Origin of the sequence: Mucilaginibacter sp. PAMB04168 (genome assembly GCF_039634365.2) — a bacterium.
Classification (GTDB): Bacteria; Bacteroidota; Bacteroidia; order Sphingobacteriales; family Sphingobacteriaceae; genus Mucilaginibacter.
The window spans coordinates 4,959,748-5,190,433 of sequence record NZ_CP155079.2 but is presented as its reverse complement, the minus strand read 5'-3'; the positions used below and the strand labels follow the sequence as shown (position 1 = coordinate 5,190,433).

The 230,686-nt window shown below is 43.8% G+C and carries 188 protein-coding genes, 1 tRNA gene, 1 pseudogene and 1 riboswitch (2 of these 191 running past the window's edge); of the genes and pseudogenes, 113 read left to right on the top strand and 77 right to left on the bottom strand.

Going from position 1 to position 230,686, the window contains the following annotated elements; all coding sequences use genetic code 11:
• Window positions 1-29: transfer RNA gene (locus ABDD94_RS21790), tRNA-Ile, on the top strand (it extends 45 nt beyond the left edge of the window).
• A 316-nt stretch (window positions 30-345) separates the two neighbouring features.
• On the opposite strand, the gene ABDD94_RS21785 is transcribed toward ABDD94_RS21790, so the two are convergent.
• The 3 genes from ABDD94_RS21785 to ABDD94_RS21775 form a co-directional block, all read right to left on the bottom strand.
• A complete protein-coding gene (locus tag ABDD94_RS21785) occupies window positions 346-1,587 on the bottom strand; it encodes an SMI1/KNR4 family protein (protein WP_345954005.1) in 1,242 nt (413 codons plus the stop codon).
• 119 nt (window positions 1,588-1,706) lie between these two features.
• On the bottom strand, window positions 1,707-2,468 hold the full coding sequence (locus tag ABDD94_RS21780; RefSeq protein ID WP_345954004.1) for a Cthe_2314 family HEPN domain-containing protein: 762 nt from the start codon (window positions 2,466-2,468) through the stop codon (window positions 1,707-1,709).
• Window positions 2,469-2,525: 57 nt separating this feature from the next.
• On the bottom strand, window positions 2,526-3,980 hold the full coding sequence (locus tag ABDD94_RS21775; RefSeq protein WP_345954003.1) for an RtcB family protein: 1,455 nt from the start codon (window positions 3,978-3,980) through the stop codon (window positions 2,526-2,528).
• A 182-nt stretch (window positions 3,981-4,162) separates the two neighbouring features.
• Between ABDD94_RS21775 and ABDD94_RS21770 the strand changes: the two genes are divergently transcribed.
• Both ABDD94_RS21770 and ABDD94_RS21765 read left to right on the top strand, forming a co-directional pair.
• Window positions 4,163-5,218, top strand: a complete 1,056-nt coding sequence (locus ABDD94_RS21770) for a WYL domain-containing protein (protein ID WP_345954002.1) — start codon at window positions 4,163-4,165, stop codon at window positions 5,216-5,218.
• A gap of 12 nt (window positions 5,219-5,230) precedes the next feature.
• Window positions 5,231-5,785 (top strand): RNA 2'-phosphotransferase, encoded by a 555-nt coding sequence (locus ABDD94_RS21765; protein ID WP_345954001.1) that lies wholly within the window; start codon window positions 5,231-5,233, stop codon window positions 5,783-5,785.
• Here ABDD94_RS21765 and ABDD94_RS21760 read toward each other — a convergent pair.
• On the bottom strand, window positions 5,782-6,369 hold the full coding sequence (locus ABDD94_RS21760) for an NUDIX domain-containing protein (RefSeq protein WP_345956001.1): 588 nt from the start codon (window positions 6,367-6,369) through the stop codon (window positions 5,782-5,784). The two genes, ABDD94_RS21765 and ABDD94_RS21760, sit on opposite strands and share 4 nt — an antisense overlap.
• A gap of 491 nt (window positions 6,370-6,860) precedes the next feature.
• On the opposite strand from ABDD94_RS21760, the gene ABDD94_RS21755 reads away from it, so the two are divergent.
• The 5 genes from ABDD94_RS21755 (at window position 6,861) to ABDD94_RS21735 (ending at window position 19,428) form a co-directional block, all read left to right on the top strand.
• On the top strand, window positions 6,861-7,592 hold the full coding sequence (locus ABDD94_RS21755) for a hypothetical protein (protein ID WP_345954000.1): 732 nt from the start codon (window positions 6,861-6,863) through the stop codon (window positions 7,590-7,592).
• A 5-nt stretch (window positions 7,593-7,597) separates the two neighbouring features.
• Window positions 7,598-8,473 carry an RtcB family protein gene (locus ABDD94_RS21750; protein ID WP_345953999.1) on the top strand — a complete coding sequence of 292 codons (876 nt, stop codon included), beginning with the start codon at window positions 7,598-7,600 and terminating at the stop codon, window positions 8,471-8,473.
• Window positions 8,474-8,497: 24 nt separating this feature from the next.
• Window positions 8,498-8,830, top strand: coding sequence for a hypothetical protein (locus ABDD94_RS21745; protein WP_345953998.1), 333 nt, complete (start codon window positions 8,498-8,500; stop codon window positions 8,828-8,830).
• 218 nt (window positions 8,831-9,048) lie between these two features.
• A complete protein-coding gene (locus ABDD94_RS21740) occupies window positions 9,049-18,465 on the top strand; it encodes an MBG domain-containing protein (protein ID WP_345953997.1) in 9,417 nt (3,138 codons plus the stop codon).
• A gap of 39 nt (window positions 18,466-18,504) precedes the next feature.
• Entirely contained in the window at window positions 18,505-19,428 is a 924-nt protein-coding gene (locus tag ABDD94_RS21735; RefSeq protein WP_345953996.1) for a PorP/SprF family type IX secretion system membrane protein, read from the top strand.
• 585 nt (window positions 19,429-20,013) lie between these two features.
• Here ABDD94_RS21735 and ABDD94_RS21730 read toward each other — a convergent pair.
• Complete coding sequence (locus tag ABDD94_RS21730) at window positions 20,014-21,381, bottom strand: hypothetical protein (RefSeq protein ID WP_345953994.1); 1,368 nt, start codon at window positions 21,379-21,381, stop codon at window positions 20,014-20,016.
• Between the two features lie 296 nt (window positions 21,382-21,677).
• Between ABDD94_RS21730 and ABDD94_RS21725 the strand changes: the two genes are divergently transcribed.
• A complete protein-coding gene (locus ABDD94_RS21725; RefSeq protein WP_345949995.1) occupies window positions 21,678-22,019 on the top strand; it encodes a zinc ribbon domain-containing protein YjdM in 342 nt (113 codons plus the stop codon).
• Window positions 22,020-22,370: 351 nt separating this feature from the next.
• Here the strand turns inward: ABDD94_RS21725 and ABDD94_RS21720 are convergent, their stop codons facing one another.
• Window positions 22,371-22,865 (bottom strand): DUF6252 family protein, encoded by a 495-nt coding sequence (locus ABDD94_RS21720; RefSeq protein ID WP_345953993.1) that lies wholly within the window; start codon window positions 22,863-22,865, stop codon window positions 22,371-22,373.
• Window positions 22,866-23,201: 336 nt separating this feature from the next.
• A complete protein-coding gene (locus ABDD94_RS21715; protein WP_345953992.1) occupies window positions 23,202-27,314 on the bottom strand; it encodes a two-component regulator propeller domain-containing protein in 4,113 nt (1,370 codons plus the stop codon).
• 570 nt (window positions 27,315-27,884) lie between these two features.
• Between ABDD94_RS21715 and ABDD94_RS21710 the strand changes: the two genes are divergently transcribed.
• The 10 genes from ABDD94_RS21710 (at window position 27,885) to ABDD94_RS21665 (ending at window position 43,405) form a co-directional block, all read left to right on the top strand.
• Window positions 27,885-31,076: a TonB-dependent receptor gene (locus ABDD94_RS21710; protein ID WP_345953991.1), complete on the top strand. Its 3,192-nt coding sequence runs from the start codon at window positions 27,885-27,887 to the stop codon at window positions 31,074-31,076.
• 10 nt (window positions 31,077-31,086) lie between these two features.
• Window positions 31,087-32,718 (top strand): RagB/SusD family nutrient uptake outer membrane protein, encoded by a 1,632-nt coding sequence (locus ABDD94_RS21705; protein ID WP_345953990.1) that lies wholly within the window; start codon window positions 31,087-31,089, stop codon window positions 32,716-32,718.
• An 18-nt stretch (window positions 32,719-32,736) separates the two neighbouring features.
• Window positions 32,737-33,696, top strand: a complete 960-nt coding sequence (locus ABDD94_RS21700) for a DUF5017 domain-containing protein (protein ID WP_345953989.1) — start codon at window positions 32,737-32,739, stop codon at window positions 33,694-33,696.
• Window positions 33,697-33,736: 40 nt separating this feature from the next.
• Window positions 33,737-34,972, top strand: coding sequence for a glycoside hydrolase family 88 protein (locus tag ABDD94_RS21695; protein ID WP_345953988.1), 1,236 nt, complete (start codon window positions 33,737-33,739; stop codon window positions 34,970-34,972).
• A 12-nt stretch (window positions 34,973-34,984) separates the two neighbouring features.
• Entirely contained in the window at window positions 34,985-36,898 is a 1,914-nt protein-coding gene (locus ABDD94_RS21690) for a heparinase II/III family protein (RefSeq protein WP_345953987.1), read from the top strand.
• A 22-nt stretch (window positions 36,899-36,920) separates the two neighbouring features.
• Window positions 36,921-38,855: a sialate O-acetylesterase gene (locus ABDD94_RS21685; RefSeq protein ID WP_345953986.1), complete on the top strand. Its 1,935-nt coding sequence runs from the start codon at window positions 36,921-36,923 to the stop codon at window positions 38,853-38,855.
• 107 nt (window positions 38,856-38,962) lie between these two features.
• Window positions 38,963-40,492, top strand: coding sequence for a glycosyl hydrolase 53 family protein (locus ABDD94_RS21680; protein ID WP_345953985.1), 1,530 nt, complete (start codon window positions 38,963-38,965; stop codon window positions 40,490-40,492).
• Between the two features lie 33 nt (window positions 40,493-40,525).
• Window positions 40,526-40,801 (top strand): hypothetical protein, encoded by a 276-nt coding sequence (locus ABDD94_RS21675; RefSeq protein ID WP_345953984.1) that lies wholly within the window; start codon window positions 40,526-40,528, stop codon window positions 40,799-40,801.
• A gap of 248 nt (window positions 40,802-41,049) precedes the next feature.
• Window positions 41,050-43,239 (top strand): glycoside hydrolase family 3 N-terminal domain-containing protein, encoded by a 2,190-nt coding sequence (locus ABDD94_RS21670; protein ID WP_345953983.1) that lies wholly within the window; start codon window positions 41,050-41,052, stop codon window positions 43,237-43,239.
• Between the two features lie 25 nt (window positions 43,240-43,264).
• Window positions 43,265-43,405, top strand: a complete 141-nt coding sequence (locus ABDD94_RS21665) for a hypothetical protein (RefSeq protein WP_345953982.1) — start codon at window positions 43,265-43,267, stop codon at window positions 43,403-43,405.
• Between the two features lie 223 nt (window positions 43,406-43,628).
• Here the strand turns inward: ABDD94_RS21665 and ABDD94_RS21660 are convergent, their stop codons facing one another.
• The 6 genes from ABDD94_RS21660 to ABDD94_RS21635 all read right to left on the bottom strand — a co-directional run bounded on the left by ABDD94_RS21660 (window position 43,629) and on the right by ABDD94_RS21635 (window position 49,777).
• On the bottom strand, window positions 43,629-44,606 hold the full coding sequence (locus tag ABDD94_RS21660) for an ankyrin repeat domain-containing protein (protein ID WP_345953981.1): 978 nt from the start codon (window positions 44,604-44,606) through the stop codon (window positions 43,629-43,631).
• Between the two features lie 18 nt (window positions 44,607-44,624).
• Entirely contained in the window at window positions 44,625-46,064 is a 1,440-nt protein-coding gene (locus ABDD94_RS21655) for an ankyrin repeat domain-containing protein (RefSeq protein ID WP_345953980.1), read from the bottom strand.
• Window positions 46,048-46,548, bottom strand: a complete 501-nt coding sequence (locus ABDD94_RS21650; protein WP_345953979.1) for a hypothetical protein — start codon at window positions 46,546-46,548, stop codon at window positions 46,048-46,050. The genes ABDD94_RS21655 and ABDD94_RS21650 overlap by 17 nt, the downstream gene beginning before the upstream one ends.
• Before the next feature lie 293 nt (window positions 46,549-46,841).
• Window positions 46,842-47,147 (bottom strand): hypothetical protein, encoded by a 306-nt coding sequence (locus ABDD94_RS21645; RefSeq protein WP_345953978.1) that lies wholly within the window; start codon window positions 47,145-47,147, stop codon window positions 46,842-46,844.
• A 174-nt stretch (window positions 47,148-47,321) separates the two neighbouring features.
• Window positions 47,322-47,966 (bottom strand): hypothetical protein, encoded by a 645-nt coding sequence (locus tag ABDD94_RS21640; protein ID WP_345953977.1) that lies wholly within the window; start codon window positions 47,964-47,966, stop codon window positions 47,322-47,324.
• Window positions 47,967-48,205: 239 nt separating this feature from the next.
• Window positions 48,206-49,777, bottom strand: a complete 1,572-nt coding sequence (locus ABDD94_RS21635; protein ID WP_345953976.1) for a TPM domain-containing protein — start codon at window positions 49,775-49,777, stop codon at window positions 48,206-48,208.
• Between the two features lie 167 nt (window positions 49,778-49,944).
• Here ABDD94_RS21635 and tssD point away from each other — a divergent pair, with 167 nt between their 5' ends.
• From tssD to ABDD94_RS21590, 9 genes are all read left to right on the top strand, one after another.
• Window positions 49,945-50,448: a type VI secretion system tube protein TssD gene (gene tssD / locus ABDD94_RS21630; RefSeq protein ID WP_345953975.1), complete on the top strand. Its 504-nt coding sequence runs from the start codon at window positions 49,945-49,947 to the stop codon at window positions 50,446-50,448.
• A 71-nt stretch (window positions 50,449-50,519) separates the two neighbouring features.
• A complete protein-coding gene (locus ABDD94_RS21625; RefSeq protein ID WP_345953974.1) occupies window positions 50,520-50,843 on the top strand; it encodes a hypothetical protein in 324 nt (107 codons plus the stop codon).
• Between the two features lie 31 nt (window positions 50,844-50,874).
• On the top strand, window positions 50,875-51,699 hold the full coding sequence (locus tag ABDD94_RS21620) for a hypothetical protein (RefSeq protein WP_345953973.1): 825 nt from the start codon (window positions 50,875-50,877) through the stop codon (window positions 51,697-51,699).
• 37 nt (window positions 51,700-51,736) lie between these two features.
• A complete protein-coding gene (locus ABDD94_RS21615; protein ID WP_345953972.1) occupies window positions 51,737-52,765 on the top strand; it encodes a hypothetical protein in 1,029 nt (342 codons plus the stop codon).
• A complete protein-coding gene (locus tag ABDD94_RS21610; RefSeq protein ID WP_345953971.1) occupies window positions 52,728-55,391 on the top strand; it encodes a hypothetical protein in 2,664 nt (887 codons plus the stop codon). The genes ABDD94_RS21615 and ABDD94_RS21610 overlap by 38 nt, the downstream gene beginning before the upstream one ends.
• 49 nt (window positions 55,392-55,440) lie before the next feature.
• Window positions 55,441-56,067 (top strand): hypothetical protein, encoded by a 627-nt coding sequence (locus ABDD94_RS21605; RefSeq protein ID WP_345953970.1) that lies wholly within the window; start codon window positions 55,441-55,443, stop codon window positions 56,065-56,067.
• Between the two features lie 121 nt (window positions 56,068-56,188).
• Entirely contained in the window at window positions 56,189-56,443 is a 255-nt protein-coding gene (locus tag ABDD94_RS21600; protein ID WP_345953969.1) for a hypothetical protein, read from the top strand.
• Entirely contained in the window at window positions 56,431-57,339 is a 909-nt protein-coding gene (locus ABDD94_RS21595; protein ID WP_345953968.1) for a hypothetical protein, read from the top strand. Before ABDD94_RS21600 ends, ABDD94_RS21595 begins: the two co-directional genes overlap by 13 nt.
• Window positions 57,320-58,270, top strand: a complete 951-nt coding sequence (locus ABDD94_RS21590; protein ID WP_345953967.1) for a hypothetical protein — start codon at window positions 57,320-57,322, stop codon at window positions 58,268-58,270. The genes ABDD94_RS21595 and ABDD94_RS21590 overlap by 20 nt, the downstream gene beginning before the upstream one ends.
• 125 nt (window positions 58,271-58,395) lie before the next feature.
• On the opposite strand, the gene ABDD94_RS21585 is transcribed toward ABDD94_RS21590, so the two are convergent.
• Window positions 58,396-59,382: an SPFH domain-containing protein gene (locus tag ABDD94_RS21585; protein ID WP_345953966.1), complete on the bottom strand. Its 987-nt coding sequence runs from the start codon at window positions 59,380-59,382 to the stop codon at window positions 58,396-58,398.
• 34 nt (window positions 59,383-59,416) lie between these two features.
• Complete coding sequence (locus ABDD94_RS21580) at window positions 59,417-60,634, bottom strand: hypothetical protein (RefSeq protein ID WP_345953965.1); 1,218 nt, start codon at window positions 60,632-60,634, stop codon at window positions 59,417-59,419.
• A gap of 42 nt (window positions 60,635-60,676) precedes the next feature.
• On the opposite strand from ABDD94_RS21580, the gene ABDD94_RS21575 reads away from it, so the two are divergent.
• The 4 genes from ABDD94_RS21575 (at window position 60,677) to ABDD94_RS21560 (ending at window position 63,315) form a co-directional block, all read left to right on the top strand.
• The gene (locus ABDD94_RS21575; protein ID WP_345953964.1) at window positions 60,677-61,468 is read left to right on the top strand and encodes a hypothetical protein; all 792 of its coding nucleotides are present in this window, start codon (window positions 60,677-60,679) and stop codon (window positions 61,466-61,468) included.
• 65 nt (window positions 61,469-61,533) lie between these two features.
• Complete coding sequence (locus ABDD94_RS21570; protein WP_345953963.1) at window positions 61,534-61,902, top strand: lysozyme inhibitor LprI family protein; 369 nt, start codon at window positions 61,534-61,536, stop codon at window positions 61,900-61,902.
• A gap of 4 nt (window positions 61,903-61,906) precedes the next feature.
• Window positions 61,907-62,716 carry a hypothetical protein gene (locus ABDD94_RS21565; RefSeq protein WP_345953962.1) on the top strand — a complete coding sequence of 270 codons (810 nt, stop codon included), beginning with the start codon at window positions 61,907-61,909 and terminating at the stop codon, window positions 62,714-62,716.
• Window positions 62,717-62,763: 47 nt separating this feature from the next.
• Entirely contained in the window at window positions 62,764-63,315 is a 552-nt protein-coding gene (locus tag ABDD94_RS21560; RefSeq protein WP_345953961.1) for a hypothetical protein, read from the top strand.
• A 49-nt stretch (window positions 63,316-63,364) separates the two neighbouring features.
• Here ABDD94_RS21560 and ABDD94_RS21555 read toward each other — a convergent pair whose 3' ends face one another.
• Complete coding sequence (locus tag ABDD94_RS21555; protein WP_345953960.1) at window positions 63,365-63,922, bottom strand: hypothetical protein; 558 nt, start codon at window positions 63,920-63,922, stop codon at window positions 63,365-63,367.
• 134 nt (window positions 63,923-64,056) lie between these two features.
• On the opposite strand from ABDD94_RS21555, the gene ABDD94_RS21550 reads away from it, so the two are divergent.
• Window positions 64,057-65,151 carry a WG repeat-containing protein gene (locus tag ABDD94_RS21550; RefSeq protein WP_345953959.1) on the top strand — a complete coding sequence of 365 codons (1,095 nt, stop codon included), beginning with the start codon at window positions 64,057-64,059 and terminating at the stop codon, window positions 65,149-65,151.
• Window positions 65,152-65,169: 18 nt separating this feature from the next.
• On the opposite strand, the gene ABDD94_RS21545 is transcribed toward ABDD94_RS21550, so the two are convergent.
• Complete coding sequence (locus tag ABDD94_RS21545; RefSeq protein WP_345953958.1) at window positions 65,170-65,973, bottom strand: hypothetical protein; 804 nt, start codon at window positions 65,971-65,973, stop codon at window positions 65,170-65,172.
• Entirely contained in the window at window positions 65,970-66,434 is a 465-nt protein-coding gene (locus ABDD94_RS21540; RefSeq protein ID WP_345953957.1) for a hypothetical protein, read from the bottom strand. The genes ABDD94_RS21545 and ABDD94_RS21540 overlap by 4 nt, the downstream gene beginning before the upstream one ends.
• A 246-nt stretch (window positions 66,435-66,680) precedes the next feature.
• Between ABDD94_RS21540 and ABDD94_RS21535 the strand changes: the two genes are divergently transcribed.
• On the top strand, window positions 66,681-67,673 hold the full coding sequence (locus tag ABDD94_RS21535; protein WP_345953956.1) for a hypothetical protein: 993 nt from the start codon (window positions 66,681-66,683) through the stop codon (window positions 67,671-67,673).
• 10 nt (window positions 67,674-67,683) lie between these two features.
• Here ABDD94_RS21535 and ABDD94_RS21530 read toward each other — a convergent pair whose 3' ends face one another.
• The 4 genes from ABDD94_RS21530 to ABDD94_RS21515 all read right to left on the bottom strand — a co-directional run bounded on the left by ABDD94_RS21530 (window position 67,684) and on the right by ABDD94_RS21515 (window position 71,234).
• The gene (locus ABDD94_RS21530) at window positions 67,684-69,597 is read right to left on the bottom strand and encodes a DUF4153 domain-containing protein (protein WP_345953955.1); all 1,914 of its coding nucleotides are present in this window, start codon (window positions 69,595-69,597) and stop codon (window positions 67,684-67,686) included.
• A 30-nt stretch (window positions 69,598-69,627) separates the two neighbouring features.
• Window positions 69,628-70,284, bottom strand: coding sequence for a hypothetical protein (locus tag ABDD94_RS21525; protein ID WP_345953954.1), 657 nt, complete (start codon window positions 70,282-70,284; stop codon window positions 69,628-69,630).
• A gap of 64 nt (window positions 70,285-70,348) precedes the next feature.
• On the bottom strand, window positions 70,349-70,771 hold the full coding sequence (locus tag ABDD94_RS21520; RefSeq protein ID WP_345953953.1) for a hypothetical protein: 423 nt from the start codon (window positions 70,769-70,771) through the stop codon (window positions 70,349-70,351).
• A gap of 88 nt (window positions 70,772-70,859) precedes the next feature.
• Window positions 70,860-71,234 carry a hypothetical protein gene (locus tag ABDD94_RS21515; protein ID WP_345953952.1) on the bottom strand — a complete coding sequence of 125 codons (375 nt, stop codon included), beginning with the start codon at window positions 71,232-71,234 and terminating at the stop codon, window positions 70,860-70,862.
• 157 nt (window positions 71,235-71,391) lie between these two features.
• Between ABDD94_RS21515 and ABDD94_RS21510 the strand changes: the two genes are divergently transcribed.
• Together ABDD94_RS21510 and ABDD94_RS21505 are read left to right on the top strand one after the other, a co-directional pair.
• Window positions 71,392-72,180, top strand: a complete 789-nt coding sequence (locus tag ABDD94_RS21510; RefSeq protein ID WP_345953951.1) for a M48 family metalloprotease — start codon at window positions 71,392-71,394, stop codon at window positions 72,178-72,180.
• 29 nt (window positions 72,181-72,209) lie between these two features.
• Entirely contained in the window at window positions 72,210-72,590 is a 381-nt protein-coding gene (locus ABDD94_RS21505; RefSeq protein WP_345953950.1) for a hypothetical protein, read from the top strand.
• 39 nt (window positions 72,591-72,629) lie between these two features.
• On the opposite strand, the gene ABDD94_RS21500 is transcribed toward ABDD94_RS21505, so the two are convergent.
• The gene (locus ABDD94_RS21500; protein ID WP_345953949.1) at window positions 72,630-73,157 is read right to left on the bottom strand and encodes a hypothetical protein; all 528 of its coding nucleotides are present in this window, start codon (window positions 73,155-73,157) and stop codon (window positions 72,630-72,632) included.
• Window positions 73,158-73,413: 256 nt separating this feature from the next.
• Here ABDD94_RS21500 and ABDD94_RS21495 point away from each other — a divergent pair, with 256 nt between their 5' ends.
• Genes ABDD94_RS21495 through ABDD94_RS21480 form a run of 4 tightly spaced genes read left to right on the top strand, consistent with a single transcriptional unit; the run spans window position 73,414 to window position 80,189 of the window.
• Entirely contained in the window at window positions 73,414-76,125 is a 2,712-nt protein-coding gene (locus ABDD94_RS21495; protein ID WP_345953948.1) for a TonB-dependent receptor, read from the top strand.
• A 12-nt stretch (window positions 76,126-76,137) separates the two neighbouring features.
• A complete protein-coding gene (locus ABDD94_RS21490; RefSeq protein WP_345950044.1) occupies window positions 76,138-77,499 on the top strand; it encodes a DUF4876 domain-containing protein in 1,362 nt (453 codons plus the stop codon).
• Between the two features lie 2 nt (window positions 77,500-77,501).
• Window positions 77,502-79,043, top strand: a complete 1,542-nt coding sequence (locus ABDD94_RS21485) for a DUF6850 family outer membrane beta-barrel protein (RefSeq protein WP_345953947.1) — start codon at window positions 77,502-77,504, stop codon at window positions 79,041-79,043.
• Window positions 79,044-79,046: 3 nt separating this feature from the next.
• Window positions 79,047-80,189, top strand: coding sequence for a cytochrome c peroxidase (locus ABDD94_RS21480; protein ID WP_345953946.1), 1,143 nt, complete (start codon window positions 79,047-79,049; stop codon window positions 80,187-80,189).
• A 177-nt stretch (window positions 80,190-80,366) separates the two neighbouring features.
• Here ABDD94_RS21480 and ABDD94_RS21475 read toward each other — a convergent pair whose 3' ends face one another.
• From ABDD94_RS21475 to ABDD94_RS21465, 3 genes are all read right to left on the bottom strand, one after another.
• The gene (locus tag ABDD94_RS21475) at window positions 80,367-81,170 is read right to left on the bottom strand and encodes a hypothetical protein (RefSeq protein ID WP_345953945.1); all 804 of its coding nucleotides are present in this window, start codon (window positions 81,168-81,170) and stop codon (window positions 80,367-80,369) included.
• A gap of 153 nt (window positions 81,171-81,323) precedes the next feature.
• Window positions 81,324-81,872 (bottom strand): dual specificity protein phosphatase, encoded by a 549-nt coding sequence (locus ABDD94_RS21470; protein ID WP_345953944.1) that lies wholly within the window; start codon window positions 81,870-81,872, stop codon window positions 81,324-81,326.
• A gap of 6 nt (window positions 81,873-81,878) precedes the next feature.
• On the bottom strand, window positions 81,879-82,763 hold the full coding sequence (locus tag ABDD94_RS21465; RefSeq protein ID WP_345953943.1) for a YegS/Rv2252/BmrU family lipid kinase: 885 nt from the start codon (window positions 82,761-82,763) through the stop codon (window positions 81,879-81,881).
• A 547-nt stretch (window positions 82,764-83,310) separates the two neighbouring features.
• Between ABDD94_RS21465 and prs the strand changes: the two genes are divergently transcribed.
• From prs to ABDD94_RS21445, 4 genes are all read left to right on the top strand, one after another.
• Entirely contained in the window at window positions 83,311-84,219 is a 909-nt protein-coding gene (gene prs / locus ABDD94_RS21460; RefSeq protein ID WP_345953942.1) for a ribose-phosphate diphosphokinase, read from the top strand.
• 238 nt (window positions 84,220-84,457) lie between these two features.
• Window positions 84,458-85,276, top strand: coding sequence for a helix-turn-helix domain-containing protein (locus ABDD94_RS21455; RefSeq protein ID WP_345953941.1), 819 nt, complete (start codon window positions 84,458-84,460; stop codon window positions 85,274-85,276).
• A 46-nt stretch (window positions 85,277-85,322) separates the two neighbouring features.
• Window positions 85,323-86,453 (top strand): NAD(P)/FAD-dependent oxidoreductase, encoded by a 1,131-nt coding sequence (locus tag ABDD94_RS21450; RefSeq protein ID WP_345953940.1) that lies wholly within the window; start codon window positions 85,323-85,325, stop codon window positions 86,451-86,453.
• Between the two features lie 104 nt (window positions 86,454-86,557).
• On the top strand, window positions 86,558-87,676 hold the full coding sequence (locus ABDD94_RS21445) for an FAD-dependent monooxygenase (RefSeq protein WP_345953939.1): 1,119 nt from the start codon (window positions 86,558-86,560) through the stop codon (window positions 87,674-87,676).
• Window positions 87,677-87,752: 76 nt separating this feature from the next.
• Here ABDD94_RS21445 and ABDD94_RS21440 read toward each other — a convergent pair whose 3' ends face one another.
• From ABDD94_RS21440 to ABDD94_RS21430, 3 genes are all read right to left on the bottom strand, one after another.
• On the bottom strand, window positions 87,753-88,862 hold the full coding sequence (locus tag ABDD94_RS21440) for an acyl-CoA dehydrogenase (protein WP_345953938.1): 1,110 nt from the start codon (window positions 88,860-88,862) through the stop codon (window positions 87,753-87,755).
• Window position 88,863: 1 nt separating this feature from the next.
• Window positions 88,864-89,481 (bottom strand): nicotinamide riboside transporter PnuC, encoded by a 618-nt coding sequence (pnuC, locus tag ABDD94_RS21435; RefSeq protein WP_345953937.1) that lies wholly within the window; start codon window positions 89,479-89,481, stop codon window positions 88,864-88,866.
• A 79-nt stretch (window positions 89,482-89,560) separates the two neighbouring features.
• Window positions 89,561-92,086, bottom strand: coding sequence for a TonB-dependent receptor (locus ABDD94_RS21430; protein ID WP_345953936.1), 2,526 nt, complete (start codon window positions 92,084-92,086; stop codon window positions 89,561-89,563).
• A gap of 64 nt (window positions 92,087-92,150) precedes the next feature.
• Window positions 92,151-92,348, bottom strand: a riboswitch (TPP riboswitch).
• 158 nt (window positions 92,349-92,506) lie between these two features.
• Here ABDD94_RS21430 and ABDD94_RS21425 point away from each other — a divergent pair.
• Window positions 92,507-93,673: an acyltransferase gene (locus ABDD94_RS21425; protein ID WP_345953935.1), complete on the top strand. Its 1,167-nt coding sequence runs from the start codon at window positions 92,507-92,509 to the stop codon at window positions 93,671-93,673.
• 48 nt (window positions 93,674-93,721) lie between these two features.
• On the opposite strand, the gene ABDD94_RS21420 is transcribed toward ABDD94_RS21425, so the two are convergent.
• Window positions 93,722-94,705 (bottom strand): pyruvate dehydrogenase complex E1 component subunit beta, encoded by a 984-nt coding sequence (locus ABDD94_RS21420; RefSeq protein WP_345950058.1) that lies wholly within the window; start codon window positions 94,703-94,705, stop codon window positions 93,722-93,724.
• A gap of 234 nt (window positions 94,706-94,939) precedes the next feature.
• Window positions 94,940-96,589 (bottom strand): S8 family serine peptidase, encoded by a 1,650-nt coding sequence (locus tag ABDD94_RS21415; protein ID WP_345953934.1) that lies wholly within the window; start codon window positions 96,587-96,589, stop codon window positions 94,940-94,942.
• Between the two features lie 399 nt (window positions 96,590-96,988).
• Here ABDD94_RS21415 and ABDD94_RS21410 point away from each other — a divergent pair, with 399 nt between their 5' ends.
• Together ABDD94_RS21410 and ABDD94_RS21405 are read left to right on the top strand one after the other, a co-directional pair.
• Window positions 96,989-98,392, top strand: a complete 1,404-nt coding sequence (locus tag ABDD94_RS21410; protein WP_345950060.1) for a tetratricopeptide repeat protein — start codon at window positions 96,989-96,991, stop codon at window positions 98,390-98,392.
• Between the two features lie 156 nt (window positions 98,393-98,548).
• Window positions 98,549-99,145, top strand: a complete 597-nt coding sequence (locus ABDD94_RS21405) for an FMN-dependent NADH-azoreductase (RefSeq protein WP_345953933.1) — start codon at window positions 98,549-98,551, stop codon at window positions 99,143-99,145.
• A 74-nt stretch (window positions 99,146-99,219) separates the two neighbouring features.
• Here ABDD94_RS21405 and ABDD94_RS21400 read toward each other — a convergent pair whose 3' ends face one another.
• Window positions 99,220-100,281, bottom strand: coding sequence for an AI-2E family transporter (locus ABDD94_RS21400; protein ID WP_345953932.1), 1,062 nt, complete (start codon window positions 100,279-100,281; stop codon window positions 99,220-99,222).
• Window positions 100,282-100,467: 186 nt separating this feature from the next.
• On the opposite strand from ABDD94_RS21400, the gene ABDD94_RS21395 reads away from it, so the two are divergent.
• From ABDD94_RS21395 to ABDD94_RS21340, 12 genes are all read left to right on the top strand, one after another.
• Window positions 100,468-101,229 (top strand): phosphosulfolactate synthase, encoded by a 762-nt coding sequence (locus ABDD94_RS21395; RefSeq protein WP_345953931.1) that lies wholly within the window; start codon window positions 100,468-100,470, stop codon window positions 101,227-101,229.
• Window positions 101,230-101,289: 60 nt separating this feature from the next.
• Entirely contained in the window at window positions 101,290-102,078 is a 789-nt protein-coding gene (gene aroE / locus ABDD94_RS21390; protein ID WP_345950064.1) for a shikimate dehydrogenase, read from the top strand.
• On the top strand, window positions 102,063-102,665 hold the full coding sequence (gene gldD, locus ABDD94_RS21385) for a gliding motility lipoprotein GldD (protein WP_345953930.1): 603 nt from the start codon (window positions 102,063-102,065) through the stop codon (window positions 102,663-102,665). Before aroE ends, gldD begins: the two co-directional genes overlap by 16 nt.
• 88 nt (window positions 102,666-102,753) lie before the next feature.
• On the top strand, window positions 102,754-103,392 hold the full coding sequence (locus ABDD94_RS21380; protein ID WP_345953929.1) for an MBL fold metallo-hydrolase: 639 nt from the start codon (window positions 102,754-102,756) through the stop codon (window positions 103,390-103,392).
• A 459-nt stretch (window positions 103,393-103,851) separates the two neighbouring features.
• Window positions 103,852-105,078, top strand: a complete 1,227-nt coding sequence (locus ABDD94_RS21375; protein WP_345953928.1) for an ABC transporter permease — start codon at window positions 103,852-103,854, stop codon at window positions 105,076-105,078.
• A 9-nt stretch (window positions 105,079-105,087) separates the two neighbouring features.
• The gene (locus ABDD94_RS21370; RefSeq protein WP_345950068.1) at window positions 105,088-105,459 is read left to right on the top strand and encodes a hypothetical protein; all 372 of its coding nucleotides are present in this window, start codon (window positions 105,088-105,090) and stop codon (window positions 105,457-105,459) included.
• A 120-nt stretch (window positions 105,460-105,579) separates the two neighbouring features.
• A complete protein-coding gene (gene rbfA / locus ABDD94_RS21365; RefSeq protein WP_345950069.1) occupies window positions 105,580-105,960 on the top strand; it encodes a 30S ribosome-binding factor RbfA in 381 nt (126 codons plus the stop codon).
• Entirely contained in the window at window positions 105,961-106,668 is a 708-nt protein-coding gene (locus ABDD94_RS21360; RefSeq protein ID WP_345953927.1) for a peptidoglycan DD-metalloendopeptidase family protein, read from the top strand.
• Window positions 106,669-106,706: 38 nt separating this feature from the next.
• A complete protein-coding gene (locus tag ABDD94_RS21355) occupies window positions 106,707-107,381 on the top strand; it encodes an energy transducer TonB (RefSeq protein ID WP_345953926.1) in 675 nt (224 codons plus the stop codon).
• 143 nt (window positions 107,382-107,524) lie between these two features.
• On the top strand, window positions 107,525-108,499 hold the full coding sequence (locus ABDD94_RS21350) for a hypothetical protein (RefSeq protein ID WP_345953925.1): 975 nt from the start codon (window positions 107,525-107,527) through the stop codon (window positions 108,497-108,499).
• Window positions 108,500-108,597: 98 nt separating this feature from the next.
• Window positions 108,598-109,626, top strand: coding sequence for an LLM class flavin-dependent oxidoreductase (locus ABDD94_RS21345; RefSeq protein ID WP_345950073.1), 1,029 nt, complete (start codon window positions 108,598-108,600; stop codon window positions 109,624-109,626).
• A gap of 98 nt (window positions 109,627-109,724) precedes the next feature.
• Complete coding sequence (locus tag ABDD94_RS21340; protein ID WP_345953924.1) at window positions 109,725-110,180, top strand: DoxX family protein; 456 nt, start codon at window positions 109,725-109,727, stop codon at window positions 110,178-110,180.
• A gap of 105 nt (window positions 110,181-110,285) precedes the next feature.
• Here ABDD94_RS21340 and infB read toward each other — a convergent pair whose 3' ends face one another.
• From infB to ABDD94_RS21305, 7 genes are all read right to left on the bottom strand, one after another.
• Window positions 110,286-113,375: a translation initiation factor IF-2 gene (infB, locus tag ABDD94_RS21335; protein WP_345953923.1), complete on the bottom strand. Its 3,090-nt coding sequence runs from the start codon at window positions 113,373-113,375 to the stop codon at window positions 110,286-110,288.
• A gap of 63 nt (window positions 113,376-113,438) precedes the next feature.
• Window positions 113,439-114,674, bottom strand: a complete 1,236-nt coding sequence (nusA, locus tag ABDD94_RS21330; protein ID WP_345950076.1) for a transcription termination factor NusA — start codon at window positions 114,672-114,674, stop codon at window positions 113,439-113,441.
• Between the two features lies 1 nt (window position 114,675).
• A complete protein-coding gene (gene rimP / locus ABDD94_RS21325; protein WP_345952083.1) occupies window positions 114,676-115,140 on the bottom strand; it encodes a ribosome assembly cofactor RimP in 465 nt (154 codons plus the stop codon).
• Between the two features lie 135 nt (window positions 115,141-115,275).
• Entirely contained in the window at window positions 115,276-115,647 is a 372-nt protein-coding gene (locus ABDD94_RS21320) for a response regulator (protein WP_345950077.1), read from the bottom strand.
• A 142-nt stretch (window positions 115,648-115,789) separates the two neighbouring features.
• Window positions 115,790-116,290: a DUF4142 domain-containing protein gene (locus ABDD94_RS21315; RefSeq protein ID WP_345953922.1), complete on the bottom strand. Its 501-nt coding sequence runs from the start codon at window positions 116,288-116,290 to the stop codon at window positions 115,790-115,792.
• A 117-nt stretch (window positions 116,291-116,407) separates the two neighbouring features.
• The gene (locus ABDD94_RS21310) at window positions 116,408-117,037 is read right to left on the bottom strand and encodes an NAD(P)H-dependent oxidoreductase (protein WP_345950079.1); all 630 of its coding nucleotides are present in this window, start codon (window positions 117,035-117,037) and stop codon (window positions 116,408-116,410) included.
• Window positions 117,038-117,147: 110 nt separating this feature from the next.
• Window positions 117,148-119,334 carry a transglycosylase domain-containing protein gene (locus ABDD94_RS21305; protein WP_345953921.1) on the bottom strand — a complete coding sequence of 729 codons (2,187 nt, stop codon included), beginning with the start codon at window positions 119,332-119,334 and terminating at the stop codon, window positions 117,148-117,150.
• 117 nt (window positions 119,335-119,451) lie between these two features.
• Here ABDD94_RS21305 and ABDD94_RS21300 point away from each other — a divergent pair, with 117 nt between their 5' ends.
• The 5 genes from ABDD94_RS21300 to ABDD94_RS21280 all read left to right on the top strand — a co-directional run bounded on the left by ABDD94_RS21300 (window position 119,452) and on the right by ABDD94_RS21280 (window position 123,436).
• Window positions 119,452-120,540, top strand: coding sequence for an Mrp/NBP35 family ATP-binding protein (locus ABDD94_RS21300; protein ID WP_345950081.1), 1,089 nt, complete (start codon window positions 119,452-119,454; stop codon window positions 120,538-120,540).
• Window positions 120,541-120,576: 36 nt separating this feature from the next.
• Window positions 120,577-120,855, top strand: a complete 279-nt coding sequence (locus ABDD94_RS21295; RefSeq protein ID WP_345950082.1) for a NifU family protein — start codon at window positions 120,577-120,579, stop codon at window positions 120,853-120,855.
• A gap of 110 nt (window positions 120,856-120,965) precedes the next feature.
• Window positions 120,966-121,604, top strand: a complete 639-nt coding sequence (locus ABDD94_RS21290) for a hypothetical protein (RefSeq protein ID WP_345950083.1) — start codon at window positions 120,966-120,968, stop codon at window positions 121,602-121,604.
• A gap of 132 nt (window positions 121,605-121,736) precedes the next feature.
• On the top strand, window positions 121,737-122,837 hold the full coding sequence (gene dinB, locus ABDD94_RS21285) for a DNA polymerase IV (protein WP_345953920.1): 1,101 nt from the start codon (window positions 121,737-121,739) through the stop codon (window positions 122,835-122,837).
• Between the two features lie 65 nt (window positions 122,838-122,902).
• Complete coding sequence (locus ABDD94_RS21280; RefSeq protein WP_345953919.1) at window positions 122,903-123,436, top strand: hypothetical protein; 534 nt, start codon at window positions 122,903-122,905, stop codon at window positions 123,434-123,436.
• A 121-nt stretch (window positions 123,437-123,557) separates the two neighbouring features.
• Here the strand turns inward: ABDD94_RS21280 and rsmI are convergent, their stop codons facing one another.
• Window positions 123,558-124,232 (bottom strand): 16S rRNA (cytidine(1402)-2'-O)-methyltransferase, encoded by a 675-nt coding sequence (gene rsmI / locus ABDD94_RS21275; protein ID WP_345953918.1) that lies wholly within the window; start codon window positions 124,230-124,232, stop codon window positions 123,558-123,560.
• A 117-nt stretch (window positions 124,233-124,349) separates the two neighbouring features.
• Here rsmI and serS point away from each other — a divergent pair, with 117 nt between their 5' ends.
• Window positions 124,350-125,621: a serine--tRNA ligase gene (gene serS, locus ABDD94_RS21270; protein ID WP_345953917.1), complete on the top strand. Its 1,272-nt coding sequence runs from the start codon at window positions 124,350-124,352 to the stop codon at window positions 125,619-125,621.
• An 81-nt stretch (window positions 125,622-125,702) separates the two neighbouring features.
• On the opposite strand, the gene ABDD94_RS21265 is transcribed toward serS, so the two are convergent.
• Window positions 125,703-125,942: a hypothetical protein gene (locus tag ABDD94_RS21265; protein ID WP_345950088.1), complete on the bottom strand. Its 240-nt coding sequence runs from the start codon at window positions 125,940-125,942 to the stop codon at window positions 125,703-125,705.
• Window positions 125,943-126,090: 148 nt separating this feature from the next.
• On the opposite strand from ABDD94_RS21265, the gene ABDD94_RS21260 reads away from it, so the two are divergent.
• Window positions 126,091-127,773: a glycosyltransferase family 39 protein gene (locus ABDD94_RS21260; protein ID WP_345953916.1), complete on the top strand. Its 1,683-nt coding sequence runs from the start codon at window positions 126,091-126,093 to the stop codon at window positions 127,771-127,773.
• Between the two features lie 2 nt (window positions 127,774-127,775).
• Here the strand turns inward: ABDD94_RS21260 and ABDD94_RS21255 are convergent, their stop codons facing one another.
• Window positions 127,776-128,237, bottom strand: a complete 462-nt coding sequence (locus ABDD94_RS21255; RefSeq protein WP_345953915.1) for a phosphatidylglycerophosphatase A — start codon at window positions 128,235-128,237, stop codon at window positions 127,776-127,778.
• Window positions 128,238-128,344: 107 nt separating this feature from the next.
• On the opposite strand from ABDD94_RS21255, the gene ABDD94_RS21250 reads away from it, so the two are divergent.
• Window positions 128,345-129,010, top strand: coding sequence for an HAD family phosphatase (locus tag ABDD94_RS21250; protein WP_345953914.1), 666 nt, complete (start codon window positions 128,345-128,347; stop codon window positions 129,008-129,010).
• A gap of 87 nt (window positions 129,011-129,097) precedes the next feature.
• Complete coding sequence (locus tag ABDD94_RS21245; RefSeq protein ID WP_345953913.1) at window positions 129,098-129,814, top strand: 3-ketoacyl-ACP reductase; 717 nt, start codon at window positions 129,098-129,100, stop codon at window positions 129,812-129,814.
• 48 nt (window positions 129,815-129,862) lie between these two features.
• Here the strand turns inward: ABDD94_RS21245 and ABDD94_RS21240 are convergent, their stop codons facing one another.
• Window positions 129,863-130,261, bottom strand: a complete 399-nt coding sequence (locus ABDD94_RS21240) for a heme-binding protein (RefSeq protein WP_345953912.1) — start codon at window positions 130,259-130,261, stop codon at window positions 129,863-129,865.
• A 218-nt stretch (window positions 130,262-130,479) separates the two neighbouring features.
• Between ABDD94_RS21240 and ABDD94_RS21235 the strand changes: the two genes are divergently transcribed.
• Window positions 130,480-130,977 carry a MarR family transcriptional regulator gene (locus tag ABDD94_RS21235; protein ID WP_345950094.1) on the top strand — a complete coding sequence of 166 codons (498 nt, stop codon included), beginning with the start codon at window positions 130,480-130,482 and terminating at the stop codon, window positions 130,975-130,977.
• Window positions 130,955-131,356 carry a group III truncated hemoglobin gene (locus tag ABDD94_RS21230; protein ID WP_345953911.1) on the top strand — a complete coding sequence of 134 codons (402 nt, stop codon included), beginning with the start codon at window positions 130,955-130,957 and terminating at the stop codon, window positions 131,354-131,356. The genes ABDD94_RS21235 and ABDD94_RS21230 overlap by 23 nt, the downstream gene beginning before the upstream one ends.
• Window positions 131,357-131,552: 196 nt before the next feature.
• On the opposite strand, the gene ABDD94_RS21225 is transcribed toward ABDD94_RS21230, so the two are convergent.
• Entirely contained in the window at window positions 131,553-133,892 is a 2,340-nt protein-coding gene (locus tag ABDD94_RS21225; RefSeq protein WP_345953910.1) for a tetratricopeptide repeat protein, read from the bottom strand.
• Between the two features lie 560 nt (window positions 133,893-134,452).
• Window positions 134,453-135,697: a peptidase T gene (pepT, locus tag ABDD94_RS21220; protein WP_345953909.1), complete on the bottom strand. Its 1,245-nt coding sequence runs from the start codon at window positions 135,695-135,697 to the stop codon at window positions 134,453-134,455.
• A 158-nt stretch (window positions 135,698-135,855) separates the two neighbouring features.
• Between pepT and ABDD94_RS21215 the strand changes: the two genes are divergently transcribed.
• The gene (locus ABDD94_RS21215) at window positions 135,856-136,209 is read left to right on the top strand and encodes an MmcQ/YjbR family DNA-binding protein (RefSeq protein WP_345953908.1); all 354 of its coding nucleotides are present in this window, start codon (window positions 135,856-135,858) and stop codon (window positions 136,207-136,209) included.
• A gap of 249 nt (window positions 136,210-136,458) precedes the next feature.
• Here ABDD94_RS21215 and ABDD94_RS21210 read toward each other — a convergent pair whose 3' ends face one another.
• Window positions 136,459-139,149 carry a ligase-associated DNA damage response DEXH box helicase gene (locus ABDD94_RS21210; RefSeq protein WP_345953907.1) on the bottom strand — a complete coding sequence of 897 codons (2,691 nt, stop codon included), beginning with the start codon at window positions 139,147-139,149 and terminating at the stop codon, window positions 136,459-136,461.
• Between the two features lie 74 nt (window positions 139,150-139,223).
• Here ABDD94_RS21210 and ABDD94_RS21205 point away from each other — a divergent pair, with 74 nt between their 5' ends.
• On the top strand, window positions 139,224-139,844 hold the full coding sequence (locus tag ABDD94_RS21205; RefSeq protein ID WP_345953906.1) for a hypothetical protein: 621 nt from the start codon (window positions 139,224-139,226) through the stop codon (window positions 139,842-139,844).
• 9 nt (window positions 139,845-139,853) lie between these two features.
• Here the strand turns inward: ABDD94_RS21205 and ABDD94_RS21200 are convergent, their stop codons facing one another.
• Window positions 139,854-140,327, bottom strand: coding sequence for a DUF2059 domain-containing protein (locus ABDD94_RS21200; protein ID WP_345950101.1), 474 nt, complete (start codon window positions 140,325-140,327; stop codon window positions 139,854-139,856).
• A gap of 4 nt (window positions 140,328-140,331) precedes the next feature.
• Complete coding sequence (locus ABDD94_RS21195) at window positions 140,332-141,465, bottom strand: DUF5009 domain-containing protein (RefSeq protein ID WP_345953905.1); 1,134 nt, start codon at window positions 141,463-141,465, stop codon at window positions 140,332-140,334.
• Window positions 141,466-141,613: 148 nt separating this feature from the next.
• Here ABDD94_RS21195 and ABDD94_RS21190 point away from each other — a divergent pair.
• Window positions 141,614-142,726: pseudogene (locus tag ABDD94_RS21190) on the top strand (anhydro-N-acetylmuramic acid kinase).
• Window positions 142,727-142,887: 161 nt separating this feature from the next.
• Here the strand turns inward: ABDD94_RS21190 and ABDD94_RS21185 are convergent.
• Window positions 142,888-144,210, bottom strand: a complete 1,323-nt coding sequence (locus tag ABDD94_RS21185) for an amidohydrolase family protein (RefSeq protein WP_345953904.1) — start codon at window positions 144,208-144,210, stop codon at window positions 142,888-142,890.
• Window positions 144,211-144,228: 18 nt separating this feature from the next.
• Window positions 144,229-147,327 carry an amidohydrolase family protein gene (locus ABDD94_RS21180; RefSeq protein WP_345953903.1) on the bottom strand — a complete coding sequence of 1,033 codons (3,099 nt, stop codon included), beginning with the start codon at window positions 147,325-147,327 and terminating at the stop codon, window positions 144,229-144,231.
• 150 nt (window positions 147,328-147,477) lie between these two features.
• Here ABDD94_RS21180 and ABDD94_RS21175 point away from each other — a divergent pair, with 150 nt between their 5' ends.
• The 6 genes from ABDD94_RS21175 (at window position 147,478) to ABDD94_RS21150 (ending at window position 153,135) form a co-directional block, all read left to right on the top strand.
• Window positions 147,478-147,924, top strand: coding sequence for a cytochrome B (locus tag ABDD94_RS21175; protein WP_345950106.1), 447 nt, complete (start codon window positions 147,478-147,480; stop codon window positions 147,922-147,924).
• Between the two features lie 273 nt (window positions 147,925-148,197).
• A complete protein-coding gene (locus tag ABDD94_RS21170; RefSeq protein ID WP_345953902.1) occupies window positions 148,198-149,607 on the top strand; it encodes an anthranilate synthase component I family protein in 1,410 nt (469 codons plus the stop codon).
• A 72-nt stretch (window positions 149,608-149,679) separates the two neighbouring features.
• The gene (locus ABDD94_RS21165) at window positions 149,680-150,294 is read left to right on the top strand and encodes an aminodeoxychorismate/anthranilate synthase component II (protein ID WP_345950108.1); all 615 of its coding nucleotides are present in this window, start codon (window positions 149,680-149,682) and stop codon (window positions 150,292-150,294) included.
• A gap of 60 nt (window positions 150,295-150,354) precedes the next feature.
• Complete coding sequence (trpC, locus tag ABDD94_RS21160) at window positions 150,355-151,140, top strand: indole-3-glycerol phosphate synthase TrpC (protein WP_345953901.1); 786 nt, start codon at window positions 150,355-150,357, stop codon at window positions 151,138-151,140.
• Between the two features lie 265 nt (window positions 151,141-151,405).
• Window positions 151,406-152,590, top strand: a complete 1,185-nt coding sequence (hflX, locus tag ABDD94_RS21155; RefSeq protein ID WP_345950110.1) for a GTPase HflX — start codon at window positions 151,406-151,408, stop codon at window positions 152,588-152,590.
• 284 nt (window positions 152,591-152,874) lie between these two features.
• Entirely contained in the window at window positions 152,875-153,135 is a 261-nt protein-coding gene (locus ABDD94_RS21150) for a helix-turn-helix transcriptional regulator (RefSeq protein ID WP_345950111.1), read from the top strand.
• Between the two features lie 30 nt (window positions 153,136-153,165).
• On the opposite strand, the gene ABDD94_RS21145 is transcribed toward ABDD94_RS21150, so the two are convergent.
• Complete coding sequence (locus ABDD94_RS21145; RefSeq protein ID WP_345953900.1) at window positions 153,166-153,546, bottom strand: DUF2809 domain-containing protein; 381 nt, start codon at window positions 153,544-153,546, stop codon at window positions 153,166-153,168.
• 134 nt (window positions 153,547-153,680) lie between these two features.
• Here ABDD94_RS21145 and aspS point away from each other — a divergent pair, with 134 nt between their 5' ends.
• From aspS to ABDD94_RS21110, 7 genes are all read left to right on the top strand, one after another.
• Window positions 153,681-155,426, top strand: coding sequence for an aspartate--tRNA ligase (gene aspS, locus ABDD94_RS21140; protein ID WP_345953899.1), 1,746 nt, complete (start codon window positions 153,681-153,683; stop codon window positions 155,424-155,426).
• A 36-nt stretch (window positions 155,427-155,462) separates the two neighbouring features.
• On the top strand, window positions 155,463-155,897 hold the full coding sequence (locus ABDD94_RS21135; protein ID WP_345953898.1) for an FKBP-type peptidyl-prolyl cis-trans isomerase: 435 nt from the start codon (window positions 155,463-155,465) through the stop codon (window positions 155,895-155,897).
• A gap of 106 nt (window positions 155,898-156,003) precedes the next feature.
• Window positions 156,004-156,477 (top strand): hypothetical protein, encoded by a 474-nt coding sequence (locus ABDD94_RS21130; protein ID WP_345953897.1) that lies wholly within the window; start codon window positions 156,004-156,006, stop codon window positions 156,475-156,477.
• A gap of 71 nt (window positions 156,478-156,548) precedes the next feature.
• Window positions 156,549-157,856, top strand: a complete 1,308-nt coding sequence (locus ABDD94_RS21125; protein WP_345953896.1) for an amidohydrolase — start codon at window positions 156,549-156,551, stop codon at window positions 157,854-157,856.
• Window positions 157,857-157,876: 20 nt separating this feature from the next.
• Window positions 157,877-158,728 (top strand): hypothetical protein, encoded by an 852-nt coding sequence (locus ABDD94_RS21120; RefSeq protein WP_345953895.1) that lies wholly within the window; start codon window positions 157,877-157,879, stop codon window positions 158,726-158,728.
• A 28-nt stretch (window positions 158,729-158,756) separates the two neighbouring features.
• Window positions 158,757-160,088, top strand: coding sequence for a M20/M25/M40 family metallo-hydrolase (locus ABDD94_RS21115; protein WP_345953894.1), 1,332 nt, complete (start codon window positions 158,757-158,759; stop codon window positions 160,086-160,088).
• A gap of 162 nt (window positions 160,089-160,250) precedes the next feature.
• Window positions 160,251-160,481 (top strand): hypothetical protein, encoded by a 231-nt coding sequence (locus ABDD94_RS21110; protein ID WP_345950119.1) that lies wholly within the window; start codon window positions 160,251-160,253, stop codon window positions 160,479-160,481.
• A gap of 11 nt (window positions 160,482-160,492) precedes the next feature.
• Here the strand turns inward: ABDD94_RS21110 and ABDD94_RS21105 are convergent, their stop codons facing one another.
• The 4 genes from ABDD94_RS21105 to ABDD94_RS21090 form a co-directional block, all read right to left on the bottom strand.
• Complete coding sequence (locus ABDD94_RS21105; RefSeq protein ID WP_345953893.1) at window positions 160,493-161,428, bottom strand: LysR substrate-binding domain-containing protein; 936 nt, start codon at window positions 161,426-161,428, stop codon at window positions 160,493-160,495.
• A 95-nt stretch (window positions 161,429-161,523) separates the two neighbouring features.
• Window positions 161,524-163,359, bottom strand: coding sequence for a glutamine--fructose-6-phosphate transaminase (isomerizing) (gene glmS, locus ABDD94_RS21100; RefSeq protein ID WP_345953892.1), 1,836 nt, complete (start codon window positions 163,357-163,359; stop codon window positions 161,524-161,526).
• Between the two features lie 142 nt (window positions 163,360-163,501).
• Window positions 163,502-164,953: a hypothetical protein gene (locus ABDD94_RS21095; RefSeq protein ID WP_345953891.1), complete on the bottom strand. Its 1,452-nt coding sequence runs from the start codon at window positions 164,951-164,953 to the stop codon at window positions 163,502-163,504.
• A gap of 15 nt (window positions 164,954-164,968) precedes the next feature.
• The gene (locus ABDD94_RS21090; RefSeq protein ID WP_345950123.1) at window positions 164,969-165,793 is read right to left on the bottom strand and encodes a glycogen/starch synthase; all 825 of its coding nucleotides are present in this window, start codon (window positions 165,791-165,793) and stop codon (window positions 164,969-164,971) included.
• A gap of 159 nt (window positions 165,794-165,952) precedes the next feature.
• On the opposite strand from ABDD94_RS21090, the gene panC reads away from it, so the two are divergent.
• From panC to carB, 5 genes are all read left to right on the top strand, one after another.
• Window positions 165,953-166,792, top strand: a complete 840-nt coding sequence (panC, locus tag ABDD94_RS21085; RefSeq protein ID WP_345953890.1) for a pantoate--beta-alanine ligase — start codon at window positions 165,953-165,955, stop codon at window positions 166,790-166,792.
• 36 nt (window positions 166,793-166,828) lie between these two features.
• Window positions 166,829-167,179 (top strand): aspartate 1-decarboxylase, encoded by a 351-nt coding sequence (panD, locus tag ABDD94_RS21080; protein ID WP_345950125.1) that lies wholly within the window; start codon window positions 166,829-166,831, stop codon window positions 167,177-167,179.
• Window positions 167,180-167,212: 33 nt separating this feature from the next.
• Window positions 167,213-168,184: a hypothetical protein gene (locus ABDD94_RS21075; RefSeq protein WP_345953889.1), complete on the top strand. Its 972-nt coding sequence runs from the start codon at window positions 167,213-167,215 to the stop codon at window positions 168,182-168,184.
• Between the two features lie 26 nt (window positions 168,185-168,210).
• Window positions 168,211-169,173 carry a TonB family protein gene (locus ABDD94_RS21070; protein WP_345953888.1) on the top strand — a complete coding sequence of 321 codons (963 nt, stop codon included), beginning with the start codon at window positions 168,211-168,213 and terminating at the stop codon, window positions 169,171-169,173.
• Between the two features lie 228 nt (window positions 169,174-169,401).
• The gene (gene carB / locus ABDD94_RS21065) at window positions 169,402-172,221 is read left to right on the top strand and encodes a carbamoyl-phosphate synthase large subunit (protein ID WP_345953887.1); all 2,820 of its coding nucleotides are present in this window, start codon (window positions 169,402-169,404) and stop codon (window positions 172,219-172,221) included.
• Between the two features lie 266 nt (window positions 172,222-172,487).
• Here the strand turns inward: carB and ABDD94_RS21060 are convergent, their stop codons facing one another.
• A complete protein-coding gene (locus ABDD94_RS21060) occupies window positions 172,488-172,958 on the bottom strand; it encodes a DUF4920 domain-containing protein (RefSeq protein WP_345953886.1) in 471 nt (156 codons plus the stop codon).
• 326 nt (window positions 172,959-173,284) lie between these two features.
• Between ABDD94_RS21060 and ABDD94_RS21055 the strand changes: the two genes are divergently transcribed.
• A complete protein-coding gene (locus ABDD94_RS21055; RefSeq protein ID WP_345953885.1) occupies window positions 173,285-174,634 on the top strand; it encodes an NHL repeat-containing protein in 1,350 nt (449 codons plus the stop codon).
• A gap of 535 nt (window positions 174,635-175,169) precedes the next feature.
• On the opposite strand, the gene radA is transcribed toward ABDD94_RS21055, so the two are convergent.
• The 5 genes from radA to ABDD94_RS21030 all read right to left on the bottom strand — a co-directional run bounded on the left by radA (window position 175,170) and on the right by ABDD94_RS21030 (window position 179,755).
• The gene (radA, locus tag ABDD94_RS21050; RefSeq protein ID WP_345953884.1) at window positions 175,170-176,612 is read right to left on the bottom strand and encodes a DNA repair protein RadA; all 1,443 of its coding nucleotides are present in this window, start codon (window positions 176,610-176,612) and stop codon (window positions 175,170-175,172) included.
• Window positions 176,613-176,778: 166 nt separating this feature from the next.
• Window positions 176,779-178,329 carry an Rne/Rng family ribonuclease gene (locus ABDD94_RS21045; RefSeq protein WP_345953883.1) on the bottom strand — a complete coding sequence of 517 codons (1,551 nt, stop codon included), beginning with the start codon at window positions 178,327-178,329 and terminating at the stop codon, window positions 176,779-176,781.
• A 124-nt stretch (window positions 178,330-178,453) separates the two neighbouring features.
• On the bottom strand, window positions 178,454-178,543 hold the full coding sequence (locus tag ABDD94_RS21040) for a hypothetical protein (protein ID WP_008506795.1): 90 nt from the start codon (window positions 178,541-178,543) through the stop codon (window positions 178,454-178,456).
• Between the two features lie 24 nt (window positions 178,544-178,567).
• Window positions 178,568-179,449, bottom strand: coding sequence for a hypothetical protein (locus tag ABDD94_RS21035; RefSeq protein WP_345953882.1), 882 nt, complete (start codon window positions 179,447-179,449; stop codon window positions 178,568-178,570).
• Between the two features lie 3 nt (window positions 179,450-179,452).
• Window positions 179,453-179,755 (bottom strand): HU family DNA-binding protein, encoded by a 303-nt coding sequence (locus ABDD94_RS21030; RefSeq protein WP_345950134.1) that lies wholly within the window; start codon window positions 179,753-179,755, stop codon window positions 179,453-179,455.
• Between the two features lie 177 nt (window positions 179,756-179,932).
• Between ABDD94_RS21030 and mutY the strand changes: the two genes are divergently transcribed.
• The gene (gene mutY, locus ABDD94_RS21025; protein ID WP_345953881.1) at window positions 179,933-181,000 is read left to right on the top strand and encodes an A/G-specific adenine glycosylase; all 1,068 of its coding nucleotides are present in this window, start codon (window positions 179,933-179,935) and stop codon (window positions 180,998-181,000) included.
• 7 nt (window positions 181,001-181,007) lie between these two features.
• Window positions 181,008-181,430: a single-stranded DNA-binding protein gene (gene ssb, locus ABDD94_RS21020; protein WP_345950136.1), complete on the top strand. Its 423-nt coding sequence runs from the start codon at window positions 181,008-181,010 to the stop codon at window positions 181,428-181,430.
• A gap of 267 nt (window positions 181,431-181,697) precedes the next feature.
• Here the strand turns inward: ssb and ABDD94_RS21015 are convergent, their stop codons facing one another.
• Together ABDD94_RS21015 and ABDD94_RS21010 are read right to left on the bottom strand one after the other, a co-directional pair.
• The gene (locus tag ABDD94_RS21015; protein ID WP_345953880.1) at window positions 181,698-182,993 is read right to left on the bottom strand and encodes a kelch repeat-containing protein; all 1,296 of its coding nucleotides are present in this window, start codon (window positions 182,991-182,993) and stop codon (window positions 181,698-181,700) included.
• Window positions 182,994-183,049: 56 nt separating this feature from the next.
• Window positions 183,050-185,230, bottom strand: a complete 2,181-nt coding sequence (locus ABDD94_RS21010; RefSeq protein ID WP_345953879.1) for a DPP IV N-terminal domain-containing protein — start codon at window positions 185,228-185,230, stop codon at window positions 183,050-183,052.
• Between the two features lie 101 nt (window positions 185,231-185,331).
• Between ABDD94_RS21010 and ABDD94_RS21005 the strand changes: the two genes are divergently transcribed.
• The 5 genes from ABDD94_RS21005 to ABDD94_RS20985 all read left to right on the top strand — a co-directional run bounded on the left by ABDD94_RS21005 (window position 185,332) and on the right by ABDD94_RS20985 (window position 190,690).
• Entirely contained in the window at window positions 185,332-186,852 is a 1,521-nt protein-coding gene (locus ABDD94_RS21005) for a serine hydrolase (RefSeq protein ID WP_345953878.1), read from the top strand.
• A gap of 506 nt (window positions 186,853-187,358) precedes the next feature.
• On the top strand, window positions 187,359-187,916 hold the full coding sequence (locus ABDD94_RS21000; protein WP_345953877.1) for a sigma-70 family RNA polymerase sigma factor: 558 nt from the start codon (window positions 187,359-187,361) through the stop codon (window positions 187,914-187,916).
• Window positions 187,916-188,482 (top strand): hypothetical protein, encoded by a 567-nt coding sequence (locus tag ABDD94_RS20995; protein ID WP_345950141.1) that lies wholly within the window; start codon window positions 187,916-187,918, stop codon window positions 188,480-188,482. Before ABDD94_RS21000 ends, ABDD94_RS20995 begins: the two co-directional genes overlap by 1 nt.
• Window positions 188,463-189,824 carry a hypothetical protein gene (locus ABDD94_RS20990; protein WP_345953876.1) on the top strand — a complete coding sequence of 454 codons (1,362 nt, stop codon included), beginning with the start codon at window positions 188,463-188,465 and terminating at the stop codon, window positions 189,822-189,824. Before ABDD94_RS20995 ends, ABDD94_RS20990 begins: the two co-directional genes overlap by 20 nt.
• A gap of 92 nt (window positions 189,825-189,916) precedes the next feature.
• On the top strand, window positions 189,917-190,690 hold the full coding sequence (locus ABDD94_RS20985; protein ID WP_345950143.1) for a TerC family protein: 774 nt from the start codon (window positions 189,917-189,919) through the stop codon (window positions 190,688-190,690).
• Between the two features lie 138 nt (window positions 190,691-190,828).
• Here the strand turns inward: ABDD94_RS20985 and ABDD94_RS20980 are convergent, their stop codons facing one another.
• The 5 genes from ABDD94_RS20980 to ABDD94_RS20960 all read right to left on the bottom strand — a co-directional run bounded on the left by ABDD94_RS20980 (window position 190,829) and on the right by ABDD94_RS20960 (window position 194,161).
• Window positions 190,829-192,016, bottom strand: coding sequence for a class I SAM-dependent rRNA methyltransferase (locus tag ABDD94_RS20980; RefSeq protein ID WP_345953875.1), 1,188 nt, complete (start codon window positions 192,014-192,016; stop codon window positions 190,829-190,831).
• A gap of 242 nt (window positions 192,017-192,258) precedes the next feature.
• Complete coding sequence (locus ABDD94_RS20975; RefSeq protein ID WP_345953874.1) at window positions 192,259-192,624, bottom strand: hypothetical protein; 366 nt, start codon at window positions 192,622-192,624, stop codon at window positions 192,259-192,261.
• Window positions 192,625-192,636: 12 nt separating this feature from the next.
• The gene (locus ABDD94_RS20970; RefSeq protein WP_345953873.1) at window positions 192,637-193,074 is read right to left on the bottom strand and encodes a DoxX family protein; all 438 of its coding nucleotides are present in this window, start codon (window positions 193,072-193,074) and stop codon (window positions 192,637-192,639) included.
• A 64-nt stretch (window positions 193,075-193,138) separates the two neighbouring features.
• Window positions 193,139-193,552 carry a VOC family protein gene (locus ABDD94_RS20965; RefSeq protein ID WP_345953872.1) on the bottom strand — a complete coding sequence of 138 codons (414 nt, stop codon included), beginning with the start codon at window positions 193,550-193,552 and terminating at the stop codon, window positions 193,139-193,141.
• 39 nt (window positions 193,553-193,591) lie between these two features.
• Window positions 193,592-194,161: a dihydrofolate reductase family protein gene (locus ABDD94_RS20960; RefSeq protein ID WP_345953871.1), complete on the bottom strand. Its 570-nt coding sequence runs from the start codon at window positions 194,159-194,161 to the stop codon at window positions 193,592-193,594.
• Window positions 194,162-194,293: 132 nt separating this feature from the next.
• Between ABDD94_RS20960 and ABDD94_RS20955 the strand changes: the two genes are divergently transcribed.
• Window positions 194,294-195,271 carry a helix-turn-helix domain-containing protein gene (locus ABDD94_RS20955; RefSeq protein WP_345953870.1) on the top strand — a complete coding sequence of 326 codons (978 nt, stop codon included), beginning with the start codon at window positions 194,294-194,296 and terminating at the stop codon, window positions 195,269-195,271.
• A gap of 116 nt (window positions 195,272-195,387) precedes the next feature.
• On the opposite strand, the gene ABDD94_RS20950 is transcribed toward ABDD94_RS20955, so the two are convergent.
• The 6 genes from ABDD94_RS20950 to ABDD94_RS20925 form a co-directional block, all read right to left on the bottom strand.
• A complete protein-coding gene (locus tag ABDD94_RS20950) occupies window positions 195,388-196,272 on the bottom strand; it encodes an SDR family oxidoreductase (RefSeq protein ID WP_345950150.1) in 885 nt (294 codons plus the stop codon).
• 154 nt (window positions 196,273-196,426) lie between these two features.
• The gene (locus ABDD94_RS20945; protein ID WP_345953869.1) at window positions 196,427-196,981 is read right to left on the bottom strand and encodes a hypothetical protein; all 555 of its coding nucleotides are present in this window, start codon (window positions 196,979-196,981) and stop codon (window positions 196,427-196,429) included.
• Between the two features lie 252 nt (window positions 196,982-197,233).
• A complete protein-coding gene (locus tag ABDD94_RS20940) occupies window positions 197,234-199,591 on the bottom strand; it encodes a GAF domain-containing protein (protein ID WP_345953868.1) in 2,358 nt (785 codons plus the stop codon).
• 116 nt (window positions 199,592-199,707) lie between these two features.
• Window positions 199,708-202,287, bottom strand: a complete 2,580-nt coding sequence (locus ABDD94_RS20935) for a BamA/TamA family outer membrane protein (RefSeq protein WP_345953867.1) — start codon at window positions 202,285-202,287, stop codon at window positions 199,708-199,710.
• Window positions 202,288-202,327: 40 nt separating this feature from the next.
• The gene (locus ABDD94_RS20930) at window positions 202,328-203,206 is read right to left on the bottom strand and encodes a pirin family protein (protein WP_345953866.1); all 879 of its coding nucleotides are present in this window, start codon (window positions 203,204-203,206) and stop codon (window positions 202,328-202,330) included.
• Window positions 203,207-203,382: 176 nt separating this feature from the next.
• The gene (locus ABDD94_RS20925; protein ID WP_345953865.1) at window positions 203,383-203,979 is read right to left on the bottom strand and encodes a Crp/Fnr family transcriptional regulator; all 597 of its coding nucleotides are present in this window, start codon (window positions 203,977-203,979) and stop codon (window positions 203,383-203,385) included.
• Window positions 203,980-204,310: 331 nt separating this feature from the next.
• Here ABDD94_RS20925 and ABDD94_RS20920 point away from each other — a divergent pair, with 331 nt between their 5' ends.
• The 11 genes from ABDD94_RS20920 to pafA all read left to right on the top strand — a co-directional run bounded on the left by ABDD94_RS20920 (window position 204,311) and on the right by pafA (window position 223,949).
• Window positions 204,311-206,866, top strand: a complete 2,556-nt coding sequence (locus ABDD94_RS20920) for a DUF5686 family protein (protein WP_345950156.1) — start codon at window positions 204,311-204,313, stop codon at window positions 206,864-206,866.
• 238 nt (window positions 206,867-207,104) lie between these two features.
• Window positions 207,105-208,190 carry a PAS domain-containing sensor histidine kinase gene (locus ABDD94_RS20915; RefSeq protein ID WP_345953864.1) on the top strand — a complete coding sequence of 362 codons (1,086 nt, stop codon included), beginning with the start codon at window positions 207,105-207,107 and terminating at the stop codon, window positions 208,188-208,190.
• Window positions 208,191-208,429: 239 nt separating this feature from the next.
• Window positions 208,430-209,026, top strand: coding sequence for a TetR/AcrR family transcriptional regulator (locus ABDD94_RS20910; protein WP_352432880.1), 597 nt, complete (start codon window positions 208,430-208,432; stop codon window positions 209,024-209,026).
• Window positions 209,027-209,279: 253 nt separating this feature from the next.
• Window positions 209,280-210,419 carry an efflux RND transporter periplasmic adaptor subunit gene (locus tag ABDD94_RS20905; protein ID WP_345953862.1) on the top strand — a complete coding sequence of 380 codons (1,140 nt, stop codon included), beginning with the start codon at window positions 209,280-209,282 and terminating at the stop codon, window positions 210,417-210,419.
• 25 nt (window positions 210,420-210,444) lie between these two features.
• A complete protein-coding gene (locus ABDD94_RS20900) occupies window positions 210,445-213,645 on the top strand; it encodes an efflux RND transporter permease subunit (protein WP_345950160.1) in 3,201 nt (1,066 codons plus the stop codon).
• Between the two features lie 79 nt (window positions 213,646-213,724).
• On the top strand, window positions 213,725-215,137 hold the full coding sequence (locus tag ABDD94_RS20895) for a TolC family protein (protein WP_345953861.1): 1,413 nt from the start codon (window positions 213,725-213,727) through the stop codon (window positions 215,135-215,137).
• Window positions 215,138-215,288: 151 nt separating this feature from the next.
• Window positions 215,289-215,678 carry a helix-turn-helix domain-containing protein gene (locus ABDD94_RS20890; RefSeq protein ID WP_345950162.1) on the top strand — a complete coding sequence of 130 codons (390 nt, stop codon included), beginning with the start codon at window positions 215,289-215,291 and terminating at the stop codon, window positions 215,676-215,678.
• A 483-nt stretch (window positions 215,679-216,161) separates the two neighbouring features.
• Window positions 216,162-218,525 carry a TonB-dependent receptor gene (locus ABDD94_RS20885; protein WP_345953860.1) on the top strand — a complete coding sequence of 788 codons (2,364 nt, stop codon included), beginning with the start codon at window positions 216,162-216,164 and terminating at the stop codon, window positions 218,523-218,525.
• A gap of 39 nt (window positions 218,526-218,564) precedes the next feature.
• Window positions 218,565-220,988, top strand: coding sequence for a TonB-dependent receptor (locus ABDD94_RS20880; RefSeq protein WP_345953859.1), 2,424 nt, complete (start codon window positions 218,565-218,567; stop codon window positions 220,986-220,988).
• A 22-nt stretch (window positions 220,989-221,010) separates the two neighbouring features.
• Window positions 221,011-222,201, top strand: a complete 1,191-nt coding sequence (locus ABDD94_RS20875) for a PepSY-associated TM helix domain-containing protein (protein ID WP_345953858.1) — start codon at window positions 221,011-221,013, stop codon at window positions 222,199-222,201.
• A gap of 92 nt (window positions 222,202-222,293) precedes the next feature.
• Window positions 222,294-223,949, top strand: a complete 1,656-nt coding sequence (gene pafA / locus ABDD94_RS20870) for an alkaline phosphatase PafA (protein WP_345953857.1) — start codon at window positions 222,294-222,296, stop codon at window positions 223,947-223,949.
• An 80-nt stretch (window positions 223,950-224,029) separates the two neighbouring features.
• Here pafA and ABDD94_RS20865 read toward each other — a convergent pair whose 3' ends face one another.
• Window positions 224,030-224,878, bottom strand: coding sequence for a hypothetical protein (locus ABDD94_RS20865; RefSeq protein ID WP_345953856.1), 849 nt, complete (start codon window positions 224,876-224,878; stop codon window positions 224,030-224,032).
• Between the two features lie 116 nt (window positions 224,879-224,994).
• Between ABDD94_RS20865 and ABDD94_RS20860 the strand changes: the two genes are divergently transcribed.
• Window positions 224,995-225,564 (top strand): thiamine pyrophosphokinase, encoded by a 570-nt coding sequence (locus ABDD94_RS20860; protein ID WP_345953855.1) that lies wholly within the window; start codon window positions 224,995-224,997, stop codon window positions 225,562-225,564.
• Window positions 225,565-225,645: 81 nt separating this feature from the next.
• Here ABDD94_RS20860 and ABDD94_RS20855 read toward each other — a convergent pair whose 3' ends face one another.
• Together ABDD94_RS20855 and ABDD94_RS20850 are read right to left on the bottom strand one after the other, a co-directional pair.
• A complete protein-coding gene (locus ABDD94_RS20855) occupies window positions 225,646-226,398 on the bottom strand; it encodes a LytTR family transcriptional regulator DNA-binding domain-containing protein (protein WP_345953854.1) in 753 nt (250 codons plus the stop codon).
• Between the two features lie 25 nt (window positions 226,399-226,423).
• Window positions 226,424-227,488 carry a histidine kinase gene (locus tag ABDD94_RS20850; RefSeq protein ID WP_345953853.1) on the bottom strand — a complete coding sequence of 355 codons (1,065 nt, stop codon included), beginning with the start codon at window positions 227,486-227,488 and terminating at the stop codon, window positions 226,424-226,426.
• A gap of 309 nt (window positions 227,489-227,797) precedes the next feature.
• Here ABDD94_RS20850 and ABDD94_RS20845 point away from each other — a divergent pair, with 309 nt between their 5' ends.
• Window positions 227,798-230,686: the 5' portion of a SusC/RagA family TonB-linked outer membrane protein gene (locus ABDD94_RS20845; RefSeq protein ID WP_345953852.1), read on the top strand. The gene runs 315 nt beyond the window's last position; 2,889 of the gene's 3,204 nt are visible here — the first part of the coding sequence; it begins with the start codon at window positions 227,798-227,800; the stop codon falls past the right edge of the window.

Sequence of the window (230,686 nt, the reverse complement as noted above, 5' to 3'; positions counted from 1 at the left end):
GGTTATAGGTTCAAGTCCTATACGTTCTACAATGGTGGTTGGTTGCCTTAGTTGGTAATGGGTGCTTCCCTTTTAAGGGCAATGGTCGCGGGTTCGGGTACTGTACCGGCCACTTATAATTTCCTATGGTGCAACGGTAGCACGTCTGATTTTGGTTCAGAAGATCGTGGTTCGAATCCATGTAGGAAAGCTTGATAATTTGAAGAATGAGTGTTGTAGAATTGCTGCTTTAAGCGGGTAGGGGAAAGTGTGCGGATTAAAGATATTTCTGTATTTAAGTTGAATCAGATAAAGATCTACAGACATATTGGTCTGTAAAGAGATTCGGGCAACGGGGTTACAGTATTATGGCCGCCACCTTTTTATCAGCCACAAACCACCTTTCAATAGGAAGCAGTAGACAAAAGTCGTAAAAAAATTTCTCGATATTATAAATAAATCAGACCTGTGACTACTAAGTGGTATTCCGTTTTTTACCAACGGATAGGTTGTTATCAATACAATAAATGAGACCAATGCCAGAGAATAAATTATTGCATTGGGAAGCAAATCGGTATTGAAATAGCTTTTACCTGGGTGTTCTTTTAGAATCGGCGTAATTGAGCTTTTTTCCTCTTTATGAAACTGGTATTCAATGCGGTAATTGAAGCCATTCCAGTTTTTATAATTAGAAATCTCGAACTCTTTATAATTGGCAAGAAATGTCAAAACCTTATCGCGCAGTTCGGTATCGTCATTCTGGGACTCTTCCATCCAATCATCATCAGTAAGGTAGTATAAGTGATGTATTTCTGTTTTTGTGAGCGGGCTAGATAAATTGTGTTTTCCCATTACCACAACAGCATCATTAAGTGTGATAGCACCTACCAACAGGCGATGATATAATAGGCCTAAAATAGCTCTTGTTATAACCTGATTCTCGGGTACGGTAACAGGGTAAAGAATATTTAACAGGCCTTTTTTATCATGGGCAAGAGACAAGTCGATAAAAAGAGGCGCCGGTTCATCTTCGTGCATTACTATGTAGTCTGCCCAGGTAATAACTTCTTTTGTGGGTATTAAATTATACCGCAGGCCATAATAAAATACGGTTAGCAATGGCTCCGCCGTTTTAAGCTTGGTTGAATAAATAGGCAATGCCTCAATTTCAACTTGCCATTCATAAAGTCCACCAGCGTCAAAAACACCACCTTTCAACACGCGATCGATAAAGTCGGCCAGCGAATTAGTAAGCACAAGTTGGTTGCCGTTAAACTCAACCATTATTTTATAATCGTTGTGATTATCAGGGGTTATTTCCAACCGCCACATATCGCTGTAAATCATGTATTCGGCAATATAAAAAGGACTATCCTTATCGCCTTCTCTATTGCTACTGATCTCGGCAAGGGGTATCATGTTAAAAATGTCCTCATCCATTTCAAAGCCGTCACTAAAGCGATAGAGTGCTTTAAAATCATCGGGCAAGGTGACGCCATAAGCGATTTCAACAGCCATAAACAAATTTTCCCCCGCGCCCGAGTGTAGTGTGAGCTTGTCTGGCCCTTGGTAAGCTTGCAATTGATTTATGGCTTCTTGAATAGACATGAGGCAAGATAAATTTTATTCTACCTTTTTAAATATAGATTAGGCCTCAAGCGGGACGTTTGTGGCTACAAAGGTGCATAATTGATAGGAGAAAAATAAAGTGGTAAAATGTTATGAAATTAAATAGTCGTTCGTAAGGATTTTTGATAATTATTAAAAAAAACCTCTAATAACGTATAGATTGGTAACAACAAACTTTCAATCGTTTCAGTACAATTTTGAAAATCTTTCTTGTACTCTACAACCTTTTTGTCCGTTAAAATTTTGATATACCATTCAAACTTCTTAATTTCTTCTTCAGGGTCATTTTGTAGAACTATATGAAACATCTCGATTTCTCTTAAGTCTTGATAATGAATTTTCCCCTTATGGGCTATCATATTTCTGTCTTCGCGAAATTTTTCTATATACCTCGAGATTTCTAATAGAGCATTCGTTAATCCAGGTACCATTGTCTCAATTCGATCATTATGTAACCCTTTAACTCCCTTTCTGCTATGTATCATCATCGAGGCTATACATGCATTATCATTTAGTTTAAGGTCGAGAATTGTATTCACCAATTTAAGTAAGCGGTCAAGAACTCCAGTCACTCGAAGTAAATAACCCTCAATATGATATATCATATATTCATATCTTGATATCTTATTTCTCTTCATTGTAGGGGTGTTTCTGAAGTTGGCTAAAAGTATCGCCGAATAGTTAAGTTGTCTTACCAAGCCGTCAACTTCACCTATGGCAAGAAGGGAACGTTGAATATATTCTTCATGCGGGTAAAGTGATCGTGATGGATTAAATCCTAAGCTTGGCTTTTTGATTTCATCCAATTTCAGAACGTCTACAGCTAGTAATGCTATATTTTGAGAAAATTGATTTACCATGCTATTCCTTGTATTTTTTACTACTAATTTAATTGGGGTTATTATAATAGTTATCCCTTAATCCTCCGGCTTCTCCCTCGCATCAGCCATCCTTACAATCCTCGGTTCAAACTTAGCCAACACATCCACCAAATCATTTTGTGCTGCCATAACGGTATGAATGTCTTTATAAGCCATAGGCGCTTCGTCCATATCACTACCCATTAAGGTTATACGTTTATCAACCAAATTAGCAGCAATCAAAGCTCTGTCCAGTGTTTTAAAGGCAGCGCTACGGCTCATGGCTCGGCCTGCACCGTGGCTGGCCGAGTTAATGCTTTCTACGTTTCCTTTACCGCGTACCACAAAACCGGGCGTACTCATGCTACCGGGAATAATGCCTAACACACCTTCGCCCGCCGGGGTGGCACCTTTACGGTGTACCATTACCTCGGTACCATCGGCCAGTTGCTCTTTCCAGGCAAAGTTGTGGTGGTTCTCTATCATGGTAAGGGGTTTAACACCTAGGGCACGCGCAATTTTGTTATGAATTTCGTGGTGGTTGGCGCTGGCATATTCGCCGGCCAAGTTCATGGCAATCCAGTACTCTTGTCCCTCGTCCTTATCCAAATCTAACCAGGCCAAATGCTTGGCTTCCGAAGGGAGCTTGGTTTTGGTCATGGCTATTTTGCTGTAATGGTCGGCCACGCTACCGCCAAACCCACGCGATCCGGAATGCGAAAGCAAAGCCAGGTATTTACCGGCCGGTATGTCGGCCAAGGCACCGTCGGCAATAGTCAGCTCACCCCATTCCACAAAGTGGTTGCCGGTTCCGCTGGTACCCAATTGGGCATAGGCTTTATCTTTCAACGAGCGGATCACCTTGGTTTCGTTCCAGGTTTTGCTGTCAAACAACGAACTGTCAAAGTACGATTGGGTAGTACAGCCGATACCAAAGTAGGTGTTATCCACCAGTATGCTTTTTAGTTTGTAGGTTTCGGTGTCAATATACTCTGCAGGCAAATCAAAAATGCTCAGGCACATACGGCAGGCAATATCCACACCCACCGCAAAAGGGATAATGGTATTGGCCGTGGTAGCTAAAACGCCGCCAATAGGCAAGCCGTAGCCTTGGTGCGCATCGGGCATTAAAGCGCCGGCAACCGCAATAGGTAATTGTACGGCGGTACGCATTTGTGATAGTGCACCCACTTCAATATTTTCCATTCCCCACACCGGGAAATCGGCTATCTCCTCTTTCAGCTTAAAGTTGCTGCGTTGTTGTTTTACAAATTTGCCTTCTTTACGCAGGGCAATCACGTCTTCTGCCAGGTTTTTAAATTTACCTCCTTTCTTCAGGGCGTAAGGCATAGGGTCATCAATCAAGGCTTCTAAATTGGCCAGTATTTCGGGTTTGGCCATTACGTTGTGCTTTAACAAACCATTAGCTACCCGGCTAAAGTTCACCAGTATTTCCACATCGTTAATGCCTAATGCTTTTAATTCGTTGTTGCCTATTTTTTCCTTTTCCATAGCTATAGCAATAAAAGAATTTATAATTTAAACCTTCCGGCCTAAAACCCTCTCCCCAAATGGAGAGAGGGGCGTTCGTAAACGCGTTCAGCCTTGGGGCACTACAAAGAGAAGCAGCAAGTGCGCAGCGTATTTGCGCAGTAAAAAATAATTTATAAATTCATCAAAATATTTTCAAACCGATGCCTGTTAACCGTAACGCTCTCATCCGCTACCGCACCATTGACCAATGCCTGCAAAACCGAAAAAGAAAGTGGACGCTGGATGATTTAATTGAGGCTTGCAGTGATGCCATTTATGAATACCAGGGCATTGATACCGGCGTAAGCCGCCGCACCGTGCAGGCCGATATGGAAATGATGCGTAGCAACAAACTTGGTTACGAAGCGCCCATAGTGGTGGTTGATAAAAAGTATTATACCTATAGTGATAAGAATTACAGTATTGCTAATAGTCCGCTGAACCAGCAAGACATGCAGGTGCTAAGCGAAGTATCGGGCCTGCTGAAACAGTTTAAAGGTTTTGGTCATTTTGCGGATGTTAACGAAATGGTGAGCAAGCTGGAAGACAAGATCTACACCCAGAAAACGCACAGTGCTCCGGTTATTGATTTTGAGAAGAACGATAACCTGAAAGGCCTGGAATGGATAGAAGTGATCAGAAAAGCCATTGTTGCTAAACGGACGCTTTGTGTTACTTACCAATCTTTTAAAGCCCGCGAGCCCAATACGTTTTGTTTTAGCGGATATTTGTTGAAAGAATACCGCAACCGCTGGTTTGTGCTGGGGCAATCGCATCAGCGGCACGCGCCTTTGCTTACCTTGGCTTTAGACCGCATACAAACCGTTGAAGAACATGCCGATGATTACCGCGAAAACATACAGTTAGATTTAACCACTTACTATAACGATGTAATAGGCGTAACCAAAAGCCCCAACCAACGCGATTGTGAGGTGGTGTTTTGGATAGATAAAGATAATGCGCCCTATATCATAACCAAACCCCTGCACCACACCCAAAAGCTGCTGAGCGAGGATGAAACAGGCAAAATATTCAGTATACGTGTCATTCTCAATTTTGAACTGGAGCGCGAATTGTTGGGCTTTGGCTCTAAGATGCGGGTGTTGGGTCCGCGAATACTGGTTAAACAAATCAAGGAACAATTTTGGAAAGCATTGGAAGGATATAAACAGGAGCAACGTGATGAAGGGCCGGAAGAAAAGGCAAATGAAGTTTAAATTTTATTAAAAATGATTAGCGAAAAAGAAATCACCAGCATCAGCAAATTCCTCAGTTTGGTGCTACGGCATCAACCCGAGCTAATAGGCATGGAGCTTGATTTGCAGGGTTGGGTAAGCGTTGATGAGCTGTTAAAAAAAGCTAATGTGCATGGTAAGCTAATTACCATGGAGATGCTGAACCATGTGGTAGAAACCAACAGCAAAAAGCGTTTTGCTTTTAGTGACGACAAGCAAAAGATAAGAGCTAGCCAAGGGCATTCGGTTGAAGTGGAGCTAGGCTACGAGCCGCATGTGCCCCCAGCTGTTCTCTATCACGGAACAGGTGCTCAGTCGGTAGATTCCATTCTGCATTTAGGTCTTCAAAAACGTAGTAGACAGCATGTACATTTAAGTGCTGATCCTGAAACCGCTGTTAAAGTGGGCAGCAGGCATGGAAAGCCTGTGGTGCTGAAGGTACTGGCTGATCAGATGCAGCAAAAAGGATTTGTATTTTATTTGTCGGCCAATGGTGTTTGGTTAACTGATAATGTGCCGCCGGAGTTTCTGCAGTTGGAGAAGCTCTAAATGACCTCACAAATTAATTGCGCCACGCTTTTTACTTCCACAAAGTCGTCATTAGCTAACCCTTGGGTGTTTACATGCGAGTCGGTGCAAATCAGCTTTTCGATCAGGCCGCAGCTTTTGAGTTTATTAACCCCATCGTTTATAAACAGCCCGTGGGTGGTAATTACAAATATAGCAGCAGCGCCAGCATCTTTATACGTTTTAGCCGCGTTAATGATGCTGCCGCCCGAGCGGATCATATCATCGTAAATTATAACCGTTTTACCGGCTACATCGGCATTGATGGCGCTTACTTCGGTATGGTCGCCTTTCAGGCGGCGTTTTAAAATAAAAGCAGCATTTACGCCTAAGTCATTCGCCAATGATTCTACCCACTTAGCACGGCCGGCATCGGTGCTGGCTTGCAACTCAAACGCATCAGGCTTTACCAGGCCGTAATAAGTAATGGATACTACGCGGTTACGCGGGTCTCTTCCCGGCTGCCCAAAGCTGTAAAGCTGCTCCAGGTAGTTGATATTGATGCCGGTTTCTTCTTTCAATTCACGCTGTACAGCCTCTTCTAGTGATTCCTTATCGCCTACCAGTCCACCCGGCAGCGCCCAGGTGTTAAAAAAGGTTCAATCTTGCGCTTGATCAAAAGCACGGACAACCCTACTTTAGAATTATACCCAAATACTACTGCATCAACGGCTACTTTAATGTTTTGCATGGCTGCCATTTTTCAAAGTTATGGATCTTACCCAAAGCAGCCAAGATAAAGCGTTAACATGGATTCTATAGGAAAACAATTTAAATTATATCTTTGCGCTCAATTCCTGATCTATTAACCACTTAAATATTAAGGAATCATGCTAGAGCAACGCTACATATCGCCCCTTTCGCTCATTGCCCATTAGGTAGGCAAACACTGCACTTATATTTTATGATATTAGGTTGCCCTGGCAATCCTATGCTGCTTTTTTGCTTGCCGAATTAATTTATTGGGTCTTTTTTGAGCGCCTTTAGCAAGGGTATATCCTCACGTTAGGACGAACGGAAAGTCAATAACATTTCAAGGAAATTAAATGGAAGTCCAATGGACACACCTGAACTGGCGTGCCGTATTAAATCGGTGCGCCGTAAAAAGAGGCTTGTTAAAACAGATCTGGATAAGCGGCTCATACAAATTCATAAACGGCAAGAAGCGCTTTGGGAAAAGCGCAGGACTTTACCCTGGGTACCTTTAGACGCGCCCTACCAGCGCGGCTGGAAGCGCTTTTTTGTATTGCGCGATGACATTAGGAAAGGCCCTAAAGCTGATTTTTATGAAGCGCTGCTCGAAAAGGTAAACACGTTTGAGTATCATCATGACCGTTTTTTCAAAAGAAAGAAACGCCGCAAAGGCAAGTATGGCTACGTGGTTAAAAAACAAAACCTTCGGGAGCTTGACGAATATGACTGGAACAGCTCAAAGCTTGCGTTGACCGAAGAGGAAAAAGCATGCTTTACCCGTACCGAGTCTTTTCATATCAGAACCCGGCGTTTGGAAATCAAGTATGTGATTACGGAGCCCTGGCGCTTTGTCCTCAAGGTAGCACCGCATATCATCACGCATCGTAAAATGGTGGATACAGAACTGGAAAGTGAACTGTCCAAACTGAACAACTATGTACGGGCGCATAATTATGATCCGCGTATGCACCGACTTACGAGCGGGAAACGCTACCGCTGGAAGGACGAGTTTAACGAGCGCCTCAAATACATTAACACATTAAAAAATTTGCCCAGGTACAGCCAAACAGCGGCTTACCTGGACACAAGAACATAACCCACATGGGCAATTTAAAAACAAAAGATTTAAGTAAAATAGGCTACCACAATGACCAGTTGCGAAGCTTGGTTATCAGCATAGCCGCCAAAAATTTCAAGCACCACAGCAAAGAGCAATTGCTGGATTTGCTGGTGCAGATCAAAGACAATCCCGAAGCGTTTTTAGATAATGAGTTAACCGCTAAGATAGCCGAGAAGGTTATCGGCAAAATGGAAGTACCAGCGTTCAGCGCTTACGAATTGCGGGACGAGCCGGTTTATTGCAAAACTTACGGCGGGAAAGGCATTGAGTCATCTGCTAAACAGCAAATGGAACTGGCAAACCTGCTGCCCGTAAGTGTACAAGGGGCCTTAATGCCCGATGCACATATGGGTTTTGGCTTACCCATTGGCGGTGTGTTGGCTACCCATCATGCAGTTATTCCTTATGCAGTAGGCATGGATATTGGCTGCCGCATGGCACTGACTATCATTGACGAGAGTGATGGCTTCCTCAATCGGCACGAATATCAAATTAAGCAGGCGCTTAAAAATCATACGCACTTCGGTATGGAGGGTGGCTTGGAAGTCAGGCAGGAACATGAGGTGCTGGATAGCCCGGTATTTAACCAAATACCGTTTCTGAAGCCGCTCCGTGGCAAAGCCGCCAGGCAGTTAGGTACCTCGGGCAACGGTAACCACTTTGTCGAGTTTGGTGAGATAGAATTATTGCCTGATAATACTTTGGGCTTGCCTGCCAAAAAGTATACTGCTTTGCTCACCCACTCGGGCAGTAGGGGTTTAGGTTCGGCCATTGCCAAACACTATACGCAGATAGCCATGAACACCTGCCAATCTACCACCACATACCCACCAAATTACCGGTGCCGGCGTTTATAACATAGCCGGAGACCTTCATGAACAATGGTCGTTAATAGCGCTCTTGGTCCAAGTTCACAGGCTAATTCAAATGAAGCCTTTTTGTCACCAGCGGGCGGAAACACCCCTTATGCGTCAACCAGCAGCGGCACTCTTAAACCGAATGCGTTACAAGTGTCTGATGTTGACTTATCTGTCAATGCCTCTTCTGTCATGTTCCAGGCTATTGGTGCGAGCGCTAAGGTGGATTTGCATACGCTAAGCCTGGCCGTCAACTTTATTATTGTGTTAACGGGAGTTTTCCAACAAGGAACTAGACCAGTGAAGGCTGCCATGGGCAGCCTTCTTTTTACTATATCTTTTACGTTAACTTTTTAACTTGACATGTTCTTGTCTGCCTTCACAAACCGATACTTAAATTGTTTTCTTTGTAACTAAAAAAAACAAAGTCGCGTATAAAGCGCAATAACCTGTCACAGTATCTGGTACAGGTAATTAAAAATCCATAAACCGTTATGGCTTACTATGAACGCGGCAGTCGTCAATGACCGCTCGGCATGGCTATGTTGTAGCTAAACGTCAAACTGTACCCTTATATGAGGAAATTTTACCCGGTTAATTTACGTGTTGAAAGATTCTTAAAGCTACATCCAAAAATTCGGAACTATCAGAATTTTTGGGATAGTCTGTTCATCACCTCCACAGTTAGACCACACGGCTGGTCGCTTGTTTTATTACTTTTGCTGTTTTCTTCGGGCATTAAAGCAACGGCGCAAACCATTACTAACTTCAACACCCTTCCAGCAGTTCCAGTGCCGCTGTACCGTGAATCGGCAGTTTCCGCCGCTTCTTATGCTGTAGAAGGGTTTGTGTTTACCACTGTAAATGCCAGTCCTCCAAATCCTAGTACGCAAATCATTTTCTCCCGTCAGACAAAAAGTACTAATGATTACGTATTACGGACCAGTGCAACCACAGTTGGTGTGGGCTATGTTTCTGTTAAAAAGGCGGATGGATCTGCTTTTAAGTTCGGGGGATTCGATTTTCGTTTTGCCATGCTTACCGGAACGGGAACTACCCATAGCATATTTACATTAACAGGTTATAAAGGCGGTAGTCCTGTTGCAAATGGTTCTGTTAGTGTAAATGGTCTGCCTCCCGCAACATATTTTACCCTGTCAACCAGCGCCGCATCAGGATTCAATGATATTGATGAATTTCGGTATACTATGCAAGGGGGTACCGGGCAAACCAGCTATATTGACATTGATAACATAGTAACGGGTCCGGCAAACGTGGCAGCTGCCACAGCACCAACCGTTACTACTGCAGCAGTTACAACCTTTAATGCAACTACGGCAACCTTAGGAGGCGATATCACTTCTGACGGGGGATCTGCGGTAACAGAAAAAGGTATTGTATGGAGCACTGCAACCAATCCCACAACTGCAAATAACAAGGTAAACATAGGGGCAGGTGCCGGCAGTTTTAACAAGGCATTCATAGGGCCATTTACACCAAACACAACCATTTACGTTAAAGCTTATGCAATTAACGCAAAAGGTACAAGTTACGGTGATGAAATAAGTTTTAAAACAAACGCACTTGCCGGCACCAGCGCAGTGTATGATTTTGAGACGGCATCTGGCACCTACACCGGTTTTGATACGAAAACTTTAACAGCTACAAATACGGCATCATCCTCATCCATAACAGTTACAGCCGCTACAGACGGTGTATTTAGAAGCTCAACAAACGGTTCAAATACAGCCTATTTTGGTGAAGAAGGTTTATATTTTGGCTGGAACGCTCAAGAAACTGCTTTTACGGTTGCCGCTCAAAATGGTAAAAGTTTTGATCTGACATCATTTTATTTAACTAACGAAAACAACGAGCCAACTAGCTTTTTAATCTCCAGCGCAAAGGGCTCTATAACAGTAGCGATACCAGGCGGTAGTCCTATTGCTGCCAATTTTATTGATATAAGCGGCAATGCAAACGCCGCTTATTTTAAGGGTATCAAATCTTTCACGGTTACACCAAGTATACCCGCCTTTATGGAGTTTGATCACATGGTGATCGAAAACATCCAGACAGCAATTACCACACCAACCGTAGCTACGGCATCTGTTACTGCATTGAGCGCCACTACCGCTACTTTAGGCGGTAACGTAACTGCCGATGGGGGAGCTTCTATTACAGAACGTGGTATTGTTTATGGTACATCTTCAACTCCGGCTATTGGTGGTTTGGGCGTAACTAAAGCCGCACTGGGAACTGGTATGGGTGCGTTTTCAACATCTGCAACCGGGCTGGCCAGTAGTACCACTTATTATGTTCGTGCTTATGCCATTAATAGTGTTGGAACAGTATACGGCGAGCAGCAAACATTCACTACTCCGGCCGCAAGCAACGGCACAAATTTAAATGCCGGTGATATGGCAATGACAGCCTGGAGTACCACAAACAACACCGTGGATGTAGTGACTTTAAAAGATCTCTCTGCAGGTACAGTTGTTAACTTTACAGACTGGGGCTGGTCTAACCCTAATAGGGCATGGTTAACCAATAGTACAGCTTCAACAGGTGAAGGAAATATTAAATGGACATTATCTTCAGCCGTTAGCGAAGGCTCGATTATTAGGATAACCTACACCAATGGGTCAAATATTACCTTAAAAAACCTAACTACAAATACAGCAATTTCTACAGCTGATCTGGTTTTTACAGGGTATGCAGGTATCACAGACCCGATTGTAGGTACAGGAGACAACTTCTTTATTTACCAGAGTTTGTCAACAAATCCCAATTTTATATTTGGTTTTAATAACACCATTGGTACTACTTCTTCCCCTACAATAGATGCAACTGGATGGGTGCCAACAGGTAGTTTTACAACAGGCTATGCTATCGCTTCAAATCTTCCTGACGGGAACGGGAGTCAAAACACCCTTACCAATGGCGTTAACGCTATTGGTTTTACAAGTAGGCAAACCAATGTAGCTTATACCGGAACTACTACTGCTACCGATGCAGCTACCTGGCTTTCCAGATTTGCTAATGTTAATAACTGGACACAACAAGGCACTGCTGTAACACCCTCCTACGAGAGTGCAAACAAAATTATTATTGGTTCTGTGGCTGCAACCGCACCAATAGTTTCTACTACGGCAACTTCTACTTACGCTGCCACTACAGCAACGCTGGCTGGTAATGTTAGCTCCGATGGCGGTGCAACAGTCACTGAAAAAGGTGTTGTTTATGGCACTTCTTCTAACCCAACAACAGCCAATTCCAAATTGGTAAATAGCGCTGCAGGAACAGGTGGCATTTCAGTAGACGCCACCGGCCTTACACCTGGAACCACTTACTACTTTAAAGCTTATGCGATTAACAGTGCGGGAACTGCCTATGGAACCGAACAAACTTTTACGACTACAGCCTCGGCTACGCCAGCAGTTACCACAGCAGGAACCATTGAGGCTTTTGCCGCCTGTTATGGTTCTTCAACAACGGGGCAAAGCTTTACCATTTCAGGCAACAATTTAACAGGCGACCTGGTGATAACGCCACCGCTGGGGTTTCAGTTATCAAACAATAATATAGGCTTTAGCGGCGTAGGTATTACCCTTACTCCGGTTAGCGGCACCGTAGCCGCCACTACCTTATATGTCCGTATGGCCGCTGCAACCAGCAGCCCGGCTGCTGGTAATATTACCGTTAGTTCTGCAGGTGCGACGACCAAGAATATTCCGGTTAGCGGCACGGTGAACGCTTTACCAACCATTACAACAAGTGCTATAACTTCGGTTTCAAACACGGCAACTTCTTTCAGCATTCCTTACAGTGCAACAACAGGCTCGCCAGATAGCTATACGATCAGCACGGGAACTCGTAGCTTAACAGGTTTCGCTGCGGTTAACAATTCGGTTCTTGGCACATCGCCTATCAACGTAGTGATACCAGCTAGCAGCGCAGGTACTTACGATTTTAACCTAAGAGTAACCAATAGCGCCACAGGTTGTGTATCGGCAATTGTACCGCTAACACTAACCATTACAGCACCAGCGGTAACCGCCGCACCGGTAGTGATCGTACCTGCCAACGGCAGTATGGTAAGCACCGCAACGCCTACCTATGGAGGAACGGCACCGGCGGGGTCAACCATTACTATTTACTCCGATGGGGCGTCGCTTGCCAACACAATAACAGCAAACTCGGCCGGCAACTGGGCCATCACCCAGCCGACTGCGCTAACGCAAGGCGCTCATACGGTGTATGCCACTGCCCAGCTCAGCGGCAACTCGGTGAGTGCGAACGGTAACACCAATACTTTTACTGTTGATAATATCAGGCCAACGGTAGCGATCAGCAGCACGGCGGGTGCATCGGGCGGATCGACCGGCACCTCACCTATTCCTTTTACAGTAACTTTTTCGGAAGCTGTAACAGGTTTTGTAGTCGCCGATTTAACCGCGGTTAATGCAACCATCACCGGCTTTGCAGGTAGCGGCACAACTTATACATTCAATGCCACGCCTGCCGCAATTGGTGCGGTAACCATCAGTTTACCTGCCAATGTTGCGCAGGATGCTGCCGGTAACGGCAACACGGCTGCAACGCAGTTTTCCATCACTTATTCGCAGGCGGTAACCGCCGCACCGGTAGTGATCGTACCTGCCAACGGCAGTATGGTAAGCACCGCAACGCCTACCTATGGAGGAACGGCACCGGCGGGGTCAACCATTACCATTTACTCCGACGGGTCATCGCTTACCAACACAACAACAGCAAACTCGGCCGGCAACTGGGCCATCACCCAGCCGGCTGCGCTAACGCAAGGCGCTCATACGGTGTATGCCACTGCCCAGCTCAGCGGCAACTCGGTGAGTGCGAACAGCAATACCAATACTTTTACTGTTGACAATATCAAGCCAACGGTAGCGATCAGCAGTAATAAATCGGCCTTAAAAGCTGGAGAGACCGCTGCTATAACATTCACGTTCAGCGAAGATCCGGGTGCAACCTTTACCTGGAACGGATCGAGCGGCGATGTAGTTCTGTCTGGCGGTACACTCAGCGCCATCTCAGGATCGGGAGCAATCCGCAATGCAAATTTTACGCCGGATGCTAATACAAATGACGGTACAGCAAGCATTACTGTTGCTGCTGGCAGTTACGCCGATGCGGCAGGCAATTTAGGCAGCGCTGGTGTAACCCCTTCATTAGTATTTGATACTCAGTTGCCGCCTGCGCCAGTAGTAGTAACCGTAGCAAACGGCAGTTTAACTATAACCGACAAACCTATCTACACCGGAACGGCTGAGGCTGGTTCAACATTAACAGTTTATGTAGATGGTGGCTCTATAGGTACCACTACGGCAAGCACATCAGGTACTTGGAGTAAAAGTCAGCCGGTTGCTCTGTTAACAGGCAGCCATACTGTTTATGCCCTTGCAACCGATGCCGCTGGTAATAACAGTGCAAACAGTAATACTAATACGTTTACCATTGATGCAACTGCACCAGTAATAGCATCGGTAAGCGTACCGGCAAACGGAACCTATGTAGCTGGCGAAAACCTGGATTTTGCGGTTGAATTTTCAGAAAGTACAACCGTAGATCAATTGGGTGGTACGCCATACCTTTCGGTAACGCTTAACACCGGCGGGGTGGTAATGGCTAAATATGTATCCGGTTCAGGATTATCAACCCATACCTATCGCTACACAGTAAAAACAACAGATAAGGACCTTGATGGCATTTTGTTAGGTTCGCTGACATTAAACGGCGGTACTGTTAAAGATGCTGCAGGTAACAATGCAGTGTTAACATTAAACAACATAGCAAGCACAGCAGGCGTGTTGGTAGACGGCACACCCATTGTTGCCCAGACCATTACCTTTAACGCATTAGCTGCCAAAACTTATGGCGACGCTGATTTTGATCTGAATGCTACAGCATCTTCAGGTTTACCGGTGAGCTTTACCAGCAGTAATGCTGCTGTAGCATCCATCAACGGTAAAACGGTAACTGTGCATAAGGCAGGTGTAGTCACAATTACCGCAACTCAGGCTGGTAACAGCGGTTACTCGGCTGCGCAGAGCGTGTCTCAAACATTAACTATTAACGCCAAGGCCATTGCAGTAACTGCCAGCGCACAAAGCAAGGTTTACGGCACCGCCGATCCGGCTTTAACATACACCATTACCAGCGGTAGTTTAGTAGGTACAGATGCTTTGAATGGTACGTTAACCCGTGAGCCAGGCGAAAATGCAGGTACTTACATCATTAAGCAGGGAACTTTGGCTTTAAATGCTAATTACGCGCTGACATTTCAAACGGCCAGCCTTGGTATAAATAAAGCGACGCTTACAGCAACGGCTAACAACCAGTCGAAAGTGTATGGACAGGCCATTCCTCCATTAACTGTATCTTACAGCGGTTTTGTGAACGGTGAAACTAAAACCAGCCTTACTACTGAGGCCGTTGCGGTTACAACAGCAACATTAACATCGCCAGTTGGTACTTATACCATTACGCCAAGTGGCGGCTCTGCCGCAAATTATGATCTGGCTTATGTGAATGGTACACTAACCGTTACAGCCGATCAACCGGTTATCAATTTTGCTTCGTTACCGGCTAAAACATATGGCGACGCCGACTTTGCGCCTGGCGCCGGCAGTACTAATAACAATACCGCTATTTCTTACAACAGTGATAACGCTGCAGTGGCTACCATTATAAATGGCAAAATCCATGTAGTAGGCTCGGGCTTGGCCCACATAACCGCTTCTCAGGCACCCGATGCTAACTATGTTGCTGCGCAAAGCGTAGTTCAGGACTTGGTGGTAAATAAAGCTGCCATTACCATAACAGCAGCAGCTAAAAGCAAAACTTATGGCGATGCTGATCCGGCTTTAACTTATCAGGTAACATCAGGTACTTTGAAAGGAAACGACACCTTTAGCGGTACGTTAACCCGTGAGCCGGGTGAGAATGCAGGCGCATACGCTATTAAACAAGGAACATTAGCACTTACCAGCAATTACGCAATTACCTTTACAGGTGCCGATCTGTCGATTAGTACCCGGGCAATTACAGTTGCGGCTACCGCTAAAACCAAAACTTATGGCGATGCAGATCCAGCGTTTGCTTACACCATCACCACGGGTACATTAGCCGGTAACGACGCTTTAACAGGCACACTTACCCGCAATGCAGGCGAAACTGCTGGCAGCTACGCTATTAAGCAAGGATCGCTGAGTGCAGGTAACAATTATGCCTTAACCTATACGCCGGCCAGCTTGACCATAACACAGCGTGCGGTTAATATTGCGGCTGTTTCAAAAAGTAAAATATATGGCGAGGCCGATCCAGAACTGACCTATAGCATTAACGGTGGTTCACTGGTTACCGGCGATACTTTCAGCGGCTCATTAACACGTGAGGCCGGCGAGGCAGCAGGTACATACGCCATAAGGCAAGGTACAGTTGCACTTAACAACAATTACGTGCTGACGTATACGGGTGCCAACTTAACAATCGGACAAGCATTGCAAAACATCACTTTTGCTGGTTTGCCAGCAAAAACTTATGGTGATGCCGACTTTACAGCCGGTGCAACAAGTAGCAATACCGTTATTCCGGTTACATACAGCAGCGATAATGCAGCTGTGGCAAGTATTGTAAATGGAAGAATACATATTGCGGGTGCTGGTACTGCAAATATCACTGCCTCACAAGCAGGAAACGCGAATTATGTGGCCTCGCAGAATGTTACACGCGAGTTAACCGTAGCAAAAGCAGATATAGCAGTAACCGCTGCAGCCAAAAGTAAAACCTATGGCGAGGCTAATCCGGCTTTAACATACAGCATTACCGGCGGCTCACTAAAAGGAAGCGATGTATTCACAGGATCGCTTACCCGCAATGCAGGTGAAAATGCAGGTACATATGCTATTAAGCAGGGTACACTGGCCTTAAATAACAACTATAACCTTAGCTATGAGGGCGCAGATCTATCGATTGGCAAAAAGGCCGTTACGGTAGCTGCAGCCATAAAAAGCAAGATTTACGGTCAGGCTGATCCAGCTTTAACTTATAATATTACAGCTGGCACATTAGTGGGGAACGATAGCTTCACCGGCACTTTGAGTCGTGACGCGGGCGAGAATATCGGTACGTATGCTATTAAACAAGGAACCCTTGCCCTAAACAGTAACTATTCGCTTACTTACAACGGCGCTGCCCTTGAAATTAGCAAAAAGGCCATAGCCGTGACTGCAAATGCACAAAATAAAACTTACGGAGAAGCGGACCCAGCCTTAACTTATACATTTAGTCCGGCGCTGGTAACCGGCGATACCTTCAGCGGTAGCCTAACCAGGGATGCTGGTGAAAACGCGGGTACGTATGCCATTAAGCAAGGTGGTTTAGTGCTAAGCAGCAACTACGCGCTTACTTATACAGGCGGTAACCTTACCATTGGTAAAAAGGATCTGGTAATTAAGGCCGATGACCAGAACAAACGGTATGGTGAAGTCAACCCGGCGTTAACAGTAAGTTACAATGGATTTGCCAATGGTGATGATGCAGGCAAATTAACTGCTCAACCTGTAGCGCGTACTGCAGCTAACCAGGCTTCGGCAGCGGGTAGTTATGATATTACGGTAACGGGTGCAGCATCTGATAACTATAACATTACTTACCTTAAAGGCACCTTAACTATCAGTAAAGCGCAGCTGACTGTTGCTGCGGTTAATCAAAATAAAACTTATGGCGAGGCTAACCCACAGTTAACGGTAACTTACAGTGGCTTCCTTAATGGCGATACCAAAGCTAACCTGAGTGCGCAGCCTGTGGCTAACACTGCAGCAACGGCTCAGTCGGGCGCAGGTAACTACGATATTTTGGTAAGCGGGGCTGCATCTAACAGTTATGATATTGTGTACACTAAAGGTACCCTAACCATTAATAAAGCGCCATTGACAATTACAGCCGATAACAAAACCCGTACCTATGGTGTAAGTAACCCGGCGTTCACTGTTAGCTACAGTGGTTTTGTAAACAGCGATACGCAGGCCAGCTTAAGTGCACAGCCTGTGTTAGGTACAGCAGCCAATGCCACATCGGGCGTGGGTGCGTATGGTATCACTGCATCGGGTGCTGCATCAAACAATTACAGCATAGTTTACAATAAAGGTATTTTAACCATTGCACCGGCCAACCGTAGCATTGTCTTTAACAGGCCGCTACAAGCTACTTATGGTGATGCCGACTTTGCTGCAGGTGCAACACTTAGCAGTGGGGAAACTGTAGTTTACACCAGTGATAATAACAGTGTGGCTATCATTATTAATGGCCGGATACATATTGTGGGTGCAGGTACCGCCAATATTACCGCAAGTGCGCCGGTGAATGGTAACTATACTTCGACCCAGCCGGTAACGCAGTTACTGACGGTAAACAAAGCCAGGCAGACTATTGATTTTACTTCGATACCGGTACTGAACCGTGTAACAGGTAAATATGATCTGAGCGTAGTTAGGGCTTCTTCGGGCTTGCCAGTAAGCTTTACGGTAGCCGATCCGTTCATTGTAACTTTGGATGGTAATACCCTTAAGGCAAACCGTATTGGTAGCACCCAGGTGACTGCATCGCAGGCCGGTAACGCAAATTACCTGGCAGCAAACAGCGTAGTGCAAACCATTGAGGTAAATGATGCGGATGGCGGTAATGAAATAGTTGTACGCCAGGCGGTATCACCAAACGGCGACGGTGTTAACGACTTCCTGTACATAGAAGGTATCCAGGAACATCCTGACAATAGCGTAACCGTTATTAACCGTAATGGCGTAAAGGTGTTCGAGATCAAAGGATACGATAACCGCTCGCGCGTATTCGACGGCCGCTCAAGCATCACTAATCAAATGCAGCAGGCTGGTACTTACTTCTTCCTGTTACAGTACGAAGGCAAGCGTAAAACCGGTTGGTTCGTATTAAAATACTAAGGCTCTTTTTTGATTCAGATCATTATAAATATAACAATATTGAAATCAACATCACATCTTTTAAGCAGGCTGGTATTCAGCCTGCTTATTATAAGTAGCTTTTCAACGGTTAAAGCGCAGCAGCTGTTCAGTTACTCGCAGTACATGAATAATTTAACCCCGCTTAATCCGGCTTATTCTTTAATTGATAAGGCCGGTTCAGTAAATGCCATAGTTAGAAGGCAATGGGCTGGTATTGAAGGTTCGCCTTCTACATTTATATTCAATGGCAACTTACCTGTAGAATCAATAGGTGGGGCAGCGGGTATAACGGTACTGAACGATCAGTTTGCCGTGGAGCATCTAACCGAGATCAATTTGTTTTTTGCCAAGTCGATCCAACTGGCCGACAACCAGCATCTGGCAGTGTCTTTAAACGGAGGCATAAGGCGTTATGCGGCTAATTATTCTGCCTTGGATCCATTAGATCCGCAATTCCGGAATGATGTTAGGGAAACCAGGCCGAATATCGGCTTCGGCGTGCTGTATTATACCGATCACTATTATCTGGGTGTAGCCGTACCGGAGTTTACTACCCGTTCGCTAGGCAATGCCTCACAGGTAGATAATAGTTATTTCAGTAGCCATTATAATTTTTCAGGTGCTTACCTTTTTGGAAAAGCCGGTGATGATGTAAGGGTGAAGCCTGCAGTGCTCGCCACTTATACCAAAGGTGTTCCTTTTATTGCCGATTTTTCGACAACCTTGTACTTAAAAGAGACGTTGGGTATAGGCGGTAACTTTCGTACTAACAACGAGATGTCTGGCATCTTGTCGGTGAGCATAGAAGCTGTGAGGGTAGGTTACAGTTACCAGTTTGGAACAGCTTCCAATAACGTGGCACGTGGCTTTAAAAATAACACCCACGAAATAACCCTTACCTACCGGTTTGGCCAAAATCTTGGCCGGCGCAGTTTGCTGTAGGTAAGATAAGCTGAGTAAAATGATCATCAAGCCGCCTTTTTTCACAGAAGGGCGGCTTTGCTTTTACGCTAAAGTGTTACAATTATATTGATTTATGTAGCTGTAATTAGTGGCATCCACGAGTAAAGTTCATCTACTTTTGATGATTTGGAAATTTTAGTAACCGTATTAGGACCATCACCATAGATAACCACTATATTCTGAACCTCACAAGCTACAACTAAATACATCGCATCGGGCAGCATAGCTTTTGAGCATACCTACACACGACCGTAGGCTCCTATTATTTTATAGCCTGTAGCTGGCATTAGAAAATTGAATTAAGGTCGCTTACGAATCCTGAACGGTGAGGCTTGAATGGTTGGCTAAAAGCGCGAACGAAAAGAAGTTGTTAATGATTACTGCGAGTATAAATAATGTGGCTGGCCTCTTTTACAGCCTGCCAGTCTGAGGAGGTGTTACTAAGATTAAGACTTAGGTCAATAACCAGTCTTTTCCTTCTCAAATTTGACCTAAGACCATTTGGCAACTTCGTAATTAATTTATCGATTTCAATTGCAACTTATGTAGCTCAGTGATACACTTTCAGACAGAAAGTTTAGTCAATATATCATGCTCAATCCAAATACTGAACGCAAGGGCAAATAATAAACAGTACAAAAGAGCGTCTATCTGCCTGCTTAACTTGATTCCAAACACGACGATGAAAAATAGCGGGCAGGTGATTACATATATCAAAAAGCCTGTACCCAGTATAGTAAACACATCAAAATGTAAATCCCCCAGTAAAAGGGTAACTGCAAACTGTAACAGCCAGACAACCATCGGCAGCAACAGGCAAACCAGCCATTTCCAGGCTAACATGATCTGGAGCTTTTCCTGATATCTGTGCCGGTAATTTTTTACTAAAAGCACAAGAGTGCCTATCGTCATTAGGACTAATGCCGCTATTTGAATATACTTGTTTCTTATGACCTCCGCACGGGTGTTGATCTTGCTGGAAGATATGAGGTTGCCACCCTCAAACTGCTCAACTTTGGTTCGTTCCCCGTTCTTAAATGTTATTTTGGTGACCTTGGTATTGCCGGTGTTTCGAAAAGTCCATATGGAATCTTCTATCCCCATTTTATAAACACCCTCGATAACGGCTTTCCCTCCTTTATTTCTGATAAACTGACCGTCCAAACGCCCCCCATTGAAGTTAGCATGATCATCACCCTGTGGCGTTTTGATGGTCAATGAAGTAACTTTTCCGGCAACCATTAAACTTTTTTTAACAGGTATGATTTCGAAAGTCTCTTTCTCAAGGTTTTTGGTCACGAGGTTTTTATTGTAATCATCATCTTTGGCTGGCCGGCTCGTAACGTATAATTGGTTAACCTGAACAACCAGCAAAGAATCGAAATGATAAAAGTTAAAGCCTTCTTCTATTTGGCTGGAGTCGGGCACAGCATCAGACTGAAAAAGTACGTACTGTGGCTGCTCAAAGGTTTGTACATATTTTGGAAGGCTGGTTGCGCAAAACGAAAAAACGGTAAGGGTTGCTATCATATAAGGGCTTATCTGTTTGATAAAGCCATTCGTTTCAAACGCTCTTACGTCTCCTTTCAAACTTAACCAGGCCAGCCCTAATACAGGCAAAGCGATCAGGTCGGTAACATCAACCGTTCGTTGAACATCGAAAAAATAAGTACTCACAAAGTGGATAAGCCCCGCAGCATACTCACTTTTCCAGTAAATAAATAGTGCTCCGCTTAATATAAAAACCCAGAATTTATGTTTGGGGAACAAGACCGACCAGAAAATAGGAAAGATAAATAATCCGCAAAAATCAGATAACTTGCCTGTAAACACATTATGGAAAGCTTCCTTCAGATAGAAATCGTTGACGATTAAAAGCGTCAGGCAAATAAGAAACGGTAGTGATATCAGCGGTTTCAAACGATTATGCATATGGCTACTAGGGCTTTGTAATTTATACCTCAGGAGCCGGTTTAGTAACCCAATGCGAGTTAATTGTTTTTTATAAATCAGGAGCGGAACTTATAATTATAAATTACTGCAAAGCTTTTGCACACTTTTATGAAGCCCGATATGGGCTGTAATGAAATAGCATACAGCAACATTTATCTTTCTTAATAGCGAATGAGTTTTCTTGGCAGCTACGATAGAAGTTCGGCCAAAACTTCAAGACTACGATTCAATACTTGCTATCATTTGCTAACTTTGACGTTTCAAGAATTTGTACGATGACGAAAGAACTAGCACCTTGCCCCATTTGCCAATCCCCCTACACTTACGAGCTGGAAAACTTACTGGCTTGTCCGGAATGCGGGCATGAGTGGAGTAGTAATGAGGATGTGCATAGTGATGATATCTTCGTTGTAAAAGATAGCAACGGCAACACCCTGGCCAACGGAGATACCGTAGTCACGATTAAAAACTTACCTGTTAAAGGTACTTCGCAAACCGTAAAAGCAGGCACTAAAGTTAAAAACATTCGCCTGGTCGACAGCGATCATAACATCGATTGCAAGATAGATGGTTTTGGTGCAATGGCGTTAAAATCGGAGTTTGTTAAAAAGGCTTAATGCGTTCATTATATTTTATAAAGCTTTTGGAGTCTATATTTCACGCAGTCTATAGCTGGCTTTTCTTTTAATTACTTAGCACCTAATCACAACCCGATACTAAGTCGTTCATTCCAAATTACATCTTATCCGAGCCTCTTTCAACCGTTCTTCACTAATATTCTTTCCCCAGGCCAAATATTGGGAGTAAATGCTTATCCTATTTTCTAGCATCCGGCTTTCTATCCGAGATTTCTAAAAATAACACAGCGCATAGTATTACTATGAAAACCGTTAAGCGTTCCCCCGAAAGGTTTGGTTAAAAGGTTAAATGTTAATATAGGATGTCAAAGCGGCCATCGGTAATTTTAATTACGCCGCATTTTTCGGTTGGAATATTACACCAAAAGTACCAGAAAGAATCCGATTGGCCTTGTCAATCCGGGTAAAAGAAACTTCTCCGTCACTTGAATCTGCCCGATTTGTAAAAGAAACTACAGTAAAACAATCTCTATCGGTTTTGTAGGTAGCTAAATGCCCCAAATTGGGGTCGTTTAGGCGGTATACCATTTGTGAAGCAACTTCCTTCACCTGAATCTGTAAATACTCTAAAGCCGTTGCAGAATTTGAGTCGTTAAATCCACTTACTGTTATAATGCCATTTTTAACACCGCCACTTACCGAATAACTATTTTTATTAGATGTCCAATTCTTGCCGTTGATCTTGCAGGCAAACAGCAGGGAGCCTACTTGGGTGGCTTTAGGAAGCCCGTTTGGGTCCATTTCATTTTCCTTTTTGCAACGCATATTAAGGAAAAGCAAGGCGCACAGCATAGAGATGATAGTGATGTATAAATATCTGGTCATACCAAGTTTTAAAAGACTTAAAATATCGCTTTGATTTTAAGTGATCATCAACTTAGGATTATTATTAATATCAGATACGTCTGATGCTGAATAAAGTACCAATTTTTGAACAATAAAACCAAATCAGATAAAGGGCCTCGTTTCCTGTACGCAAGCGTTAGAAGAAAGCTACCCGGGGGGAGTGCCCAAGCTGGCCGCAGCGGTGCTATTGGTCTTAATGATACCGGGAACTATGAATAGCGCAATTAAATACTTTTTAACATTGATTTTTAAAGCGTTTTTGGCTGTATATAGTTTAGCATACGGTCGTAGCCAAATCGGTGGGGTGTGTGCCATCTATTGATGATTGTTCACTTGTTCATTGTTTATCGCCGAGTCTTTAGTATAGGCAGATGGATTTACCCCATAAGATTTTTTAAACTCGCGGCTAAAGTATTTACTGCTTTCATACCCAACTATGTTGCTGATTTCAGAAACGTTATAATGGCCGTCTAAGAGTAATTCGGCTGCTTTTTTTAGGCGTAAAGATTTTACAAAGTCATTAGCCGACAAACCAGTAATCCCTTTAATTTTTCGAAAGAGGACCGGCTGACTCATACCAGCCATCTGAGAGAGCTGTTGAACGCCAAAGTTACGGTTCATCAAGTTTTCATTAACCATGTTGGTTATACGATCAAGAAAAGCCTCATCAAGCGGGTGTAAATGTACCGTTTGTTTATCAACAGCTTTATCCTCATCAGTTAAGTTTAACTTCTTAATATGTAACTTAAATTCACGGTTCAATTTATGCCAAATTAACTCGCGGGCGCTAATAAGGTTATTTACCTGCAGCATCAGTACATCGCTGCTAAAAGGTTTGGTTAAATAAATATCAGCGCCGGTTTGCAAGCCGTTTACATGATGTTGTACGCTGCTTTGAGCCGTTAGTAAAATAACAGGTATATGGCTGGTGCGTTCGTCTGATTTTATTTTGGCACAAAACGTTAGTCCGTCCATTTCTGGCATCATCACATCGCTAATTACAAGGTCGGGTATTTCGAGCGTGGCTACATCAAATCCTTCCAAACCGTTGCAAGCTTCAATGATAGTATAGCGGGGCTGTAAAATTGATTTAATAAAACCTCTCATGTCCGGATTGTCTTCAACAAGCAGTATAGTTAGTTTTTCTTCGTCTGGCACTAAATCTTTGTGATTGTAAAGCGGCGAAAGAGAATAATCGGCTTGCTCATGCTCATTGCGGGTGGCAGGTATGTTTACCGCGTTAGCGTAAGATAATTGTCCTTGTTTTATTTGCCGGGCTGAAAAATGGCCGGCTCCGTTTTTTAATTTTATAGTAAATTTAGTGAGGCTTTGCCCGTTTTCATGTGCCGAACTTTCGACCTTTATACTACCCCCATGTAAATCAACAATGCTTTTAGATAAAGCTAAACCTATACCATAACCGGTGTTTTGCTTCCCATAATCAATTTCCTGGAAATAATTTTCAAAAAGCTTGTCAATGTTTTCTTTAGCTATTCCCGGGCCGGAGTTTACAAAGTCTATAACAACATCATCCTTCTCATTTTTTATTATAACACTTACAAAGCCACCGCCTGGTGTAAACTTAAATGCGTTATAAAGCAGGTTGTAAAAAACCTTCTCCATTTGCTCGCGGTCAAAGTACATATCAATACGGCTGGCGCTTGCCTGTAGTTCAAAAACTATGTTTTTTTCCGCAGCTATTTCATTGAAGTTTGTTTTCACGTTACCAATAAAATCAACAATGTCAACCAGGGTAATCCGCAGGTTCAAATGGCCGGTTTCGGCTTTTCTGAAATCCAGTAATTCGTTAACCAACTGCAATAAGCTTTCTGAGTTGTTTTTTATAGTAACCAGTTGTTGCTTCCCTTTTAAAAGTGGCTCATTATCGGCAATCAGTTTATTGGCCGGGCCGGTAATCAGTGCCAGGTGCGTCCTTATTTCGTGCGATATGTTGGTGAAAAAGTTCAGCTTGAGGCGGGTAAGCTCTTGTTCTTTTTTATAAAGTGCTCTTATAAACAGGTAACGCACTACCAGCGTAACAAGGCCGGTTAATAATATAAAGTAGAGCATATACGCCCACCATGCTCTCCAAACCGGCGGGCGTATATCTATCTGCAGGCTTAACTTATTGCTCCACACATTGTCATTGTTACAGCCGCTAACATAAAAGCGATAATGACCCGGCGGCACGTTGGTATAAGTAGCAACCGGTGAATTAACACTTTGCCAGTCTTTATCATATCCTTCCAGGTAATACCGGTATTTGTTTTTTTCGGGTTTGATAAAGTTTAGCACCGCAAACTGAACCGTAAACACATTTTGATCGTGGTTTAAAGTAATTTGTTTAGTGAGGTTTATATTTTGCTTCAAAATACTGTTCCTGTCTCCGGGAACTACTTTTTTGTTATGTACGCTAAGTGAGGTTAGCCGTACAACGGGAGCCTGCTTATTGATCCTGATACTGTTAGGGTTGAAGATGGTAAGCCCGTTGTATCCGCCAAAATACATCAGGCCATTAGTAGCCCTATAGTAAGAATTGTTGTTGAAGATGTTACCCGCAAGCCCGTCGGTCTCAAAATAGTGATTGATGGTGTTGCTATTTAAATTCAGCCTGTTCAGGCCGTTTCCAGTACTTATCCACAGGTCGTTACCGTTCTGTAATATACCAAGCACTTTATTGTCCGAAAGCTCATTATCTACAGTATAGTTTCGAATAAAGTGGCCGTTTTTAGAAAACTTAACCAAACCCAAGGCATTGGTACCAACCCATACATTTTTCAGTGAGTCCTGGAAAATACAATTTACAGCTAAAGGTCTGTCACGGGGTATTTTTTTTATATAAACAACACCTTTGGCATCGGTTATATACAAGCCATCTGGTCCGCCAGCCCATATTTTTCCATCGTCATCTTTTATAACAGAGAGTATAGAACGGTTTTTAGTAAGCCGTGTAATTTTGGCATCATTAACCTTTATTAGATTTCCGTTGTTGTTTTCAAACACATTGAGGCCGGCAGTTTCGGTGCCAATCCACAAGCGTTTTGCATTGTCTTCTGCCAAACAGGTAATTTCAGACCCTAATGTTGCCTGATTGTGGTTTAGGTATTGTTTAAAGCCGTTAATACCGGCGTCAAATAAATTAAGTCCACCGCCATGTGTACCTACCCAAATCTGATTGAAAGAGTCTTTGAAGATAACTTTTACCAAATTAGAGCCCAAGGTGTGAGGCGCGCCGGTAACATGCTGGTACACTTTGGTATGCAGGCCATTGGGTGCAACAACGTTGATGCCGCCCCCCTCGGTGCCAATCCATAAATAACCTTGCGCATCTTTTAATATGGAGCTGATAACGTTATTGTTTAAAGCCGCCGTGAATGACCGGTTGCTGATAACAGAAAACGGTGCCGGATAAGGGTAAATCCGGTTAACGCCGCCAAAAAAGGTTCCGACCCAGATGATGCCGGCATGGTCTTTATACAAGCTATGAACTGAATTTTGGCTCAAACTGGTATTGTCCCAAGGGTCGTTACGGTAATTAGAAAACTTTTTGGTAAAGGCGTTATATAACGATAAGCCAGTTTGCGTACCTATCCATAAATTACCTTTGCCGTCTGGCAAAAGGCGCCTTACATTATCGTCGCTCAAACTATCAGGCTTGCCCGATGTAGTATAATGTTTTATGGCTCGCAGGGCTGGTTCATATTTATACAAGCCTTTGCCCGATGTGGCTATCCATAAGTTATGAGCGGTATCTTCGGTTACACTCATAATCGGAGCATCGGCTAAACCGGCCGTTGCCAATGGCAGGAATTTTTCAACCCAGAATCTTTTTTGCTTTTCGGCAACGGTGTAAATGCCGTGGGTGGTACCCAGCCATATAGTTCCGGTATGATCCTGGCATAAAGAGCGAAGAACCATTCTGTTTGTGATAGGATTTACCGGCACAATATGTTTTAACCGACCGTTTGCCTGAATTAAGTTGAGGTCGTATTCCGAGGCAACCCATAAGCGCCCTGTACGGTCTTCTAAAATGCTGTTGATGCGGCTTAAATTTATATCTTCCCCATTCTTAAATAAAAGTGGCACCCTTTTATAAGCATCCAGGGTTCGGTCATAAATGTTTAATCCTTTGCTGGTGCCTACCCATAGCCTGTTTTTACTATCGCAGTATAAGTTAGTTATGTAGCTGGATTGTAAGCTGCTTTTATTAGCCGGGTGGCTTTTATAAATTTTAAAATCATATGAGTTGTACTTGTTCAACCCATCGCGGGTTCCAAGCCAAATAAAGCCATCTTTATCTTCGCATACGGCAAGTACAGAGTTTTGTGATAAGCCGTCTTCAATACTCAGCCTGTCAAACTTTACGCTTTGGGCGTAACTTGTCTGTATACAGCACACTAAAAAGTAAATAATGCATTTTAATCGCATTGTGCTAAAAATATAATGATGTCTTTTTAGGTTTAACTTACCGGCAGAAGCTGACTGCTAATTAAATGATTTTTTACGTACCGTGACTACCTTTCGGAAATCAAATTTCCGTCTTTTTTTCAATTGATAATATCCCATATCCCTGTTGTTTAGCAACAATAAGGATGTATAGGAATTACGGTAGTACATAAAGCCTGGTTTTCTGATAGCCGGGCATTTACCTCACCCCTTTATTCCTTTATGTATATTTAAGGTTGTAAGGTCAGTGCTGTTTGTTGATCAATTTATAAAAAAAAATCAAGCTGATTACGTTACCAGCCTGGGCAATGTATACTTTAACAAAAGCTGTTGTTTAAAAATGCCAAACCACAAACAGCAATACTCATTAAACCGGTCTAACCCTGTATTCCGACATATTTTCGGCATTTCTTTTAAAAATTCATCCTAAATTATCGATTTTTTGACCGTTCATTTCAATTCATAATACTCAAATTCGCTTTACCCGTTTGCCCCCACAGAGCGGCCTTGCGGGTTGCCAGTAACCAATTATAACCATTTAAACCCCCTATCATGACCATGCAGTTTTACTGTGGTAAAATGAATGGCAAGTTCAAACCGTATTTGCGGCGTCGAACATTGTTATTGATTATTATTTTATTAAGTACACTTCCGGTATTTGCGCAACAACAAATAACGGGAGAAGTAAAAGATGAGACCGGAACCGCTATACCTGCAATAACAATTCGGATTAAAGGCAAAAGTGGCGGTACACAAACCGCCCTGAACGGGCAGTTTAGCATAAAAGCCTCGCCAAAAGATACCTTATTGTTTTCAGGTATTGGTTATGCTAATAACCAAGTGGCTGTAGATGCCCGCACGCGATACACCATTGTGATGAGGACCCAGGTTAACAGCCTTACCGAGACTGTGGTTATTGGTTATGCGCAGGTGAAACGCGCCGATGTGACCGGCTCGGTTGTGAAGGCTCCAATTGAGGATATGCAAAAAGCGCCTGTAAGGTCAATTGATGAAGCACTGGGCGGCCGGGTAGCCGGCGTGGTGGTATCCTCTGTTGATGGGCAACCCGGATCGGCCAATAATATCGTTATACGCGGTGCAAACTCTGTTACGCAAGATAACTCACCGCTGTATGTTATTGATGGCTTCCCGATTGAAAACCCTGATAATAATTTTATTCAGCCGCAGGACGTAGAGTCGATTGACGTGCTGAAAGACGCATCGGCAACGGCAATATACGGCTCAAGAGGTGCTAACGGTGTGATCATGATTACGACCAAAAGAGGTAAGTCAGGAGCTCCGGCTATCACGTTGAGCGCTTATTACGGCCTTCAGAAAGACCGTAACCGCATGAAGCTGATGAACCCTTATGAGTTTGTACAATACCAGGTTGAAAAAAGCCCGGCAGATGCTGCAAATATCTACCTGCGCGACGGCCGCACGCTCAATTTTTACCGCAACATTCCCGAAATAGACTGGCAAGATCAGTTTTTACATGTGGCGCCTATGTTCAATACTTCGCTTTCGGTTAGGGGCGGTAATGATAAGACGAAATACTACGTGTCGGGTAACGTGTTTGGACAAAACGGTGTAATTATCAATTCTGACTACCGCCGCTACCAGGGCTCGGTATCACTCGACCAAACTTTTAACAACAAAGTTAAAGCGGGTATATACCTCAACATAGCACACAACAAGCGTTCGGGCATATCGCCGTCAAACCCATCAAGCACCAGCTCAACGGCAGCTTCGCTGTATAGTGTGTATGGTTACCGTAATTTTTCATTAAGCGGCGCCAATGATGTATCAGATGATCTTTTCGACCCCTTCATTGATCCGTCGCTTGATTTGCGGATAAATCCGATTCTTAACCAGCGGCATTTGGTGAGAGATGTAATTGGCCGTAACACCATACTTAATGGTTATGTAGATTACGCTGTTACATCCAAGCTTAAACTGAGAATAACCGGTGGTCTTAACGAAACGTTTACACAGAACAATACTTTTAACGACACGCTTACCGTATATGGTAACCGCCGTACCCTAATAGGCTCAACCAATGGTGTAAATGGCAGCGTTATATTTAATAAAAACACAACCTGGATCAATGAAAATACGCTAACCTATAACGAAACCTTTAACAAATCACATAACCTTACCTTATTAGCTGGTATAACCGAATCGGGCAACCGTACATCGGGCTATGGCAGTTCGGCTACCAATTTGCCCAGGGCACAGTTGGGTATCAGTGGTTTAAATGAAGGTACGCCGCAAACCGTAACGGCAGTATCATCCTTATGGGGCTTGATGTCGTACTTAGGGAGGGTTGATTATAAATATAAATCCAGATACTTGTTAACCGCCTCGTACCGTGCTGATGGTTCTTCGAAGTTTGCGCCGGGCAACAAATGGGGATATTTCCCCTCGGGAGCATTAGCCTGGCGTTTTTCGCAAGAAAACTTCTTGAAAAACAACAGGGTTATATCAGATGGTAAACTCCGCGTAAGCTACGGGTTAACAGGTAATAACCGTGTTACCGATTTTCCTTACCAAACACAAATGATTATTTCGTACAATCCGTATGCGTACACATTTGGCAATGGCATTATCTCCGGCGCGGTACCAGGCTCGCCAAGCAACGAAGATCTGAAGTGGGAAACCACCGAACAAACTGATGTGGGTCTGGACTTGTCTTTTTTTAAAAACCGCATTAACATCACGGCCGATATTTATCGCAAAGTTACCCGCGATTTACTGCTTAACGCCAACATCCCATTATCATTGGGATATAACCAGGCACTCCGCAACATTGGCCGTGTGCGCAACCAGGGTTTGGAGCTTACCATTAGCACCGATAACATTAACAAACGCGATTTTGGATGGAAATCGAGCTTTAATATTTCATTTAATCAAAGCAAAATACTCCAGTTGTCTGAAAAACAGGAAGCTATACTGGCTTATGCACCTTTTGATGCCACCTTTCGCACTATACCATCGTTTATTACTAAAGTTGGCAACCAGCTGGGCATGATGTACGGTTATGTTTGGGATGGCGTTTACCAGTACTCGGATTTTAATGTTACCACAACCGGCAACTATATTTTAAAGGACAATATACCTACCAACGGCAATACGCGCAGCGCTATACAGCCTGGTGATATAAAGTTTAAAGACCTAAACGGCGATTTGGCCATCAACGCCAGTGATTACGCCATTATTGGCCGTGGTTTGCCAATTCATACCGGTGGCTTCAATAACGATTTCCGTTACCGCAATTTCGACCTGAACTTATTCTTTCAATGGTCATACGGCAATGATATCATAAACGCCAACCGGTACATTTTTGAGGGTAACATTCTTAACCGGGCCAACCTTAACCAGTTTGCCAGCTACTTAGACCGGTGGTCGCCTACTAATCAAAGTTCCACCCTGTTTAGGGCCGGCTTTGGCGGTGCAGGGCCGTCAACGCCAACTGGCGCCAACTCAAGGGTAATTGAAGACGGCTCTTACCTGCGCTTAAAAACAGTGCAGTTGGGTTACAACCTGCCTGCAAAATCGGCAAAGCGCATGGGGCTTAAATCCTTAAGAATGTATTGCGCTGCCCAAAACCTCATTACCTGGACTAAATACAGCGGCGTTGACCCCGAAGTGAGCATATACAACTCGGTATTAACGCCCGGCGTTGACTACTCGGCGTATCCGCGGCCATTTACTATAACCCTGGGAGCAAACGCAAGCTTTTAAAATAACCATTATGAATCAATTATATACAAAAAGAGTTTTCCTTTTGCTTTTAGGGTTAGCCATAATGGCGTTAAGCTCGTGCAAAAAGCTGCTCGAAAAAGAACCTACCGATTTTGTGCAGCCACAAAATTATTTTAATAGCGAAGCCGACCTGAATTTAGCCCTTGCGGGCGTATACGACCCCTTGGGTAGTGAGTACCTTTACGCCAGCGGCTTGTGGTTTCAGTTTGGCAACTGCACCGACGAATCCTTTTATCCTAACAGCGCAAATGCATTTGCTGCGCCTATGTTTTACCAGTACGATTATACCAACAGCTATGTAAGCGGTTTGTGGGAGCAATGCTATATAGGCATTGAGCGGGCTAACCTGCTTATTGAAAATGTGAGTAAACCGGTGATGGATGAAAAACGACGCCAGGCAATTTTAGGTGAAGCCTTATTTTTAAGAGGGTTTTACCACTTTATGCTCGTGAGCAATTATGGCGATGTTCCGCTTAAGCTGGCATCAACTAAAAGCGTAAACGTTGTTGAAATACCGCGCACGCCGTCAGCGCAGGTGTACGCGCAGGTATTGAAAGATATGCAGGATGCCGAGCTTAAAGTGAATAAGGCAAGCACAATAGGCAATTCCAGCCGCATATCGCAAACTACGGTTGAGGGTATGCTGGCCCGTGTGTGCCTGTACATGGCGGGTAACCCCCTTAATGATAAAGCTAAGTATGCAGATGCGCTTACATGGGCACAAAAAGTAGTAAACAGTGGCGAAAATGCATTGCTGACCACGCCTAATTTAACCTATACCAACTCGCCTTACAGCCAGATATTTATTAACGAGGCGCAGGATGTATATGATGTAAAGGAATGTATGTGGGAAGCCGATTTTAATATGTTTGGTAACAACACTGCATTTTCGGAAGGTGGCCGCCTGGGTACTTACGGCATTGCTTGTAATAATTTGGATACGGGGTACGCTTCGAGCAACGTGCGCACCACTATAAAGCTTTACAACCTTTATCAAGCTGCCGACCGCCGCAGGGATTGGGCAATAGCACCGTTTACTTATACCAGTACAACCACTTCAGCCACCCGTGTACCTTATGCGGCAACGGCCGTTATCAACAGGGCATGCGGTAAGTGGCGCCGTTCGTTTGAGCCGCTTTCGTCGCCTAAGCAGCAATTTAAGTCAGGCCAAAACTTTCCGATACTGCGATATGCTGATGTGCTGCTGATGCTGGCTGAGGCCGAAAATGAAGTAAACGGCCCCACAGCAACAGCTTACAATGCTATTAATTCGGTACGCCGCAGGGGATATGCCTTGCCGGTTAACGTAGCCAGTGCCGTAGCCGACCTTGCGCCTGGACTGAGCAAAAACAGTTTCAGGCAGGCTATCATGGATGAGCGCGCCCGCGAACTGTGCTTTGAGGCGCTCCGCAAGCCCGATTTAATACGCTGGGGCGTTTTTACACAGGTTATGTCGGCTACTGCTGCCGAAATAAATGGCTCAAATGCTACGGCTACTAATAAAGCGCTGTGGAGCTTAGGTTATAACACAGCAGCGTCGTCATCCAGATACTTGCTGCTGCCTATTCCAGCCCTTGAGATAAACGTAAACAGGGCAATGACTCAAAACCCCGGATGGTAAACCTTTTAATTTAAAACAATGTCGAGAACGTTATATATTACCCTGTTTATGCTGGCAACGGTTTTTGCCAGCTGTCAAAAGGACTTAAGTACCGGCGATACCGATTTTACAGTAAGTGTTGACAAATCAACGCTTGCCCTTGGTGATACGGCCAGGTTCAGGTTCAATGGCAATCCGGATATAGTTACCTTTTACTCAGGCGAAGCCGGCAAAAGATTTGAATACAGCGGCCGCGCAACTGCCGACGGCACGCCTGTACTCACCTTTAACTCAGTTAGGGCAAGCGGCACACAGCCCAATTCTTTACAGTTAATGGTATCAACTGATTTTAAGGGAGTGGCTAAAGGCGATACTGTAACAACCAAAGCCAACATAGCAGCCGCCACCTGGACAGATATTACCTCGCGTGCCACCTTATCAAGCGGCAGTACCTCCGCAACGCCTTCGGGCGCCATCAACCTGTCAGACTTTGCTTCGGCAGGCAAACCCGTATTTTTTGCCTTTAAATACAATGCTGCTGCGGGCACTATTCAAAACCGTTGGACCATCACCAGCTTTAGTATTAAAAATGAACTGTCCGACGGCACCACTTACGAAATAGCCAACTTAAACAGTTCTACCACTCCCTATCAAATTTACGGGGTTGATACGTTTAGCCCGGGTTGGGCTGGTTACACCTTACAAAATACCTATTTGTGGAACATCACATCAACCCAGCTGATGATAACAGGAGCTACAACAGCAGCCACCGCGAAAGAAACGGCCGAAGCCTGGGCAATAATTGGCAGTATAAACCTGCGCAAGGTGGTGCCCGATGTAGGAGTGCTGATTAAAAATCCTACCCAAAGTTTAAGTGCCAGTGCCTTTACTTACAAGTATGCTGCAAAGGGCTCTTTCAACGCCGTTTTTGTTGGCGGCAGCATTGATGTCAACCGCGAAAAATTTGTTCAAAAATCTGTAAAAGTCAATGTTAACTAACATTAAACGCATACAAAAACATAAAACAGCTATTAATTATATGAAGAAATACAGCTTTGTTACGGTGATTTTATCCTTAGTTTTTTTAGCATTTACTTACTGGACTGAAAAAGATGTTTTTGTAAATGAGAATTATGTTTTTGCCCAAAAGCAGCTTAAGCATTTGCTGGATACTGCTAACAAAGTGGATACGTTGTTTCCGCGTACCACGGGTAAGGGCGGGCAAGTGGTGCTTACCAACAAATATGAATGGACATCAGGTTTTTTTGCCGGCTCGCTGTGGTATGCTTACGAGCTGGGCAAAGATGAGGATATGCGTAAGCAGGCTATCAAGTGGACCGAAAAACTTGAACCACTGAAAAATTTTACGGAACACCATGATTTAGGGTTTATGATGTATTGCAGCTATGGCAATGCATACCGTCTTACCAAAAACACAAAGTACAAAGAGGTGCTTGTACAGGCTGCAAAATCGCTTAGCACAAGGTATAGTCCTAAAACGGGAAGCATACGGTCATGGAACCGGTTTGGCTCATGGGATGGGCAGCACAAGTATGATTTTCCGGTGATTATAGATAATATGATGAACCTCGAACTGCTGTTTTTCGCCTCAAAAGTAACCGGTGATCCCACCTACAAAAATATAGCGATTACGCATGCCAACAATGTAATAAAGAATCAGATACGACCCGATTACAGTTGCTACCATGTAGTTTGTTACGATCCGCAAACAGGCAAAGTGCTGGCTAAAGAAACGGCCCAGGGATATGCTAATAATTCAACATGGGCCCGTGGCCAGTCATGGGGTATTTATGGTTTTACTATGGCCTATCGCGAAACGGGGGATAAAAGATATCTTGAAACCGCACAAAAAATGGCGCAATTTTATATTAACCATGCAAACCTGCCGGCTGACGGCGTGAGTTATTGGGATTTTAACGCTAACCAAAAGGGCTATTTACCTTCTGTAAATTCTCATGCGCCCGAAACCCCAATCAACTATCGTGATGTATCTGCTGCTGCGGTAACCGCTTCGGCTCTGTTAGAATTGAGTGCCTTCAAAGTGCCCGATGCGGCAATTTATCGCAATGCAGGCATCAAAATCCTGCATTCGTTAAGCAGCCCCGTTTACAGGGCACAGCCAGGGCAAAACGGCGGATTTTTATTGAAACACAGCGTTGGCAGCATTGCACACGGCATTGAAATCGATGTGCCGCTTATATACGCTGATTACTATTTTCTGGAAGCGCTTAATAGGTATAAATTGATTAATTAACGGCAAGAAACAATGTTTATAGAAGTATCACCGGCTGCTCAGGCCGCCAAAAAAACAAAGTATTGTTCTTTTATTGCTTTAAAAGCATGTGCACTTGTTTTGTTTTTGAGCGTTAGCGCGCTGGCACAGCCTGTTATTGACACCACCAAGTTTGGGCAACACCCCCGTTTGTTACTGTCTAAAAATGACGAGGAGCGAATTAAAACGCTCATAAAGCAAGACACGCTTTGGCGCAACGTGCATCAAAGCATTATAACTGAATGTGACGCCATGCTGATGGCCTATCCGCAGGAGCGTACCTTGATTGGACGGCGGCTATTACAGGTTTCAAGGGAAGCTTTGCGGCGAGTATTTTTCCTGTCGTATGCCTGGCGGATAACTGGTCAAAAAAAATACTTGAAACGTGGCGAGGAGGAACTGCTGGCTGTAAGTAGTTTTCCTGACTGGAACCCCGATCACTTTTTAGACGTTGCCGAAATGACCATGGCCACCGCCATCGGTTACGACTGGCTATACAGTGGCCTGTCGCCCAAATCAAGAGCCACTATCAGCAAAGCTATCATTGAAAAGGGCCTGCAAACCTCTATGAATAGTAAATACAATGGCTGGCTGCGCGCATCTAATAACTGGAACCAGGTGTGCAACGGCGGCCTTACTTTTGGCGCTATTGCGGTATATGAAAACCAGCCGCAACTCTCGGTTAACATTATAAGCCGTGCAATAACTTCGGTGCAAACGCCCATGAAAGAGTATGCACCTGATGGCAATTATAAAGAAGGTTATAGCTACTGGGGGTACGGTACTTCTTACAATGTATTTCTCATCAGCGCAATTGAAAAAGTTTTTGGTACCGATTTTAATTTAAGCGGGCAGCCCGGGTTTATGAAAACGGCGGCTTTTTACCAGCAGCTCATTGGTGTTTCGGGTATACCTTTTAACTACTCTGACGCCGGGGGTGTTGAAGGCTTGCAGCCGGCCATGTTTTGGTTTGCCAATAAATTAAATGACCCCTCATTGCTGTTTGTGGAAAAAGGTTATCTGCAAACATCAAAATTTAATGCCAAAACAAACCGGCTGCTACCTGCGGCCATGATTTGGGCAGGTAACACAAACGCCGATGCTATTAAAGCGCCAGCAGACCTAATGTGGCAGGCACAAGGTGAAAACCAGGTAGCCATCATGCGTACCGACTGGCGCAGATACAATGGTATTTACGTTGGCTTTAAAGGCGGTAGCCCCTCGGTTAGCCACGGACACATGGATGTTGGTTCGTTTGTCGCCGATTTTGGCGGCACCCGTTGGTCGGCCGATTTGGGGATGCAGCAATACAATTCTTTGGAATCGGCAGGATTGAGCATATGGGAGATGGGTCAAAATTCGCAGCGCTGGGATGTTTTTAGGTATTCTAATTTATCGCACAGCACACTTACGGTGAACGGGCATAAGCAAGCCGTTCAGGGCGATGCGCACCTGAAAAAGGCATCAGATAATCCTTTGAACATGTATGCTGTAATGGACCTTACCTCGGTATACCATGAAGACTTGAACAAAGCCGAGCGTGGCATTGCAATAATAGACAAGCAATACGTCGTAGTACGAGACGAAATTGAAACCGGCGACAAGGAATGCACCATTAGGTGGGCTATGCTTACCCCGGCTAAGGTGGCTTCTGTTGAGGGTAATAGCCTTTGGCTTGCCAGTAACGGCAAAAAGCTTAAACTACAGGTAGATGGTGTAGAAGGAGTCACGTTGCAAACCTGGGGAACTGATCCGCCGCACAACTACGATGCCCTTAACCCCGGCACTATCCTGGTTGGATTTGAAATTAAGGTACCAGCACATACCCGTAAAACCTTTAATGTATATCTGCTCCCTGCAAGTAAAGGTATGCCTCCGAAACCCACCACCGAGTTAAAAAACTGGTAACTGCTTAATGCTAATATTTGTGATGACGAAAAAGCTAAAGGTGTTTTTTGTGCTGGCTGTTTTGCCACTATTGTGCCTTGCCAATGTGCGCTTGCCCAGGCTGGTAAGCGATGGCATGGTTATACAGCGCAATCAAAAGGTACACTTATGGGGATGGGCAACACCGGGCGAAACTGTTACGGTGTGGTTTAACAGGCAAGTTGTAAAACAAAATACGGCTGCCAATGGCCGCTGGGACATTTACTTACAGCCCATGCAGGCAGGTGGCCCCCACACATTAACCGTGAAAGGCCAAAACACCATTACTATAAACGACGTACTGATTGGTGATGTATGGCTGTGTTCAGGACAGTCTAACATGGAATACCAGCTATATAAATCTGCTACCTATTTTCCGGATGATATTGCCCGCGCCGGAACTTATAAAATACGCGAGTTTGACGTAAAGAATTCTTATACAATGCAGCCGCAGCTCAATGCAGTTGGCAGCTGGAAACAGGCCAACCCCGCAACTGTGGTTAATTTTAGTGCGGTAGCCTACTTTTTTGCGCAAAGTTTGTACGAAGTTTACAAAGTACCTATCGGCATTATTCACTCCAGCTATCCGGGCAGCCCGGCCGAGGCCTGGGTAAGTGAGGAAGGCTTAGCTGCATTTCCTCATTATCTGCAAAAAGCGCAGCCTTATCACGATTCGGTGTACACACAATCAGTACTTGCGCAAAACAGGAAAACTACAGCCCGATGGATGGCCGAGGTAAATAATAAAGACGCTGGCCTTCAAAACGGCCGCGCCGTTTGGAGCAGCAAGCCCGACACCACAGGCTGGAAAACAATGCGGGTGCCTGGTTACATAGAAGACTATGGCTCTGCTGACCAGGACGGGGTTTTTTGGCTAAAGAAAACAGTTTCGCTACCAGCAGCTATGCTGGATAAGCCTGTTTTTCTGGAAATGGGTTTGATTGCAGATATAGATTCAACTTATATTAACGGCACTTGCATAGGCTCTAAAGATAACAGATACCTGGTGCGCCGGTACCCGGTACCCCAAGGTGTCTTAAAGGCAGGCCAAAACACCATTGTTATTCGTGTTATTAATAAAGAAGGTCCGGGCGGAGTGGTGCCCGGCAAGCAATACCGGCTTGGAAACGAAAAGGGTTATGTTGATATAACTGGCGAATGGGTTTACAAAATGGGTTACGCAACCACGGGTTTTCCGTCAAAAACGCTTACCCGTGTAGAGTTTACTCCGGCCATTCAGTTTAATAGCCGCATAAGGCCCTTGGCGGGTTACACCATTAAGGGAGCCACCTGGTACCAGGGCGAAAGCAATACCAGTAAGGCCTCTGAATACAATGAATTGCTATCTGCATTAATAAAAAACTGGCGCAATAAATGGCAGCAGGGTAATTTCCCTTTTCTAATTGTTCAGTTGGCCAATCACATGGTTCCGCCAGTAGTGCCAAAAGCGAGCGACTGGGCTATGTTACGCGAGGCACAGTTTAAAACTGCCCAATCAGTTCCGGGTTGTGGCATGTCGGTTAGTATAGATGCCGGCGAGACTTATGATGTACACCCATACAACAAAAAAGTAGTTGGCCATCGTTTGGCACTGGTGGCACGCCAGGTAGCTTATGGAGAAAATATTACCGTGTCGGGCCCTGTTTACCAATCCATGCAAAATCAGGGTAATAAAATTATACTCCGTTTTAATAATTCCGCTATGGGTTTGGTGGCTCAAAATGGCCCGTTAAAACAATTTGCGATTGCCGGTGCCGATCACATTTTTCACTGGGCCAATGCGCAAATACAAAATAATAAAATTTTGGTTTGGAGTGCTGATGTAGCTAAACCGGTTGCCGTACGTTACGCCTGGGCCGATAACCCCGAAGGCTGCAACTTGTATAACAAAGCCCATCTCCCTGCAGTGCCGTTCAGAACAGATAACTGGAGCAATTAAGGGGTCTGGCCCAGTAAATAACAGGTAGCTTTCGGTTGGGTCAATCGGTAAAAAAAGGCTTTTTCTGATGATTTTGTAATAGTAACCAATTAACAAAAACCACAAATATGAAAAGTTTATTAAAGGCAAAACCGGCGGGTAAGTTCAGGTACATCACCTCCGCACTAGTACTAACAGCAACGCTGTTGCTGATAAATGGCTGCAAAAAAAATGAAACCATAAATACTACATCGCCGGACAGTGACACAAGAGGTACCCGTACACCGCTTACCATTAACAACAACAGCTCGTTTTTGCGCGGCGCTGATGTTGGTTTTATTACCGAGCAGGAAGCCAAGGGCCGGGTTTTTTTTAACACAACCGACCAGCAAGATATTTTTACCATTCTTAAAGAACGTGGTATCAACCTCATCAGGCTTAGGGTGTGGGTAAACCCCACCAGTACCAATCAGTACAATAGTATTGCCGATGTGGTTGCAAAAGCAGTACGGGCCAAAAATGCGGGTATGAAACTGCTTATTGATTTTCATTACAGCGATACCTGGGCCGACCCTACCAAGCAAAACATTCCGGCCGCCTGGAGCGGCTACAGCCTTGCAGCTATGGAGACCGCCGTTAGCAACCATACTACATCCTGTTTAAATACACTTATAGCCAATAGTGTTACCCCCGAGTATGTACAAGTTGGCAACGAAACCGACTATGGTATGCTTTGGCCTATGGGGCAATTGCCCGGCAATATGGCCGGTTATGCCACGCTTTTTAAAGCGGGTTATGCAGCGGTTAAAGCCGTAAATAGTTCCATTAAAGTTATCGTGCATTTTTCAAGAGGGTATGATAACAGCAACTGTAAAAGTGTATTAAACGGTCTTATTGCAAACGGTGCCAGTTTTGATGTGGTAGGCGTGTCTGTTTATCCAACGTCAACCTATGCCACCACCATGAACAATACCAAACTTAACCTTCAGGATTTGGTGGCAACTTACAATAAAGAGGTTTTGGTAGCTGAATGTGGTTATTTTCAAAACAACCCTAAAACAGCCCGCCTAATGGTAAGTACGCTGCTTGATGACCTAAGCAGCTTGCCTAATAACAAAGGCTTGGGCGTTTGCTACTGGGAACCCCAGGCTTATGACCATGCTGCACCCAACCGCAGTATTTTTGATGCCACCAGCAAGCGCCCAACTTTGGGCATGGATGGTTTTTCGCTGGTTAAAAATCCGGGTTTTGAGGTTGATACGGTAGCTGCGACCTCACCATCGGGCTGGATAACTACGGGCAGTAACCCCGATGCTAACTATACGGAGACCAATCCGCATACTGGCCTTTTTACGCTTACCCACTGGAAAAGCAGTGCTTACAACGTGGCAACCAGCCAAACCATTACAGGTTTATCCAACGGCTTATACACTTTTCAGGCTTGGGTTAAAAGTCCGCAGACTATGGTTAGCAACTATTTGTTCGCAAAGGATTTCGGCGGAACACAGATTAACCAAAATATATCGATTAATGCTAATTGGGTAAAAGTAACCATTACCAATATAAATGTAACCAACGGGCAATGTACCATAGGTTTGAACACCGCAGGCAATAATGCCTATTGCAGTATGGACGATATTGAGTTTTATAAGCAATAGAGAATTGAGGATATGATATTAAAGTTGAAAAGTATGAACGCTGTGTATTCTGTTTTTTACGAGTTGGACAATGTGTTTGAAATTTGCCGTACCGATTTTTTATCTGCCGAGGAGGCTAACCTTTGGGTACGACACTACCTGATGCATATCTGTAATGCCAAATTTTATTTCATACTCAAAGATGGTCATATCCTTATAAACGGAGACTTTATTGACGAAAGCCAAGCGTTTTTTAAAGATTGCATGAAGTTTTCTATTAAGCTTGATACCTACCAGGCAACAACAGGTTGCCAGCCTATACAACGCTGAGGGTTTTAAACTCATTCAAGGCAACGCACTGCATAACCCGGCTAACCATATTGCTGGTTAGTCCGGGTTATTTAAAATTATAAAGCAACCGGTATGGTAAAATTATCCTAAAAAAGTAATTGCCCTATGTACAGCATGATAGTTACGGTAATTAAAACTGCTACAAATTCAGGCTACGGTGTTCATTGCAAAACAAAGCGTATAAAATTTACTAGTGATCTTTTCTGCATTATTCCACATTACTACTAATGAGATTTAAATTCACCCTGATGTTATGCTGGTTATCCAGCGCCTGGCTATATGCTCAAACGCCAACATACCGGGATCCGCAAAAGCCTATCGAAGTTCGTGTAAAGGATCTTTTATCAAGAATGACACTGCAAGAAAAAGTATTGCAATTAAATCAGTATACATTCGGGAAAAACACAAATGCAAACAACATTGGAGCGCTGATTGATGACATCCCGGCCGGAATTGGTTCGCTTATTTATTTTGGCGATGATCCCCAAATTCGTAATCTGGTACAGGCAAAAGCCGTTAAGCAAACCAGGCTTGGTATACCCATTCTCTTCGGCTATGATGTTATTCATGGCTTCCGCACAATTTATCCTATCTCACTGGCTCAAGCCTGTTCATGGAACCCTGCATTGGTAACGGCCGCCTGCAGTATGGCTGCAAAAGAGGCCAAGTTATCAGGAGTAGACTGGACTTTCTCTCCCATGATTGATGTTGCCCGCGACCCGCGCTGGGGCCGCATTGCCGAAGGTTATGGGGAAGATACTTACGCCAACTCCGCTTTTGGGGTTGCTTCAATAAAGGGTTACCAGGGCGCACACTTATCAGATGAGTTTTCGATAGCAGCCTGCCTCAAGCACTATGTAGCTTATGGGCGTTCGGAAGGTGGGCGAGATTATCATTACACCGATGTATCTATGCAAGCACTTTGGGAGACTTATCTGCCGCCTTTTGAAGCAGGAGTTAAAGCTGGGGCCGCTACGCTGATGAGCTCATTTAATGATATAAGCGGCATACCGGCCACTGCAAACAGGTATATGTTAAAAGAGGTGCTAAAACATCGCTGGAAACATGACGGTTTTGTAGTGTCTGACTGGAATGCGATTGGCCAGTTAATTGACCAGGGCGTTGCAGCCAACCGCAAAGAGGCGGGCTTGAAGGCGTTTAATGCTGGAGTTGACATGGACATGAAGGACGACATATACAGGGAGTATTTACAACAGTTACTTGCCGAAAAAAAGGTAACGATGTTGCAGATTAATGAGGCGGTGGCGCGTATACTAAGGGTTAAGTTTCGGTTAGGGTTATTTGAAAAGCCTTTTGCGCCTGTACTACCTGACAATAAACGGTACTTACTGCCCGAAAGCCGGACCATAGCCCGCAATTTGGCTGCTGAATCAATGGTATTGTTAAAAAATAATAAAGCAGTATTGCCATTAAAATCTCGCATCAAAAAGATTGCACTTGTGGGGCCTATGGCAAACGATAAGATTAATCTTTTAGGAGCGTGGTCATATCATGGCCAACCTAATGATGTGTGTTCTTTGCTTGAAGGAATGCAACAACAATTTAATGGAACGCAAATTACCTATGCAAAAGGGTGTGATTTTGATGGCGATGATGAGTCGGGCTTTGCTGAAGCTGCAAAAGCTGCACAGGATGCGGAGGTAGTGGTAATATGCCTGGGCGAAAATAAACAATGGAGCGGTGAAAATGCGTCACGTTCCAATATCTCTCTTCCACGGGTTCAGGAAAAACTGGTTGAACATTTAAAGCTAAGTGGTAAGCCAATTGTACTGGTGTTAGCCAACGGCAGACCGCTCGAATTAATAAGGATTGAGCCGCTTGCCGATGCCATACTGGAAATATGGCAGCCCGGTGTAGAAGGCGGTGCCGCAGCTTCGGCTATCCTATCCGGAGCAATAAACCCATCAGGAAAACTTTCTGTTACCTTCCCGTTAACCACCGGGCAAATACCTGTTTATTATAGTATGCGCCAAAGCGCACGCCCCGACCAAGGCCGGTATCAGGACATACCTACCACTCCGCTTTACTGGTTTGGCGATGGCCTGGGTTATGCACCGTTTAAGTACGGAGCGGTAACGTTATCGAGCTTGACTATTAAACCCGGCCAAAAAATAGTTGCCAGGGTTAACGTGGCCAACGCAGGTAATATGGATGGTAAAGAAGTGGTGTTTTGGTATGTGGCACATCCGGCGGGACACATTTCGAGGCCGCTTAAGGAGTTGGTATTCTTTGAAAAAAAAGAAATCAGGCAAGGGGCTACCGCCACGTATCAGTTTGAGATTGATCCGCTTAAACATTTGGGGTACCCAGATGCTAACGGCAAGGTTCACCTGCAAGCCGGGGTATACTCTTTAATGGTAAACAACCAAAAAGTTTCATTTCGCCTTTTACCTTAAGGCACCTGGCCAGGTATCCATGTAAGTGTCAAAGGGAGGCTTCAACTCAAAACTGAAGTATCTGCTAAGCTGTACCGTTAGTATACTGTTTACCGGAAAAGCCGGCGAAACCATTGGCCTGGGCGGATTTGTTAGTGTTACCTGCAGCGAACAAAGTGCCAGCTAGGCTATGATTAAAAAAGTAACGTTACTTAGTGTCTACCTAATCTTCGTGACCCGACACCTGTTATAAAGAACAAAACAATCTGCAAATGAAATTTCCGGTTAGGTAATTCGAATAGCTTGTCTTTCTTTTACGTAAATGGTCGTGGCCTGCCGCGTCTTAAAGGATAAGCTTTCCTTTATTATCTAATTATGGCACTAAATTCCTCTACCTTAGGGGTCTGGAATCACTTTCCATCTGCACCTGCCGTTAATAGCTGTTCTAAAATTTCGGTGTAACCGCGCTCGCTGGCAAACGTCATTGCGCTACGGCTTTCGTTGTCTACAGCATTTACATCTGCACTGTTTTCAATCAGCAGAGCCGTAAAGTCATTAAAGCCGCATTGCGCAGCAACAAGTAGTGGCGTTTCGCTAAAACTGTTGCGTGAATTGACGTCGGCACCGGCGTTAAGTAATAATTTTCCAATATGGTGATTTCCAATACCGGCTGCATAATGCAGGGCTGAGTTGCCGTTTAAAAGATGCAGGTTTACATCGGCTCCGTTTTTAATAAGCAATTCGGCTAAATGAATATTAGAATTGTTTACAGCCAATACCAGAGCGGTAACGCCGTCATTATTTAATTCGTTGACGTTGGATGCATCAGCTTTCAGCAGTGCCTGTACGGTTTCGCTCCGGTTGTTGTAAACCGCCTGGTGCAGCGGGGTATTGCCATGGTCGTCTTTTTGCGCTACACTTCCGTTTGATATAGCCGTAATTAAGTCGCGCATGCCATTAGCCGTAGCGTGATCCAGTACGTTATATCCCGAGTTGTCTTTAACCGACGCATCGGCCCCTAGCGTTATCAAATACAGGGCTGTTTCAGTTTTGTAATCCAGCACGGCGTAAAACAGGGGAGACTGTCCGCTGTTGTTGGCGGCATTAATGTCGGCGCCGGCATCGGCAAGCAGCTTTATGAGTTCTTTACTGCCGCTACGGGCGGCAATATGCAATGGCGTTTCACTAACGTTATTAGGCAAATTCACGTCGGCTCCTGCATCAATTAATAATTTGGCAATATCTTTGGCTCCTTTACTGCAAACGTAATACAAGGGCGTATTACCCAAGCTGTCGCGCTTATCTACATTAATGCCGCCCTTTTTCAGAAAAGCCTGTACAATTCCTTTTTGCGCATTTTTACATGCGTTTAAAAACATGTTATCCATAGTGCTTTGCTTGCCTGTTTAGTTTATGAGTTGTTTCACCACAGCCTCGTTGTTTTGCTTAATAGCTACATCCATTGCCGTTTGGCCAGTGTTATTAACCCGCTCCAAGGTGGATTTGTCTCTTTCCAAAATTAAAGAAACTATCCGCTTGCCCGACATGTGATCCGAATTTCCCGCTGCATAAATCAATGCCGTATTGCCAGATTGATCCACATAAGTAACGTCGGCATCATTGTCCAGCAACAGTTCGGCAATGCCATATTTCATTTCGTTTCCGCGCTCAGCAAATGACATTAAGGGTGTTTTGCCCAGTTGGTTAGGCTGGTTAACACTGGCTCCGGCATCTATCAATTCTTCTGCCAGCGTGCTATTCAAATCAGCCAGGTAATGACCAGCCTGGCACAAAAGGTTCAGGGCGGTGTTGGCTTCGTTATCAACAGCAGCATCTACGTTTAGTCCGTTGGCCAGCAGAACTTGTAACATCTTAACAACATCTTTAGTGTGTTGGCTCATACCACGGCCCAGGTTACTCATTGCTTTAGTAAGAAGATAGTAAACCGCTGTTTCCCCGTTTCCTGCTTTAAAATTTACATCAGCACCACCTTCAGCCAGTAGTTGTACTAATGGTGCAGAAGCGTACTCACAAGCCAGCATGAGCGGCGTGCGCCGGTATTTGTCGGCAATTTCGTTCAAATCAGCCCCCGACTTTATTAAGGCTTCAACGGCGGTAGCATCCCGGTTTAAAACCGCCTCGTGGATGGTCATACCACCAGTGGCCACATCACTTTCATCACCCGAAATTAGAGCTGCTACCTCTTTTACGCCACTTCGCTGTGCATAAGTAAGTGGCGTCGTATCAAACACATCTTTATCTTCAACGTCAATACCACCTTTTTCAAGCAGTATGCGTACCGTTTTCATAACCGCAGGTATTGCGCCTTTAATATCTTTGCGGTTACCCAATTTTTCACAAATAACGTGTAGCAGGTTCATCCCTCCAGATTCGGTAACATCCATCCTGACGCCCGCCTCACCCATAGCCTGAAGGAACGGGTACATGTAAAGCAAGCCCGCTTCAAAATAAGCAAGCTTACCCGAGTCATTTTTCTTTTTAGGATTGATGCCGGCATCCAGCAGTGCCTGCGCGGTATCATAAATTTTTGCGGCTTTTTCATCCAGGTGCGGATCGTCGAAATCAAACCGGGTATTGGTAAGCGCATGCAGCGCAGAGTTGCCGTACTTATCTGCAGCTGATTTTAAGCCCGCCTTTGTCATAAACCGGATAGCCTCAGCGTCGGTAAAACGAGCTGCGAGGTGGTAGAGGTTTTCTTCGTAATCGTTATTGATGCCGAGATCCGGTAATTGCTTGTACAGGCTTAGCATATCCACCTTGTCGCTTTCTGCCGCAAACATATTTCGCTGGTATGCTTCTTTAATTTTATCAAATTCTTTTGTCATGGGCTGTATCGGCTAATTTTAATGCATCGGTAATATTCTTATATCCTTTGTGAGCTATCGGCGTAGCAATTGCAATCACTTTTTCATAACTGCCCAGTTGCAACCAACAGGCTGTTTTAAGCCGGATGATGGCATCATGCACTAAAGCAGGAAAGCTTTTGATGTAAGCTTCGCTTATTCCCTGTAAAAAATCGTCGGTTTGGTTCTGCTTGTTTCTGATTTGCTTACAGATATTCTCGGTATTAAGCTGGTTACCGCTGCTCATGTGCGGAGCAAGCTGAATCTTTTCCAACCGGTTCAAAGCTTCCTGATAGTCGCCGCTCCAGTGCAGGCAAATTGCTGTGTTATAAAGGGCCGCTGTTTGAACGGGCTGCTTAACAAGCAATTCATACGCTTCTGCATAACGCTGTTGCAACAGCAATTGTAAAATGAAGGTTTCTGTGCCCTCAGTAGTTCCATGATGGGCTGTAGTTCCTAAAAGCATGGCAATTATTTTAAGTTAATTACGCCTAATGACACCAAAATTTGCATATGGTAAAGCTATATCCGTGTTTTTGTAAGCGCATCTTAACGACAGCTATCACCACAGGCAACAGCTTGTAGCACTAGGTGTTTATAGTAAGGGTTGAATGGAAAGTTTTGCAGCAAAAGCGTTTCCTATTCTGTAACTGCCGAGCACATATTTGGATCGTTAACAAAAATGGACCATGCAGTTTAAAGTAAATTGCTACCCTTACCTAAAACGTTGTAACGGCGCTTTTAAACGATAAAAGCAAATCAGGTAGTTTGCTTATTTTTTATTTCTGCCAGTTTAGCCAGAAGCGGGCCTTTATGTTCTAAAGTGAAGGCTACAAATTTATCTTCTTTTATGGCCAGGCGTACCATCATAGGAAGCCATGGATAAACTTTGCGAGCCAGCATTTCAACAGTTTCATCGTTGTGTGCAGCGGCTAACGCTTTATCAGCATAAGGTTCAATCTTGGGCCAATGCTCTTTTATAGCAGGTTCCAGGGCACCCATAACTTTGTTAGTAAGGTCGCTATTTTCAGCGCTATTGTCTTTGTTCTGAAGAGATGACAGCATAATATTTATTTTAGTAATACACTCAATCAGTCCTATCAACAAACAGCTTTTCTTTAGGTTTCGGCCTCCGGTAAATATCGTTTGGCCAAATAGCGCGCTCAATCAGTTACCACTGTGTTGATGATTTGCCCCTGATAAGTTGCCGGGTTTAATCAATAGATATATAATTCTTCCTTAACCGGCAAACAGTATTTTATCAAACTTTAAATACTTGCCATTTTCAATTTTGAAAAAGTAAATGATTGCATACTCGCCCTCACTAACCTCCTCACCATTTTCGTCAACGCCTCCTGAATACGAAACGAACAATTGAAGTGTGGTTGTTGCCTTGTCGTACTGGGCCAGCATATGATAGGTACGGTCGTTTTGTTTAATGCCGGGCGTCGTATATTCCCCTTTTCGGTAAAGCACCTCACTCTTCACTTTAAGCAGGCTTTTAGTGAAGTCATCGGTAAAAATATTCCGGTGATACTTTTCAAGGTCGGCTTCTGTAAAGGTACTGGGATACGTTTCGGGGCGTTTGTTTTCATTCCTATTATCGTAAATCGCCGTCCAGATCTGAGTCGTATCAGCAGGTGCCGAAAAATCGAAATAGCTTTTCATCTTTACTAAGTCCTTTTGGTAAACAGCGGTTCTGAAATTTTTAAAGTCATCCAGCCAGGTATTTACCTCTCCATAGGTTGTGTTGATTGCCGGCGATGCTGGTGCGTTAGACTTAGCAACATCCTTGTTTGATTTGGCCTGATCATGGGTACAGGCGCTCAATATTACTATTGCTGCAATAAGTGAGGAAATAATCTTCCGGTTGATGGTATACATGAGCATGGGTTAATATAGTTGTTTGTGCTTATAATGCCTGGCAGCTAAATTGCCTTTGGCTTCCATAGGCATAAAGTTCTGCTTCAACAAATTTTTTAATACTATGTTGCATTCAATCGCTTTATCGTTTAGAGAATTAAGGCAAATGAATAATATAACAACAAGCTTCCCCACCATTCTTCGTAAACAAAAGAACTTGGCTATCATTTACCTGGATTTTAAAAAGAAAGCTAATGGGACTACCATTTTCCACCAGCACCACCACCGCCTGTGCTACCTCCGCCCCAGCTACCGGAAGATGAGCTGCCAGAATCTGATGAAGAAGATGAACCGCTACTACTGCTACTCCCCGAACCTGATGACGTTGACCGTACTAACATAGCGAGCGTTATAAACTCAATAAAGTTTTCATGGTTGCAATAGCGGCATACCTGCACCCGCTTAGCTTTGCCCCCATGAGTATAGGTAGCTCTTTCAACAGTAATTTCAATAGGTTGGGTGTAAGTTCTGAACCCGCAAGCCGGACATGCCTCAAAGTCGTTATAGTGGTACCCATCATTAGGCACCAGTTTTATCTCTTTGCTACCGTCTGTTGTCCATATATCGTAAACCAGACTGCCAGTTTCTTCTTCTTTCAGCTGACCGGCTGAAAGGTACTTATTAACATCGTACGCACTATCTCTGTTAATACGTTGCATTGGTTTGCCGTCGGTATCAATTAGCGGCTTAGTGCGCCTTTTTAATCGTGTTATTTGTACCACTTGTACTATAACAAAAACAAGCAGGATGGGCGATAATAACGCATGCCACCAGGCTTGCCGGTAAAAATTACCGACTGCGCCAAAATAATTTACATCGTCTTTGTAAAACTTACGTAGTTGACTCAGCACGCTTAAATGCGCAAAGAAAAAATAAGCGACAATAGTTATGCAGATGATTACCGGTAAGGCCTGTGGAATAGCGGATAACATATCACTGATGCTACCGAAGAAGAAAATAACAACACTAAACAGGCATACCAAACCGATTAATATAAAAGCAGACCATCCTGATATATCTGCATATAAGTTAGAAGCCTTGTGTTTCGCGTTCAGAAAAGGCGACTTAAATTTCCTGATTTGCCAGCCAGCGCCCACTGATGCTATAATGGCAATGGCAAGCCATATATCCCTATTAGTAATGCCTATAGTTTGTGATGTTTGCCTGGCTATTAAACTATTGAGCTCTTTTTTGTTAGCAGGCTGCTGCAGGTATTGGCTAATTACCTGCATAGTATTGATTATGCCACTGCCATAAGCTTGTTTCTTAAACGCTGGTACCAAAACATTTTCACCTATCTTAGATAAGGTTGCATCGGGCAATAAGCCTTCTACACCGTAGCCGGTTATAAAGCGGTACTGCCTTCGGTTGGTTGTTATGAACAATAAAAGGCCATTGTTGGCCCCGCGCTTACCGATGCCCCAGTGCCGGAAGAGCGCCGTAGCAAATGTAAAGTCATCTTCATCCTCTTTAAAATCATTAATAACTACAACGGCTGCCTCCACGCTTGTTTTAGTGTTTAACTCCGCTAACAAGTGATTTAAACTGTCGAGTTCACCGGGGGGTAATAAACTTTGCGGATCGCTCACATAACCGGTGCCTGCATCCTTTGGATTTGGAATTTCTGCAACGGATTGATACGGCTTACCCTGAAAAGCATAACAAGGCAAGCCGCAAAAAAACAGTGCGGCAACCAAAAAGTTGAACAAGTGGTTTAATGCCCTGCGAGTTGTGAAGTGATATAGCGATTGGTTATACTGAGGATAGGTCATGTAGTTGGCATGTAAGAGCACTGCATCAATAACATTAAAACTATACCGATGTTTAATAACTACAAATACTGAACACAACTCATAAGGCCAATAATTCTTTTTGAGTTATCTCATTACCATCCAACAATCGTTGTTTTGGGTTGTTTACAGGGCAACTATCCAGACTTATGAAAACGATATTTGCCTTTACTTCTTCACTATTATTGTTGTTTTTTGCTACACATACGCGTGCCCAAACTGAAGAAGGCCGTACTCAAATACAAATGACGATCGTTGTGGCGGGTAAAAACATTGTCACGGATCTGAATGGCATCAGCACTAGTTTATCACGTAATTATGAGGAAACGCCGGGCATTGCAGCAAAAGATACCTCAAAAAGTAAATTTCCCGGTTACTATTCGGGAGGCTTTTATTTAACGCTGGATGCCAAAAAAATTAGTGATGACCTACTGCGTGTACTGGCTAAAAAACGAAACCGGTTTGACGGTACTATTACCATAGTGGATACTTACGGTAAAAAACCCACACGGACCATCAGGTTTAAACAAGCCAGTCTTTATAGTTATTCCGATCAAATGTCAGCATCTGGCTATAATGATACTTATGGTGCGGCAGCTATTTCCATTAGTTGTCAGGAAGTGTCAATTAATGGTATTGTGATTGAACAGTAGATTTACAGCTATTGATTAGACGGATGAGCGGGTTACTTATTTTGATTTAATGTATCCATATAAACGCTGTTATGATACTATTCCTCTTTGAACTAATGCTGATGACCATAGCCCCTGTAGCGCAAATCATTTTATGTATTTTACACCTTAGTGGCCGTATTAAATTACCTATTACCATCATTACTTTGATTTGCCTTACCGCCGGCATTGTGCTGCCGGTGCTTGCCAACAATATTGCTATATTAAACCTGCCATCTGATGTGAAGTGTGCTACCGGATTGGTAGGATTTGCCTTGTTGGGGATGCTTTTTACAATTGCTGTAATACCGGCATCAGGTATAATATTTTATATACAGGCCTACTATAAGCGAAAAAAACTTAACGTTGTTGTTTAACTCACCATTATTAATAAACCCAATCATTTTCATGAACGGTACTACCAGTCAACTCTTATCACTAATTACTCACGGGAACTATTTTTTAACTACCGGCCAAATATCCCCAGGTTATTATCCCAACAATGTAACGTTCAAGTTTTGCAACAAAGTTGATTTTCTGCACTTATTTACACAAGCAGATGGAACTACAGCGGAAGGTGTTATTGCTGCAGATCCTGACGATTGGTTTAATTTACTCAGACAGGAGGGTTGCCGTCAATTAAAGGCCTATTACCACCCTTCAGAAAGAAACGCAAACGGTACCCCAGACCATCAACTAGCCGGCTTTGTGGGCGGTGGTGGTACCTGGCTTATTGAATCCATATATGATTCTTATTCTGATTTTTGGGCTGCCCGTTGGGAAGTTAATAAACAGAATGCCCCGGAGCAAAAGATCTGGTCTGTAAGCTATGGTCGTACCGTTAGCCAGGCCGAAACGATCAATTTTTTGCCCGACCCTGTACAGGTACGAAAAGGGCTTAAAGACATCTTAACCGACATTCATTCTTTTGCCCTTGGTCATCAATTAATTAATTGGGCAGACATTTTTCAGAGAGCTCTTAATATTTTAGATGGTTCGGATCCTGCCAATAACTGGTTCGGTAGTCAGATTAACGAAAATGGTTATGAACAATCGGCTTTGCAATTAATGTATGCAGCCATGTCTGCCCACGTATTTGGCGGCATGGGCTCCTGGAATGATTTGGGTTTTGAAACGCCGGAAGATAATGAAGCCTATGAAAAGCTTTCGTTTTACTTATACGATTATATTAACCGTGCGCTCATCAGCGGCATTAATTCTTACAAAGCATAAAACAGTATGATTCCGTTCAGTAACTTATTGTACCGGCATGCTTAAAGTGGCTGCTTGTGTTATGGCGTTTATAATGTTGCTTGGATTGGTATCCTGCCGCAAAAATCGTGTGGTTAATACTTCGTTTTACTATTGGAAAACGGTGTACGATACTAATGTTACCGAAAAGCGATATTTTGACACCCTTGGCTGTAAAAAGCTATACATGCGCATTATGGATGTGGACAAGGGCGACAACAGTGCTGTACCAATATCACCGGTTACCTTCAAAACAGCACTGCCCAATGCTGTACAAGTTGTTCCGGTTGTTTTTGTGGTTAATGATGTACTCAAATATCAAACACACCAGCAGCTAAACGACCTGGCAGGTAAGATTGTATATTATGTTAATGGCCGGATCAAACTATCAGGTAAAAAAAATTATAACGAGTTACAGCTTGATTGCGACTGGACCCGGACTACCCGCGACAACTACTTTTACCTGCTTAGGCAAATTAGCGCAAACGCCGGTCTGAAAAATAAAAAATTATCGGCCACACTGCGGCTGCATCAACTCAAGAACCAAAAAAACAGTGGCATCCCACCGGTGGACCGGGTAATGCTCATGTGTTATAATATGGGTAACCTGCGTAAGTATGGCAGTCAAAATTCTATACTCGAACAAAGCGAATTGGAGAAGTATGTTGGTGAAAACTTAAGTAATTACCCTATACCTGTAGACGTTGGCCTGCCGGTTTTTAGCTGGGCCGTGGTTTTCAGGCAAAAACAATATGCCGGGATTTCTAAAAGGCTGCATCAGGAAAACTTTAGCGATCAACAAACATTTAAAGCAAACGGCAGTAGCCTGTATAGGGTGCAAAGAGACCTTCCTAACTACGGGTTATTGCGTGGTGACGAGGTCAGGTGGGAGTATCTGCCAGCCAGCGAATTACTGTCTGCTGCTAACTATATTCAGAAATACATATCCTCAGATACCTTAAACGTCATATTTTTCCATTTAGACGAACCTACACTTAAACATTATACTTATGAAGACCTGGAGAAAACTACTGCTGTATTTCGTTAGCATTACCAGCTTATGCCTGATCAGCGTGGCCATAATCATGGCCTGCTCGGATGAGCCTGATCCTTACGATTATTACACTTCGTTCTTTCACCCAGACATTCAGGGCAAAAAGGATTACGGCGCGTTTTATTTCACCGATTACCACTTTACTTATGGCAACGAAGAACCTGCAAGCGAGGCTGCCATTAATTCGACTGAATGGGCGCAGTACTTAGGCGGTAAGGTAATGGCTAATGATGTAGAAAAGATTATGTACCACCTGGACTCTGCAGGAAAAGAAAGGGCTTATCATTTTTTTGAACAAGACCCACCGGTGGCGGATAGTTTGGTTAAAAGCAGCTTTTTATGGAGTTTGAAAGATCCGGCACATGATGCCGCCAGGAAATACTACCAATTTGCCATACAGGCAGAACTTTTAGGGCAATCAAATTACAACTACTGGGAACCTGCACCATTGGATACGGCAGCACTAAGAAATACCGCCAATGAAGCGGTACAGTCGGCAATGGGAGAGAATGACAGTTTTTTAAAATTACGATACTTTTATCAGGCGCAGAAGCTAAACCATTATGCCGGCAACTTTGCAGAAGCTAAAAGTATTTACGAACAACATATTGCAAATACAACATCGTCCAGCCATATCAAAGGCTGGGCATTGGCTTTAAAAGCCGGTGAAGAACGGCGCCTTGGAGATACCGTTCAGGCTGCTTACTTGTTTTCGAAAGTGTTTGCTGGTTATCCGGAGCGCCGCTTGCAGGCCTATCGAAATTACCACTACATTGACGCACCGTTTAATGACGTAATAAAACTGGCGCGCACACCCGAAGAAAAGGCCAACTTATATGCTATCCGGGGTTTTGCTGACCCCGAGATTGGGACCGACAACCTGGAAGAGGTATACAACAACGCACCTTCATCAGCGCTGGTAGGTGTGCTGTTGGTAAGGGAAATTAATAAACTTGAGCAGTATTATCTTACACCGGCACTCAACAATAATACCGATCAATTTTACAGTGATGGGCAGTTAGCCAAGCCTGAGACACCACAGCATGCCGTTGGAAAAAAATGGCTAATATGGATTGGGCTGATCGGTCTTTTTGCTGGCATAGTGGTAATGCTTATAGGGTTCAAAAAACAACCAGGCAAGCCGGCTATTAGGATAGCCGGTGGCCTGTTAACATTGGTAGGGGCTGTTTGCGTAGTTTGGATTTTGATGCACAAGCAAGATGAAACACCCGAAGCACAAAAATTGCCGAAAGGCAGCTTTTTTGTTGCTGTACCCGATAGTATAAAAAACAAATACAATAAGCATATTGAAAAGCTGCGAAGCTTTTGCACAACGCTTGCCAGCGATGCCAAGTACAAAGAACCACAAATAGGAACATTGACAAATGCCTACCTATATTTTATGCAAAATAAGCCAGATGATGGTCTTGCTGCACTCAAAGAATTGGACGGACAAAATCTTAATGCAAAACTCGGCGATCAAAAACAAATTGTAAACCTGCTGTTATCTGCCCAGCGCCTTAAACAACTTAAAGCGATTGACGAGGCTTCACTGCTACCTTCGTTAAAATGGCTTAATGAAAAGGTTGTAGCGGGCGTTAAACCTAAAACAGATGTATACCCTCCCACACCGGAAAGCGTTAATCAGTTTGCTATAGCCCAGCGCAATTTCTACACCTATGTGTTAGCTCCTGCCTACCTGCGCCAGGGCGATACAGCCAGGGCGGCGCTGGCTATGCTGAACAGCAATAATACCATTACGGCAAACAGCAACTGGTATATAAACCAAGATATGCCTGATTTTTGGTTTAACTTTGTACACTCACCTCAGCTTAAACAATTAATCAGCTGGAAAACCAATCGCCCTGCAGACCAATACCTGGCGTTTTTAAGTAAGGGGTTAAACCGGGTGAATACCGATAACCTGTATGAACTCTTAGGAACCATTGAGCTGCGCGAGCACCACTACCCGGAAGCGGTTACAGCGTTTCAGCACATTAGGAACAGCAAGCTTATCAATAAATCATACAACGGGCAGGATTATTATAACGACGGCGAAAGTAGCCAGGGCGATCCCTTTGTTGTAGAGATTAATGATTATCCTAAACATTTTGAAGGTAAACGGTATACGAAACTTACGTTTGCCCAAAAGATGGCCCAGCTCTGGAGCGAAACACAAAAAGAACCGAAAAATGCTGTGGCCTATTACCAGATGGCTAATGGCTTATATAACACCTCCACTTATGGCAATTCATGGGGGCTTATTGCCTACACATGGTCGGCTACCGACGTTGGCCGAAAGCCGCTCTATTACTATGACGGCGATTATATTAAAGCGTCGAAAGCTAAACAGTACTATTTAAAAGCTCGTGAGCTAAGTGACGACCCCGAGATCAAAGCCAAATGTACCTTTATGGCAGCCAAGTGTGAGCAGAAGGAACACGAAGCGCCATCTTTTGGCGATAACTACGACGCTTATAAGAAACTCGAAAAACTATATACAGAACAACTTAGGCAAAACAGTTACTTTAAGGAAATGCAACAATATAAAACAACAGCATTTTATAAAAAAGCTATTAATGAATGCAGTTATCTAAGTGATTTTATCAAGTCAAATTGAGCCTCTTAATTAGGAAATAAGTTAGAACATATAATATATCACTATTCATATGAGATTTCTATTCATTAACAATATAGCCCAAAGTTCTAAATGGGTGGCGATATGGCTCTCTGTATTGTGCTCATCATTAGCAGCAAATGCACAAAACGGCACATATGAAAAAAAAGCTTCGCAAGGTGCATACGGCATAATATCCTTTCAGAACAAAGGCAACCAGGTAACAGCAGAAATTTTTACCTGGTGGAATACCGCTTCTGCTCAAACAGGTAGCTACTACGGTACAGGCGTGTTAAAGAACAATACGGTTGTATTGCGCAGCGAAGAAAATGACCCCGGTTGTAAGGTAAGCCTGAGCATCGTTCAAGGTAAAATAAAGGCTCTATACAATAATTGCAGTACCGATCATTTAACAGAAGATTTTAACGGCGTTTATAACAAGATCACCGACGCTGTGGCTGGTGATTATAGGGTAAAGGTGCCTAAAGCGTACTTCTATAAAACGCCAAATGCCAGTAGCAAACTTAAAACCTACGTGCTTAAAGGCGATAAGGTACGGCTTGATATTGACAGGATAGGTGCGAGCAAGCAAAATTGGCTGTACGTTTATTTTACCAATAAGGCGGGTAAGGAAACATCCGGGTTCATTCCAATAACTGAACTTATGAGGGTAGAATAACAAGGCTTATTCCTTTGCTGTTACCTCATTTCAAAACTAACCGAACTGTAATCATCGGCCCTATACAATCATTTTACGATTTATGATGTTGTAAAGGTGATTACATATCATTGATATGCTTATGAAAATAGCATTGCCGGTCCTGTTATCCTCGTTATTAACTATTTGCTGCTTGTTATTTACCCCGGTGCAGAGCGCCGGGATTATTACTCCAGCTATGGATAAAGCGTTGCCGTTGCAAACTGCCGTTTTGCTTCATGAAAATCATAAGCTTGTTTCGCTAATGGTTATCACAAAATCAGGTGAACAATTGAACTTACACGCTGTAGTGCTTTACCAAATACGGGTTTATAAAATGCCTTTATGTACGATGTAACCGTGGACCAAGCTGTTCGTCAGGGACGAAAAACCATATGGTTACCTGCGTTAGCTATCATGCTTATTATGCCGGCCATTGCTTTTGTGGCACTGCCGCAGCCGTACGGCGTTATACTGTCACCTATCATTTTGCTTGTGGCTTTCTTTGTGGCTGGCTTGTACCGTGCTTATGCAGTGCCACAGTGGATGATCTGGGCATTTGCCAGGGTTAGGAATGTGCATGAGCTTAGAAGACGCGCTGCTTATGCACTGCTGATCCCGGAGAAAAGTGATACGGGATTACGTAAATTTGAAATTTGGACGAAAGTGCAAAGAAGTAACTGGGACAAATTAGCGTTACGGTTTGAACAGCCTGATGAATTTATAGATGACCCTAATATTCCAGCTGAAACACATGTTTATTTTTCAATAATTAAAAGAATACTAGCCTTACCTTTTTACGGTCTCATGGTTTTTGTTGGCATATGGCTGCTCACCTCTCACCAAAAAGATCCTTACAGTCTGAAATCTATTTTTGGGTACCTGTTCCAGGGTTTTATTGCCATAGTCGGCATGGCAATGATCTATTTGACAATTCGCGAAATGATGGATAGAAGTCCTAAGATCATGATGAGCAACGAAGGCCTGGCAACCGCACGCTTTCCTTTCAGTTCCTGGTCCGAGATCAGCGATATGCACATTGTTCCGCGCGGCAGTGGAAAGTACCGGAAATATTATCTGGAGTATTTTGCCGGCGGAGCAAAAGTAGAATTGGAACTGGACGCATTTGACATGAGCCGCAAAAAGATTGATCAGCTTTTACATTTTTACCAGGGTAGATTCATATCTACTTCCTCTGTTCAGCCTGCAGCCAAAAATTTAATTAAATTTAAAAATGAAAGCCGAGCCAAATAAGCTGATAAGCGTTGTATGGGAGGGTGTTACCATTACCCAATTTTCAGGTTTTCGCTCCGGCGCTACCGTGCACGAACAGTTCTTCTTTGAACTGAAATTTAAACAGCCTGTAACCGGCTCTCCCTTCAATCCAGGTATTGATGACCCGGAGTGTTTTAATGAAAAGCCGATAACACTTAATTTTCAAGCGCCATCAGGTGCTGCAGAACGGGTGATCGGTAACATCATCAAAGTGGCTTATGTAAAAAGTCCGGGTCAGCAACCAGACATCTTTATTGGCGGTACTATGCACCGACCCTCCGTAAAATTCCCCAAGTTCAATCTGCTGGCAATTGCCCTTTTAATGCTTCCGATATTATTTATTGGCGGATTGCTTTACTATGCTTCTTCTATCCAGCATAACCTGACTTCGTTACAAGGTGAAGTCACATTCTTTGAAGAAAATTCATACAAGATGCATAAAAGGTATACCTTCAAAGTCAGCCCATATAAGGCTACACTTTTCAGGGACTATCACCGGCATATATTTGGAATAGCGTCGCAAAATATCACTTCACTATTTATGTCTGACTATGACGGGTTTCACGCGGATAGCACCGGTCAGTCGGTTCGTTTTTACGTGTTAAAAAAAGATAGCGCAAAACTTTTTGCACCTCACCAAAAGGTCTCTTTCTTTGATATTAGAGGGGTAAATAAGCTGCCTTCGCGTAAAGAACATTTTTTGGACGCGCTAAATTATGCAGCCGATAACAGCTGGTTATATTTTGTATGGCTGCTTTTATTGGCCACTCAGGCAGCTTGTTTTTGCGGAGCCTACTACCACTATAAAATGTATTCGCTATTTCACTATCCGGGTAACAAAGTGCTGTGGTGGGGAAGCTTGGTATTATCTTCGATCATCAATTTCGTTATAGTCATGACGATTGCTTAAGCAGCACTTCATTAGCTTTGTCTGGTTAATATTTTACAGTATAAGTTGGTAATTAAAGTGCTCATTGTTCAAAGAAATTTTTGAAAATAGTCCAGCTCAATAAATATCCGGAGTCTTTATAGGTGTTACAATTTGTCCAGCCATTGTTTCTTCTTGGCATCAAATTCGTCTTGAGTTATGATGCCCTTATCAAACAGTGCTTTCAATTTTTCCAATTGAGTAACGGCATCGGTTTGCTTATTATTAGGTTTATCAGTGCGATTACCCACGGTATCGCCCAGGTTAATTAGTAAACCTGCGCCAGCAACGCCATTTTCGTTACGTGCTGCATCCCGCAAAGCCTGCAATTTCTCCATTTCGGTATAACTGAGTCCGGCTTGTTCTGCAGCTAAAATTCCTGCCCGGGCATTGGCAATTTGGTTTATCTGCTGCTGTGTTTGCTGATCAAACGATGCGCCCTGCACCTTAAAGTTAGTGAGCTCAAAACCCAGTGATGAGAAATTATTGTTTAACCTGGTTTTTAATTCTTCGGCCAGTGCATCAAGCTTACTGTCTATCTGCAAAATAGAATACGCAGATGTAGCGAGTGTAACGGTTAGCTGCTGTTCAATCCGCGACTGGATCAGCATCTGGCTTTGTGCAACAGTGAATAGATCTGAAAGGCCAGCGATCTCTGTTAAAAATAGCTTGGCATCTGTTAATTTAAAAGAATAATTGCCGTAAGCTCCTAAACTTACGGGAAAGCGGTAAACCGGCTCTTCATACTTTACCCGGTTGGATGTGCCCCAGCCTTGATTAGTCACTTCTGCTTTGCGGAAAAAATAAATTTTGAGTTTGTGCTCGCTTTCAAACCCCTGCATCAGTTTAAAAAGAGTGGTAATAAACGGATCGTTATCAGTTTGCAATTCGTAAATACCTTCTTGTTCCATTACACCGGTAACCTTTCCCTCGTACACCAGCAAGCAACCTTGCCCTGGCCCTATAATAAGTTTACTGGCATCTTTTATCTCATCGCTTTTAAACGGATACTTAAAGAATAAAACATCTTGCGATTGATCTTTCCATTCAATTACTGCTGCAAACTGCTCTTTAAAAAAGTTAATAAGACCCATATCGTAATTTAGCTAAATTATTGGTTACGGTTATTTATTCAGTGCGGCTTAATTGATAATTGTGAATCAGTTTCCCCGAATCAGATACCACCATTACACCATGTACATAATCTGCTTCCTCATCCTTGCGGTACTCTATGGCATACCCTTGCTTGCATTTTACTACTTGTGATAAATAAAACTTATCGGGAGGCAAGGCCCATAATATTTTTCCGGTTTCCGTATCAATTTTTTGAATGCTCATTGGCGGATCGGGGGCCGCCGTTGTATTGACCACAATCATCAGGTTGTTTTCGTCCTGGTAAATAATAGCAGGACCGAAGTATTTCCGCCCGGGTGTAAGATCACGTTTCAAGTTTTGATCCGCCCCTTTAATGTATTTAACCTCTAATAACTGATTAACTTTATTATCATCGAAGTAATCTCCCATGTAACCGAATTCAAAATAGCGCCTGGCATTATAAATTTGTTTCCAAATCTTATCGGCCTCTGTTTGGGTGTCTACTAATTTTTTAACGGCAGGGAAATAATAAAATGTTTCGCCTTCATTGTTCATTACATTAATCATCGGCTTACTGTAATCAAAGTCTAATTTAGCCACCCCAGAACTTAATTTGGGGTAGTCTTTAAAGGTGCTTTGCGTAACGTCAGTAAGGCGATTATTCCTGGTATCCAACTGTAATAACACACTATTGCAGCCAATAGCGTAAACCATATCAGGGGAGTAAATTTTAAAGGTGAGCGAGCATCGGTTATTGCGCATGCTCTCATCGGTCATTAAGCGATCCGCAATCAGTTTACCGTCCATGGCATTATTGAACTGTGCATGCAGTTCCTGTTCTGATTTGCCGTTCCCTTTATCAATATAATCTACGCCCATACGTAAATACACGGGGTCGCCGGTAGCAGTGTTTGTATAAACAAAACTACTTTGATAGGAACGCCTGGGTTTATAAGTAATATAGCTGTTAGTAGCACTTTTTTTTGGCTGTAGCAACATTGTGGTTATGTACACTATGGCTATAAAAGCAACGGCACCAATAAGTACATAAACCGGCAATTTAGGGTTAACCGGCGGGGCAGAACTTTGCACCGGCTTCGCACGTTCGTGATGATGATAAACATGCGTATCATCACTATCTAAAAAGTACTCCGTTTGGCAATTCTGACATCGGTAAAATTCGGGCTTAATCTCTTGCTTAAATATGCTGCCGCATTTAGGGCATTGTATCGCTTTAATATCTCGAGCCATTTGGTAGCTAAACATTTAGTATACGTTTTCTGTTTGGGCTGTATGAAATCGGCCATAAAAACATCTACATGCAGGCTAACACTAACGCTGATATGCTTCTTTATTAAAACAGGTGTATGTATAGCTCAAGGCAAGGTTGCTGACTACTATGCCCTGGCTGGTAAAGCTAATCTAGCTTCGCTATGGCATGCGCCAAAGATATACTTTGTAGGTGCACCAAATCCGTGGGATGATTTTCCGGAGCCTTTAGGGTTTATAGGTTCAAATTACCAACGTTTTTATATCCATTATACATCGGTCATCAAAGATCCGTCGAACTCGTATCTATACCGTGTAAAAGGGAAAACCAGGGTTAAGAATAACATTTGCAGCTTTACCGGTACCATCACGGTTAAGGAGGCTAAAAGGTACCTGGAACCCAACGAGGAATATCCTAAATATAAATATGGATATCTGGTTTGCCAGGTTGACCTGAAAGAAGATCCCAAACAGCCAGGCAGCGGCGCTATTAAAGGCAAACTAACCACCAACTGGTACATTAATGAGCGCGGACAGTTTGCCTACGATACGTTGATCCCTGCAGATGGTTTTAGCAACAATGAGTGTGTGGCCCGCTGGACATCATACAAAGGCGGTGTAAGTAAGGTTTGCAACTGGGGCGATTTCAAGATACCGGAAGCTGGCGACCTGGACTTTAGCATAAGCGAATTTATGGCAAATGAAAAATATGTAAAAAACGGCTGGCAAAATTATATGCTTTCGCTTGATGCAGGCAGCGGCAAAGCAGCAGCCATCAAAGCAAGGGCCGAAGAGAAGCGTCAGTGGTGGAAATAAGGATTTATTTAAAGCAACTCAATATGCAATGCAACAAAAATACAATTGCTGGTATTTTAACCAGCATGATGATTGTCTTTACCAGTTATGGTGCATGGGCGCAATCACAAACGGCCATGAACATGAATGCTGGTAGCGCCTATGAAAAAGCAGATAAGGAACTTAATGCCGTTTACCGGAAAATTTTGAAGGAATATGCTGCCCAGCCACAATTTATAAAAAAGCTTAAAGTTGCGCAACGCTTGTGGATACAGCTTCGTGATGCAGAGTTAGCAGCTAAGTATCCCGAAAGAGGCAGTTACGGCTCAGTTGCACCAATGTGCGAATCTATCTATCTGGAAACCTTAACCAAGGAAAGGACTAAATTTTTACGGATGTGGCTAACCGGTATTCCTGAAGGTGATGTATGTGCCGGTTCTGTCAAAAGCAAGTAGGAAATTGGTAACAAAGGCTAAGCGTAAGGAGAGTAGCGGGCAATCGGTTGGATTTGCCGGTTATATACTGTTGGCCTATTGGATCTTTTTTGCAATTATACACCTTACCATTGATCTCTTTATTGACCTTTATACGGATAAGGATTATAGCATTGCTTTTTGGTGGGCAGGGGCAGTAGCGCTGCCATTAGCTGCCTGCACTAGCTATCTAACGCGTAGCTCGTTATTTACCGGCCGGTACACTGATGTTGTTTTTTCGTTGATCATTTTAGGGCTGTATCTGGGCTCAGCATATTTTACTACACTGAAGTTAGACTTGCTGATTAGCGCCGCTGTAAAGCCTGAAAAAGAACAGGTGTTGCCTGTTAAAACTGTTCGGCGCATATTTTCCCCAAAGCTTGGCTTTATTCAAACGGAAGTAGCGTTAGCTTATCCAAACCAATTAGTAACTTTTAAAGGAACACGGACGAGCTACTTTTTGCTGAGGCCATATCAAGCATTACGCGTAAAAACCGGACGGTCATTTTTGGGAAGCGATTACGTTACCCATATAAGTGTTCATGAGCAGGAGCGCTGGGCAGCCCGTTGGGCATATGTTAAAGATTGGTTTCATCGTTATTACTGGCTCATGATAGTCTTACCCCTGTTTTTCGTATTCGAGTTAATTAAAGACAAATATTTCCCGGCGTCACCGGCTAATACTTCAATTACTAAGCGGCCATTTAAAATCGTTTTAAAACGCTTATTGGTTATTATACTAACGCTTTTTTGCTTGTTTATGCTTGTTGTGCTACTGTTTGGGCTATTTGGGTAGTATTGAGGAAAATGAATTGTAACTTAACCAATCATCGTTTTAAGGCCATGGAAAAACGTCCGGATTCTTACATGTTCAGGCAGCACAGCAAGGAAACCGTTGCAGGCTGGGCACGTCAATTACAGTACTTTTACTTTGTTAGAGCACGGGGCGGACATGCCAATGATGATGATTCTTTTCAGGCCAGCATTTTTTACACAGACCGGGTTAATTTGGAAGATAAACTCTTGAAACTTGGAATAGTGCCGGGTGTTATCGGTCCGGACGATCCGCAGCCCGTTCCCGGGCAAGCATATACAGGTACTGAATTTGCAAAATTTAAGATACCTGTTTACCCATTTCCGGATATGGAGCAACCGGGCTTTGTCAATGTTGCAGGGCAAAAGGTATATTTAACCATTAACAGTACAGCCCTAAACTTTTCTGTCTCGGGCACGGCCGACAACAATTTTTATGAAGTTTCGGAAGCTGATTTTGAAGCTTGTTTAAAGATTGAAGAAATATTTGAGCAGTTAATGTGGCTGCCTTTTAAAGACACCACCATAGAACAAAGCAGCAGTTGCGTGTCACCAATCACCTATCCGGAGTTTTTTACATAAGCGTAATCTTTTGGCAAGCCAGGAGTGCGTATACACGCGTTTACTCACATTAGCGGTACACCACTACTTCGGTAACTATACTGTCTTCTTGGTTTGGAAGCCTACGTTGTGTTAAATTGATGCTTACGTTATTGGTGCCTGCGTGGTAGGCATTGGTTGTTGTGCTATCAGAATTGTGCCGGGTGGTTTCCAGTTGCCATGTTTTGAACGGCTTCCTGATGTCATTTAGGGTTAGCTGTTTGGTCAGCCTGTTAGGAATATCGAACCGGAAAGATAATATTCGCGGCGGCGTTTCTTTGCTGTCGTAAATACAATAGATATACAAATAGCTGTTGTTGTACGGCACCATTGCAGAGAAACCGGGTATGCATACTTTATATTTTGACAGGTATGGCTTAAGCGCATTAATGCCTTTATCTACCGCATAGTCCTTCACATCTAAGCTGCGGTGCAGGTGTTCTATCATGGTAATTAACGTTGATTTGTCTACGTCTCTAAGCGGCTGGCGCCGCATCTTGGCACCCGATTCATTAGATTGACCGCAGCCTATAACAACCCATGTTATTAACCATTGAATACATATGTTGAGTTTGCAATTTCTTACCATTGTAGTTTTGGCAATCAGATTTCTTATTCATTATAAACAGGGTGCTGTATGTTAGGTTTTATAAGGATTGTTGGTTACATTCACTTGTCAGCTAATATTGGTGTATGCGTAGTGTATTTGTCTTTTTTTATTTAATGATGGTATCAGGAATCATGATGTTAGCCAAAGCACAAAAGGCTGAAAACTGGTATCGCTATTACGACGCAGAAAAAGACACCTACGGTTATAAAGATGCCCAAGGAAAAATAAAAATTTCAGCACGTTTTACCGGCATAACGCCGACCCCCACCTTTAAAAATATAATTGCTGTTACAGAAGGAAGAACTAACAAATCTTATTACCTTTTAAAAAACGGGCAAAAAGTTGCGAAAGACAGTTTGTATGCATGGGATATGACTTACGACTGTGAGCAGGAGGGTAAAATCAGATTTCGTGACCGGGTTACAGACCGGGTTGGCTTTTTGGATAACAATGGCAAAGTTGTTATTCCGGCTGTTTACAATGATGCACGCCCCTTTTATAATGGACTGTCATTAGTGATCCATAACGGTAAACGCATTTGTGCAGATGGTACGCCCTACAAAGCCGACTTGTGTGAACATTGGAGCTGGAATGGTATAACTGCATTAATAAATAACCGGGGGGAGATTATAGCTGATAGTGTTGATATAACAGCTATAGAAAACTTAAACTGGTTTTCTTGCAAAATTGTTGACAGTGTTGCAGATACAACGTTATACACATCGTTCAAGACTAAAAAAGGAAAGTATTATACCTTTATTAACTACCAAAAGGAATTTACTAATTGGCTTTACAACCAGTTTCTCATCAATTTAAAAAGCAAAGCTTTATTGCTTAACTGCTTTGATGAAATTATTGTAGAACGAGTATGGAAGCAAACGCTTAGAAAAACTTACAGCAAAGCTGCTTTTATAAGAGAATATGGTGCATTACTGCAAAAAAAGATGGCTGCTGTTAAACAAGGGCAGGTAGAAGTGACGATCATAAAGGAAGAGCTTAATGCGTTTACTTATAGTAAGCAATTCAAACCCTTTTATACAGATTGTGGAGAACCTAATATTGCCAGGTATCCATCATTTGATGTGATAACGAGCCATTATGATGGTAACCATCAGCTTAGTTACCAGGAACACTTTTCGTTTCTCAAGACAGGCAATGGGTATAAGCTTATAGCCCTGGCATTAAATCCTGGTTATAACAGCTTGTAAAGCTTGAGCTGGTCTGAATTATTTCCACCAATGTCGCTTTTCTTCTGCTATAGCCGCTTTACTGGCTGGGCGTAAATCATCAGGTATGGCGGCCACAAAGCTTTGCCAGCCATACTTCTCATATTCGTGAGGAACCGTGATACCATAAACATCTGCAAACTTATCATTAGGGATACTTATATCCCCAAATTGAAGTGTCTGCGCTGCTTTGCTACCATGCGCTGTCCAGGTACCTGTAAACTGGTTGTTGCTGTAACCATCTATACCAAAATCAAGGGTATCATACAACAACTGGTTTTGTGCGTTAATGCAAAAGTCTGTTGTCAGCTCTCCATTTATATTTCCGGTTGCCGGGGTTGAACCGGCTTCGTTAAGAACAACTCGGCATAATAGTTTCCCTCGTTTGTAACCTTTGTAAGCGTCGGGGGCATACGGATTATTTTTGCCGGGCTTAAATATTCCTGCTTGTGTTACTGTAATCGTTCCGGTAAAGGCACGTACCTGGTTGCCAACCCTGGTTTTGCCCTGTACATTATACTGGTACGGGTTGGCCACGTTTTTTATAACTGAAGTATAGTGAATATAAAACCGCTGGTAATTTTTTCCCAGTATACCCAACGGCTCCGGAAATGCTTCGGTTTCTTTAAGGCTGATTAACCTAAGGCGGTCGGCATGCCATAGGGTTGCCAGGTTATAGTTTTTAATTTCCTTTAAAAAATTACTGGTACCGGCCGGTTGTGCGCTAACTGCGTTATAAGTAAATAGCGAAATAGCCCATACCAACCCTAAAGCACAGCATAAACGAAAGCTTACATTTTTCATTTCTCTTTGTATATGTCAAATTTAATAAATGGTACTTTGCCAAAGTCTTTAACTGTTTTAACAGGGGTCTTTACTTCCTCACGCGATGTAGCATGAAAGCGTTCTCCACCATCTTTGTATAAGAACCAGTTCTTTTCTGCAGTAGCGTATTTGAAAGTAATTATGCGTGTCCATCTCCAGCCGCTGCCGCCATAATGCTCTACAGAAAAATAGCCGTTTTTAATAGTTACCCCGGTAAAAGGATCGCCCATTTGCCCTCCGCAGTCAACACAATATACTGCATTATTGCTACGGGCGGCTAATTTATAGGTTTTGTTAGCCTCGCCAAGTAAAACTAACAAAGGCCGCTTTTCAGGATGATTTATTACATCGGAGGTTTCTCTTTCATCCTTTTTACAGAGTATCATTATGGCATCCGGATAGGTGTCACGATTCAAGTCACCTTTCGTAATATCAAGCACATCGTAACCTGCTAAAACAAATTTTTTGAGGTTGGAAGGAACCGCGACAGGTAACTCAGAAGTTTGAGCTGAACTTTGCTGAAACACAAGAAGCAACAATAAGAGGTAACAAACTCGTAACATGTAAAGATTAGGTGGCTGTAAGTAGTTGCGTTGTTAGAACAATTAACCACAAATAAGTTTTTACAATAATGCCAAACCACAAATTAAGTGGACTGTTGATTGCTGTAACTCAACTTAAGCACAATGTCATTAAAAAGCCTTTCCAAAACGCGGTGGAAAATCGAACAAGATAAGGTCACTATTTACCCCTATGGCGTATTCTATATTTTTACCGCAATTATTGCCGTTTTGTTTACCGGACTGTTGTTAATTTATATTAACTATCAAAATACCACTATTGCTGAGTCGCTTCCGTTTGTGCTGTTACTGTTGCTAATGGTTGTAATGTTTTGGGGGTATGGAGCTACGCAAATTGAATTCGATAATAGCAGGGGAAAGATGCGTAAATTGCTAATGGGCTTCATCCCTGTGGCTAATGTACCATTCAGCAAGCTCCAGGGAATTAACGCAGTGAGCAATATGGCCGGAAGCTATAACTACCGGCTGTTTAAAAAAGATGCCAAATATGGAAGCGGTATTGTGGTTTCATCTGGTTACACTAAAAATGACGATGCTAATGCTGTTGCTTTTGTGGAAGAAGCAGTACCCATAATACATGGCTATCTTGACTTGCACGATTCGCCAGCCGATTATGTTGCAGAACCTATTACATCCTTCCGTTTTTTCAATCAGAATGGAAACCTGTATACGATTAAAAGTAAGAAGGGTGGGGCGATATTTTTTGGCTTGCTCTTTTTGGTGATTGGCCTCTCATTGTTGACCATAGAAACCAATGGTATAGTAGCTAAAATCTTCATTGTTGCAGCCACTCTTTTCCTGGCCCTTATTTTTTTCAACGCCGCCTATACTACGTTAACTTTTAACCAGGCTACGCAAACCATTGAACGAACCGGTGTTGCCAAATTTCTCAATCGCAGGTACCAATTTAGTGCATTCGCCGGCATTCAAACCCTGCGCAGGTCCATTAATTTTGTGTACGCGGGCACCGACATTAATATGTACTTTGATGTGCCCGGTAAAAATGGAAAGCAGGTTTTGTTAACGGTCATCTCCCTTAAAAAAAGTGCCGATATTGAGCGCTTTATTCAAGAGTTGAACGTCATTATGACGATCTGATTAGTTGTACTTACTTATTAAATTTTATAAAGTAATAGGCACGAACAGAGTTAACCCTAACGCCATATTTTTTGGTATAATCGAAACTCATTTCCTGCACTTGTGCCATTACGGTTATACCCGATTTTGTTTGAGAAAGCCGGAGCATTTTTTGTGGCAGTAGATACCTTTTATCCAACCCTTGCGGCGTGTTTTGATCTTCGTACGGCTTTAAGTTTTCGGTTTGCTTCATTATCTGTTTAGCCAGGTCTGTTACCAGGAAGTTGAATTTATTTTTACCAATATTCAAAATCATGCTATCATATTCAAAGCTATCACCCTGCCTTATTAAATAGCCAGATACGGTATCAATGCTTACGGTATCAGCATAGGTTTCTTTAACCAACATGTAGTCATAACCCTTCAAATTTAACAACGCTTCTTTTGTGTGAATATAGTAGTTGGTATTCAACTCGTTCTCCAGTTGCTCTTCACTGTATTGCTGGCGGTATTCATACCCACCCAGTTTTAAATAGCTTTGTACCCAGTTCGTGCGGTATATTTTAAAACTGTCTTCGTCAAATACGATGTTTGTGTTGTTCTGCCAGCTTTTTCTGAGTGTGTTTTCTTGTTGCTCTAAATTTATACCCAGTAATGGCTGCAATGCTTGAAAATCATAGCGCTTTAAAATATAGTCGAGTGTGCTGGCCATACGTACGGCCGTGTATGGCTTCACCTTCCGCTCGTCTACAGGCATCAGCTTGCCCTGTTTAACTAACTTTTCGCGGGCAAACAGGTTTAATAAAATTGCTCTTTGCGAATTGAGACTCACGGTGGTAGCGCTTTGCGGTCCGTAGATGATCAGCATAATGATCAGGAACAATGAAATGGGTATAGCTTTAATAGTAGCCTTTTTGTAAAAGAGGAAGTAGCCGATTAAAAACAATAACCAGGCTGCCAGTACTATTAAAAAATAACGGTATTGCGTTATGCCATAACTGTCAATCCGTTTGGTAACAGCTAATATCAAAAGTACCACAAGCGGCAGCAAAAACATATAAAAATACCGGCTGTAAACCCTGATCCAGCCGTTGCCTTCCTGGTCGCGAAGCGGATAAACCAGCAACATTGCCAGTAAGCCTAACCCTGCGTAACCTAAAATAAGGGCCGAAACCAAGCCTTTGGGCAAGGTCCATTCTACCAAAATTTTAACCTCGTAAGCCAGTAGTATGGCCAGGTAAATAGAGGCTAAGGGGATTAAAATATATTGACTGAAAAACTTTAGCCCTTTCGGGTAGTTGCCTACGGCATCTGCATTTTGCATTTGTTCGGGTATCCCGGCCAAAAAGAACAAAGTATTAAAAAGGCCGAAAATCAGGATCCAGATGTACCGTAAGTAGTTCCAATTTAAATTTACGCCGAATATGTTATCAACTACGCCAAACGCGGCACTTAAGCCTGCCCCTAATACCAAACTATATAGTAACCCGGTTAGTAACCGAATAAATATGGTTTTATTGAAGTGCCAAAACGCGAGTGTATTACCTTTACCTGTAAATGCGGCAAATGATACCAGCAAATGCATAGCAATAAATAATAACGCCAAATGTATGTAATGCTGTGGATATACATCGGGCTTGAAAATAAACAGAAACGCCACCGCTGCTCCTGCTGCTATGTATCGAAGCGAACGCAGCCTGCTATCAGGCCATCCTTTATGAATTTCATAAAGGGAGACAGCCAAACTGAGTGGCATACCAATAGCGGCCATCATAAGTGTACGCGCGTACCATTGGTCGGCAACGTACCCGTAAAGATAGCTGGAGGAAAGTGATACAGCTGACCAGGTTCCGGCCAGTGCAAATAAAAATTCGAACGGAAACCGCTTTATGGTACTTACCACATAATTGAATAAGCGGTTAATTGACGGTAACTTGAAGGCCATAGATTAAATTAAAAATTTATTAAGCAGATGCTAAATAGGACCATAGCTTAGGCTAAGCTCGATGGCATAACGCTGGTTTGCCAGCCGGGTTATGCGGTCGATAGTTAAATATTGCCTTGGATCGGAGCCACCGAAATCAATTTCTTCTCCCAGGGTAAGGTTAGTACCCGAACCGGACTTGTCTTTCTCCAAACGGGCCGAAAGATTGTTTAGGGCCTTGCCGATTTCTAATGGCGTATCCAAGCCTTTAATTGCCCTGCGCATCAGCGAAAGCCCCGTGTTGCTCCAATAGGTTACATTAGTTGTGTCGGCTTCAAACCGGGATGTCTCAAACCTAAAATCGAGTCTGTAATATTCGCACCCCGACTGCTTAATCATAAGCTTATCGCCATCGTCAAAGGTCAATGTTTCGATACCTGTTCTATGATCGGCTTGCATGGTAAATGTTGCGGCAGGAAAAATATCTTTTTTAATCACCGGCTCTGCAGCTCCTCGCGGACAATCATCTACAGTATCTGTAGCCGCCTCGTGCGTTGGTACAAGCACTGGTGCTTTAACTGGTGTTGTAACGGTATCTTGTTGGGTTGCATGCGTTTTTCGGGGTTGCTTGCAGGCCTGCAATAATACAGCGGTAAATAAGCAAAATATTATACGGCAGGATGTGCTTAAACGGCGGTATGTCATCATAGTACGGAATTTTATTTAGCGTCAGTATGAAGCAAGTGTAGCCACTACGCTATTGGGCGTTTTACTAAAAAAATATGTCTATGTAATCGGTAGTTTCGCTATCGCAGTTCAGCATTTGCTGTAAGCGCCAATACTTCCTTTGGCCCGATGCCCGAAAAACGGCCTGTCCGTTTAATTCGCAAGGTTGGCCGTTGTTAATGGATGTAATACGACTAACTATCTTACCATTGAAGTATAAATTTCGACCAATTGGTTCAATGGTGCCTTTTATGGTTACATACTCATTATGGTTTTTGTCTCTTTGCTCACCTTCAATGCTGTATGTGCCGTTATTGCTCGGTTTAATGGTAACCGTACCCGGCTTCACCTTATTAAAACTGATCCATTGGATAGTAAAAGAATGGGCGCCGGTTCTCATAGGCTTGAGCTGTGAGAACGCCGTTGTGGTTAACAGGAACAGCGCTGAGACGAAAAAAATAAATTTCATGAGAAGTAACTGCAATATCTTAATGAATACAAATAACAGGCATGCTGTTTTGGTTTAAGTTATGTTAAAATACTGTTCTTTTAGCTTACTATTTAGTATGCAGCTTATTGTCCAAAGCCTTTACGTCTGCATGGAAACGGTCAAGCCAGTTCTCACCAAACCTGATCTTTAATAGTGCAAAGTATTTTGGATTATCTTTTTCAAACCTTCTTCTTTCATCAGGTCGCTCCTCGCAACCGCCTTCAATGCGCTGATAATGAATGTTCCACTTTTTAATAACACTATCAAAAGCAGTATAATAACCTTCGGGCGGCGGTTCGCCAATGTGGTAATCCACCCATTTTAAGTTAGTGTCAATCTTGTTAACAGGAGGTGCCGTTTTAATATTTACAGGGCTACTTGTTTGCCTGCATGAAGCAAAAAACAATGAAGCTGTCACTGCATAAAGTATCAAGCGCATCATGGGCTTTTGATTGGTTGTGTTTGCTCGTTTATATCGGTTAACTCGTACTCGAATTTTCAAGGCGGCCTATCTCCCCAAACCAGAAACGCTTACATTCAAAACATTTGTGTAGGGCTTTTGTTGGAGATGGAACCACAATTAATCCAAGCATTCAACCATGAAAAAATCTTTCATTCATTTAGCCGTTACTGGACTTCTGATATCGACCGCGCCAATTGCTTCTGCGCAAATCAAACTTAATGCTAAGGGCTTAGGTGCCATTGGCAAAGGTGTAAAAGCAGTAACTTTTTCTGATGCTGATGCAGCTAAGCTGGCTGGAGAAGCAGTGGCTTATATGGATACACACAACCCTGTGGCTGCAGAAAATGATCCTTATACGGTAAGGTTAAAGAAGTTATTTGCCAAACACCAGAATGAAGGTGGCATGAAGCTTAATTTTAAGGTATACAAGGTAAAAGATATTAATGCTTTTGCCTGTGCAGATGGAAGTGTCCGGGTGTTTTCATCATTAATGGACATCATGACGGATGAGGAACTTTTAGGTATAATTGGACATGAAATTGGCCATGTAGCTAATAAGGATTCCAGAGATGCTGTAAAAAGTGCCTATAAAAGAGAGGCTATGATGGATGCAGCAGCTTCGCAATCGGGGGTGGTTAATACACTTTCTGAAAGCCAGTTGGGCAGTTTTGCCACAGCTTTGTTAGATAGTAAGTACAGCCGGAAACAAGAGAGTGAAGCCGACGATTATTCCTATAACTTTATGAAGCAGCATAATTATAAAGTAACGGCATTAGCCAGCGCTTTTAAAAAGTTTGCTGATATGGAAAAATCATCCGGAACGGAAAGAAGCAAGTCTGAAAAAATGTTGAGTTCACACCCAGACAGCTCGGAACGTGCAGCAAAGGTAATAGAGAAGGCTAAAAAGGATGGCTTAGCAGGTTAAAGTATCTCTGGTAGCGCTAATTTTACGCAATGACAAAGGTCGTAAAACCGCAGGGCGGATCTGTTACCGCTATGCCGGAGACTATTGCAGAAACCGTGCTTAACAGAACAATGTCCGATCAGGAATATGAAGCGTTAGTGCACGGTTTCTGGCCCAAAGATATGGAAGACCGATGGTTGATGTATGTGGACGATGAGTGGGTTTATCTACACCGAAGTTGGACAGGACACTGCGTTTTTAAAGCGAGAATAGAGGTGCATAGAAATTTGCACGTGTTAGCCACACTTCACATCAACAGGGATGTTAGCCAATACAAGTCAACCAATTTGGAAGCTGATATTGATGAATTCAATTCTGTTTTAAACAGTTTGATTAGTAAAAATCTTCAAGTGGTTGGTCTTAAGTCTTAGGCTATGATATGCCTTGATTTGTTTAACAAACGTCTCAATTTACGGATTGCAAAGCGCTGATACAAAATCTTTAGTTGTATAGGCTTTATAAATCTTGCTGGCAGTACGGAGTATTTCGGTAGCCTTACTACCAGCCGGTATAATTTTTTGTCCTTTCATTACCCTTATAGGTCGGCTATTTTTGATGTAGTAGCGGTATTGAGTTTTGGTCACCTTTCCAATCGCAGGTCCGCCTACAATGGTTTCCAAACAAAATATGGTTTTCCCTGCACTGTAGTAGTATTCATTTACCCAGCTTCCATCTCCTATCGAACCAGATTCTGTGATCCTTACAATTTCCTTTTTTTTTAAAAAGTAGGTTATCACACCGCCGTCCACACATCCCGAACTTTCGTAGGTAAAGCGCTGTGTATTTAGCTTAAGCGAATTAATGGTTTGATATTGCTGTCGAATGGCTGCAATATCTTGTTCACTATTTACGGACTGTGCATAAACCTGAACACAGGTCGACAGAAAAAGGAAAAAAAGAAATTTGACTTTATTCGGTATTACAGGGTATGGCTTCATTAAATTTATTTGAGTTAACGCTTATTAACTTGGTAGCTGTATAGCCTTTCACAAAGTAACTAACACCTGCAAGTTAGCATCATATTTTGGCAAAAGCCTAATTTCTTCATGTTAAAACGGCGGAATTGCTCCATCAATTTTGCATAGGTCCTTCTATTCCTCTCCCAGCATTTAGCTGTCAAAAATTTTGCTTACATCTTTGTGGATTAGGTAAAAAAGTGTTTCTTTGTTTTTAATTAGATTTAGTCTAAATAAGTTGAAGAGATTTTTACTTTTATTATTTATCCCGCTAATAAGCCAGGCTCAAACTATTGCCACATACCAAGGGCAGGTTTTAGACAGCAAGAAAAAGCCAATTGAATTTGCGACAGTCTTAGTACAAGAGACGGGCATAACAGCTTATTCAGATGTTGCCGGCAAGTTTAAGTTTCCCATTAATGTCAGGCAATTCCCTATTATCACCTTGAAAATTTCTTTTGTTGGCATGAATACCATCTTGGCAAAAGTGAACTTGCAAAATCCGAAGCATGAAGCGGTCTTCATCTTACAGGAATTAACCCTAACGCTTAACGATGTACAGGTAACCGAAAAGCAAAAAGGAGAGAACTCAAACTCTTCAATTACATTCGACAGGCAGGCCATTGAACAAGTACAAGCTTTCAGTCTTACCGATATTTTGAACGCATTACCTGGCAAGGCCACTGTTGCACCCAATCTGCAAACGATGCAAAATTTAACCTTACGCACTGCAGCTACAGGGGCAAGCGCATCAAATAATTCAATGGGCGTAGCCATCATTGTTGATGGCGTTCAGCAGTCTAACAATGCCAATATGCAAAACGTCAATATTGGCACCCTGGGCTTAAGCCGGGCACAAATAACAGATAGCCGTTATAATGGTATTTATGACGCTACATTTTCAGGGTTAGATTTACGCAACATTCCGGCCGATAATATTGAAAGCATTGAGGTTGTACGCGGTGTAGCCTCGGCGCAATATGGGGATATAACCGATGGCGCAGTAATTTTAAACAGGCAGGCAGGGAAAACTTTTTATCAGTTTAATGCCCGTACTACGTATGGTTCTACAAATTACGCTTTGGCTAAAGGGTATATGCTTGGTAAAAGAGCAGGAGCCATCAACGTAAATGTAAATTTTTTACGCAGCTATCAAGACCCACGAAATAGTGTAAAATCTTATGACAGGGTTAGCACTGGCGTGATGTGGACCAGCTACCTGTCCAAAGGTATTAGAAATACATTGTCGGTTGATTATAATACCAAATTTGACGATATAAAGCTTGATCCCGAAGATATACAAGGGCGACGCACTTTTTCAAAGGACCGCCGGTTAAGTATTGCCGAACGCTTCTCCGCAGCTATCAACAGTAAGTACCTTAAGCGTATAAACTTCAACGGCGGGTTCAGTACAGCTTATTCTGAATCGTATGCTGAGTATGAAATGCGGCGTGGGGGTTTATTGCCCATCGCTTCGAAAGATACAACCGGTGTTTATGAGGGGTACTTCGTGCCCGGCGATTACCGCTCGGTACAACACACCGTAGGCAAGCCTGTTAATATTAATGCAACCCTAAGCTTTTTAGGGCAGTTCAATATTGGTAAGGTATTCCACCGGTTCAATCTGGGTACAACTTTGTCAACCTCCTCCAACAAAGGTGCCGGTGTGCTCGAAGACCCTGACAACCCAAGATGGCGTAACCAAGGCAACAAAAATAGTCGTCCTTATGACTTTCAGCTGCTGCCTGCCCTGGTTAATCTGGGCATATATGCCGAAGACAATTTCAGGATTAAGGTATTGAACCGGTATTTAAGTGTAACGCCTGGCATACGGTATGATGAGCAGAATGGTTTTGGAAATTTTCAGCCCCGTATCAACACCAGCTACCAGCTATCAGAGCAATTACAATTTACGCTGGCGTACGGTATCGCCACCAAATCGCCTACAATGGCTTATCGGTACCCAGGTCCGGTATATTACGACTTTCCATTAATCACTTACCGGACACCAGATAATAACATTGATCAAAGTTTATTTCTGGTGTATACCCAAAAGGTAACTCCAGATAACACGGATCTTAAGCCAACTCGTTCAAGCCAGCTTGAAGCCGGCTTAAAATACAATCATAGCCTGTTTGATGTATCGGTGTTTGCATATATGAAAAAAAACCGGGGCGGCTTCAACGGCATATCAACCCCTCGGTCGTTCATTGTACCTAAATATAATTACGTTGTAGTAAGCGGACAAAAGCCGAATTATACTTTCAGTGGGCAATATGAACTACTTATTGGAAGCAGTTTAACAGATACCCAAATAAGCAATGTGGTGAACACTAATGACTATGGTGCCGAAATATTTGTTAACACAAAGAAAATTGAAGCCATAGAAACATCCGTAGGCGCCAATGCTTCTATCATCTACAGCAAGTATAATAACTTGGGTGAGCGTTACTCTCCGGCCGACCCCTTAAAGGCATTGGCGGGTGGCGCTGCGTGGTGGGGTGTATATAATGGTAATCAGTACCAAAACTGGGCCATTACCAGCAAATTTACTACTACTACGCACATACCCAAGCTGGGATTTGTGGTAAATGTTATTGCAGACGTTGCCTGGTTCAATTCTCAACGTACGTTGGATGCAAGTAACGTTCCGGTAGCCTATCTGGATAAAAATTTAAACAGGCATCCTATAACATCTTTTGACATTAATAATCCCGATTACGGATACCTGGGCTATATCGGAACGGAATCCAGCTATGTTAAAGTTCCTATTGTTTATGGAAACATCTCTATGCGAATTGCCAAGGAGATCAGGCAACGAATAAGGTTTGCAATAAGCGCTTATAACGTGTTTAACCTAATGCCGCGTTATCAAAACCCCGAAACTCAGCAGGTATATGCCCCTAACAGCCCGGTAGCTGTTAGCGCTGAACTATCTATTAAAATTTAAACTCTTAACAATATGAAAAAGGTAAATTTACTATTACTGCTTAGCTTGTTTTTTATTGCCGCTGGTTGTAAAAAAAGCCAGGGGCCCGATGCAGGTGAGGTCTCCATGAGCCTTACGGTATCGTTCGATGATCAGCTAAAAGAATATAACTTTTCAGCGTTAAATACAGAGGTTACTATTACCAACCTAATTACCGGGCAAACCAATAAAGCAACTGCCAACGAAAAAGGAACTGTAACCTTTGGCAACATTACCCAAGGTACTTACAATGTTACTGCGGCATTAAAAATGTCTGCCAAAGATTATAATGCTCAAACAAATGCCTATGTAACTGATGATGTTGTTTTTAATGGTTCTTTGGGCAACCAAAGCGTTACAGCCGCTAATACTCAGCTGTCTCTGGTGTTAAAGAGCGGGCGATTGGGCGGTTGGGTAATTAAACAAATTTATTACGCCGGATCAAACCAAAAGAACGGTGCTATATTCAGAGATCAGTTTTTGGAAATCTACAACAACTCTAACGAGTTGATGTATGCTGACAGCCTGTATTTTGGTCAAATAGAAGGGGTGGCTACAGCCATATCAAAAATTGATCAATCGAAAGGGTTTTATTTGCAGTCTGGCCAGTTTGATTGGAGCAAGGCAATTGGTAATACAGTGAGCAAGGCAAACGAAAATTATTTGTATGCCGCCTCTCTATATATGATTCCAAGTGATGGATCGGGTAAAAAATATCCTGTACAACCCGGTGGCAGTATCATCATCGCTCAAAATGCACAAAATCACAAAGTATCATGGAGTGGTAACGGCACCACTTATGCTGTTGCTGATCCAAGCCTTACTGTAGATCTTAGCCATGCAGATTTTGAAGCTTATTTGGTTGATTATTTAAAAGTAACCAAGGGCACCACTAAAAGCTTTGCTTCTGATGCCGATAACTTAAATGTGACTAACCTTAACATTGTTGTTGAATATAATAACGACTTTATTATGGATAACCTGGGTCGTGACGGCTTTGTAGTATTTAAAACAACAAAAGATTTAAAACAATATGCACTGATTCCAGCCCCAGACGTAAAAAGCATTACCAATGACACTAAGTACAAACTGCGTATTCCGAAAGCAGAGGTTACCATCTTTGACGCTGTAGATATTCAGCCTACATCAGCCGATGCACGCATTCCTAAGAAATTTACTGATGATTTGGACGCCGGATTTGGTATGGTACCAGGTGGCTCCTACTCCTCTCAATCTATCATACGTAAAACCAGCAAAACCGTTAATGGCCGCCGTGTGCTTATGGACACCAACAATTCCAGTAACGATTTTGATTATCTTGATAGGGCGGACGCTACTAAAACCATTTTCAAGTAAGGATGAAGCACTTGTTTATAGGTTTGTGTTTATTGCTAATATCGGTAGCAGCTTGCGCGCAGGCCGTTACCGATAGTTTGTATCTGTACAAGCAAAATTTTGAGAATTTGCAGTTTTCAAAAAAAGCAGTTTCACAACTTTTGGTGGCGCCTGTTGAAAGGGCAAGTCAGGTACAGTTGAAGGTATCGGGCGAGTCTGGTGGCTACAGGCTTTCACAAGTGGCACAACGCACCACCCTTGCCGAATTTAGCGCCGAAGGAATTGCCTCGCTGCGTAAATTTAAGGTGTCGGGCTATTTTTCGTACCAACATAGGGCCGACGACAGCCTTGCCTGGACACAGCAAGGATTGCCGGATGAAGATCGACCCTACTACTTTGCATCAGCCAAGGCCGGACCTTATCAGCGCGACCAGTTTTATATGGGTGGGCAATTAAGCTTTCAGCTTTCTCCAAAACATTGGTTTATAGGTACAGGAATTGATTACTTGTACAATACGGCAACGCGTTCTGTTGACCCGAGGCCGGATGTAAAGATTTTCAGGATTATGATAAAGCCTGAATTAATTTATCGGTCAAACATGCACACCATTGGGGTAGGCGTGAGTTGGGGCACGGGCTATGAGGATAATGGCATAGCCTACGCCAGCGATAGCTACCGCGAAAACACATCTGATATTTATAAACCCTGGATAACTTATTTTGTGACGGGTTATGGTTCTGCTTATCCCCAACGATTAAACTTAACAATAAACAGAAATCAGCGATACAAAGGTTTGAACGTAAGTTATAGCGGAAGCATCATTAACTGGAATATCAAAGCAGTGGCCGCATACTTACTCAATGAAGAAAACAATAAGTCGGGTTTAATCACCAGCCTTAACTTTGACAATATTGCCAATTATCAGGCAGACCAACTGGATGCGGCGTTGTTATTATCACATCAAACAAATAAGCTAAGCCAGCAAGTAAAGCTCCATATAGGATTAGATGATGGCAGCGGTTTTTACAATCGTATTGGCGCAACAAATTATTACGTCAGCCACAAAAAATACAGCGCTGAGTATAATGTTATGTTAAATAAATTTAAGCACATTGTGCCCGGGTTTACCGCAGGGGCATTGTACCAAGATATAAGCAGGCGTGATTTGAGTGTTTATGCCAGTAATCGTTATACTTGGTTGCAGCCAAGTGTTGGTATAGCGCTTTACAATCATATAAACAACCAGAACGATTTATCGGTAAAGGTAAGCGTTTTAGCGCTGGTCCCTCTTGAAAACAATCTTATTGCTCCTGAATCTACCGTTACAGAATTTACAAAAGGTGTAGTTTATCCGGATTATTACTTCTATAAAAGCTTTAGCGGGGGGATGATGGCTACACTAAATTATGTGAGCTCCAACTTATTAAAAGGCTACCGTACCGGTTTCGGTCTGCAAACTGGTTTAAACCGCAAACTTAGTTCGCCGGCGGTGTTACTGCCTGCCGCTTTTGCTCCAGGCACAAGCAGGCTATCCTATGCCCTAAACCTAAATTTATATTTTTAGCAGATGAAGAAGGTACTGCTCTCTATCACAGCCTTGTTGTGCATTATCATACATTTTTCTTTTAACAGCACCATAATATTGACTTTTAACGGGCTGAACGCTGATTCATTGCGGGCCATTTACAACCAATCACCCGATAGATGGCCTAAGCCTGATGTTGATCCGGATATAAAGTGGACTGAGTTAGGTATGCTGCCTAAAGCACCGATATCTGCACAGTCTGTAAAGGATAAGGAGATGATTGAATTAGGTAAAGTTTTATTTTATGACCCGCGATTGTCTGGTTCTAACCAAATATCGTGCATAAGCTGTCATGCGCCCGAAATGCATTGGTCAGACGGGCGACAGGTCTCTTTAGGACACAATCAAATGGCCAATTCACGTAATGCACCATCCCTGGAAAACGTATGGTTTTACAAAATGCTTTTTTGGGATGGACGCGCGAAAGACCTGGAAGAGCAATTAACTGGTCCGATAGCTTCAGATATCGAAATGCACCAAAATCTTATGGAGCTCCCTGGTAAATTATCGCTTATAAAAGGATACCCACCGCTGTTTGCCGCCGCCTTTGGCAGTAAAAATATTACGCAGCAACGCATAGCCAAGGCACTGGCTACTTACCAGCTTACCTTTACCAGCCGGAAGTCAGATTTTGACTATTTCTTACAAGGCAGTAGTAAGCGCCTTACAGACCAGCAAATAGAAGGCTTACATTTATTCCGTACAAAGGCACGTTGTATGAATTGCCATAACGGGCCGCTTTTTACTGACAATGAATTTCATAACGTTGGTCTTACGTATTATGGTCGTGATAAGTATGAAGATTTGGGCAGGTACAACATCACCAAGGATCCGAAAGATGTAGGCAAGTTTAAAACTCCTGGCTTACGAGATGTTATGCGTACCCGGCCATGGTTTCACAACGGCTTGTTTGACAATATGGAAGGTGTATTGAACATGTACAACGCAGGGATGGCTCAGCCCAAACCTAAACCCGATCAGGTTAACGATCCGTTGTTTCCTAAAACAGATGTGCACCTAAAAAAATTAAACCTTACAAAAGAAGAACGTGCTGCAATTATTGCATTTTTAGAATCTATAACCACTGAGCCCTGGAGAATTACTAAACCCGTTTTGCCGCAGTAGCATAATACAAGCATAGTGCTAACGACTGTTAAACCGAATGATTACACGGCAGATGATGAATTGCGGACCCAACTGGGTGAATGCTGAATGGGACGACTGCTGGAACGGGCAGCATTGAACGGATAAACTGATATACCAAATTCCGCTGTGATGCCTTTGTAAGAACCAGACTAATGGCTAGAGCCGATTGCCCATTGCGTAAGTGTGCGTTCTGAGTTGATGGAGTGATGTTTCCGGTCTGGGGTCGAAATCAACACCTGGAATTAAAGGTTTACCGATACGCACATGAAGCACTTTCCCCTTTTTGTTAAAAAGCTCCGTAGGCAACATTACAGTCTGCAAACTTGGATGAAGCATGCGAAGCAGGCTGAAGCCAAAACCATTATTACCATGAAAATATATAGGTAGTGCAGGCACATTGGCCTTGGCAATTAGCTTGCCCACTACCGGATGCCATTGGCGGTCTGTAATAGACAAGCTTTTTAAATCGAATGCTGAAACTTCGCCGGCCGGAAAAATTGCAACCGGTGTGCCTTGTTTAAGTTTAAGTAACGTTGTCTTAATTCCGCTGATGCTTGAAGAATCTTTTACTTTTTCAAAAGGGTTAACCGCTATAATGTATGGAGCCAGGTTAGGCACCCGTTTAAGCAAAAAGTCACCCATGAACAAGGTGTCTGCCCTTTTTGCAACCAGGAGGGTAAGCAGCGCTAGCGATTCAATTGCACCATATGGATGATTGGCTACAACCACGAATGCGCCGTTGGCTGGAATATGCTTGAGTTCGTTTTCACTTACATTTAAAGTAACGCCTAAATAGTTTAATGCAAAGTTGGTAAAGGCCCGGCCATCTAACTCGCCCGCTTGCTGCATCATCAGGTTAAACGCATCAATATTAAGTAACTTCATCAGCAAACGGGCTAACCCCGGCAGCTTTGCCGTACCCGTTACTTTAGAGATGTCTTCGATAGAAATAGCCGGCATACCGCAAAAGTACCCGGGCTATATGAATTGAATAGGTTGTTACCATTAAATTTGCCGCAACGGTATCGTCAAGGCGTTTGCAGGTAGCTTTACAAAGGGAATTAATTTCGGTGTAATTAATATTCATGCTGCTTACACTTCAGCACATGTGCGTTAAGCGCCTGGTACTTTACTGCTGTTTTGGTAATAGTGCTCCAGTTCTTTCAACCTGGCTATTTGGGACGGGCGGGGATTAATGAAGGTGCGTACTTTTTTCACTAAAGCAAAAGCATCATCAAAAGTTAAACCGGTTTTAATCAAGTAAGCGATAGTCATGGTTGGTCCTCTGCCTAGCCCTTGCCGGCAATGAATATACACCTTACCACCATTAGCTACGGCCCTGGCTGCAAAATCAGCGCCTCTTACCAGTGCTTCTATGGTGGGCGGCGTGTTGTCCTCTGTGGGTAAATGCAGGTAGCTAAACCCATCGTATTGGGCCTCGCTATATACAGAGTGTATACGCATATTGATGATGGCTGTTACGCCAAGCGCTTTCAATTTACGTAATCCCAGCAAATTATACTGACTCCCTAAAAACAGATCTGCCGTAATTTGGCTCCGCTTCAACGTGGGCATACCGGCTATCAGTCGGTATACATTGTCATATATTTTCTGGAAAAATATGACAACCAGAACAACGATACTTTTGATTTGAGCAAGCATAAGAATTTAGATTTCGGCCGGAACCGCAATACGTATAGCAGCCGGTACAACCTTAATATGCAATAGTTGGGCTACCTGCTCACTATCGTCACAAATAAAACGTTGGTCAGCGTCTGTTTGAATAATGATTTCTTTGCACTGCCAATGCTTAATAGCATCCGTTTCATTTTGCAGCAAGGTACTGCCGGCAGCTTTAAGTAGTGATGTAAAGCTGGCATCCTTTAACAGGATAGCATCCAACCAGCCATCCGTAATACTTATACCGGGTTGTAAAGCAAAATCGCCAATGCCTATATTGCCTGAGTTGGTAACTGTTAATGATACGCCTGTTTCTTCAACGGCTTTTCCGTCAATAGTGAGGCGGTAAGTAACAGGTTTTGCCTCTGCAATAGTTTTAACCGCTGTTACCCCGTAAGCCAGCTGCCCAATTTGATCTTTCAAATCCCGATCGGCCTGCAAAACCATATCTGCCATAATTCCTAAGTTTATCCGCAGCAAAAAAAGGTGATCATTCACCATACCCATATCAACTACTTTCAATTGCAACTTGCCGTTAACCAGTAATTCCAGCGCCGCTTTAGCGTCTACAGGCACACCAAGCTCCTTGGCCATCACATTGGCCGTTCCGCCCGGTATGATGGCCATTGGTGTTGCTGTACCCTGTATGGCGCCTGCAACATCTGTTACACAACCATCGCCGCCATAAACGGCAATCAGGTCTGTCTTACCTATCAGCGCTTTTGCAATCTCCCCAGCGCTAAAGTTTCTTTTTGTAACAGACAGTTCCCACTCTATTCCAGTGTTATCCAAAGTTTGATTAATGTAAGACAAAATAGGTTCTTCTTTACCAGAGGCCGGATTGATGATAAAATGAATATGGTTAAATTTCATATGAACCTTCTTTTTTACAGGCTGCAACACACAACCGTAGCTATAGTTTTTTAACAAATATTGCCAGCACGCCCACCTGCTTAAATATTTACGTAGAGTTAAATCCCTGTGAAGTTTGCCAACTTTTAGTAGGAATTAAGCGGTTTAATAATTTTGAGCAATGGTATGTATTTATAAAATAGCCAGCCGTCTTTTAGCTCTGTTGCCCATTGGCTCCTTCAGCATATCCAATAAATTATTAAATGCAAATAAAAACGTGCCAAGGCCACTCCAAAACAATAATATAATTTTCCAACATGGCACCGGTCTTTTAATAAGTGTATAAAGTAACACAAACAAATAACGTATTATTATACAGATGGTTTAGCCTTACATATTACGCTACTGTTAAGTAATTATATGAACCGTTTGTTGGAAGTGTTTAATGCTCTCCAATTTACATGAGTTAGAGCTATGCCAACCTGCCTAATGAGTTACACACGGTATTTGAACGGAAAGCTGATTAATACCACTATTTTTGAACAGGTAAAACGACAGTACAATGCATATGAAAAAGATACTATTTGCCATTAAAGAATATGAATACCTGGCCAAAAAATTACTGGTCTGTGCCGACTTTGAACAAGGCATACTGGAAGTAAGCCAGTTTACTGACGGTGAACGGTACCAGCGCATTATTTCTGTAATTGAGAACCGGGATGTGGTGCTGGTTGGTGGTACGGTAAGTGATGAAGCCACACTGGAGCTGTATGATCTGGCATCCTCCCTGGTAAGTTATGGTGCTAACTCTTTAACGTTAGTTATTCCTTATTTTGGGTATTCGACCATGGAGCGGGCTGTATTGAGCGGCGAGATTGTAACCGCTAAAACTAGGGCGCGGCTGTTATCCAGCATCCCTAAATCAAACCGGGGTAATAAGGTTTTGCTTTTTGACCTGCATTCAGAGGGCATTCAGTATTATTTTGAGCATGATTTGTACCCGGTACATGTATACTGTAAATCTATTATAATGGCAGTTGCCCGGCAGTACGGGGGCGATAATTTCGTGATGGCCAGTACCGATGCCGGTCGTGCTAAATGGGTAGAATCATTGGCGAACGATTTAGGCGTTAACGCCGCGTTTATATTGAAACGCCGCCTCAAGGGCGACCATACCGAGGTAAGCGCTATCAATGCAGATGTAGCCGGCAAAACGGTTGTGATTTATGATGACATGATTCGCTCTGGCGGCAGCATCATCAATGCAGCTAAAACTTATAAAGAAGCCGGTGCGGCCGATATTTTTGTAATTACCACCCATGGTCTGTTTGTAAATGACGGTATTAACAAACTTCGAAACAGCGGGCTGATTAAAAAACTGATCTGTACAGACTCGCACGCTAACACCAGTTTATTTAGTGATGATGATTTTGTTGAGATCAAAAGCCTGGCTCAACTCATTTGTGAAGCAATTTAATCGTTTTTTAATTGCAGGAAACAGGCCGCCAATAGGCGGACGTATACATATATAGCCAATTTGGGCGTTGTGCTGTATAGCTTGTTGAAGTATTTTACCACCCTGCTCTATACGCTTAGCACTTAAATCGGTGGGTGTACGCCAACGGAGTACTTAGCTACTTTTAGTAAGATTTGGAATAATTTGGAAACAGCGGGTTAACTTTAGTATTTCATTACCTTTAACTCGAATACGTAATATGAAGCACCAGGAAATTGAATCTCCCGAAGAGTTACGTGATGCCATACAGTGCTTTTGGTACACCAGCATCGATTTTGGAGAACGATTATCGACCTTTGAAGTGCTTCCCGACGGTTATGCTGAAATCGTTTTTATTTTCGGGAGTACCTGTAGCATTTCTACGCCCGGGGGCTTGCAGTCACTGCCATCACCGTTCATAATGGGGCTGTTGGGGCAACCGGTTATCTTGCATGCAAATAATCATTTGGAGGTGATAGGTATCAGGTGCTTTCCATGGACCGTTTTCGATTTGCTTGGACTCAAGCCGGGGCAGGATCGCGTGCACGTATTTAAACACCCAATTGCCCGTTTACAGTCTTCGCTCAGCCAGTTAGTTCAGGTTGGTAAAATTGAAGAAGCACTGGAACATGTTAAACAATATTTCCTGAACGCAAGAGAGGGAATTGCCGCTAATAGTTTGTTGTTTAAAGCGGGCGTTGCCATGCGCAAAGCAAACGGTACTTTACCCGTAAGCCAGGTAGCCGCCGCCGCTCACGCCACAGTGCGCACACTCGAAAGAAACTTTAAACAATCTACAGGCTATACGGTGAAAGACGTTTCTGGTTTGATGCGCTTTGAGCAGGTACGAAACCATCTATGGCTTAACCCCGACGCTAATCTTGCTGGCTTAGCTCACGAACTGGGTTATGCAGACCAAGCCCATCTGAGCCGCGATTTTAAGCGCTATACCGGGACCACGCCAGCCGCTTTTGCCCGAAAAGTAAGAAAGGGAAAACAGACCATAACCGAAGACTTTGTCGCATTTGTACAAGCCTGATGCAGAGGCATTGTTGAATTTTGCAGGTAAATAACCATGCAAATTCATGTTACTCCGAAATAAAAATGTTGCCGTTATAGGCGCTGGGCCGGTTGGCCTTACCATGGCCCGGTTACTACAGCAAAGTGGCGTAAAGGTAACCGTTTATGAAAGAGACAAAGACCCACAGGCAAGAATTTGGGGCGGCACACTCGATCTTCATCAAGATTCAGGACAGCAAGCCTTGAAAAAGGCAGGATTGCTAGAAACCTATTATGCTAAAGCTATGCCCATGGGCGTTACCATGGCCGATGAACAAGGTAAGGTATTGTTCACTAAAACCCCCACACCCGAAACTCAGTTCGATAATCCTGAAATAAACAGGAACAATTTAAGAACTATATTACTGAGTAGTTTAACAGAAGATACAGTAGCTTGGGACAAGAACACCATAGGACTTGAAGAACACTGCGGAAAATGGCTGCTCCATTTCGAAAATCAATACACTACAACCGCTGATCTGGTGATCGTTGCGAATGGTGGTATGTCAAAAGTTAGACACTATGTAACAGACATCCAAGCGCGAGAAACAGGGACGGTGATTATACAAGGAGATGTACCCCAACCCGAAATTAACTGCCCTGAATTTTATAAGTTATGCAACGGGCACAGGCTCATGGCAGCTTACCAAGGTAATTTATTGGTAGCAAACCCTTATAATAACGGAGTGTTAACTTACGGTGTCATTTTTAAGAAGCCTGAGGAGTGGGCTCACGCTTATGAATTAGACTTTCAGCGCAAGGACAGCATCTGTGCTTTTCTTTCCAACAGGTTATCTGATTGGGATGATCGTTACCAGCGATTATTGAGCGCTACATCTGCTTTTTGGGTATTGCCTACAAAAAAATTACCGCTGAACAAACCCTGGAACAAGGCGCGCCCCTTGCCTATTACGCTTATTGGAGACGCCGCGCATTTAATGCCACCCTTTGCAGGAAAAGGCGTAAATACAGGATTAATGGACGCCTTAATTTTATCGGAAAACCTCACTAGCGGAAAATACAAGACCATAGAAGCGGCCATTAGCAATTACGAACAGCAAATGTTGGTGTATGCCGCCGCTGCACAGCTCGAGTCCGCCAATAATGAGATAGAGATGCGACAACCCGACTTTTCCTTTCAAAGGTTTATTCATTAACAAGCTGCAGGCAGGTTTTTGTCGTGTTTTTACAAGCCAAACCGGGGTGCAAGCCCGAATTTTGTTGTCGCCCGTCTCAACATGTTAAGATGGATTTATATAAAATGAAATCATTAAAAGGAAAAAAAGTACTGATATCGGGTGCTAGCTTTGCCGGACTTTCAACCGCTTTTTGGATGAACAAATTAGGTTACCATGTAACTGTTGTTGAAGTTGGAAACGGGCTTAAGAAAGGCGGCACCCCGGTAAACGTTCGTGGAAATACCGTTGACATTGTTAAACGCATGGGCCTTTTTGACCGGATAAAAGCCAACCGGTTGAACTTGGAAACATGGGAGTTTAAAAATGCCGACGATGTTACAGAAGGTGCCATGTTGCTCAGGCAAGAGGGGGAGCCACTGCCAGATGATGACTTTGAAATAGAACGGAATGTATTACTAAACATGATATTTGATGCGGTGAAAGATGAAGTTCACTTTATTTTCAACAACCGTATCACCGGGCTGAGTGAAACCGGAGACGAAATACACGTTACGTTTAAAGATGGTTTGCAAAGCCAGGTTGATTTGCTGTTTGGCTGCGATGGCATTCATTCTGCTGTAAGAGACATCTGGTTCGGCCCCGAAAGTGAATACATGCATTTTTTGGGGCAGTATTTTTCTATCACTATCGTTAATAAACTGCTCATCAAACAAAATACCGCACAAATGTACAACGTGCCTAACAAAGCAGTAATGCTGAATGCTTACAACAGCAAGACCGATATTATTCTTTGTTTCCGTTCAGAGAAAGAGATTCCTTATGATTATCGTAATGAAGAGCAACAGCGGCACATTATTTTAGAACAGTTTGCAGGAGCTGGCTGGAGGACCGCAGAATTATTGGAAGAAGTAAAGCAATCTAGAACATTTTACTTTGATAAACTCTGTCAAATAAAAATGCCATCGTGGACAAAAGGCAGGGTGGCCCTGGTGGGAGATGCAGGCTATTGCGCTTCACCAGCTGCAGGAATGGGAGGATCGTTAGCTATAGATGGAGCTGCAGCATTAGCTGATGCCTTTCAAAAGCACAAGGGAGATTTCGAATCTGCATTTCAGGAGTACAACAAAAGCTTCCGTCCATTTATAGAAGAAGTTCAGGCCGAGGCGGTAAGAGTTGGGTTAGAGTCTCTTGTTCCTGAAACGGAAGAAGCCATCCGTAAAAGAAATTTGCAAGGCTTTTAGCATTTTGAACTTTAGCACATTACTTTATCGAAGGTAAAGCACTGTAATTCGCCCTAAGCCATCGTAAATGGCAACACTACTCCATAAATGTTAATAGCGCATGCTGGCTGGCCGTATGCAGGTCACGCCATACCTGGTTTATTTCCGTATCGGGCGAAGCAGCTTGCAAGCCGCAAAAAGGATACAATTCATCTACACCCTCGCGGGCTATGCGGGCTAATAAGCGGCTTGTGGTGCTTACCGGCTTTAAGTATTCGGATGTTAAATGGTTATTTAAGCCGGCTTGCCATGAGGCATCAACGGCCTCATAAAACTGGTTACGTATGCCTTGCAGGCTTTCTTTAATATTGTGCAGGGTTTTCATTAGCGTTACCCGGTTCTCATCGCTCATGCGGCGCGACTCCTCAATCTTTCGCTCAAATATGGGACCGCACAAGTCCACAAAGTGCATAGCCACACCCGCAATATTGGCGGCCAGCGTGGCCTCGGCCAACTGCATAAAGGGATAGCGGTATAACGATGTGTCAATGACCGCTGCAACGGCATCAATCTTAAAGCAGCGGTTTGCCGGAGCATAAGCGTTCTGCATAGTAAAGGCGTGGCTTCCTGTGCCCATCATGCCTATGTATTTCCAGGCGGCAACCTGTGTGGCTGTATTGCTGTCTATCACAAAAGGCAATACTAGCTGGTCGCCGCCTTCGTTCAATACACTATTGCCATTCTCATCCTGAATAAGGCAATTGGCCGTAAAATGCGTAGCATGCTTAACCCCGCTCGCGTATTTCCAATGCCCATTAAGCAAGTAACCGCCAGCTGTTTTTGTAGCTGTGCCTGTTGAAGCACCGCTGCCGGCCAGGCAAACTTTCGGATCAGCAAAAATTTCAGACGCAGCTTCGGGGTTAATGAAGCCGCCAAACCATCCTGCTCCTGCACATAGGGTAACTACCCAGCCCAAACTGCCATCAGCCCAGCTAAGAGCCTCCTCAAGCCGTATCAGCTCAGGCAATAGTAGCTCCAGGCCGCCGTATGCTTTTGGCACTAAAAGCTTAAACCATTGTTGTTGGTAAACTATGTCCAGTTGTTCGGGTTGCAGCATACCAGCCTCTTCGGCCGCAAAGGCATATTGCCGAATAGCCTTTACCCAGTGGGGTTGCAATAATAAAGACGGATGGGGTTCGGTGTTCATATCAGGCAGTAGCGGTAGCTCGGTGTTGGTTATATATTTTACGCCAGTCGAAAAAGCCGAATATCGCTATCACAAATAAAAAGATTGTTAGAGCAGCAAAGAGGGCTAAGTTTTTATGAAAAAGGAGCGGTACGGCAAATAAGTTAGATACATTGAGCACCACCCAGTTCTCAATACGCCGGCGGGCCAGTAACCAAGTGCCCGCCCATGCCGTTGAAGATACCCAGGCATCCCAAACGGGCACGGTTGAAGATGTATAATGGTGCAGCAGCAAGTAAATTATGCCCCACCCTGCAAACGCTATAAGCAGGGTAATTACCCATTCCTGGCGTGTTGCCCAGGCAACCTGCACTGGTGGTTCATTTGAACGCCGCACCCATACATACCACCCATAAATACTCATGATTACGTAATAGGCGCTCAAGGCCGATTCGGCATATAGGCCTACTTTGAGTAGTAAGGATATGGTAATGGCAGAGCCGCCTATACCCGCAGGATAAAGCCATACACTGTTCTTGCGGGCAAGTAACACTTCGGCAACCCCCAGTAGTACAGCAAACCACTCTAATAAAGTGGTTTGCTGCATTTGGGTGGTGAAAAGGTCAATCCAGTTTTGCATTTGGCTTATTCAAAATTTCTATAGAAGGCTTATTTTATCTTGTTGTATGTATTTTATCCCCTACAAAAAAGGGATAGTGTTAAAACTTTAAATTAACAGCTGCCAAAAAGTTAATAGGGGCTTGAGGATAAAAATAATTTCCGTTCACTAAGTTAAAGCCTTGCAAGGTTCCGTTTACCGGACCAGCACCTATCAGATTTGGATAAGTTGCTCCATTGGATTCGTATTTGGCGCTGAACACGTTATTTACCAACAGTGTAACTCCTATATTTTTAATGCCTTTAATATTGAAATTATAGTTTAGCCGCACATCGTTTACAAAATAACCATTCAAATAGCGGTTACGTGCATAAGGGTTGCTCAGGGCATCATCTGTAAGGGGGTACCCTGGTGGATTGATGTTTGAAGTGTTGTCCAAATATTGGCGACTTACATACTTACTCAATAAAGCAATACTACCACCTTTTACAGGCGAAAAGCTGATCTCGCTGCCAGCAATAACAGAAGGCGAAAAAGCAAGGTCTGTTTTATCAAAATTTTGAGTAACAGACAGCTTTGTAGGTGTATAATCTTCATAAAGACCATCCAATACACGTACGTAATTTTTTACCTTATTTGTGCTTAAAGTTAAATTAGCGGCCCAGCTTAGCTGAGGTAGAATAGCAACCCTGCCATCCAACTCAACACCTGCACGGTAGCTATCTGCAATGTTACTACGTATAGCTGCCCCCACGTCATTTAGGGCGCCGGTTAATATGAGCTGATTTTTATACAGCATATAAAAACCGTTTATACCCACATTATAATTTGAGCCGCGTGTACGGTATCCTGCTTCAAAATCTTTAAGGTTTTCAGATTTAGGGCGGCTTTGCGGTGTGGAGTTGGTAAAGTCATCGCGGTTTGGCTCGTGATTGCCTACAGCCAGTGAAGCGTATATATTGCTGCGGTCATTAATATTATAAGTAACGCCAACCTTGGGGTTATAAAAGTTCATGGTGGCGTTTTGCTGCACGTTATTCAGGTTGCGATCAAAGCCCAGGAACGAATAATAAATACGGCGGTATTGCATATCGCCATACAGTAAGAATTTACCTATATTAAATTCACCACGCGCAAAGATATTAAAGTCAGTTTTCTTGGCATCGTCCCGGTAATACTCATAGTTAGGTATGATGCCGGCACTCTGTTTTGTGTAAATAATATTACCAAAGTGTGCACCTTTATATTCATTATAAGCGCCTCCTAAAATTAAGTTGGTATTGTTTTGCGGATGGTATTTCAAAGAATAAGTTAATCCGTAAAAGTCGTTATCCAGCCATAAGCGTCGTGCCAGGTCAGTGTATCTCAGTGTAGTGCCGGGGTTAGTTTGTGTAGCACCAATCACAACAGGTGTTAAACCATAGTCTTTCACATCTGCATCTTCTTTAAACTCTTCGTAATAACCGGCGCCTTTAGTATAATGAAGCGCACCACTAAAAGACAGTTTACTATTCAACTGCTTATCGTATAACAATTGATAGTGGTTTTGTTGGTAATTGTCTGTTTGGTTGGGGTAACGGTCGCCGTTGGGCATAATCCCCAATTCATTAAAACGGCGGTTATCAGGTATAGTATTGTCGCCAATTACATAATCGGGCACACCGTACCAAGCCTGGTAAGTACGCTCGCGGCCAGCAAATACATTAGCACGTAAGGTGCTGTTTTTGCCATACCATGCACCGCTTAAATAAAAGGAGCGCAGGTTAGACGAAGCCATATCAATATAGCCATCTGATGCAATGCGTGAAAGGCGGCCATCCAGGCTAAAGTGCCCATTCAATAAGCCCGAGCCTACCATCACCGTATTTTTTACGGTACCATAAGAACCTGCCGAGGTGTTGATTTCGGCATAAGCGCTATCGCGGCGGGTGGTGGTTTGGATATTTAAACTGGCACCAAATGCACTGGCACCGTTGGTTGAAGTGCCAACGCCTCGCTGTATCTGTATGTTATCAACCGATGAGGCAAAGTCAGGTAAATTTATAAAAAAACTGCCCTGGCTTTCGGCATCATTAAGTGGAATGCCGTTTACGGTTACGTTGATGCGCGTACCGTCCGATCCGCGTACACGGATACCGGTATAGCCCACGCCTGCACCGGCATCAGAGGTAGTAACTACCGATGGCGTTTGGTTAAGCAGGTAAGGCAAATCCTGGCCGAGGTTATTTTTCTCGATATCCTGCTTGCGTAAATTGGTAAACGCTGTTGGCGATTTAGCGGATGCGCGTGTTGCACTTACGGTTACCTCTTCGGCCGTAAAGGTGCTGGTGCTAAGGCTTACATCAATTACAGTGTTACGATTAATGTTAAATGATTTACTGGCTTGTTGGTAACCTACATAATTTACCTTAAGTACGTAACTGCCGGCTTTTAAGTTGGTAAACCGGTACTCGCCGCCCGTTTGGCTTACCGTATTAGGTGCGTTTTGCAAGCTTTGTAGTACAAGTGTAGCGCCGGGTAAAGGCTGGCCGGTACGCTCATCCGTAATTTTTCCGGATACAGAGAATTGGGCCGCAGCCACAAACGGCAACAGCAGGGCAATAAGTGCCGAAAAGAAATTTTTCAAGTTTTTAATAAATAAATTGCGTTAAACCATCTGCCCGCTAAGGGTGTAAATTGCGTACAGTACACTTAACTATTTTACCTCTCCCTACGCCGGCATTATCCGGATCAGGTGCAGGAGTGCGTTGAAAGTTGAAGGTTTAAACATTGAAAGCATTGCTACGCTTACAATTCGGAACCTATAACACACAACTATCTCCATGGGTATGATCTCAGCCTGTCTTTCAGTTTTGATTGCTCAAAGCAAGGCACCCCTTAAGAATTATGAAGCAAATATAGACTTTGGTTTTGAATATTGCTTGTTTGTTATTGATTTTTTAAGAATATGAAAAGGTTGGTGATTGTATATCAAAACGGTATATCAACTTATTAAAACATTTATGAGGAATTGATATTAGCTAAGTATTATAAATATCGCCTTAACTTGATACAGCAAAATATTCCGTCTGGTAAATTAAAATATCTATTCTCTGAGGTGCAAAGCTTGCCCTCAATCTTAAATCAGCGCTATATCCCATCGCTTGATGGCTTAAGGGCTATATCAATCATATTAGTGATATTAAGTCATTTACCTTACCCTGTGTTTGAAAAATATAGTATAGGGTTGTATGGCGTAAACGTATTTTTCATCATAAGCGGGTTCTTAATTACCACGCTATTGCTGAAAGAAAAGGCAGTGCACGGCAAAGTATCACTCCAAAGGTTTTATATACGCAGGTTTTTAAGAATATTACCCGTAGCGTATTTATTTATACTGGTTTTAATATTTCTTAACCGGGCTTTTAACATGCACCTGGCGGCTGCCGATTTTTTAAGGCCTTTCTTTTTTGTAGAAAATTTTGGTGATCATTCAAGCTTTACTCCGGCAGGCCATTACTGGAGCCTCAGTGTAGAAGAACAATTTTATTTGATGTTCCCTTTCATTTTAAACAGGAGTTTGAAGTTATATATTATAACAGGCTTAATTGTTATTGGGATGACACCCGCCATTGTGTATGTTTACTTTCACTGGCATCCGGCATCGGTTTGGTTAAGTGCGCCGCTGTACGTCGTCTATCACTTGCTGGGCCACGGGATAAGCACCATATTGATTGGAAGTTTATTATCGGTAGCTGTAGCAAAATATCCGCAGTACTTTACGTTTAAATTTAAATTTATTGAAGCAACACAAATAGCATTAATTGTGCTTAGCTGGATTTTTTTCCGTGTTAAGTTGTTATTGCCTATTAGCTTAACGGCAGTGTGTATTGCTTTGGTGCTGGTAACTACCATTGCAGATAACAATAGTAGAATTAACAGGTTGCTGAATCTAAAAGGCATTAAGTATATCGGCACCCTATCATTCAGCCTTTATATATGGCAGCAAATATTTACAAAGCAACAGCCATGGGGTAACGCATTTCCGTTTAGCAATTCGGTTGCTTTAAACTTGGTTTTCTTAACCATTATAGCTTTATGTTCTTACCATTTGTACGAACAACGGTTTCTAAAGCTAAAAAGCAGGTTCAATCGTTTAAGTAGCGGTACAAGCAAGAAGGACATGCACATTGAAGTTTCCAATATTAGGGAAATAGCGATACAAGGAGCATAAAAAAAGCCCCGCATTTGCGGGGCTTTCCTATATCAAATTTATAAAGGGTTACTTAGTTACGTACATAACCTCTTTTACCGCTTTAATTACGCGCTCAGGATTTGGCAGGTACTCCTGGATAAGTGTTGGTGCGTATGGCAGGGGCACGTCGCCACCCATAATGCGTAGAATAGGTGCATCAAGATAATCAAAGGCATCTTTTTGTACTTTAAACGCAATCTCGGTAGCTATTGAACCTAATGGCCAGCTTTCTTCAACCAATACTAAACGGTTAGTTTTTTTAACCGATTCAATAATAGTAGGGTAATCGATAGGGCGTACTGTACGCAAGTCTATTACCTCAGCACTGATTCCTTCTTTTTCCAACTCGGCAGCAGCAGCGTAAACCACTTTCATGATTTTGCCAAAACCTACCAAAGTTACATCAGTACCTTCTTTAGTTACAGCAGCTTTGCCTATCGGGGTGTAATAAGTTTCTTCCGGAACAGGGCCTTTATCACCGTACATTAGTTCCGATTCCATAAAAATAACCGGATCTGGATCAATAATAGCCGATTTTAATAAACCTTTGGCATCTGCCGGGTTAGACGGTACTACCACTTTTAAGCCCGGGCAGTTAGCATACCAGTTTTCAAAACACTGGCTGTGCTGTGAGCTTAACATACCAGCGTTACCAGTTGGGCCGCGGAACACGATTGGCACCGAGAACTGGCCGCCGCTCATGCTCATCATTTTAGCTGCACCATTGATGATCTGGTCAATAGCTACCAAAGAGAAGTTGAACGTCATGAATTCAACTATAGGGCGTAAGCCATTCATAGCCGAACCAATAGCTATACCGGCAAAACCCAACTCAGAGATAGGCGTATCAATAATGCGTTTAGCACCAAATTCATCAAGCATACCCTGGCTTACTTTGTAAGCGCCGTTGTATTCGGCAACTTCTTCACCCATCAGGTATATGGTTTCGTCCTTGCGCATCTCTTCGCTCATGGCTTCCCGAAGCGCTTCTCTGAACTGTATTTCTCTCATTATGTTATTAAAGATGAAAATTTTCTGGGAGCAAATATAGTTAATGGTCGTTTAAAAACAACCTGCTCAGACAAAAGATACCGCTGTAATTTAAATTTTACGATAACGTCATTTAACCGGCCTCTCCAAAGACTGGATTTTAATTATAGATCTTAAAAAAAAGGTCATCCCAAGCGTATGCCAAGGATGACCTATGGTTTTCAAACTCACCTATCAAGGTGGGTTTTTTGAACGTTACTTTTTCCTTTCGCCTTTAATTTTACCTGCCAATATTACCGCTTCGTAAGCGTTTACAACACCACCGCTTTTGCTCAAGGTAGTAAAGTCAACTTTTTCGGTTTGGCTGCCTGGTTTCAATACCATGGTTCCGGTAAGCGGTTTGGCCGATTGCAGGATGACTTGCTTTAGCTGTTTCGCGCTTAGATCGGGGTAGTACTGCAGTAACAGGGCAGCAACGCCAGCTGTAATAGGCGAGGCAAAGCTGGTTCCATCGGCGGTATTAAACTCGGCATCTTTATCAACCGAAGTTACTTTTACGCCGGGGGCAAAAACGTCAACATTCTTTTTGCCATAGTTACTAAAGCTGCCGGCAAGCGTGGCATCCTGTTTGGCTGCCGATGCACCTACGCTGATCACGTTATCCGCATCGGTACCCGAACCGTCTTCAAAAATATCATTAGGGAACTCTGGTTTTACGTCCACGTCCTGATGGTCATTACCTGCGGCCTGCACCAATAAAACGTCATGCTCAGCTGCGTATTTAAAGGCATCATCAACCCACTTTTTGTGTGGAGATAATTTTTTGCCGAAGCTCATATTGACTACTTTGGCACCGTTGTCGACCGCGTAACGTATAGCTTTGGCAATATCCTCATCGTACTCATCGCCATTAGGCACTGCTTTAATAGCCATAATACGCACATTGTTAGCTACACCATCAATGCCATATTTGTTGCCGCGTATAGCCCCAATTAAACCTGCTACCCCTGTACCGTGCGAGGCATCATCGAATTTAAGCAAGTTGCTGCCATGTGGCTTATCATCCCAAACATTGGGATCATCTCCTACAATGCGCATACGTACTTCCAGATCGGGGTTAATATCGTTGTTCAGCTTAGTGAGGTACTCACTCAGGTCTTTCAGAACTTTTTCATTGCTGGCAGTTGGCCCTTCTTCCTGTAATACAGACGTCCACACATTTTTGCTTTGCGCAACTGTGTCATTAGTGGTTTGTATTTTACTCAGGCTTGCTGTATTGAAGCTGCCGTTAGCAGGTAATTTAAGCGCTTTTTTCACATACCCGCTGGTAATCATCAACACATTCATCATTTGTGATAGCTGTGCCGACTCGCTGGTTGATTTGGCAATGGTAGAATCGTAAGTGGCTTTAACCGTTTGCCAGTAGGCAAATTCTTTTTTGTCGCCAGCGGTTGCTTCAGTTGCCGATAAATATTTTCCTTTTAGGCGGTTGTATTCACGTACCTCTTCGGTAGTTTCGGTAAAATCACATTTACCACCAGGGCCACCCAAAAAGTTCCAGCCGTGTACGTCATCCACGTAGCCGTTGCCATCATCGTCTTTACCGTTACCGGGTATTTCTTTTGGGTTGGTCCATAATATGCTGCGTAAATCGGTTTGCAAAGTGTCTATACCGCTGTCTATTGTAGCTACAACAACCGTCTTGCTCTTTTTGCCTTTTAAAGCCAGGTAAGCCTTGTTTAAGCTTACCCCGTAAAAGCCATCGGTTTTAAGATCGAGCAAATGCCAGTTTTTAGGCGCTTCGACTGGTTTTGGCGCAGCAGTTTGTGCGCTGGCCTGCCAGCTGCCAAGCAACAGCGCGCCGCACAAAGCGTAGCCCAATAAGTGTTTATTATAAATAGTCATATTTTTAATTTACGGGCAATATATTACATATTGAGCCCGGTTTTCATTTGTTAACGATTATTTTATACAATAATTGCTGCCCGTATTGCAGTAAAAGCTGTACAACATTTGATGTTGTTAAAACGTTTTGTATTTACACCTACTATTATAAGGGCGGGTGCTTAACTAATGCATTTGTAACAATCGTGTTGAAGTTACATTGGGTGTATTAAAAGTATTCAACAAGTGATATCTGTTAGATATTCATTATCAATATTTTGAGTAGAAAGATTTCCACATGGTCTTGTTGTTGAAAACTAAATTGTCACACAATGCCTTATTATTGTAACTTAATCACAGTTATAGTACAATTAAGCCTGAATTTTGCTGTAATGTCCTTATAGCTGTAAAAACGATCAGATGGAAGATGAATATGAATTTGGTTTTACAGAAGACCCTAAGTTTTCGGTAGAACGATATGAGGAGATGATCCGTAATCATGATCAGTACTTTTTTGATGCGCATGCATTTGAAAATATTATTGATTATTACATTGAAAAGAATGACCCGGTAAAAGCGCTTCAAGTAGTGGAGTATGCCCGTAACCAACACCCCTTTGCAGCCGTTTTTTTAATTAAGCAAGCCCAGCTTCTGGTGGTTACCAATAAAGTGCCTGAAGCATTTGCTGCGCTTGATAAGGCCGCGCTTTTAGAAGCTTCGGACGCTGATATTTACATTATACGCGGTAACCTGTACGAGAGTATGGATCGCTATACTGAAGCGCTTGAAAATTATGAAAAGGCGCTTACCCTTGCCGAAGAAACAGACGATATACTGTTACATATAGCCTACGTACACCAAAACATGGGTGATTACGAAATGGCCATACATTACCTGAAAGAGTGTTTAAAACAGAACATGGAAAATCAGGACGCGTTGTATGAACTCGCTTTTTGTTACGATGTGATTGACAATCAGCAGGAGAGTATACAATTTTACCAACAGTATATTGATAATGAGCCTTATAGTTACGCGGCCTGGTATAATTTAGGCAACGCTTTTACGAAATTAGGCTTGTTTGAAAAAGCGATTGACGCGTATGATTACGCCATCCTGATTAAGGATAGCTTTGCTTCGGCCTACTTTAACAAGGGTAATGCGTTGGTTAATCTCGAAAAATACGCAGAGGCTATTGAAGTATACCGTGAAACGTTCGAATACGAGCAGCCCAATGCCGATACTTATTGTGCCATTGGCGAGTGTTACGAAAAGCTGGAGCAGATGGACGAGGCCCGCTCTTTTTACAAAAAAGCGGTACGTATGGATAGCAAACTGGCCGATGCCTGGTTTGGTATTGGTGTAACGCTCGATTTTGAAGAACGTTATTTTGAGGCCTTGCATTTTTACCGTAAGGCGCTCGATCTGGATGCACTGAATGCCGACTACTGGTTTGCCATTGCCGATGCAGAATATAAGCTGGGCCACCTGCCCGAAGCCGAGAGCGCTTACGAAAAAGTGGTGGAGCTTAACCCGCTCGATGTAGATGCCTGGCTTGATTACTCATCTATTTTGTACGAGCAAGAGCGGTTAACGGATGCTATTGAAGTTATTGCCGACGCCATTAAAAATAATCCTGAGGCGGCCGAACTATACTACCGTATGGTGGCTTACCTGTTTGCCAAAGGTGATTACAACGAGGCGCTGGCTACGTTGGAACAAGCCCTTACATCAGACCCAGACAAGCATTACATATTGTTTGATTACCTGCCCCAACTGCAAAAAAACAAGGTAATACTGGACATTATCAATCGGTATACAAGATAATACAACCTACATTTATTGTAACCCGGGCTATAAGCCCGGGTTTTTTTGTGCCTTGTTATTCAGATTACTATCCAAAAGGATACCGGTATCCTTTTGGATAGTAATATCTATTTGAAAGTATGGTTGCCTACGTTTGCTTAAACAAAAAAGCAAATCATGAAAATACTGCATTTAATATCAAGTCCCCGCGGTAACGCATCATTCAGCATCAAATTGGGTAACGCCATTGTAGATAAGTTGCAACAGGCAAACCCGGGAAGTAGTCTTAAAACACACAACTTAACGCAAACCCCTTTCCCGCATCTGGAAGAAGTACACATCAACTCTTTTTTCACCCCTTTAGAAGGCAGAACGCCTGAATTGGCCGAGGCTATTAAACATTCTGACGAGGCCATAGCAGAATTAAAGGATGCTGATATAATTGTAATTGGCGCGCCGCTGTATAATTTTGGTATCCATTCTACACTTAAAGCTTGGATTGATCACATTGCCCGTGCAGGCGTTACATTTCGTTACAATGAAAATGGGCCGGAAGGATTAGTGAAAGGTAAGAAATTGTACCTGGCTATATCTTCGGGCGGTGTATACTCTGATGGACCTTTTAAGGCATTTGACTTTACGGAACCTTATTTGAGAGCTGTGCTCGGTTTTATGGGTATGACAGATATTACTACTTACCGTGTTGAAGGCGTGAACATGCCGCATTTAAAAGAAAATGCGTTAGATAAAGCCATTCAAAGTATACAGCTTTAAACAGGCTAACTACTAATAAAAAGCCTGGATGATAAATCAACGTCCAGGCTTTTTTATTCCAAACATTGTTTTAGTTAAGGCATAGCCGCTTCAACATCGTCGCGGTTGTTTTCTTTGGTGTACAACTCCTCCACCAAAACCATAATAATGGCCAGCATGGGGGTAGCCAATATAATACCTAATGCTCCCGATAGTGTTCCCATCAATAACTGACTGATAATAAGAAGAGCAGGAGGAAGGTTAATCATGCGGCGCTGAATAGTAGGCGTTATTATATTGCTCTCGAGCGTTTGAATAAGGATGTACAATGCCGCAACAATTATGGCACTTTGCGTGCTATCAACCAAGCCTAACAGTACCGCAGGTACCATTGCCATAATGGGTCCAAAATTTGGTATAAAGTTTAATATACCTGCAATTACGGCCAAAGCTAGCGCCATGGGTATACCAATAATAGTTAAGCCCGTAAATGAAAGTATAGCTATAAGTACCATGGCAATCATCATTCCTTTAAGCCAGCCTTTGAGTACCAAGCTAAGGCGATTTATAATTTCTTTGGCTTTTGGCTGCCCGCCTCGGGGTACTAACCTGATTATGCCATTTTTATAAAGCGATGGACTTACCGTAAAGAATATACCCAGGAAAATGATGATGTAGATATCACCTAATACGCCAAAACTGGTTCTGAAAAAGTTTTGGGCCGTGTTCATGATCTTTTGCGAGTCGTTGCCCGATACATTATCCAGCATTTTTGCGCCAAAAGGCAATTCCCTTACTTGGCTTTCCAGCTTTGCAAGTAACCGCGGAAAATCCTCGCTTAATGCATTTACCTGATGCTGGATTTTGGTACCCATAAACCAAAACAACAACCCTATTATAGCAAAAGTGCCTATTACGGATATAAGCATGCAAATACGTCTGTTTAAAGGCGTATAGCGTTCAATGGCATCGGCCAGGCCGTTAAAGTATACAGCTATGAGCGTACCTGCCAATACCATCAGCATTACATTGAAAGCTACCCGTATAATCAAAATTAATATAACCAATAAGGCGATAGCGCCTGCGCCCATAAAAACTCTTTTTAAAAAGAGGCTGTCGTTCTGCTTTGAGCCGGTATCATCGTTTATAAAACTCATATGATGTGTGTATGTAAGGGTATATTTATTCAAGTGCTTTAAACATATTTTGTTTTGAATGATGTGTGGCAAAAACATAAGCAGCTAAAAGTCAAATTCTAAATGTAATGCCTTAAAATGACAGAATATTCCAATCTTTGCAGCATTAGAACTTTTAGTTATAGACTATAACTTACTATTTTGGTAATGAACTACACATTAACACAAATACCCGAACGCACTTTAAAACCACGTACCAGCGGCATGACCATGTTAATGGACAAAGGCTTGAGCCTACGGCAGGTTGAAGACTTTTTGGAGGTCTCGGGCACTTATACTGATATTGTTAAGCTTGGCTGGGCTACATCGTATGTTACGCCTAATTTAAAAGAAAAGCTTGCCCTGTACCGCCAGGCGGGTATTCCTGTATATTTTGGTGGTACGCTGTTTGAAGCTTTTATAGTGCGTAACCAGTACGATGATTACTGCCGTATGCTGGATACTTACCAATTAGAATATGCAGAGGTATCTGACGGGTCCATCACTATTGAGCACGATTTAAAGTGTGAGTACATCAGTAAACTGAGCAAGCAGGTAACTGTTATTTCTGAAGTCGGCTCTAAAGATGTGCAGAAGATATTTGCGCCGTATAAATGGATTCAGTTGATGAAGGCTGAGCTGGAAGCCGGTTCATGGAAGGTGATTGCGGAGGCTCGCGAAAGTGGTAACGTAGGTATTTATCGTGATTCGGGCGAGGTAAGGCAGGGGCTAATTGATGAGATACTTACCCAAATACCGGCCGAAACCATTATATGGGAAGCGCCACAGAAAGCGCAGCAGGTTTGGTTTATTAAACTGGTGGGCAGTAATGTAAACCTGGGTAATATAGCTCCCGCCGATATGATACCGCTGGAAACCTTGCGGTTAGGATTGCGCAGTGATACTTTCGACCATTTTTTAAATCAATAAGCGCTGTTGCCTGTTACAAAATAAAAGAGCACCTTACGGCAAATTACTGATAACGCTTACATGAAACAATACGGGTTAATTGGCTATCCGCTTACACACTCATTTTCAAAAAAATATTTTTCCGAAAAATTTGAGCGGGAAAAGATCGAAGATCATAAATATGATCTGTACGAACTAAGTAACCTGAGCGATTTTCCGGAATTATTACGCGCAAACCCAGATTTGTGCGGCTTGAATGTAACTGTTCCGCATAAAATTGGTGTGATGTTTTACCTGGATTGGGTTGAACCGGAAGCCAAAGAAGTGGATGCAGTAAATTGTATACGCATAACCTCCGAAAGTCCAATAACCGCAGTGTTTTCGGGAGAGGTGGGTATTAAAGATCATGAGTTTAGGCTTGAAGGTTTTAACACGGATGTTTACGGATTTGAAACGTCGCTGAAGCCGCTGCTTAGGCCGCATCATACACAGGCTTTAATTTTAGGCACAGGTGGTGCTTCAAGGGCGGTTAAACATGTACTTGGCAAGCTTAATATTTACTCTACCTATGTATCGCGCGAAAGCGATGCCGGCCGTATCCTTTACGAAGATTTAACCGCAGAGCATATTGCCAACCATAAGCTTATTATTAACACTACGCCGCTGGGCATGTCACCTAATGTTGATCGCTGCCCTGACATTCCTTATGAGCACCTTACCAGCGATCATCTCCTGTATGATTTGATTTATAACCCTGAAGAAACGCTGTTTTTGCAGAAAGGGCGTGAAAAAGGAGCTGCCACTAAGAACGGATACGACATGTTGCTGTTACAAGCCGAAAAGTCATGGGAAATATGGAATGCAAAATAAAAGCTTCGTTAAAGCTACTTAGCTTGCTTGCGGGCATACTGTTATGCCTGCTGGCTTGTGAAAGCACGCCCGACTATTCGCCAAAGCCACGCGGCTACTATCGTATTTATTTTCCGCAGCGGGCATATAAAGAATATAGGTCTGGCTGTGCCTATACATTTACCTATCCCACTTACGCAGTTATTGAGGCAGATAAAACACCGGGAGCAAAGCCTTGCTGGATAAACCTCCAGCTCCCGCAATTTAAAGGAACCCTGCATTTAAGTTACCAACCCATTACCTCCAAAAAAGTATTTAATGAGCTAATAGAGGATGCACACACCTTTGCATTTAAGCACACGGTGAAAGCCACTTCTATTGATGAAGGTATTATTCGTTACCCTGATCGTAAGGTATATGGCATCTATTATACTATAGATGGTAACGCGGCTTCCTCGGCCCAGTTTTTTTTAACCGACAGTACACAGCATTACCTGCGCGGAGCGCTTTACTTTAACACCGCTCCTAAGCTTGATTCCATACAGCCAGTGCTCAATTTTGTAAAGAAGGACATGGCCGTGCTCATTAAAAGCTTTAAATGGAAGTAGTTTCCATTTAGTGGGATGATTAGCAAGTATTGATTGCTATCTGACATTCAATATAGCCAAAATCCGAAATCAAGTCCTACTTTTGGCTATGGCATCTATCAGGGCATTTTCAAACAATCCATACCAGGAAAATACTTATATATTATATGATGATAGCGGAGAATGCGCTATTATAGACCCAGGCATGTATACCGCGGCTGAGCAAAACGCCGTAGTGAATTTTATCAGCTCAAATCAGCTTAAACCGGTTTTACTGCTCAACACGCATTGCCATATCGACCATGTACTGGGCAATAAGTTCGTGTTTGATCAGTACGGCCTCAAACCACAATTTCATGAAGGCGAATTAGTGGTACTGCAAGCTATGCCCGTATGGGCCCAGCAATCGGGTATCCGTTACGAACTTTCGCCTTTGCCCGATACTTACTTGCCAGAAAGCGGCACTATAACATTTGGCAATACCACGCTCGAACTCATTTTTGCCCCCGGCCATTCGCCTGCGCACCTTTGTTTTTATAGCAAAGATGATGCATTGCTGGTTGGTGGTGATGTGCTTTTTAGTGGCAGCATTGGCCGTACCGACCTGCCAGGAGGCAACCACACACAGTTGCTTCAAAACATCCGCGAGAAACTTTTTACCTTACCTTCCAATGTAGTGGTTTATCCCGGTCACGGTCCTGAAACCACCATAGGCTTAGAACGGGAGACGAACCCGTTTTTTGGGTAAGTTCTAAGTAAGATGCAAGTAGAATACAAACGATATACTGAGTTGAGTGTTGGGTTAGTAGTAAAAAAAGACTCAATATAGATATTATACGTTATCTGGGTTCTGTAAGATGAGCAATCCGGCTTGGCTAATCAGATAGAAGATGTGCTGTTTTAGTGCCTTTTAATATTGGCGAGTCTTCGAAAGGTATCATGCAAAAGATAGCCTTCAATTCTTTTATATTGCAAGGGCTTATATGAATCAAAAACAAAAACTTCATTAGTCATACTTGCAGTAATACATAAAAGAGAAAGATAAGAAACAAGCGGTTGCACAATTAGAAGCTATAAGAACGTTATTTAATGAAGTTGTAAGATATTATAAAACAGAGGGCTTAAAAAAACATGAAGCAAACCATTACTCCATTATTAAAGTAAACTTACAGCCTACCAACTTGAAACCTACAACTCAAAACCAACTTTGAATACCTCCATCTACATAGCGCAACGATACCTTTTTTCGAGAAAGAAGATGCATGCCATTAACATTATCTCAGGTATTTCCATGCTGGGGGTATTTGTGGGAAGCGCAGCGCTCATTATAATTTTGTCGGTTTTTAACGGGTTCGAGAAGGTAATTTTGTCATTATACAACAACTTTACGCCCGAATTAAAAATTGAACCGACACGTGGTAAAACCTTCGACCCGAATACCCCTTACTTCAAAAGTTTGCGGCGCAATGAAAAGCTTTTTTCCTACATCGAGGCGTTAGAAGAGAAAGCCCTTGTACGGTATGGCAACCGTCAGTTTATTGCAACTGTGCGGGGGGTAAGCAAGGATTTTTTAAAAAACAAGCAACTGGACAGCACAATACAAAACGGCTCGTTTACGCTCGAAGCAAATAATGTGGCTTATGCCGTAATTGGTTCAATGGTGCAAAACAGTTTGGCCGTAAACATAAATGATCGGTATGCAGCCTTACAATTGTATTCGCCGCGCCGCAGGGTGGTAAATTCTATCAATCCCGAAGACGAGTTTGTGAGGCGTCCTATTGCAGTATCGGGCGTTTTTTCCATACAGCAGGATTTTGACGACATAGTGATAACGCCATTAGTTTTTGCCCGTGACCTGCTCGACGAGCCAAAAGATGTGTCATCATTAGCACTTAACTTCAAAAAAGGCATCAACATTAACCAGCAGCAACAAGTTATACAGCAAAAACTGGGCAAAGCGTTTTCTGTTAAAAACCGGTATCAGCAAAATACAGAGCTTTACAAAACGTTGAATTACGAACGCTGGTTTACGTTTTTGATTCTCACTTTTGTACTCATAATAGCCATATTTAATATCATAGGGTCGTTAACAATGCTGGTGCTGGATAAAAAGAAGGATATTGCCATTTTAACCAGCTTGGGTGCCGGTAAGCCGCTCATACAAGGCATTTTCTTTTTTGAGGGCATGATGATATCGGTTACTGGTTGTATAGCAGGCATCATTGTAGGACTGATATTTTGTATACTACAGCAACATTTTGGGCTGGTAAAAATGGGTGGCCAAATGATGGTGATTGATGCCTACCCGGTTGATATGAAATTTACTGACTTTATCCTCGTTTTTTTAACTGTAACGGGTATCTCAGTTATTGCGTCGGGTATTAGCGCTCGTTTAAGCGTAAAAGGGTTAGACGAAATTAAACAGGATTTATAAATTTGCAGCATGGGGTATAAGCGTTTTAAATGGAGTTTAGCAATGCTGGTTATTTTAACCTGCTGCTTTGCTTGTAAGCAAAAAGCCGGGAAAGATGAGCCCCAGGTGTTTAAGGGCTTGTACAGTTTTGGTCCGGAGATAAAATCTTTTAAAAACTGTGACGATACGCACGAATACTGGGTAACCGACAGCTCAGCCCAATTAGAGCTAAAGTATACCCAAATGAATTTTGAAAAGCCTTACGAGCCTGTTTATGTTGAGGTTGAAGGCAAAAAGATCCCATCAGGTAGCGAGGGTATAGGCTCGGAGTATGATAGCACCCTGGTGGTAAAAAAAGTGCTCAAGATAACCAGGGAGATACCGCCCGATCTTTGTAATTAAAAGGATAGCAAAGCAGCTGGTAAGCAGAATTGCTTTAAATTGTCAGTTTCATAAAACCAAACTCCGGCCTTAACCTTTTACCTTTATCTTTATATAGCCTTTCACCTAAAATAATTTATCATGGAATCAAAACGTCAACAAAAATTTGCCGGTGTGTTACAGCAAGACCTGGCCGCTATTTTTCAGCGCGAAGGAATGAATTATTTGCCCAACACGCTGGTAACTATTACCAAGGTGAGAGTTACCCCCGATTTGGCTATTGCCCGGGTATTTCTAAGCTTTTTCAACAACACCAATACGCAGCAATCGCTGCAAACTGTAAAGTCGCATGCTTCTGAAATTCGTTATAAACTAGGTGCCCGCATTAAAGACCAGGTAAGGGTAATACCCCAACTGGAGTTTTTTGTGGATGATACCAACGAGTATGTAGAGCGTATGGACAAGATTTTTGACAAAATAAGTAAAGAGCCGCGCCAGAGCGAGGAGGGCGAAACGGAGTAAATGAGCAAGCACGAGCAGCTGGCCACCTATTTGCAGAACAACCGTAGTAAGGTAAGTGGGGTTGTTGATTTTGATCCCGGTACTGACCGCCTGTTGCAGTTCGATTTTACCAGCAACAATACCAGGCTATCGGGCGAAGATATTGCAGACACACTTAAGTTTAGTGCGTGGGTAAGCCAGGAGTTACGGCAAAGCGGTTGCCGTTATGGTATAGGTGGCTACATGGAGCACCGTACTTTGTATGCACGCAGCAAACTTTTTGACACAGGCGGAGCAGAGCCCCGCCGTTTACATTTAGGAACAGATATTTGGGCCGATGCCAGTACGCCTGTATACGCTCCGTTAGCAGGCCATGTGCACAGCTTTCAGGATAATAACAGCTTTGGTGATTACGGGCCTACCATAATTTTGGAACACCATCTTGATGGATTACTACTGTATACTTTATATGGGCATTTAAACCGTGCCAGTTTACAGGATTTAAGCATTGGCCAGGTAATTACGCAAGGCCAGCAGTTGGCGCAATTTGGCAATATAACCGAAAATGGTAACTGGCCACCTCACCTGCACTTTCAGCTGATGTTCGATATGGAAGGGCTGGCTGGTGATTATCCGGGTGTAGCTCCTTACTCGCAAACGGAGCATTGGCGGCAAAATATTGCCGACCCAAATTTAATTTTGCAATTTACAGCCGCAACCATAATCTGATTTAACTGTTAGCGTTTAAGTTAAGTAATTGATTTAAAATGTTAAAAGTTCTATTCACTATAATAACCGCAGGCTTTTGCGGCCTGTTTAGCGGCTACGCGCAGCCCACGTTTAAAGGTGGTGCAGCCGCGCTTGATAATTTTATTGCAGCCAACATCATATACCCTGAGTTTTCGAGTCAGAACTGCATTGCTGCTACTATACAAGTAAGCTTTAGTATTGATAAAGCTGGCGGAGTAACCGACGCTCAGGTTCAGCAGGGCCCTGGTATTGATCTGGATGAAGAAGCCGTGCGTGTGGTAAAACTAACCTCTGGTAAATGGGAAGTCCCCGCAGGTTACACCAATGCGGTAAGAGTAGTACTCCCTATCCGTTTCCGGCCCGATTATATAAAGTGCCAAAAGCGTACAGAAGGAATGATGAGTATGCAAGAAGCCATTATAGCCTACCAAAAAAGACAAGAGCTGGAAAATGCCGTAACTAATTATTATATTAACAAGTATGCAGGTAAGGCCCCAACACAAAAAGAAAGCACCATTGAGGCGCTTAAAACGGAGTTAGGCATTAACGAGGATCTTTGGAAGGACTTGCTTGAACAAGCCAACCAGAAGCTTAAGCAAGGCGATAAGGAAGGTGCTTGTAAAGACTGGAACTTTGTTAAAAATACCGGAAGCAATATGGCCGACAGTTACCTGGCTAAACATTGCCAGTAATTGCTTTAATAGCGGTTGATGCAAACATAATTTCGTTGGCACATGTTAAAAATCTACAACCATTGTAGACTAAAATTTTACACAGGGCCTGTTGGACGCCGCTGGTAAAGTTCATAACTTTGATTTTAAGCAACTGACTAATTATGTTACCATTTATTATATCGCATGAGCACCCGGATTGGTTTAAACCACTATTTACCGAGCTTGAGAAGAAAGGTATTCCTTACGAAACTGTAAATCCGACCCAGCATTTTTATGCCATAGAAGAGAAGACGCCACAAATGTCGCTGTTCTTTAACCGCATGAGTCCGTCGGCTTATTTGCGTGGTGGCGTGCAGGGTACTTTTTATACACTAAACTACCTGAAACACCTGGAGCATCATGGCATACGGGTTATTAACGGGTACCGCGCTTTTGTGTACGAAACATCAAAGGCATTACAATTAATGCTGATGGAACAACTGGGTATCAAATACCCAAAATCAAGGGTCATTAATCATCCTTCGCAAATTGAGGCTGCTACCGAAGGCCTGCGCTTCCCTATAGTGGTGAAAGCCAATATTGGTGGAAGTGGCGCTGGTATCGAGAAATTTAATTCGATGGACGAAGTGCGTGAGGCTATTCAAAACAATCAAATTGATTTAGGGATTGACCATACTGCTTTGGTGCAGGAATTTATTCCGGCCCGTGGCGGTTACATTACGCGTGTAGAAACTTTGGGCGGCAAATTTTTATACGGCATTAAAGTATACACCACCGGCGAAAGTTTTAACCTGTGCCCGGCCGATATATGCCAGACAACTACGGGGCAGGATTTAGTTCGTAATGCCTGTGCGCTTGATGCACCTAAAAATGGACTTAAAGTAGAAGCCTATACACCGCCTGCTGATGTAGTTAAAAACATTGAGACACTGGTACAGCAAAGCGGTATTGATGTAGGTGGCATTGAATATATCATTGACGACCGCGACGGTGAGGTGCTGTATTACGATGTAAACGCCCTATCAAACTTTGTGGCCGATGCCGTTAACGTGATTGGCTTTAACCCGCACGAGCGCCTGGTGGAATACTTGGAGCAGGAAGCAGTTAAAAAAGCTGAAGATGTAGCGGTGGTCTAAGATAAGTTGTGCGTTGTAAGTATATTTTGAGGTAATACCCAAAATGAATTGTCTGCAACTTACAACGCACAACCTACAATATAACATACAACTCAATAATGAATTACGGATATTGGTTACCCGTGTTTGGCGGGTGGCTGCGCAATGTAGAAGACGAGAACATGACCCCTACGTGGGATTATGTAAAGAAGCTGGCCATGCGCAGTGAAGAAATTGGTTTTGATCTGGCCCTGATAGCCGAACTTTACCTGAATGATATTAAGGGAGAGCAGGCACCTTCGTTAGATGCCTGGTCTACTGCCGCGGCACTGGCCGCTGTTACGCATAAACAGGAACTGATGGTGGCTGTAAGGCCAACGTTTCATAACCCTGCCCAGTTAGCCAAGCAAGCAGCTAATATAGATCACATCAGTAACGGACGTATATCATTAAATGTGGTATCATCATGGTGGAAAGATGAGGCCGAAAAGTACGGAATCCAATTTGAACAGCATGATGACCGTTATGCCCGCACGGCGGAGTGGTTGAACGTGGTAGACAGCGTTTGGAACCGCGACAACTACAGCTTTGAGGGTAAATACTACCAGGTAAAAGACAATATCTTGCAACCTAAGCCGGTATCAACACCCCGGCCTAAAATATATGCCGGCGGCGAATCTGACGCGGCTAAAGATCTGATATCTTCTACCTGCGATGGGTACGTGATGCACGGCGATTCACCCGAGCTGATAGGTCGCCGGATAGCTGACATGCGCGAACGTCGCGAAAAGAAGGGTTTGCCGCCTATGCTTTATGGCGTGGCCGCGTACAGCATCATCCGCAATAATGAGCAGGAAGTTAAACAAGAACTGGAACGCATTACAAACGTGCAGGAAGGTTCATCAGGGTACAAAAATTACCAGCAGTGGCTGTCGGGTACTCAACTGGAGCAACGCGTTTCATTGCATGATTATTCGGTCTCAAACCGGGGCTTGCGCTCGGGCCTTACCGGTACACCCTGGCAGGTTCAGGATCGTATAGCCGAGTTTGAAAAGGTTGGCGTCGATTTCTTTCTTTTACAATGCAGCCCTCAGCTCGAAGAGATGGAGCGCTTTGCCGACAATATTATAGCCGCTAAGGTTAATTAATAGGCTTACAATATAGTTACTCAGCATCTAAACATTAGCCTGTAAAATAACATTTTACGGGCTTTGTGCGTTGTAATAGTATACCAATTTTAAACATTATGGAACTGCTATCCCAAGTTAAACTCTGGGGCGATCGCCATCACCCCAAATGGTTAGATTACTTCCGCATTGTATTAGGCATGATATTGATCTGGAAAGGTGTATCTTTTGCCTTAAATTTAAGCGCTTTTACAGCCTTAATGACGCAGAGCAGGCTGGTCACGGCGGTTTCATTAAGTATTGTAGCGCACATCATCATTGTACTGCACGTGATAGGCGGCCTGTTTATTGTTTTAGGTTCGCACACTCGCACATCATGTTTATTAAACTTACCAGTGTTGCTTGTAGCAGTATTTTTTGTTAACCTTAGCCATAATATATTTAAGCCTTACGCGGAGTTCTGGCTTTCGTGCACGGTGCTGGTAGGCCTCATCTGCTTCCTGATTGAAGGCGATGGGATCATATCTGTAGAGCATACTAAAGAAGGCGATCAAAGCGTTGCTCATTCTCAATAGTGCTTTATATCGAATAATATTGTTTTAGGAATTACAACTTTGCCTAAAACAAGAAGGCCGACGTATTTATATACGTCGGCCTTCTTTATTCATATTTCCGAAAGCTTATGCCAGCTTACGCTTTACTTCTACATTCTCGTAAGCTTCTACAATGTCACCTACTTCAATGTTGTTAAAGTTTTGAATGTTCAAACCACACTCGTAACCGGTGTTTACTTCTTTCACATCGTCTTTATAACGTTTAAGTGAAGCTAGCTCGCCGGTGTAAATTACCACACCCTCGCGGATGATACGTATTTTACTGTTACGGGTAATTTTACCATCTAATACCATACAACCTGCAATGGTACCCACCTTACTGATCTTGAAGGTTTCGCGTATTTCAACGTTAGCCACAATCTTTTCTTCAAAGGTTGGTGCCAGCATGCCTTCCATCGCTGTTTTAATTTCGTTGATGGCGTCATAAATAATAGAGTACAGGCGTATATCTATTTGCTCCTGCTCGGCCAGTTTACGTGCACTGCCCGATGGGCGTACCTGGAAACCAATGATAATTGCATCAGAAGCAGTTGCAAGCAATACATCTGATTCGGAGATCTGACCTACTGCTTTTGATATAATGTTAACCTGTATCTGGTCTGTAGACAATTTCAGTAACGAGTCGGATAATGCCTCGATAGAACCGTCCACGTCACCTTTCACAATAATGTTCAGCTCCTTGAAGTTACCTATCGCTAAACGACGGCCAATTTCATCAAGGGTAATGTGTTTCTGTGTACGTAAGCCCTGCTCGCGTTGTAATTGTAAACGTTTGTTGGCAATATCACGGGCTTCAACCTCACTTTCAAGTGCGTTAAACTTATCACCTGCAGTTGGCGCTCCCTGCATACCCAGCACCTGTACTGGTGTTGATGGGCCTGCCTCGCTTACACGCATACCACGCTCATTAGTTAATGCCTTAACACGGCCGCTATAGCTACCGGCTAATATTGGATCGCCTACACGTAAGGTACCAGCTTGTACCAGTACTGTAGTAACAATACCACGGCCCTTATCTAAGGCTGCTTCAATTACAGTACCTACAGCGCGTTTATTAGGATTGGCTTTCAGTTCCATTAACTCAGCCTCTAACAGCACTTTTTCCAAAAGCAGGCCTACATTTAAGCCAGATTTGGCTGAAATTTCCTGCGATTGGTATTTACCGCCCCAATCTTCAACTAAAATGTTCATGGCAGCTAACTGCTCGCGCACTTTGTCGGCATTGGCGCCTGGTTTATCAATTTTATTGAATGCAAATATAATAGGAGCACCTGCAGCCTGCGCGTGGTTAATGGCCTCGCGGGTTTGCGGCATCACGCTATCGTCAGCAGCAATAACAATGATAACAATATCTGTTACCTGGGCACCACGTGCACGCATAGCCGTAAACGCTTCGTGACCAGGTGTATCCAGGAAAGTAATTTTACGTTTGTCTTCCAGTGTTACTTCGTAGGCACCGATGTGCTGGGTTATACCACCAGCCTCGCCGCCAATAACGTTGGTTTTACGTATAAAGTCGAGCAATGAAGTTTTACCGTGATCGACGTGACCCATGATGGTTACGATAGGTGCACGAGGGATCAGTGTTTCCGGAGCATCTTCTTCCTCCAGGTTTATCTCTTCCTCATCAGGCTTAACAAACTCAATCTGATAGCCAAACTCGTCGGCCACAATGCTCAGGGTTTCCGCATCCAAACGTTGGTTGATGGATACGAACATGCCCAGGCTCATACATGTTGAGATAATTTGCGTTACAGAAACGTCCATTAAGGAGGCCAGCTCATTAGCGGTAACAAACTCGGTAACTTTAAGTACCTTAGATTGCAGTTCCTGTTCTAATGCTGCTTCTTCTGCTGATGCAGCTACATCATCCCGTTTCTGACGACGGAATTTAGCACGTTGTGCAAATTTACCTGATTTACCTGCGCCGCTTAAGCGGGCAAGCGTAGCTTTAATCTGGTCTTGTATTTCTTTTTCTGTTGGCTCTTCTTTAGGTGTACCTGGTGCCGGAGCATTTCGGTTACCAAAACCCGGACGATTGCCGCCTTGCTGGAAGCCGCCACCCGGACGGTTACCACCAAAACCCGGACGATTGCCACCGCCTTGTTGGAAACCACCCTGACGATTACCACCGCCTTGCTGGTTGCCACCCTGCTGGCCGCCGCCTTGTCCTTGCTGACCACCGGGTTGCTGACCTTGTTGAGGTCCCTGGCCCTGGCCTGGTCCGTTTTCCTTACGCTTGCGTTTGCGCTTGTTCTCTGCAGAGTTAGGGTTTGATGAACCTGCAGGTCCGTTTCCACGGCGGTTATTGTCAACCGGTAGTTGTATTTTACCAATTACATTCGGGCCGGTAAGGCGTTCTGCTTTCGCACGAATTACCTGGTTTTCCGGGGCTACTTCAGCTTCTGGTTTTGTGGCTGTAACTGGTGGCGTTACAGGTGCTGCCGGTGCTTGTACTACCGGAGCAGCAGGTGCAGGAGCCACCGGCTCTTGCTTAACCGGCTCGGGAGCAGGCTCTGGCTTGGCCACAGGTGCCGCCGGTGCTTGTACTACCGGAGCAGCAGGTGCAGGAGCCACTGGCTCTTGCTTAACCGGCTCGGGAGCAGGCTCTGGCTTGGCTACAGGTGCCGCCGGTGCTTGTTCTACCGGAGCAACAGGTGCAGGAGCCACTGGCTCTTGTTTAACCGGCTCGGGAGCAGGCTCTGGCTTGGCTTCGGGTTTCGGAGCTGGTTTGTTCAGGTTGTTCAGGTCAATTTTACCTACAACCTTTACGCCCGGTAACGAACCGTCTGGCCGCTCTTGTGGCTTTTCAGCCTCTTTAGGCCGATTGGGCGATTGCGCAAATGTGCCCGCGTTTTTGATCAGGATTTCCTCCTGCTCAAAATCCTTAGCACGTGTCTCGGCCGGCTTGTCGGGAACAAAGCCAGGCTCATCACGGCGTATTTTGCCTATGTTGATCTGCTTAGCTTCTTCCTTAATGCTTTTATCAGCAGCAAACTGCTTTACCAGACTGCTGTACATGTCGCTGTTAAGCACTGCGTTAGGGTTTTTGTCAACTTTATAACCTTTCGAGTTTAAAAAGTCTACAATGGTACCCATACCAATGTTCAGCTCTTTTACTGCTTTAATTAACTTTATACCTTTGTCTTCTGACATTTATTAATTCTTTCTCTGCTTATTATATGCAAATTTACGATTTTTTATTGGCATATATTCAGCTTATTCAAACTCAGCCTGCAGAATTGATAAAACTTCTTTTATCGTTTCTTCTTCAAGGTCAGTACGTTTAACCAACTCACCAAGGCTCAGACTTAATATTGATTTTGCTGTATCTAAACCAACGCGTTTAAACTCATCAATAATCCAGCCATCTATCTCATCCGAGAATTCTTCGATGTCCACATCTTCCTCGTGCTCATCGGCCTCCCTGTAAACATCAACCTCGTAACCGGTTAATTTGCCGGCCAGTTTAATGTTGTGGCCGCCACGGCCAATAGCCAGTGATACCTGATCGGGTTTTAAATAAACAGCGGCTGTTTTACGCTCCTCATCCAACTTAATGGTGGTGATTTTTGCCGGTGATAATGCACGCTGAATGTACAGCTGGACGTTATTGGTGTAGTTTATAACGTCTATATTTTCATTTTTTAATTCACGAACGATACCGTGAATACGTGAACCTTTCATACCCACACAGGCGCCTACCGGATCAATACGGTCATCGTATGACTCAACGGCTACCTTAGCACGCTCGCCCGGTTCGCGAACAATTTTCTTAATGGTGATCAATCCGTCGAAAATTTCGGGCACTTCCAGTTCAAACAAACGCTGTAAAAATTCTGGTGCGGTACGCGAAATGATGATTTTAGGATTACTGTTCATCATGTCAACCTTGTGTACCACCGCTTTTACACTGTCGCCTTTTTTGAAGTAATCTGCCGGAATCTGTTCGCTTTTTGGTAACAAAAGCTCATTGCCTTCATCATCCAGTACCAGCGTTTCTTTTTTCCAAACCTGGTATACCTCACCAGAAATTAGCTCACCTACACGGTCTTTATATTTTTTAAAGATCTCGTCTTTCTCGAGCTCCAGAATTTTGGATACCAGTGTTTGACGTGCAGCTAAAATAGCGCGGCGGCCAAAACTTTCTAACGTAATCTGTTCAACAAACTCGTCACCAACTTCCAAATCTGGGTCATGTTTGTGTGCTTCGGCTAATTCAATTTCCAGGTCGTCATCTTCCGAAAATCCGTCTTCCATTACGGTACGGGTACGCCATATCTCCAAGTCACCATTGTCGGTGTTAACGATTACGTCGCAGTTTTCGTCATTGCCGTATTTTTTACGGATCATGCTGCGAAATACATCTTCCAACACACTCATCATGGTTGGGCGGTCAATGTTTTTAAAATCCTTAAACTCCTGAAAGGAGTCGATCAAATTAATATTGCTCATCTTATTTAAACGATATTAAAACTTTAGTTTCTGTTATACTATCAACCGGAATGGCACTTTCTACCAGTACGGCTTTTTTGCCTTGTTCTTTTACTTTTTCTTCAATAATTACATTGTCGGCCGTTAAAGCCAGCAACTTGCCTTCGCGTTTGCCGCCATCTGCAGTTTTGATAGCTACCTGGCGGCCAACGTTTTTTACATACTGCCGCGGCAGGGTAAGAGGCGTATCAATACCCGGCGATGATACCTCCAGGTTATAAGCATCGGCTATTACATTTTCCTCTTCCAGATGATAGCCTACGTGGCGGCTCACATCGGCACAATCGCCTACGCCAAGTCCGGTATCGCCATCAATCAGGATAATTAACTTACCGTTGCTGTGCATTTTTACACTTACCAAAAACACGCCTGGCTTTTCGGCCAGCTTTTCTTCAACCAGTTCTGTTACCCGCTTTTCAATATTCATCATTTACCAAAATTTGATTGATAAATAAAAAGAGGGGACACAGGTCCCCTCTTTTCTTTCCACAAATATAAATACTTTTATTTGAATTTCAAGTGGTTTGTTGCATTTGTAAGCTTACAAACTGCTGTGTATACCTCAGGCAGCTAGCTGAAACTGAATTTTATTAATGAGCGCCTGCACATCAAACGGCTTTAGCACAAAATCATCAGGAGCGCCTTCCGTGCTCTCTAACAAACGCGATGCAGCCTGGTAATTTCCTGATATAAAAATAATAGGTATATGCCTCGTTTCGGGGGCTGATTTCAGTGCTGAGCAAATTATGGTTCCATCTAATCCGGCAAGCATAATATCCAGCAAAATCAAATCGGGTTTAAAACGCGCTACTGCCTGAAATATATTCTCGGCCTTGGAAAGGGTTTCTACTTTATAATCGTATCTTAACAGTAAATCCCTCAGCATCTCCAACGTTTCCTTATCGTCGTCTACGGCTAATATCTTTTTGTACATGGCTTTTATTCAACAGGAACTGAACAATTCGTATGCCAAGTATCGGATATTAATCAATATGAAACAAGTGGCTATTGGTGGTTAAATAAACAACAAAAGGAGACTAGCGCTGGTTTCCTTTTGTTATAAAGTGTACTGTAAATTACTGTACAGATAAATTCATATTGGCTGCTATGGATTGTACAGAAGCCAAATGCTGCTTTAGTTTAGGCAGCGTTTTTACCGCAAACGCTTTTACGTCCGCGTCCTTTGCGTTGGTTGATGCTCTCTCAAACAAGGCTATTGTTTTCTTATGGTCGGCTACCATCATAGTTATGTAGTTCTTGTCAAACTCAGTGCCTGTAGTGTTGGCTAACATAGGATCGGCAGGCATAGCGGGCACTGCAGTCGAATAGCCTTTTTTAAGGGCAATTTTTTTCAATTCTGCATTAGCCAGTGTGTGGTCTTTAATCATACGCAAGCCGTAGGCTTTAACGCTGGCAGATTTACCTTTTTTAGCAGCCAGTTGGCCGGCTTTAACTTCCATTGTGTTGCCCATGGCGGCGTTTTTTACAAAGTTTACAGTTACCGTATCTGTAGTTTGGGCAAAAGATAGCTGGGCAAACAATGCACCAAATATCATTAAAAGAGCGTGCTTTTTCATAATAATAGATTATTTACACCGACAACAGTTTTGAAAGAGGCCGGTTTTACAAAAAAAGGGCTGCCTTATAAAAAGACAACCCTTACAACCTAATATACCCCTATTAAATTTTTGTAATTATATTTTGATGAAAAGCTCTGCATCGGGCTTACGGACTTTAGCAAACTGGCTGTATGGATCTTCGTCCGAACGGTAGCCCACATTTACAAGTACAGAAGTGGTCAAGCCCTTCTCTTTTAAGCCTAAAATTTCGTCGAATTTGCCGGCGTTGAAGCCTTCCATAGGGGAGGTATCAATGCCGAGTTCAGAGGCAGCGCTGATTAATACGCCTAAAGCAATATAAGCTTGTTTGTGTGCCCAAGCAATTTTTTGGTCTTCGCCCATGCGTGCGATTGAACCCAGCATGGCGTTCTCAAAATCTGCCAGGTTTGCACGGTCTACCTGGCGTACGCGTGCAACTTCGTCTACGTAGGTTTTAACGTAAGCCTCATTAATTTCTGTTTCGGCAGCAAATATTATCACTTGCGATGCATCGGTTAATTGCGTTTGGCCGTAAGCGGCTTCCTTGAGTTGCTCGCGTATTGCAGCATCCTCCACTACAATAATTTTATAATGTTGCAGGCCAAATGAAGAAGGTGCGAGTTGTGTTGTCTTTAATAACGTTTGCAGCTTATCGGCACTGATTTTTTTAGTATGATCAAATTTCTTAGTAGCATAGCGCCACTCTAAGGCGTTTAGTAATGACATGACTGTTTGTTTTAGTAAAGCAAAAATACATGTTTAAACATGTATTTTTGCAATCATATTGTCATACTTATTGACGCCTAGTTTTTTGGGACAAAGATGAGGGCGATTAATTAAAGCAAGCCACGTTCACGTAATTGTTTACGGCGTTCCTTTTCCAGGCGCTTTTGTTCTTTTTGCGCGTCCTTTTCCCGCTTCTTTACGGCGTCAAGGGAGTCGGCAATAGCCTCTTTGCGGCGGTCAGCGCTATCTTTTTTGCCAAACAGACGTGACAGGAAACCCTGCTTTTTCTCAGGTTCAGCCTGCGGCTCTGTAACGCCTGGTAGTAAAATGTTTGGTGCGTCTGTATCGTCAGGATCCTGCTGCATCAGGCTATCAGCCACTGCGGTGTCAATAGGAGCAATACGCTGCCTTAGCGATTCTCTTAAACGTACATTGTAAAACCCGTAAGCGCTGCTGTCGCGCTGGGTCCAGCCGCGTTTAGCCATCAGGTTACCAATTAACCTGAAATAGCCATGCAAGCGGTAACGCAACGAGCCATCGGGTTCAAAGGCGTACAAACCTGCCTTTGGATTGGGTACAATGCTGGCCAGGTAAATACTTTCGCCTAAAGTAAGCTGGGCAGGTGTTTTGTTAAAGTAGAACCGGGCTGCTTCGCCAATGCCGTAAACATTTTTACCCCACTCTATAATGTTAAAATAAACTTCCAGCATGCGGTCCTTGGTCATCACCTGGCCGTTATACAAAAGCCACACAATCAGTATTTCCTCAAACTTACGGGTAAGGGTCTTTTGCCTGCTTAAAAAAGCGTTTTTAACCAGCTGCATAGAGATAGTACTGCCGCCCCGTTTGAAACGCTTTTCTTTAAAATCTTCGGCTATTGATTTACGCAGTGATTCCTGCACAAAGCCATGGTTGGTATAAAACGATGGATCTTCGGCCGTCATAACCGCATTACGCAGGTCGGGCGCTATTTCGTACAACGGTGTAAAATCAGGGTTTGACGGGCCTACGGTACGTGGTGGCATAGGTTTGCCTTTTTCGTAAGGTGTGTAAACAAACTCGCGGTTGAGGCGGCTCAGGTCTGTTTTTCCAAAACGCAATATCCGGAAATCCTGCTTGGCCAGGCCCGATTCAAACTGTACTTCATCAGGATTAGAAGTATCCAAAAAGAAGTGCATGTTATAACGCAGCTTTCCGGCTACCTGTATACCTTCAACAGAGTCAAATAACCCGCGTGGAAAGGAGTCGAAAAAGTTCTGCGCATCCTGCCAGTCAGTATGTACTTTAACGGTATACAATTTAACCGGCCGCATTTTATATTTAATATATGGATGGATGTTGAGCTTTTTAAGGTGAATAACCGATGAGCTATCGAGCGATATATACTTATCACCTACAAATACATTGGCATCAATTGATCCATCGGGCACAACTACATTTGTAGCTGACAGTGCCGGATGATTAACCAACAGGTTTTTAACCGAGCAATAAGTGTAAACCTGAGTTTCATCGTTGCCGTGCTCAACCTTATTAAGGCGTGTAGTGAGCGTATCAAAGTTAAATTTCAACTTAAACTTCTTTTCTATAAGCGGCAGTTCCACCTTTTTGCCATCGGCATATAGTTTTACGTCAATCTCTTTATCTGATGGATGCAGCTTGCCTGTAAAATGCCAGGTGGATTCGTGATCGTTCACATCAATGGTGGAGGTCAGGTCTCCATCATCAATACGAGCGGTTTTAGCTAATAACTTCACCTGGTTGCTATCATCAGCAAACGTTATTCTAAAATTTTGCAGATTAAGATTGTCCGGAATTTTATAAAGCACCTGGTTAATGAGGTTATCAGCAAACTCATTTAAACCCGACTTGGTCTTGGTTGAAGTAGAATCTCTTTTTTTACGGAACAGGAAATCATAATTACGTACGCCGTTTTTACTGATGAAATTTAAATAGCCATCCACCAATTTTACGTCTGACAGTTTAATGTTGCCGAAAATTAGCGGCCAAAGCTTTACGCTTAGTTCAAAATTGTCGATGCGCAGCAGGCTATCACGCTGGTAGGGCACTATACTGATGTGATCAAAAGCCACACTGCTGAGGCCGGTGAACTTGGCTTTGCCTATTTTTACATCTAAATTATACTCGCGTTTGGCTTTTGCTTTAGCTTTGCTGATAGCATTTTGCAGCAATGTTTCGCGCTTTGAATATGCTATATACCCGCCGATCAGGATTAACAGTACAATTATGCCGAGCACAATGCCGGCTATACGAAGATATTTAGGGTTAAGGCGATGCATCAGTAAATTTTATCCAAAACTAAATCTTATCGGCTATAAAACGATTTCGAACCGCAATTATTTCTCTAACAAAAGCAATACGCCCCTGTTTTAGTATTTTTGTGTCAATATAAAAACATGCAACTAAACAAAGAACAAGTACTGCAAGCCTTAAGTAATGTTGAGGAGCCCGATCTGAAAAAAGACCTGGTTACGCTGAACATGATTCAGGATATACATATTGAAGGTAACAAGCTTAGCTTTTCGGTGATATTAACTACGCCGGCCTGTCCGTTAAAGGGGCTCATTGAGAATGCCTGCCGCAATGCGATCAGTCATTTCATCAGCCCGGATATTGAAGTGAGCATTAATATGACCTCGCGCGTTACCACGCAAAAAAACACCGGCGTACCGGGCGTTAAAAATATTATTGCCGTAGCATCGGGCAAAGGCGGTGTAGGTAAATCAACCGTGGCGGCTAACCTGGCTTTAAGTTTAGCAGCCAGTGGGGCCAAGGTGGGCTTAATTGACGCGGATATATATGGTCCTTCGGTGCCTATTATGTTTGGTTTAGAAGGAGCCCGGCCTAAAGCGAGCCAGGAGAATGGTAAAACCCGCATTGAGCCGATTGAAAAATATGGTATTAAATTGCTTTCAATAGGCTTTTTTACCGATCCTAATCAACCTGTGCCATGGCGCGGGCCAATGGTATCAACGGCGGTAAAACAATTATTTAACGATGCCGACTGGGGTGAGCTGGATTATTTAGTAGTTGACCTGCCTCCAGGCACCGGCGATATTCATATCACTGTAACACAAAGCTTCCCCATAACGGGCGCTGTTATTGTAACCACGCCGCAAAACGTAGCGCTGGCCGATGCCAAGAAAGGTGTGGGGATGTTCATGATGGAATCTATCAATGTGCCTATACTGGGTGTGATCGAGAACATGTCGTACTTTACACCTGCCGAACTGCCCGATAATAAATATTATATTTTTGGTCAGGGTGGCGGTTTAAAGCTGGCTCAGTTAGTAAATGCGCCGTTTTTGGGAGAAATTCCACTGGTGCAAAGCATTAGCGAATCGGGAGATGCAGGAAAACCGGCCGTGCTGGAGGGTGCAGGCTTAATGCACCAGGCCTTTGGCCATATAGCCGAGCGCGTAGCACAGCAAGTATCGATTTATAACGCAAAGGCAACAGACTATGCCGACGTCATAAATCGTTAAAAAATTAATATCTTTACATTACAAAAAAGTATAAACATGAGTTTATTTGATCAGGTAGAAGCAGCTCTCGATACCATAAGACCATATTTGGAAGCTGACGGGGGGAATGTTTCGGTAGAAGAGATTACTCCTGATAATGTTGTTAAATTAAAGTTGCTGGGTTCGTGCGGTTCATGCCCTATGAGCATCATGACTCTAAAAGCAGGAATTGAGCAGGCTATTATGAAGGCAGTGCCCGAGGTAACTGCGGTTGAGGCTTTAAACTTAACCGATATGGACGATCCTAATGCGGTTTTGCCAGCCAATATGCGTTAATGTTAAGTAATGTTAAAGCTTAGCCGGATTTTATTTTAAACATTATTTTTGCTTGCTGAAACTATTTGAATAAACCCGGCGTAAATAATATTATACGGCTTAAGTGTTCCATGAAGAAGTGTTTGCTGATTTTAATTGTATGCCTGTTTGCTGCAGTGACTGCTTTTGCCCAAAAGGCAGATAAGCCCCTGGTGCAATTTACCGGTATTACTTTTAATGCCGACAGCGACAGGGTAATAGTACCTTATGTAACCATCACTAACCTGTCTAACAAAAATTCTGTTTTTATTGCCAATTACAAAGGTTACTTCTCTTTTGTAGTGCATGAGCGCGATACCTTGCGGTTTACATCGGTAGGCTTTGCGCCGCAGGAAGTAGTTATACCTGCTAACCTGGCTAATAAAAGCCACACGATTCAAATATTTATGAAGCCGCAGGTTATTAACCTGCCGGCTTTCCATATGTTCCCCTGGGCTACTACTGATGAGTTTAAAAAAGATTTCCTCACCATGAAACTGGCCGATGATGATCTTGAAAATGCCCGCAAAAATCTGAGCCGGAGCTCACTTGCAGCGGCCAACAGCACCTTGCCTCGCGATGCCAACGAAATACAATCGGCCGTTGGGCAGGATATGCACAATAGGATACTTAACTCACACTCCCTTATACCTAACCCACTGCTTAACCCTATTGCGTGGGGTACCCTCATCAAACAAATTACTGACGGCGATAAGAGCCGGGCTAATTAATATCCTTTGAGCGTATAACCCGTATGCTTACTTGTAGCTCATGGAAGTGTGATTGTTGGCTATTGCTAAATTTAAAAAAATTAAGCCTTACACAGCCTTCAAGCAACTCGCTCGCAGTTGTTATATTTGTATATGCTCTTACCCAATGCCTACCGTAAAATAATCCATATTGATATGGATGCTTTTTATGCATCGGTGGAGCAGCGCGATAATCCCGAATACAGAGGTAAGCCACTGGTGGTAGGCGGATTGCCGGAGGGCCGGGGAGGTGTGGTGGCAACGGCCAGTTATGAAGCGCGCAAGTTTGGCATTCGCTCGGCAATGCCCTCTAAAAAAGCATTGCAATTGTGTCCGCACGCTTTGTTTGTGCGCCCGCGGTTTGCGGTGTACAAAGAAGTCTCCAAGCACATACGCGAAATATTTAGCCGGTATACTGATCTAATTGAGCCGCTTTCGTTAGATGAGGCTTACCTGGATGTAACCGAAGATAAATTGGGTATAGGGTCGGCTATAGAAATTGCCATGCAAATTAAAAAAGCCATTAAGAATGAGTTGCAGCTTACGGCATCGGCTGGGGTATCGGTTAATAAGTTTGTGGCTAAGATTGCTTCTGATATCAACAAGCCAGATGGGTTGAAGTTTATTGGTCCGTCGGCCATTGAAAATTTTATGGAGCAGTTACCGGTCGAAAAGTTTTTTGGTGTAGGTAAAGTAACTGCAGAGAAAATGAAAAAGATGGGGCTGCATACCGGTGCTGATTTAAAGCAGCTTACTCAAGACGATTTAGTTAAGCACTTTGGTAAAACAGGCCGCTTTTATCATCAAATTGTACGTGGCCTTGATGACCGGCCCGTACAACCGCACCGCGAAACGAAAAGCATGGGTGCCGAAGATACCTTTGCCTACGACCTGACCGAGACCGAAGAAATGCATACCGAGCTGGATAAAATAGCACAAACTGTAGCCGACCGCCTCGAACGCTATAATCTTAAAGGCCGCACCATAACACTCAAAATTAAATACAGCGACTTTAAGCAGATCACCCGTAATCAATCTTTTACCCAACCCATTGGTGATGTGCAAACACTTAGCACTACAGCAAAGCAACTGCTGCTGGCTACACAGCCTGATGACGTGCGTATTCGTTTGCTGGGTATTTCGGTATCCAACTTTGGGGAGCTGGCCCCTAAAGTAAAAAGGGACGATGTGCCTGAACAATTGAAGCTGTTTTAGCGTTTGCACAACAGAAAACATCAACCTTAATAAAAGCACGCTTATGCGTTTGCTTTATCTATTACATGAGATTTGCCAGGCCTATTCTTCTTTCTATTGTACTGTTTATTATCGCTTTCAAAGTGGCTTATGGCCAGGCACGTAATTCAATTGGGGTTGGCGCCGGTTTAAATTTCCCCTTCAAAACAGGCTATAGCATTGGCCGCGACAGGGTACTACAGCTGCAGTTATTCTCCAAAAAACAATGGGCTTTTATGCCGGTACTTGGCTTGGAAAATTTTAAAGGTAAGCAGGAAGCCGATATGGATGTAGCCTTTCTAAATATGGCCGCTAAATACTATGTTAGTAAAACGGTGTTTATTTACGCAGGCCCATCCGTTTATGCAGGGGGGAATGATAACGGTGTAGCAGGTGCCGGCGGTGCTTTGGGTGCAGGGTATGATTGGACGCTTGATGGCTTTAGCAGCATAGAGTTTTCGCTAAGGACTGACTTTTTGCCGGCTTACACGCGCTTGCCTCCAGCAGCCGGAATACGGGTAGCCTACAAATTTAATTTCAAGCATAAAGACGGTGAACGGAACCGGTTTGATATTCCCTAGCATCGCTTAGTACATTACACCACCATTTTTACAGTCGTATTCTTGGTGCTACGTTCGGGGATGGCGTTGCGGTTCTTTAATAAACGGATCTCAAGTCTTATTTCTAGAGAGTTTGGATGAACTATTCCTTCCCCGCCACGCAGATCACAAATTCGCCCTTAACAGGGTGCGTTTCGTAATACGTTTTTACCTCGGCTACTGTTCCACGTACGGTTTCTTCGAACATTTTGGTGAGCTCGCGCGATACGGAGATCTGCCTGTCGGCTCCCCAGTAAGTAATCATTTCATCCAGCGTTTTTAACAGGCGATGGGGCGACTCATATAAAATAATGGTGCGCTCCTCTCCGGCTAAAAATTTATACCGTGTTTGGCGGCCTTTTTTCAGCGGTAAAAAACCTTCAAAGCAAAACTTATCCGTCGGGAAGCCCGAGTTAACCAGGGCAGGTACAAAAGCAGTGGCGCCCGGCAGGCATTCCACGGGCAAATCATGCCGTAGGGCCTCACGCACCAGGAAAAAACCCGGATCGGAGATAGCCGGCGTGCCGGCGTCTGATATAAGCGCTATATTCTTTCCTTCCAGCAAGAACTTTACAATTTCGGTTGATGATTGATGCTCATTGTGCTGATGATGCGCAAATACCTTTTTCTCGATGCCAAAATGTTTGAGCAGGGGGGCTGAGGTACGGGTGTCCTCTGCCAGTATCAGGTCGGCCTCTTTTAGCACCCTGATGGCCCGGTAGGTCATATCCTCTAGGTTACCGATGGGTGTAGGCACTAAGTAAAGTTTACCGGTCATGTTGCTTACGGGTGGTGGTTACAGGCTGATTGGTTGAGCGCAAGTGAAAAAAAATCACCACTCACCACTCACAACCCGCAACTCATCCTATCTTTGCTGCGAAAATTATCTGAAATAATGCTGCAAGTTAGTTATATCCGCGATAACAAGGAACAGGTTTTAGAACGTTTAGCTGTTAAAAATTTTAAACAGCCCGAACTGGTTGATGAAATTATACGCTTAGACGATAACCGCCGTCATACGCAAAACCGTTTAGATACTACATCGGCCGAGGCCAACACGGCCGCCAAGCGTATTGGTGAGCTCATGCGTAACGGACAGAAAGCCGAAGCAGACCTGCTTAAATCGCAAACAGGAAACTGGAAAGAGGATATTAAGCAGCTCAACGAGCAGCTGAGTGCCATTGAGCAAGAGTTACAGCAAAAACTGGTAATACTGCCCAATCTGCCTCATTCTAGTGTGCCGAAAGGCGTAAGCGCTGATGACAATGAGGTAGTATTGGAGAATGGCGAGAGACCTAACTTACCCGAAAATGCCCTGCCACATTGGGAACTGGCCACCAAATATAACCTTATAGATTTTGAACTGGGCGTTAAAATTACCGGCGCCGGGTTTCCGGTTTATAAGGGCAAGGGAGCTAAATTGCAGCGTGCTTTAATTAGTTTCTTTTTGGATGAGGCCGAAAAAGCCGGTTACAACGAAGTGATGCTGCCGCTGATGGTAAACGAAGCATCGGGTTTTGGCACCGGGCAACTGCCGGATAAAGAAGGACAGATGTATTTTGTTGGTCAGGATAACTTGTACCTGATACCTACTGCTGAAGTGCCTATTACCAACCTGTACCGCGATGTAATATTGAAGGGTGACGAACTACCCATCAAAAATTGTGGTTATACACCATGTTTCCGTCGTGAGGCAGGTTCATATGGCTCACACGTACGTGGGTTGAACCGCTTACACCAGTTTGATAAGGTAGAAATTGTGCAGGTAGTACACCCCGATCAATCATATAATATATTGGAGCAAATGAGCACACACATACAAGGCTTGCTGCAAAAGCTGGGCTTGCCTTACCGCGTACTGCGTTTATGTGGCGGCGATATGGGCTTTACGTCGGCCCTTACGTATGATATGGAGACCTGGAGCGCCGCACAGCAGCGCTGGCTGGAGGTATCATCAGTTTCTAACTTCGAAACGTACCAAAGTAACCGCTTAAAACTGCGTTTCCGCAATGCCGAGGGTAAAACTCAACTGGCGCATACCTTAAATGGTAGCGCACTGGCACTGCCGCGTATTGTAGCCACCCTGTTGGAGAATAACCAAACTGATAACGGTATTAAAATACCGGAGGTACTGGTGCCTTATACCCGTTTTGAGTGGATAGATTAAATTGATTTCGAAATCCCGGTGTTGAATTTCGTATTTTGATAAAAGCGTCATTACTGCTAGGTAATGACGCTTTTTGTTTAATTACTGTTGCGGACGGCCATCGGGCTTGGCATTGCCTTCACTCATACTGGTTGAATCTTTACCGGTTGAATCGGTGGTCATGCTTGAGCCGGTTGTTTCATTGCCTGCATTTGAACCCTCTACTGCATTGGCAGTATCGGTAGAGCCACCTACGTTTTTATTTTCGCCGCCGTTACCCCCGCATGCGGTTAATGAAGCGGCTATTAATGCTATAGCAGCTAAGCTCTTTATGTTTTTCATAATCATGGTTATATATGTTGTTGTAGCTGGTAAACAGGTGCGTTTCTGTTAATGTTTTGCTAAACAGGTTAAGTATATTCTTAAATAAGTAATTTTGCTGTGTTAACGCTTGTGCTTAATGGCCTAAGCTTTTGATCCGCACATATTCATGACGCAAAATCCTATTAATAATAAAACCTGGTTCTGGCTGTTTTTTTCGTTAGCGGTGGCCTATGTTTTTGGTCTTTTTGTGCCCTTAATGAACGAGGATGCCTCGCACCACGCTAACATTGCCCTGCACATGGTGCAAAACCATGATTATGTGAACCTGGTTGATGATAATGGCAAAGATTACCTGGACAAACCCCACCTGCATTTCTGGCTGTCTGCCCTGTCGTTCAATCTGTTTGGCGTAAATACTATTGCTTATAAAATACCAGCGTTGTTAGCAACCATTTTAGGCTTGTTTTCTACCTACAAGCTGGGTAGGCGCTTGTATAATCAACCCGCCGGCCTGCTGGCTGCTGTAATTTATGCCAGTGCTCAGGCCCAGTTTCTGGCTAATAACGATGTACGTATGGATGCACTGCTTACGGCCAGTATCATATTTGCTACCTGGCAATTAGTAGAATCGGTTTATAATGCGCGCTGGTACAACTATGTGCTGGCAGCTTTAGGGTTGGCTATGGCTTTTACCACCAAGGGTATGATTGGATTTGTAATGCCTTGCGCTGCACTGTTCTTTCTACTGGTATATCAGCGCAACTGGACAGCTATTTTTCACTGGCGCTGGCTGGTGGTGTTGGTTTGCTGGGCTATTTTTATTGCCCCCTGCGTGTACTGTTATTACCTGCAATATGATCTGCATCCCGAAAAGGTGGTGCGTAATATGCGCAACGTATCGGGCGTAAAGTTCATCCTTTGGCAGCAAAATTTTGAACGACTGGATGGCAAGCATTGGGGTAAAGGGCACAAAGATTATTTTTTCTTTTTTCATACCCTGCTATGGGCTTTCCTGCCGTTTTGCCTGCTTACCTATGTGGCGTTTTTCGACTGGGCGGCCTTTTTTGTAAAGAACCGTTTTACGCCCATTAAGCATTACGAATTCTTAACAGTAGGTACCATCATCTTCATCTTTGTTATCATATCTTCATCGGGTTATCAGCTGCCGCATTATTTAAATATCCTGTTCCCGTTTTTTGCACTTATTACTGCTGGGTTGCTTATTACTAAATTTGAATTGCATCATCAGCGTAGCCTTAATATTTACCTAATTATTCAGTATTTAGTAATTGCCATTGTAGCTGTGCTGCTGGTGCTGTTAAACTTTTGGTGTTTCCCAGTACATTCTTGGTCGGTTATGGGGGTATCGGTTGTTGTTTTGGCTGCAATGGTTTATGTGCTGGTTAAAGAGCGCGAGGTGCTAACCAGGCTGGTGGTACTTTCGGTTTTAATGGCATCACTTACCAATGTGCTTATTAACGGTAATGTATACCAGCAATTGTTAAATTACCAGGGCGGTATAGGTTTGGCACAGGTAGTTAACCGCAATAATATTCCCAAACAGCATATTTATAACTTTTATCATCACAGTTCAGGGTTCAACTTCTACGCACAAAACCTCACGGGTTTTATTGGCGTTCCGGGTATTAAAGAGAAGAGAGCTAAAGGCGAGGAAGTGTGGATATTCACTACGCCCGAAGCTAAGGCTAACCTGCTGAAAGAAGGTGTAAAGTACGAAGTTGTTTATGCTGATACCGATTTTGGTATAACCCGCTTAACCAAGGAATTTCTGAATCCGGCTACCCGAAAGCAAGCCTGCACTACCGATTACCTGATCAAAATTAAATAAGCTTAAACGTAGCGGCTGATAATAAAAAGAATGATTTGCAGCACAATGTTGGCATAAACGCCAGCGAGCACATCATCCATCATTACGCCGGTGCCGGCTGGGAGTTTTTCCATTTTGCGTATGCCGAGGGGTTTAACAATATCGAAAAAGCGGAAAAGTATTAGTGCAACTATAAGGTTAAAATTGGTTAACGGGACAAATAGCAAGGCTATCATTTGCCCGGCTACTTCATCTATCACAACCCGGGAGCTGTCTTTGCCCCAATCGGCCTCTACCTGATTGCCGGTATGGATGCCTGTTAGGGTAACCAATACAGTAGCTAAAGGTAATACCCAAATATGTTCAAAAACATCAGTTGGGCGTAGCAGGTATATAACTAAACAAGTAATTACCGCAGCTACGGTACCCCCGCCTTTTATATATCCAACACCAAAAATTGAGGCTATGATTTTGTTCAGATTCATGACGAATAATGCGCCGGCAAAGGTAGCAAAAAGTACATGCGTGGATGACTAACCGGCTTTTGTAACAAAAATTTGCCTTAATGTTTAATTTTAGCCTATTTGCAATCATGACTAAACGACCGCGCGCATTAATATTTGATATGAATGGTACCATGATAAACGATATGGACTACCATACCAAGGCCTGGCAGCGCATATTTAACGAAGAATTGGGAGGCAATTTTAGCTGGGACGAAGTTAAGGTACAGATGTACGGCAAAAATGATGAAGTGCTGGAGCGGGTATTTGGCGCGCAGCGGTTTACAGAGGAGGAGAAGAAAGCGCTGTCATTTGCCAAAGAGCAACGCTACCAGCAGGAATACCTGCCTCAACTTGCCTTATTGCCCGGTTTGGCCAATCTGTTAGAAGAAGCGCATCAACAACAAGTGCCGATGGCAATTGCATCAGCTGCTATACCTTTTAATATCGATTTTGTGCTGGATAATCTTAACATCCGTCATTACTTTAAAGCCATTGTAAGTGCCGATGATGTGCTGCTGAGCAAACCTCATCCCGAAACGTTTTTGAAAGCCGCACGCCTGTTACAGGTAGACCCAATTGACTGCCTGGTGTTTGAAGACGTACCTAAAGGTGCAGAGGCGGCGTTAAATGCAGGGATGCCTGCGGCGGTATTAACCACCACCCATCAGCGTGAGGAATTTGCCCACCTCGATCACATCCTGCATTTTAGTGCCGATTTTACTGATAATTTTTTTGCCGACTTGTTAAAGTAATTACAGCATCACTGCCATATTTTAGTCAGCTTGTGTAAACTATTGGTTGCTCTGGCGCTTATAATATAGCTTTGATGTATTATAATTATGGAATCATTATCAGGAAAAACAGCTTTAATAACCGGTGCCGGTAAAGGCATTGGCAAAGCGCTGGCTATAGCCTTAGCCAAAGAAGGTGTAAACGTAGGCCTGCTGGCCCGTACCGCAAGCGATCTGGAACAACTCGCGACCGAGCTGCAGCAGTTTAACGTAAAAGTTGCGGTAGCTACCGCCGATGTTGCTAATATGGAAGCCGTAAACATGGCGGTTAAGCAATTACAGGCGGACTTAGGTTTTATTGATATTTTAGTGAATAACGCGGGCGTAGCTTACTTTGGTAGCTTTTTAGAATTAGACCCGGCGAAGTTTGAGCAAACCATACAAGTGAATTTGCTAGGCGTATACTATGTAACCCGTGCTGTATTACCTGCCATGATTGAGCGCAAAACAGGCGATATCATCAATATCTCATCAACAGCAGGGCAGCGTGGCGCTGCGGTTACCAGTGCTTACACTGCATCTAAAGCCGGTTTAATTGGCTTGTCCGAATCGCTCATGCAGGAGGTTCGCAAGCATAACATACGGGTAAGCAGTCTCACACCAAGCACCGTGGCTACAGGTTTGGCTATAGATCTGAAACTGACGGATGGCAATCCCGGCAAGGTTATGCAGCCCGAAGATTTTGCTGAGTTTATAGTGCACAACCTAAAGCTAAACCGCCGGGTATTTGTAAAAGAAGCGGGCTTGTGGTCAACCAACCCATAATAAAAAAGAATAAGTGCTTACTAGTATGTACCAGTAAGCACTTTATTCTTATTTGTAAGCGGCAACTCCGGCCAAAGCCACCTCACGGTCTTGTTCTACACTACCGCCCGATACGCCTATAGCGCCAACAATCTCACTGGCGCTTTTCAACGGCACGCCACCCGGAAAAGATATCAACCCGCCGTTAGATACTTCAATGTTGTACAAGGGGCCTCCGGGTTGTGATAAGCCACCTATATCGCCCGATTCCATATCAAAAAAACGTGCCGTTTTGGCTTTCTTGATCGATATATCTACAGAGCCAAGCCAGGCATTATCCATGCGCGCAAAGGCTTTCAAATTAGCGCCGGCATCTACCACGGCAATATTCATGGGCACGCCAATCTCCTGCGCTTTTAACTGGGCTGCCGTTATAACTGCCTGCGCTTGTTCTAATGTAATATTCATTTTTTAGTCGTTGTTGGTATATCTAACTACAGGCGGCTGGGTATTCGGTTTTAATTATACTATGCTAAAAACGAATAAAGAATTTTGCCGGTTTGAAGATAGCCGGTTTGAAGCTTAGTTTATAAATCTGGTAAAAAGCTGCTTGCAAGCCTTCAGGCGCACTTTAGGAGTCGCATGGGTGCAGGAAAGATTGTATATTAGGGAACTATTTATCAACTATGGACCTTATTACCGAACTGGCCGAGCTGGCTTTGGCTACGCGCTTGAAACGCCTGAGCGACCGGCTGGCGCAAGACGTAAACAAGATATACAAGGAGCTTAATCTTAATTTTGAATCAAAATGGTTTTTGGTGCTTGAACTGCTAAACCGGAGAAAGGTAATGTCTATTGTTGATATCGCTGATGAATTAAAGCTGACGCACCCCGCTATTGTGCAGTTTGCCGACCAGATGCTGAAGGCTAAGCTTATTATTGCACAAAAGGATGAAAATGACGGCCGTAAGCGGATGGTGTCTTTATCGGCCAGCGGTAAAAAGCTGTTACGACAGCTGGCACCGGTGCTGGAGGTGATTAGGACTGAAAACGAACATTGGCTGAGCGAAGCCGATACTAATCTACTAAACATTTTAGGTCAGTTGGAGAAAGCGCTCGACAAAAGGAATATGTATCTTAGAATAAAAGAAAAGCTAAGTGATGGTAAGGAAAGTGAAGTTTGATATTAAGGATTTGGAAAGCATTAAGCTGCTGGTAGATCGGTTTTATGCCAGTGTAAGGAACGATGAGCTGCTTGGACCGGTGTTTGCCGACGTAATTAAGGATGACTGGCAGCCTCATTTGGATAAAATGTATGCCTTTTGGAATGCTGCCTTGTTTTGTGTAGCTGGCTTTAGGGGCAACCCTTTTGCACGGCATGCGCCGTTATCTATACAACCACAGCATTTTGACCGCTGGTTGCAAGTGTTTAACCAAACTGTTAACGACAACTTTGAAGGGCCCATGGCCGATGATGCCAAGAAACGCGCCGAACTCATGAGCATCATGTTTCAGGCCAAGCTTAGCCGTGTGAAAGATGGCTTTAGTAAAATAATTGTGTAATACTTTATAAGTGGTTGCCTGCTTGTCAAGTTAAGCAAATGATAATAAAGACTAAAAATTTTGGCTATATCATCTGAAACCTACCTGCAGGGCAAAAGAGGGTTGGAGTTAAGCGCTAAAGAGAATGCCCTCCCTTCGGCACCTGCATTCAATTAGCCCATAATCTTACTTGAAGGTAACCTAGGCAGCTAATAGGTTAGTTACAATATTTCCTGATTGCGTCGTAAGCTTCCTTTAAGCCTAATTCGCCTGCTTTACTCAGGTCCATACAGCCATTTATTTTTTCGGCCGATACTTGTACGCGTATCATACCACGTTGGTAGTAAGCCTGGCGTAAGCGGGTATCAAGCGCAATGGCGGCCGTAAAGTCGTCAATGGCGCCCCGACTATCTCTCTGCTGCACCTTAAGTTCTCCTCTGCGCAGGAAAGCCATTTTGTTTGCGGCGTTCATTTGTATAGCTGTGGTATAATCCAGCATAGCACCACGGTAATCTTGCAGTTTAAACTTTGCCACGCCGCGGTACAGGTAAGCATCCGAGTTGTTAGGGTTCATATCAATAGCGGTGTTGTACTCTTGTATGGCGTTAATAGAATCCTGCAAGGCAAATTTAGCCAGGCCCCGGTATACAAAAACGTCCTCATCCTGCGGGTCGTTTTCATACGCCTTTTTAAAATCATCCATTGCGCTTAATGAATCAGGCAAATAAGCTTTGGATAAGCCCCTGAAATAATAAGCCTTGGCACTGTTGGTATTTATGTCAAGCGCTTTGTTGTAAGCATCTATCGCCCCTAAATGGTCATTTAAGCCGGCTTTGGCATTTCCTAAAAACAAGTAAGCTTCCTCGCTTTGGCGTTGCGAAATTGCCTTATTTATATCGGCAAGAGCACCTTCAAAATCACCGTAACCGGCTTTCAGGTTACCCCGGTTCTGGTAAGCCTCTGCCGATCCGGTATCAATGCGCAATACCTGGTTAAAATCACGTGCGGCACCCTGCGTATCGCCCAGCTTACTTTTGGCTACACCACGTTTAATAAAAAATGCGGTATTTTTTGGATTGATCTTTATACCCAGGTTGTACGTATCAATAGCGCCCTGGTAATCCCGAAACAAGGCACGGGCGTTACCGAGTTTTAAATAAGCCTCCTCGCTTCTTGGAGAATTGTCGAGCACACGCTGGTAATCCTGCGCCGCGCCGGCAAAGTTGCGTAAGCGTGCACGCACGTTGCCGCGTTCCAGGTAGGCGTCCATATAATCGGGGCGCAGCTCAATGGCGCGGGTGTAATCTTCTACAGCACCGCGTAAGTCTTTCAAATCGCGCTTTACGTTACCGCGCGAGTAATAGGTATAGCTGTTGCGGTTATTCAGTTCAATTGCCGTATTCAAATCGCTCAAAGCATTAACCGTATCTTTTAATTCTGCTTTAGAATTACCCCGTATAGCAAATGCACCATCATCCTTATCATTGCTTTTAATTACAAAATCGGCATCATCAATGGCGCCTTCATAATCCTTGTTATCATAGCGTATACCGGCACGCGCACGGTAAGCCTCGGGGTAACCATCAGGCGAAAGCTGGATGGCCTTGTTAAGGTCGGCCAGGGCGTTTACTTTATCGCCAATGTTTAAGCGGGCTACGCCGCGCCTTACATACAGTTCGGCATTGTTTGGGTTTTGCGTAATGGCTTTGGTGTACTCTACAATAGCACCACGGTTATCGGCTACGTTTATTTTGGCGTTAGCCAGGTAATGGTTCAGCTCTGATAATTTTGGATTGAGGCGCATTGCCTGGTTATAGTCATTAATGGCGCCCTGGTTATTACCCATATTTACCTTAGCGTTGCCCCTGTAATAAAAGGCCTCGGCATTGCGTGGGTTTAAGGCAATGGCTTTATCAAAATCTAAAATGGAGCCGTTGTAATTCTTTAAGGTAGCTTTGGCATTGGCGCGATAGTAATACAATTCAGAGCTGTTGGGCTTAAATTTAATGGCACGGTCGTAATCTAGTATAGCGCCGGCATTATCGCCCATATTGCTTTTGGCTACGCCCCGGTAGGTGTACAGGTCGGCATTGTTAGGCTTAAGCTGTATGGCTTTATTAAAATCATCTACAGCGCCTATAAAATCCTTCAGGTTGCTTTTAGCGTTGGCGCGATAATGATAAATGTCAGCATTGTTAGGCAAATAGCGCAACGCCGTAGTGTAATCTTTTACAGCGTCTTCATAGTGCTGCAAATTACTGTGTGCATTGGCGCGGTAGTAATAAGCTTCGCCCTTGTCTGATTTTAACCTGATGGTTTGCGTATAGTCGGCAATGGCGCCGGCAAAGTCACCTGTATTGGTGCGCGAGTTTGCGCGGTAAAAAACGGCATTTACATTAGTCGAATCGAGCTGAAGCGCGTGGGTATAATCCTGTATAGCGCCATTATAATTCTTGACCTTATCTTTAGCATTGCCTGCCTGTATGTAAGACGCTGTGGTTTGAGCATTTGCCCAAATGGGTAAAATAAGCGATAGAATAAGTAATAATTTCCCCATATTATAAAAAGCAGTTTTGCCAGTGCCAGCTAAAAACAGCGTTGCCATCAAGAGTATACCCTAAATTAAGGATATGCCTTCTGCACTTCTTTAAACCCGTACTAAAATACACATTTTGCTCTAAGTTTAATTAATAAAGCCCAAAGCGGATGTTAAGCAAGGATTTGTGCAACTAATTCTGGCAAACTTGTTTGTTAAAATTTAATAACTATATAAAAAACACGCTTAAACATTAAAAAGCGACAAATTTAAACAATAGCAGACGGAGTAACCAGTGTATAACTATAAGTTAATTGCATTGTGCTTCATTAACTGGGATAGCCATATGTTTATTGTTTTGTATGGAGTAGTTACAACTATCATGCAAATAACTGCTTGGGGTAAGGCGTAGCAAAAGAATACGCTGGCTTTTGTATGATGTGGTTCATTAAAACCAGCATATTCTTTATAGTTGTAATAGGGCTTAAATACACGCCCATTTTTGGGTAAAACTGCAGGTAGCTTTAGCGTAAGAGATGCGGGTGATAAATTACCTATACAATAGCGTAAAGCTGCTGTAATTAACTGCGCTCTTCCCAAATAGCGCCAAGGTGCAGTATGGTTTCTACAGCCTTCTGCATGTCTTGTACCGATACCCATTCCTGGCGACCATGAAAGGCATGCTCCCCAGCAAAAATGTTAGGGCAAGGCAACCCCATAAACGAGAGCCGTGATCCGTCGGTTCCGCCACGAATACTGCATAGTTTGGCGTCTAATCCGGCACGACGGATGGCCTCCATGCCGTAATCTACAATGTGGGGGTGTTCATCCAGCGCCTGTTTCATGTTGCGGTACTGCTCCTTAACCTGTAGTTTGTAGGTAGCACCCGGAAAGCCTTTCAATATGTTTTCGGTAATATCCCTAATGGTTTGCGCGTGTTGCTTTAATGCATCCGTATCAAAATCACGAATAATGAATTCAATCATAGCGTGCTCTACATGGCCGCTTATACCCACAGGGTGTACAAAGCCCTGCTTGCCCTCGGTACCCTCGGGCGATAACCCGAATGGCAGCGCTGCAATAATTTGTCCGGCAATTTTAATGGCGCTTAGCATTTGCCCTTTAGCAAAGCCCGGGTGAGCGCTTACGCCACTGATCAGCAGTTTAGCGCCGTCGGCCGAAAAGGTTTCGTTCTCCATGTTGCCGGCGGTTTCACCATCCATGGTGTATGCAGCAAAGGCGCCCAGCTTTTTAAGATCAACCTTGTCTACACCGCGGCCTATTTCCTCATCAGGCGTAAAAAGTATTTTGATGGTTCCGTGTTTAATTTCGGGATGATGAAGCAGTTGGTAGCAAGCATCCATAATTTCGGCTACGCCAGCTTTATTGTCGGCGCCCAGTAGGGTGGTGCCGCTGGCAGTTATAATATCGTTGCCTATTTGATTACGTAGCTCAGGGTGGTTTTGGGGCTTAAGCACCTGGGTGTTATCATCTGGCAGCACCAAATCCTGACCCTGGTAATTGCGGTGAATAATGGGTTTAACGCCTTTGCCACTGCTATCGGGCGAGGTATCCATATGCGAGCAAAAGCAAATAACCGGCACATTTACTTTGGAAGTGTTTGCGGGTATGGTGGCGTACACATAACCGTATTCGTCCAAGTGTGCATCATTAATGCCCATTTCCAGAAGTTCCTGTACCAGCACACGGCCAAGGTTTTTTTGCTTTTCGGTAGATGGGTAAGTTGATGATTCGGGGTCTGACTGGGTATCTATAGTTACATAACGTAAAAAGCGTTGGGTAACAGTAAAGTCGCGTAGATTCATAGTATTCAAATATCCGAACAAAGATGGTGTTTTGTGACATACTTAGTGTTTTTTATCATTGTGCCGATTTCTACCTTTCTTAATACTACACTTGTTATCTCTCGAAATGACAAGTGCCCGACACGGAACGAATACACAAATTATATTACCTTTAATGGATGAATACGGAAGAACTGCGTGACTACTGCCTGCAGAAACCATACACTGAAGAGGCGATGCCTTTTGGCGAAGAAACGCTGGTATTTAAAGTGGGTGGTAAGATATTTTTGCTAACCAGCCTGGATACGGGTAACCGCTTTAATGTTAAATGCGACCCAGAGTTGGCTATGGAATGGCGTGAACAATTCAGCGAAGTGCAACCCGGCTATCACATGAATAAAACGCATTGGAATACTGTGTACATGGATGGCTCGCTCACCCGCAAGCAACTGTGCGAAATGATAGATCATTCGTACGAGCTTATTGTTAAAAGCCTGCCTAAAAAAATACAGGCGGAGCTTTTTAGCAAATAATAAGGAAGTTATGTTGACTTATATAGTACGACGTTTATAAAGCGCCACCACAAGGTTTACAACAACTAAGGAAATAATTAAGGCTATCATCATGTGCTTGTACGTTAGTTACATACAAAAGGTTGCAAAGTGCATTCCAGTTATGTAAACTATGCTTTAAAGCCCAGCAGCGGCGTTTTTTATGTCCGACCCGAAGTTTTTTGGGCAAACGCTTCCACAACAGTAAGGGCCGGTGTGGAAGTGCAGCCGCTAAACGCGTTTAATGTAGGGGCTACGGCGTTTTGACGGAGCTGGCTTCTTTTCCTTACCCTTAGCAGGTTCAGGCTGCGGCTCGGCAAGGGTATCCTGATCAAAAGCATCATACCGACGAGCCATTTTGGCTACGCGTTCTTCCAAACTTTCTAGGGTCAGTTTTTCCCGAAGGCGGTCTACCATAATAGGGAAGGCGAAAGGCGTAGGGCGCTCCACTTTTTTAATAACAATTTCCTGGGTCTGGATGCGCTGTAGTGCCGCCCTTAGCCTGAATTCTTCCAACTGGAATGCCAGCGCTTCATTAAATGATTGCCTGATGAGCAGGTTATCGGGCTCATATTCCATAAACACATCAAACAGCAACCCTGTGCTGGCCTGCAGGTGCCGGTTTTTTACAGGCTGACCAGGGTAGCCGGTAAATACCAGCCCGCCAATGTTGGCAATATCCCTGAAACGGCGGCGTGCCATTTCATTGGCATTCAGGCTATGTTGTATATCGTCTATTAAGCTGTGAATGCTGAACAGATCTTCTTCCAGTGCTTCCATGAGTGGGATGGGCTCATCGGTAAGCAGCTCAAAGCCATAATCGTTCATGGCAATGCTGTAGGTTGCTTTTTTAATTTTGCCAATGCGGTAGGCAATTAATGATGCCATGCCCTCATGCACCAGCCGGCCTTCAAACGGATAAAAAAACAAATGGTGCCCATCGCGCGATTCGAACGACTCAATCAGCAGATCACTTTTTTTGGGCAGATGTGAGAGTTCTTCCTGCAGGTTAAATAGTGAGCGGAGCGCCTTCACTTCCGGGTCTTTTTCCTGATGATGGGCCACCTCGTCCAGCTTATCGCGCAGTACCGACGATAGTTGCGATGAAAGCGGCATGCGCCCACCCGCCCAACTTGGTATAAGTCCCTTGGTTTTGGTTGATTTTTTGACGAAAGCCGTCATTTCTTTCAGTTGCACAAATTCGAGGCTGCGGCCGGCAAACCAAAATGTATCACCGGGTTTAAGGCGTGATACAAAGCTTTCTTCGATAGATCCCAACCCTCCGCCATGCAGCAGCTTAACCCGCAGGCTCACGCTGCTGGTAATAGTGCCGATGCTGAAACGGTGCCGCATAGCTACCCGTCGGCTGTTCACCTTGTATAAGCCGTCCTCAACCTCAACCTTTAAAAACTCGTCATATTGTGATAGGGTGGCGCCACCAGTTGTAATAAACGTTAGCAACTCGCCAAACTCGCTTTCGCGCAGATCGGCAAAAGAGAAGGTGCTTTTTACTTCATTGTACAACTGGTCGGCGTGGAAACCGTCTGATACCGCCAGCGTAACCATGTATTGGATCAATACATCCATAGCCAGCAAAATAGGGTCGCGGCTTTCAAAATTTACATTTTCGATAGCCTGTTTTAAGGCTGCGCCTTCCAATAACTCCAGGGAGTGTGTAGGAATAAAATAGGCTTTAGACACCGCACCCGGATGGTGACCACTACGTCCGGCCCGCTGCATAAAACGGGCAACACCTTTGGGGCTGCCTACTTGCACTACAGTATCTACCGGACGAAAATCGACCCCCAAGTCCAAGCTTGAGGTGCAAACCACCACCTTTAATATACCTTGGTGCAGCGCCTGCTCTACCCAGTTGCGCAGTTCATTATCAAGCGAGCCGTGGTGCATGGCCATAATGCCAGCATACTCGGGGTAGCGGTCTAAAATGGCGTGATACCAAATTTCGGACTGTGCGCGCGTATTGGTAAAAATAAGCGTGGTTTTACTGTTGGCTACAATCTCCATCACTTCGGGTAACAGTTTCAGGCCAATGTGACCGGTCCAGGAGTAGTTCTCCACATCTTCGGGAATTACCGATTGTATATCCAGCTTTTTATTAATGTTAGCCCTGATCATCCGCATCCTATCGGCCGGATAATTGTTACCCAGCAACACCTCCGCCGCCTGCTCCAGGTTGCCAATAGTAGCGCTTATGCCCCAGATTTTTAGATGCCCAGTGTCTTTAGTACGGGGTACGGAGCTTTTAATTCCGGATTTATTGTTTGAGTTGACTGTTTTTTGTAGTTCATGCGCTGTAACTTCTTTCTCATTCCTGGCTCCCTCTACTTCGTGCTTTGTGCTTTCTTCGCCTCTCAACCCCTTCAGCCTCGATAGTCCCAGTTCAACCTGTACGCCGCGTTTGCTGCCCAGGAGTTCGTGCCACTCGTCTATAACCACCACTTGGAGGTGCTGGAATAGTTTAGGGTAGTCTTTTTGGGCCAGCATCAGGTGTAGGCTTTCGGGCGTGGTGAGCAGTACTTCAGGTAGTTTTTTACGTAGGGCCTGCTTTTCGGCAGCAGAGGTATCGCCGGTGCGGGTGCCTATGCGCCAGGGAAGTTCCAATTCATCACATACTTCCTGCATGGCCTTTCGTATATCATTGGTTAAAGCGCGCAAGGGCGTTATCCACAACATAAGCAGGCCGTTGTTGGTGCGGGTTTTATAGGTGTCAGGGTATTGATTGATGTAACCCACCAGGAAGGGTAAAAACAGCGCAAATGTTTTACCGCTGCCGGTAGGGGCGTTGAGCAGGCCCGAATAGCCGGCCAAATAGGCGTCCTGCATTTCCTGCTGAAACGGGAACTGCTGCCATCCTTTTTGTTTAAACCACCGGCTAATTATTTCCTGCCCTTTGCTACTCATGTTGTAATAATACAAAGCAACCGTATTTTAGTTGCATGCCAACAGTAACGGTGTGTTGTTTGTATATAGTATATATGCGCTACCTGCTTTATACATCAGCCTTACTAATGATGGCCTGCAAACCATCATCTGATTCTAGTCAAGCTCAAAATCAACCCTTTGATTCTGTTAAACATGTGGATACGGAATCGGTTAAGCCGGTTCCTGCCGACAGGCTTATCGTTCCCGGCAAGTCTGTAGGTCGTACAGTATTAAATGATAACGGTGCTGAAGTAGTAAAACGACTGGGTAGGCCAGATGCTGGTGACGCCGCCATGGGTAAGGCAGTGTCCATATGGTACGCCAACCATGATAGTACCGCACATCAAACCATGATTTATACTGCCCGGCAAATGGGTACTAGTGATGAAACCGCCCGCGTAAAACAAATACGCATTACCTCGCCCTGGTTTACAACGGCCGACAGCGTGCGTACAGGCGTGCCATTGCAGCAGATAAAGCAGCATTACGAGCTTACAAAGGCAGCTTATTATACAAAGGGCAAGAAGCAGTTTACCTTATACACCACAACCCGTGGCATTACGTTTGAAATTGACTCCTACAGCAATTGTTCAGCTATTATAATAGGCGAACCACAAGATAAAACAGGCAGCTTATATTTGCCGTTTTATGAAAATCTGCAAATTATAAAATAGGATATAACTTTACTGAGGCCCAAAAGCCTTTTGCAACTCGGCCTGAAATTCGGGCAGGTGTGCCTGCATTTTTTGCTGACCCAATGCCATGCCTTTTTGCAAGAGTGCCGGTAGTCTTTCGTTTACTTTTTTTCCGGCAGGCGTTAAATAAAACTGAGTTATTTGTTTTAGTTCAGTTTCTGTGAATTCTTGCGCATACAGGGTAACCAAGTCTGGCTTCATGGCATTAAAGTTCATGTACTTGGTTAAAAAGGCTAACATTATTTCTTTGAACTTCGCTTTTTTGTCGGCCGGAACTTGTGCACTGCTTGCATCAACAATAGCACTGTATGAGCGGGGTAACTGGGCCGCCATATCAGTTGCATTGAGCAAAGCTTCGGCAGCCTTAAGATGACTGGCTGACGGCGTAGCGGTTTGTGCTTTTGCTAAGCCTGCAGTTAAAACCAATAAACAAATCAATAAGAATTTTGATGGAGAAGACATTTCGTTAAATTTTGATCAAGATACCTCTATTGTACATAACCCACAAGATTGCCATCCATAATAATACATAGCCAATTGCCCAGCCCAGGGAGGCATTTATGGGAGAAAAGTACGGCGTAAAGAGGGTGTCGTAAAGTGCAGTGTTTAAACTTGCTTTGTCGCCCTGAAAGTTGACTTTTATACGGCCCATGGCACGTGCCATCATGCCCGAAACCACAAACACCGTAATGGCATTTACACCGTAAACTACAAAAGGCTTGGTAAAGCGGCGGTAGCCTTGTACATCAATAAGCCAGTAACACAACATAAAGCAAAGCATGCCCAAGCCGCCTGCAAACAGCACATATGAACTGGTCCATAACGATTTATTGATAGGGAACCAAACGTTCCATAATAACCCTAAGCCTGTAAGCAATATGCCTGCACCCAGCAAGGCATAAACTTTGGTTTGGCTGGTATAGTTTTTTTGCCTGAGCCAAGTGCCGGTCAATATACCCAGCAAACCGGTAGATAAAGCGGGCATTGAACTAAGCAAACCTTCCGGATCCCACGTTTTGCTTTGTTTCCACAAGTGGGCGCTGGTAAATATGGTGCAATCCAGCCAGGCACCCAGGTTGGTTTCGGGTTCCAGGTTGGGTGCTGTGCCGCCCGGTACGGGCACACGGGTCATAAGCAAATAATAGCCTATTAAAAATAATGCGGCCAGTACTGCCTGCACGCGGTAGCCTGTTTTAATATAAATTAAACTGCAAATAAGATACACCAGCGCAATGCGTTGCAGAACGCCCGGAATACGCACGGTGCTCAAATCCCAATTCAAGAAAAAAGACATAAACACACCCAGCAGAAAAATGATGACAGCCCGGCGAAGCGCTTTTAACATGAGGGTCATGTGTGTAGATGGGTCTGCCTTTTTGGTTTCCATTGCAAACGGGATAGATATGCCCACAATAAACAGAAAGAAAGGAAACACCAGATCGGTTGGGGTGCAGCCGTTCCAGGCTGCATGTTCTAAAGGCGGATAAATGTGACCCCAGCTGCCGGGGTTATTTACCAGTATCATGGCCATTACGGTAATGCCGCGAAAAACATCGAGCGAGAGAAGCCGGGGGCTTTTTGTTGTAAGGTTTGAAGTCATATGCGTTGCATAAATGTAAACAATTATTTAAGTAAGTATAGTGTAGATGTTGAGGATATGATTTTTACCTACCTTAGCGTATGCTGAATGCCAATTTAAGCAAGATGTTTACTATCGCTCAAAAGCCTGAGCGAATATTGTGGGCCTCATGTCGGGTACCTCACTTGACGGGCTGGATATTGCCTTGTGCTGGTTTAGTGGCAGCGGTTTTAATACCACGTTCCAATTACTTGATTTTACTACTGTTGCCTATATGGATACCTTCAGGCAGGATGTTCGGGAGGTATTTGCACAAAAGCAAGTTAGCCTCGAAAAACTATGCCTACTCAATGCCAGCATTGGCAGCCTGCATGGTGAATATGTATGTAACATGTTACAGCATTGGGGATACCAGGCAGGTGATGTAGATCTGATTGCCAGTCATGGGCAAACTGTTTATCATGCACCGCAGCGCCTGCACGGACTGGAAGGCTACCCTAATGCCACCCTTCAAATAGGCGATGGTGATCACATAGCAGTAAAAACCGGTGTTATAACCATCAGCGATTTCAGGCAAAAGCATGTGGCCGGCGGCGGCGAGGGAGCGCCGCTGGTATTGTACGGCGATGTGTTGCTGGGCAGTCATCCACACCAAAACAGAATACTGCTTAACATTGGTGGCATAGCTAACCTTACCTGGTTGCCAGCCAGTAAACAGAATATCATCTGCACGGATGTTGGCCCCGGCAATACCTTGATCGATGCTGCCTGTCAAAAATACTTTAACCAGCCTTATGATAACGGTGGGCGCATAGCTCTCAGTGGTCGTGTAAGCCAACCCCTTTTAACACAATTGCTACAGCACCCGTTTTTTACCCAGCCAGCACCCAAAACAACAGGACCAGAGTTGTTCAGTAAACAATATGTGCAGGAGGCCCAGTAAAAATCAGATACGTTAGGTATCCAGCCCCAAGATTTGGTGGCCACATTAACGGCATTTACAGCAGAAGGTATCATCAATTTTGTTAAAGCCAATATTGCTGATAATATCACCCAATTACTGCTTAGCGGAGGTGGGGCGAAAAATACCTGTCTTGTTAATCATCTTCGCAAGGCTTTCCCTGCGGTGCAAATTGCAGATACCAATATTATAGGCATTAACGCAGATGCTAAAGAGGCTATTTTGTTCGCCTTGCTGGCCAATGAGGCGGTTGCGGATGAGCCTGTTTCCATTGGTACAAACCCGGCAATATTAATGGGCAAGTTTAGCTTTCCGGCGTAAGCCGCAAACCTACGGAGCACCTATCGATTTAAAAAAAGTGTTCTGGCTAGCACTCGAAAATGATACCCTGATAATAGCTTTGTTAAATTACACTTTAAAGGAAAAAGGCTTGCCACCGGCAAGCATTTTTCCTTTAAAGATTGGTACGCTATACCCCGCTCTTAATTCACATTTGCCTTTAATCCATACTTTTCGCTGTAGCGTTTGTATAGTTGTTTATGCAGGTTGTCCAAGCTTATGCTTTTGCCTTGTATGTAGGCATTTTCTACGTTCAGGGTAAGCATGTCCAGGGCATCACCGGTTGAAATAAAGAGGTTGGCGTCTTTGCCGGTTTCTAAGGTGCCGGTTGTTTTATCGATACCTAATATTTTGGCATTGTTAAGGGTAATCATGGATACAGCCTGCTCTTTGGTTAAGCCGTAACCCACCGCCTGGCCTGCCTCAAAAGGCAAATTGCGCTGACGCCAGAAACCGGTACCCGTTAAGCCATACATTACGCCGGCTTCCTGCAGCAGGTGCGGCAATTTGTAGGGGAGGTAAACATCGTCTTCGTCCTTATCGGGCAGGGCTTGGGTTTCTTTGATTACAACCGGTACATTGTTGTCTTTCAGGATATCGGTGACCAGGTAAGATTCGCGACCACCAACAATTACGGCCTGTACACCAAATTGCTTGGCAAAGTTTACTGCCTGCATAATCTCTTTAGCGCCATCGGCATTGATGAATAGCTTTTTGGTGCCATTAAATAAACCTACCATAGCGGCCAGGCGTACATTGGTTACCGCTGGTTTGGCCTCCGCATAGCTTTTTGCTTGCGAGAAGAGACTAACGAACCCATCAATAGCTTTTTGCGCGCGCTCAGCCGGCGACTCTTGCAGAGCTCCACCCGGAGCGCCAAAACCACCACGCCGACCGCGGGCAGCACGCGCTACAGGCCAGGTCATGTGAATGCCGATGTCTTTTTTGTAAGCGGCATCTTCCCAGTTCCAGCCATCCAGCATCATTACCGATGACTGACCAGGCATAGTGCCGCCTTGTGGCGTAGGCTGTGCCAGCAACACACCGTTTGAACGAACGGTTGGTATAACCTTAGAGTCGGTATTGTAGGCAATTAATGAACGTACATGCGGGTTTAATTCGCCGGTTTCGGTTTCATCGTCTGTAGCCCTTACCGATTCAAACTCCACCAAACCTAGTGAAGTGATAGGGCATATAAAACCAGGGTATACTTGCTTGCCGTTAGCATTTACTATTGTAGCGCCTGCCGTGTTGGGGGCGGTTCCTTCGCCAATGGCGGTTATTTTGCCTTTATCAAAAGCAATGTAACCATTGCTGATCACCTTGCCGTTACCTACGTGTATCATTGCCCCTGTAATTACAACAGGGCCTGCTTGTGGCTTGGCCGGCATAATGTTAGCCTGGCCAAACGCGAGGACGGCGCTCAGCATCAATCCTCCAAAACTTAAAACTAATTTCTTTTTCATGATGATTATAATGAGGAATTAATGCTGCGCTTTTTGAACGTTAGTTTGATTTTGGTTCATGCGGTTATAATCGTCGGCTATTACGTAGGCTGCGTCTTCAATATCTTCGCACTCGTATAAACGCGGGCGTTGAAAGGCCGGGCGTTGTGTAGCGTTACCGCGGCTTTTCGATTCAATCATTTTTTGAATGATGCGGCCTTCATCAGCTTTCATCGCTTTTTGGCGGTCACCATCCTTTGCATAGTCCCAGTAAGGGATGCCATCAACATAGGTTTTTTCGGCAACAGCGTAAATAGAAAGCGGGTTGGCCGACCATAAAACCAGGTCAGCATCCTTGCCTGGTTTGATACTGCCAATGCGGTTATCCACATGCAGCATTTTAGCCGGGTTAAGGGTAACCAGTTTAAGCGCGTCTTCTTCGCTCATCATGCCGTAGGTAACCGCTTTGGCTGCTTCCTGGTTAAGGCGGCGGGCCATCTCGGCATCATCAGAATTAAAGCCGGTTAATACGCCTACTTCGTGCATCAGCTTGCCGTTGTACGGAATAGCCTCTGCCACTTCCATTTTGTAAGCCCACCAGTCTGAAAACGTAGAGCCAGCAATTTTACGGGCCTTCATTTTATCGGCTACCTTATAGCCTTCCAAAATGTGGGTAAAGGTGTTGATCTTAAAGCCCATAGAATCGGCCACGTGCATCAGCATGTTGATTTCTGATTGTACGTAAGAGTGGCAGGTGATAAAACGTTTACCATCCAAAATTTCAACCAATGCATCCAGTTCCAGATCGCGGCGGGTGGTGCTGTTTTTGGCGGCACGTGCAGCCTTGTATTCTTTAGCACGGGTAAAGGCATCAATATACACTTGCTCAACACCCATGCGGGTTTGCGGGAAACGCACGTTGGCATCGCCAAACTGCTGCGGGCGGTTACTTTGTTTTACGTTTTCGCCCAGGGCAAATTTGATGAAACCATCGCTGCCTTCAAACTTTAACTGCTCGGGCAGTACACCCCAACGAAGCTTGATTAACTGGGTTTGACCGCCAATAGCGTTTGCCGAACCATGCAAAATGTGCGATGTAGTAACACCACCGGCCAACTGGCGGTAAATGTTAACATCTTCGGCATCTATTACGTCGGTTATACGAACTTCGGATGTTACCGATTGCGTGCCCTCGTTAATGCCGTTTGTGGCCGCAATGTGCGAGTGCTCATCCACAATACCAGCTGAAATATGTTTGCCGGTAGCATCAATCACCTTAGCGCTGCCAGCAGCCAGGTTTTTACCTACTGCTTTTATTTTACCGCCCTCAATCAGTACGTCAGCGTTTTTCAGGACGCCTTCTTTTTCGTTGGTCCAAACGGTAGCATTTTTAAACAAGGTGGTCTCGGTGGTAGGTACTTTTGTGTTGCCAAAAGCTGCAAACGGATAAACAACAGGGCCAACAACAGGCGCTTTGGCCGTTTGATCGGCACCCGGGCCTCGGCCGCCGCGGCCGCCAAAGCCGCCGGTGGCGGCGCCGGTATAAGTTGCGGTCCATTTAGCAGCGCTGCCATCGGGCAATATACCATCGCCTTTTAAGGTAACAGGTGATAACGAAGTAATATAACCATTTAGGCGAATGTTGCCCGATGGTTTGTTTTTTAAGTCGAAGTATAAGTTCACCAGATCGCCGGTGCGAACAATGGTGCCTTGGGCACGGGCGCTATCGGCACCGGTGCGGTTAATGTTGGCAGTGTAAGCGCCGGGTGTACCACCAATTATTAAAGTAGTACCAGCCAGGCCGCTGCCGCTTAAAGTGTAAGTGCCGCGCAGGTCGCTTACATCCATTTTGGATACTACAAATTTTTGGCCTTGTACCCAGTTTTCATAAATTACATTATCGGCTTTAAACAAATTGGCTGAAGTGATCACAAAGTTAGCCAGCTTGCCTTTGGCTAAAGTGCCTACCTTATCGCTCACACCCAGCATAGCGGCCGGAATTTCAGTTAACGATAACAGCGCTTGCTTCTCGCTCAGTCCGTTGTTGATGGCTGTACGCAGGTTGGTCCAAAAATCGCGGGCGTTGGTTAAGCCTGCTGATGTTAGAGCAAAGCGGATGCCGGCTTTTTCTAAAGCGGCCGGGTTAGTTGGAGCCAGTTCCCAGTTTTTTAACTGTGCGTAGCTCACATTGCGTGCCTCTATAGCATCCTCCACATCAAAAGCAGCAGGAAAGCTTAACGGAACAATGAAGCTGGCATTTAAAGCCTTTACTGCATCAATGCGCTGGTACTCTTGTCCGTCTGTTTTATAGATGTATTGCTTGCCAAACTCTTTGGCTATTTTATCGGCACGGAGTATGCTTTGTACATCGCCTACCTCAAAAATCTGCGGCAGTGTCTGTGTGCGGTTAAACTCGGCTAACGAAATATTGTACTCTTTGCTTTGCCCTTTGTACCATTGTGCATCATAATAGGTTTGGCGCAGCAACGCAATACTACCCATTAATGATGACGGATAATTGGTGGCCGCAGTACCTTTGCTAAATGAATAATGTGCAGCAACTTCATCTTTAATCAGTACCTCATTGTCGCTGGCATCAGCTAAGGTTAATACGGCTGAGGTGCCTCGGGCAATACCGTCTTGTACCAATGTTTGCACGGCGCCAAAGCCATTGCGTTTCAATTCATCAGCACGGGCGGTGTTTACATGAAACATTTTGCGGGCTTGCACATCAGGGCGTATGGCATCATTCCAGGCGTAAGGGCCGGGTTTGGTTGACACCGGAGTTGAAACGCGGTTAAAGCCACCGCCAAAGCCTCCCATAGCCTGGCGCGGAGCCTCGGGTATACCGTAGGTTGTATACGCATCTATAAGACCTGGGTAAATAAATTTACCTTTTAAATCAATAGCCACATAGCCCTTGGGTACTGCGCCGGTACCAACCGACTCTATGATACCGTCTTTAATAACCAGTGTGCCATTGTTAATGGTTTGGCTTGCACTTACAACAATGGTTGCATTGGTGAAGGCGTACTGCCCCGTCCTTATATCCCATGAGCCGTTAACCGGGAAAGTTTCCTGGGCATAGCTTAAATGGGTAATCAGGAGGGCAAAACAAGCGAGTAAAAATTTCTTCATTTTGCAGTTTTTGAGTTAATCGGTTTAAATATATTTAATTAAGCAGCTAAAATGATAGAAGACTTTTAATAATAGCCGGATTGTTACATCAAATTCATCAAAAAATCGGCGTCGCTCTATTTTATCCTATATTTGCCAAAAAATTATCATATGTCGGCTTACGAAATTTTAAGGTATCTGCACTCAGGCTTCAGGTTTGTGGTTTTAGTATTAATTGTGGTAGCTATTTTAACTGCTTTGGTAGGATGGCTGGGCCGTAAAGCTTACACTAAAGGAAACCGCAAGCTTTATATGTTTGCCATGATATCGGCACATACCCAGTTCTTGATTGGGCTGGTTCTTTACTTCATCAGCCCGTTTGTACAATTTGGCAGCAACACCATGAAAGAAGCTACGACCCGTTATTGGACGGTAGAGCATATTGCCATGATGCTGTTTGCGATTATATTAATTACCATTGGCCATAGCCGTTCCAAAAAGGCAACCTTGCCCGAGGCCAAGCACCGTGCAATTGCCATCTTTTACTTACTGGCAACAATAATTATAGTAGTAGCTATTATACAAAGCCAGCGGCCGTTTTTAGGCATTAGCGGTTAATTTGAGGCCGGTAATTTATTGCGATGCACTAATTCTAAAATTATTGTGCATGCATTGAAAATTAATTTCACAAAAAGTTTGTAACCTCATTTTTCTTTCTATATTTGCCTTTGTATTTATGACAAAACAATTACATAATCTGATTTGGTGGCACCTAAGTAATAAGGCAGCCCGGTTAGTTTATTAGTTAGAAAAGATTAAGCAATTATAAACCTGATTTGAGACCCGGCGCCAACCACGCCGGGTTTTTTTGTTTTATACTATTTATCAATAATGCAAACGTTTAAAATAACTACTACCTATAAAAAGCTGCTTGCTGATACCACGACACCGGTAAGCATTTATCTGCGGCTACGGGATATTTTTCCCAACTCGCTGCTGCTGGAAAGCTCAGACTACCATAGCCGCGATAACAGCATGAGCTATATATGCTGTGAGCCCATAGCCGGCGTAATTTTAACTAAAGGTGTATTAACACAAAAGTTTCCGGATGGCAGCCAACAGGTACTGGAGCAGGGCCAGTTTAACCTGGTGCGGCAGATAGACGAATTTTTAAAACGCTTTGAGACCGAAGCCCTGCCGCTCAAGATAATTTCTAACGGCCTATTTGGCTACTTTACGCATGAGGCGGTTGAGCATTATGAAACCATACGCCTTAAGAAGGTTGAAAATGATGTGCGGCAGATACCCGAAATGCAATACCATGTATATCGCTACCTGATAGCGATTGATCATTTCAAGAACGAGCTGTACATTTTTGAGAACCAATATGGTGAAGATGCCGATGATAAAGGCCTGGAAAAAATGGAGTACCTGTTAAAAAGTAAGGATTTTCCAGAATACCACTTTCAAACAAAGGCCCAGGAGCAATCCAATCTTACCGATGTAGGTTTTATGGATATTGTGGAAAAGATGAAACAGCACATTTATCGTGGTGATGTTTTCCAGATTGTGCCGTCACGTGCCTTTTCGCAAACCTTTGCTGGCGATGAGTTTAATGTATACCGGGCATTGCGCTCGGTTAATCCCTCACCTTATCTGTTTTATTTTGATTACGGTGATTTCCGCATCTTCGGCTCATCGCCCGAGGCGCAAATTACCATCAAAAATCGTATCGCCAGTATTTTCCCCATTGCCGGTACCTTTAAACGCAGCGGTAATGATGAGAAAGATGCTGAAGCTGCCCGTGCGCTGGAAAACGATCCAAAAGAATCGGCCGAGCACGTGATGCTGGTTGACCTGGCCCGTAACGACCTGAGCCGCCATTGTGAGCAGGTGGAGGTAAAGGCCTTTAAGCAGGTGCAATATTACTCGCATTTAATTCACCTGGTATCGCACGTAAGCGGCAAACTAAGACCCGATGTTTCATCGTTTAAAATAGTAGCCGATACATTTCCGGCCGGTACGCTGAGCGGTGCGCCGAAATTTAGGGCTATGGAAATTATTGATGCGAACGAAAACATTAAGCGGAGCTTTTATAGCGGCGCCATTGGTTACCTCGGCTTTAACGGCGATTTTAATCACGCCATTATGATACGTTCCCTATTAAGCAAGAACAATGTTTTGCACTACCAGGCAGGTGCCGGTATTGTGGCCGACTCAATACCCGAAAGCGAGCTGAATGAAGTGAATAACAAAGTAGCTGCTTTACGTAAGGCCATTCAAATGGCGGGTGAGTTATAGTGTGGAGGTACAAGCCGATGGATCTTGGTACAAGTGTTAAAGAAAAGATATTAATATTGTAAGATATAAGCAATGAGCTTGAATAAAGATATAGAAAATAAGACGCTACCTTTTAAGGGAAAAGTGCTGATTATAGATAATTATGACTCGTTTACGTATAACCTGGTGCATTTGGTTAACGAGTTGGGCTTGGAGTGTGAGGTATGGCGTAATGATCAGTTTAAGCTCGAAGACGTGGATCAATTTGACAAGATCATTCTATCGCCTGGGCCTGGCATACCGTCTGAAGCGGGCTTGCTGCTTGATGTTATACGTAAATACGCGCCTACTAAAAGTATTTTTGGTGTATGTTTGGGTCAGCAGGCTATTGCTGAGGTGTTTGGCGGCAGGTTATATAACCTGAGCAGGCCTATGCACGGCATATCAACACCTGTTAAGGTTACTGATATAGATGAGCCGCTGTTTGCCGGTTTACCCGAGCAGATTAGTGTAGGCCGCTATCACTCCTGGGTAGTATCAAAAGAAGGCTTACCTACGGAACTAACCGTTACCGCTGTAGACGAAAAGGACAACTCTATTATGGCCCTGCGCCATAAAACGCTTGATGTTCGCGGCGTGCAGTTTCACCCGGAGTCGGTGTTAACGGAGTACGGGAAAGAAATGATGCGAAACTGGTTAAGCTGCTAGTAATTAATCAAAATAAATAACGTCATTGCTTCGTGCCCCGAAATGACGAATATATAAAAGATGACGATATTAGATAAAATAGTGCTGCGTAAAAAGAAAGAAGTAGCAGCAGCTAAAATAGTTACCTCGTACACGCAATTGGAAGAACGTGACCTGTTTTTACGTGAGCCGTTATCCTTTCGCGATTTTTTGCTGGACCCGGAGCGTACCGGTATCATTGCCGAATTTAAGCGCAAATCACCATCAAAAGGGGTTATCAACGATCAGGTAAAAGTAACTGAGGTTACCCGCGCGTATGAAAATGCAGGCGCGTCCGCATTATCAGTTTTAACCGACAGGCACTTTTTTGGCGGCAGCAAAACTGATTTATTGCACGCGGCCAAATTTAGCTATGTACCCATTCTGCGCAAGGATTTCATGATTGATGAGTATCAGATTGTAGAGGCTAAAACACTTGGTGCCGATATTATTTTGCTTATAGCAGCCATACTTACTCCAGCCGAGATAAAGCAGTTTGCGGCGCTGGCCAAGGGCATAGGCATGAACGTTTTGCTGGAAGTGCATAACCGTGAAGAGCTGGAACGCAGCCTGGACGATAACCTGGACGCCATTGGTGTAAATAACCGTAACCTGGCCGACTTTTCGGTTTCGGTTGATACGTCATTTCAATTGGTGGAGCACATCCCTAATCAGTTCCTTAAAATATCCGAAAGCGCCATTAGCAATACCCACGTTATCAAACAGCTCAAAGCGGTAGGGTTTAACGGTTTCCTGATAGGTGAAAACTTCATGCGTCAACCCAACCCCGGTGCGGCAATGGAAGAGTTTGTAAAGGAGTTAAGGTAAGTGCCTTTTCCTTCTGGTATTTAGTATTCCTGAATACAATTGAGCAGATGAATTGGGTTCTTATTACACCAAGGTTTGGTAAAGCGGGCGTTCAGGTTGCCTTGCGAACATGAAATGTATTAAGCATGGGTTGCTTCATTCCTCGCCAAAAAGAGGGGTTAAGTATAGGCTGGTTCTAACTGCTATTTTGGCACCAAAACAACTTTAATACCTGCAACTTAGCCGGTTTTACAACCTTGGCATTTACATTGTTATATTACTGTTAATGAAACAAAAATTTTATGATACTGCTATCAAGCAGGAAACCGCTGTGCTGGTAGGTATCATTACACCAAATGAAACCGAAGCACAGGAGAAAGAGTATTTAGAGGAGTTGGAGTTCTTGGTAGACACTGCAGGTGGCAAAACGATACGAACTTTTACGCAACGTATGCAACGGCCGGACCGTGCAACTTTTGTGGGCTCTGGTAAACTGGAAGAGATAAAGGCCTATGTAATAGCCGAAGAAATAGATATGGTGGTGTTTGATGATGAACTATCGCCATCGCAATTGCGTAATATTGAACGGGAACTGCAGGTAAAGATACTAGATCGCAGTAACCTCATTCTGGATATTTTTGCTGGCAGGGCACAAACGGCACAGGCTAAAACCCAGGTTGAGTTGGCCCAGTTGCAATACCTGTTACCCCGCTTAACCCGTTTATGGACCCACTTGGAGCGCCAAAAGGGTGGTATTGGTATGCGTGGTCCGGGTGAGTCGCAAATTGAGACCGACCGTCGTTTGATCCTGAACAAGATATCGCTGTTGAAAGACAGGTTAAAGCAGATAGACAAGCAAAACGAAACACAACGCAAAAACCGTGTTCAGCTGGTACGCGTAGCGTTGGTAGGTTATACCAACGTAGGTAAATCAACCATCATGAACATGATCTCTAAATCGGAAGTGTTTGCCGAGAACAAGCTATTTGCCACGCTGGACACAACGGTTAGGAAAGTGGTGATCGAAAATCTTCCTTTTCTGCTGTCAGACACGGTAGGGTTTATCCGTAAGTTGCCTCACCATCTGGTAGAGTGCTTTAAATCTACCCTGGATGAAGTACGCGAGGCTGATATCTTGGTCCACGTAGTGGATGTATCGCATCCTAACTTTGAGGATCATATGAATACCGTTAACGAGACGCTGAAAGACATAGGCGCTATTGATAAACCGGTTATAACCGTGTTTAACAAAATAGATGCCTACCAGCCGGTACCTACACATCCGGAAGATCCGGCCCCAGCACTTACGCTCGAAGAATTTAAACACAGTTGGATGGCTAGTCATAATAGTCCGGCAATCTTCATTTCGGCGTTAAAAAAGGAGAATGTAGATGAGTTTAGGCAGTTGCTGTATGATAAAGTAATAGCTATTCATACTGAGCGATACCCATATGACCAGCTACTTTACTGATCAAACAGCTAGTTAAAAACACAAGGCGGACCTTACCAAAGCGTCCGCCTTTTTTATTTTAAGTATTGGTAGTTAGCATTGCTACCTCAACTACCAAATTAATAACGTTTATTGCTTCTATTCTTGTAAAAACCATTGCTAAATAAAATCACTTTAAAACTACAAGGTGTAAATTCGGTAACACACATTTGGCAATTCGATGTTATAGAACATGTACAATTACGTACCACTTTGTGAATTATAAGCTGTACGTATACTAATCCAAATATTTAGCCTTTAAATGCATGAAAGCATTGTGTGACGCAAAAACCAAAGCGGTAGCAGCCAATATTAGAAAATTACGTGAGTTTCGTAATTATACGCAGGAGTATCTGGCAGCTAAGCTTGATATTTCGCAAAATGCCTACAGCAAAATTGAGCTTGGGTATAGTAATATTACCATCAATAGATTAGTTGGTATTTCTGAAGTGTTGGAAATTGACCTGGTGGATCTGATCAATTTTAACTATGACAATTTAACGCAGCTTAAAGTTGCAAAAGCATAGTTAAAGATTGAGTAGCTTTAGGGTTAAACCTCATTTACTTACGTGTTGTTTCTTAAAAACAAGCGCGTCTATAAAGAGGCCTAACAGCACGCCCGGTATATAAGCTAGTAAATCGCCCCATAAAAATCCCCTGCCTAAAATAAGGTGGCCGGGCACAGTATTTCTTACACGGTTAATCCATTCGGCCTGGTATAACTGGCTAAACTCTATAGCAAAGCTAAAAGCCAAGCTTATTAAAGCCACCTTGCCAATACTTCGTTCCATAAACAGGAAGCGAACCATTAAGTAAACCATCAACGCCCATAGGGTATCGCCCACCCACAGCGGTATAAAGGCAACTTTACGCGAGGCCAAACCGGCAATAATTACAATAAAAACAGCGCTTAATACTACCCAGCGGCTTTTAGACATGGTACGGCAATTAAAGCAGTGAAACTAATGCTTTTTAAGCATAAACGCATGTTGCGAGCCAAAATGTAAAGCTATAAAAAGTACCAAATGCAAAATCAAAAAACTACTTTTGCAAACTTTATAAATTTGGTACTATGCTTAGAACTCATACTTGTGGCGAATTAAACCTCAGTAATTTAGGTGAAACAGTAACCCTATGCGGATGGGTGCAAAAATCGCGCGATTTGGGCGGAACTACTTTTATTGACGTACGCGACCGCTATGGTTTAACCCAGTTAGTTTTAAACAACGATAGTGATATTGCTCTGCGCGATGCCGGCCGCAGCCTTGGCCGCGAATTTGTAATTAAAGTTACGGGCAAAGTGCTGGAACGCACCAACAAAAATACTAAAATACCAACCGGTGATATTGAAATTACCGTTGAAGCTTTAGATATACTTAACCAGGCCAAAATACCTCCGTTTTTAATTGAGGACGAAACCGATGGTGGTGAGGAATTGCGCGCCAAATACCGTTACCTGGATTTACGCCGTAACCCTATACGCAACAATCTGATTATGCGCTCCAAAATAGCGCAGGAGATTCGTAGATATTTAGATGCTAAAGATTTTATTGAAGTAGAAACCCCGGTATTGATCAAATCTACACCCGAGGGGGCTCGTGACTTTGTGGTGCCAAGCCGCATGAATCCGGGCGAGTTTTACGCTCTACCACAATCACCGCAAACATTTAAGCAATTGCTGATGGTAAGTGGTTTTGACCGTTATTTTCAGATTGTAAAGTGTTTCCGCGATGAGGATTTACGTGCCGACCGCCAGCCCGAGTTTACACAGATTGACTGTGAAATGTCGTTTATTGAACAGGAAGACATCCTGAACATATTTGAAGGCATGGCCCGCCACTTGTTCAAAACCATAAAAGGTATTGAGCTGGGCGATTTTCCGCGTATGCAATATGCCGATGCCATGCGTTTGTATGGTTCTGATAAGCCAGATGTACGTTTCGGGATGCAGTTTGTGGAGCTGAATGATCTGGTAAAAAACAAAGGTTTTAGCGTGTTTGATAATGCCGAACTGGTAATAGGTATTAACGCCAAAGGTGCGGCCGGCTATACCCGCAAACAGATTGACGAGCTGACCGAGTGGTTAAAACGCCCGCAAATTGGCGCCACCGGATTAATTTATATGCGCCACAATGATGATGGTACGTTAAAATCATCAGTTGATAAATTTTACAACGAGCAAGAGCTTAAAGGCTGGTCGGCCGCGTTTGATACCCAACCGGGCGACCTGGTGTTGATACTGGCCGGGCAAACCGACAAGGTACGCAAACAAATGAACGAGCTGCGCCTGGAAATGGGTACCCGTTTAGGCCTGCGCAGCAAAGAAGTATTTGCACCGCTTTGGGTGCTTGATTTTCCGCTGCTGGAATTTGATGAAGAAAGCGGCCGCTGGCATGCCATGCACCACCCGTTCACTTCGCCAAAGCCTGAGGATATTGCCAGGCTGGATACAGAGCCGGGTTCGGTACGTGCTAACGCTTACGATATGGTGATTAACGGCATCGAAGTAGGTGGTGGCTCTATACGTATTTACGACCGCGATTTGCAAGCCTTAATGTTTAAGCATTTAGGCTTTAGCGCTGAGGAAGCACAAAAGCAGTTCGGGTTCCTGATGGATGCCTTTGAGTTTGGTGCGCCGCCACATGGTGGTATTGCCTTGGGTTTCGACAGGCTGTGCTCCATTTTTGCCGGATTGGATTCTATACGCGATGTGATCGCCTTCCCTAAAAACAACTCAGGCCGCGATGTGATGATCGACTCGCCATCGGTAATTGCAGAGGCACAAATGAAAGAATTGAGCATTAAAACAACTGTTTAGTTATCAGGGATGAAAAAGCTATTAATAATTTGTAGCATGCTCGTTTTTGTGCTGGCGTCATGCAGTAAGAAAGAAGATGTTAATTACGCTGAACAACAAGCTGCGTTTGACGAGGCACAGATAAAGTCATATATTAATGATAATAAAATTGTTGCAACAAGAGATCCTTCTGGTGTTTACTATTCCGTTTTAACGCCTGGTACAGGTGCTTATCCTACCGCAACTTCAACCGTAAATGTAAACTATACCGGCAAGTTTACCGATGGTACCACTTTTGATAGCGGCAACTACACCACCGTAGTAAACGGAAACGTTATTGAAGGGTGGAAAATAGGTTTGCAAAAAATTAATACCAATGGGCGGCTTTTACTTATGGTGCCATCTGCATTGGCTTACGGTCCGCAGGGCAGGGGTACTATACCAGCAAACAAAGTGCTGGTGTTTACTATTGATATGCTAAGTATTAAGTAAGCATTTAATAATGATAATATAACATAAGGGGCTTCAAGCCCCTTTTCTTTTTTGGTTAAAATTGTAACATTAACTACCGGTTGTGCGTCATCAACCAAAATTCACCATGCAGCTACGGGTTAAAGTACTAGTATTAGCGAGTTTGCTCATGGCAGGTAGTGCATACGGCCAGGCTCGAAGCTCATTGGGGTTCACCCTGGGTGTTAATAAGACCTTCCAAGAGTATGACAATCAGTTGCACCCCGGCATTAGCTTATTAGGTAATATACGCGTGTTAAATAAGTGGGCTGTCGAGCCTGCAATCTCCGTTCACGAGGTAAATGAGTATGTATCTGCACGCATTTCGGGCAAATACTATATAACCAACCGGGCTTTCATTACAGCAGGTCCATTCTTTTGGGTGGGTAATGATTTTTATAATGGGGTTGGCACAACAGCCAGTGCCGGTTATCGTGTGTTTAATAAACCGAATTACAACTTTGAGTTATCGGTTCATGGTAATTTTGATAAATTTAGTTACAACAGTAAACCAATAGCAGGTTTACGGGCAGCGTACAATTTCTATTTCCGTAAGCAGTAACCCCGCACTAATTACAGCCAAGCTGGCTCATACATCTGCAAAATTCATATCTTAAAGGCCAAATCGCAGATATGAAAAAAATTTATTTCCTGGCCTTTTTACTAAGTGCCAGTTCCGCCTTTGCACAAACAGATGCGCTCAAAACTGCAGCCGCAAAAAGAGCCGATGCAATGCAACCTAAATTGGTAGCCTGGCGGCGTGATTTTCATCAAAATCCCGAGTTAGGTAATCATGAAACACGTACGGCGGGTATTATTGCGGCGCATCTAAAATCTTTAGGGATAGATGTGCAAACTGGGGTAGCCAAAACAGGTGTGGTGGGTATTTTGAAAGGCGGTAAGCCCGGCCACGTAGTAGCCCTGCGGGCCGATATGGATGGCTTGCCTGTTACTGAGCGTACACCGGTGCCCTTTGCATCCAAAGTTAAAGCAACTTACAATAATGCAGAGGTAGGCGTAATGCACGCCTGCGGGCACGATACGCATGTGGCTATCCTGATGGGGGTAGCTGAGGTGCTTGCATCCATGAAGAATGATTTACGTGGTACTGTAAAATTCATCTTTCAGCCGGCCGAGGAGGGTCCGCCGTTTGGCGAGGAAGGCGGGGCAGAATTGATGGTAAAGCAAGGCGTATTGCAAAACCCCAAGGTGGATGCCATATTTGGTCTGCATATTAATGCTCAAACCGAGGTTGGTAAGATCACCTATCGCCCTGGTGGTACTATGGCCGCAGTGAATGATATGCAAATCATCGTGAAAGGTAAACAGGCGCACGGCGCTTACCCATGGAGCAGTGTAGACCCGATAGTGGTTTCGGCGCAGATTATTAACGCCTTGCAAACCATTGTAAGCCGTAATTTAAACGTTACCGAAAATGCAGGCGTGGTAACCATAGGTGCTATCAATGGCGGTAACCGTTCAAACATTATACCCGAACAGGTAACTATGATGGGTACCTTACGTGCTTTGAGTGCTGACGATGAAAAGATGCTAATAGAGCGGGTTAAAACCATAGCCACCAAAACTGCCGAAGCAGCCGGAGCTACAGCTGAGGTAAAGATTCCGCTGAGTACCCGTTACCCGGTGACTTATAATGACCCTAAGCTAACCGAAAAAATGCTGCCTACCTTACAGGCAACTGCCGGTGCCGCTAATGTACTGTTACGCCCTGCAGTAACCGGTGCCGAAGATTTTAGCTTTTTTCAGGAAAAGGTACCTGGCTTGTTTATCTTTTTAGGTGGTATGCCCAAAGGGCAGGATCCGCTCAAAACCGCCGCCCACCACACGCCCGACTTCTTTATAGATGAAAGCGGCTTTGGCCTGGGTGTAAAAGCCCTATGTAATTTAACACTGGATTATATGGCGGGTAAAGGGAAATAATGCTGCCTAATAGGATGTTTATGAAAGTGCAAATTTTTACGTTTTTAAGCGTTTTGTTTGTTGTTGGTTTTAGCGCCAAAGCTCAAAAGAAAGATGTTAATGCCATTGCTGACAGCATACAGCAGGAAGCAAAACGAATTTATAACTCAGAGATGGCCTCCTGGCATGGTACAGATATATTTTTAGCTAAGTTGAAACATAAACAAGCACAAATAGGAGGCTACATCTCTTATGATGCTGGTAACAGTGTTAAAAATGTGTTCTTCAGCAAAGGCGACAGTCCGGATGTATTATCAACAATTACTTTTGATTACAGCTTCGATTTAAACAATTACAAAATAGATACTATTGCACGTAAATTAACTACCGCTGAAAATGAGTTGGTTGTGCTTCGTAGTAAAGCTATTGAAACTTCAAAAACTGATACTTCATTTAAAAGGTATCAAAACACAAATCTGAATTTCATACCTCTTATTTATAATGGCTTTAAAAGAGTGTATATATTGACGGGACCAACGGTAAGTAATGTTATTGTATTTGGCAACGACTACTTGATTGAGTTCGATCAATCCAATAATATCTTGAGTAAAAAGAAGCTGCACAGAAACATTTTACCTATGCAGACCAAGCACGGCGATGGGCAAACTGCTGGTGTGCATAATCATCAACCAGAAACCGGCGATTTTATCACAGCCACTGATGTATGCACGCTGATGCTCTATAAAAACATAACCGATTGGAAAACACATTATGTACTGTCTAAAAATTATGTCTCTAGTTGGGATATGGCTAAGGGAGGAATGGTTGTTTTAACAATGGACGCATGGAAAAGAATAGCTAATGATACAGCGGGGAAGAAGCCAGCCAATTAACATAAATGTAATCACTTCTTAAAAGATAATGAGAAAGCTTTTATTTAAAACATCACTAACTGTTGCGGCGGCAGTAGCCACAACTTTGGTTTTTGGCCAGGAGGAAGCTCCTGGCTTCAATAAAACAACCGTAGCCGGCAAAGTATATATCCAACAAATCAACACTATTGCCAACAAGGCTGCAATTAAGAAGGCCTTTCAAACCATTGTAGATATGCAGCCGCAAACCTTGCAGGATCACATGCTGCTTACTGAGATACCTGCGCCTCCTTACAAAGAAATGCAGCGGGCTAAAAAGTACGCGGAGATGCTAAAAGCAGCCGGTGCCGATTCGGTTTGGATTGATAACGTAGGCAATGTAATTGCACGGCGTAAAGGCAAAGGCGGCGGCAAAAAGGTTGTAGTGTTGGAAGGGCACCTGGATACGGTGTTCCCCGAAGGCACAGATGTGAAAATTAAGCATAAAGGCGACACACTGTATGCGCCCGGTATTGCTGATGATACCCGCGCCCTGGCCGTAGTATTAACCGTGCTGAAAACGGTAGAAAAGGAAAATATCGAAACCGATGCTGATGTGCTGTTTATTGGCGCCGTAGGCGAGGAGGGCCCTGGCGACTTGCGTGGCGTGAAGAACCTGTTTAGTAATAAAGGCCCCGGTAAGATTGATGCCTACATTGCCGTTGATGGAACCGGTATGGACCGTATTGTACACCGTGGTTTGGGCTCACATCGTTACCGTATCACCTTTAAAGGGCCTGGCGGGCATTCATCAGGTGCCTTTGGGCTGGTTAACCCGCATAATGCTTTGGGCCGTGCTATACACTACTGGGCTTTAGATGCCGATAAACTTTCGCGCCAACCCGGTGAGCGCGTAACCTACAATGTGGGTGTTATAGGCGGCGGTACTTCTGTAAATTCAATTCCGTTTGAATCTTGGATGGAAGTAGACATGCGTTCGGAAAGTCCCGAGCGTGTAGCCGGTATTGATAAGCTGTTGCAGGATGCCGTGCAACGCGCCCTGAAAGAAGAAAACCAGATGAAACGTATGGGGCCAGATTTAACTGTTGACGTAAAAATGGTAGGTGACCGCCCATCGGGTGTTGAGGACCCGGCTACTCCTTTTGTGCAGCGTGCTATTGCCGCTACCAGTTATTTTAATACCGGTGCTATACTGGGCGTTGGCTCAACCAATGCTAACATTCCTATTGCCAAGGGCGTTCCGGCCGTTACTATTGGCAGTGGAGGTAAATCGGGCGGTGCACACGCACTGAACGAATGGTTTTTGGACGATAAAGGATACCAGGCAACGCAAAGAGCATTGTTATTGTTAGTGGCCGAGGCCGGCATAGCAGCCAAATAAGCATTTTAAAACAATCGTGAATAGAAAAGAGACTAGCGCTGGCTGGTCTTTTTTATTTGCGACAGGGCTTGTTTCAATGCTTGCTTATTGGTCACGCATTAATAAGCACACTAAACATAAACATTTGCCGGCTTGTTACTGTTCAACAATAAAGCCTGTATTATGATAGTTACTATGGAACAAGCTGCCGATTGGCAGGATATTATAGCCTACCGGGCTATGGCCACGCCACACGATCCATCAGAAGAAAGCCTGGCCGATGATGATGACGATGCATTTGACGATGAGATGCAGGACGAAGAAGATCTGTATGAACTACGCGTAAATGAGGACTCTAAGGAATTAGACCCGGCAGATGATGACCACTTACCGAATGAAGTGTTACCTAAATAAGTCTTTGCCGCTTATATATCTATTACGTCCTTTTTCTTTTTAGTGCGAAGCTTTTTAGGTATAAAGTGTAGTATCTCATTCTTTAAGGCTTCAATAATACGGCGTTTTAGAAAGTTGCGTTGTATCACAATACTAACTTCACGGGCCGGTTCAGGCGCTTTAAAATAGCGTATCCGGTCCATCTGCTTTTCATTCAGATCGTCTAAAGCCAATTCGGGTAAAATGGTGGCGCCGTTATTCTGATCTACCATCCGTTTCAATGTATCTACGCTCCCGGTATTATATTCAAAGTGCTGAAAGCCTTTGGTTGATTTGCGCCGCTGGCAAATATTTAATACCTGTTCGCGCATGCAATGGCCCTCATCCAATACCCACAACTCTTCTACGTCAATATCCTCCGGACTAATGTTTTTCTTTTTGTAAAGCTTACTGGCTTTGGAAGTATAGGCTACAAAATTCTCGTAAAATACCGGTATTTCAGTCAGCGCGTTTTCATGTAGCGGGGTAGAAAGAATACCGCAATCAATTACGCCCATTTTTAATTGCTGGATAATCTGCTCGGTATTTTGTTCCCAAACAACCAACTTAACCTGCGGGTACTTTTCAATAAAACGGGTAATAATTCGGGGTAACAGGTAAGGGGCAATGGTTGGGATAATGCCAATCTTCAGATCGCCCGACAGCTCCTTTTGCCGGTCGGTGACAATTTCTTTAATCTTATAGCTCTCGGCCAGCATTACGCGGGCCTGAGCTATAATTTCGGCTCCAACCTCGGTAGCCGAAATGGGCTGACGCGCGCGATCAAATATTTTTACTCCCAGCATGTCTTCCAGCTTCTGCACCTGCATACTTAGGGTAGGCTGTGTAACAAAGCACTTTTCGGCAGCTAGTATAAAACTCTTATAAGTATCTACGGCTACTATGTATTCAAGCTGAGTAATGGTCATAGATGATTTTGATTGACGTGATAAATATCTATCAATAAAATCTATTGGCAAAATCTTTATAAAAAAAGGCGATCAGAATGTGATCGCCTTTTAGATTATTCTACCGTAACCGATTTGGCCAGGTTACGTGGCTGGTCAACGTTACAGCCACGCATTACGGCAATATGGTAAGCCAGTAATTGCAGCGGTATAGTGGCCAGTAAAGGCACAAAAGGCTCGGCGGTTGGTGGTATTTCAATTACATAGTCGGCCATGCTTTTTACCTCGGTATCTCCTTCGGTTACGATAGCTATAATATGGCCGCCACGCGCTTTTACCTCCTGTATGTTGCTAATCACCTTCTCATAAGATGAATGCTTGGTTGCAATTACCACAACCGGCATGTCTTCGTCAATTAAGGCGATAGGGCCGTGTTTCATTTCAGCAGCAGGATAACCCTCGGCATGTATGTAAGAGATCTCCTTAAGCTTTAAAGCGCCCTCCAGGGCCACCGGGAACGAACTGCCTCTGCCCAGGAACAAGCAGTTGTTGCTGTTCTTAAACTTTTCGGCTATTTTCTCAATATGCTCATTAGCTTTAAGTGCACGTTCAACCAGTTCAGGTATCTCATCAAGCTCTGTTAACAGTTCGACCAGTTTGTTGCGGGTTATAGCGCCACGTTGCTGTGCAATGTAAAACGCTATGAGCGTTAAAACACTTACCTGTGCCGTAAATGCCTTGGTTGACGCTACGCCAATCTCAGGACCAGCGTGCGTGTATACACCCGCGTGTGTAATACGTGGAATAGAAGCACCCACCACGTTGCAAATTCCGAATATAGTAGCGCCTTTCTCCTTTGCTAGCTCAATTGCGGCCATGGTATCGGCTGTTTCACCCGACTGCGAGATAGCAATCACCAAGTCCTTCTCGCTGATAATGGGGTTCCGATATCTGAATTCAGAAGCATACTCTACCTCAACAGGTACACGTGCATACTCCTCAATTAAATATTCGCCCACCAAGCCCGCATGCCATGAGGTACCACAGGCAACAATGATGATGCGATCTACGTTTTTCAGCTTATCTGTGTATTCCTTTATACCGCCCAGTTGTACTTTGCCTTGGGTTGGATAGATGCGGCCGCGCATACAATCGCGTATAGAACGGGGTTGCTCGTAAATTTCTTTGAGCATAAAGTGTTCATAACCGCCTTTTTCCAGCATTTCGAGCTGTAGCTCGAGGTGTTGTATATATGGCGTTTGAACGGTGTTGTCAATGTTCTTAATCAGCAGATCATTGCGGCGTATGTAAGCAATCTCATTATCATTTAAGTAGATTACATTTTTAGTGTACTCTACAATAGGCGTAGCATCTGAGGCTATAAAGTACTCCCCTTCGCCAACACCAATTACCATGGGGCTGCCTTTGCGTGCTGCAATAAGCTGATCGGGCTCATCGGCACTCATAATTACAATAGCATAAGCACCTACCACCTTGTTAAGCGCAATACGCACAGCTTCGCGCAGTTCAAGGCCGGTTTCCTGCTGTATGTCTTCAATAAAATGAATCAGTACTTCAGTATCGGTATCGCTTTTAAAAATGTGGCCTTTGGCTAGCAGGGTCTCTTTAATTACCGCATAGTTTTCAATAATACCGTTGTGTATGATAGAAAGCTTACGGTTGCCCGATGAGTGAGGGTGTGAGTTACGGTCACTTGGCGCACCGTGTGTGGCCCAGCGTGTATGGCCCATGCCCAATGAGCCCTTCATTTCAATACCTTTAACGAAGTCTTCGAGGTCGCTAACCTTACCGGTCTTTTTATAAACCTTTAAGTCTTTATCCAGCAACGCTACACCGGCGCTGTCATATCCCCGGTACTCCAACCGGTGCAGGCCTTTGATTATAATAGGGTAGGCGTCTCTATAGCCTACGTAACCTACAATTCCGCACATAAAAAGAGTTTAATATAATGTGTAAACAGCTAAAATGGTATGCTGTAAAAGCAAAGTTACCGCTAATGTTTCAAATTTACTATGGCATAAAAAATCCCCGTTGTGCGGGGATTTTTTATGCCATAGTTATTATCAGTATAACTTAGTTGTTCTTGGTATAAATAACGTTGAGCTTAATCCTGTACGGCGAGCTCTTGTCGCTGCCTACCGCTATAGTTCTGCCAGCTGTGGCTATGGTTGGCGCTACATCAACCACCCCAACAGAAAGGCGGTTTGTGACGTCGATTGTGCCTACATACAGGCCCTCATTCTCAAGTTTGCCTTTGAGCAAGTCTTGAAGGTAACCAGTCAGTAAGAAGTGATACTCTTTTTTATCGCTTCTGTACTCGCCGCCAAAAGCAGCCGCACTGAAAAAGCGGGCGTCGAGCGGTGTAAGGCCGCTTGTTGAGCTATAAGTAGCATTAGCATCAGGCACCCGTTGCCGTTGCTTGGCTAAATCTAACCTGTACAACGTTAATAAGGGTTGCGGCGCAAAAGGAATATCTGTACCTGGCTTGGCCGTAATGACCAGCTCGGCCCGGTTAATGGCTATGGTGTTGAGGTCAACCCCCGCACCAAGCATCGTTTTTACGTTAGGGAAGGTAAGTTTTGCACGCAAGCCGGCTAAGCCCTGTAAATAGAACACGTCGTTAGACGTGGTACTGCTGATGGCACTTTTAACCTCAGCTGAATAATTTCTTAAATCGGCATACTTATTTCTTACCTCTGCAGCGCTTACGTTAAAAGGCAGCGTTACTACACCCGTATCAAGTGCCCCGGCATTGTTTACGCGGTAATACACTTTTACACTGCTCGAGTCGAGGTTTACCATCATCGTACCACCAATCTCAGAAGCTTGGCTGCGTTCAAGATCAAGGTATATGCCATTAGTCGCATTCTGAAAGGCGGTGTTGGAGGTAACGGCTGTAGGCGTGTTAAACAGGAAGCCGGGGATAAACGTTTTGTTTAACGGAACTCTTATGTGTGCAGCAATATTCTTAAGCGTGTCCTTACCGCCTTTTACAATTTGAGTAACCTTAATTTTTGTATTAGGGCGCGCATTAAAAATGCCTGTTCTGGCCGGATCATTTAATAAGGTGGTCTTTACTTTCCATTCTTTGTTGGCATAATAAAGCTGACTGGGACTGGGCTTTTCATCCAGCTGGTATACATTAACTTTATACCTTGAGTTTAACGTATCTCCGTAAAAACCCTGTGTATACCGTAGCTCCATAATTACCGAATCGGTAGTAATAGTGCCTGTGGGTACCGTATACGATGCCGCAGCCGTTGGTAAATTAAGGCTGCTAGCAATATTGGCATCAGTAAGTCCTAAAGCCGGGTCGTTAAACGAGGCTAGCGGAGTTTGGGCTGGGTTTGATGCAGTTGATACGTTATCGGTATCCGTTTTTACCACGATATTATCATAAACCAGCAAGGAGCCATTCAGTTGCTGATCGCCCACCGGGAGACCAACTTCATTCTGATTTTTACAGCTACCTAAAATAAAAAGACTTATCAACAAGGTTAATAAGTCTAGTCTTATAAATTTCATATTTACTTTCAAATCTTATGCAACGTTCACCAATTCGTCGTTGGTAATTTCGTCGTAAAAATTGTAATAATTTTCGAAATCAGCAGTCGAATTAAATTCTAAAACCGGTTTTTGGCTGTTTTTAACATAATTTAACACTTCAGTGTCAATAGTTTCGCTTGCCAACACTACCGCATCACTGTACTGTACAGCACCTTGGTGAAGGGCATTGTTAGTGCCTGGTTTAAATAACTCAGTGTTTTGCTCGGTCATGTCGCTCATTACTGCTTTTTGGGCAAATTCAGCATTTAAAACGTCTGTAAAGGCGTTTTCATATATAGAATAAACTACCTTTGAGTGTTTAAAAGTAGGATCATCCTTATAAGTGGTTTTCAGGTAAGCCGGCACAAGGGCACTCATCCAACCGTGGCAATGTACCACATCTGGCGACCAGCCTAACTTTTTAACCGTTTCCAGTGCGCCTTTGCAAAAGAAAATCATGCGCTCATCGTTATCGGCGTAAAATTTACCGTCTTTGTCGCCAAACACATGCTTGCGTTGAAAGTACTCCTCGTTATCCAGAAAATACACCTGCATACGGGCCGCAGGTATTGATGCTACTTTAATAATTAAAGGATTGTCATTGTCATTAATAATGATATTCATTCCCGACAAACGTATCACTTCATGCAGCCTGTTCCGGCGCTCATTAATGTTCCCGAAACGCGGCATCAGGATGCGAATTTCAAAACCCTTATCCTGCATAGCCTGGGGCAGCTGGCGGGTTATTTCAGAAATTTTGGTGAGTTCAAGGAAGGGAGACATTTCATGAGTTATGAACAAAAGCTTAGATTTACCCATCTCTGTATCAAAATTAAGTTATATGTAAGAAGTCAAAAAAAATTTTTGAGTGTGCAAATATACACATTATCTTATGAACTATCAATGAATTATGCAAGTACTTTTGGTTTTCATAAAGTAATTACACACCTTTGCCCACTTTTTTTAATTATACAATAGTTGAAAATTTTTACCACCAAAAACGAGGTTAGCCAATACCTGCATCAGCTGAAAAGTGCTGGTAAAACTGTTGGTTTTGTGCCCACTATGGGTGCTTTGCACCAGGGGCACCTCTCCTTACTGGCGCAGGCGCAGCAGCAGGCCAGCGTAGTTGTTTGCAGCATCTTTGTGAACCCCACGCAGTTTAACGACCCTAAAGACCTCGACAAATATCCGCGCCCTATTGAAGCCGATATTCAAAAATTAGAGCAGGCCGGTTGCGATGTTCTGTTTAATCCGGCTGTTACAGAAATGTATGCCGACAATGAAAACTGGCATTTGGATATAGGCGAACTGGAGCATCTGCTGGAAGGCAAGTTTAGGCCAGGGCATTACCAAGGTGTAATGCAGGTTGTGCATAAACTGTTCGATATTGTAAAGCCCGACCTTGCCTTTTTCGGTCAGAAAGACTACCAGCAGGTTATGGTAATAAGCCGTATGATTAGCCTACTTGGGCTGCCGGTTAAACTGGTAATGTGCCCTATTGAGCGTGAGGCCGATGGTTTGGCCATGAGTTCACGCAATATCCACTTAACGGCCGATGACCGGTTGCATTCACTCGTTCTATCCAAAGCGTTAATACAGGCAAAGACAGGTTTTGACGGTGGCGAGGCTTTAACAAATATCCAGCAGCAAGCCGCCGATCTGATTAGCCATGAACCTGGTACACAATTGGAATATTTTGAGATAGCTGATGGTGAAACATTGCGTGAAGCTAACAGCAGTAGCAACAGCATAGTGGCGTTGGTTGCCGCCAGGGTAGGCAATACCCGGCTCATTGATAATGTGATAATACGGTGATAACGTGCTGTTATTTTTAATTACTAACTTTGCTTTATGATTATTGAGGTGTTAAAATCCAAAATTCATCGTGCTAAGGTAACGCAGGCCGAGCTTAACTATGTAGGCAGCATTACAATTGATGAGGATTTGATAGAGGCGGCAAATATTATCCCGAACGAGAAGGTGCAGATTGTGAACAATAATAACGGTGCACGCTTTGAAACTTATGTAATAAAAGGCGAGCGGGGAAGCGGTACGATATGCTTAAACGGCGCTACAGCACGTTTAGCGGCGGTGGGCGATATTGTGATTATTATGTCATACGCATACATGGAAATGGACGAGGCCCGCAAGTACGAACCAATTTTAGTTTTTCCTGATACAGATAATAAATTAATTCGATAGATTAGGAGCCCCAATCTATTTGAATTAAAACCAATGAAGTATATATTAGCCGTATGCTGTTTGTTTACAGCAACTTTGTGTCTGGCTCAAAAAGCAAAAACCCAACAAGTATTTTACTTCCGCAACGATGGTACTAAGGTGCCCCTGGTTGATAGTGCCGATTTTATCCGCGCCGTTAGCCTACCCGATTCTGGGTCTACCTTATTTGGTATTACCGATTTTTACCGCAACAGCAAGCCCAAAATGATGGGTAAGTCATCTACCATTGATCCGCCGACATTTGAAGGCCAGGCGGTAACTTACTACAGTAACGGTAAGCGCGAATCGGTTTTAACTTATACCCAGGGAGCTTTGATAGGCACTGGGTTCCTGTTTTATCCCAACGGTAAACTGCATGCCACGCTGGAGTATGACACAACCGCCACTAAATCTCCTGAAGAAAAAGTAAGAATTGTAAGCTGCATGGATACCACAAGTGCCGCACTGGTTACCGATGGTAATGGCCGTTATGTGGATTACAACATGTTAACAGGTGCCATAAGTGAAGAGGGCCCGGTAAAAAACGGCCATCCTGATGGAGAATGGCACGGCGGCTACCCCAGCGAAAAAGTTACCTACACCGACCTTTACCGCGATGGCAAATTCGTTTCAGGCTATTGCGTTACGGGGACCGGTACGCGGTATACTTACACCAGCCGGCAGCAATCTCCGGAGTTTAAAGGCGGCGATGCAGCCTTTATAGCCTACATCAAAAAGAAGTTTAAATACCCGGCAACGCTCAAAAACAAATCAAGCATAGGTGTTATGTCTTTTATGGTTGATAAGACAGGCAAGGTAAGCAACGGTCGCTTTTTAGGTAACATTACACCTGAGATCAATAAGATCATAACTACTGCAATCAATAGTTCGCCAAACTGGAAACCGGCTATCCGTAATGGTTTGCCCATTAACTCCTCATGGATAGTTTCTACTACTTTCGGTACGCCGGCCAAGGGAGCTAAGTAAAATTTGTATGTTTAGTAAAGCTTAAGATGAAATACTTACTTGTAGGTTTCCTGATAATGAGCTGCATGGCAGCGAGTGCACAGCGCCAAAATGTATATTTCTTTAAGAACAACGGCAGGCAGGTAACACAACGCGATAGCGCCGATTATACCCGCGTAGTACGCGAACCCGACTCTGGCTCCGTGCTGTACAAGGTTTTGGAGTATTACCTTGATGGCAGGCCACGGCGTATGGCCCTTTCTTCGGCTATAGAACCGATAAAACTGGAAGGTGCTTGCATAGAATATTATGATAACGGCAAGCGCAAAAGTGTACTAAATTATAGTAAAGGCGCATTAGCAGGCGAGCAGTTTCACTACTACCGTAACGGCAACCTGGCCGAAACCCGGGAGTATGCCGCTGTTGACAAATCAAAAGCGCTCTCTGAGCAGGTATATCTTATTATGGCCTTTAATGACTCCTTAGGAAAGGCGCTCGTAACCAATGGCAACGGGCGGTATAAAAAAATAGAAGGTGGTACTAAACCCAAGGTAAGCGAGGGAGAACTAAAGAAAGGCCTTAAAGATGGTGAGTGGAAAATTAGTGTTAACCGCGACAGTTTGTTGCTTACCGAAACTTATAAGGAAGGTAAATTGGTAAGCGGGATGGCTCAATTGGCTAACGGCCAAAGCTATACATATACTAAATCAGAAGCGTTACCACAGTTTGAAGGCGGAACGCCGGCGTTTAACAAGTTTCTCAGTAAGAATTTACGTTACCCGAGTGAAGCAATCAGCAAGCGTATACAGGGCCGGGTAAATGTTACCTTTGTGGTTGAAACCGACGGTACGCTGAATGACGTGAGAGCTGTAGGCGGTTCTCCTAATCCTTTATTGGCTGCAGAAGCAATAAGAGTTATTAAAGAAAGTCCAAAATGGATCCCTGGCGTACAGTACGGGCGAAATGTTCGTGTTAAGTACACCGTACCCATTGTATTCAACTTGCCTTAAGTTAACTTGTTAACGTGTCAATGAGCGCTTATATTAAATGTGAAATTTTTAAAACAGATACCTTATATTCTCCTATCTTTGCATCCCGACGCTGAAGTCGGGTTTTTTGTTTTCAGCGCATAGAATTAGAGGTGCAGGGTTGATGGCTTATAGTTCATAGGATGTAGCAAAACGCTATGAACCATGACCGTTAACTGTGAACTAAACATATAACAGCTAAATACTACTATGCCCAGAGATACTTCCATAAAATCGGTGCTGATTATCGGATCAGGCCCTATCATCATTGGTCAGGCTTGCGAGTTTGACTACGCCGGTTCACAAGCCGCGCTTTCGTTGAAAGACGAAGGCATTGAAGTTTCCATTATCAACAGCAATCCGGCAACTATCATGACCGATAAGGTTATTGCCGATAACGTGTACCTGCTGCCTTTAACCTGCGAAAGTTTAGAAAAAATTCTGAGCGAACAGCACATAGATGCCGTGTTGCCTACTATGGGCGGCCAAACAGCGCTTAATCTTTGTATTGAAGCTTCGGAGCGTGGTATTTGGGAGAAGTATGGCGTTAAAGTGGTTGGTGTTGATGTGGCCGCTATCGAAAAAACAGAGAACCGCGAGGCTTTCCGCCAGTTAATGGTCGACATTAACGTAGGCGTGGCCAAATCAAAAATTGCCAACTCATTTTTAGAGGGTAAAGAAGCTGCGCAGGAAATCGGCTTTCCGCTGGTTATACGCCCAAGCTATACGCTGGGTGGTAAAGGCGCAGGCTTTGTACACAAAAAAGAAGATTTTGATGCAGCCCTGAGCCGCGGTTTACAGGCATCGCCAACGCACGAGGTTTTGGTGGAGCAGGCCGTGTTGGGCTGGAAAGAATACGAACTGGAGTTGCTGCGTGATAACCGCGATAACGTGATCATCATCTGTTCTATAGAGAACTTTGACCCGATGGGTATCCACACCGGCGACTCAATAACCGTAGCTCCAGCCATGACGCTGAGCGACCGCTGCTACCAGGAAATGCGCAACCAGGCTATTAAGATGATGCGCGCCATTGGTAATTTTGCCGGTGGTTGTAACGTGCAATTTTCGGTTAACCCGGCTAACGAGGAGATTATTGCTATCGAGATTAACCCACGGGTATCGCGTTCATCTGCCCTGGCCTCAAAAGCAACAGGTTACCCAATTGCTAAAATTGCTGCCAAACTGGCCATTGGTTACAACTTGGATGAGGTAGAGAACCAGATCACCAAAACCACCTCGGCTTATTTTGAACCAACGCTCGATTATGTGATCGTTAAAATTCCTCGCTGGAACTTTGATAAGTTTAAAGGTGCCAACCGTGAGCTGGGCCTGCAAATGAAATCGGTAGGTGAGGTAATGGGCATTGGCCGCAGCTTTATTGAAGCGCTGCAAAAAGCTTGTCAGAGTTTGGAGATAGGTCGCGCAGGCTTAGGAGCCGATGGCCGCCAGAGCCGCAACCTGGACGAGATCATGCACAGCCTCGAGCATCCAAGCTGGGACAGGTTGTTTCACGTATATGATGCACTGAGCCTGGGTGTACCAATTGAATCGGTACGCAAAGCCACCAAGATAGACCGCTGGTTTTTAAACCAAATACAGGAAATAGTGAACCTGGAAGCCGAACTGCGCCGCTACTCGGTAAATAACATTCCTGAAGATATTTTGCTTACCGTTAAGCAAAAAGGTTTCTCAGACGTGCAGATTGCCTGGATATTAGGGGTTAACACCACCGAAGAAGAAGTTTACCAACGCCGCAAGGCCCTAGGCATTAACCGGGTCTATAAAATGGTAGATACCTGTGCTGCGGAGTTTCAGGCTCAAACGCCATACTATTACTCTACCTACGAGGGCGAGAATGAATCCGTCCCAACTGATAAAAAGAAAATCATTGTATTAGGCTCCGGCCCTAACCGTATTGGACAGGGTATTGAGTTTGACTACAGTTGTGTGCATGGCTTGTTAGCTGCCGAAGAGTCGGGCTATGAGGCTATCATGATCAACTGTAACCCCGAAACGGTATCAACTGACTTTAACATGGCCGATAAGCTATACTTTGAGCCGGTGTTTTGGGAGCATGTACGTGAGATTATAGAATTGGAAAAACCGGAAGGTGTGATTGTGCAGCTAGGCGGCCAAACTGCGCTTAAAATGGCTGAAAAGCTGCATGAGCACGGTATCAAGATCATTGGTACATCTTACAACGATATGGATATTGCCGAAGACCGCGGCCGTTTCTCTGACCTGTTGAAAGACCTTGATATTCCTTACCCGCTGTATGGGGTAGCCGAAAGTGCCGAAGAGGCAATTGAAGTAGCTCATCAGGTAGGGTACCCTGTATTGGTACGCCCGAGCTATGTATTAGGCGGCCAGGGCATGAGTATTGTAATTAATGACGAAGACCTGGAACGTGCTGTTGTTAATCTGTTAAAAGCGCTGCCAGGTAACCGTGTGCTTATTGACCACTTCCTGGATCGTGCCGCAGAGGCCGAGTCTGATTCGATATGCGATGGCGAGAATGTACACATCATTGGTATGATGGAGCATATTGAGCCCGCCGGTATTCACTCAGGCGATTCATTTGCCGTGTTGCCACCGTTTGATTTATCCGAAACCGTGCTGCAGCAAATGGAAGAGTACTCGGTTAAGATAGCTAAGGCGTTAAATGTAAAAGGTTTACTAAACATTCAGTTTGCCATTAAGAACGATAAGGTTTACGTAATTGAAGCCAATCCGCGTGCATCCCGTACAGTGCCGTTTATTGCCAAGGCGTATGATGTACCCTACATCAACATTGCAGCCAAGGTAATGATGGGCGTAAACAAGCTTACCGATTTCAACATTGAGCGCAAGCTGAAAGGCTACGCCATTAAAGAACCGGTATTCTCATTCGATAAGTTCCCTGAGGTAAGCAAGGAGTTAGGGCCCGAAATGAAATCGACAGGAGAAGCCATCCGCTTTATCCCTGATCTACAGGACCCCTATTTCAGACACCTGTACAAAGAGAAATCAATGTATTTGAGCAGGTAAGCTTTAGATAAAAAGACTAATTGACTAAGGACAAAGGATGAAAATTCTTTGTCCTTTTTTACGAGGAAAAAATTTCAAGTGCGCAAAAGGATAACTGCCTTTTGAGAAGATCTTTGAATATTTACCAATGTTCTCCAATCTCTCTTGTTGTCAATAAAATAACTGTCATCGTTCGGAACACCGTCTTTGTCTAAGTCGCCATTGTCGAAAGTTGTCGAATACTCACAAAACAAGAACGATTAAAGTGCTATGCTTTAAATCCGGTTTTACTTATTCACCATTAATCCATACACCTCAAACAGCAACCGCCGTTTAGGATCTGTTTTAACGTTATGCTGCTTTTTGCCAACAACGGTATCGCCGGCCAGTTGCTGCTGGTCATCGGCTATAAATTGCTTGGTGGCTATACCCGATATTATAACCTCACGGCCTTTAATAGCCGATGGCAGAACAACTTTGTAATTCCGGAAGCGCGCACTGATAGTGCGGCCGTTACCGGCATCAAGAGTAAACCAGCCGCCTTTTTCGTGCGTTACTTTAACTACCTTACCTATAATAGCAGCGCTGGTACGCGTGCGTTTGCCCATAAAGCTTTCCAGCTCCGATGCCGGCATCAGGCTCACCGTACTCGGCTTGTTGCCAAACACCATCCCATGTGGTAGTGGTGTTCGATTTTGCCCATTTACGTTTAATGATGTAATGAGCAGGATGAACAGACTGTATACAACGTATCTCATTTAAATTAACCTCTTCAAAACAACAATAATTGGTTGTCATGGTTTCGGACAATTAGGTTATCGCTTTGATATTACAGCGTTTTTACAAAGCAATTGGCTAAGTGCAGCGTGTTAACAAAATTTAACACTTATGTTTACGCAATGCCGCGTACGGTTTGTTTATTTGCAGCATATTGCCGCATTAACTATAATGCGGCTTACTCCGGCTTTTTATTTATCTTAATGTTATAAAAGACCAGCCGCCACCGTACGGGTAAAAGCACTATTAAATTTAAATATTGACGATATAAACGATGATGATGTTGAAACAATCTCTACTATTTAAAATGAAAGCTTATGCCGGTTTGCTTGGCCTGGCTTTGGTGGCCGCAAGCTGCCATAAGGATAGCCAGGAAACCGCCATAGTAGCGCCAACAGCCGAAACTACACCGGTAATTGCTTACCTTACATCATCTACTGCGCTAAGCGGAGGTGCGGTTACCAATATGGGAAGTGCAATTAGCATAACTGCATCAGGTGTTTGCTGGAGCGCGAGCAATCAAAACCCTACCATTTCTGACTCTAAAACCAGTGATGGTGGTAAAGCAGTATTCAAAAGTGCCTTAACTGGTTTAACACCCAATACTACCTACTATCTGCGTTCATACGTACAAAATGACGCGGGTACCGGCTATGGCAATTTGGTAACGTTTAAAACCAGTACCGGTACTGCCGATACTACGGTTAATGTAACCACGCTGGCTGGCAACGGTACGCCTGGATTGACAAACGGCGCTGCTATAAATGCTTCGTTTAATAGTCCGCAAGGTACTGCGGTGGATGCACAAGGCAACGTATACGTAACCGACTCCTTTAATCACCTGATCCGCAAGATCACGCCGGCAGGCATAGTAAGTACTTTTGCAGGTAAGGGCACACTGGGCTTTTCGGGTGGAAATGCAACTACAGAAGCGCAGTTTTATAGCCCTCAGGGCATCGCTGTTGACGGCTCCGGCAATGTTTACGTAGCCGACCAAGGTAACAATGCTATTTACAAAATAACGCAGGCTGGTACAGTAACTGTACTGGCTGGCAACGGTACGGTAGGCGCATCAAACGGAACAGGGAGCGCTGCTACCTTTAATTCGCCGCAGGGTATAGCGGTTGATGGTGTTGGCAATGTTTACGTAGCCGATCGTAACAATAACCGCATTCGTAAAATCACCTCAGCCGGCGTAGTAAGTACATTAGCGGGCACCGGGGCTAACGGCTTTACCAATGGCGATGGTACAACAGCCGTATTTAACCGCCCGGCAGGCGTAGCGCTGGATGCAACCGGCAACTTGTATGTAACCGACCAGAATAACTATGCTATTCGCAAAGTAACCTCAGCCGGCGTAGTAAGTACGCTGATAGGTAACAGCATAACAACTGCTTTATTAAACGTACCGACGGGTATAGCCGTTGATGCACAAAATAATATTTATATAACCGACCAAAGCGGCCGTGTCATGTTAATCAGCAGCCAGAACGTTTTATATACCTTGGCCGGTAAAACAGAAACATCAGGCTTTTTAGATGGCAGCAAAGCAACGGCTTTATTTGCCGGTCCTGCGGGTATAGCCGTAGGTGCCAATAAAACCCTTTACGTAGCCGACTATAATAACCATCGCATCCGTAAGGTAGTTATACAATAAGAAGATATATGGCTGATGAAAAACGCAGGGCAAGTACAGTTTTAAAAGCATTTTTATAAGCCAGTCCGGTTATTTCGAGCGTAAGCAAAATCTTGATTGAACCTGACAAGCATTATATTCTGCACGATGAACAGGATATTTAACTTCGGTTTGAGACAACAATCCTATATAAAAGTAGCCCGGCATTGCCGGGCTACTTTTATATAGCAACAGTGCCTTCCTGATAATTTCGGGCATATGAGCGAAATCTTTTTTTGATGTGCTTAAATGCCAATAGAACAAGACCGCTCGCGATAGTTGTGAATGGAAAATTGGCTATTGATTTTGCCATAGCCAATTCTCTTGTGTAAAATACAGCGCATTTTTTCCAGTGATAAAGAGAATCTCATAAGGAGAAAGCCTTTCGGGTTCGGTACAGATCTACTATTCGAGATGGCATCCATCGAGGCAAAGAATGTGTTTCATGACGCGACACTTGCAAGTTTAGCAAAACAATGTAGCGCCCTGATTTTTATCCAACCCCGAAACCTCGCAATTATCCAAACAACAGGCCGAACACTTCCTCTATCCGGCTTACCGCTTTGATCTCAATTTTGTAGTGCGACAGATCCAACTGATTCTTGTCTTTTTTACCTGAGGGTAAATTGTACTTGGAAATAAAAATTTGCTCAAAGCCAAGCTTTTGGGCTTCGGCAATACGCTGCTCGATACGGTTAACGGCCCTTATTTCGCCCGATAGACCTAACTCGCCTGCAAAGCAGGTTTTGGATGAAATGGGCATATCCTCGTGCGAGGAGATAATAGCCGCAGCCAGGCCAAGGTCAATAGCGGGGTCCTCAACCCGTATGCCGCCCGTAATGTTCAGGAAAACGTCTTTAGTGCCCAGCCTGAAGCCACAGCGTTTCTCCAGCACGGCTAACAGCATGTTCATCCGTCTCGTATCAAAGCCTGTAGCCGAACGTTGAGGTGTTCCGTAAGCCGAAGTGCTCACCAGTGCCTGCGTTTCAATCAACATGGGCCGCAAGCCCTCTAATGTAGCGCTGATGGTTATGCCGCTTAAAGCTTCATCCCGCTGTGATAGTAAGATTTCCGACGGGTTAGACACCTCGCGCAAACCAGCTCCAAGCATTTCGTAAATACCCAGCTCGGACGCCGACCCAAAACGGTTCTTTATAGACCGCAGGATGCGGTAAACGTGGTGTCTGTCGCCTTCAAACTGCAATACGGTATCTACCATATGTTCCAGTATTTTAGGCCCTGCAATCATGCCGTCCTTGGTAATATGTCCAATCAGGAATACGGGCGTAGAGCTCTCCTTAGCAAAGCGAAGCAGCTCCGCTGTACACTCCCGAACCTGTGACACGCTACCTGCCGTAGATTCGATATGCGCCGAGTATAGTGTTTGGATGGAGTCTACAATTACCAGGTCGGGCTGTAGCTGCTCAATCTGTTTGAATATATTCTGTGTTGAGGTTTCAGTGAGGATAAAACAGCCCATGCCTGCTTCTGCAGCCTTATATTGCTGGGGTGGTGTTATTCTTTCAGCCCGCATTTTAATCTGACGGTCACTTTCTTCGCCCGATACATAAAGCACCTTGGCTGCAGGCATGCTTAAAGCCAGTTGCAGCATGAGTGTCGATTTGCCAATGCCGGGTTCGCCGCCAATTAGTATAAGCGAGCCAGCCACAATACCGCCGCCCAATACACGGTTCAATTCTTTATCGGGCGCAAGTATGCGATGCTCTTCATTGAAGCTGATGTTGCTTACCGACACCGCCTTGTTGGCACGCTGCAATGAAGTTGAGCCCGAACCAGGAGCACTATTGCTGCTTTTCCAGTTAGATGCCGCTGCGTGTGGTTTTTCTACCACTTCTTCTACAAACGTATTCCATTGGTTGCATGAAGGGCACTTACCCAGCCACTTAGGCGATTCATAGCCACAGCTCTGGCAAAAATATGCTGATTTTGTTTTAGCCATTTATTGGAGTTCGAAAGTCAGGTGTTTGACTTTGGATTTAAGGTAAAGATACGAAAATGCTAATATATTTAGTTAGGTTGGTGTAAAACAAACAAAGCAGGTCCACCCGTTCGCGGAACCTGCTTTATTTAATGTAAATCCGGAATCTAAGATCCGAATTCAGAAATTATAGTTTAATTTCTTCGTCCTTAGCGTTCATAAAGTGAAACTCGGTAATTTGGTATGACGAGTTTGCTTTTACTTTAATCCACTGGCCGTATTTAAAGTACCATTTCATTTGTCGGCTTATGAGGCCTTTCTTAATATAAGCTTCAATGTACGGGTGTACACAAAGCGTAATGCTTTTCTCATTCTGTTCTACCAGGATGTAATTGAAATTGTTTTCAATATCATCCAGCAACAAAATAGTTGGCCTGATGGCCCCGGTGCCGTGGCAGGTTGGGCAAACCTCGTTGGTCACAATGTTCATCTCCGGCCGCACCCGCTGACGGGTTATTTGCACTAAACCAAACTTACTCGGTGGCAAAATAGTGTGCTTGGCCCGGTCATGTGCCATCTCGTCGCGCAGATAGTCAAACAGCTCTTTGCGGTTGTTGGGCTTGTGCATGTCAATAAAATCGACTACCACAATACCACCCATATCGCGCAAACGCAGCTGGCGTGCAATCTCGCGGGCAGCCTCTTTGTTTACCTGAAAGGCATTATCTTCCTGGTTTTCTTTGTTTGCCGTTCTGTTGCCGCTATTTACGTCAATTACGTGCAAGGCTTCAGTGTGCTCAATAACCAGGTAGGCACCACCAGCCAGATTTACGGTTTTCCCGAATGCAGATTTAATCTGCTTCTCAATTCCATAATGCTCAAATATCGGATCGCGGTGCTTATGCAGGCGAACGATGTTTTCCAAATCAGGCGATATATCATGTACATATGAACGGATTTCTTCGAATATGGAAGGTTCGTTTACATGAATGTGCTGAAAATCAGCGTTTAATATATCCCTCAGTAGGGTCGATGTACGGTCAATTTCACCTAATACCTTTTTTGAAGGATCAGTTGCCGGTAACCTCGTCATGAAAGATTCCCACTTGGATATCAGATCAAGCAGGTCCTTTTGCATTTCGGTTACCCCCTTACCTTCTGATACCGTACGGATAATTACACCAAAATTTGCCGGTTTAATACCTTCCACAATTTTGCGCAGGCGCGTGCGCTCTGTATTACTCTTTATCTTTTTAGAGATAGAGATGGTTTCAGAGAACGGCACCAATACTACATAGCGGCCGGCAATAGATAGATCGGAGCTCAGCCTCGGGCCTTTTGTTGAGATAGGCTCTTTAGCAATTTGCACCGGTATTAACTGGTTCTTGGTCAACACTTCAGATATCTTACCCGATTTGTTGATGTCAGCTTCCAGCTTTAAATCATCCAGCAATTTGGTTTGGTAACTACCCCCACGTACCTGTTTGGTTAATTTGAGCAGGCTTTGCACTTGCGGACCAAGATCCAGGTAGTGCAAAAACGCATCCTTCTCGTAGCCTACATCAATAAAAGCAGCATTAAGCCCGGGCATAATTTTTTTAACACGGCCCAGGTAAATATCCCCAACGGTATAATTATTGGAAATTTGCTCTTTATGAAGTTCGACGAGTTGTTTATCCTGTAACAGGGCAATAGTTGCCCCGCTAGGGGATGAATCGATAATTAATTCTTTTATCAACTGCTACTCCATTTCTTCAAAAGCGGCGAAGTGCCGCGTACAATATGAGGATAAAAAACAAAAATAAAAAAATTTGCCTGCCACTACCTAAAGTAACCGCAGGCAAACACACCGTAACTACGGCTTATTTCTTTTTATGTCTGTTTTTTCTTAAACGCTTTTTGCGTTTGTGGGTAGCCATTTTATGTCTTTTACGTTTCTTACCGCTTGGCATAATACTAATTTTTTAAAGGGTTATTTAATTTTTTAATTCGTTAATATAGTTATCAATGGTTTGCCCCATGGTTGGGTCGGCCATTAGTTCCTTACATTTTTGGTAAGCTTCAATAGCTTCGGTTTTCATGCCCAGCTGCTTGTAACTCTCGGCCAGGTAAAAGTAAGGCTCCACCTTCGACCGTTTAGTATCCTGCGCAATCATAGCTTTAAACCGGTCAACCGCTTTTTGAAACTGGCCGGATTTCATAGCAAACTGGCCTAAGCTTAAATTAGCGTTCCAGTTTTGCGGATCGGCGGTAACCACCTCACGCAGCAACATAATGCCCTGCATGGGTGAGCCTCCTTCAGCATCAGTTATACCCAAGCTGGTTTGGTTAACATAAGCTATACCCAAACCGGTTTTAGCATCCAGGCTTTCAGCTTTTACAGCCATAGCTTTTTTAAAGGCAAATATGGCGTTCGCAACAAACGTAGATTGTACGGTGGTATCTTGTGTAAACTTATAAGCATCATTAAAGCGCTGGCCTGCAGTTAACCAGTTCTCATAATCATTTTTAGATTTTGCTAATTCCAGATAGTAGAACGCTGCAGGAGCTGCCTGATTAACGCCATCCCATTGCTGGGCCAGTTCTTGTTGCAGCTTTTGTCTTTCGGCAGGCGAAGATGCTTTTTTAAGCATCTCTTCCAATGATATGATCTTGCCGGCTAAATCGGCCCCAATGGCAGTTTTAGCCGGTCCGGATACTGTGTTTACATCAACATTGGCATTGGCCGGAGCCTCCGCCTGCTGGCTTGGAGCAGTGCGCTCCTCTTTTGGCTTAATTAACCCTTTAACGGGCTGCGAATACAAATAGCCCATAACCACCACAACGGCCACTACTGCAACTATTTGTTTCTTGTTCATATATTAAGCTTTGGTTGATTTGGTTTTGTTACCTGTTCTTACTTTTTCAACAAAAGTTTTGGCTGGCTTAAAGCTGGGTACAAAGTGCTCAGGTATTATAATTGCAGTGTTTTTTGATATGTTACGAGCAGTTTTTTTAGCTCTCTTTTTTACCACAAAGCTACCAAAGCCTCTAACATATACGTTTTCGCCGCTTACCATCGATGTCTTAACTACCTTAAAAAACGCCTCAACAGTCTCCTGAACGTCAACTTTCTCAATCCCTGTTTTAGTTGATATTTCAGCTATTATTTCCGCCTTAGTCATATCTGTTTTTTATTAATAATTTTATGTAAATACTTAACTGTTTTGGGGTTGCAAAAGTATGGCTTTAATTGGAAACTGTGAAATAAATGTACGTTTTTTTACAATGGGATCCTTTAAGCTGCAAACATTACTTGCATGTTGCGGTTAACAGCGGTTGATTTTGTAAATTTGAACTACATGAATTTTGCTGATGAACTGGTGCAGTGGTACCATCAAAATAAACGCGATTTGCCCTGGCGCCACACGCATGATCCGTACGTGATTTGGCTTTCGGAAATTATTTTGCAGCAAACGCGTGTAGAGCAGGGTTTACCTTATTTTAACCGTTTTTTAGAGCGCTATGCAACAATTGAAGATTTTGCAAATGCCAGTGAGGATGAAATTTTAAAGTTGTGGCAAGGGTTAGGGTACTATTCACGAGGGCGTAACATGCTTAAAACTGCACGGTTGATACAGCAGCAATACCATGGCAAGTTTCCGTCTGCATATAATGAGTTAATTAAGCTAAAAGGAATAGGGGATTATACCGCCGCTGCAATCTCTTCTTTTGCGGCTAACGAGGCTCATGCTGTGCTCGACGGTAATGTTTTTAGGGTACTGGCCCGGTATTTTGGCATTAACGAACCCATAAACAGCACCAATGGAAAAAAGATATTTAAAAAGCTGGCCGATGAAGTATTAAATAGAGATGAACCTGGTTTGCACAACCAGGCCATGATGGAATTTGGCGCTATGTTATGTAAGCCTAAAAACCCAGCATGCGGCATTTGCCCTGTACGTTTGGGTTGTAAGGCTTTTAAAACCAACGCTACTACGCAACTACCAGTAAAACTTAAAACAGTTAAAATTAAGGAACGGTTTTTTAACTATTTTTTAATATTTAATGAAGGCAAAATTTTAATGAACAAGCGTACTGACGGCGACATATGGACCGGTTTGTATGACTTGCCGCTTATTGAAACCAAAGAGTTACTATCAGTACAGGACATACTGCTGCTGCCAGAAACAATGCAGTACTTTGGCCAGGATGCGCAAATTGATGAGGTTTTTGGATTACAGAAATTTGTATTAACGCATCAGCGGCTTACCATTCGTTTTATCAGATTAAAGAATACGCCGGTTGAACATAAAGCAAGCTGGGCATATATAAATACAGAAGATTGGGGAAAATTAGCTTTACCAAAAGTTATTTTTATATTTCTAAGTAATTTTTTTAAATTTGAAAATAATTCTCTCTTTTTTTAACTAAAACATGTCTGGAATAAATAAAGTAATTTTAGTAGGACACTTAGGCAAAGACCCCGAAATAAGACACCTGGAAGGAGGTGTATCTGTAGCAAGTTTCCCGCTGGCCACTTCAGAAAGCTTTAACAAAGACGGCCGTAAAATTGAACAAACTGAGTGGCACAATATTGTAATGTGGCGCGGACTGGCCGATGTGGCCGCCAAGTACCTGCAAAAAGGTAAACTGGTATACATTGAAGGCAAGCTCAGAACTCGCTCTTTTGAGGACAAGACCGGTATTAAGAAATACACTACCGAAGTTGTTGCCGAAAACTTTACCGTTTTAGGTCGCAAAAGCGATTTTGAAAACGAGGGCAGACAGATTGTGAGAAGTGGAGAAGCCGATAGCGATTACGACCGCACTACAGAGGCCGACGATCTGCCTTTTTAACTAGCCCAATTACAAACTTGAATATAATGAATAAGCCCTCACGGTGTAAACCGGAGGGCTTTGTCGTTTAAGGACACTAACGCACTGGGGCGGGAGGCTTTTAGAAACTTTTTATTTTCCAATCGCCTTATCACGTCGAGCGGCAGTAATAAACCTTATGGTAGATATACCTTGCCTTCTCATATTATTAACTTGAAAATAAGCAGCATTAGATTCCTGTATGAGGTTAAAGCTTTGCCCTGCAAAAGACCAACAGTATCCTGCGCACTACTGTTCTTTAGCCCATATATCCTTAAGGTCTGCAACTTGTACCAGCTGCAATCCGTTCTGTTGCGAAGTTTGCCGCTGAACAGCGTTAGAGCCGCCTATAACCATTAAATGATCATAAAGCACCACACTGCCTAAATGTGCCCTGTCTGAAAAATTTGATTTGATCAGTGTGAATTTACCAGTAGTAGTATTCAAAAAGCCTGTAAGCTCTTGATTGGTGTAGCCACCGGTGATGAAGATGAGGTTATTGTAAACAGCGATACCGTTTGCCGACACTGCTTTAGGCAACTTACCAATCAGGCTCCATTGTTTACTTTCAATATTATAAGCATAAATGTTTTTGCCGGTGTTAGACCGGCTGGCATCAAAGCCACCAAAGACATAAAGAACACCATTTACTATGGCTCCTGTGGCCTGTAAAGGTTCGGGCATATCAGGCAGTCGGGTAAATTTTTCTGTCAACGGATCAAACTCATAGAAAGCTTTGGTTGCTTTCATGTAAGAGGTGTAATTTTGATCAATGCCGCCACCAAAAATGTAAATTTTGTTTTTCCAAACAGCCGCCCCTCCATAAGCAGAAGGCATTGGGTTCTTTACATTCAGTATCTCGGTTTGGCCGGTATTAACATCAATGGTTTCTACTTTATCAAAATAAGTAAAGTTAACAATTGATGTAAGGCCGCCAATTCTGTATATTTTACCTGTTTGAGGGATATAAGTAGCTGTACTTTGAACAATGGGTTTTAAATTGTGTGCCAGTACTGACCAGTTGTTGCTTTTAGGATCATACTTGAGTGCCTGTGTGCAGGTTTTATACCCCGACATTCCGCCAATTACATACGCATAGGTGCTATCAGCAACACACGAATGATAGTATAACGGAAAAGGAAGGCTTCGCACATTTTTGAAAAGGAGTTCTTCGTGCTGGGCTTTAATAACTACTTCTTTTAATTCCACAGCCTCCTCTTCCAAAACAACAACGTGTTGTTTGGCGGTTATCATTTCTTTCCCCGTAGTACGTTTAGTTTTATACCCCACACAGCTTATCAAAATCTCATCCTCGGCGTTGAATGGCCTGCTTGTGATTTGTAGTATTCCCTTGTCGTTAAATAACAAGGTGTAATTCTGTGTTTTATTAACTAAGGTAGCATTCGGGATTGCATGCCCTTGCTTGTCTTGAACGCTTATAATAATGCCTTGAGCCGTAATGAATGGAGTATGATGTTGCGTTTTGTTAACGTCCGGTATTGTGGCACTAATTAAAATAGACAGAAATAAGATTAATTGGTACATTCTTCTCTTGCGTTAAGTTAATATGGCGCAATTGCGCCATATTTAATCACTTATATTTACCTTCCTCCAGGCGCGCAGTGTTCTCTCAAAAATTTGGTATACAGCGTGCGCAGGTGCTGGCCCGTCCCTTCACCTTCGTATATACCGTGCGAACGGTTAGGGTACGACATTAGCTGGAATTGCTTGTTGTATTTCACTAACTCATTTATAAGTTGCTCGGCATTGCTGTAGTGCACATTGTCATCGCCGGTGCCATGTACGTAAAGTAAATTGCCACGCAAGTTTTTAGCGTAAGTAATGGGTGATCCTTTAATGAAGTAAGACCGGCCTTCCTCATTGGTTGGCACACCCATGTAACGCTCCTGGTAAATATTGTCGTAAGATAACTGGTTGCCAACTGCGGCCACGGCAATGCCGGTTTTGTAAATTTCTGGGTATTGGAACATCAAGTTCAGGGTTGATGAACCACCGCCGCTCCAGCCCCACACGGCCACGCGAGAGGTATCAATGAAAGCATTGTGCTTAAATAGCTCTTTAGCCGCCATAGCCTGGTCGCGCACGTTAAGAATACCAATGTTGCGGTAAATAGCCTTGCGCCACTCACGGCCCTTTGGCACCGGCGAACCGCGATTGTCCATTGATACATAAATGTAGCCATCGGCAGCCATATCACCTGCATACTCGCGGTTGCGGCCCGCACCATATACGTCGGCTGCGGTTTGTGAGGCTGGTTCGCCGTATACATAAAATACAATAGGATACTTTTTAGACGGGTCGAAGTTGGTGGGTTTCATCATCCAGCCATCCATGCTTACACCATCGGCTGTGGTAACGGTAAAAAACTCTGGCCTGGCTTTAGTTGCTGTTAGATCTACATTAATAGTTGTAGGCGCACCGTTTAAGGGCTTGTGAGCCGGCAAGCTTACCGTCTCTGTAACTGGTGGAGTATAACTGTTATTGAAAGAATGAATGGCAACCAATCCATTAGGGGCAATGTCATAACGGTGCGTGCCGGGCTGGTTAGCCGGTGATATACGCTGTGGTGCGCCGCCATTCAGTTTTACGCGGTATAGATAGCGTTGTGTAGCGTTATTGGGCGAGGCCGTAAAGTAAATATAGCCGTTTGTTTCGTCAATTAAGTCTAAACCTACCACATCATAGTTGCCTTTAGTAAGCAACTTTTCCTGTCCAAAGCGGTCAATACTGTAAGCATGGCGCCAGCCGTCTTTTTCGCTCAGCCAAATAAACTTTTTTCCTTTTTCAATCCAGTCCCAGCCTACAGATGCATCCTTGGCATCAATCCAGGCTTTGTCGGTTTCCTGGTATATTACTCTTGATGCATTGCTGGAAATATTGCAAATGAAAATTTTACTCTGGTTTTGTGCGCGGTTCAGTTGTTGCAAAATCAGCTCATTGCCATTGACTGCCCATTCCATACGCGGAATATAGTGCTGCACAGCATCACCAGGTACATTGATGTTGGTTGTTTTACCATCAGTTACATTAACTACTTTAATTTTGCAGGAGCTGGGATCAGTTCCGGCTACAGGGTACTCTACAGGTACGTTAAAGGAGTAGGCCGAATCGGTAGTGTTCAGCATTAAGTAATTGCGGATTTTGGTGGCATCGATTTGCCAATAAGCAATATTGCGGCTATCGGGCGACCACCGGAAACCGTCGCGGCAATCAAACTCTTCCTCATAAGCCCAGTCGAATGTGCCGTTAATTAAGCGTTTGGTGCCATCGTTGGTTAAAGGTTTAATGTTGCCATTAGCCAGGTCTTCTACATAGATGTTATGCTCACTTACATAAGCGGCTTTGGTACCATCGGGCGATATTTTGGCAAACATGAGCGATGATGCCGGATGCCCTTTACCTAACTGACTAAGTGTTTTAGTGTTAGTATTATATATCCAGTAATCACCCCGAGTATCCTGGCGCCATACACGGCGTGTATTGGTGTTAATAAGCACCTTTTGCCGGTCATCAGAAAAATAGAACCGCCTTACCTGAATGGCTGGTTGGCCTGCTGGTGTAAGTGCTGCTTTGCTTACTATAATATTTTTACCAGATGGATTGCGGATATCCAGTTCAGCAATCTCGCCATCAATCGTGCGGTAAAAATGGTAACCATCGGCGGCCCATTGCAGTTCCTGGGCTTGTACCTGGCTTTGCATCAGTACAATAGCGCCTGTAAACAAAACAGTTAAAACCAGGTGGTAAAATTTAATGTTCATAACAAAAATAAGAGTTTTAATTACCTTAGCCATCTATATAATGAGGCTACAAAAATTGCGTTAAATTAATATTTTTAACCGTTATACCGGATTCTGCATCCATGAAAAAATACTACCTAATACTTCTGCTCTGTGTGCTTCAATTACATTTTACCGCTACTGCGCAAAATGCTAACCGTAGCCGTTTTATTACCGATAGTCTGGATAATTATATTAACCGTTCGCTCACCAACTGGCGTGTGCCCGGTGCTGCGGTTTGTATTGTAAAAGATGGGCGTATTATACTCAGAAAAGGTTATGGTATTAAAGAATTAGGCTTGGCCACCAAGGTTGACGAGAATACCTTGTTTATGATTGGCAGTAACACCAAGGCTTTTACAGCAACAGCCATGGCCATGCTGCAAACGCAAAACAAGCTTTCGCTTGATGATAAGGTAACCAAATACCTGCCCGATTTTAAACTGGAAAATAAGGCGGCCACCGATATGGTAACGCTGCGCGATTTGCTATGCCATCGTATTGGGTTTGGTACTTTTCAGGGCGACTTTACATATTGGACCAGTAACCTGACCCGTAAAGATGTGGTAGAAAGAATGAGCCATATTAAAGCCATGTACCCGTTCAGAAGCCGTTGGGGGTATACTAACGCCGCTTTTTTAACTGCCGGCGAGGTGATGGAAAAAGTAACAGGCAAGCCATGGGAAAATTACATCAAAGAAACCTTACTGGCTCCGCTAGGCATGACCAGTACGCTTACCCTCTCCAAGGATCTGGCCACTTCGTTCAATAAATCGGCCGCACATACGCTGGTTGACGGAAGGCTGGCCGCTATACCGTACCCTCAAATTGATAATCTGGCGCCAGCCGGTAGCATGAGCTCTTCGGCTAACGATATGTGTAAATGGGTGCTGGCTTTGCTGGCTAACGGCAAAGTAGGGGCAAAAGACGTAATGCCGGCTGCTGCTTTACGCGCAACCCAACAGCCGCAAATGCTGGTAGGCGGCGAGCCCGACGGTACCTTTAGTGCCTATGGTTTGGGCTGGTTTTTACAAGGCTACAAAGGCCACCGCATAATAATGCATACGGGCGGTGTAAATGGATTTGTATCATCGGTTACGCTGGTACCCGATCAAAATCTGGGTATAGTTATACTAACCAATACCGACCAGAATAATCTGATTGAAACCCTGAACTTTGATGTTATTGACGCTTACCTTAAGCTGCCTTTCCGTAACAACAGCGATGCGGCCTTAACTGTGGTTAAGGGTAACCAGCAGCGCGACCTTGCACGTGAAAAGGCCCTGCGCGACAGCACCGCGCTTAATTTGCGCCCGGCTTTAGATCTGAATAACTACACCGGCAAATACAGCAATGATCTTTATGGTAGTATCACCATTGCTAAAGGCGAAGCGAACGATCTTGAAGTGCGCTTTGAGCATCACCCTAAAATGTATGCCCGCCTACAGTCGCTGGGTGGGAATCGCTTTTACGCCACATTTTCCGATCCGGTATTTGGCCGGGCCGTTTTTCCATTTTTGGTGCAAAACAACCGGGTAGTAAGTGTACAGGTTAAAGTAGCCAACTTTATTGAGTTTGGTGCTTATGATTTTAAGCGGAAGTAGCGTGAATCTTTAACCTTTGAAAACACCTGTAACAGTTTAAAACAGGTATTTTATTAAGCTACTACTTTGTCAGAAGTTTTAAACTTACATCTAGATCCGATATTATAAGTAAAGAAGCCTCTCTGCGCAGGACTTTCCGTTAATAACTTGTTCAATTGCGCTACGGCGATTGCCGTGTTTGGCATTTCTTCTGGACGTGACAAATAGTATTCCTTCAGAAATTCTGTAACTGCCGGCTTAGCCAACCAACTTCGCTAATATGGCAGCAGATAGCAACCTTGCGGCCATGGCTTGCAGGCACTTGGCGTAAAGCTGATTTAACAGGGCAGCATCACAATCAGCATAACGAATGATCATTTTTGTAGTTAGGTTCTTGTAAAAAGCGCTTAAATGCCCTGTTAATAATTACTAACTTAACACTTGCTTTAAAAATAGTGTATGTTTTTTTAACGTACGTGCAACGTTGTGAAAAATGCTGCGTCTATTAACTCGAAAGCTAATCACAATTGGAAGCCTTATACATCGACAAGCATTATCAACTGGTGGTTGATTGCAAGCAGGGGAATAAAAAAGCCTGCTATGAATTGTATCGTCTTTATTCGAAGGCCATGTTAAACGTGGCATTCCGGATATTGAATAATATGGACGAGGCTGAAGATGTGCTTCAGGAATCCTTTTTAGATGCCTTTAACAAGGTGAAGGATTTTAGACAGGAAACCACTTTCGGTCTGTGGCTTAAACAAATAGTGGTAAACCGCTCCATTAACCTGTTGCGTAAACGTAAGCTGGAATGGGTGGAGATGGAAAGTGAACAGCTGGAAAATATTGCCGACGATGAGCAATATGATGATGAAGATGTACAATATAAGGTAGCGCAGGTTAAAGAAGCTATTAAACTCTTGCCCGAAGGTTACCGTGTGGTTTTATCATTATACCTGCTGGAGGGATATGACCACGAAGAGATAGGACAAATTTTGAATATTACCGAAAACACCTCAAGAACACAATTTTTGAGAGCTAAAAGGAAACTGAGCGAAGTGTTAAGAATAAAAGGAGTAGCATAATGAGCAAGCGATTAGAAGATTTTATCAGAGCCAACCGCGAAGAGTTTGATGACCTGGAACCACGCGCGGATATATGGAGCCGCATTGAAGAAAACATGGAGGCACCTGTAGTTGAGATGCCAAAGAAGCGTGAAGCCAAAACCTTTTCTTTAGGTTTTGTATTGCGGGTAGCCGCCATTATTATTGTAGTGATGGGTATAGGTTTTAGCTTTTACTTACGCAGTGGCAAAACAGCCGGTGTTGATTTGGCGGCCATAAATCCAGAGTATGCTAAACAGCAGGTACAATATACCTCGCTTATTGAAACCAAGCGTACCGAGTTAAAAGAATTAACGAAAGGCGATCCGCAGCTTTACCAGGAGTTTAGCGGCGAGATTGACAAGATGGAAGCATCTTATAAAAGACTAAAGCATGATTTAGTTACCAGCCCTAACCAGGAGCGTGTTTTACGTGCAATGATCCGGAACTTGCAAATACAAGCCGAGGTGCTCAATCAGCAATTAGAAGTAATAGAACAGTTTAAAGGAAGTAAAAACGAACCCAACAATGAAATCAAAAATATTTAACGCCAAACTGCTTTTGTTATGCGGCTTATTCGCTGTTGCTCAGGGTAGCTTTGCACAAAAAAATAAAGCCGAAGACGAGAAAGAATTTGATAAAAAGATGGAAAAATTGCAGGAGCAAATGCGCGATCTGCAAAAGGAAATCAGCAAAATGCAGGTACAAAAGCTGAAAGAAAAATCAGTTGAACTGCAAAAGCTGTCTAAAGAATTAAGCAGCCAGGCTTTGGTATATACCAATGAGCTTAATGTAAGCGGCCTGAGCAAAGGGCTGGGCGTAATAGTGTCACCAAACATTGGCATTTCTCCAAAAACATTTCGTACACCCGACCTGTCAAGGGCGTCAACAAGTACTTTTAATTACAACTTTAACTTTGATGATAAGACATTAAAGGAGAAAGTGCAAAGCGGTGAGCTGAAGGAAAAGAGCAAAGCTTACAGCAAAAGCTATTCGGTTGATGCTAATGACAAGCTGGAAATTAACAACACCTACGGTAAGGTAACGGTTAACACCTGGACCAAGAACGAAATAAAGGTTGATGTGCAGATGAAGGCTTATGCCAATGAGGAAGAGGACGCGCAAAAAATGCTGGATAAGATTACGATCAGCGATAGCAAAGAAAACTCGGTAGTGTCATTTAAAACCACCATTGAGCGCAATACAACCGGCAACCACACCTTTGTTATTGGCACCTGGTTTAATGGCGGCAAAAGCCATACCAGCAAGCTGGAGGTAAATTATGTGGTTTACATGCCTGCTAAAAGCCAGCTCGATCTTACCAATAAGTTTGGCGGCGTTATGCTGCCCGATTTATCAGGCCGGGTGAATTTAAAGTTATCTTATGGCACATTGGTGTCTCAGCAATTAACCCACCCCGAAAACGATATTAAGGTAAGCTTTGGAGATGCTAAAATTGCCTCTATGTACAGTGGAGATGTAAACGTAAGTTATGGAAAACTGATTTTAGGAACTGCCGACAAGCTGAGAGCCAAGATAAGTTTCGGTTCGATGAACGTAGATAAACTGAAGTCTTCGGGCGATATCTCGGCACGTTATGGCGACGGTGTTACTGTAACAACGGTAGACAAAAACTGTAAAAACATTAATGTAGATGCGCAATTTACTAAAGTGAACTTAGGCGTTAAAGACAGCTACGACTTTGATGTAACCACCCGCTTTGGTAGCTTCGATTATAACGATAGTGCTGTTAAAGTAATTAGCCGCACCCCTGCAGACAATGACCGTCATTTTACCTCAACCCGTACCTTTAAAGGCCAGGTAAATAAAGGAAATTCAGATAGGGTGATCACCATTAAATCGAGCTACGCCAGCGTTAAATTCGACTAAGATTAAGTGATTTTGATATATTTTTGAAAACCCTTGTCGATTGCGGCAAGGGTTTTGTTACTTTTAGCCCGTAACAAATCTACTTTTAAGCAATGGAACTACTAACGGATGCCGAAGCCTGGGTATCGCTGGCTACGCTAACTCTGCTCGAGATTGTACTCGGTATTGATAACATCATTTTTATTTCAATACAAGCCGGTAAGCTGCCAGTGGCCGAACAAGGTAAAGCACGTAAGTTAGGACTGGCCGGAGCCATGATTACCCGTGTTTTGCTCCTGTTATCTATTAGCTGGATAATGAAGCTTACAAATCCATTCATTAATCTGGCCTCTTTAGTGAACATTACCAATGCAGAGTGGGTGGAGCGTTTGTCGCTTTCAGGCCGGGATTTAATCCTGCTGGTGGGCGGTTTATTTCTGATTTATAAAAGCAGTCATGAAATACACGAGAATATAGACCATGATGAGCAAGGCGAGGAAGATACCAAGCCGCATTCATTCTGGGGTGCTATAGTGCAAATAATGCTTTTGGATATTGTTTTCTCGCTTGATTCGGTTATTACCGCCGTGGGTTTGGCCGATCATGTGGAGGTGATGATTGCCGCCGTAGTTGTTTCGGTAGGTATTATGATGTGGGCTGCAGGGCCTATAGCCACCTTTGTGAACAACCGGCCTACTGTCAAAATGCTGGCGCTGTCGTTCCTGTTATTGATAGGCGTATCGCTGCTTGCAGAAGCATTTGATCAGGAAATACCTAAAGGGTATATTTATTTCTCAATGGCCTTTGCTATTCTGGTGGAGTTACTTAACCTGAAAGCTAAATCTAAAAGAGAAAAGAAGGCCGTTACCATTAATAGGCCAAGGTAAAGGAGGCTGGGTTTGTTTCACTCCCTTTATATTAAATAAGAAATTAGAGCTGCTAACTATGCCTCCTCGGAGAGGTATAGTTAGCAGCTTTAAAAATTTATATCTGGCCAATCTCAGTTTAGTTTGTATAAATCATAACTAAATAACCCGGCACAGCAAACCCTTCAAATATTCACCCTCCGGAAACGATGCCCGTACCGGGTGGTCTTCGGGTTGGCAGAACTGGTTAATGAACTGTACCTGCTTGCCGGCATCCAGTGCGGCCCAGGCCAGTACCTGTTTAAACGTATCAATATCCATAGCCCCCGAACAGGAGAAGGTAGCCAGTAAGCCGCCCTTATTCAGCAGTAGCATAGCTATGCGGTTCAGGTCTTTATAAGCTCGTGAGGCACGGTCAAGCGCCGAGCGTGATGGGGCATATTTGGGTGGGTCGAGCACGATCACATCAAACATTTCGCCATCCTCTTTAAAGCGCCGCAGTTGTTTGTTAACATCCGATTGTACGGCTGCGTGCCTGGCGGCATCAAGGCCGTTCAATTCAATATTCTTTCTCAACGTCTCAATAGCCAGTGCGGAGCTATCAACACTGGTTACAAAGGCAGCGCCTTGTTTGAGGCTGTTCAACGTAAAACCGCCTGTATAGCTAAAGCAATCCAGTACCTTCTTGCCTGCTGCATGGCTGGCTAGTATATGGCGGTTATCGCGCTGATCGCAGTAAAAGCCAGACTTTTGGCCTTCGGCAATATTAATAACGTATGTAATATCGTTCTCTTTAACCTCTACCAGCTCGGGCGGCGGGCTGCCGGCCAACACCTCATTGGTAGTGGCTAATCCCTCGTGCGCACGTGAAGTGGCATCACTTTTATCGTATATGCCTTTAGGCTGTAGCAGGCGCTGCAGCTCATCAATTATTACAGAAAGGTTGTTTTGAATACCTGAGGTAAGTATTTGTAACGATAAGTAATCGGCATACTTGTCCACAATTAGTCCGGGCAGGTAATCGGCTTCGCTGAAAATGAGGCGGCAGGTATCGGTTTTGCCCGATTGTAATACATAGTTACGGCTTTCAACAGCAATAGCCACTTTTCTACGAAACCAGTTCTCATCAATCGGCGTATTCTCGTCCCATTCCAAAAGGCGCAATGCCACGCGCGATTGGTCGTTATAAAATCCGTAAGCCATAAAGCGGCCTTGCGCATCTATTAGTTTCACTACATCGCCGTTGGCAGGCTTGCCCTTTACCCGCTCAATGGCACCCGAAAATACCCAGGGATGGCGCTGCAGTACCGCTTTTTCTTTACCTTTCTTCAGTATCACCTCAAACATGCTGGCAAAGATACACAGCCGGGCTTAAATGATTTCAACACAAGGTCTTTTTTGTTAGAGAGGTATACAGTAAATTGTCTGTTTTTAGCTTAAAGCTATGCTAAGAGTAAAGCGACAGCTGTGCGGCAGTCTGGGCCGTTAAACTGGCCGGCCGGCTCTGTAAGGTGAAATTCAAAGCGGCCCGCCCAGTGTTCGCATTCACCAGCACGATGCATTTTAAACTGGATGCCTTGCCCGGCAGCCTAATTATGCAACAAGGAATAGGTGTGGGCTATACCTTTTGGGTAACCACAATGAACCAGAGTTGCAAAAGTTCCATCAGGAATTGTTCCGGCGATGATATACCCGTTGCCGGGCGCAGGTTCACTGATTGGGAAGCCAACTTCGAGGCTATAGCTTTTGTCTATGTTATTTACCCTTAAATATCGATAAAATAAGGGGCCGGTTACCGGCGTACGCTGGCAAGTAAGCCATTCTGTTAGCTCACTTGCCAGTATATCTAATTTGTGCCACTCGTTTAAGGTGAGTTGCACAGGTATAGCCACGTAAGGTTGGGCGCAGCCAGTATGTAATATAGGCTGCTTGGTGTTTTGCTCTAGAGCAACCATATATAGTACTATTTATACAAACGATGTATCGAAGCCTGCCGTTGACTGGTTGCCTGGCAGGCTGTTGTTGGTTTTTTTTAAGATGTCGGCTTTTAGCTTTTTATGGTAATAGATGTAGGCGCCTGCTGCCAGTGCAATCAGCACAAACATAGGTGCCCAGTCTTTTGCCGGTTTGCCGGATGCGGCAACGGAATAAATGGCGCCAAGCAAATCATAAGTTAAGCCGGCGTAAGCCCATTCCTTTACACGCGGATAGCCAGGTACCAGTATGGCTATTACGCCTAACACCTTTGCTACACCTACAAAAGGAAGCAGGTATGCCGGCAGTTGTATTTCGGCAAAGCCTTGCTTAGCCAAATCCATCATTAATACATCGGGTATGGCTGAGCCCAGCATTACAAAAGTGAACAAGCCGGTTAATATCCAGTAAATAATTGTGATCTTCTTCATATCATTAGGAGTTAAATTGCAATAAGGTTTATTTAATTTAAGTATTAATTCCTATAGGTAAAAGCTATTGGTTGGCATTGTGAAACAGCATCCAATTAAAGCCGTACCTATCTACTAATGAGCCAAACGTATCACCCCAAAACTCAAGCTTGGGCTGGCTAATTACTTTACCACCTGCACAAAGCCTGGCAAACAGATCATTCAACTCCTCTACACTATTACATGATATAGCCAGACTTACATCCTTGCCTTTTATAATAGGCTGGCCCATGCAGTTGTCGGACGCCATTAAGATAACATTCTCGTTCTTAATGCTGGCATGCATTATAAAGTTACTCATATGTGGCGGCATGTGGCTGGCGGCCGGTGTATCGCCAACAGACTGCATAAACAGTTCTCCACCAAAGCACTCATGGTAAAAGGTCATAGCCTCGCGGCAGTTGTCTTCAAAAAAAAGGTAAGCATCAATACGTTTCATGTGTTTTAAATTTAGTGTTAATAATCTTGTAAATCGGTTTTATACTTGGTATTTAAATAGCGTTACACCATTGCTAAATGCATGCATTTTAATGAGCTTGAGACGTTGCCTTCGTTGCAGGTTAATGAATAAAGGCACGCCCTCTTGCAATATTACAGGCGCTACCCAAAGCCAGTATTCATCAACCAGGTCAGCTTCAATTAAGGCATGCGCCATGTTTATACCACCCCATGATATAATATCTTTACCCGCTTGGTGCTTCAGGTACATTACCTCGTCAACCAGCCGGCCTTTAGCCAGTTTAGATTGCGGTTTGCTCAGCTCTTGCATTGTGTAGGAAAACACAATTTTAGGCAAACCGCAAATTAAGTGGGCATAGCTCCTGTCTCTGTCAGACGTTAAAGGGCTTACCGCCACCTGCGACCAATATCTCACCATGGCCTCGTAAGTAACCCTGCCTACTATAATGGCACCCATTAATTGCAAGTGGCGATTACTTTCCAGGGCCATTTCATCACTCCAGTGTGCATAGTGCCAGTCCAGTTCACCGTGGGGGCCGGCCATCAGGCCATCCATCGTGATGTTTATGGAGAGTACTAATTTGCGCATGCTTGTAACAGTTAGCCAGTGCATTAGCTAACCAACAAAACAAAGTTATAGGTAACAGGTGGTTGCTGTAGGTGTAAATTACGGCAATTTAAGGGGTTGATTGCGACAATACTTTCACTTAGATTTGATAGCATGAAGCACATTTCAATCTTAGTACCTAAAGGAGCTATTCTGGGAAGCCTGGAAGGCTCAAGACAATTACTCACGCAAGTGAATCATTTTTTTGCCGCCAAAGGGCTGGCCCCTGTATTTAAGGTTGAGCTGGTGGGGCTAGATAAAGCTACGCCCATTACAGGTGGCTTATTTACGGTGAATACCAATGTGGTGCTTGATGATGTGAAAAAAACAGATCTCATTATTATCCCAGCTTTAGATGGTGAGATTACCCGTGCTGTAGAAAATAATAAAGAATTTATCCCCTGGATTATTAAGCAGTATCAAAACGGCGCCGAAGTGGCCAGTTTGTGCATGGGCGCATTTTTGCTGGCTTCAACCGGCTTGCTTACGGGCAAAAAATGTGCGACCCACTGGATGGCTGCAAATGATTTTAAACGCATGTTCCCGGATGTGGAGCTGGTAACCGAAAAGATCATCACCGACGAGCAGGGCATTTATTCAAGCGGAGGGGCGTTTTCTTATCTAAATCTTATTTTATACCTGATTGAGAAGTATGCCGGCCGCGAAATGGCCGTGCTGAGTTCAAAAGTGTTTGCTATTGAAATGGAACGCAGCAGCCAATCGCCGTTTATCATCTTTCAGGGGCAGAAAGATCATGCCGATGATCCGATCAAAAAAGCGCAGGAATTTATTGAGAACAACTACCAGGAAAAAATTACGGTAGAGCAATTAGCTTCCATGTTTGCCTTAGGCCGGCGTAATTTGGAACGGCGCTTTAAAAAGGCTACTGCCAATACTGTGATAGAGTATATACAGCGTGTAAAAATAGAAGCCGCCAAAATGAGTTTAGAAAACACGCGCGAGAACGTGAATGAAGTAATGTATAATGTAGGTTATACCGATACCAAAGCCTTCCGGACTACCTTTAAACGCATTACCGGCTTATCACCTATTGAGTACCGTAACAAGTACCAGCGCGAGGTAGCGGCGTAGCATCAATTCTACAGACTAATAAACAAAAGCTTTCATCCCAAACGTAGTGAGGAATGAAAGCTTTTGTTGTTTTATTGCCTTTGCTTAGCTAAGTAACAGCCAACAGTAGCAACTCACTATATCGTTGGAGAACCACCCGTTACCTGGATGGTGGAACCTGTCATATAGCTCGAATCTTCTGAGGCGAGTAACACATAGGCCGGGGCCAGTTCTACCGGCTGACCAGCGCGGCCCAGCGGCACATCCTGCCCAAATGATTTAACTTCATCAGGGCTCATGGTTGATGGGATGAGCGGCGTCCAGATGGGGCCTGGTGCTACACAGTTTACGCGGATGCCCTTTTCGGCCCATAATTGTGCCATGTTAGCCGTAAAGTTTTGAATAGCGCCCTTAGTAGAGGCGTAAGCAATAAGGGTAGGCCTTGGCTTATAAGCATTAACCGATGTGGTATTGATGACCGTGCTACCGGGTTTCATATGTTCCTCAGCCATTTTGCACAAGTAAAACATAGGGTAAATGTTGGTTTTAAACGTACGGTCCCACTCCTCGCTTGATACTTCCTGCAATGATTCTCTCGACATTTGGAACGCAGCATTGTTCACCAAAATATCTATCTGGCCAAACTCGGCAACAGCCGTGTCGATAATTTTTTTGCATTGCGCTTCTTCACTAATATCGCCGGGCACCAGCACCGCTTTTCTGCCTGCTTCTTCTATATATTTTGCAGTATCCTGCGCGTCTTTATCTTCGTTTAAGTAAGCTATGAGCACATCAGCGCCTTCGCGGGCGAATGCAATGGCTACAGCCCGGCCAATTCCCGAGTCGCCGCCGGTAATAATGGCTTTACGGCCTTGCAGCTTGCCTGTACCTTTATAAGAGGTCTCGCCATGATCAACTTTGGGTTGCATTTCGTCCAGCGTTCCGGGTACATTCTGTTCCTGTTCCGGAAAAGGCTCACTGGTATACTTTTTCTGAGGGTCTTGATTGCTTGTGTTTTCCATAATAGATAATGTTTTATACACTGTTTTGCTATATGGATTTAACACCGGGCAGGCAAATAGTTTTCGCAAAAAGAAAATAAGGTGTTGGCCTCGTTGAAATAAAAAGCCAGACTTACATAAAGTCCGGCTCCAAATTGATATACGATATTGCTTTCTACTGGAGCTGTTTTACTTGAATATTAAAGTCTACACCAGCCACTGCCATTTTTTTCCATTCGGCGCCTTCATTACGGTAGGTGCCGCCGTTAAATAAACCAATAAAAAAATGAGGCTCTGAGCCTTTGTGAGTAGTTAGCCACTCAATGGCTACCAATATGGCACCTTTTGCTCTAATATTGTAGGGTGCAAGGTCAACATTTATCCTGTTATTACCGTGTGGTATATAGGCAATGATGTCTTGTTTTATGAGGTTGTCACCGGGTGCATTGCTGCTAAAATCATAAACGTTAACTTTGAAACCCAAGCTGTCGCGGTTATCGTTTTGGGAGCCGAAATTAAGGTTAAGCAGTTGTACAGGTTTGTTGCCTGCGTTCATTTTGACGCCAATCTGTTGGCCTTTTGCCACCGCAAAGGTTGCATTGCTGGATCCGGTTCGTGGCTTATTTCCTATAGTTTTGATTTTATCCTGACCTTGTGCTGCAAAGGCAGTAAGCAGCGTAAATGCGGTAAGCAAAACTGTTGTTTTAAGAGATGTTAGGTTAAGTTTCATGCGATGTTAATAGATATTTACACCAGCAAGACGAAGCTTAGAGCGTAATAGTTGCAGCAGCTTTAAAATTATGCCATTAACGCACCAGCCTTCTAATATAAATTAAGCCTACCGTTAGAGCTGCTGCAATCTGCAACGGATCGGCGTTGGGCAAGCTAATGGCAATTAGATGTGAGATAAGTTTCATGGCCTTTTGTATAAATGTTATAATACAAAGGTGCCATAACTGACAGCCCTAAACTATGACAGATATCAAAAAGTGCGGTTGATATTTGTCAAGGCATCCGGCGTTTCAACAGGAGTATAATGCAGTATTTGTACCCGCAACGCTTTAAGACCCGATATGCTTTGCAGATCTTCTATCTCTATATCCTCAATATGCTCGGCCAGTATGCCTTTAGCCTGCAATTGCCTGATGTGATCGCGGTATTCTTTTTCCTCAGTATCGCTGGCATAAACAATGGCAATTTTGCCTGCCTGTGTAATGCGTTCGCGGGTGCCTTTGATGTAAGCTTTATCAATCCGTTTTTTTACGATTTCGAAACGGGCATTGTAGGTGCCGTCTACATCAAAACGTTTTTCATCCATCCTAAAACGGATGGATAAGGTGGTGCTATAAGCTAAAATGAGCGTGGTTACATCAAGCTGGTAAGGGAGCGAGTCTTTGTACTGATGATGAGCACGCTCCATTTCGCATAAGGTCTGCAGCTGCCAAAAGCGTAGGTTATGGAAGTGTGCCGGTAAAAATGCCCTGTTAGGCGTAATGGATGCACCAATGTACAGGTTATGTTCAACACCATCCGTTTTAAAGCGCTCGTAATAGTGCGGAAAAATTTGTTGGGCTGCCACTTGCATTTCATCCAACATGGTAGCCATTTTTTGATTAATGGTTGATACCGTATCATCATATTTGCGGCGATAAGTATAGTAACTGCCTTTGCTCTTATCCAGTTGTTTAAAGTAATCCTCAATTTCGGCTTTAAACTGCTCGTTATCTAAAAAACGTTGCAGCAGGGGATGAACCTTTCCTTCAATAAAGTTTTGGATATGCTGCTCCACATCTGCCCGGATAAGGGCAGATAGATCAGCGGTAAGCAGTTTGTACTCCTGTAGCTTTTGCAGGTAGGCAGCTGCTTTCTTTTCAACGCTGTATAGCTGCTTCACAATACTGATTACAGCTTCAAGCTGGTTGTTCAGATCCTTTTGTGTGCTGCGGTTCCGCAAGTCGGAAGAGCCTTTGATGTCGATTTGCCCGTAAAGCGGATAAACGTTTTCGAACACTACTTCGCGCAGTTCATAATCGCGGTGATTGTCGCGCCGTTCAATATATTTTTGTGCCTCCTTGCGGAATTTCCATTGTACGCTCGGGTGCAGGGTGGTGTACTCGTTTTGTATTACAGCCTGTATACGGTTTTGCCTGAAAGATATTTGTCTGTCTATGGTATTTACCAAAAACGGCATCACCACTTCCAGTTTGTGGGCGTTCACACTATTCAGTTCGCCCGGCCGGTGCGAGGCCAGTTCCAGGATGCCCAGCAACAAGCCATCTTTCATTACCGGCGCCAGGATAAAGCTTTGGATATTTTGTTTCAGGAACTGGTGCGCCAGTTCACTATCCGGATGTTCTAAAAAGAATTTCTTGCTGTTAGATATGGCAAAAAACTCGCTTTTGCCCATAATGGCTTTGTATGATTTTGGTCCCAGTATGTCTGTGCAAATCGCCTCCAGGCTGTCATTCAGCATGTAGCTTTTTATTTTGCGCATGTTGGCAATGCTGCTAAACTTATTTTCTTCAGGGTCAAAAGCAGTAAAACCCACGTTAAGATCAGGGATCTTATAAATGGAACGGAAGATGGACTCAAAATCCTGCTCTACGTTCACATCGTTCAGGGTGGTTAACAGTGTGCCTTTCAGTACCGATACAGCGTTTTCAATAGTAGCATCGAACATGCTGAGTATGGCAAAACCTTTCAGAATATAACTTCCCGGCGGGAACATTTCCATCCACAAGCTAAGATCATCATAATTATTGATGAGCGTATCAATCTCTTGCGCTGTCAGCTTACGTGATTTTTCGGTAGGAATGATATCTAAAAAATCGGCATTGTACAAAATGCGGTAATGTTTTATAATGCCCTCAGCGGTAGGAATATCGTAAAACATCGGCTTGCCGAAGTCAAGGTGTGTATTATAAAGTTCGTTTAGGATAAGGCAGCAGCTCATCACATAGAACTGGTGCTCATCAAAATCGCGGATAGTAACATCGAACTGGTCACCGGCGCCTTTCATTATATTCTTTAACCGTTGCGTACGGTTAAACAGTAAGCTATGAAAGGGTATAGTTACGGCCTTAATCTCATTGTTGGTTAAAGCCGGCGGAAACAAATCGGCCAGCAGATTCCTGATTACAGGTAAATCTTTTTGGAGCTGCTTATCATCATTAATGCCGTCCCTCAGCTCAGGGTAGGGTTCAATTTCTTTGAGCAGGGCTTGGGCTCGCTCGGAAGCATAACCGCTTTCTTCGTTCGCAACTTTTTCCAGGTGCTCAATAAGCAGGTGAAAAGAGATGCAAAGCTGAAAAGGATTATTTTCGAATTGCTCGATGCCCATATATCTTAATGATAAGTTGAGCAAAATTAATCAAAATAAAAGCACGGCGTTAGTTAGCCACCCCATATAGCGGCAAAACACCCCGAAAGTTTACTTATATTTAACAACAGTACTACTTACAGCCTGAAGTTTAGAGAAATGTAGGGATACCAACCCTCCTTAGAGTGCCCGGCCAGTAACTGAAATATGGTTAAGGAGGCAGGCGAAAAGTACAGCCCGCCGCCGGTACCAGTGTGCCATTGATCAGAGCTTTCACCTTTTACCCAAACGCGGCCTGCGTCATAAAAGCCTGTAATACCTAGTTGGCCCGGGAGTACATAACTGGCAATATCAAACAATTTAGCACGTGCCTGCAGATTATTGTACACCATGTGATCGCCCGCAAAACGGTTTTGCAGATAGCCCAACAAGTTGCCTTGCCCGCCTAAAAACATGGATTGGTAAAAGGCAGGTTTGCCAATACTTACACCACCACCCACACGGTTTGATACGACAATGGAACCGCTGGCGTTTAGTTTCTGATAATAAGTAAACTCGGGCTTAATCTGGATGAAAGATCTGCTATATTCGTTTAGCCCGGTATAGCCTTGCAGCGTTACGTTAAGGTAATAGCCCTTACTAGGTAGCAGGTTATTATTGCGTTGGTTGCTGTTAAAGTTTACCAATAAACCTACATGTGCTTTGTCTTTATTAACAGTAGCGCTGTCATACGAGTTAATAAGGCGGCTGTTACTGATAAAACGACCCGTGTTATCGCTTAAATCCAAATGGAAAAATTGAATTGACGGACCTGCACTAATGGTGGTTCCCTCGCCGGTATGCCAGCGCAGGGCCGGATCAATCTGGTAGGTGTCATAACGCGTGCGATAATAACGCCGGTAGCCATCAAATTTGTTTAGAACGGTTTGGTTACCACGGCCAAAAAAGTTAAGCGTATTATCTGGTGCCTGGGCAAAGGCATTTAGGGTAAAATCGGCCTTGCCAAAGGCATCAATCCATTCACCGTTATAGCGTATACGGAAAGCTTCTGTTGCAAAAGAGTGTGTAATCAGTAATTGCTGCACACTGGCATAAGGTAGTTTACGAAAGCCTTCGCGGCGGGTATGCTTAAAGCCCAGCCCTAATAAAAAACCATCATCTGCATTAATAGCTGCGGTTGCCAGCGGCATCCATACGTTGTATGGATTGTTTTGAACAAAGCGGGTGTTTGAAGTATCATTCGATAAGTGGCTGCTTACCCGGCCTGCATTATCGTGTATGGTTACATTGTCTTTTAAACCGTATACCTTCACACTGCCAGCTAATTCCGTCACGTTATAAGTTTTACTTCCGCTGGTGCCAATAATTCGCAGTTTAATGGGCGATGCACTGTTGTTTACCACTACCTCGTCATTACCACCCTCTACATACAGTCTTATCTCACGTGTTATGGCCGGATTGTAAACCATATCCAGCAAAGCAGCATCCTTAACGTTACCGCTTTTGCCTGATTTTAAAATCTGCACCCGCATGCCTTTGTTAGGGGCATCGGTTATATTGATCCGTTCGTTCTTATCTGTGGTACGCAGGTCAACGGTTTCGTTAATGAAGCGGTAGTATCTATCCATAGCCGCAGGAATATTGTTGCGGCGTTGTTTCAGTTTTGCTAACAGTTCATCATGGCGCAGCTTGTACATTTCGGGCGGCAGTCGTTTAAGGCCGGCTTCCAGTACGGCATCTGTCTCGGCTTTTACAAACTCGTTGGCCAGGCGCATCCAGTCTGCGTAGCTAATCTGTCCATCAGGATAGGGCTGTATAAAGCGGGTTTTAAAAAGGGAGTACTGCACCCGGGGAATATCACCACCAAAGTGATCGAGTGTTGGGTTGATCCAAGGCAGGGCTGCCAGGCTTGGGGCTATGCCTTCGCTTAAGTGAAACACCTGGTCGCGGTCTCGCGGTACAGCGTAATACACTTTTTGGTTGCCTTTCTTTTCATACCCCCAGCGCCACTGGTCCTCATGGCGGTCCCAGTCGGCCAGCAGTAAGTCCAGCATACGGGCACGTACAAATTGCTCGGAATTAAAGCGGGTATCATTATCCTCCTTCAGTTCCCGCATCATTTTTATCGTATTGTCTGATTTGCCCGTAGGTTCGCGTTCTTCTAATAATACTACCAAGCCGTTAAAAACTTTGCTATACTCACCTAAAGCAGCATCGGGCGCCATAACACCAATAATTGGGTTGGCATGCGGTACGCCTGCCGCATCGGCCAAGGGCGGCACTACCAGTGCCGAAAATGGGTGCTGACTGCTCAGCGCATCATCAATCCAATCTACCGCAAAAGTGCCTTTAAAATTAGGCGGCAAAATCTTTTCAGGCGTTTTCTCTACGCTGCGTATCACCCATTCCTTGCCTTGCTTATCTACCAGGCGCAATGATTTAGATTGCATGCCACCACCCTCACGTACGGGCTTTAAACCGCCGTAAACTTCAGATACTTTAATAAGCGGCACTTTAACGGGCGTAGCCCACTCTTTACGGTAATTTTCACCAAACAGCCAGCGGTGAATGCCACTCACACTATCGTAAGAAGGGTGTACTTTAATAGTTACGCTGTCACTGAACCGTGCAACTGGCGGCTGGGCAGTACGGCTTTGGGCGAGGCTTAAAGCGGCAATTGCCATTAAAGTGCTTAAAAGAGTGAGTTTGGTGAACATATAGGTAAGGTTGAGTAGGTGTTGTATTATTTATGCATTATCAGTTAACAGGGTATTCTATCCGGCCGTATTTGCCTTCAAAAAAATCGTCATAGGCCTGTGCTATTTCGGTCGGTGTATTCATCACGAACGGGCCTTTGGATACCATAGGCTCTACATAAGGCTCACCGCCAAACAGGATGATGTCGGCCGGTGTGATGCCCGGATTATAAAGTTCAATATTTTCATCACTGCGATCAAAAATAAGCAATTCACTTTTGCCGCTTAAGGTATCATTTATTTTTACCTCATTGGCTGGTATAAAGGCAGCGTACTCAAAATCGGCCTTGGTAGGCATGGCAAAGCCCGATTTTGGATTTAGTTTGACATGATAGATAAATTGCCTGCTGTAAGTTTTTACAGGCGATTGCTCCACACCACATACACCAATAATTACGCGCAAGGTGCCTGCATCATCGGGCAACTGCGTTTCAGGTATGTCTTTTGACTGTACCGCTTTGTATTCGGACGCTTCAGCTTTGTTTTTAGCAGGTAAATTAATCCAAAATTGCATGCCATGAAACAGGCCCCCTTGTTGCTGAAAGGCTGCGCTTCGCTGCTCATCGTGCAAAATGCCGTTACCGGCTTTCATCCACTGTGCACCGCCCGATTCGATAATGCCGTGGTTGCCCCGGCTATCAAAATGCTCTAATGCGCCGCTTAGTAAATAGCTAAAAGTGGCAATTCCCCTGTGCGGGTGGGCAAAAGACCCGTTAGGTGGCAAAGGTATCTCCGGCGCCAATACAGTAGGGTAAATATGATCTAAAAATACAAAAGGGCCAACGCTGCTGAACGAACTGTGCGGTAATAAACGGTTAACCAGTAACTGATCTACCTTAGCATTTTTACCGCCGTATTGTATGGTGATGTTCTTTTTCATTTGTGTTAGTGCAATGAAGTAACCTCACAAAGGTGCGCTACAGCAGCCGGCCGGCGCATGATATATAGCAAAAAACGCAATTGACATTTGTCAACGGTTATAAATAGCGGTAGCATTTTTCAGCAAAAGAGACACTGTACAACTAACCGGGTGTTGTGTTCGTGCTACAAGTAACATCACCCCACTTTTTTATTGACTATACTATGCTTGCGTATGCGACTCAGCGTTTCGGGCGAAATGCCCAGGTAAGAGGCGATCATGTTTTGCGGAAAGCGCTGTAAAAAGCCGGGGTAGGTGTCCTGTAAATGCTGGTAGCGCTCCTCGGCGGTTAAACTGATGGCGGCATGTATGCGGTTTTGGGTAGCAATGTTGCTGCGTTGATCGAGCATGCGTACCATGGCTGCTACGGCCGGTACTTTTGCCTGTAGCTCTTGTATTTGGGGGTTGGTAACCAGTAACAGATCCGAATCTTCAACCGCGTCTATATTAAATTTGGTAGGGGTAAGCATGTTGAAGCTCTCATAATCACCCATCCACCAGTTCTCTACACCAAAGCGTACAATGTGCTCATGTCCTTTCTGGTCTACCGAGTACATGCGCAGGGCACCTTTTATCACAAAGCCAATATATTTACTTATATCGCCTTCCTGTAAATAGTATTGTTTTTTGCGTAGCCGCTTGTGTTTAAAGGCATCCTGAATTAATTGTTGATCCTCTTTGGTAAGCGTCATGGACGAATAGTTTTCAATGTAGTGGAAAAGCGGCTCGAACATGTGAGTGGAATGGTTGGTGATTATATGATGTTGCTAATTTGGTAAAATTATTTACTACTTGTTAAAAGGTTACCTGCAAATGTAAGCCAAATGTAAGGATATTATAATCCAATTGTAATACCAGCACGGCGGTATTGCAAACATAATGGTCTGCAATGCAACTTTGCAGCGTTCAATCTAAACGTTATGCTAACTCCAGATAGAATTGTCGGCCTTGCTGCGGTACTTCTCCGCCTCTGCAGCTCTTGACAAATATCAATAACATTTTCTAACAAATGTTAAGGTGCAGCATCTCAGCATCGAACAACTTTGCATTATCAATACTCGCGTCATGAAATTCTTTACTAATATATTACTTACACTCGTCATCCTCACCGGTGCCTTTAATGCCTTGCATGCGCAAGGCACGGTGGTAAAAGGTATCATTACCGATGCCAAAACTAAAGAGGCGTTACCCTATGTTACGGTAAACTTTGCCGGCAGTACACAAGGTGTACCAACTGATAATAATGGCCACTATACCTTGCGAACCAATGATAAGTTTGACCAGATCAGGGTTACTTATGTGGGTTATAAAACTGTTTTTAAAAATATAGAAGCTGGCAAGGAGCAAACCATTAACATTGCTTTAGCCAGTGACAGCCGCCAGCTAAGTGATGTGGTTGTAAAATCATCTAAAAAGAAAAAGTATACTAATAAAAACAACCCGGCTGTTGAGCTGATATACCAGGTAATTGCCCACAAAAAGCAAAATCAGCTCGAGAGTTATAACTATGCCGAGTACCGCCAGTACGAGCGTATGGTGTTTTCGCTCAGTAACCTGAGCGACCAGTTTAAAAACAAACGCATCTTTAAAAATTACCAGTTTTTGTTTCGCCAGCAGGATTCAACTGCCATTGGCGGTAAAACATTGCTGCCTTTATATATGGAAGAGAAACTTACGGACAACTATTACCGTAAAGTTCCTTTTGCGCAAAAGCAGGTGGTTGAAGCCAATAAACAGGTTAAATATGACGAAACGTTTGTAGATAACCAGGGCCTCACCACCTACTTTAACCGCATGTACCAGGATATAAACATTTATGATAACAATGTATCCTTACTGAGCAACCAACTGTTAAGCCCTATAGCCGACCATTCGCCCAACTATTATAAATTTTTTATTACCGATACTATTAAAGATCATTTGCCCAACCTGATTGAATTGAGCTTTACCCCGCGTAATACCATTAATAAATTATTTGAGGGTAAAATATATATCACAATGGATGGCAACTACGCCGTTCAGAACGCGGTACTTACGGTAAACAAAAATATTGACCTGAACTTTGTACGCCAGATGCAGGCCACGCTTTCGTTCGAAAAAAATGCAGATGGACGTTACCACATGAGCCAAAGCAATTTGAAAATTGAGTTCGGCATCAATAAAAATAAAGGCACTGGTGTTTATGGCGAGCGTTTAGTGACCATTAAAAACTTTGCCATCAACCAGCCACGGCCAAAAGAGGTTTATGATGGCCCGGCGTTGGTTTATGCATCAAAATTTGATGACAAGGACGATCACTATTGGACAAACAGCCGTCCCGACTCGCTGGATGCCGTTGCATCTAACCTGTACAAGAACATTGATAGCCTGCAAACCATACCATCGTTTAAACGCACTATGGATATTGCTACACTGGTTTTAGCTGGCTACAAAAATTTTGGTCCGTTTGAGATGGGGCCGGTTAATACTTTTTATAGCTTTAACCCGGTTGAAGGTTTCCGTGCACGTATAGGCGGCCGCACAACAACCGCGCTGAGCAAACGCTATTATTTTGAAACCTATGGCGCTTATGGCACACGCGATCAAAAGTTTAAATACTTTTTAAGCTCTACCTATTCGCTCAACAATAAATCTATCTACTCATTTCCGCAAAACTACATCCGCGCCAGCTTTCAGCATGATACAAAAGTACCTGGTCAGGAACTGGAGTTTGTACAGGAAAGCAACTTCTTGTTATCCTTTAAACGCGGCGCTAACGATCAGTGGTTATACAACGATATATTAAGGCTGGATTACGTGAAGGAATATCTTAACCACTTCTCGTATGCCATTGGTTTTAAAAAGTGGAATCAAAGCCCTGCCGGTGCATTGGAGTTTCAGAACTTGCTGCCAAATGGCGCTTTAAACAATGTGAACCTTATTCACACCACTGAACTTTCGGCACAGTTACGCTACGCACCGCACGAGAAATTTTATCAGGGTAAACTGTACCGCACACCTATACCTGACAAATACCCGGTTTATACCTTGCGTTACACCCAAGGGTTAAAAGGTTTTTTGGGTGGCGATTATGATTACCAAAATTTGTCGGGTAACATCAGCAAGCGCTTTTACCTGTCGCAGCTGGGCTTTACCGATGTAAGCACCGAAGGTGGCTACCTGTTTGGCAAAGTGCCTTTCCCGCTGCTTGATATACACCGTGCAAACCAGAGCTACGCATTTCAGTTCCAATCGTTCAACTTAATGAACTTTCAGGAGTTTGTAAGCGACCACTACGCCAGTATCACTATAGATCATAATTTCAATGGCTTTCTGTTTAACAAAGTGCCACTTTTACGTAAATTAAAGCTGCGCGAAGTAGTGAACTTTAAAAGCTTATGGGGCGGTGTCCGCAGCGAGAACAACCCGGCTCGTGATCCATCGCTGTTGCGTTTTCCAACCAATAACTTAGGGCAGGCTACTACTTATTCGCTTAGCAATGGGCCATATATGGAGGGCAGTATTGGTGTGGGTAACATCTTTAAAGTGCTCCGGTTAGATCTGGTACGCCGTTTCTCTTACCTGGATAATCCTAATGCACCAAAACTGGGTCTGCGTACCTATGTGAAATTCGACTTTTAAAAGTAATTGATTTGCATACGAGAGGCGGTTGACTGAATGTCCAACCGCCTTTTTTGTATGCCATAATGCCACTTGCTGAATATCAAACATTTGTAACGGTTTCACGTTGTAACTTTCATTGAATTATCCCGGGCTTATAAGTAAGGTCTTTTTTAGCTGATGTAGCGCTACCCATAAATAGCATTTTCACTAAGTTATACAACCAGTCTTGCCTTTTTCGTTAATTTAGTCATATAAGATGGAACGTGTTGATATTGACTTTTTAAAAAAAGTAGCTGAGCAGGCAGATGAGGTTTACTTTATCTATGATTACCAGGGCAATCGCTTTGAATTTATAAATAACGCTTTTGAGTACGTTACTAAATTGAGTTGCCAGGAGCTTATCAATAATCCCGCCATGCTGCTCAACATCGTGCATCCCGATGATGTTGACTATGTTAAATCGGAGTATATAGCTGCAGGCAAAAGGCAGTCCAAAGCATTAATCAATTTCAGAATTTTACGGCCCGATAAGGTAGAAAGGTGGATAAGACTAAAGATATATCCGGTGCTGGACGGTAACGACACCGCTTTTGTATTTGGAATAGCCGAAGATGATACGCCAAGAAAAGCCGGCTTTTCAAACATGCAGAAAGTGAACGAATGGAAGGACTCTGTAATGGGGATTTTATCACATGATTTGCGCGGTCCAATTGGCATTATAAGTACACTGGCGTCGGCTATTGGTGCCGAGTTGCCGGCGGAAGATCATACGCAGGTGCATGAGTGGCTTAAAATGATCAGAGACGTTTCGAAGAAGAATTTGGAGATGATTAAGAACCTGCTTAGCACCGAGCCGCTGGATACAACAAAAGTTGTGTTAAGTAAGGAAAGGCTTGATCTGGTGCAGGAAGTTAGGCAGGTAATGGATATCTTCATTCAATCACCAAACAGTCTTTCAACTAAATTTGAATTTACATGCTCGCACGATAAAATTTTTGCTCAAGTAGATCATTCAAAGTTTTTGCAGGTGATCAATAAACTTATGTCAAACGCCATTACGTTAACGCGTGATGATGGGTTAATTAAAGTACATATGGAGCAGCTGGAAAACTCAGTTACCATAACTGTTGAAAATAATGGTAGCGGTATACCTAAAAAGCTGCAACCAGTGTTATTTCATAAGCCTGCCGAGGCTGTTGCCAATGGCGAAGAGCCGGTTGGATTGGACATGTGGGTTGTTAGATCAATTATGGAGTCGCACGGTGGAAGTGTTTGGTTTGAAAGCGATGAAAGAAAGAGCTGTAAGTTTTACGTGGACTTTCCAATAGGGCTTAACTTTTAATTTCATTCTTAACACCTGCCCGGCACGCAATTTTGTACTTACCTTTGATCATTTTTGATTTGTGTTATCGTAGATACATTAGGCTTACGTCTCCAGTTTCCTTATAAAGTGTAGAATTGACGTGTTTTGTACTATACATGACAATTCAACCAGTTACAAATGACATTTAGATTAAACTATCTTTGAGCCGAGTATATACCTTTGCTTAACAGTGTTAAATAATTTAATGCCTTCATAAAATGGCCAGTAAAGACAGGATAATGCGATTAAAAGAAGAAACCAGAAGTAATATTCTGGACGCTGCCCTGTGTATTGGTAAAACTGAAGGCTGGCAGGCATTAAGTATGCGCAAGATTGCCGATATTATTGAATATACTGCTCCTATAATTTACGAATACTTTGCCAATAAAGAGGCCATAATGCTGGAACTTACCAAAAAAGGATACCGCATTTTAGGCCACGATATGCAAGCTGCCCGCGATGCGCACCGCTTGCCCGAAAAGCAGCTTGAAGCTATGTGGCTCACTTACTGGAACTTTGCCTTCGCCGAAAAGGAGCTTTATCAGCTGATGTTTGGTATTGAGGTTAACTGTTGTGTATTTGAGCAAAACGTACCTGAAGTGGAAGCTCCGGCTAATATGATTTTTGAAGTCATTAAACAGTTGATTGGTGAGAACGCTGCCGAGGAAGAGGTTTGTAAACGCTATTACACTTTTTGGTCGGTTGTGCATGGTTTAATATCCATTAATTTGGTGCGCCAAAGCGTACCCGATGGTATAAACGAGCAAGTATTAAAAGAGGCTATCGGCGGAATTATGAGAGCCATTAAGGATTGATTTTTTTTTAGTCCGGTACTTAACAGTGTTAAATAAGTAAACATCATAAAATAGTATGATACACCTTAATCCATGTTTCCCTACGGCTTTCACATAGCTTAACAGTGTTAAATAGTTTAACACTGTTTAATGGGTGATGTTTTGATTGAAGTATTGACATAAATCAACGCCTTTATTTATCAAACATCATTCATCCGTAATCTACAACAACGCAACTTTGACAACAAGCAACAACACAAGAATCCCTATTATCATGAAATCACTAGCAATCCTATTAACACTTACAGCCTTTTTGTACGGTTGTGCAGAAAAGCCGGCACAACAGCAGGCTGCGCCACCACAGCCATTGCCTGTAGCTGTTATACATACCGATACTGCAACCACTTATCAAGAATACCCCGCATCTGTTGAAGGTTCGGTTAATGTTGAGATACGTCCGCAGGTAAGCGGTACTTTAGATCGTGTGTACGCCGATGAGGGCGCTTACGTATCTAAAGGACAGCCCATATTTAAGATTAACGATAGCCCTTACCGCCAGGCATTAAATAACGCTAAAGCCAGCCAGGCCGCAGCCGAAGGTGCATTGGCCAACGCCCGTCTTGAGGTTGAAAAACTGACCCCGCTGGTACAAAATAAAGTAGTATCTGATTATCAGCTTAAGGCTGCCAAAGCTGCTTTACAAGTAGCACAGGCTAATGTAGCCCAGGCCAAAGCGCAGGTAGGCACAGCGCAAATTAACTTAGGTTACACGGTAATTAAAGCACCGGTAAACGGCTACATTGGCCGCCTGTTAAAAAAACAAGGTAGCCTGGTAGCACCGAATGATCCCGAGGCTTTAACCCAGCTATCTGACGTGCATGAGGTACATGTGTACTTCTCCCTTGGTGAAACCGATTTTATCAACTTTAAATCACAATATGCCGGCAGTACCCTGCAAGATAAAATTAAACACCTGCCGCCGGTATCACTTGTAATGTCAGACCAAAGTACTTATACGTTGCCTGGCAGAATTGATATGATTGACGGACAGTTTGACAAAACCACCGGTGCTATCACCGTAAGGGCCAGCTTTCCAAACGCTTCTGGTTTATTGCGCTCTGGCAATACCGGTAGGGTAAGATTAAGCCTGCAACACAACAAGGTAGCCATTGTACCGCAGGATGCTACTATTGAAATGCAAGATAAAGTATTTGTATACGCCGTTGGCGACAGTAACAAAGTAGCTAAACAGCCTATTACTATAGCCGGTAAAAGCGGTAGTAATTACCTGGTTAAGGACGGTATAAAGGAGGGCCAGCAAATTGTGCTGAGCGGTGTTGACCGCCTGCAAGACGGCATGAAAATAAGCCCGCAAAAAGCGCCTGAAAAAGCAGCTGCCATAGCAAAAAACTAAGTTCCCAACGCTAAACATAAAAGTCATGTTTCAGAAATTCATAGAAAGGCCGGTACTCTCCACCGTTATCTCCATCTTGTTGGTGATACTGGGTGTGTTAGGCCTAACCAAACTGCCCCTGCAACAGTTTCCGGATATTGCCCCGCCGGCAGTATTGGTTGCAGCTGTTTATCCCGGCGCAAACGCCGAAACCGTACTACGCTCTGTTGCACCATCGCTTGAGGAAGCTATTAATGGTGTGGAAAATATGAGCTACATGAGCTCAACCGCCAGTAACGATGGTTCATTAGCCATTACAGTTTACTTTAAACAAGGCACCAACCCCGATCAGGCCGCTGTAAACGTGCAAAACCGCGTAGCCCAGGCCACCAGCCAGTTACCGGCCGAGGTTATACAGCAAGGTATTACTACCACTAAACAGCAAAACAGTTTAATTGGCGCCGTGGGTATATATACCGAAGATCCAAAAAAATACGACCAGACATTTGTAGCTAACTACGCCCAAATCAACATCATCCCCGAAATTAAACGGATACCCGGTGTGGGCTCGGCCAGCATATTTGGTGGTGTTAAAGATTACTCAATGCGTGTATGGCTCAACCCGGGCCAAATGGCTGCCTACAAAATTACTCCTGCTGAGGTGATGGCTGCCATACAGGATAAAAATATTGAAGCAGCGCCGGGTAAACTGGGCGAGCGCAGCAAGGAAGTATTTGAATATGTTATCAAATATAAAGGCAAGCTTACCAAGCCAGAAGAGTATGGCAACATTGCTATACGTGCCAACGCCGATGGTTCGGTACTGCACTTAAAAGACGTAGCCCGTGTAGAGTTAGGCGCTTACTCTTACACCAGCGTGAGCCACCTGAACGGCCATGATGGTATTGCACTGGGTGTAATACAACTAGCCGGCTCTAACGCCAATGAAATTCAGATAGCGGTTGACAAGCTGATGGAAAAAGCATCGAAAGACTTTCCGGCAGGTATTAAATACAATAACTTTTACCGTACAAAAACCGCGCTCGATGAATCTATAAGCCAGGTTGAACATACTTTGATAGAGGCCTTTATACTGGTGTTTATCGTAGTGTTCATCTTTTTGCAGGATTTTCGTTCTACCTTAATTCCTGCCATTGCCGTTCCGGTAGCTATCTTAGGTACGTTCTTTTTCATGAATGTGTTCGGGTTCTCTATTAACCTGCTCACCCTGTTTGCACTGGTACTGGCCATTGGTATTGTGGTAGATGATGCCATTGTGGTAGTGGAGGCCGTACACGCCAAAATGGAGAACGAGCACCTGGCTCCAAAGGCTGCAACAACCTCGGCCATGCACGAAATTACAGGCGCTATTATTTCCATCACCTTAGTTATGGCGGCGGTATTTTTACCTGTTGGTTTTATGGATGGCTCAACCGGTATATTTTACCGTCAGTTCGCCTTCACCATGTCAATAGCCATTGTGATATCAGCTGTTAACGCTTTAACTTTAAGTCCGGCACTGGCAGCTTTGTTCTTAAAGAGCAATCACAGCCATAATGGCAACCCGGATGCTAAGAAAGGCTTTGTTCAGCGGTTTTACGCAGGTTTTAACAGCAGTTTTAACGCTTTAACCAATCGCTATGTTGGTGGCTTAAAGTTCCTGGTGCGTAACAAGTGGGCAAGTATGGCCGGTTTGGCTTTATTAACTGCCGTTACCATCTACATGGTTAAAAGCACCAAATCAGGCTTTATCCCTACAGAAGATCAAGGTTTCGTGGCTATTGCCGTATCAAGCCCTTCAGGTACATCGCTGGATGCGACTACCAAAATGCTGAATCAGGCCGAAGCCGAACTGCGTGCATTACCAGCTGCAAGGTTTGTGACTGCTATATCGGGCTTTAACCTGCTTACCAATTCTAACAGCCCTTCATCAGCTGTTGTGTTTGTGTTGCTAAAGGATAACAAAGAACGTGGCGAGGTGAAAGACATCAACGCTATACAAGACGTTATCAGAGGTAAGCTGGGTGCTATTTCAAAAGGCAGTTTCTTTGTGTTCAGTTTCCCTACCGTACCGGGTTTCAGTAACGTGGAAGCCTTGGATATGGTACTGCAGGATAAAACCGGTGGCAAGCTGGATAAGTTTAGCGGCGTAGCCAATAACTTTATTGGCAAGCTGATGCAAAAGCCGGCTATTGCCTACGCTTTCACATCTTTTAAAGCCGATTATCCGCAATTACAATTAGAGGTTAACGATGAAAAAGCCAACCAGCTTGGCGTAAACGTGAAAGACGTTTTACAAACTATGCAAGCCTACTTTGGTAGCGCCCAGGCATCAGATTTTAACCGCTTTGGTAAATACTACCGCGTGGTTGTACAAGCTGATATTGCTGACAAAACCGACCCTACATCTATTGATCGTGTGTTTGTTAAAAACAAGGCTGGCGAAATGGTGCCGATCAATACGCTGGTTAAACTAACCCGGGTTTATGGTTCTGAAACCGCCTCACGTTACAACTTGTTCAACTCTATACAAATTAACGCTATCCCAAAACCGGGCTTTAGCTCTGGTGATGCCATTAAAGCCATTGAGGAAACTGCCGCTGAACAACTACCGGCCGGTTTTACTTACCAGTTTTCTGGCCAAACCCGTGAGGAGATCTCATCGGGCGGTCAGTCAGCCGTAGTGTTTATGCTTTGTTTGGTGTTTGTTTACTTCCTGCTGGCTGCCCAGTACGAAAGTTACATCCTACCGTTGGCCATTATCCTATCAATTCCAACAGGTTTATTCGGTGTATTTGCAGCCATTGGCTTAACCGGTATCGAAAACAACATTTACGTACAGGTAGCCCTCATTATGCTCATTGGCTTGCTGGCTAAAAACGCTATTCTGATTGTAGAGTTTGCCTTGCAACGCCGCCGCAACCGTGCTGGTTTAATTGATGCCGCACTGGAAGGCGCCCGTTCACGTCTGCGCCCTATTATCATGACCTCGCTTGCATTCATCGCCGGTATGATTCCGATGATGACAGCTACAGGGCCGTCTGCTCAGGGTAACCATTCCATCAGTATTGGTGCAGCCGGCGGTATGCTCAGCGGTGTAGTGTTGGGCTTATTCATCATCCCGGTATTATTCGTAGTGTTCCAGCATTTGCAGGAGCGCATTAGTGGTGTGCCGGTAATTGTAAAACACCCCGATAATAACCATGGCCATGCGGTTGCCGTTCAACATGAAGTAAACCCCGCATAAAGATATAACCTTAAACACCTTGCTCTTCAAAAGCCCTCCCTATCGGGGAGGGTTTGGGAGGGGCTCTTAATGAACCATCATGAAAAAGCATATAAACGGATACCTTTTTGCAGCGTTGCTGCTGGTGCTGAGCGCCTGTAAGGTATCTAAGGATGTGCAGGTGCCTAATCAGCAACTGCCTACTTCCTACCGCTCAGCCACAGTAACCGATACCGCTTCTATAGCCCGGTTGCCCTGGAAAAGTTTCTTTACCGAAACTACCCTGCAAAACCTTCTCGATAGCGCTATAACCCGCAACAACGATTTGCAGATAGCAGTTAAAAATATCGAAGCAGCAGAGCTCACCTATAAACAATCCAAACTGGGTTACCTGCCCGCCGTAGGCGTAAATGTTACGGCTACCACCAACCGCCCGTCAGATAATAGCTTGAACGGACTAAGCCTGAACCAATTTCTGGGCAGCAAACACATTGAGGACTATACCGCTGCGGCTAACATTTCATGGGAGGCCGATATTTGGGGTAAGATCCGCAGTCGTAAGGCTGCAGCTTTAGCTTCATATCTGCAAACCGAAGAAGCGCGCAAAGCTATACAGACTCAAATTGTGGCCAGCGTATCGCAAGGATATTATAACCTGCTTATGCTGGATGCACAATTGGCTGTAGCCCGCAAAAATCTGCGGTTAAATGACAGTACTTTACGTATAGTTCGCCTGCAGTTTAACGCAGGCCAGGTAACCTCATTAGCCGTACAACAAACCGAGGCGCAGCAACTGGCCGCCGCACGTTTAATACCGCAATTTGAGCAGGATATCACCATTCAGGAGAATGCTTTGAGTATACTGGCCGGTAAATTACCTGCCGCTGTAATTCGCAGCCAAACCCTGGATGCCGTTCCGGTATCACCGGTATTATCGGCAGGTTTGCCATCAACCCTGCTAAGCCTGCGCCCTGATGTGCGCAGCGCCGAACTGGATGTGGCGCGCACCAATGCCGAGGTTGGCGTTACCAAAGCACAGCTGTATCCATCATTAACCATAACTGCGCAGGGTGGTGTAAACTCGTTCAGGGCCAGCAATTGGTTTAATATACCGGCCTCTTTATTCGGAACAGTAGCCGGTGGGTTAACGCAACCGCTGTTTCAGCGCGGGCAATTGAAAACACAGTATAATCTTGCCAAGGTAGAACGCGAAAAATCGATCATTCAATTCCGTCAGCAGGTATTGGTTGCTGTGGGTGAAGTATCTGACGCCTTAGTGCGTTTAGATAAACTGAACCAGCAACAAGCCATAATAGCTAACCGGGCACAAACCCTGCGCCAGGCTACCGGTAACGCGAGCCTGCTGTTTAAAAACGGGATGGCTAACTACCTGGAAGTAATAACTGCACAAAGCAATGTACTGCAAAGCGAACTGGAACTGGCTGCCATTAAAAAGGCGCAGCTTGATGCTACTGTCGATCTGTACCGCTCTGTTGGGGGCGGTTGGAGATAACCTTGCGTTGTAAATAGTGATAGTAGAGAGAGGGGACCTGCGAGTAATCGGGGTCCCTTTATTTTTAGGCAGTAACGGAGTTGCTTGTTTATAAAAGTTAACCACCTTATATTTACTATCCTAAAGATACTAATACCTTTAAGCTAATTTAATGGAAGAAATAACTGAAACACGCCTGCCAAACCGCCTTGCCCGTGAGGTGTGCCAAGCCAGCGTGGGTGCCGTACGGGATGCGCTTTATGTGCTGAGCGGCAAATGGAAACTGCCCTTAATTTTAGCGCTTTCTGAAGGCCCTCTGAGGTTTAAGGATATACAGCGCGCCTTAGGCGATATTACGCCCAAAATACTTTCTAAAGAATTAAAGGACCTCGAAATGAATGAGTTTGTGATACGGAGGGTTTATGATACTACGCCGGTTACGGTTACTTATGAAATTACACCCTACAGCCGGTCATTAGATAAGGTGCTTTCTGAGCTAAGACTATGGGGAATGCAACACCGCGAGCGTATAATAAGCAGTCGTCGCCAACAGCCTGCATAACTGTCATCAGGTTACACAAAACAGTGTAGCTGTAGAGAAAAAGTAAGCGTTTTAACGCTTAAACGCGGATTGCAGGTGCGGTTAAAGGTGTTGTAGATTATTACCCTAAATTTGCATCGCCTGAAAAAGCAAAACCCCTGGATTGCGCTATATTTATAACCGCTCAAAGTTAGCATTCAATCCGGGCACGATGGCCCCACACATTTAACAGTACAGTTGCGGCGCTGATATTACCGCTTAAACTTTCCCTAATTTCGGGCGATAGAGAAATCTTATTCGGTTAGTAGCGTTAATCAGGCTTAAGAAAATAGCCATGTCGCCAGCTTATAAATAAATAGCCTCCTCGGCTTAAAATGTATAAGTGTAGCTCACGCCATCAAAATCACACCTTTCCCGTCTTTTATTTAGAATAATTAAAAATAAGTTTGCTTTTTGATGACTTGTTTATATTTTTGGGCGTTATTTATAATAAGTCTAAATAAAATGAGTCAACGCCGTCAAACCTTAGTCTTTACCTTACTTTTCTTTCTGTTAGCTTCGGCCACAGCTTTTGGGCAAAGCCGCGGAACCATCAAAGGCAAAGTTTATACTTCTGATAATAAGCCGGCCGATAATGTATCCGTTAACCTGAAGGGAACACGTTACGGCACTATAACCAACGAGAACGGGGAGTACACTTTTAAGGCCCCGGCGGCATCTTATACCCTGTCGGTATCAGCCATCGGTTTATTACCTGCCGAGAAAGATGTAGCCGTTGTTGCCGGTAAATCGGTTACAGTCGATTTTATGTTACAGCAAAATGCACAGCAGCTAACCGAAGTAGCAATTAAAGCCAAAACAAAAAAATATAAGGTAGATAATCCATCACCTACACTGCGCCTTAACGAGCCATTACTGGAGGTGCCGCAAAACATCCAGGTAGTTACAGCCGATCAGTTGAAAGATCAGGTGGTATTTACCATGCTCGAAGGTGCATCGCGCAATGTAAGCGGTTTAACCATGCAGGAGCACTGGGGTAATTACGCCCGCATTAACGCCCGTGGCGATAGGTTGGCGCCTTTTCGTAACGGAATGAACATCGAAGCCACCTGGGGGCCATTGAACGAAGATATGTCGTTTGTTGACCGTATCGAGTTTGTTAAAGGTCCGGCTGGTTTTATGCTGGCCAACGGTAATCCGTCCGGCTTTTATAATGTAGTTACCAAAAAGCCTACGGGTGTAAACCGCCAGTCGTTTGATTTTACGGCAGGCAGCTTTAACACTTACCGGGCCACCGCCGATTTTGATGGCAATATAACCAGCAACGGTAAACTGCAATATCGCTTAAACCTGATGGGACAGCTAACAGAATCTTGGCGCCCTTATGATTTTACCAATCGTATGGCTATTGCACCGGTATTGCGCTATAAATTCAGCGATAAAACCATGCTGACCGCCGAGTATACTTACCAGCGCCAGCGTATGAATGCCTTTGGTACGGCTTACCTTTTTTCTACAAATGGTTATGAAAGCTTGTCGCGCAACTTCACCCTAGCGCCCGAAAATTCTCCAGCATCAGACATATACGATCATAGCGCTTTCTTAAACTTTGAGCACAAGTTTAACGATAAGTGGAAATTTACGGCCCAGGCAGCATATTTTAACTACAAGCAAAATGCTTACAGCTACTGGATAAATTATATACAAAATAATGGCGACCTTGACCGCAGCCTGGGCCTGTGGGATGCCAGCAACCGTAACAAATTTGCACAAGCCTTTGTAAACGGCGAAGTTAAAACGGGCACTGTGGTACACCGCATTTTGGGCGGGTTGGATTTTGGCGACAAATTTTACGTAGCCGATTATTTCCAGTCGGGCTCGCTTGATCCCGTTACGCCGTTTAACATAAATCACCCTAACAACGGCACAGTTGCAATGCCAACTTTTGACCGCACTAAGCCGCTTAGTGAGCGCGGTGCAGGCGCTACCAGTATGCAGCATTACCAATCGGTTTATGTGCAGGATGAACTGGGCTTTTTAAATCAGAAACTGCGCTTAACACTGGCTGGCCGTTTTACCCATGTTACGGCAGTTGAAGCTGGTGCTAACGACAGAAAAATAACACCACGTGTTGGCATAAGCTATTCTGTTAATGATGCCACTGCAGTATATGGTGTGTACGATCAGGCGTTTTTGCCGCAAACTGGTAATCTTGTTGGCGGAGGGAGCCCTGACCCTATTACAGGAAACAACCTTGAAGGCGGTATAAAACGCGATTGGTTCAACGGCAAATGGAGTACCTCGGTCTCGGTATATCAAATCACCAAAAACAACCAGTTAGTAGGGGATCCTAACAACCCAACCAGCGGACTGGTAGTACAACTGGGCCAAACCAAAACGCACGGCGTTGAGTTTGACGCCCGCGGCGAAATTGTAAGCGGCCTTAGCTTAATGGCCAACTATGCCTATACTAATTCTGAAATATCAAAAGATACCGACCCTGCCAATGTGGGTACTCCGGTACCCGGCTTTGCCAAACATGTTACCAATGCCTGGTTAAGCTACCGCGTACAAACAGGCTCTTTAAAAGGTTTGGGCTTATCGGCCGGTTACCAGTGGCAGCTTAACCGTATACCCTGGAGCCTGGGCGCAGGCACAGCTGATCTGCCCAACTACTTCCGCCTTGACGCTGCTGCATCCTACCAGATCAAAAAGTTAAGCTTTGCGGTAAACGTAAACAATATACTAAACACGTACCTGTACTCGGGCGGTAGCGAAAATTATTTAAGCCCAACAGGCAGCAGGGTTTACACCTGGCAGGCCGAGGCCCCGGCCGTAGTACGTGCCTCTATTGGTTACAGATTTTAACATTTAAGTTCCTTTTTTATATATCAACCCCCTTAATTAATGAATAAGCTATATACCAAATTACTTTTTACACTCATTTTAGTAGCTTTTGGTACAGCTGCAACCTTTGCGCAGCAAAACCGCGGCACTATAAAAGGTAAAATTTTAACATCCGATAACAAACCGGCCGATAATGTGTCAGTGGGCCTTCAAGGCACTAAGTATGGTACCATAACTTCTGATCATGGCGAATATAGCTTTAAGGCACCGGCTGGTTCATATACCTTGGTAGTATCATACGTTGGTATAAAACCTATTGAAACACAAGTTAATGTTACGGCCGGTCAAACCGTAACTGTGCCAACTGTTACCATTAGCAGTAATATGGCGCAGTTAGACGCGGTGAATATTACCTCAAATAAAATTAACAGGCTGGCCGCGCGTAAAAGCCCTTATGTGGCTAAGATGCCGTTGAGTAACCTCGAAAATCCGCAGGTTTTCAGCAGTGTTTCTAAAGAACTGCTGGCCGAGCAAATCACAACCAACTTTAACGATGCGCTAAAAAACACACCGGGGCTGGATAAGCTTTGGTCATCAACAGGCAGGGCAGGTGATGGTGCGGCATATTATACCTTACGTGGATTTACTATACAACCCTCGCTGATTGATGGTATTGCCGGCCTAACCAACGGCGACCTGGACCCGTCCAACATTGAAAGAATAGAGGTTATAAAAGGTCCGTCGGGTACGCTTTTTGGCGGTGCGTTAACTAACTTTGGCGGTTTAATCAACGTGGTAACTAAACGGCCAATTGATACGCTGGGTGGTAATATATCTTACTCAACCGGTAATTTTAGCCTAAGCCGTTTGCAGGCCGATGTATATGGTCCGCTGGATAAGAGCCAAAAACTGCTGGGCCGTGTAAATGCAGCATATCATTATCAAAATAGTTTTCAGGATGTAGGTTTCCGTAAATCATTCTTTGTAGCACCATCATTAGAGTTTCGTGCCAATGACAAGCTTACGCTGAACCTGAATGCTGAGTTTTACAATTACGAAGGCACTAACCCGCTAATGGTTTTCCTGAACCGCAGCAGGCAGCTCATTGCCCGTACACCGGCCGAACTTAACTTTGATTTTAAACGCTCATACACCGCTAATGATATTACCATTAAAACGCCTACTGTAAACGTACGCGGTGTGGCCACCTATAAAATGTCAGATCAGTGGACGTCGCAAACCAGCCTGTCACGCAGCTATCGTAAAACTGATGGTATTAACCAATATGTGATGTACATTGGCGCCAGTGATACTTTGCTAAACCGTTATGCCAGTATTCAGAACTCAACCAGCACGGTGGTTGATGTGCAGCAGAACTTTAACGGCGATTTTAAGATAGGCGGCTTACGCAACCGTATAGTAGTGGGTTTGGATTTCCTGAACCAGATTACGCATAACAACAATGCTCCATATATCCTATTCGATCAGGTTAATTCCTCGCGTAACGATCTGCGTTATGCAAATATCAACCAGTCATCAATAGTAACCCGCATTGGCGCCAGCACAGCCGGATATACCAAGAACCGCACCATTAGCAACGTTTACAGTGCCTATGCATCAGACGTTTTAAATGTGACCGACCGCTTGCTGGCCATGCTCAGCTTACGGGTAGACCGCTTTGATAACGACGGAACTTATAACCTGGCTACCAACCTTACAACGGGAGATTATAAGCAAACTGCCGTATCGCCAAAATTCGGCCTGGTTTACCAGCTGGTAAAAGATCAGGTTTCCCTTTTTGGTAACTACATGAATGGTTTCCGTAACGTGGCTCCGGTAACACAGCCCCTGCCCGATGTTTCGGGCGTATTTAAACCACAGCAGGCCAACCAGATTGAAGGCGGTGTAAAGGTAAACACTTTTAGAAACCGCTTAACCTTTACTGCAAGCTACTACGATATATCGGTTAAGAACATGACCCGTACCGAGCAAGTGGTACGGGGGACCCAAAGCTATAATATTACCGTACAAAACGGCACCCAAAAAAGTAAAGGCCTTGAGCTTGACATCATTGCCAACCCTATTGACGGGTTTAACCTGGTTGCCGGTTACAGTCATAATACCAGCAAGCTAACCGATGCCGACCCAACTGTACAAGGCCGCAGGCCGGTGAGTGCTGGTCCGGCCGATCTGGCTAACCTTTGGATTAGCTACACACAGCCAACCGGTAAATTAAGCGGCTTTGGTGTAGGCTTTGGCGGTAATTATGCTGGTAAAAACATTATTGCCAATGATACCCGCATAGGTGAGTTTACCTTGCCATCGTATACCGTATTGAATAGCACTATATTTTACAATGCCCGCCAGTACCGCTTAGGTATTAAGGTAGATAATTTAACCAATAAAGAATATTTTAAAGGATGGACAACCGTGGAGCCACAAATGCCTCGCAGCGTAGTAGCCAACCTGACGTTTAAATTTTAATAGCACCTTAAACGCTTAACATATGACTGCTTTTAAAAAAGCTGTGCTATTTGTTCACCGCTGGCTCGGATTTGTATCCGGGCTTGTGGTGTTTATAGTGAGCATTACCGGTTGTTTATTCTGTTTTCAGGACGAGATACAGGATGCTATATATGATTACCGAAAAGTAGCGGTAAGTAACGCGCCCTACCTTAAGCCTACTGACCTGCAGCAGGCCGCTTTAAAGCAGTTCCCTAAAGGTAAGGCGGGTATGGTGGCCTACATGGGCGCAGATCGGTCGGCACAGGTTCGCTTAACGGATGAAAAGAAGGCGCAGCACTTCATGTACTTCAATCCTTACACAGGTAAGTATTTGTCTGACGAAAATCCACGCACCAACTTTTTCATTATAGTAGAATTTATACATCTGTATCTGCTCCTCCCTCCTAAAATTGGCAAAGTGGTGGTAGGTGTGGCGGTGCTTATTTTTGTAATGCTAATGATTACCGGCATTGTGCTGTGGTGGCCTAAGCGCAAATCAGACCGCAAACGCAGCTTTACCGTAAAATGGAATGGTCGCTGGCGGCGTGTTAATTATGACCTTCATAATGTGCTGGGCTTTTATTCTACCGCTATAGCGCTCATATTAGCCATAACGGGCCTGTCCATGAGTTTTGAGTGGATGGAGAAAGGCATATACAAAGCCGGTAATTTGGGTAAAAGTTATGCTGCCGAGTTAAAAGAATTTAAATCAGACTCGCTTAACAAAGGAAACGTTGCACCAGAACCTATTATAGACAAAGCCTATGCTTACATACGCAAACAATCACCCAATGCCTTGATGTATATGCTGTATGAAGGTGCGGGGGCAGATGGGGCACTGCATGCCACCGCGTATGCACAACCGCTCAAATATGCTTTTAATGATTATTATACCTTTGATAAGTACACTGGCAAACTGCTCAATTACATGCCCCATGCTAAAAAAAGCACCGGCATGAAACTGAACAATATGAACTACGACATACACGTAGGTCAGATAGCTGGCTTGCCGGGCAAGATAATTGCTTTTATAGCTAGTTTGATTTGTGCCAGCCTGCCCATTACCGGGTTAATAATCTATTTGGGCAAACGCAAAAAGCCAAAGGCTAAACGCCTGCGCCAGGTAACACATCACAAATCACAGCGGCATTTGCAAGTGGTTACTGGTAAAAAGGCAGTTGGCGGGGCATAAACTGATATTAATGTTCTTAAAATCATAACAAAAAAATCACATAGTGTTTTATTTTCATTGTTGATATTTGAACCTTACAAATACAGGCTATAATGATAATAAAACGTTTGCTGTTGGCCGCTCTGGCCATAGCTCCTTTAATAAGCACTGCACAAAAAGCTAAAACCTCTGCCGCTGCAACTGCTGGCGTAGCCCGCCCCAAATTAGTTGTAGGGATTGTGGTAGATCAAATGCGCTGGGATTACCTGTACCGCTTTGCCGATCGTTACCAGGCCGGTGGCTTTAAGCGCATGCTGGGCGAAGGCTTTACCTGCGAAAATACACATATCGATTATCTGCCAACCGAAACTGGTCCGGGTCATAGCTGTATTTATACAGGTTCCGTACCGGCCATACATGGCATAGCAGCAAATAACTTTTATATACAGGCCACCGGCCGCAACATGTATTGCGCCGAGGATACTACCGTGCAAAGTGTGGGTACAACCTCTCCGGCCGGCATCATGTCGCCCCGTAACCTGCAGGCCAGCACTATTACTGATGAGCTGAAGCTGGCAACCAACTTCCGTTCAAAGGTTATTGGCATTGCGCTGAAAGATCGTGGCAGCATATTGCCTGCCGGCCATACGCCTGATGGCGCTTACTGGTTTGATGATGTTAGCGGTAACTTTATAACCAGCACTTATTACTTTAAAAACTTACCGGCATGGGTGCAAAAGTTTAATGAGCAAAAACTAGTTGGTACATACCTAACCAAGCCCTGGACAACACTTTACCCCATAGACACCTACAAGCAAAGCACTGCCGATAATGTGCCGTATGAAACGCCGTACAGAAGCGAAACAACGCCTACTTTTCCGCATAATTTGCCTGCCATTAAGGGAGCCGATTACGGTGCCATCCGCAGCACGCCGTTTGGTAACACCCTAACGCTAGATTTTGCCCGGGCCGCGTTAGATGCCGAGCAATTGGGCCGCGGTGCGCAAACCGACTTTTTAGCGGTGAGCTTATCATCAACCGATTATGTAGGCCACCAGTTTGGGCCAAATTCTATTGAGGCCGAAGATGTGTACCTGCGTTTAGACCGCGACCTGGCTGCATTTTTTACTTACCTGGATGCCAAAGTAGGCAAAGGTAATTATACGGTATTCCTCTCGGCCGATCATGGCGCAGCGCATAACAGCACTTTCCTGAAAGATCATAATATCCCAACCGGCTTATTTGATGGTAGTGTGGCTGTACGCGAGTTAAACCGTATGATAGAAGAACAGTACAAAGTTAAACGTGCGGTATTGGGGGTTGATAACTATCAGGTTAATTTTAACAACATAGCTATTACTAACAGCAAAGCTGATTTTGATAAAATAAAGCAAGACTGCATTAACTGGTTACGTAAGCAGGAAGGAGTATTGTATGCGGCAGATATGCAGAACATAGCCCAAGCCGGCATACCGGCAGAGCTGAAGGAGCGCATGGTTAACGGCTATAATGCCGAACGTAGCGGTGCCATACAACTTATACTGAAACCGGGCTGGTATGCGGGCCGCAACAAAACGGGCACCTCACATGGGGTTAGTTCACCTTATGATACGCATATACCGCTGGTATTTATGGGCTGGGGTGTAAAACATGGTGCTCTCAATAGAGATACGCATATGACAGATATATCGGCCACGCTGGCTGCTTTACTACATATTCAAATGCCGAGCGGTTGTATTGGTAAGGTGATACCGGAAGTATTGAAATAATTTATAGAAGGGAATAGGTTAGTTGAGTTATTCCCTTCTTACTTTTTGAACGAGCTTTTTTTTGAGGCCGTAGCGTTTACCTAACGCTTAAAGAAGTTTTTAATCTTCTTGAAAATATCTTCCTTACGGGGTTTGGGTTGGCCGTCGTGCGTTAGTTGGTTTTGATAGTGATGCAGTAATTGAGCGGCATAGGCCTGCTGTTCAACTCCAGCTTGCTGTAGCGGTTTTATATAAGGAAGTACGTTATCCTGTAACATGCTATTGCCCGATACAGTATGGTACTCGCTCCTCATTATTTGCACCTGGTTTTGATTAATAGCCTGCTGGCCGTTCTGTGCAAAGTAATCGATATGGTATATCTGCGGATCGAGCTTTTTGAGGCGCTTGGTGCCTTTGCGCTCGTTGCGCCAGGGATGCTCACCCTTGTGCAATTGCTGAATCAGGAATTCCTTTTCCCAAACTGTAACCTGGTGCGACATCAAATAGCCGGATGTTTTATTGTCGAGCAAGCCTATATTAAAGCCTTCTATATAATAAGGTGTAGGATGCGTTTTGTAAATATCGGCGCTATCTAACTTTACTTGTTGCCATTGGTTATGGGCCATTAATGCAAATAGCTCATTAAAAAAGCTGCTGCTTACTGGCCGGTTCAACCACATATCTTCCTGAAAGTAGATGACATACTTTTCGGTGATTACATTTTGCAGCAGGTGGCGCAGCCTGTCGGCCCACTCGCCCCGGCCCGATTTGATGTTGGCAAAGTGGGGCAAACTTACGCTCACTTCCTCTGTAGCAAAATAGTAGTTACACTGCGTGTCGAAATCCCAGTTTTGGTTAAAAAAATAACTAAACCCATCATACAGAAAACGGTAACGGTCACAGGTGTGCACCAGTAGCGCTACGTTATGTTGGGTATGGTTATTATTCATTGTACCTTTGGCGCTGGCGGAGTTAAAGTTGTTTGTAAACACATATACCAGCTAAGCCGGTTTGTGTTTACAAACATAGTATTTGCCTGGTAAAGGCGTTTAGTCAAAAACAAAATATGTCATCACACCATATCGTACGCGAAAAGCAGGAGCCTGCTCTATTGATAGCAGGCTTAAGCACCTTTACCGATGAGGAACTGGGCCAGTTGTTAGAGTGGAGCCCCACCGTGATAGCCACACTGCCCGTAGCCGAACAGCTGGCTGTGTATGGCATTAAAATAGATTATATTGTTAGTGATGGGGTAAGCGGCGACTTGCAATCAGATGTACAATATATCCATACCAACGGCCAGTCCTGGTTGCAGGCCGCTTTCCATTTCCTGGTAACAAAAGGCTATCCTGCTGTTAACATTGTAGCCGACGAGTTAGATCTTCGCGTCTATGAAAGCTATGTTGCCCAAATTAACGTGGTCATCTTCTATAAGCACCAAAAAATTTATGCCATAACTTCTGGTTTTCGCAAATGGAAACCTGCAGGCGAAACGGTTACCCTATTAACGGTTGATACGCCTGTAAATACGGAAGGCCTTCAGCAATTATCAGCACAAGCCTACCAAACCCAGGCGGACGGCTTTATTAGCTTGACGTTTGATGCGCCCAGTATTTTTATAGCTGAGGTGTATTAGCCTTGAGCACCTAAAGCTAAAATGCACAATCAACGGCGTGTTTTTGGATATCAACTCTTGACTATATGTTCTAAAATTGATTTAAATATCAAACCTGTCGCGCAACATTTCCCCGTTTGAGCGGCTGGAGGTAAGTTTGCTGCCTGTGGCGTTGTTCATTACAAAAACCATTGCGCCGTTAAACCCCTTGCGTATCTCCTTAATATGATCGGTGTTAATAATAGAACTACGGTGAATGCGTACAAAGCGTTCGGGTAGTTTTTCTTCCAACCCGGTAATGGTAAAATCGGTAAGGTGCTTTTTGCCATCACTGGTATGCAAAAAAACGTATTTGTCTTCGGCCTCTATATAAATAATGTCATCCAGCTTAATAAGCAGTATCTTATCACCTATTTTTACGGTGAGTGTTTTAATGTCTTTTTTAACAAAAAGCTGCTGCATTAAGGCTTCTAACGGCAGGGCGGGGGCGGGCTGCTGCATAGTTTGCCTTAGCTTTTTAACCGTTTTTTCCAGGCGTTCGGTTTCAATAGGTTTCAGCAGGTAATCTATCGAGTCTTCCTCAAATGCCTTAATGGCATACTGATCGTAAGCGGTAGTAAAAATAACTTTGGGTTGGTGCTGCAAGCGGCTCAGCATTTCAAAGCCATTAAGCAATGGCATTTCAACATCTAAAAATATCAGTTCAGGCTTTAACTCGTCAACTTGCTCCAGGCCGTCAGCACCGTTTACGGCCTCGCCAATAATTTCAAACTCTTCAAAAGGTTTAAGCAGTCGTTTCAGGCGCTGGCGTGCCAGTTGTTCATCATCTATAATTAAGGTTTTCCAGGTTTTCATATACAAGTTAAAAAAGGACGGTTAATTAAATAATAGGCAAGCTTAAAAAAATGTGCTTCCGCGGGGTGTTGATGAGCTGCATTTCGTAACCTTCACCATAGAGTAGGTTGAGCTTGTCATAAGTACTTTGCATGCCATAGCCCATGTTCAGTTCGTCTGGAAAGGGCGGGCCGTTGTCTACCACTTCTATAATCAGTTTGTGGTTTTGCTGTTTGAGGTTTACCTCGAGTATGCCGTTTTTGGCAGTATGGTTAAGTCCGTGTTTAAGGGCATTCTCCACCAGTGGCTGGACCAGAAAGCGAGGTATACGTTTATCAAGTAAATTGTTATCAATGCTCGAAGTAAAGCTAATGCGATCGCCAAAGCGTACCTTTTCAATATCCAGGTAGGTATTTACAATTTCCATTTCATCTTTCACTAAAGCCATGTTTTCCTGCTGCGAATTAATGCTGTACCTAAAAAGCTTAGATAGTTTAAGTGTCATGTCCTCGGCTTTATCGGCATCCTCATGTATAAGGCTGGCTATTGAGTTAAGTGAGTTGTATAAAAAATGCGGATTGATTTTAGATTGCAGTGTTTGCAGTTCAGCTTGTGTTTTTAATTGCTTCAGGCGCGCCAGATCCAACTCCTTTTCTTTAATCTGTGCATTCATAGTGGCTTTTTGGGCCATATAAAAATAAATAATGGTGCCTACAATGAGCACAACGATGAAGGTGAACTTGTAATCGTTAAAATGAGCAAGCGGAACGTACTTCAGGTGAAAAATGAGCGATACGAAGAAATAAGAAAGCTCCACACCGATAAGCATACCCAACAGATTGCATACATAGTATACCAGAATGAATTGCCACAGATTAACCTTTTTTTTAGGTTTAAGGAAGCATTGGTACAAGTAAACACTGTTGGTTATGCTTAGGGTAATAACAATGCTAAACATAATGGTCATCAGTATATCCTTGGTGGCCATTATTCTTTCCCTAAACACGGATTGCACTGCACATAAACACAGCCCTACAATAACTCCTATAGCAGCATTGTTGCGGTTAAGCTTTAAGAAGGAGCCGCTATAATAACTGTAATCACCTTTCATATAAGGCAAATCTGCCAAAAACAATTTAAAATTGTAACTAAAGTTGGATGGATGGTTAAGATAGTTGGATGAACGGTTAGGATGAAAAAGGGCAAAATTTTTAAGAAATCCTCTAAAAATGGAAATCTGTGTCTGTTTATACTGTATTTTGATTTTATTTTGTGCGTTTTGTTATAAATTGGGTAAAATAATAACAGTTATTGCAAAATATTTGAGTGTTTTTTACAAAAGGATAAAAAATAGTGAATTTTAATTGGGTTTTTGTGTGAATAGTTCTACATTGTTCCCGATTAACTAAACTATTAACTGATGAAAAAAACTTTACAAAGATTTTTGTGGGTTTTGCTGCTTATAGGTGGTCATGCCTATGCACAAACCCGAACTGTAATTGGTACAGTTACCAGTAAAGCCGATGGCCTCGCCTTACCCGGCGTGAGTGTAATGGTGAAAGGCTCCAAAACAGGAACGCAAACCGGTCCGGATGGTACGTACAACATTAAAGTTGCCAGTGGGCAAGCCTTGGTGTTTACATTCATTGGTTTCGAAAGCCAAACCATCACACCAAGCAACGACAGGCAAAATGTAGCCTTGGTTGGTTCGGCCAGCGCGCTGAATGAAGTTGTGGTAACCGGCTACGGTACCCAAACCAGGAGAGCTGCCGTAGGTAGCGTTGCCAGTGTAAAGGGCGCTTCCATTTCACAATTGCCGGTACAAAGTTTTGACCAGGCCCTGGCCGGTAGAGCAACAGGTGTACAAATTACCATACCTACAGGCGTGCTGAACTCACCTCCGGTCTTCCGTATCCGCGGTACAAACTCAATTTCGTTAAGCTCGCAGCCAATCTTTGTTATTGACGGGCAAGTAGTTTTTACGGGCGATGTTAGCTTAACCTCATCAGCTGGTAATGCCTTGTCAAACATCAATCCAAATGATATTGAAAGTATTGAGGTTGCCAAAGATGCTGCCGCTACAGCGTTATATGGTAGCCGGGCAGCCAACGGTGTGGTGTTTGTAACCACTAAAAAAGGTAAAGTAGGCAAACCAATAGTTAACTACAATGGCTGGGTGGGCTTTACTAACCCGTATCGTTTACCCGATATGATGAACGCCGTTGAGTATACGAATTATAAAAACACGGCTATTGCCAACGCAAGAGCTATACGTCCGGGTTCTGTAGCAGCATCTGCGGTAGCTATACCTGGTACTAACCCAACGCAGTTTTACCCTCAGGAGTTCAGGTTGCAATACGATGCCAACGGAAACGTAGTAGATACCGATTGGCAAAAAGTTGTTTACCGTCAGGGTGTATCACAAAATCATAACGTAAACATTTCGGGCGCTAATGATAATACCAGTTATTATGCTTCATTTGGCTATACCAATCAAAAAGGTATATACAACAAAAACGATTACAAGCGTATTAATACCATTTTTAGCCTGGATAGCAAGATAAATAAAGTGCTTACTGCCGGTGGTAAGTTCACCTATTCAAACGAAAAGAACCTGGCTGCGGTTTCTTCAGGTTCGTTAAATGAAGAAGCCTACGGCACAGCCGGCTTAGGCCGTACAGCCATGGTAACAGCGCCCAATGTTTCACCCTACAACGCTGATGGCTCTTACAACATTGGCACGCAATATATAGGCCCGGGCGCCAACTACCTGGCAGGTAACCAGGCTGGTTTCTACAACCCTGTGCCTTTGTTCGATTTAAACCGTTCAAACAACGAAATTAACCATGCACAAGGTAACGTTTATGCACAATTGAAGCCGGTGAGCTGGGTTAATCTTCGGTCGTTGTACAGTATTGATTACATCGATAGCGATAATGATCTTTTTGGTAACCCTATACACGGTGATGCGGTATCGACCGTGGGTTCAGCTACCGGTGCTTTCAGAAAATATGCCCGCCAAACCTGGACAAACACTGCACAGTTCGACTACACTTTTGCTACTAAACATAGTGTGAGTTTACTAGCAGGACAGGAACAACAGTTTACTTCAACCAGGGGATACGGCATTAACCGCCAGGGTTTGGCTGATTTAGATTTTAATGTGGTACAGGCAGGTGGTTATGCAACCAACTTGTCTACCAGTCAAATTATTTCTTCCAACTATCTGGCATCATTCTTTGGTCGCTTAAACTATAACTTCGATCAGAAATATTTTATAAGCGGTAACATACGCGAGGATAATTACTCGGGTTTAGGTGTTAAAAAGGGTACGTTTTATGGTGTGGGTGCCAAGTGGGAAATAGCTCGTGAATCCTTCTGGACAGGTGCCGGTTTAGATAAAGTGTTCAGCTCGTTCCAGGTTAAAGGTAGCTATGGTAAGGTGGGCAATATAGCCGGTTTAGGTAGTTATGATTACTTGTCAACATTTGGTTCTGGTACTTACGCCGGCATTCCGTCTTTATCGTTTTCTGCTGCAGGTAATAACGTATTGCAGTGGGAAACCAGTAAGAAAACAGACGTTGGTATCAACTTCGGTATGTTTGGTGACCGCTTAACCGGTGAAATCACATACTACAAGAATGATATTGATAATTTAATTCTTCGCGTACCTCAACCGCCTTCTGCAGGGTTTCCAAATAGTATCTTACAAAATGTTGGCACCATGTACAACAAAGGTATTGAGTTGACATTAGGCGGTGTACCTATTCAAACCAAAGAGTTTAACTGGACCAGCAACTTCAACATTACTTTAAATAAAAACCTGGTTACTTCACTGGCAAATGGTTTAACGGAAATAGTTACAGCAACAGGTACTACAACTACCGGTGAGAATGTAAACTATACCACAGTTGGTAAATCATTAGGATATTTAAAGGTAGTGCGTACAGGTGGTGTGGATCCGCAAACAGGCCGAAGAATATTTTACAACGCAGCCGGTCGTGCTGTAACTTATCAGCACATTGTTCCAACAGGCGGTTCGCTATGGAACTATTTAGACAACGGTGCACCAGCTACGGCTATCACTGCTGCTGATGCAGTTTATTATCAAAATTCTATTCCTAAATGGGTAGGTGGTTTTGACAATACTTTCAGATATAAAGGCTTTGACCTGAATGTGTTATTGACTTACCAGCTTGGTTTTTATGTGTCTTACGGCTCAAACGCTACATTGCACGATCAGCGTTTCTGGAACAACACTACCGACCTTTTGGATTACTGGACTAAACCTGGCGATGTTAAAGATGCG

Coding starts and splice junctions, on each gene's coding strand:
- ABDD94_RS21785 (WP_345954005.1), bottom strand. CDS start 1,587: ATGTCTATTCAAGAAGCCATAAATCAATTGCAAGCTTACCAAGGGCCA.
- ABDD94_RS21780 (WP_345954004.1), bottom strand. CDS start 2,468: ATGGTAAATCAATTTTCTCAAAATATAGCATTACTAGCTGTAGACGTT.
- ABDD94_RS21775 (WP_345954003.1), bottom strand. CDS start 3,980: ATGGAAAAGGAAAAAATAGGCAACAACGAATTAAAAGCATTAGGCATT.
- ABDD94_RS21770 (WP_345954002.1), top strand. CDS start 4,163: ATGCCTGTTAACCGTAACGCTCTCATCCGCTACCGCACCATTGACCAA.
- ABDD94_RS21765 (WP_345954001.1), top strand. CDS start 5,231: ATGATTAGCGAAAAAGAAATCACCAGCATCAGCAAATTCCTCAGTTTG.
- ABDD94_RS21755 (WP_345954000.1), top strand. CDS start 6,861: ATGGACACACCTGAACTGGCGTGCCGTATTAAATCGGTGCGCCGTAAA.
- ABDD94_RS21750 (WP_345953999.1), top strand. CDS start 7,598: ATGGGCAATTTAAAAACAAAAGATTTAAGTAAAATAGGCTACCACAAT.
- ABDD94_RS21745 (WP_345953998.1), top strand. CDS start 8,498: ATGGTCGTTAATAGCGCTCTTGGTCCAAGTTCACAGGCTAATTCAAAT.
- ABDD94_RS21740 (WP_345953997.1), top strand. CDS start 9,049: ATGAGGAAATTTTACCCGGTTAATTTACGTGTTGAAAGATTCTTAAAG.
- ABDD94_RS21730 (WP_345953994.1), bottom strand. CDS start 21,381: ATGCATAATCGTTTGAAACCGCTGATATCACTACCGTTTCTTATTTGC.
- ABDD94_RS21725 (WP_345949995.1), top strand. CDS start 21,678: ATGACGAAAGAACTAGCACCTTGCCCCATTTGCCAATCCCCCTACACT.
- ABDD94_RS21720 (WP_345953993.1), bottom strand. CDS start 22,865: ATGACCAGATATTTATACATCACTATCATCTCTATGCTGTGCGCCTTG.
- ABDD94_RS21715 (WP_345953992.1), bottom strand. CDS start 27,314: ATGCGATTAAAATGCATTATTTACTTTTTAGTGTGCTGTATACAGACA.
- ABDD94_RS21710 (WP_345953991.1), top strand. CDS start 27,885: ATGACCATGCAGTTTTACTGTGGTAAAATGAATGGCAAGTTCAAACCG.
- ABDD94_RS21705 (WP_345953990.1), top strand. CDS start 31,087: ATGAATCAATTATATACAAAAAGAGTTTTCCTTTTGCTTTTAGGGTTA.
- ABDD94_RS21700 (WP_345953989.1), top strand. CDS start 32,737: ATGTCGAGAACGTTATATATTACCCTGTTTATGCTGGCAACGGTTTTT.
- ABDD94_RS21695 (WP_345953988.1), top strand. CDS start 33,737: ATGAAGAAATACAGCTTTGTTACGGTGATTTTATCCTTAGTTTTTTTA.
- ABDD94_RS21690 (WP_345953987.1), top strand. CDS start 34,985: ATGTTTATAGAAGTATCACCGGCTGCTCAGGCCGCCAAAAAAACAAAG.
- ABDD94_RS21685 (WP_345953986.1), top strand. CDS start 36,921: ATGACGAAAAAGCTAAAGGTGTTTTTTGTGCTGGCTGTTTTGCCACTA.
- ABDD94_RS21680 (WP_345953985.1), top strand. CDS start 38,963: ATGAAAAGTTTATTAAAGGCAAAACCGGCGGGTAAGTTCAGGTACATC.
- ABDD94_RS21675 (WP_345953984.1), top strand. CDS start 40,526: ATGAACGCTGTGTATTCTGTTTTTTACGAGTTGGACAATGTGTTTGAA.
- ABDD94_RS21670 (WP_345953983.1), top strand. CDS start 41,050: ATGAGATTTAAATTCACCCTGATGTTATGCTGGTTATCCAGCGCCTGG.
- ABDD94_RS21660 (WP_345953981.1), bottom strand. CDS start 44,606: ATGGATAACATGTTTTTAAACGCATGTAAAAATGCGCAAAAAGGAATT.
- ABDD94_RS21655 (WP_345953980.1), bottom strand. CDS start 46,064: ATGACAAAAGAATTTGATAAAATTAAAGAAGCATACCAGCGAAATATG.
- ABDD94_RS21650 (WP_345953979.1), bottom strand. CDS start 46,548: ATGCTTTTAGGAACTACAGCCCATCATGGAACTACTGAGGGCACAGAA.
- ABDD94_RS21645 (WP_345953978.1), bottom strand. CDS start 47,147: ATGCTGTCATCTCTTCAGAACAAAGACAATAGCGCTGAAAATAGCGAC.
- ABDD94_RS21640 (WP_345953977.1), bottom strand. CDS start 47,966: ATGTATACCATCAACCGGAAGATTATTTCCTCACTTATTGCAGCAATA.
- ABDD94_RS21635 (WP_345953976.1), bottom strand. CDS start 49,777: ATGACCTATCCTCAGTATAACCAATCGCTATATCACTTCACAACTCGC.
- tssD (WP_345953975.1), top strand. CDS start 49,945: ATGAAAACGATATTTGCCTTTACTTCTTCACTATTATTGTTGTTTTTT.
- ABDD94_RS21625 (WP_345953974.1), top strand. CDS start 50,520: ATGATACTATTCCTCTTTGAACTAATGCTGATGACCATAGCCCCTGTA.
- ABDD94_RS21620 (WP_345953973.1), top strand. CDS start 50,875: ATGAACGGTACTACCAGTCAACTCTTATCACTAATTACTCACGGGAAC.
- ABDD94_RS21615 (WP_345953972.1), top strand. CDS start 51,737: ATGCTTAAAGTGGCTGCTTGTGTTATGGCGTTTATAATGTTGCTTGGA.
- ABDD94_RS21610 (WP_345953971.1), top strand. CDS start 52,728: ATGAAGACCTGGAGAAAACTACTGCTGTATTTCGTTAGCATTACCAGC.
- ABDD94_RS21605 (WP_345953970.1), top strand. CDS start 55,441: ATGAGATTTCTATTCATTAACAATATAGCCCAAAGTTCTAAATGGGTG.
- ABDD94_RS21600 (WP_345953969.1), top strand. CDS start 56,189: ATGAAAATAGCATTGCCGGTCCTGTTATCCTCGTTATTAACTATTTGC.
- ABDD94_RS21595 (WP_345953968.1), top strand. CDS start 56,431: ATGTACGATGTAACCGTGGACCAAGCTGTTCGTCAGGGACGAAAAACC.
- ABDD94_RS21590 (WP_345953967.1), top strand. CDS start 57,320: ATGAAAGCCGAGCCAAATAAGCTGATAAGCGTTGTATGGGAGGGTGTT.
- ABDD94_RS21585 (WP_345953966.1), bottom strand. CDS start 59,382: ATGGGTCTTATTAACTTTTTTAAAGAGCAGTTTGCAGCAGTAATTGAA.
- ABDD94_RS21580 (WP_345953965.1), bottom strand. CDS start 60,634: ATGGCTCGAGATATTAAAGCGATACAATGCCCTAAATGCGGCAGCATA.
- ABDD94_RS21575 (WP_345953964.1), top strand. CDS start 60,677: ATGAAATCGGCCATAAAAACATCTACATGCAGGCTAACACTAACGCTG.
- ABDD94_RS21570 (WP_345953963.1), top strand. CDS start 61,534: ATGATGATTGTCTTTACCAGTTATGGTGCATGGGCGCAATCACAAACG.
- ABDD94_RS21560 (WP_345953961.1), top strand. CDS start 62,764: ATGGAAAAACGTCCGGATTCTTACATGTTCAGGCAGCACAGCAAGGAA.
- ABDD94_RS21555 (WP_345953960.1), bottom strand. CDS start 63,922: ATGGTAAGAAATTGCAAACTCAACATATGTATTCAATGGTTAATAACA.
- ABDD94_RS21550 (WP_345953959.1), top strand. CDS start 64,057: ATGATGGTATCAGGAATCATGATGTTAGCCAAAGCACAAAAGGCTGAA.
- ABDD94_RS21545 (WP_345953958.1), bottom strand. CDS start 65,973: ATGAAAAATGTAAGCTTTCGTTTATGCTGTGCTTTAGGGTTGGTATGG.
- ABDD94_RS21535 (WP_345953956.1), top strand. CDS start 66,681: ATGTCATTAAAAAGCCTTTCCAAAACGCGGTGGAAAATCGAACAAGAT.
- ABDD94_RS21530 (WP_345953955.1), bottom strand. CDS start 69,597: ATGGCCTTCAAGTTACCGTCAATTAACCGCTTATTCAATTATGTGGTA.
- ABDD94_RS21525 (WP_345953954.1), bottom strand. CDS start 70,284: ATGATGACATACCGCCGTTTAAGCACATCCTGCCGTATAATATTTTGC.
- ABDD94_RS21520 (WP_345953953.1), bottom strand. CDS start 70,771: ATGAAATTTATTTTTTTCGTCTCAGCGCTGTTCCTGTTAACCACAACG.
- ABDD94_RS21515 (WP_345953952.1), bottom strand. CDS start 71,234: ATGATGCGCTTGATACTTTATGCAGTGACAGCTTCATTGTTTTTTGCT.
- ABDD94_RS21510 (WP_345953951.1), top strand. CDS start 71,392: ATGAAAAAATCTTTCATTCATTTAGCCGTTACTGGACTTCTGATATCG.
- ABDD94_RS21505 (WP_345953950.1), top strand. CDS start 72,210: ATGACAAAGGTCGTAAAACCGCAGGGCGGATCTGTTACCGCTATGCCG.
- ABDD94_RS21500 (WP_345953949.1), bottom strand. CDS start 73,157: ATGAAGCCATACCCTGTAATACCGAATAAAGTCAAATTTCTTTTTTTC.
- ABDD94_RS21490 (WP_345950044.1), top strand. CDS start 76,138: ATGAAAAAGGTAAATTTACTATTACTGCTTAGCTTGTTTTTTATTGCC.
- ABDD94_RS21485 (WP_345953947.1), top strand. CDS start 77,502: ATGAAGCACTTGTTTATAGGTTTGTGTTTATTGCTAATATCGGTAGCA.
- ABDD94_RS21480 (WP_345953946.1), top strand. CDS start 79,047: ATGAAGAAGGTACTGCTCTCTATCACAGCCTTGTTGTGCATTATCATA.
- ABDD94_RS21475 (WP_345953945.1), bottom strand. CDS start 81,170: ATGCCGGCTATTTCTATCGAAGACATCTCTAAAGTAACGGGTACGGCA.
- ABDD94_RS21470 (WP_345953944.1), bottom strand. CDS start 81,872: ATGCTTGCTCAAATCAAAAGTATCGTTGTTCTGGTTGTCATATTTTTC.
- ABDD94_RS21465 (WP_345953943.1), bottom strand. CDS start 82,763: ATGAAATTTAACCATATTCATTTTATCATCAATCCGGCCTCTGGTAAA.
- prs (WP_345953942.1), top strand. CDS start 83,311: ATGAAAAAGATACTATTTGCCATTAAAGAATATGAATACCTGGCCAAA.
- ABDD94_RS21455 (WP_345953941.1), top strand. CDS start 84,458: ATGAAGCACCAGGAAATTGAATCTCCCGAAGAGTTACGTGATGCCATA.
- ABDD94_RS21450 (WP_345953940.1), top strand. CDS start 85,323: ATGTTACTCCGAAATAAAAATGTTGCCGTTATAGGCGCTGGGCCGGTT.
- ABDD94_RS21445 (WP_345953939.1), top strand. CDS start 86,558: ATGAAATCATTAAAAGGAAAAAAAGTACTGATATCGGGTGCTAGCTTT.
- ABDD94_RS21440 (WP_345953938.1), bottom strand. CDS start 88,862: ATGAACACCGAACCCCATCCGTCTTTATTATTGCAACCCCACTGGGTA.
- pnuC (WP_345953937.1), bottom strand. CDS start 89,481: ATGCAAAACTGGATTGACCTTTTCACCACCCAAATGCAGCAAACCACT.
- ABDD94_RS21420 (WP_345950058.1), bottom strand. CDS start 94,705: ATGAGAGAAATACAGTTCAGAGAAGCGCTTCGGGAAGCCATGAGCGAA.
- ABDD94_RS21415 (WP_345953934.1), bottom strand. CDS start 96,589: ATGACTATTTATAATAAACACTTATTGGGCTACGCTTTGTGCGGCGCG.
- ABDD94_RS21410 (WP_345950060.1), top strand. CDS start 96,989: ATGGAAGATGAATATGAATTTGGTTTTACAGAAGACCCTAAGTTTTCG.
- ABDD94_RS21405 (WP_345953933.1), top strand. CDS start 98,549: ATGAAAATACTGCATTTAATATCAAGTCCCCGCGGTAACGCATCATTC.
- ABDD94_RS21400 (WP_345953932.1), bottom strand. CDS start 100,281: ATGAGTTTTATAAACGATGATACCGGCTCAAAGCAGAACGACAGCCTC.
- ABDD94_RS21395 (WP_345953931.1), top strand. CDS start 100,468: ATGAACTACACATTAACACAAATACCCGAACGCACTTTAAAACCACGT.
- aroE (WP_345950064.1), top strand. CDS start 101,290: ATGAAACAATACGGGTTAATTGGCTATCCGCTTACACACTCATTTTCA.
- gldD (WP_345953930.1), top strand. CDS start 102,063: ATGGAATGCAAAATAAAAGCTTCGTTAAAGCTACTTAGCTTGCTTGCG.
- ABDD94_RS21380 (WP_345953929.1), top strand. CDS start 102,754: ATGGCATCTATCAGGGCATTTTCAAACAATCCATACCAGGAAAATACT.
- ABDD94_RS21370 (WP_345950068.1), top strand. CDS start 105,088: ATGGGGTATAAGCGTTTTAAATGGAGTTTAGCAATGCTGGTTATTTTA.
- rbfA (WP_345950069.1), top strand. CDS start 105,580: ATGGAATCAAAACGTCAACAAAAATTTGCCGGTGTGTTACAGCAAGAC.
- ABDD94_RS21360 (WP_345953927.1), top strand. CDS start 105,961: ATGAGCAAGCACGAGCAGCTGGCCACCTATTTGCAGAACAACCGTAGT.
- ABDD94_RS21355 (WP_345953926.1), top strand. CDS start 106,707: ATGTTAAAAGTTCTATTCACTATAATAACCGCAGGCTTTTGCGGCCTG.
- ABDD94_RS21350 (WP_345953925.1), top strand. CDS start 107,525: ATGTTACCATTTATTATATCGCATGAGCACCCGGATTGGTTTAAACCA.
- ABDD94_RS21345 (WP_345950073.1), top strand. CDS start 108,598: ATGAATTACGGATATTGGTTACCCGTGTTTGGCGGGTGGCTGCGCAAT.
- ABDD94_RS21340 (WP_345953924.1), top strand. CDS start 109,725: ATGGAACTGCTATCCCAAGTTAAACTCTGGGGCGATCGCCATCACCCC.
- infB (WP_345953923.1), bottom strand. CDS start 113,375: ATGTCAGAAGACAAAGGTATAAAGTTAATTAAAGCAGTAAAAGAGCTG.
- nusA (WP_345950076.1), bottom strand. CDS start 114,674: ATGAGCAATATTAATTTGATCGACTCCTTTCAGGAGTTTAAGGATTTT.
- rimP (WP_345952083.1), bottom strand. CDS start 115,140: ATGAATATTGAAAAGCGGGTAACAGAACTGGTTGAAGAAAAGCTGGCC.
- ABDD94_RS21320 (WP_345950077.1), bottom strand. CDS start 115,647: ATGTACAAAAAGATATTAGCCGTAGACGACGATAAGGAAACGTTGGAG.
- ABDD94_RS21315 (WP_345953922.1), bottom strand. CDS start 116,290: ATGAAAAAGCACGCTCTTTTAATGATATTTGGTGCATTGTTTGCCCAG.
- ABDD94_RS21310 (WP_345950079.1), bottom strand. CDS start 117,037: ATGTCATTACTAAACGCCTTAGAGTGGCGCTATGCTACTAAGAAATTT.
- ABDD94_RS21305 (WP_345953921.1), bottom strand. CDS start 119,334: ATGCATCGCCTTAACCCTAAATATCTTCGTATAGCCGGCATTGTGCTC.
- ABDD94_RS21300 (WP_345950081.1), top strand. CDS start 119,452: ATGCAACTAAACAAAGAACAAGTACTGCAAGCCTTAAGTAATGTTGAG.
- ABDD94_RS21295 (WP_345950082.1), top strand. CDS start 120,577: ATGAGTTTATTTGATCAGGTAGAAGCAGCTCTCGATACCATAAGACCA.
- ABDD94_RS21290 (WP_345950083.1), top strand. CDS start 120,966: ATGAAGAAGTGTTTGCTGATTTTAATTGTATGCCTGTTTGCTGCAGTG.
- dinB (WP_345953920.1), top strand. CDS start 121,737: ATGCTCTTACCCAATGCCTACCGTAAAATAATCCATATTGATATGGAT.
- ABDD94_RS21280 (WP_345953919.1), top strand. CDS start 122,903: ATGAGATTTGCCAGGCCTATTCTTCTTTCTATTGTACTGTTTATTATC.
- rsmI (WP_345953918.1), bottom strand. CDS start 124,232: ATGACCGGTAAACTTTACTTAGTGCCTACACCCATCGGTAACCTAGAG.
- serS (WP_345953917.1), top strand. CDS start 124,350: ATGCTGCAAGTTAGTTATATCCGCGATAACAAGGAACAGGTTTTAGAA.
- ABDD94_RS21265 (WP_345950088.1), bottom strand. CDS start 125,942: ATGAAAAACATAAAGAGCTTAGCTGCTATAGCATTAATAGCCGCTTCA.
- ABDD94_RS21260 (WP_345953916.1), top strand. CDS start 126,091: ATGACGCAAAATCCTATTAATAATAAAACCTGGTTCTGGCTGTTTTTT.
- ABDD94_RS21255 (WP_345953915.1), bottom strand. CDS start 128,237: ATGAATCTGAACAAAATCATAGCCTCAATTTTTGGTGTTGGATATATA.
- ABDD94_RS21250 (WP_345953914.1), top strand. CDS start 128,345: ATGACTAAACGACCGCGCGCATTAATATTTGATATGAATGGTACCATG.
- ABDD94_RS21245 (WP_345953913.1), top strand. CDS start 129,098: ATGGAATCATTATCAGGAAAAACAGCTTTAATAACCGGTGCCGGTAAA.
- ABDD94_RS21240 (WP_345953912.1), bottom strand. CDS start 130,261: ATGAATATTACATTAGAACAAGCGCAGGCAGTTATAACGGCAGCCCAG.
- ABDD94_RS21235 (WP_345950094.1), top strand. CDS start 130,480: ATGGACCTTATTACCGAACTGGCCGAGCTGGCTTTGGCTACGCGCTTG.
- ABDD94_RS21230 (WP_345953911.1), top strand. CDS start 130,955: ATGGTAAGGAAAGTGAAGTTTGATATTAAGGATTTGGAAAGCATTAAG.
- ABDD94_RS21225 (WP_345953910.1), bottom strand. CDS start 133,892: ATGGGGAAATTATTACTTATTCTATCGCTTATTTTACCCATTTGGGCA.
- pepT (WP_345953909.1), bottom strand. CDS start 135,697: ATGAATCTACGCGACTTTACTGTTACCCAACGCTTTTTACGTTATGTA.
- ABDD94_RS21215 (WP_345953908.1), top strand. CDS start 135,856: ATGAATACGGAAGAACTGCGTGACTACTGCCTGCAGAAACCATACACT.
- ABDD94_RS21210 (WP_345953907.1), bottom strand. CDS start 139,149: ATGAGTAGCAAAGGGCAGGAAATAATTAGCCGGTGGTTTAAACAAAAA.
- ABDD94_RS21205 (WP_345953906.1), top strand. CDS start 139,224: ATGCGCTACCTGCTTTATACATCAGCCTTACTAATGATGGCCTGCAAA.
- ABDD94_RS21200 (WP_345950101.1), bottom strand. CDS start 140,327: ATGTCTTCTCCATCAAAATTCTTATTGATTTGTTTATTGGTTTTAACT.
- ABDD94_RS21195 (WP_345953905.1), bottom strand. CDS start 141,465: ATGACTTCAAACCTTACAACAAAAAGCCCCCGGCTTCTCTCGCTCGAT.
- ABDD94_RS21185 (WP_345953904.1), bottom strand. CDS start 144,210: ATGAAAAAGAAATTAGTTTTAAGTTTTGGAGGATTGATGCTGAGCGCC.
- ABDD94_RS21180 (WP_345953903.1), bottom strand. CDS start 147,327: ATGAAGAAATTTTTACTCGCTTGTTTTGCCCTCCTGATTACCCATTTA.
- ABDD94_RS21175 (WP_345950106.1), top strand. CDS start 147,478: ATGTCGGCTTACGAAATTTTAAGGTATCTGCACTCAGGCTTCAGGTTT.
- ABDD94_RS21170 (WP_345953902.1), top strand. CDS start 148,198: ATGCAAACGTTTAAAATAACTACTACCTATAAAAAGCTGCTTGCTGAT.
- ABDD94_RS21165 (WP_345950108.1), top strand. CDS start 149,680: ATGAGCTTGAATAAAGATATAGAAAATAAGACGCTACCTTTTAAGGGA.
- trpC (WP_345953901.1), top strand. CDS start 150,355: ATGACGATATTAGATAAAATAGTGCTGCGTAAAAAGAAAGAAGTAGCA.
- hflX (WP_345950110.1), top strand. CDS start 151,406: ATGAAACAAAAATTTTATGATACTGCTATCAAGCAGGAAACCGCTGTG.
- ABDD94_RS21150 (WP_345950111.1), top strand. CDS start 152,875: ATGAAAGCATTGTGTGACGCAAAAACCAAAGCGGTAGCAGCCAATATT.
- ABDD94_RS21145 (WP_345953900.1), bottom strand. CDS start 153,546: ATGTCTAAAAGCCGCTGGGTAGTATTAAGCGCTGTTTTTATTGTAATT.
- aspS (WP_345953899.1), top strand. CDS start 153,681: ATGCTTAGAACTCATACTTGTGGCGAATTAAACCTCAGTAATTTAGGT.
- ABDD94_RS21135 (WP_345953898.1), top strand. CDS start 155,463: ATGCTCGTTTTTGTGCTGGCGTCATGCAGTAAGAAAGAAGATGTTAAT.
- ABDD94_RS21130 (WP_345953897.1), top strand. CDS start 156,004: ATGCAGCTACGGGTTAAAGTACTAGTATTAGCGAGTTTGCTCATGGCA.
- ABDD94_RS21125 (WP_345953896.1), top strand. CDS start 156,549: ATGAAAAAAATTTATTTCCTGGCCTTTTTACTAAGTGCCAGTTCCGCC.
- ABDD94_RS21120 (WP_345953895.1), top strand. CDS start 157,877: ATGAAAGTGCAAATTTTTACGTTTTTAAGCGTTTTGTTTGTTGTTGGT.
- ABDD94_RS21115 (WP_345953894.1), top strand. CDS start 158,757: ATGAGAAAGCTTTTATTTAAAACATCACTAACTGTTGCGGCGGCAGTA.
- ABDD94_RS21110 (WP_345950119.1), top strand. CDS start 160,251: ATGATAGTTACTATGGAACAAGCTGCCGATTGGCAGGATATTATAGCC.
- ABDD94_RS21105 (WP_345953893.1), bottom strand. CDS start 161,428: ATGACCATTACTCAGCTTGAATACATAGTAGCCGTAGATACTTATAAG.
- glmS (WP_345953892.1), bottom strand. CDS start 163,359: ATGTGCGGAATTGTAGGTTACGTAGGCTATAGAGACGCCTACCCTATT.
- ABDD94_RS21095 (WP_345953891.1), bottom strand. CDS start 164,953: ATGAAATTTATAAGACTAGACTTATTAACCTTGTTGATAAGTCTTTTT.
- ABDD94_RS21090 (WP_345950123.1), bottom strand. CDS start 165,793: ATGGGTAAATCTAAGCTTTTGTTCATAACTCATGAAATGTCTCCCTTC.
- panD (WP_345950125.1), top strand. CDS start 166,829: ATGATTATTGAGGTGTTAAAATCCAAAATTCATCGTGCTAAGGTAACG.
- ABDD94_RS21075 (WP_345953889.1), top strand. CDS start 167,213: ATGAAGTATATATTAGCCGTATGCTGTTTGTTTACAGCAACTTTGTGT.
- ABDD94_RS21070 (WP_345953888.1), top strand. CDS start 168,211: ATGAAATACTTACTTGTAGGTTTCCTGATAATGAGCTGCATGGCAGCG.
- carB (WP_345953887.1), top strand. CDS start 169,402: ATGCCCAGAGATACTTCCATAAAATCGGTGCTGATTATCGGATCAGGC.
- ABDD94_RS21060 (WP_345953886.1), bottom strand. CDS start 172,958: ATGAGATACGTTGTATACAGTCTGTTCATCCTGCTCATTACATCATTA.
- ABDD94_RS21055 (WP_345953885.1), top strand. CDS start 173,285: ATGAAAGCTTATGCCGGTTTGCTTGGCCTGGCTTTGGTGGCCGCAAGC.
- radA (WP_345953884.1), bottom strand. CDS start 176,612: ATGGCTAAAACAAAATCAGCATATTTTTGCCAGAGCTGTGGCTATGAA.
- ABDD94_RS21040 (WP_008506795.1), bottom strand. CDS start 178,543: ATGCCAAGCGGTAAGAAACGTAAAAGACATAAAATGGCTACCCACAAA.
- ABDD94_RS21035 (WP_345953882.1), bottom strand. CDS start 179,449: ATGAACAAGAAACAAATAGTTGCAGTAGTGGCCGTTGTGGTGGTTATG.
- ABDD94_RS21030 (WP_345950134.1), bottom strand. CDS start 179,755: ATGACTAAGGCGGAAATAATAGCTGAAATATCAACTAAAACAGGGATT.
- mutY (WP_345953881.1), top strand. CDS start 179,933: ATGAATTTTGCTGATGAACTGGTGCAGTGGTACCATCAAAATAAACGC.
- ssb (WP_345950136.1), top strand. CDS start 181,008: ATGTCTGGAATAAATAAAGTAATTTTAGTAGGACACTTAGGCAAAGAC.
- ABDD94_RS21015 (WP_345953880.1), bottom strand. CDS start 182,993: ATGTACCAATTAATCTTATTTCTGTCTATTTTAATTAGTGCCACAATA.
- ABDD94_RS21010 (WP_345953879.1), bottom strand. CDS start 185,230: ATGAACATTAAATTTTACCACCTGGTTTTAACTGTTTTGTTTACAGGC.
- ABDD94_RS21005 (WP_345953878.1), top strand. CDS start 185,332: ATGAAAAAATACTACCTAATACTTCTGCTCTGTGTGCTTCAATTACAT.
- ABDD94_RS20995 (WP_345950141.1), top strand. CDS start 187,916: ATGAGCAAGCGATTAGAAGATTTTATCAGAGCCAACCGCGAAGAGTTT.
- ABDD94_RS20990 (WP_345953876.1), top strand. CDS start 188,463: ATGAAATCAAAAATATTTAACGCCAAACTGCTTTTGTTATGCGGCTTA.
- ABDD94_RS20985 (WP_345950143.1), top strand. CDS start 189,917: ATGGAACTACTAACGGATGCCGAAGCCTGGGTATCGCTGGCTACGCTA.
- ABDD94_RS20980 (WP_345953875.1), bottom strand. CDS start 192,016: ATGTTTGAGGTGATACTGAAGAAAGGTAAAGAAAAAGCGGTACTGCAG.
- ABDD94_RS20975 (WP_345953874.1), bottom strand. CDS start 192,624: ATGGTTGCTCTAGAGCAAAACACCAAGCAGCCTATATTACATACTGGC.
- ABDD94_RS20970 (WP_345953873.1), bottom strand. CDS start 193,074: ATGAAGAAGATCACAATTATTTACTGGATATTAACCGGCTTGTTCACT.
- ABDD94_RS20965 (WP_345953872.1), bottom strand. CDS start 193,552: ATGAAACGTATTGATGCTTACCTTTTTTTTGAAGACAACTGCCGCGAG.
- ABDD94_RS20960 (WP_345953871.1), bottom strand. CDS start 194,161: ATGCGCAAATTAGTACTCTCCATAAACATCACGATGGATGGCCTGATG.
- ABDD94_RS20955 (WP_345953870.1), top strand. CDS start 194,294: ATGAAGCACATTTCAATCTTAGTACCTAAAGGAGCTATTCTGGGAAGC.
- ABDD94_RS20950 (WP_345950150.1), bottom strand. CDS start 196,272: ATGGAAAACACAAGCAATCAAGACCCTCAGAAAAAGTATACCAGTGAG.
- ABDD94_RS20945 (WP_345953869.1), bottom strand. CDS start 196,981: ATGAAACTTAACCTAACATCTCTTAAAACAACAGTTTTGCTTACCGCA.
- ABDD94_RS20940 (WP_345953868.1), bottom strand. CDS start 199,591: ATGGGCATCGAGCAATTCGAAAATAATCCTTTTCAGCTTTGCATCTCT.
- ABDD94_RS20935 (WP_345953867.1), bottom strand. CDS start 202,287: ATGTTCACCAAACTCACTCTTTTAAGCACTTTAATGGCAATTGCCGCT.
- ABDD94_RS20930 (WP_345953866.1), bottom strand. CDS start 203,206: ATGAAAAAGAACATCACCATACAATACGGCGGTAAAAATGCTAAGGTA.
- ABDD94_RS20925 (WP_345953865.1), bottom strand. CDS start 203,979: ATGTTCGAGCCGCTTTTCCACTACATTGAAAACTATTCGTCCATGACG.
- ABDD94_RS20920 (WP_345950156.1), top strand. CDS start 204,311: ATGAAATTCTTTACTAATATATTACTTACACTCGTCATCCTCACCGGT.
- ABDD94_RS20915 (WP_345953864.1), top strand. CDS start 207,105: ATGGAACGTGTTGATATTGACTTTTTAAAAAAAGTAGCTGAGCAGGCA.
- ABDD94_RS20910 (WP_352432880.1), top strand. CDS start 208,430: ATGGCCAGTAAAGACAGGATAATGCGATTAAAAGAAGAAACCAGAAGT.
- ABDD94_RS20905 (WP_345953862.1), top strand. CDS start 209,280: ATGAAATCACTAGCAATCCTATTAACACTTACAGCCTTTTTGTACGGT.
- ABDD94_RS20900 (WP_345950160.1), top strand. CDS start 210,445: ATGTTTCAGAAATTCATAGAAAGGCCGGTACTCTCCACCGTTATCTCC.
- ABDD94_RS20895 (WP_345953861.1), top strand. CDS start 213,725: ATGAAAAAGCATATAAACGGATACCTTTTTGCAGCGTTGCTGCTGGTG.
- ABDD94_RS20890 (WP_345950162.1), top strand. CDS start 215,289: ATGGAAGAAATAACTGAAACACGCCTGCCAAACCGCCTTGCCCGTGAG.
- ABDD94_RS20885 (WP_345953860.1), top strand. CDS start 216,162: ATGAGTCAACGCCGTCAAACCTTAGTCTTTACCTTACTTTTCTTTCTG.
- ABDD94_RS20880 (WP_345953859.1), top strand. CDS start 218,565: ATGAATAAGCTATATACCAAATTACTTTTTACACTCATTTTAGTAGCT.
- ABDD94_RS20875 (WP_345953858.1), top strand. CDS start 221,011: ATGACTGCTTTTAAAAAAGCTGTGCTATTTGTTCACCGCTGGCTCGGA.
- pafA (WP_345953857.1), top strand. CDS start 222,294: ATGATAATAAAACGTTTGCTGTTGGCCGCTCTGGCCATAGCTCCTTTA.
- ABDD94_RS20865 (WP_345953856.1), bottom strand. CDS start 224,878: ATGAATAATAACCATACCCAACATAACGTAGCGCTACTGGTGCACACC.
- ABDD94_RS20860 (WP_345953855.1), top strand. CDS start 224,995: ATGTCATCACACCATATCGTACGCGAAAAGCAGGAGCCTGCTCTATTG.
- ABDD94_RS20855 (WP_345953854.1), bottom strand. CDS start 226,398: ATGAAAACCTGGAAAACCTTAATTATAGATGATGAACAACTGGCACGC.
- ABDD94_RS20850 (WP_345953853.1), bottom strand. CDS start 227,488: ATGAAAGGTGATTACAGTTATTATAGCGGCTCCTTCTTAAAGCTTAAC.